Below are 227,309 nucleotides of genomic sequence, written 5' to 3'. Positions count from 1 at the left end.
AGGTGGTCGTCGACGAACGGGCCCTTCTTCAAGCTGCGAGGCATCTTTTAACTCCCGTTACCCGCGCTTGCGGGTGGCGTAGCGGCGGCGAACGATCATGCGGTCGCTCTCCTGGCCCTTGCGGCGGGTACGGCCCTCCGGCTTTCCGGCGGGGTTGACCGGGTGGCGACCACCTGAGGTCTTACCCTCACCACCACCGTGCGGGTGGTCGACCGGGTTCATGGCGACACCACGGACGGTCGGGCGCTTGCCCTTCCACCTCATGCGGCCGGCCTTGCCCCAGTTGATGTTCGACTGCTCGGCGTTGCCGATCTCGCCGACCGTCGCGCGGCAGCGGATGTCGACACGGCGAATTTCACCGGAGGGCATACGCAGCGTGGCGTAGACACCCTCACGGCCGAGCAGCTGGATGCCGACGCCGGCCGAACGGGCCAGCTTGGCGCCACCGCCGGGACGAAGCTCCACACCGTGGACCGTCGTACCGACCGGGATGTTGCGCAGGGGCAGGTTGTTGCCCGGCTTGATGTCCGCGCCCACGCCGGACTCGACGCGGTCGCCCTGCTTGAGGTCCTTCGGCGCGAGGATGTAGCGCTTCTCGCCGTCGGCGTAGTGCAGCAGTGCGATGCGGGACGTGCGGTTCGGGTCGTACTCGATGTGAGCGACCTTGGCCGGCACGCCGTCCTTGTCGTTGCGCCGGAAGTCGATCAGCCGGTACTGCCGCTTGTGGCCGCCGCCCTGGTGCCGCGTGGTGATGCGGCCGTGGACGTTGCGACCACCCTTCTTGGGCAGCGGGGCCAGCAGAGACTTCTCCGGCGTCGACCGGGTGATCTCGGCGAAGTCGGCGACGCTGGAGCCACGACGGCCCGGCGTGGTCGGCTTGTACTTACGGATAGCCATGATTTACAACCCCTTAGCTGACCGGGCCGCCGAAGGCCTCGATGCGGTCACCGTCAGCCAGCTTCACCAGGGCACGCTTGGTCGCCTTACGCTGACCGAAGCCCGTCTTGGTGCGCTTGCGCTTGCCCTGACGGTTGATGGTGTTCACCGTCAGCACGCGAACATCGAAGATCTGCTGAATCGCGATCTTGATCTCGGTCTTGTTGGCGTCCGGGTGGACCAGGAACGTGTACCAGTTCTGGTCGAGAACGCTGTAGCTCTTCTCGGAGACCACGGGCGCGACGATGATGTCGCGCGGGTCGGCGATCGTGCTCACTTGTCCCCCTCCTCGGCGGCTTCGGCCGGAACGCCCAGGAACTCGTCCAGGGCTTCCTTGGTGAAGACGACCTCGTCGGCGACCAGGACGTCGTACGTGTTGAGCTGGCCGGCCTCGATGAGGTGGACGGTCGGCTCGTTCCGCAGCGAGATCCAGTTCAGCTCGTCGTAGCTGCTCAGGACGACCAGGACCTTCACGGACTCGGTCGCCTTGCGCAGCGTGGCGATCGCGGCCTTCGTCGACGGCTTCTCGCCGGAGACGAACGCCTCGACCACGTGCACCCGGCCGTCACGGGCCCGGTCGGAGAGGGCGCCACGCAGAGCGGCGGCCTTCATCTTCTTCGGGGTCCGCTGGCTGTAGTCACGCGGCACGGGACCGTGCACGACGCCACCGCCGGTGAACTGAGGAGCGCGGATCGAGCCCTGACGGGCGCGACCGGTGCCCTTCTGCTTGTAGGGCTTCTTGCCGCCACCGGCGACCTCGCCCCGCGTCTTGGTCTTGGCCGTGCCCTGACGGGCAGCGGCGAGCTGGGCCACGACGACCTGGTGCATCAGCGGAATGTTCGCCTGCACGTCGAAGATGTCGTCGGGCAGCTCGACCGAGCCGGCCTTCGTGCCCTCGGCGTTGATCACGTCAACCGAGCTCACTTGGCACCACCCTTCTTCTTCGCCGCCGTACGCACGAGGATGAGCGCGCCCTTGGGGCCGGGAACGGCACCCTTGACGAGCAGCAGGTTGTTCTCGACGTCGACTGCCTGGATCGTCAGGTTCTGCACGGTGAAGCGTTTGCCGCCCATGCGACCGGCCATCCGGGTGCCACGGAAAACGCGACCGGGGGTCGCGCAGGCGCCGATGGAACCGGGGTGGCGGTGCTTGCGCTCGACACCGTGGCTCGACTTGAGGCCGTGGAAGCCGTGCCGCTTCATGACGCCGGCGTAGCCCTTGCCCTTGGTCTTACCGGTGACGTCGATCGGCGTACCGACCGCGAACGCCTCGACGGTGACCTCCTGGCCGAGCTCGTACTCGGTGGCGTCACTGGTGCGCAGCTCGACGATGTGGCGCCGCGGCGACACACCTGCCTTTGCGTAGTGGCCGCCCTCAGGCTTGTTGACCTTGCGCGGGTCGATGGCGCCGTACGCCAGCTGAACCGCGACATAGCCGTCAGTCTCGGAGGTGCGGACCTGGGTCACGACGCACGGGCCGGCCTGCACCACGGTTACCGGGACGACCTTGTTGTTGTCCCAGACCTGGGTCATGCCGAGCTTGGCGCCCAGGATGCCCTTCACTTGCCTGTCCATTGTCCGGATCCCTACAGCTTGATCTCGATGTCGACGCCAGCCGGGAGGTCGAGGCGCATAAGCGAGTCGACCGTCTTCGGTGTCGGGTCGATGATGTCGATCAGACGCTTGTGCGTGCGCATCTCGAAGTGCTCGCGCGAGTCCTTGTACTTGTGCGGCGAACGGATCACGCAGAAACGGTTGATCTCCGTGGGCAGCGGCACCGGGCCAGCAACCTGCGCACCGGTACGCGTAACCGTCTCGACGATCTTGCGCGCCGAGGAGTCGACGACCTCGTGGTCATAGGCCTTGAGCCGGATGCGGATCTTCTGTCCCGCCATGGTGGCTTCTGTTTCCTTCTCTCGATGCCGCTACGTGCGAAAGCTGTGGCCCTCGCATGCCCGCAGGACCGTTGGTCCTGCGATGTCCGACCCCCGCGGTCGGGCGTGTCGCGCTGGTGAACCAGGCTCCGCCCCAGGTATCTGGAGCGATCATGCCCGCAAGGAATTCTCCGAAGAGTTTTCCTTGATCCGTCGGGATCGGGGATGCCGGCGGCTCGTGGAACCACGCCGGACACCCGGCGAGGGTGGTTGACTGCCCAATCTCGAAAGCCGAAGCCCTTGAGAACCAGGCAATCAACCACCCTGCGCGGACGCAACCTGACTAGTATGCCGCATCGACTGCGGCAACGCTAATCGGGGTTACCAAACCAACTCAGACGTTGATCTTCGTGACCGTTCCGGCGCCGACGGTGCGGCCACCCTCACGGATCGCGAACTTGAGGCCCTGCTCCATGGCGATGGGCTGGATCAGCTTCACCGACATGCTGGTGGAGTCGCCCGGCATGACCATCTCGGTGCCCTCGGGCAGCGTGACGACGCCGGTGACGTCCGTGGTGCGGAAGTAGAACTGCGGGCGGTAGTTCTGGAAGAACGGCGTGTGCCGGCCGCCCTCTTCCTTCGAGAGGATGTAGACCTGGCCCTCGAACTCCGTGTGCGGGGTGCTCGAGCCGGGCTTGACGACGACCATGCCGCGCTCGACGTCCTCGCGCTTGATACCACGCAGCAGGAGGCCGACGTTCTCACCCGCGCGGGCCTCGTCGAGCAGCTTGCGGAACATCTCGATGCCGGTGCAAACGGTCTTGGTCGACTTCTCGCGGATACCCACGATCTCGACCTCCTCGTTCGGCTTGAGGATGCCGCGCTCGGCCCGGCCGGTGACGACCGTGCCACGACCGGTGATCGTGAAGACGTCCTCGATGGGCATGAGGAACGGCTTCTCGACGTCACGCTCGGGCTGCGGGATCGCGGTGTCGACCGCGTTCATCAGCTCCATGAGCTTGCCGCTCCACTCGGCGTCGCCCTCGAGCGCCTTCAGCGCCGAGACGCGCACGACCGGAAGGTCGTCGCCGGGGAACTCGTACGTGCTGAGCAGCTCGCGAACCTCGAGCTCGACGAGCTCCAGGAGCTCCTCGTCGTCGACCATGTCGCTCTTGTTCAGCGCCACGACGATGTACGGAACGCCGACCTGGCGGGCCAGGAGCACGTGCTCCTTGGTCTGCGGCATCGGGCCGTCGGTCGCGGCAACCACCAGGATCGCGCCGTCCATCTGCGCGGCACCGGTGATCATGTTCTTGATGTAGTCGGCGTGGCCGGGGCAGTCCACGTGCGCGTAGTGACGCGCAGCGGTCTGGTACTCGACGTGCGCGATCGAGATCGTGATGCCGCGGGCCTTCTCCTCCGGCGCCTTGTCGATCTCGTCGAACGGCGTGTAGGGGTTCAGGTCCGGGTACTGGTCGTGCAGGACCTTCGTGATGGCCGCAGTCAGCGTCGTCTTACCGTGGTCGATGTGACCAATGGTGCCGATGTTGACGTGCGGCTTAGTCCGCTCGAACTTCGCCTTCGCCACTGGTGTCCTCCTGTGGACTGTGTCTTTTCTAATCGCCCGGCACGCCGGTGAAGGCGCTCAGGGACTCTGTCGACTGCTCGTGCACGTGCGGTCCTCGACGGACCGCACGTGCCTCAACGCATCAGGCGCCGGTGGCCTTAGCGATGATCTCCTTCGCCACGCTCTGAGGAACCTCGGCGTAGGAGTCGAACTGCATGCTGTAGCTCGCCCGGCCCTGAGTCTTCGACCGCAGGTCGCCGACGTAGCCGAACATCTCCGAGAGCGGCACCAGCGACTTGATGACCCGAGCGCCGGAGCGCTCCTCCATCGACTGGATGATGCCGCGGCGGGAGTTGAGGTCACCGATGACGTCACCCATGTTGTCCTCAGGGGTGGTGACCTCAACGGACATCATCGGCTCGAGGAGAGCGGGGTCGGCCTTGCGGGCCGCCTCCTTCATCACGATCGAGCCGGCGATCTTGAACGCCATTTCCGACGAGTCGACCTCGTGGTACTGACCGTCCACCAGGGTCAGCTTGACGCCGACCAGCGGGTAGCCGGCGAGGACGCCGTACTGCAGGGAGTCCTGCGCGCCCGCGTCCACCGAAGGGATGTACTCCTTGGGGATGCGACCACCGGACACCGCGTTGACGAACTCGTAGGTCGGGCCGTCCGCGGCGAGCTCGAGCGGCTCGACGGTGACGACGACCTTCGCGTACTGGCCGGAGCCACCGGTCTGCTTCTTGTGCACGTACGTGAGCTTCTCCACCTTGCCGCGGATCGTCTCACGGTACGCCACCTGCGGCTTACCGATGTTGGCCTCGACGTTGAACTCGCGGCGCATGCGGTCCACCAGGATGTCCAGGTGGAGCTCGCCCATGCCGGCGATGACCGTCTGACCGGTCTCCTCGTCGTTGAAGACGCGGAACGTCGGGTCCTCTTCGGCCAGGCGCTGGATCGCGACGCCCAGCTTCTCCTGGTCCGACTTGGTCTTCGGCTCGATGGCGACCTGGATGACCGGCTCCGGGAACGTCATCGACTCGAGGATGACCGGGTGTGCCGGGTCGCTGAGCGTGTCACCGGTGGTGGTCTGCTTGAGACCCTGCACGGCGATGATGTCGCCGGCCCACGCCGTTGGACGCTCTTCACGCTTGTTGGCGTGCATCTGGTAGATCTTGCCGATCCGCTCCTTGCGGTCCTTGGTGGAGTTGACCACCTGGGAACCGGACTCGAGCGTGCCGGAGTAGACCCGGACGTACGTCAGCTTGCCGAGGTGCTTGTCCGTCTGGATCTTGAAGGCCAGACCGGAGAAGGGCTCGTCGTTCGACGGCTTGCGGATGATCGGCGTCTCGCCGTCGGTCGCGGTGCCGTCGATGGCCGGAACGTCCAGGGGCGACGGCAGGTAGTCGACCACGGCGTCGAGCATGGGCTGAACGCCCTTGTTCTTGAACGCCGAACCGCACAGCACCGGGTTCGCCTTGCTGGCGATCGTGGCGCGCCGGATGGCGGCCTTGATCTCCGGCTGCGAGACCTCTTCGCCCTCGAGGTACTTCTCCATGACGAAGTCGTCCACGTCGGCGAGCGTCTCGATGAGCTTCTCGCGCCACTCGGTCGCGGAGTCCAGCAGATCTGCCGGGATCTCCTCGATCGCGTAGTCCTCACCCTTCTGGGTCTCCCCGCGCCAGGTGAGCGCCTTCATGGTGATCAGGTCGACGACACCGATGTGGTCGCCCTCGAGCCCGATCGGGATCTGGAGGACCAGCGGGGTGGCGTTGAGCCGGTCGATCATCATCTGAACGCAGCGGAAGAAGTCCGCGCCGGTCCGGTCGAGCTTGTTGACGAAGCACATCCGGGGGACGTGGTACTTGTCCGCCTGCCGCCAGACGTTCTCCGTCTGGGGCTCCACGCCGGCGACGCCGTCGTAGACCGCGACGGCACCGTCGAGCACACGCAGCGACCGCTCGACCTCGACCGTGAAGTCGACGTGGCCGGGCGTGTCGATGATCTGAATCGTGTAGCCCTTCCACTCGCACTTCGTGGCGGCGGAGGTGATGGTGATACCGCGTTCCTGTTCCTGCTCCATCCAGTCCATGACGGCCGCGCCCTCGTGGACTTCACCGATCTTGTACGTGATACCGGTGTAGAACAGGATCCGCTCGGTCGTCGTGGTCTTACCAGCGTCGATGTGCGCCATGATGCCGATGTTGCGTACCTTGGCGAGCGCGTCTGCGGCGGCCACTTCAATCCCTACTTTTCTTCGTCGTTCGTCTCTACAGGACCGGTACGACTGACTGCGGTGGCCCGGCGGGAACCGGGCCGGCAGCGAGATCTACCAGCGGTAGTGCGCGAAGGCCTTGTTGGACTCCGCCATCTTGTGGGTGTCCTCGCGCCGCTTGACAGCAGCACCGAGGCCGTTGCTGGCGTCGAGCAGCTCGTTCTGCAGGCGCTCGATCATGGTCTTCTCGCGGCGGGCCTTGGAGTACTGGACCAGCCAGCGCAGACCGAGGGTGGTCTGGCGCGGAGTGCGGACCTCGACCGGCACCTGGTAGGTCGCGCCACCGACACGGCGGCTGCGGACCTCGAGGGTCGGCTTGACGTTGTCCATGGCGCGCTTGAGCGTCACCACGGGGTCGGTGCCGCTCTTCTCACGGGCGCCCTCGAGCGCTCCGTAGACGATGCGCTCGGCGAGCTGACGCTTGCCGCCGACCAGGATCTTGTTCACCAGCTGGGTGACCAGCGGTGAGTTGTACACGGGGTCCGGAACCACCGGGTGGCGCGGAGCGGGGCCTTTACGCGGCATATCAGCTCTTCTCCTTCTTCGCGCCGTAACGGCTGCGGGCCTGCTTGCGGTTACGGACACCCTGGGTGTCCAGCGAACCGCGGACGATCTTGTAACGGACGCCGGGGAGGTCCTTCACTCGGCCGCCACGCACGAGCACGATCGAGTGCTCCTGCAGGTTGTGACCGACACCCGGGATGTACGCCGTCACCTCGATCTGGCTGCTGAGCTTCACACGAGCGACCTTGCGCAGCGCAGAGTTCGGCTTCTTGGGGGTAGTGGTGTACACGCGCGTGCACACGCCGCGCCGCTGGGGGCTTCCCTTCAGCGCCGGCGTCTTGGTCTTGCTCGTCTTAGCCTGTCGGCCCTTGCGGACCAGCTGCTGGATCGTGGGCACCGGGTTTCTCCGCTCCCTTCGGCCGCCCTTTTAGCGGCCGCAACGTCTTCGTTTGCCTGGCGTGCCGTGAGACCCCGGTTTGGGTCCCCCGACACCCGCGGTCGGGCGTGTCGCCCGGCTCACGGTCCCGCCGCGCGCTTGCACACGCAGCGAGTTGTTCTGTCTTTGTCAGAGCCTCAGCTCCGTCGTGCCACTGCCCCGTCGGTTACCACAGACTCGGGCGCACGCACGAGTTGCCCAGGCCGGCCTGGGCACGAGGGGAAAGAGTACCCACCTCGGGGACACAGGTCAAAACGAGCCCGTTACCCCTGATGGACATCTCCAGCTAACAAGTGTACCGGGTGCCTCGGCGCGACAGAGCCGCGGTATCGGATCCGGCACCACAAGGCCTCACGAAGACTGCAACACCACTACCAACAGCAGCGTCAGCACGGCAATTCCCAACCCTGCTCCCCCGCACCAGATTCCCGCCACCGCCACGTTCTTGCCGGTGAAGCGGACCTTCCCGGTACGCCCGGAGCGCTGGATCTGCCGTCGAGCCGCCAGGCCCACACCCACGGCTCCTCCGCCCACCAGCACCGCCAGCAGGGCGAACGCGCCGCCCACCCAGCCGCCCCAGCCCTCCGACGAGCCGGCCACGCCGAAGCAGAGCACCAGCGTGGAGACCAGGATCGAGGCGATGCCGGCGATCATCGAGCCCACGGCCGGCCCGGACGTGATCGGCGTGACCTTGAGCTGGACCAGACCGAACTCCGTGCCCGGGACCGCGTCCACCCGCTCGGGGGTCCACATCTCCGTCGGCTTCGGCAACATCACCGCGGGCTGCTGCCCCGGCTGTGGTGCCGGCGCCGACGATGCCGGCCACGAACCTGGCTGCTGCGTCACGGACTGTCCCTCTCGCCACGTACCCCTGAATATCGAGCATGTCACCCGTACGTGGCCGGGCGCAGCCCCAGGGGCACCTGCGCCCGCTGACAGGCCTCTAGTCGGTGCCGGGGTCGAAGTCCTGGCCGCCCGGGGTGCCCGCGAGGTGCAGCAGGCCGGCGATGGTCGCCACCACGAGGGCGGTGAGCGCCAGCACGATGCCCGCCCAGGCCAGGCGCTGCCCGCGGCGCACCCAGGCGGAGCCGGTGAGGTAGCCGCCCGCTGACCAGGCCTGGCGGCGCACCTGACGCGCCAGCAGCAGCGCGATCGTGGCGGGAATCACCCCGCCGACCAGCGCCCCGGTCAGCAGTGCCACCAGTCCGAGGGCAAAAACCGCTCGCGCCTTGGTCGACGCGGCGGGATCCGGATCCATCGGGTGGCGGGTGGGCACGGTGGTAGCGGGGAGCGTCACCCATCCATCTTAGGAACACCGCAGGGCGGCCGCGCAGCTTGCGCGACCGCCCTGTGAGTGCTTGGAACAGAAACCCTTAGCGGTACGACCCGAAGTCGAAGTCGTCCAGCGGCACAGCCTGCCCGCTGGCCGGCCCGAAGCCGTAGTCGGTCTCGGGGTACCCGGTCATCGAGTACACCTTGGCCTTGGCCTCCTCGGTCGGCTCGACCCGGATGTTGCGGTACTTGCTGATGCCCGTACCGGCCGGGATGAGCTTGCCGATGATGACGTTCTCCTTGAGGCCCACCAGCGAGTCGCTGCGCGAGTTGATCGCAGCGTCGGTGAGCACCCGGGTGGTCTCCTGGAAGGAGGCCGCCGAGAGCCAGGAGTCGGTCGCCAGCGAGGCCTTGGTGATACCCATCAGCACCGGACGACCGGCGGCGGGCTCGCCACCCTCGCCGACGATCCGGCGGTTCTCCGACTCGAAGAGCGCCCGGTCGACCAGGATGCCCGGCAGGAACTCCGCGGCACCCGAGTCGATGACCGTCACGCGCTTGAGCATCTGGCGAATGATGATCTCGATGTGCTTGTCGTGGATGAGCACACCCTGCGAGCGGTAGACCTCCTGGACCTCACTGGTCAGGTGGACCTGGACCGCACGCGGACCCATGATGCGCAGCAGCTCGTGCGGATCGATGGTGCCCTCGGTGAGCTTCTCGCCGACCGCGACGTGGTCGCCGTCGTGGGCCCGCAGCTTGACGCGCTTGGAGATCTTGTCGTACACGATCTCCTCGCTGCCGTCGTCCGGGATCACGATGATCTTCCGCGAACGCTCGCCGTCCTCGATGCGGACGCGTCCCGGGGTGTCGGCGATGGGCGCCTTACCCTTCGGCACGCGGGCCTCGAAGATCTCCTGCACACGCGGCAGACCCTGGGTGATGTCCTCACCCGCGACACCACCGGTGTGGAAGGTACGCATCGTCAGCTGCGTACCGGGCTCACCGATGGACTGGGCCGCGATGATGCCGACGGCCTCGCCGATGTCGACCGCCTTGCCGGTCGGCAGCGAACGGCCGTAGCAGGCCGCGCACACGCCGAGCTTCGACTCGCAGGTCAGGACGCTGCGCACCCGGACCGTCTCCACCCCGGCGGCGACAAGCTTGTCGACCAGGATCGAGTTGAGGTCCTCACCACGCGTCACGACGATGTTGCCGTCGGGGCCCGTGATGTCGTCCGCGATCGTGCGGGCGTGGACGCCGGTCTCGGCGTGCGTGTGCACGACGAGGCTGCCGTCGGGCTCGCGGTCGCTGACCGTCATCGGGATCGCGCGGTCGGTGCCGCAATCCTCCTCGCGGATGATGACGTCCTGCGACACGTCCACCAGACGCCGGGTCAGGTAACCCGAGTCGGCGGTACGCAGCGCGGTGTCGGCCAGACCCTTACGGGCACCGTGCGTGGAGATGAAGTACTCCAGCACGGTCAGACCCTCGCGGTACGACGAGGTGATCGGGCGCGGGATGATCTCGCCCTTGGGGTTGGCCACCAGACCACGGATCGCGGCGATCTGACGGAGCTGGAGGAGGTTACCGCGGGCGCCGGAGTTGATCATGACCCAGAGCGGGTTCTCCTGCGGCAGCGCCGTCTCCATCTCCTTCGAGATGTCCTTGGTCGCGTTGGTCCAGATGTCGATGAGCTCGCCGCGACGTTCCTCGGCGGTCATCAGACCACGCTGGTACTGCTTGTCGATGCGGTCGGCCTCGCCCTGGTAGCGGGCGATGATCTCCGGCTTGCGCGGAGGGCCGATGACGTCGCCCATACCGATCGTCACACCGGACCATGTGGCCCAGTGGAAGCCGGCCTCCTTGAGCGCGTCCAGGGTCGCCGCCAGAGCGACCTTGGGGAAGCGCTCGGCGAGGTCGTTGACGATCGCGGAGAGCTGACCCTTGCGGATCTCGTAGTTGACGTAGCGGTAGCCCGGCGGCAGCGTCTCGTTGAAGAGCACCCGTCCCAGGGTGGTCTCGACGAGCAGCTTGTCGCCCGACTCCCAGCCCTCGGGCCGCGCCCAGGTGGGAGAACCCGCGCCGTTGTCGACCTCGAGCACCTCGGGGAGGCGGATCTTCACGAGCGCCTGCAGGTGCAGCTCGCCGTTGTCGAACGCCATCCGTGCCTCGGCGTCCGAGCTGAAGACCCGGCCCTCACCCTTCGCACCCTTGGTCAGGTGCGTCAGGTAGTAGAGGCCGATGACCATGTCCTGGGTGGGCATGGTGACGGGCTTGCCGTCGGCCGGCTTGAGGATGTTGTTCGACGAGAGCATCAGGATCCGGGCCTCGGCCTGAGCCTCGGCCGACAGCGGCACGTGGACCGCCATCTGGTCACCGTCGAAGTCGGCGTTGAACGCCGTGCAGACGAGCGGGTGGATCTGGATCGCCTTGCCCTCGACCAGCTGCGGCTCGAAGGCCTGGATGCCCAGGCGGTGCAGGGTCGGCGCGCGGTTCAGCAGCACCGGGTGCTCGCTGATGACCTCTTCGAGGACATCCCACACGACGGCGCGCTGACGCTCGACCATCCGCTTGGCCGACTTGATGTTCTGCGCGTGGTTCAGGTCCACCAGGCGCTTCATCACGAACGGCTTGAACAGCTCCAGCGCCATCTGCTTCGGCAGGCCGCACTGGTGCAGCTTGAGCCGGGGGCCGACGACGATGACGGAACGGCCGGAGTAGTCGACACGCTTGCCGAGCAGGTTCTGCCGGAAGCGGCCCTGCTTGCCCTTGAGCATGTCGGACAGCGACTTGAGCGGGCGGTTACCCGGACCGGTGACCGGCCGGCCACGACGGCCGTTGTCGAACAGTGCGTCGACGGCCTCCTGCAGCATCCGCTTCTCGTTGTTGACGATGATCTCGGGAGCACCGAGGTCGATCAGTCGCTTGAGGCGGTTGTTGCGGTTGATGACGCGGCGGTACAGGTCGTTCAGGTCGCTGGTCGCGAAGCGGCCACCGTCGAGCTGCACCATCGGGCGCAGGTCCGGCGGGATGACCGGGACGCAGTCGAGCACCATGCCGAGCGGCGAGTTCCGGGTGTTCAGGAACGCGGCGACGACCTTGAGCCGCTTGAGGGCACGGATCTTGCGCTGGCCCTTGCCGCTGCGAATGGTCTCGCGCAGCGACTCGGCCTCGGCGTCGAGGTCCATGTTCTCCAGCAGGGCCTTGATCGCCTCGGCGCCCATGCCACCGGTGAAGTACTCGCCGAACCGGTCACGCAGCTCGCGGTAGAGCAACTCGTCGGTGACGAGCTGCTTGCTGTCGAGCTTGCGGAAGGTGTCGAGCACCTCGTCGAGCCGGTCGATCTCGCGCTGCGCCTTGTCACGGATCTGGCGCATCTCGCGTTCGCCGGCCTCCTTGACCTTGCGGCGCACGTCCGCCTTGGCACCCTCGGCCTCGAGCTCGGCCAGGTCCTGCTCCAGCTTGGCGGCACGCTTCTCGATCTCGGAGTCGCGGCTGTTCTCGGACTGCCGCTTCTCGGCGAAGATCTCGTTCTCGATCGTGGACATGTCGCGGTGACGCGCCTCGGCGTCAACGCTCGTGATCACGTACGAGGCGAAGTAGATGATCTTCTCGAGATCCTTGGGCGCCAGGTCGAGCAGGTAACCGAGCCGGCTGGGCACACCCTTGAAGTACCAGATGTGCGTGACCGACGCGGCGAGCTCGATGTGGCCCATGCGCTCACGGCGGACCTTGGACCGGGTCACCTCGACGCCGCAGCGCTCACAGATGATGCCCTTGAACCGGACCCGCTTGTACTTGCCGCAGTAGCACTCCCAGTCCCGCTGAGGACCGAAGATCTTCTCGCAGAAGAGTCCGTCCTTCTCGGGCTTGAGCGTGCGGTAGTTGATCGTCTCGGGCTTCTTGACCTCACCGTGCGACCACTGGCGGATGTCGTCAGCGGTAGCAAGGCCGATGCGCAACTCGTCGAAGAAGTTGACGTCGAGCACTTGGACTATCCCTCGTGTTTCGTTGCTCGGATAAATTCCAGGCCGGCGGGGGCGTCCCCGGCGGCTTCACACCGCCGGGGACGCTCTCCGTCAGATCTCTTCGACGCTGCTGACGCCCTCGTTCGGGCGACGGGACAGGTCGATGCCGAGTTCTTCCGCGGCCCGGAAGACCTCGTCGTCCGTCTCGCGCATCTCCAGGGCAACACCGTCGCTGGAGAGCACCTCGACGTTCAGGCACAGCGACTGGAGTTCCTTGAGAAGCACCTTGAAGGACTCGGGGATTCCCGGCTCCGGGATGTTCTCGCCCTTGACGATCGCCTCGTAGACCTTCACGCGGCCGAGGACGTCATCGGACTTGATGGTGAGCAGCTCCTGCAGTGCGTAAGCCGCACCGTAGGCCTGCATCGCCCAGCACTCCATCTCACCGAAGCGCTGACCACCGAACTGCGCCTTACCACCCAGCGGCTGCTGCGTGATCATCGAGTACGGCCCGGTGGAACGAGCGTGGATCTTGTCGTCGACCAGGTGGTTCAGCTTCAGGATGTAGACGTAGCCGACCGAGATCGGGTCCGGCAGCGGCTCTCCCGAGCGGCCGTCGAACAGCTGCGCCTTACCGTCGGCGTTGACCAGCCGCTTACCGTCACGGTTGAGCAGCGTCGAGTTGAGGAGACCCTTGATCTCCTCTTCCTGAGCACCGTCGAAGACCGGCGTCGCGACGTTGCTGTCCTTGGGCGACTCGTGGGCCTCGATGGCCCGCAGCTGCCGCTTCCAGTCAGCGTCGTCGCCCTCGACCTCCCAGCCCGTCTTGGCGATCCACCCGAGGTGGGTCTCCAGGACCTGGCCGATGTTCATACGCGAGGGCACACCGAGCGGGTTGAGCACGATGTCGACGGGGGTGCCGTCCTCGAGGAACGGCATGTCCTCGATGGGCAGGATCTTCGAGATGACGCCCTTGTTGCCGTGACGGCCGGCGAGCTTGTCACCGTCCTGGATCTTGCGCTTCTGGGCCACGTAGACCCGGACCAGCTCGTTCACGCCGGGGGGCAGCTCGTCGCCGTCCTCCCGCGAGAACGTGCGGACGCCGATGACCGTGCCGGTCTCGCCGTGCGGAACCTTCAGCGAGGTGTCCCGGACTTCCCGGGCCTTCTCACCGAAGATGGCGCGCAGCAGCCGCTCCTCCGGGGTCAGCTCGGTCTCGCCCTTGGGCGTGACCTTGCCGACCAGGATGTCACCGGGCACGACCTCGGCACCGATCCGGATGATGCCGCGCTCGTCCAGGTCAGCGAGCATTTCCTCGCTGACGTTGGGGATGTCGCGGGTGATCTCTTCCGGGCCGAGCTTGGTGTCGCGGGCGTCGACCTCGTGCTCCTCGATGTGAATCGAGGTGAGGACGTCCTGCTGCACGAGGCGCTGCGACAGGATGATCGCGTCCTCGTAGTTGTGGCCTTCCCAGCACATGAACGCGACGAGCAGGTTACGGCCGAGGGCCATCTCCCCTTCGTCGGTGCACGGTCCGTCGGCGATGACCTGGCCGGCCTCGACCCGGTCGCCTTCGAAGACGACGGGCTTCTGGTTGACGCAGGAGCCGGCGTTGCTGCGACGGAACTTGTGCAGCAGGTAGGTCCGGCGGTGGCCGTCGTCCTGGTGCACCGTGACGTAGTCGGCGCACAGGTCCTCGACCAGACCGCCGACCTCGGCCACGACCACGTCACCGGCGTCGACCGCGGCACGGTATTCCATGCCGGTGCCGACCAGCGGCGCCTCCGCCTTGACCAGCGGAACAGCCTGACGCTGCATGTTCGCACCCATGAGGGCGCGGTTGGCGTCGTCGTGCTCGAGGAACGGGATCATCGCCGTCGCGACCGAGGTCATCTGCCGCGGCGAGACGTCCATGTAGTCGACCTGCTCGCCGGGGACGTAGTCGATCTCGCCGCCCTTACGGCGGACGAGAACGCGGTCCTCGGCGTAGGTGCCGTCGCTCTTGAGCGGAGCGTTGGCCTGCGCCTTGACGTACCGGTCCTCTTCGTCGGCCGTCAGGTAATCGACGTTGTCGGTGACGGTGCCGTCGATGACCTTGCGGTACGGCGTCTCGATGAAGCCGAACGGGTTGACCCGCGCGAACGTCGAGAGGGCGCCGATCAGGCCGATGTTCGGGCCTTCCGGCGTCTCGATCGGGCACATCCGGCCATAGTGGGACGTGTGCACGTCACGGACCTCGAAGCCCGCCCGCTCACGGGACAGACCACCGGGGCCGAGCGCGCTCAGCCGGCGCCGGTGGGTCAAGCCCGCCAGCGGGTTGGTCTGGTCCATGAACTGCGACAGCTGCGACGTACCGAAGAACTCCTTGATCGCAGCCACCACAGGGCGGATGTTGATCAGGGTCTGCGGCGTGATCGCCTCGACGTCCTGGGTCGTCATGCGCTCACGGACGACGCGCTCCATCCGGCTCAGGCCCACTCGGACCTGGTTCTGGATGAGCTCGCCGACAGTGCGCAGGCGACGGTTGCCGAAGTGGTCGATGTCGTCGGCCTCGTAGCCCTCCTCGCCGGCGTGCAGCCGGGCGAGGTAGTCCACGGTCTTGACGATGTCTTCCTCGGTCAGCGTGCCCCGGACGATCGGGACGTCGATGTCGAGCTTCTTGTTGAACTTGTATCGGCCGACCTTGGCGACGTCGTACCTCTTCGGGTTGAAGAAGAGGTTGTCGAGCAGGGTCTGGGCGTTCTCCCGTGTCGGCGGCTCGCCAGGGCGGAGCTTGCGGTAGATGTCGAGCAGGGCCTCGTCCTGCCCGGCGATGTGGTCCTTCTCCAGCGTCGTCATGATGAGCTCGGACCAGCCGAACCGCTCACGAATCTGCTCCGCGGACCAGCCGATCGCCTTCAGCAGGACGGTGACTGCCTGCCGGCGCTTACGGTCGATCCGGACACCGACGGTGTCGCGCTTGTCGATGTCGAACTCCAGCCAGGCACCCCGGCTGGGGATGACCTTGACGCTGGACAGGTCACGGTCGGAGGTCTTGTCCGGCTCCTTGGTGAAGTACACACCCGGCGAGCGGACGAGCTGACTCACCACGACGCGCTCGGTGCCGTTGATGACGAACGTCCCCTTGGGGGTCATCATCGGGAAGTCACCCATGAACACCGTCTGGCTCTTGATCTCGCCAGTCGTGTTGTTGGTGAACTCCGCGGTCACGAACAGCGGTGCGCAATAGGTCAGGTCCTTCTCCTTGCACTCTTCGATAGAGGCCTTGACCTCGTCGAAGCGCGGCGCTGAGAAGGACAGCGACATGGTGCCGGAGAAGTCCTCAATGGGACTGATCTCCTCGAGGATCTCTGCGAGGCCCGAATGGGCGTGCGGATCGTCCGTCGTGCGAGCTTGCCAAGCCTCATTCCCGACCAACCAGTCGAAGGAATCCGTCTGGAGGGCGAGGAGGTTAGGAACCTCAAGTTGCTCGGTGATCCTGCCGAACGAGATACGGCGGGGAGCGTAAGCGCTCGACGTACGACTGGTCTTCGCAGGGCGGGAAGCTGCCAAGATGCGTCCTTCCGAGGACCGGTGCTGCTGATGCGGCTGAGCTGCTGATGCAACTGTCTGCGTCACTTGTCTGCGTGCACTCCAATGAACCCCCAGGAAATCATCCAAGTGGATGTTCCTGCAGGGCTCAAGACAGAAGGCAGCGCAAACTAGCAGTGTAGCCGCTCGGCTAACCGCTGTCCAGCCCACACCAGAGGGGGCCTGCGGAACGCATCCCCGCGGCCTCTGACCTGCGCATCCAGGGTCAGTGCCTCGTGCGGGGCCGCTCGGAACGCGGCGTCTCTCCCTCGGGTGCCGGTCTGTGAGGACCCGGTAAAACCGGCTTACCCACAGGTCGGCTGTCGCAAGCGCGGAAACTTGCTGATGTCAGCGTGCCTGCCACAGGACACACAGTCAAGGCCTGCACTGCGGGTCGGTCTTGCGCCGCCTCCCACCGGACGCGGCATAGCGACTTTAGCGTACGAAAAGAGCGGGCTGGCGGTATTTGTCCGTCAGCCATCCGACGGCTGGCAAAAGCGCCTCTGACCTGCGGTTTCATGTCCCGGAAACAGTGCCGGCGAGGACCCTTTCGGGTCCTCGCCGGCACAGAGGAAAAGCGGTGGAGCTCAGATCACTTGAGGGTGACCTTGGCGCCTTCGCCCTCGAGCTTGGCCTTGGCGGCCTCGGCCTTCTCCTTGTTGACACCCTCGAGGATCGCCTTGGGGGCGGCCTCGACGGCGTCCTTGGCCTCCTTGAGGCCCAGGCCGGTCAGCTCACGCACGACCTTGATGACCTGGATCTTCTTGCCACCGTCGCCCTCGAGGACAACGTCGAACGAGTCCTTCTCGGCCTCGGCCTCGGCCGGGGCAGCGCCGCCGCCCGCAGCGGCCACGGCGACCGGCGCGGCCGCGGTGACCTCGAAGACCTCTTCGAACTGCTTCACGAACTCGGAGAGCTCGATGAGGGTCATTTCCTTGAACGCGCCGAGCAGCTCGTCGGTGCTGAGCTTCGCCATGTCTGGCAACCTTTCGTTGTTTCTGTGGATTGAAAGTCAAACTCCGCGCAAGGCCTGATCAGGCCTCGGCGGAACCGTCCTGTGCGCGCTTGTCCTGCAGAGCCGCAGCCAGGCGAGCGACCTGAGCGAGCGGGGCCTGGAACGTGGCCGCCGCCTTGGTCAGGTTGCCCTTCATGGCGCCGGCGAGCTTCGCCAGCAGCACCTCGCGGGACTCGAGGTCGGCGATCTTGCTGACCTCTTCGGCCGAGATGGCCTTGCCCTCGAAGACGCCGCCCTTGATGACCAGGACGGGGTGAGCCTTGGCGAAGGCACGAAGGCCCTTGGCCGCCTCGACCGGGTCCCCGCCCACGAAGGCGAGCGCGGTAGGACCGGTGAACAGCGCGTCGAGACCCTCGATGCCCGCGTCGGTCGCAGCCCGCTTCGCGAGCGTGTTCTTCGACACGGAGTACTTGGTCTCGTTGCCGAGCGAGCGCCGCAGCTCGGTGATCTCCGAGACCGTGAGGCCGCGATACTCGGTCAACAGGGTGGCCGCGGAGTTACGGAAGCTGTCCGTGAGCTCAGCAACGGCAGTGGCCTTGTCGGCCCGGACCGGCTTGTCCGCCATGTCCCTCCTCTCTCAGTGCTGGGCCGCCGGTCTGGTGGCAGCCGCGCACATGAGAAACGCCCCGGCGCAGGGCGCACGGGGCGGGACACGGACACCCAGAGGCATCAACGTGATCACGAACCGTTCTCCCCTGCGCGGGCCGCCCGCATATGGCGAGGCCTTCGTCCGCGACCCGTGAGGGTGCGGCGACCAGCGGTCTATGGGTGGAACTTCAAGGAGGAAGACTACGCGGGCAAACCCCCGAATCCAAATCAGGATCAGGAGCGGCTGCGCCGCAGCCGGGCGTACCCGGTGAGCACCGCGGCGCACCAGGCCAGTGCCCAGCCGGTGAGCAGCCACAACGTGCCGCCGGAGGGCAACGTGTCACCGGCCAGCGCGCGGGCGGTGGCCATCACCGGCGGGACCAGCCACGGCGCGATCGAGCCGCTGAGCCCGAGCACGATCGCCAGCACCGCACCGGAGACCAGCACGGTGATGCCGTTGCGGACCGTCCGTGTCACCGCGCGGCTCGCGAGCGCTCCGAGGGCCACGGCAGCAGGAATCGTCAGCAGATGCGCGAACGCCCCCACCGCGATGCCGGCGAACAGCGACGTCGTGCCCGGCTCCGGCGTGCTGATCGCGTGGAACGGCCACCACGGGATCAGCATGGCCACGGCACAGCAGGCGAGCCCGAGCACGGCGGCGGCCAGCAGACCGGCGGCAGCCTCCCTGCGGGCACCGACCGCCAGCCGGGCCAGCCGGCGCTGGACGTCGGGCTCGGCGTCGAGCACCAGCTTCGTCTGCCAGGCGAGGATCGGGAAGAGCATCACGGCCGAGTAGCCGTACGCCGGGGCGGCCGGTGAGCGGCCGCCGCCGTGGATGATCCCGAGGACGACCAGGGCGGTGATGATCGGGGCCAGGGCCCGGCCACTGCGCAGGAATCCCGCGAGGCGCATGCGGACCAGGGCGGTCATCGGGGGCGCTCCGTGCGTACGCCGAGGACACGGTGACCGTCGGCACGCAGCCGGGCCATCGTGGTGTCGGCGTCCGTCCGGCGGACGGCGATCTCGACCACCACCTCGCCGGGATCACCCGGCTCCGCCCGCTCGGTCTTGACCGTGCCGTCGGTCACCGTCCAGCGGATCGCGTCCGGGAGGCCGGCGATCTCCCCGCGGTGATCGCTGACCAGGACCGCTCCCCCGGCCGCGGTGACCTCACCGACGATCTGCGGGATCAGCGTGCGGGCGTGGGAGTCGAGACCCTCCCAGGGCTCGTCCAGCACGAGCAGACCCGGGCTGACGAGTAGCGCCTGGGCCAGACCGACCTTTTGCGCGGTGCCCTTGGAGAGGGCCGCCAGGCGGGTGTGACGGTGGTCGTCGAGACCCAGACGGGTGATCCAGTGGTCGACCTCGCGGCCGCCGCGGAGACCACGCACGGCGGCGGTCCGGGTCAGATATTGCTCGGTCGTGAAGGGCTGGTCGGCGGGGAAACGCTCGGGCACCCAGCCGACCACACCGGGACGCTGCCGGACGGCGCCACGGACGGGGCGCAGGACACCGGCGGCCAGCTGCAGCAGCGTGGACTTGCCGGCGCCGTTACGGCCGAGCACGACCACGGTGGCACCGGGCTCGACGGTGAGATCCACCATCCGCAAGGTCCAGTCCTCGCGGCGTGCGTACCGGAACCAGACCTGGTCGAATCGCACGCCGGACAGCCTTGCACAAAGAAGGCCCCCGGGGTGTCCCCCGAGGGCCTTCCGTGCGGTCGTGCTGAAGATCAGCTGTCGGCGTTGTCGCCGCGCAGGTTCTTCACGACGTTCGGGTCGATCTGAACGCCGGGGCCCATCGTGGTGCTGACGGTGACCTTCTTCAGGTACTTGCCCTTGGCGGCCGACGGCTTGGCCCGGAGGACCTCGTCGAGGACGGCGCCGTAGTTCTCCACCAGCTGGTCCTCGGAGAACGAGGCCTTGCCGATGATCATGTGCAGGTTGGAGTGCTTGTCCACCCGGAAGGTGATCTTGCCGCCCTTGATGTCGTTGACCGCCTTGGTCACGTCCATCGTGACCGTGCCGGTCTTCGGGTTGGGCATGAGGCCACGGGGGCCGAGGATCCGGGCGATCCGGCCGATCTTGGCCATCTGGTCCGGCGTCGCGATGGCGGCGTCGAAGTCGAGCCAGCCACCCTGGATGCGGGCGACGAGCTCGTCGGTGCCGACCTCGTCGGCGCCGGCCGCGACAGCCTCTTCGGCCTTGGCGCCCTGGGCGAAGACGATCACCCGGGAGACCTTGCCGGTGCCGTGCGGCAGGTTGACGACGCCGCGGACCATCTGGTCGGCCTTACGCGGGTCCACACCGAGGCGCATCGCGACCTCGACGGTGGCGTCGAACTTGGTGGGGCTGGTGTCCTTGGCGAGCTTCACGGCGGCGGAGGGCTCGTAGAGCTTCGCTTCGTCGATCTGCTCGGCGGCCTTGCGGTAGGCCTTGCTGCGCTGTGCCATTTCTCTGTTGCTCCTGTGGTAGATGGCGGGACGCGCTGTTCGCGCCCCTCCCACGACTGCTGTCGTTGTCAGATCTTGGCGACCTGGTTGAAGTTCAGCTCCACCGGCGTCTCACGACCGAAGATGGAGACCAGAACCTTCAGCTTCTGCTGGTCGGCGTTGATCTCACTGATCGACGCCGGCAGCGACGCGAACGCACCGTCGGTGACGGTGACGGAGTCGCCGACCTCGAAGTCCAGCACGCGGATCTCGGGCTTCGCCTTCTTCTCCTCGGCCTCGACGGCCGGGGCCAGCCACTTCAGCACCTCGTCGAGCGACAGCGGCGCCGGGCGGTCCACCCGGTCCGTGGCACCGACGAAGCCCGTCACACCCGGTGTGTTGCGCACACACGAGTAGGACTCGGGGCTGAGGTCCATCCGGACCAGGATGTAGCCGGGGAAGACCTTGTTCTGCACCTGGAGGCGCTTGCCGTTCTTGACCTCGACCTCTTCGCGGGTCGGCACCTCAACCTGGAAGATGAAGTCCTCCATGTCGAGGCTCGTGATCCGGGTCTCGAGGTTGGTCTTGACCTTGTTCTCGTAACCGGCGTACGAGTGCACGACGTACCAGTCGCCCGGCGCGTAGCGCAGCTTCTGCCGCAGCTCGGCGACGGGGTCGTAGTTCTCGTCGGCCTCGGGGGCCTCCGCGGCTTGGGCCTCGGCGGCTTCCGCCTCGGCGACGGGCTCTGCGCTGGCGGCCTCGACCGACTCGTCGTCGTCCACCGTCGCCACCGCGGACTGCTCCTCGGCGGCGGGGGCGGTCTCGTCGTCGTACTCAGGCACGCTTGCTCACTTCCGTAACTATCAGCTTCAGTTGCCGAACGTGGCCAGGATGGCCTTGCCGAACCCGAAGTCGAGCAGCGCCACGATCGTCGTCATCACGGTGACGAACACGATCACGACCGCTGTGTAGGTCAGCAGCTCCTTGCGGGTCGGCCAGATGACCTTACGCAGCTCGCTGACGACCTCGCGGAAGAAACCACCGATGCGGTTGCCACCGCGGCGGGGCTCCTTCGTCGTCTTCGTGCTGCCGGAGTCGGCCTCGCGGTCGGCCTTGTCGCCGCCGCGGCTCACCGGCTCGTCGCCTACCTCGACGACGTCGTCCTGGACGTCGCCGTCGGCGTAAGCCTCGTCCTCGGGGCGGTCGCCTGCAGCGTCGTCGTCACCGGGTCGCTTCCTCTCGGCCACTTCGCCCTCTTCCGTCGTCGATGGTGATGTCGCATCGGCGCCGTACGCGGCGGTCGGTCAAGCCGGCCGCCCGCCGCCGGGCGGACCGGCCGTCTGGCCGGTCCGGTTACTGGGCCGATCGGTGCGCAGGGGTGACAGGACTTGAACCTGCAGCCTGCGGTTTTGGAGACCGCTGCTCTGCCAATTGAGCTACACCCCTGTGAGGGTTCTCCCGGCCATCGCAGCGCGACAGACAGGGTTCACTACCCCACGGCGGACCAGTGTACGGGTAGGTCCGCCGGTTTCCCAACCCGGGCCTACCTCTTGCGGATGGTGGCCCTCGCCAGCGACAACACCTTCTCGCCGTTGCAGGTCGCGGTCAGTTCGAGCTTGGTGAGGCCGTCGTCGGTGACCTCCTTGACCACACCGGAGATCACCACCTGGGTGCCCTCGTCGGTGTCGGGCACCGGCACCGGACGGGTGAACCGCACGCCGAACTCGACCACCGCGTCGGGCGCACCGGCCCACACGGCGACCGCGCGACCCGCGAGGGCCATCGTGTACATCCCGTGGGCGATCACGCCGGGCAGGCCGACGTCGCGGGCGATCCGCTCGCTCCAGTGGATCGTGTTGAAGTCGCCGGAGGCACCGCAGTAGCGGATCAGGTCGGCCCGGGTGACGGTGAACGTCTGGGTCGGCAGCGTGTCAGTCATGATCATTCCTCCCCGCGCTGGACGAGCTTGGACCAGACCGTGACGACGGGCTCGCCGGCCTCGGTGGTGACCTCGGTGCGCGTGGTCAGGAAGTCGTGCCCGCCCCGCGAGGTGATCTCGTCCACGTAGTTCACACAGACCAGCGAGTCACCGGCGACCACCGGGCGCTTGTAGGCGAACTTCTGGTCGCCGTGCACCACCCGGCTGTAGTCCATGCCGAGCTCGGGGTCCGTGATGATCTGACGGTTGGCCGCCATGGTGACCACGACCGGGAACGTCGGCGGCGCGACCACGTCGGTGTAACCGGCGGCACGGGCCGCTTCCGGGTCGTGATATTCGGCGTCGGTGGCGCCGATCGCGGTGGCGAACTCGCGGATCTTCTCGCGGCCCACGGCGTAGGGCTCGGTGGGGGGCCAGCTACGGCCGGCGAAGGACGGGTCCAGAGGCATGAGCCGAAACTACCTGTCCGGAACCCGGCCGGGAAAGCAGAAGTGGCGGCGACCGGATCGGTCACCGCCACATCTTGAAGCTGGAAATCAGCGAGTCTCGCGGTGCAGGGTGTGCCGGCCGTCCCGGGGGCAGAACTTCTTCAGCTCGATGCGGTCCGGGTCGTTACGGCGGTTCTTGCGGGTGATGTAGTTCCGCTCCTTGCACTCCGTACACGCCAAGGTGATCTTGGGACGGACGTCGGTCGCCTTGGCCACGGCGGGGTGCCTTCCTGCTAACGGGATTCACATACGGCATCCCAGCGTAGACACAATCCACGCTGACATGCAAAAACCCTGGACAGATGCCTGGGTCGTACGGCATCCGGGACGGGTCCCGGATGAGTAGCGGTGGCCGGACTTGAACCGGCGACACAGCGATTATGAGCCGCTTGCTCTGCCATCTGAGCTACACCGCCGCGCCAGGCTCACACGGTCACGAACCCGGTTGGAGCCCCCTTACGGAATCGAACCGTAGACCTTCTCCTTACCATGGAGACGCTCTGCCGACTGAGCTAAGGGGGCGCGCGCGATCTCTCGCTTGTGCGCAGACAAGAGCTTACACGGCCTCGCAGCCGAGGTGAAATCGACTCCCCGGTAGGGGAAACCCGCAGGTCAGAGGGGGCTCAGCCGACCGCACGCAGCCGGCGGACCTCTCCGGTCGGTGTCTCCTCGGGCTCCGTCTGGGCGCTGAGCCAGGTGTTCAGGCGCTCCACCGGCAGCGGCCGGCTGAAGAAGTAGCCCTGGCCGATCTCGCAGCCGAGCTCGTCCAGCAGGTCGAAGGTGAGCTCACTCTCGACCCCCTCGGCCACCACGGTGAGGCCGAACTCACGCGACAGGCCGATCACCGCGCGCACGATGGCGAGATCACCCGAGTCGGTCGCCATCCCCTGCACGAAGCTGTCGTCGATCTTCACCTCGTGCACCGGCAGCTGACGCAGGTAGGACAAAGAGGAGGCGCCGGTGCCGAAGTCGTCGACCGACAGCCGGACGCCGAGGTCGCGCAGCCGGTAGAGGGTCGGCAGGGCCCGCTCGATCTCGCCGAGCATGCTCGGCTCCGAGATCTCGAAGGTCACCTGACCGGCCGGCACTCTGTATTGCTTGAGGAGCTCGTGCACCTGGTCGGGGAAGCGCGGGTCCAGCAGCGTCCGCGCGGACAGGTTCACGGCGATGGAGAGCGGCCGTCCGGCGTCCGCCCACTCCCGGCAGTGCCGCAGGCCCGCGGTCAGCACGACCTCGGTGAGACGGTGCAGCTGTCCGGTGTGCTCGGCGACCGCGATGAAGTCCTCCGGCGAGACCTCACCGTGCGCCGGGTGCTGCCAGCGGGCGAGACACTCGACGCCGATCAGGTGCCGGTCCTGGATCGTCACCTTCGGCTGGAAGTGCACCTCCAGCTCACCGGAGTCCAGAGCACGGCGCAGATCAGCGGCCAGGCCGAGACGCCGGACGGCACGGGACTCCAGGGCGGGGTGGAAGAGCTGCACGCCGTACGGGAGGGCCTTGGCGGCGTTGGCAGCCAGCTCGGCGCGGCGCAGCAGGGCGTCCGGGTCGTCGCCGTGGTCGGGCTGAACGGCCACACCGGCGGCGGTGTCCACGTCGAGGGTCAGCGTGCCGACCGCCATCGGGCCGCGCAGCTGCTCGCGCATCTCGGTGGCCAGCCGGACGGTCTCCTCGGTGCTCTCGGCCCGCAGCGTCACGACGAACTCGTCACCGCCGATCCGGCCCACGAGCGCACCCGGGCCGGCGATCTTGAGAAGCCGGCCGGCGACCTCGGCGAGCAGCTTGTCACCCGCGTCGTGGCCCATGGACTCGTTGACGTCGCGCAACCCGTCGACGTCGAAGAGGATCACCGCGACGACCTCACCGGGCGTACGGATCTTCACGGACGCGGTCAGCGCATCCGTGATGCGGCGCCGGTTGGGCAGCGAGGTGAGCCGGTCGTGGTACGCGTCGTACCGCAGACGCTCGACCAGCCGCGAATTTTCGACGGCAGCGGCGGCGTGCGCGGCGATCGTCTCCACGACCTGCACGTCACCCGCCGTGAAGTGCTTGAGGTCACCCAGCCGGTTGACCATCTCCAAGGTGCCGATGACCGCCTGCCCGGAGCGCAGCGGCACGACGATGCAGTCCTTGACCTTGGCCTCCCGCAACGACGGCATCAGGTCCTTGTCGGTGCTGATCTGGGACCCGACGGACACGCTGCGGCGTTCGGCGGTTGCTCGTTCGGTGACCGCCGCGGGCGTGCGGCTGAAGTCGAGCAGGCCCTGAGCCTCGATCTTGGACGTCAGCAGCACCTCGGGATAACGGCCGGAGGCCGGGAGGCGCACTGTCGCGTACTCGGCCTGCATCAGTGCCCGGGCACGGACCAGGACCGAGTCGATCAGGGTGACGTCCTGTCCGGACTCGACCACGGCGTTGGCCAGCTCGTAGAGCTCGGCCAGCGTGTGGTGCTGGCGCAGGAAGTCCGAGTAGGACCGGTAGGCCAGGGTGAGCACACTGGCCAGCACCAGGAGCAGGAAGGCCGACCACCAGGTGGTGTCCAGGGCGATGGTGAAGACCAGCCCGATGACGATGCAGACCTGCGCCGCGAGCAGACCGGGCCAGGTGACCCGGATCATCTCGAGACCGGCGTGCAGACCCTGGACCGTCATGATCACCGAGGCCACCGCGAGCAGTGTCACCACGGTGTTGACGGTGACCGCGACGCCGAGGATGCCCCAGGTGACCGGTCCGGTGCCGTCGATCGGCGGGAACAGCTCGAGCACGATCCCGCCGGTGGCCGTGGCGGCCGCCGCACGGGTCACGTTGAAGGCGAGCTTGTCCGGCGCGGCTTTCCGGCGTAATTCCTTGATAAGCATCGCGACGGTGCTGACGAACACGACCAGCACGGCCGGTGCGAAGTAGAAGCCGAGCACAAGCGCGATCTCGATGACACTCAGCGAGATGTTGTGCCGGCCGATCAGGATGTGGCGCGAGCTCATTCCGAGCAGCACGAAGAAAGGCAGTGCAAGAAGGGCGGCGGGCCAGCGATCGGTCCAGCCGTCGTGCCTGAGCGCGAGGACCACACTGAACACGACGGCCACGACCGTCAGCGTCCCGGTGATCAGCCAGACGTACTCAGGAGATCGTCGCGGTGGGGACTGACGCCCTGCCATCCAACGCCCCTACCGTTCGAGGTGCTCCATACCGGGTGCCGAGCGGACCGCGCCCGGCCCTGGTGTGGTGCTCAGCCCCACTCGTAGTCGATCTGCGTCGCTGCGGCACTGACGGTCACCACTTTGGCGGCGGCCGGAGCCGCGCCATTTCCACCGGCACCGACGGCGAGAGAACCGCCGAAGGCCAGTCCGAGGGCCACGAACAAGCCGGCAGTAAAGCGGCCGAGCTTCTTTGCGGACATCTATGGCTCCTGTACTGGGGGTGTCTGTCGGGTGGGGTTCCATGATGGTGCCACACGCTGAGTACGTCAGACAGCGGCGAATGGCCGGTGGAGCCCGCACATCCCTAAATCTTGACTGAACGGTTGAGGTGTTCATGCAATTGCGACCCGCAATATTGAGGCCTTTGGGCCCGATTTAGCGGGAGAAGTGAGGCTATCTCGCATGCCTCTGTCAGGACGACTTGACGTCAAGACAGCTTGACGGAACACTGCGGGACATGACTACTCCCGACGAACTGGAGCAACAGCACACGCTCTCTACCGCCACAACGCGTTACGACGATCTGAGGATGCGGGATGCCCTCGCCGCGATGACCCAGGACGAGGGCAACACACCCCTCACCCGCGAGGAATCACTGGAACTGCTCGCCCTCAGCGAGGTCGTCATCCGCAAGGCCGGCTACGGCCGGCAGGCGATGGTCCGCTCGGCCCGCGGAGCCGGAGCGTCGTGGAACCAGATCGGGGCCGCACTCGGCACCAGTAAGCAAGCCGCCTGGGAAGCCCACAACCGCTGGATCGAGGACCAGGCGCGGCAGCACGAACTCACCGGGTACGAAGGGTTCGACCCCGACCAGGCGTCCGAAGCCCGCGGACTGGCCGGAAGCCCGGACTAGTCGCCGGTTGCCGCGGGACGGTCCGTCGAGCTGTACTGCGACCACGAACCGGGATAGAGACGGCCCGCACCGAGACCCGCATGCTCGAGCGCGAGCAGGTTGTGGCAGGCCGTGACACCCGAACCGCAGTAAGAGATGACATCCGCGCCGTCGGTCACGCCGACGGACACAAAACGCTCCCGCAGCTCGGCCACCGGCAGAAACGTCCCGTCAGCAGCCAGATTGTCGCGGCAGGGCAAGCTCCGCGCCCCCGGAATGTGCCCCGGCCGCGGATCGATCGGCTCCGTGTCACCCCGGAACCGCGCACGGTCGCGCGCGTCGAGCACCACCGACCCACCACCGGCAGCGTCATCGATCCCCGCCAGCCGATCAGCCGGCCAGGGCCGTGCGGTGAAGACCTGAGCGGGCCGGTCCGGCACCTCACAGACCAGTTCCCCCTCGTACGCGGTGAGCCCACCGTCGAGAAGTGCCGCCTCGTGGCCCGTCGCGCGGAGCATCCAGACGAGACGGGCGGCCATGACACCGCCGGCGTCGTCGTACCCGATCACGGTCGTGGTGTCACCGATGCCCGCCGCGGCCATGCCCTGCGCAAAAACCCCGGGATCCGGCAGCGGATGCCGGCCGTCGACCGGCGAGCCGTGCCGCGCCAGCCAACGGTCCAGATCGACGAAGACGGCACCCGGGAGATGCCCCTCCTCGTACGCGGCACGCCCCGACCGCCCGTCGAGATACCAGCGGACGTCGGCGAGGACGACCCGGTCGCTGTGCTCGCGTACCCAGGACAGGTCGACGACGGGCTGGATCACGGGCCGCTCCTTGTTACTCGTCCACCGGTTTCCTGACCCTCGGCCTGTACTTCACAAGGGCCACGCCGACCAGCACGATGGCCACCCCACTCACGACCACCCTCGCCGGCCCGCCGAGCAAAGTCTGGCCCAGCACCATCAGGAGCAGGGCCAGACCAAAAAGCAGGTGATAGAACGCGGCAGCGCGCACCCCGGGGAAATTTCGCAGGGTGCTGGCCGGTCCACGACCCGTGACCAGCATCTTCACCCCGAAAACGGCGAGGAGAAGCCCGATCACACCGCCGACCAGCAGCGTGGAGGTGCCAAGGTTCATGGCCCTCAGTCTGCGCCGCCGGCAGACGCCTTACCGGTAATTCGTGAACTGCAGCGCGACACCGAAGTCCTCGGCCTTGAGCAGAGCCTGAACGGCCTGCAGGTCGTCACGCTTCTTCCCCGTGACCCGCAGCTGGTCCCCCTGGATCTGCGCCTGCACACCCTTGGGGCCGTCGTCCCGGATCTTCTTGCTGATCGCCTTGGCCTTGTCGGTGTCGATCCCCTCGAGCACCTTGCAGTCGATCTTGTAGGTCTTCCCCGACTGCCGCGGCTCGCCCGCCTCGAGCGACTTCAACGAGATGTTCCGCTTGACCAGCTTCTCCTTGTAGACGTCGAGCGCGGCGACGACCCGCTCCTCGGTCTCCGAGGTGATGGTGACGCCGTTCTCCCCCGACTTGGCGATGATCGTCCCGGTCCCCCGGAAGTCGAACCGCGTCCCGAGCTCCTTCTCCGCCTGGTGAAACGCGTTGTCCACCTCCTGGCCGTCGACCTTGCTGACGATGTCGAACGACGGGCTGGCTGCCATGATCAGACTCCTGCTGGTGGGCCACGTATCGATGTCCACGGAAGGCCCCGAAAGCCCCCCGACATGCCGACCGTACCCGGTTGTGAATCCGCCCGGCGGTATGGCTATCCTGTTGTTCGCTGCTGCGGGCGACCGCAGCGGCATGCCCAGGCGGGTTGCCCGAGCGGCCAATGGGAGCGGACTGTAAATCCGTCGCGAAAGCTACAGAGGTTCGAATCCTCTACCCGCCACAGGCACACAGAACGGCCCCGGAAGCTGCGGAAACGCGCTCCGGGGCCGTTCTCGTAGAGTCCAGAATCCGGCTCGTCACGACCGGCGAGTTGTAGGAATCGGCTGGTGCGAAGGAAACAGAGGGCGCTAGCGTCCGCGCGTGAACCTTGAACCGGGGAAGAGCGTGCCCGTTCCGCTCGATGCGGAACTTCAGGTCGGGTATGACGCCTTCCTGGTCGAGGAGCCGGAGCTGGCGCAGATGAGCCTCGAGATGCTGGCCGGGATCCGCGCCCAGGTCGACGCAGAGGTGGCGGCGCTCGGGGACCTCAGCCGTGGCGGGCGTTTCACCGTCTCTCAGCCTTCGGCGCCCGGCCTGGCCGGCGCCCCTGAGGTCCCGCTGCTGGTCTGTACCCCGGCCGGCGCGCCCGCATCGCGGGCGGTGCTCTACTTCATGCACGGTGGTGGTTTCTTCTGCAACGATCATCGCATCGGGCTCGGCCAGCAGCTCGAGACGGCCGAGCGGTTCGGGGCCACGCTGATCTCGGTCGGTTACCGGCTTGCGCCCGAGCATCCTTACCCCGCCCAGATCGACGACGCCTACGCCGGTCTGCTGTGGGTCGCCGACCACGGGGACGAGCTGGGCATCGACCCGGAGCGCATCGTTGTCACGGGTTACAGCGCCGGCGGCGGGCTGGGCGCCGCGCTTGCCCTGACCGTGCGCGACAAGGGCGGTCCCCGCCTCCTCGGGCAGCTGCTGATGGCTCCCATGCTCGACGACCGCAACGACAGCGCCTCCGCCTTGCAGATGGATGGAATCGAGTTCTGGAATCGCAGTTACAGCGGGTTCGGCTGGAGCTCGCTGCTCCGCGAAGTCCGAGGCACGGCGGACGTGCCGCAGTACGCGGCGCCCGCCCGAGCAACCGACCTGACCGGCCTGCCGCCCGCGTTCCTCGACGTCGGTTCCGCCGAGTGCCTGCGCGACGAGATCGTCGACTACGCCAGCCGGATCTGGCAGGCCGGTGGTAAGGCCGAGCTGCACGTGTGGCCCGGCGGATTCCACGCCTTCGACCGAGAAGTTCCCGAGGCTCGGATCAGCAACGCCGCCGTCGCGGCGCGCCGCAACTGGTTGGAGCGTCTCCTCACCACCGCCCACTGACAAAGTCGACGGGTCAGGAGATCCACCACCAGCCGCCGCCGACTTCTCGTTGCGGGTGTCCGCTGTCACCGTCGGCCGTGTTGACGATCGTCCGGTCGGTGGGTGGGTCCGCGAAGTACGCCAGGCCGGTCCCTGACTCGTGGCGCCAGTTCTGCCACATCTGCACGAAGACCGCCGTGTCGCCGGCGTACGCGTACCCGGATGGGGACAGGGTGTGCAGTGAGGGTGGGAGGGTCAGTGGGCCCTTGGGCAGGCGGCCGGTCCGGTAGTCCTCGGCCAGGGCGGCCAGCGCCGTCCGGTGTTCGCGGTACTGGTAGTCGACGATGTCGACCTTGGAGTTGAACCGGGTGGTGGCGAAGACGCCGGTGGCAGCCAGGAGCAGGCCGGCCAGAGCGACTCCCCAGGATCGTCGAATCGCGGCGATCAGGATCGCCGTGATTGATATTGCTGCGGCGAAGAGGAAACCCGCCACCCAGATCGGCAGGGCGAAGGACGACCCGAGGAGCGGAGGCTCCTGGGTCAGCCTCAGGAGCGGGATCACCAGCAGCCAGCCGGCACAGCCGAGGGCTGTCTGAAGGAGACCGCGCCGGCTCCGCAGCGCTGTGCGAGGCGTGGTCGGCGGTTCGAGCGCCCTCAAAGAAAGATCACCGTGATTGACATCTCGCTGCAATCTAGGTGCCGCGTGCCAGGGGCAGTATTCTGCGGCCGTGGGACTGCGGTTCGAGACGCGTGGGTCCGACTCGGTGTGGGTCGACACTGTGTGGACGTGTGCCAGTGAGCGGGTCACGGCGATGACGTCCGTTGCGGGCGTGCGGTGGGGGCTCGTGTTCTGGGAGCAGGGCGGCCGGCAGTACGCAGGCGTCACCGGTCCCGAGACGCGGACCGCCACGGCGCCGGTGCCCGAGGGTGCGACCTTCATGGGCATCGACTTCGCCCTCGGCACCTCGTTGCGGGCCGTGCCCACGCCGGCGCTGGTCGATGGTGGGATCGGGCTTCCCGACACCACGCGTCGGACCTTTCGGCTGGACGGCGGGCGGTGGGAGACGCCCGGACCTGATGATGCCGAGGCCCTGGTCGAAGCGCTCGTCCGGGCCGGGATCGTGGTTCGTGATCCGCTCGTCGCCGACGTGTTGCGGGGGCACTGCCCGGACCTGTCGGCGCGTACGGTCGAGCGGCGGTTTCGGGCTGCGACCGGGTTGACGCGGGGTGCGGTCCGGCAGATCGAGCGGGCGCGTACGGCCGCCGAGTTGCTGGCCGCCCGGCACCCGGCCGCAGACGTTGTCAGCAAGCTGGACTACTTCGACGAGCCGCACCTCGCACGGGCACTTCGCGCCTATGTCGGGCGTACAGCGGGGCAGTTGCGGGAAGGTGCGGGCGGAGTGATCGCGCTCAGTGTTTGACGTCGTAGATGAGTTTGAGGATGCCGTTCTTGTAGGTCTCGGACTCGCGCAGGGTGAGCATGTGCTTGTCGCGGTCGGCGCGGTCGAACAGGCTCTTGCCGGCGCCGAGCAGGACCGGGAAGACGAGCAGGTTGTACTGGTCGATCAGGCCCGCGTCCGCCAGCCGCCGGGTCAGCTCCGCGCTCCCGTGGATGAAGATGCCGCCGCCTTCACTTTTCTTGAGCGCGGCGACGTCCTCGGTCGAGCGCAGGATCGTCGTCGGGCCCCAGCCGTCGACCAGGGCTTCTTCGGGCAGGGTGCTCGACACGACGTACTTGGGGAGGTCCTTGTAGTCGGCGTGGTCCTCCGAGCCGGGCCAGGTCGAGGAGAAGGCCTGGTAGCTCTGGCGGCCGAACATCAGGGCGGTGGTGTCGGCGAGTTCGTCGCCCTTGAGGGTCCAGGCTTCCGGGACGAATTCGAGGTCCTTGAACACCCAGCCGGCGCTGCGGTGCTCCTCGCCCGGGCCGCCGCCGGGCGAGTCCACGATGCCGTCCAGCGACATGAAACCGGTGTAGACCAGGTTACGCATTTTGTCTCCTCGGTAGGCGCTGTGCCCACGCTAGATGTCGATCTCGGCGGCCGTCTTGGACAGAAACGACAGCGGTGATGGAGGCTACTTATCGCATTGCCGAGCAGACCAGTCACGCCGCGCACTGGGCGAGGGTCACGACTTGGGTAGAAGTCGCGGCGGCGGACAGTGTCAGTGTCGGTGATCAGGCGTTTGCTTGGCGCGAGTTTCCGCCGGGTCCTGAGGAAGAGGGCATGAACGCCGCGGCGATCGACGGGGTTCGCCGCGCACTCGGTGAGCTGCCGGCCGGCCGTCCCGCGTACCGGGTGATCGTGACCAAGATCGAGGATGCGCCGGCCGACACCTGCCTGGACGACATCATGCGGGCTGCGATGCACGCCACCTGGGCCGCTCTGGCCCAGGCTTGAGCTGCCCCCACGGCGACGCCGGGTTTCGGCAGAATGACCTCCGCCAATGTCGGTCGAGCAAGTCAGGCGGAAGATGCGAACAGTTGGACGAGTGCTTCACGGCACCGCGGCGGCGATCCTCACCGCGGTGCTGGCGGTAACCCTTGCCCCGCAGCCGGCCCAGGCGGCGATCGCCGTCATCGGGACCGTCTACAAGGAACCGCAGCCGTACGAGGCGCGGTTCCCGGACATCATCAAGCTCGACGACGGCAACCTGATGGCGGTCTGGCACCGCGCCGAGCTCCATGTCGGGACCGTCGAGAAGCCGGCGAACGGCACGATCCAGCTGTCGATCTGGAACGGCACCGTGTGGTCGGCGCCCGTTCTCGCCCTGGCCCATCCGAGGTTCCTGGGTGACGTCGACATGCGGGACCCGAAGCTGGCCAAGATGAACGACGGTCAGGTGATCATGACCTACTTCGTCGGGGCCAAGCTGTACTACTCGTACTGGCGTGAGGGCTGGACGCGGTTCACCGACCCCCTGCAGCTGACGATGCCCGGCGCTCCGGCGTCGATGGCCAGCCACGGCAGTGTGCTTCCGCTGCAGCAGGGCGGTAACCCGACCGACCAGGTCCTGGTCCCGTTCTACTCCTCGGGCACCGAGGGCGGCGCGTTCTACCTGCGCGCCACCTATCACCCCAACCAGACCGAACGCCTGGAGCCGACGTTCGTCAAGCGGATCATCAAGAACGACAACCCGGTCGGCCGCCGGTACACCGAGCCCAGCTTCGTGCAGATCGGCGAGAAGATCGTGGCCGGGATCCGTTCGGAGAACAAGGTGGACGGCAACGACGAGCTGCAGGCCCGGCCGCTGGCCATCGGCCGGTGGGACGCGCACGACGACACCACCAATCCCACGTTCGAGCTGTTTCAGCTGGGCGCCGGGAACCCGGTGCTGGCCAGCTCTCACCACCTGCTGAAGACCGTGAAGAACGGCCAGGAAAAGATCTTCTTCACGTACGGGAACCGCTTCACACCCACCCGGCGGCCCACCTACGGCATTATGATCGACAATCCGCTGGCCACCTGGACCGGCACGTCGCGGCTGCTCTACGACTCGGGTGCCTACGACCAGGCCAATCCGAGCTCGGTCGAGGCGGCTGAAGGCTGGTACTGGACGCTGGCCTTCAACGCGAACCCGGGCTCGACCGACAACGGGCGGCTCCTGATGGTCCGGAGTCTGCACACCGACTACTGAACAATGACGGAGCCCGTGCCCTCCGACAGGAACGAGGCGAGGCGCTGCCCCTCCTCGGTGACGGCGGTGCGATCGGCCCGGGACAGGCTTCCCAGTGGCGCGACCTGGACGGTGTCGGCTTCGACAGTCCAGGTCGCGGCCACGCGGCCGTCGACCAGAACCAGCCGGTGGCCCTGCACCGACAGGCCGCGGTGGCCTTCGTCGATGATCCGGTTGCGGTCGTGATAGCCGAGGACGGCGTTGTCGAAGGCCGGCAGGAACCGCACCGGGGCCGGGATGTCAGCGTCCGGGCGCGGTGCGTCGGGCAGGTCCAGCAACTCGCGGCCGCGTTCGTCGCGAAAGGTGATCAGTTCCTTGCGGACGGCCGAAACAGCGGCGGGCAGCCCCGCGAGACCGGACCAGGCGCGGACGTCGGCCGTGGCCGCGGGACCGAAGGCGGCCAGGTAGCGCTTCACCAGCGCCTGACCCACCGGGTCGGTGCTGTCCGGGTCCGGCGGGTCGATCTCCCGGCCCAGCCAGGCCTCGAGCGGGACGTTGCGCACTCCCCCTTTGGTACGCCACAAGCCCCGCGGCGGCATCTGCACCATCGGGATGAGCCCGGCGATCAACATCTCTCCGAGGGCTCGCGGCCCCGGCTCAGGCCAGCGCTCGGCCATCGCGCGGGCGAGCTCGGACATCGTGCGCGGTTCACCGTCGGCCAGCAGCGCGCGGCCCGCCGCCTCGAGCTCGGCGAGGTCCACGCCGGCGAGTTCCTGGCGGTAGACCCCGAGCACCCGCTGGCGCAGCATCGGGTCGTGGCGCGCCCGCCAGGCCAGCACGTCGTCGGCGGTGAGCAGGTGGACCGTACGCCGCATGAGGTGGGTGCGGACCACACGCCGGCCGGTCAGCAGCTCGGACAGTGAAGCCGGGTCGAACGCGCGCAGGCGGGACCATAGCCCGGTGAACGGTTCCTGAGGCTCCTGCGCCTGCAGGCCGCCGAGGTGCGCGACCGCATCGAGGACGGGCAGGTCGCTGCGGTCGAGGAGCAGCTGCCGGGCCAGTGTCGCGCGGTTGAGCGCTCGGGTGGTCAGGACGTTCACCGGACCACCATCGCAGGAGCAGCGGTCAGAAAATGTCCTCTTCTTCGGAGCAAATTTGTGTCGATCCCGGGACCGCGCCGTTCGTCAGTCCCTCGGAAGCACCGATCAAGAGGAGGATCAGCCCATGCGGTACGTCATGATTCTGACCGGGGACGAGTCGAACTGGTTCGACCCCGAGCAGGCCGAGAGCCTGATGGACGAGGTCGGCACCTGGTGGGAGAAGTGGCACCAGGAGGGCAAGATCGTCAAGGGTGGCGCCGAGCTGCAGCCGTCGAGCACCGCCAAGACCGTCGGCCCGGGCGCGGACGGCAAGCCCACCGTCACCGACGGGCCGTACCTGGAGATCAAGGAAGTTGTCGGCGGTTTCATCCACGTCGTCGCCGACAACATCGACGAGGCGGTGGCTGTGGCCTCGGGCTGGCCGGGCATCCGCCTCGGTGACCGGGTCGAGGTCCGACCGATCATGGAGCGTTAGGCGCCGAGGTTGTCGAGGCGGCGGGCGAGCAGGTCACGCTCGGCCGGATTGGTGGCCAGGGCCAGCGCCCGCCGCGTCGCCTCGACGGCTTCCTCCTTGCGTCCGAGGCGGAGCAACAGGTCGGCACGGGTCGCGTGCCACAGCCGGTAGCCCTCGAGCCGCTCGGCCAGCGCGTCCACCTCCGCCAGCGCGACCGCCGGGCCGTCCACAAAACCCAGCGCCACGGCCCGGCTGAGCAGTACCACCGGCGACGGGCGCAGCATCCGCAGACTGTCGTAGAGCGTCCGGAGCACACCCCAGTTCGTCTTCTCGTACGACGGCGCGAGCGCGTGCTGGGCTGCGATCGCCGCCTCCAGCTGGTACGGGCCCGGCCGGTCGTACGCGGCAGCACGCGCGAGCCGCCGCACCGCCGCGTGGATCAGGCTGTGGTCCCAGGCGGAACGGTCCTGGTCCTCGAGCAGCACCAGGCGCTCCTCGGCGTCAAAACGGGTGGCCGCCCGCGCCTCGTGCAGTTCCAGGAGCGCGGCGAGCCCCGCCACCTCGGGTTCGGCGGGCATCAGACCGGTGAGCTGCCGGGCCAGGTCGAGCGCCTCGCGGGCCAGGTCACGGCGCTGGGGCGCGTCACGGGACGTGGCCAGGTACCCCTCGTTGTAGATCAGGTAAAGGACGGTGAGCACCGCCGGCAGCCGGGCGGCGTACTCCTCCGGCTGTGGCACCTCGACGCGGACTCCCCGGTCGCGGAGCAGCCGTTTGGCCCGGACGAGCCGCTGCGCCATCGTCGCCTGCGGCAGCAGGAAGGCGGCGGCGACGGTCTCCGCGGGCAGCCCGGCGACGGCGTTCAGGGTGAGGGCCATCTGCGCCGGCTCGGCCAGCGCCGGATGACAGCACGCGAAGATCAGCGCCAGCCGGTCGTCGCCGGACGGCTCCGGCGGCGGCGTCCGCGCCAGCACCGCCAGTTTCTCCCGGCCGTTGGCCTCACGACGCAGCCGGTCGACGGCCTTGCGCCAGGCGGTCGTCACCAGCCACCCGGACGGATTTTCCGGTACGCCCTCAGCATCCCACCGCAGCAACGCCTCCGCGACGGCGTCCTGCAGCGCCTCCTCGGCCCGGTCCAGATCCCCGAGGCGGCGCGCGAGCACACCGAGCATCCCGGCGGCGTCGGAGCGCCAGACCTGATCGAGTACGTCACTCACGGGCCCAGTCTCCCCCTGAAGCGGCGGTGCGGCCCGTGGCTACCCTGTGCGGCATGGGGGTTCCAAGCGCTCACGGAGATGGCACGCCGACCGAGCCCAGGCCCAACTTCATTGAAGTCGGGCCTTCGCGACGCCGTCTTGCTGTCCTGATCGTCGCGGGGGTCCTGGCGCTCGCCGGTTGCGGCAGCGGCGGTCCAGCGGAGCCGGCGGGTGCCCCAGCGGTCCGCACCCAGGCTCAGGCCCGCGCCGACGTCGCCCGTTACGCCGGTCAGACCGCCGGCATCATCCGCACGATGACCACCAACCCGGTCGTGACCGTGGCGGCCTGCGCCGGCGGGCTCTACAGCGTGCAGGCGGTCTACCGGCTGCCGCTCTACGTCACCCGGCACGCCAAGGCCCGGGCCACCCTCCGCGCCGCCTGGCTCGCCAACAAGCTGCCCATCACCCTCGACATCACGGTCGACGGATACCGCGGCGCCATCTCTACGATCACGCCGGACGGATACACGATCGACGTCGTGACCATCACTCCCCGCCCGCGGGCCCTCTCCCTGCAGGTGCGGTCGCCCTGCCTCAAGAAGCCCTAGGGGGTGTCTGGTGGATCACGGCGAGTCTGCGGCGAGGTCCAGGTTTCGCGTCGCAAGTGGGCCGGAAGGTCGCATACCGGTGTTGTATGTGGCCTTTCGGACCGCGCAGCGAGGCGGAAGCTGGGCCCGGCGCAGGCCGTCGTGATCCACCAGACACCCCCTAGTAGTGCTTTGTCATGGTCCTCTTCCCGCGCGGGTTTTTCGTTGCGGAAAGCGGGTTTGGCAGGTCGGGCAGGTGCCGATGAGGCGGGCCAGCAGGTGTTGCAGGCGTCGGAGTACGGCGTAGAGAGTCATTCCGGCGCACGGGTTTTTGGGTCCAGGCGTTGCAGGGTGAGAAACGCGTGAGCGGCGGAGACCAGGGTGGTGTGGTGGTGCCAGCCTTGCCAGGTGCGGCCTTCGTAGTGGTCCAGGCCGAGCCCGGTTTTGACCTCGCGGTAGTCGTGTTCGATGCGCCAGCGCAGCTTGGCCTGCCTGACGAGGTGCCGATATGGGGTCGTGGCGGGCAGGTTCGACAGCCAGTAGCGGGTCGGTTCCGGCTCGCCGGGTGGCCATTCGGCGATCAGCCACCGCACGGGCAGGTCTTCGTCGAAGCCGACGGCCCGGCGATGCACCAGGCTGGCGGGACGCAGCCGCAGGAACACGAAACTGCCGCCCATCTTCCGGGCTTTGCCGGCCCGGCGGCGTGAACCCTCGCGCCAGGTGACCCTGCGAGTCGCGTCGCGGCCGGCGGCCAAGACGTGGGTTTTGAGGCCGGGTGCGGCTTGCCGGTAGATCAGCGGCGGCCGCCGGCCAGCACCCTTATACGGGGGTGAGGTGCGCTGGGCGTCGATGGTGAAAGCGGTATGCGCGCAGTTCACGCCGACGACGTAGCTCAGGTTCCGGTCCTCGAGACCTTGGCGGAACTCAGCGGCGTCGCCGTAACCGGCATCAGCGACGATCAACGGCGGCGTCAGCCCCCACCCGCGGGCTTCATCGATCATGTCCATGCCCAGACGCCACTTCTCGCGATGCACGACGTCGTCCGGCATTCCGGTTTTGCGGCGGCGCTCGGGGGTCTCGGAGGTGGCCTTGTCGCTGGCCGGGTCCCAGGACTCGGGAACGAACAGCCGCCAGTCGACCGGGCACGACGCGGTGTCGGTGACCAGGTTCAGGCTGACTCCGATCTGGCAGTTGGTCACTTTCCCGGCCGTGCCGGTGTATTGCCGGGTCACACCCACCGACGCGGTACCGTATTTGAGCCAGCCGGTGTCGTCCAACGCCCACGCAGCCGGGACGATCGCCTCGTCCATCCGCACCGCCAGCCGTCGGCGCACCAACGCGGCATCCCACGGACTGTTGGTGACGAAATGGTTCAACGCCTGTTCGTGCGGCCCGGCAAGCCGGGCCGCCATCGGCTGGATCGACTTGCGACGACCGTCCAACATCAGACCGCGCAGGTAATGCTCGGCGCGCTCCTGCCACCGCGACCTGGTCAATGAAGCGAACACATCCGCCACGAACGCGTCCAGATCATCGGCCAGTTGCTGAACCTCAGCAGTGTCCATCCCTCCAGGACACCAAGATCAGCATTGATATGTCACCGTCACCCACCCAAAAGATGACAAAGCACTACTAGATCCGCAGGCGGCTGCGGAAGTCGTTCTTCAGGGTGTCGGGAAGGTCCAGGTCGAGGTAGGCACGCAGCTCCTCCGGCTCGTGGAGCCAGGAGTGGTAGCTCTCCGCGATCGTCACGCCGTGGGACGGGCGGTCGAGGATCTCGACACGATCGCCGGCCTGGACAAAACCGGGCTGGACCACCCGCAGGTACGCGCCCGGTTTGCGTTCCGCGCCGAAGCGTTTCACCCAGCGGGGCTCGCCCATCTTCCACTGGAACGTCGCGCACGGGATGCGGCCGAACGTGGTGGCCAGGATCAGCTCGTCGCCGATCTTCCAGGTCTCGCCGAGGAACGCGCCGTTGACGTCGAGGCCTTCGGTGGTGAGGTTCTCGCCGAACAGGCCGTTGGTGAGCTTGCGGTCGAGCTCACCTTCCCACCAGTCGTAGTCCTCCCGGGCGTACACGTAAACGGCCTGGTCGTTGCCGCCGTGGTTGTCGATGTCGAAGATCTGGTCGCCGACAAGACCACTGTGGAGGCCGGTGGTTTTCGGGCCCGGGGCGCGGACCTCGACCGGGTGGTCGACCGGCTGCTTGTTGATGCCGGTGGTGCCGACACGCTTGGCGTCAGTTTTCTCCGGCACGGCGAGGTTGACCTGCAGGACGGTGGCGGCAGTCATCGGACGAACTCCACGAGGGTGCGGTCTTCGATCGGCGTGAAGCCGATTCGCTGGTAGAGGGCGTTGCTCGTCGGATTGGCCAGGTCGGTGAAGAGAACCACGTCCGTCGCCCCCGCGTCCAGGGCGGCCCGGCTGACCGCGGTGGTGATCGCGCCGGCGTAGCCGTGGGTGCGGTGCTCGCGCGGCGTGTAGACGGCCTGCACGCGGACCATGCCGGCCTTGTTGCGGGTCAGCCCGGCCATCGAGACCGGCTCACCGTTCACTTCCCAGAGCGACAGGCCACCGTACGAGAGCTTGTCGTCGACGAAGTCCCCGGTGTGCTGCGGCAGCTCGCCGATCTCCCGCTGGAAGGTTGTCATCCAGGCGACGAGCAGGTCGCGGTCCTCGGCTCCGGCGACACGCGCCGCACCCGGTGCCGCCGGCGTCGGCGGCACCAGCGTGCCGAGGCGGAAGAGCCGCTGGCGTCCCTTCTCGGCCGCCGTCGTGCCGGTGCGGCGCTGCCACTCGGCGGCGAAGGCCTCGACGGTCGCGTCCGGGCCGATGACGCTGGGCAGCTGCGTGTCCGCGAGAAGGGCGGCCAGGTCGGTGGCGTCGGCCGGGGACATCACGCTGAGCAGCGCGCTGTGTGGCGGCGTACGCAAAAAAGCGCCGTCGTCGCACCAGCCGAACATCGGAGGCTCGTCGCCGTAGGCGGCGGATCCGCGCTGCCGCACGTTGTCGGTCACCGTCAGGAGCACGGTGTTCTCGACGGGCCGCGAGCGCAGGAACTCGCCGGCCCCGGCCAGGAAATCGTCGACGTTGTCCGTGATGTGCCAAGCCATGCCCTCATCCTGGGCCGGATGCAGGCGCGGCGCACTCTAATTCGGCAGGCCCCAGGCCTTCGCGATGCGGGCGAGCGAGTCCTGCCGGCTGGCCGGGTCGTACGTCGTGCCGGCCAGGATCAGCTCGCTGGCTCCGGTGCGCTCGACCAGCGCGTCGAGGTCGGCGACCACCTCGTCGGCGGTCCCCGCGTACTGGGTGCCGGGAAGTTGATCGAGAACGCTCCGGTCGAGGTCGGAGAGCTCGTAGTTCGCCGCCGTCTCCGGGGAGACGATCGGGCCGAGGCGGCCGGTCCGCAGGCTGAGCGCCATGATCCGGCTCGGGCCGGCGAGGAACTGCGCCTCCTCGTGGGTGTCGGCGGCGATCACGGACGCGCTGACCATGAGGTGCGGCTCGGGGAACCGCGGCGACGGCTTGAATCCGGACCGGTACAGCTGCGCCGCCGTGTCCACATCGGAGCTCATCGCGAAGTGGTACGCGTAACAGAACGGCAGCCCCAGCGCGGCCGCCACCTGGGCGCCGTACGTGGAGGAGCCGAGCATCCAGACCTCGGGGAACGTCTCGGGGACCGGGGTCGCCTGCAGCCGGCTGATGCGTTCGGGGGCGACCCGGTCGTCACCGAGCAGCGCCAGCACCATGCCGAGGTGGTCGGGGAACTGCTCGACGGTCAGGTGCGGCGAGACACCGCGCAGCGCCGCGGCGGTGGCCTGGTCGGTGCCGGGGGCCCGGCCGATGCCCAGGTCGATGCGGCCCGGGTGCAGCGCCTCGAGCAGCGCGAACTGCTCGGCGACGACAAACGGCATGTGGTTGGGCAGCATGACCCCGCCGGAGCCGAGCTTGATCCGGTCGGTCTTCGCGGCCAGGTGCGCGATCAGCACCGGCGGCGACGTCGACGCGACGGCGGGCATGTTGTGGTGCTCGGCGACCCAGAAGCGCGAGTAACCGAGGTCGTCCGCGGTCCGCGCGATCTCGGTCGTGCCGCGCAGGGCGTCGGCGCTGTCGTGGCCCTCGCGGACGGTGGCGAGGTCGAGCACGGACAGGGGTACGCGACTCATGAGCTGATCCGTTCTGCAGGGTGGACGAAGTCGAAGCCGGCGGCGAGGTGCGCGTGCAGTCCGGTGATGCCGGAGGTGGCGTCCCAGTGCGGGCAGGCCGTGTTCAGCACGGTGCGGGCGGCGTTGACGGTGAGGTCGAGGCGGAGTGCATCGAGGCCGGCGCGGGTGGCGGCCCATTCGCGGACCACGTCCCAGAAGCGGTCGGCCACCTCGCGGGAGCAGCCCGACAGCTCGGGCGACGCCAGCCGGACGCGGCGCTGCAACAGCATCCGCTCGGCGGCGGCGGTGGTGTAGCCGATCAGCAGCTCGCGCAGGGAGTCCCAGAGCGGCTCGTCCGGCGGGCGTTCGTCCAGCAGCGCGGCCCAGAGCGCGGCGTCGTCGGGATCGGGGTCGAAGACCACCGACTCCTTGTCCGCGAAGTAGTTGAAGAACGTCCGCCGCGAGATGCCGGCGGCGGCCACGATGTCGTCGATCGAGACGGCGTCGAAACCGCGCTCGGTCATCAGCCGCAGCGCGGTGGAGTGCACAAGACGCCAGGTCTCGCGCTTCTTGCGCTCACGGACGGGACTGGGGGCGATCACACGTCCGACCGTACGCCGGTTGCACTCGGTGCAACTTGCACTCAGTGCATGAACTGCGCCACACCTCTTTCGGGGTACGCCCTCCGCGGGGCCACGCCTGCTGATCGGGTCGAGGGGCGGGAGCCCTTGGATCAAGACGACGGTCGAACGTCCGATTAGTCGGTTGAAGTCTTGAATAGCCGTTTGTGATGGGTTTTTCTGGGTCGGCACCAAGTCCTCCGAGCCTAGGAAAATCCCATGTCATCACCACGTCGTCTGTTGCAGACGATCTCCGTTGCGGTTGCCGCGGTTGTTGTGTCCACCGTGGTCGGTGTCGCCCAGCCGGCCTCGGCGGATGTCTCGTCAGCGGCCGCCCCGGTCACGCTGGCGTCCACCCCGAGCGGGAACGGCTACTGGATCGCCGCCCGGGACGGCGGGGTGTTCGCCTTCGGCGACGCGCCGTTCCACGGGTCGATGGGCGGGAAGCCGCTGAACGCCCCGGTGACCGCCATGGCCGTCACCAAGACCGGCCGCGGGTACTGGCTGGTGGCGACCGACGGCGGGATCTTCTCCTTCGGGGACGCGCAGTTCTACGGCAGCATGGGCGGGAAGCCGCTGAACAAGCCGATCGTCGGCATGGCGGCCACACCGAGCGGCGCCGGCTACTGGCTCGTCGCCTCCGACGGCGGCATCTTCGCCTTCGGCGACGCGCAGTTCTACGGCAGCATGGGCGGAAAGCCGCTCAACAAGCCGATCGTCGGCATGACCGCAACACCCAACGGCGCCGGCTACTGGCTCGTCGCCTCCGACGGCGGCATCTTCGCCTTCGGCAACGCGCAGTTCTACGGCAGCATGGGCGGAAAGGCGCTCAACGCCCCGGTGGTGGGCCTTTCCCGCAGCACGGCCGGTTACCGGATGGTCGCGTCCGACGGCGGGGTGTTCTCCTTCGGCGATGCACCGTTCCACGGGTCGATGGGCGGGCAGTCACTGGCCGCACCGATGGTCGGCATCGCCTCGCACCCGGGCGGCGGTTACTGGATGCTCGGGCTGGACGGCGGCGTGTTCTCGTTCGGCACCGCGCGGTACTTCGGACGGGTCGTCTACAAGACGTCCACGTCGACCGGTGGCTCGGTGCCGCCGTCCCGGGCGTACGCCCTGCTGCTGCCCCGCAACACCGTCACCGCGGCCAAGCTCACCGCCAAGCACCACGACTACCCGGCGGTCGACATCACCGAGCCGGTCGGCACGCCGTTCTACGCCGTCATCTCCGGTTCGGTGACCAACTTCAACGACGCCAAGTGCGGGTACGGGGTCCAGCTCGTCGGCGATGACGGCGGCGTGTACGTGTACTGCCACGCGTCGCAGCGTTCGGCCGCGAACGGGGCGCGAGTGGCCGCCGGCACGCAGCTGGGCCAGAGCGGCGGCGCGAGGGGCGCTGCCGGCGCGGGCAGTTCGACCGGACCGCACCTGCACCTCCAGCTGAAGTACCCGGCCGGTCAGCTGCGCTGCCCCCAGCAGCTGCTGCTGGCGACGTTCAACAACACCACTCCGCCGGCGCTCACCGCCCTGCCCACCTCGGGCTGCACCGCCTGACGGACACAGAGATGGCCCGCGTCGCAGCGACGCGGGCCATTTCCGTGGAGCTAGACCTTGCCCCAGATCTGGTTGGACGTGGCGGCACAGTCCCAGAGCTGCAGCCCGGCGCCGTTGCTGCCGTTCCAGTCCTTGATGTCCACGCACCGGCCCGAGGAGACGTTCTTCAGGGTCCGCTCGGCGGTCAGGGTGAACCGCTGCACCGGGTTGGTGTTGCAGTCGGTCAGCTGGATGCGGGTGCCGTTGGCGAGTGCGCCCCCGGCCGGGTCCATGCACTTGCCCATCGCCCGCAGCGTGCCGTCGCCCTCGAACTTCCAGGTCTGCGCGGCGCTGGTGTTGCAGTCGTACATCTGCAGGAGCGACCCGGAGTTGGGCACGCCGCCCGGGATGTCGATGCAGCGGCCGCTGAAGTTGGACTGCAGCCGCGTCCCGCCGGTGGCCGGCGGTGTTGTCGTCGGCGGTGTTGTCGCCGGGGGCGGGGTCGTGCCGCCGCCGTCACAGTCGTTCGTCGACACGACGTTGTCGGTGTGGGTCGTCCCCGCCGACCGGTACGCCGCGATCGTCGCACTCGCCTGCGCAGGCGTCAGCACCTGCTTCTTCGCGTGGTAGAGGTAGTCGACCGACTGCTGGTAGACCGACGTGCCGCTGCTGTGCCCGGCGAGGTCGATGAACCACTGGTTGAAGTCGATCGACATGTTCTGCCGCGGGTAGACCTTGCCGGAGTGGTCACCGACCTGCACACCGTCGATGAAGTACTTCACGTGACCGGCGGACACGGTGGCCATCACGTCGTGCCAGCCGTTGATGCTGCGGGCCTGCTGGCTGTGCTGGTTGTCCGCGTACCAGGGATCGGCGACGTAGGTGTACCAGGTGGTCTGGTAGTTGATCGGGCCCGCCTCGCCCCAGCCGCCGTTGGGCAGGTACTCCGAGAAGTCCATCTCCGAGTACGTCGGGTCCATCGGGGCCGCCAGCGGCGAGATCGTGTAGAAGGTCTGGTTGACGTGGTCGCCGTCGGGGCCGCTCACCGGCGCGTCCGCGAACTTGATGCGCGCCAGGTAGGTGCCCTCGAAGAAGCGGCGGTTGCTCTGCGAGAACTCCGCGTGCGAGGTGCCGGCCGCGGTGCCGTTGGTACGGGCGGTCAGCTGGGCGACCTTCTGACCGTCCACAGTGGGGAACGCCACGTTGTCGGCCAGCCACGACGCGCCGGGCACGCCGGGTCCGCCCGCGTTGCCGCGGATGCTCCAGCCCCGCTGGCTCAGTGCTGCGTCCGTACGCGATGAGTAGTTGAAGTCGTCGAACAGCACGCCGCAGGCGGCGGCCGCACTGCTGCTGGGCGCGGCGGCGATGCCGACGGCGGCGAGAGCCGCGGCGGTGGCGGCGACGGTGGCGCTCACGGCGATTCTGCGTTTTGTGCCCATGGGGGGAGGGCTCCTCGAACTCGGGGGGAAGGACTTACCAGTGGTAAACCGATAACACTCCTTCCAATTGCCCTCGTCAATAGGTTGAGCCTGAGGTGCTGCTTAAATCAGGGTGTGGCAAAACGAAGGCCTTGCCGGGAAGCTGACCACTGGACAACATGGACGTCGTGGTGATGCGGCGGGCCGAGGTCCGGGAGAAGCTGCGCGAGCTGATCGACTCGTGCGAACCGGGTGACGCGCTGCCGTCGGAGCGTGACCTCAGCGACGACTTCGGCGCGTCACGGCCGACGATCCGCGCGGCGATCGAGGAGTTGGCCCAGGAGGGCCTCCTCGTGCGGCGGCACGGTCGCGGCACCTTCACCAACCACCGCAAGATCTCCCAGGAGGTCCCCGCGGCGGCCGCCCTGCCACCGGCCGAGGGCGAGTGGGACAGCGAGGTGCTGGAGTTCGGGGTCGTGTCGGCCGGCGCCCGGCTCAGCATGCGGTTGCAGGTCTCCCCCGGCGACGACGTGATCCGGGCGCTGCGGCGGCGGGTCGTCGACGCCGCCCCGATCGCCCTGGAGGAGATCCGGCTGCCGCTCAGCATCGCCCCCGGACTGACCGCGGACGACTTCGCCGCCGGATCCCTCTACCGCCACCTGCGCGAACGCCACGGCATCACCCCGGCGACGGCGGTGCAGACAACCGAGCCGACCGTCACCGACGCGATCGAGTCACGGCTGCTGGGGGTGCCGCGCTACTCCCCCGCCCTGCTCTTCGAACGCACGACGAGCGACACCCACGGTCGGGTCATCGAGTTCGCCCGATCCGTCTACCGCGGCGACCGGTACCGCATCACGAACCACCTGACGTTCGGGCCGGAGTCCGGCTGACCTCGCGGACTGCGGCCGGAGCGACGGCAACATCCGGGCCACGTCCGCGGCACTGCGCTGCCGGGCGGTCAGCAGCCGGTCGGCGCGCGCCAGAGCGCCGGCCGGCCGGGCCCCGACCAGCGCCGCCGCCATCGCGAGCCCACCGGCCAGGGCGAACGCCCAGCGCACCCCGCCCGGCCGGTCCACGATCACCCCGGCCAGCGCACTGCCGGCCGCACTGCTGACGATCGCCGTGGCCAGGACCCGGGTGTACGCCTCGTTCAGCGCGGCGCCCGGGGCGATCCGGCCGACCAGGTTGTTCTCCACGGTCAGCGCGGGTGCCATGGTGACGCCGCCGAGGACCAGGACGAGGCTCAGCGACCACGGACCGGACGCCCCGATCAGCAGGAGAAAACCGAACCCGACTGCCGCCAGCAGTACGGCGTACTGGCCGCACGGGTCCCGCCGCGGCCGGCGCGTGCCGAACCAGAGGCCGCCGATCGTGCTGCCCACACCCCAGACCCCGAGCAGCAGCCCGCCCAGCCCCGCACCACCACCGTGGCCGGCCGCGAAGGCGGGCACGCCCACGGTGACCGCCCCGAACGCACCACCGAGCAGCGCCACGCAGACCAGCAGCGTGCCGAAGCCGGGGACACGCCGCATCGAGTGGCGGCCGGGCGGGTGGCGTTCCTGCATCGCGGGCACGCGGGAAACCAGCAGACCGCCGGCGAAGGTGACCGCGGCGGCGACAAAGAGCACCGGCCCGTACCCGTCGGTGAACGTCGCCAGCGCGGCGACCAGCAGCGGGCCGATCACGTAAACGAGCTCGAACAACGAGGTCTCCGCAGCCAGCGCCGCCTGCCGGCGGGCGTGCGGTTCGCGGCCGGTCAGCCCGGTCCACACCCGGCGGATCGCACCGGTCAACGGCGGATAGGTGGCCCCCGCCAGCGCCGAGACGACCAGCACGAGCGGCAGGCCGGCCGTGGCGACCAGGGCCAGCAGCATCAGGATGGCGGCGTGGGCCGCAGCGGTGGCGCGCAGCACCTGGGCAGCACCGACACGGTCGGCCACCCGCGCCGCGACCGGGTTGGCGATCGCACCCGCGACGGCGTAACAGCCGACGGCGAGACCACCGGCGGCGTACCGGCCGGTGGCCTCCTCGACGAGCAACAACAGGGCGAGCGGCGTCATCCCGATGCCCAGCCGGGCGACCACCCCGGCGAGGAGCAACGTCGGGGCGTACGGGATTCGCCAGACCGTCAGGTACCGCACTGCTGCCAACACGACAGGAACGTAACGGACCTAAGCGGTCAGCAACGCATTCATCAGGCTAAAGAGGGACGTCAGGCGGCGGCCATCGCGGCACGCAGCCGCTCGGCCGCCCGCTCGTCGGCCCGGGCCATCGGACCCGTCGGCACCGCCGCGACCAGCGACGCCACCATCAGCACCACGGCCGCGAAGACAAACGCCCACGGCAACCCACCGGGCTGGTCGACGATCGCACCGGCCACCGCACCACCGGCCGCGCTGCCGGCAACCGACACGGTCACCACCCACGTGTACGCCTCGTTCAGCATCCCCGCGGGTGCGATCCGGCCTACCAGGTTGTTCTCGATCGTCAGCGCCGGAGCGATCGCGGCGCCCCCGACGGCCAGGGCAACCCCCAGCGCCAGCGGACCCGGCATGAACGCGAGCACCAGGAAACTGGCCGACACCGCGCCGAGCCCCCACGCGAACTGCCGGGGCAGCGCCATCGCAGGCCGCCTCGTGCCGAACCAGATGCCGCCGATCGCACTACCGACACCCCAGACCCCGAGCAGGACGCCACCGAGTCCGTCACCGCCGCCGTGCTGACCCGCGTACGCAGGGACGATCACCCCGGCCGCGCCGAACGCGATACCGAGAGCGGCGACACAGACGAGCAGAGCGGGGAACCCGCCGACCTTGAGCGGACCGAGCCCACGGGTGGCGTCGGCGTCCTCGTGCCGCACCCAGTTCCGCATGATCGGCAGCCGCGCGATCCACAGCGTCCCGGCAAAGGTCGCCACCGCCGCAAAGCCCAGCGCGGACGCCGGGTCACGGGTGATCACGATCAGCGCCGCGACCAGCATCGGGCCGAGCACAAAAACCAGCTCGAAGAGCGACGTCTCTGCGGCCATCGCCGCCTGCCGCAGCCCGTGCCGCCCGGACCCGACCGCGGTCGCATCGGTCCAGGCCCGCCGGATCGCGGCGGTCAGCGGCGGATAGGTGGCGCCGGCCAGCGCCGACACGATGAAGATGCCGGTCAGGGCCGCCTCACCACCCCGGCTGACCAGAAGCAGCCCGCCCAGGGCCAGCGGATGCAGGATCGAGGTCGCCAGCAGCACCGGCGACGGCCCGATCCGGTCAGCGACCCGACCTGCCACGGGACTGATCGCGGCACCGGCCAGGGCGTACATGCCGCCGGCCAGACCCGCGGCGGCGTAACTGCCGGTGGCCCGCTGCACGAGCAGCAACAAGGCGAGCGGGGTCATGCCGATGCCGAGGCGGGCCAGAATGCCGACTATCAGGAGGACCCGACCACCCGGCATCTGCCACACGCCAAGGTACTGACGCAACGCGGTCATCAGGCCCTACCTCCTAGCTGTATGAGACGAGCTCGTCTGCTGTAACGAGCGAAGCGCCCACCGAACCTAACGTCCGGTGGGCGCGTAACACATCCGAAATATGGGCTCTGTCGTCGACATCACCCCTGGCTCAGCGCTGGAACTGCACCGGCCCGTTGCCCGTGATCGCCGCCAGCTGCTGCAGCCGCTTGATCCGCTCCTCCATCGGCGGGTGCGTCGAGAAGAGCGACGCGATGCCCCCACCCCGCAACGGATTGGCGATCATCAGGTGCGCGGAGGTCGCCAGCTGACCATCGGCCGGCAAAGGCAACCGCTGCGCGCCGTACTGAATCTTCTGCAACGCACTGGCCAGCGCCAACGGATCCCGGGTCAGCGTCGCCCCGGACGCATCGGCCTGGTACTCACGGTTCCGGCTGATCGCCAGCTGAATCACCGACGCGGCCAGCGGACCGAGAATCAGCATGAGCAGCAGCGAAGCCGGGTTCGGCCCGTCGTCGTCATCCGAACCACCGAGCGGCAGGAAAATCGCCAGCTGCGCGAACATCGTGATGATCCCCGCCAGCGCGGCGGCAACACTGGAAATCAGAATATCGCGGTTGTAGACGTGCGAAAGCTCGTGACCGATGACACCCCTCAGCTCGCGGCGATCCAGCAACTGCGTGATCCCCACGGTGACCGCAACAGCGGCATTCTTCGGGTTACGCCCGGTCGCGAACGCATTCGGCTGCATGGCCGGACTGATATACAGACGAGGCATCGGCTGCCCCGCGTCCGTCGCCAACTCCCGCACAATCTGATAGAGCGCCGGGAACTCGGCCTCACTGACCGGCCGCGCCCGCATCGACCGCAGAGCAAGCTTGTCGGAGAAGAAATAACTGCCGGCATTGAGCGCCAGCGAGAGAACGACGGCAAACACCAGGCCGCCGCTTCCACCGATCCAGTACCCGACGGCAAGAATCATGGCGGTGAGCAAACCCAGCAGAGCGGCCGTCTTCAGACCGTTGTGATGGCTGTGCACGATGAACTCCCTCTCGAAGCGGACCGACAGGCCCACGTCTGATGGAACATCGCGACGGTAGGAATTCATCCATCGGTAGCTGTGACTTCGCTGTATGTGATCAAGGGCTGGACGTCCGGAAGCACGAACCCCCGCACGGTGGCTACGGAAACGGACCACAACGAGCGCCCCACAGTGCCAGCCCTTGACCTGACCCCAGCCAATCCGAAAGCCAGCAAGGGACACCAACCGCAGCCATGCACCAACACCACCCCACCGCCGGTGCCCGCAGTAAACGTCGACCACCTACAACCGCCAGCGGCGAAACCCCCTGGCCCACCGACTCGGCCAGCCGCCAAGGCCACCACCCCTGACCCCAGCCAAGATCACGCACCAGGGGGTGCGGTCACGCCGGCGGCAGCCGCCATCAGGGTGAGGGCGCAGGGGCAGCCAATCCCCAACCCGATCAAGATCACGCACCAAGGGGCAGGCGGCGGTGACGCCGGGTCGGACGTCAGGGGTGAGGGCAAGCGCGCGAGTGCAGGCTCGGGGTGACTGTTTCCCGGGAGGGTCAGGTCAGGGCAGGAGGCTGTCGAAGACCCACTGCGGAGCAAATCCAACAACAACAGCAACCGTCGCCGTCCCCGCAATGGCCGCCGCGACCGCCCGCGGAACCGCCACCCGAGGATGTGTAGCCGCCTGCAGAAGATTCGGGTCGGCAACGGACGTGATCAGTGGAATACCCACCGGCTGGATCGGGGCGTAAAGGCTCGCAGTCACCCGGATGTAATAGGCGAGAGCGATAACGGCGTTCAGAGCCACAACCCCGGCCAGCCACCCCCACCCAGAGTTGATCAGGGAGGCGATGACCGTCACCTTGGCGAAGAGGCCGGCCAGACCCGGGGGCAGACCAGCCAGCCCAGCGAACGACAGCACCAGCGCAGCGCCCAGCCAAGGATTTCGTCGCGCAGCACCCCGATAATCCGCCAGCTCACCGCCGTCGCCGTCCGGGCCGCGCAGAGCGACCACCACCCCGAAGGCGACGAACTCCAGCAGGACGAAGAAGACCGCGTAGGCGACAGCCGCCTGAACCCCGGCCCGGCCCACGGCGAGCGGCGCGAGGATGTAGCCGGCCTGAGCAACGGAAGACCAGGCCAGCAGCCGAACCATCCGGGTCTGCCGAAGCGCCACCAGGTTGCCGACCGTCATCGTCAGCACAGCCAGAACGGCCACCAGCGGACCAGTGTCGAGCCGCTGCACCACCGCGGCCAGCGCGATCACACCGCCGAGCTTCGAGGCCGTGGACAGGTAGGCAGCGACCGGTACGGGAGCGCCGTCGTAAGTCGCCGGTGCCCAAGCGTGGAGCGGCACGGCAGCGACCTTGAAGGCGAAGCCGATCACCAGCAGCGTCGCCCCGACCGAGCCGAGAGCTTCGACCGGACCACTGCCGCCGGTCAGCACAGCCAGGTGCAGCGCCCCCGTGGACGCGTAGAGAAGAGCAGCCCCGAGCAGCGCGAGGGCGGTCGAGACGACACTGACCAGGAAGAACGTGACCGCGGCGGAAGCCCCGGTGGTGGTCACACGCTCGCCCGGCGCGAAGCGGCGCAAGCCGACCAGCACGTACAGCGGGAGCGTCAGTGTCTCCAGCCCGACGATCAGCGTGATCAGGTCACCGGAGTAGGCGACGACCACACCTCCGGCCATCGAGCACACCAGCAGGAAGCAGAACTCTCCCGGCGGCGCGATCCCCTTCCGCAGGGCAGGTGCCGAGAGCGCCAGCACCCCGATGGTGAGCGCCGCGAACAGGACCGCTGCGACAGCGGCCTGGGGCGTGGCGATCCAGGAGCATTGCGGGCCGCTGCAGAACGTCGGCGCCGGGTCCAGGGCCAGGGCGACCGCCGCCGCGATCGTGGCGAAGCCGCCGGACACTGCCGTCGGGAGCACCCATTTACCGAAGGCGAGCTCCATCACCAGGACGAGCAGCGCCGTACCGCCGGCCGCGTAGAGCGGCAGCAGGGCGAAGTGGTTCACGGCCTGGGTCATGGGAGGGCTCCGGTCAGGGCGGCCACCGGGTCGGACGTGGCCGCGAGGACCAGGGCCGGTACCAGGCCGACCGCGAGGGCCAGCAGGATCAGCGGGGACCAGGCCAGCCATTCGGGGCGGGAGATCGGTGCGAAGCCGGCAACCGCGGGGGTCGCCGGTCCGTGGGTGACGCGGCGCAGCAGGCGGAGGAAGTAGGCGGCCGTCAGCGCGCCGCCGATCGCCGCCAGCGCCGCCAGGGTGATCCACAGGGGGCCCCCGCGTTCGGTGGCCGCGACCACCGCGAAGGCCTCACCCCAGAAGCCGGCCAGGCCGGGGAGGCCGAGGGAGGCGATCGCCGCGAAGCCGAGCAGGCCCGCCAGGCGCGGTGCGGTCTCGCGGAGGCCGCCGAGGTCGGCCAGCGAGCCGGTGTGGCCGCGGTCCTTGATCGCGCCGGCCAGGAAGAACAGCAGGCCGGTGATGATGCCGTGGGCGACGTTGCCGATCAGCGCGGCCTGGAGGCCGGTCACCGTCAGCGTGGCGATGCCGAGCAGGACAAAGCCCATGTGACCGACACTCGAGTACGCGATCAGACGCTTCAAGTCGGTCTGACGGAGGCACACCAGCGAGCCGATGATGATCGCTGCGGCGGCGAGGATGCCGAGGACGGGTGCGGCCCAGGCCGCGCCGAGCGGGGCCACGCCGACGCCGACGCGGATCAGGCCGTACGTGCCCATCTTGAGCAGGACGCCGGCGAGGATCACGCTGCCGACCGTGGGCGCCTCGGTGTGGGCGGCCGGGAGCCATGTGTGCAGCGGCCAGAGCGGCGCCTTCACCGCGAACGCGACTGCGAACAGTGCGAACGCGGTGTACTGCACGGTGCGGGAGAGGCCGGCGCCGCCGGTCAGCGTCATCAGGTCGCCGGTGCCGGCCGCGACGACCACGGTGAAGACGCCCAGCAGGAGCAGCACCGAGCCGAACAGCGTGTAGAGGACAAACTTGCGGGCCGCCCGGCGCCGGTCGGGGCCGCCCCAGCCCACGATGACCGCGTACATCGGGAGGAGGACAACCTCGAAGAAGACGAAGAACAGGACCAGGTCCAGGGCGAGGAACGTACCGAGGATGCCGACCTCGAGCACGAGCAGCAGCGCCGCGAGCGTCCGGCCGCGGCCGCCCTCCGGCACCTTCCACACCGTGTACGCACAGCACAGCGCCGTCAGCAGCCCGGTCAGCACCACCAGCGGGTACGAGATCGCGTCGACACCGAGGTGGAAGTCGACGCCGAGGGCGGGCACCCACGACACGTTGACGTCGGTCCACGGGAGCAGCCGAGGCTGTTCGACACCGAAGGCGGCCCAGCCGGAGCCCCGGACGGACGGCAGGGCCAGCAGCGCGGTCAGCACGAAGGTGACCGCCGCGAAGACGGTCGCGAGGATCCGGGCGCCGCGGTCGATGCGGGCCGGGAGCAGGGCGACGGCCACCGCACCGAGCGCCGGCACCGCGAGCACCGCGATGAGCAGCACCTGCGCGAACGTGCCGCCCGTGGTCACGTAGTCCCGGTAGATCATGAGCCGGCTCCGTAGATCGCCGCGACCACGCCCAGCACGAGAGCACCGGCGAGGACCGCGACGGCGGCCCGGGGCAGCGCCGCGCGGTGGGCGGTGGACAGGACCGTGCCGAAGCGGGTCGCCGAGGTGCCGGTGCCTTCGACGGCGGCGTCCACGACACGTTCGTCGACGATGCGCAGGGCGGTGGCGAACGCGCGTACCGGGCGTACCAGGAAGCGGTCCTGGAGGTCGTCGATCCGGAAGCCGGCGGCGAAGAACGGCCGCAACCGGCCCAGGGCCAGCGCCGGGTCGGCGCCCGGAGCGGTGTGCCACAGCCACCACGAGCTGCCCGCGCCCAGGGCGAGCAGCAGCATCGGGAGCACGACGCTCACCGAGAGATGCGGCGCTTCGAGCTCGAGCGCCGAGCGGAACGCGGGCACGAAGGCGATCAGGCCGAGCAGCGCGGCCGGCACCGTGAGCAGCAGGACCGGCCAGCGGATCAGGGCCGGTGGGTCGTGCGGGGCGCCGTCGCCGCGCTCGTACCGGGCGTCGTCGAAGCCGACGTGCCACTGCTCGGTGCGGGAGCGGGGGTGGCCGAAGAAGGTGCGCAGCAGCAGGCGGGTCGCGTACCAGGCGGTGATCGCGACGCCGAGCAGACCGGCGAGCCAGACCACCCAGCCGACCCAGGCCGGCGCCGGGCCGTGGCCCTCGGTGGCGTGGGCGGCGGCGACCAGGACGTTCTCCTTGGACCAGAAACCCGCGAGCGGGGGCAGCCCGGCGAGGGCGCCGAGTCCGATGACGAACGACCAGAACGTCACCGGCATGTGGGTGCGCAGGCCGCCCATCCGCGACATCAGGTTGGTGCCGACCGCGTGGATGACACCGCCGGCCGCGAGGAAGAGCAGCGCCTTGAAGGCCGCGTGGGTGAGCAGGTGGAACAGCGCCGCGGCGGGGGCACCGACCGCGAGCGCGCCGGTCATGTAGCCGATCTGCGACACCGTCGACCAGGCCAGGACCCGCTTGAGGTCGTCCTGGGCGGTGGCCGAGAAGGCCCCCAGCAGCAGGGTGATCGCCGCCATGACACCGAGGACCGCGAGCGCGCCGGGTGAGCGGGCGAAGAGCGGGAAGAGCCGGAAGACGACGTACACACCGGCGGCGACCATGGTCGCGGCGTGGATCAGCGCGGAGATCGGCGTCGGGCCGGCCATGGCGTCGGGCAGCCACGTGTGCAGCGGGAACTGCGCGCTCTTCCCGGCGACCCCGGCCAAAATCAGCAGCAGCGCGATCGTCAGGTGCTCGGGCGGGGCCGCCAGCACGTCGGCGATCCGGAAGCTGCCGGCCGAGACGCCGAGCAGCGCGATGCCGAGCAGAAAACCGACGTCGCCGACCCGTGTGACCAGGAACGCCTTCACGGCCGCGCGGGGCGCCTCGGGCAGCCGCCGGTCGTGCCCGATGAGCAGGTAGGAGCAGGCGCCCATGATCTCCCAGCCGACCAGCAGCAGGATCAGGTCGTTCGCGGCCACCACCATGAGCATCGCGCCGGTGAAGATGCTGATCTGCGCGGCGTAGGGGGCGTACCGGGGGTCGTCGTGCAGGTATCCGACCGAGTAGATCTGGACGAGCAGCGCGACGACGGTGACGGCCAGCGCGACATAGAGCGCGGCGGGGCCTAGCGAGACGCCGAAGGTGACCGGCAGGTCCCCGAACCGCACCACCTCGGCGCCGAACTCCACCGGGTCCGAGCCCGCCACCAGCAGAAACACCACTTCGGCGAGGGCGATGGCGGCGCCCGCGATGCCCAGGCCGGCGGCCAGGCGCCGTCGTGGCCGGCCGCCGTCGCCGGCCGGCAGCAGCAGACCGGCCAGACCGAGCAGCACCGGTACGCCGAACAGCGCCGTCCCGAAGACCTCAGCGATCACCGGGTGACCTGCCCGTCGGACTCGTGGTGGAGCTCGACCTCGTCGAGGTGCACCGCCTGACGCATCCGGTAGTACTGCAGCACGATCGCAAGACCGACACCCACCTCGGCGGCGGCCAGCACGATGATGAACAGGGCGAACACGCCGCCGGAGTACCCCGGGGGTTCGCCGTTCGGGTAGGCCCAGGCCTCGATCTGGACGCCGACGAGCGCGGCGCGGACCGAGGCGTCGGCCGTGATGAAGATCAGGTTGATGGCGTTCAGCATCAGCTCGACCGCCATCAGCACCAGGATCGCGTTGCGCCGGCGCAGGACGCCGTAGACGCCGAGCCCGAAGAGCAGGGCAGCCGTCACGTAGGGGATGACCGCGTGCATCAGGCGTTGTCCCCCTCGCGGAGATCCTGGCGCGCGCCGAGGTCGGGCCTAGACAGGACGATCGCGCCGACCAGAGCGGACAGCAGCAGGATCGAGAGCACCTCGAACGGCAGCACCCACTGCCCGAAGATCTCGGTGCCCATCCGCTCGGCGGTGCCCGGCGGGGGCAGGTCGTAGAGCGTCCAGCGGAACGCGTCGGCCAGCAGCGCCGCCAGGCCGAGGCCGACACCGCCGCCGACGATCAGCGCGGGCCAGGCCGGCCGGTCGAGATCCTTGGACGCGCCGATCGGGGCGCGGGTCAGCATGACGGCGAAGAGCAGCAGGACGACGACCGCTCCGACGTACACGAGGATCTGCACCCAGGCGACCAGCTCCGCGCCGAGGACGAGGTAGAGGCCGGCCGTCGCGCCCAGGCTGATCACCAGGTAGAGGCCGGCGCGGACCAGGTGGCTGGTGGTGACGACGGCAGCACCCGAACCGACCGCGACAGCTCCGAGCGCCAGCAACAACACGTCGGCGACGGTCACGGTGCCTGCTCCCGGCGTACGGGCGGGCGGGCGGTCTGCGCCGGGGTGGCCGTGCCCGGGCCGGCGGCCTTGCGGGCGGCGGTGGACTCCTCCTTCGAGGGCTCACCGAGCACGTCGTGGGCGGGCGGCGGCGGCACGGTCTGCATCCAGTCGCCGAGGCGGTTCTTGTCGTGGAGCAGGTCGAGGACGTCGGTCTCGGCGTACTCGAACTCGGGGGTCCAGTGCAGCGCGTCGAACGGGCAGACCTCGATGCAGATGCCGCAGTACATGCACAGGGAGAAGTCGATGTCGAACTTGTCGAGCACGTTGCGCTGCCGGGCGCGGGCCGCGCCGGGGACGACGACCTCTTCCTTGTGCGAGTCGATGTAGATGCACCAGTCCGGGCACTCGCGGGCGCACAGCATGCAGACCGTGCAGTTCTCCTCGAGCAGGGCGATGACGCCCCGGGAGCGCGGCGGCAGATCGGGCTCGACGTCGGGGTACTGCTGCGTGATCGTGGGCTTGACCAGCGTCTTGAGCGTGACGGCGAGGCCGTTGATCAGGCCCTTACCCGGCGTCGGCCGCTCTCCGTGGTCGCTCATGAACGCATATCCTGCCCGGTCCCGCGGACGGAGGCGAGCACACCCCCGTTCTTGTCCCGCATCGTGTCCGGGTCGAGGGGTCCTGACCTGGTAGTTCCCGTCTGCACCAATGATCATTGTTCAGGGCTATAACATTTAAAGTCCTTTATATTGACGAACAGCGGTTTGATGCCGTCGTGTCCGGTTACCAGTGCGGTCGACAGTTCCTCACCCACCACATTGGAGGACACCCGATGACCCGCATCGCACCCCGCGCGGCCACGACCGCCGCGCTCGCCACCGCCGGCCTCGCCGGACTGCTCGGCGCGGCCGCGCAGCCCGCGGCCGCCGCCCCCAGCGCGCTGGCGACCCCGTGCGTGCAGAAGATCGCCGTCGTCAACAACGGCGGTTTTGTGATGAACTTCCAGGTCACGACCCGTGACGGGCAGCTCTCGGCCCCGACCGACGACTACCCGGTCAACCAGTGGCGCCTCGTCGACCTGACCTCCACACCGCTCGCCGAGGGTGTCGACGTGCGCCCGCTCGTGCACGCCACCGCCGGTGACGACGTGCTCGGTAACAACTTCGTGTCGTACTGCACCAACGGGCAGACGGCCACGTACACGGCCAGCGGCACCACGCTGAACTACACGGTCACCCTGCTGACCTGATCGGATGCTGCCGGGCGCCCCGTACGGGCGCCCGGCGGCCCCGGCTGTCAGTGCGAGCAGAGCGCCGTGTCGACGGTCTTCAGGACCGCGTTGTGCGCGACCTCCTCGGACGGCATCGCGGTCACCGCCACCGACACACCCCGGCCGTCCTCGGTGACACCACCCCGCGTTTCGTACCCGGGGATGTCACCGCCATGACCCCAGGCGACGCCGCCGCAGCTCAGCGGGAAGCTCATGATCCCCAGGCCGTACCGGGCTCCGGGCCACATCTCCGGGGCCTCCACCGTGGTACGCATCTCCTTCAGCTGCGCGGGCGGGAGCAACCGGCCTCCGACCAGGGCGCGGAAGAAGCTGTTCAGGTCCTCCGGCGTACCGATCATCTGACCGGCCGCCCAGCCCCAGGACGGGTCGAGGACCGTCACGTCGACCAGCTCGCCGGACTCGTCCGGGTGGTACCCGTGCGGGTGCCGCTCCCGGATGGACTGGTCGCCGACGCCGGGGAAGTACGTGTGCCGCAGACCGGCCTTGCGGATCACCCGATCGGTGATCTGCTCGGCGATCGGCCGACCGGTCACCTTCTGGACGAGCAGCCCCGCCACCACGTAGTTCGTGTTGCTGTACTCCCACTTCGCGCCGGGCGCGAACACCGCCGGGTGGGCGAGCGCCAGGTCCAGCAGGTCCCGCGGCTCCCAGTACGTGTGCTGCAGCGCGAACGACCCGTCGGTGTCGAGGTACTCGGTGTAGTTCGGCAGCCCGCTGGTGTGCTGCAGCAGCTGCCGGACGGTGATCTTCCGGCCGTCGATCCCCTCACCGCGGACCAGCCCCGGCAGGTACTTCTCGACGGGCGCGTCCAGCTCGACCTTCTTCTCGGCCACGAGCTGCAGAACCACGACCGACACGAACGTCTTCGTGTTGCTGCCGATGCGTACCTGACCGTTGACCGGCACGTTCGGACCGGCGGTCAGATCGCGGGTGTCGCCGTCACGCTCCCGGACAGCGGCCAGTGCACCGGGGAAGCCATGCTCGCTGACCAGAGCCCGCAGCTCCTGCCGGACCGGATCCCGCGGCGCCGCGCTGACGGGCTGGGCGGTGCCGATGACGCACGCGGTGACGACGGCCGCCGCCACCAGGTGTCGCAGAGACATGAAAGAACTCCTCGGGGTCTTGTTGTCGGGACCCTTCGAGCCTTCCGGTGCGCGGCCTTCGATTCGATCCGGCCAGTGGGCGTATCGAGGTAGGGCTGGCCCCCCTCTTACATCGCCACCTTGACCGCCGCGGTCAGCACCAGCTGGGCCAGCGCGACCGGCACCAGGACCAGCCAGCAGAGCCGCTGCAACTGATCCTCGCGCAGCCGCGGATAGGTGACCCGCAGCCAGATGACCACGAACGACACGGCGAAGATCTTCACCAGCGTCCAGAGCCAGCCGAGGTGCTCGGCTGCCGGCCCGTGCCAGCCACCGAGGAACAGCACGGTGGTCAGCGCGGCGATCACCACGATCCCGACGTACTCCGCGAGCAGGAAGAACGCGAACCGCAGGCCCGTGTACTCGGTCAGGTATCCGAAGACGAGCTCCGAGTCGGCGATCGGCATGTCGAACGGGGGACGCCGGATCTCCGCCAGGCCGGACACGAAGAAGACCAGCGCGGCGGGCGCCTGCCAGAGCAGCCACCACGGCGTCCACGCCTCGACGATGCCGGACAGGCTCAGCGTGCCCGCGGCCATGGCGACACTCGCCGCCGAGAGGACCAGCGGCAACTCGTAACCGAGCAGCTGCGCGGCGCCCCGCAGCCCGCCGAGCAGGCTGTACTTGTTGGCCGACGCCCACGCGGACATCAGCACGGCGACCACACCCACACCGAGCACGGCCAGGACGAAGAACAACCCGATGTCCAGACGCTGAGCGACCAGGCCGCCGGGTCCCAGCGGGATCGCCAGGAGCACGATCAGGTACGGGAACAGCGCGACGATCGGGGCCAGCTGGAACACCCGCCGGTCGGCGTCCCGCGGGGTGATGTCCTCCTTCTGCACGAACTTCACGCCGTCGGCGACGAGCTGGGCCCAGCCGTGGAAGCCACCCGCGTACATCGGACCGAGGCGGCCCTGCATGTGCGCCATGACCTTGTGCTCGGCCTGACCGACGACCAGCGGCAGCACCAGGAAGGCCGCGACAACGGCGACCACGCGGACGAGAAGGTCGAGCCAGAGCGGCATCAGGCGTCCTCTCCGCCGGTCTTCGGCGGCGTTCCGGTCTCCGGCGGTGTGCCGGAGGCCTCGGGTGCCGGGGTCTCGTCCGCGGCGGCCTTTTCGGCGGCTGCTTGTGTCGCGGCGGCCTCGGAGGCGGCGCTCTCGGCGGCGGCGGCCTGCACGGGCGGCGCCTTCGCGGCCGCGGCTTCGTCGGCTCTGACCTGCGCGGCAGCGGCCGCCGCGGTCTCAGCGGCCGGAGTCTCGGCCGGCGTTTGCGACGCGGCCGGCGTTTGCGACGCGGCGGGGGCGTCCGGCGCGGCCGGGGTTTCCGGGGGCGTCAGCGCTGCCGCGGGCGTTTCTGCGTCTTCGCGGGGTGGCCGGGCCGGGCGGTCACCGGAAGCTGGGCGCGCCGGACGGTCGCCTGGCGCACGCACCGGGCGGTCGCCGGCCGCAGGACGGGCCGGGCGGTCGCCGGGGACGCGGCGGGCCCGGGTCTCGGGTGGCGGGACCTTGCCCTTCATCGGGCCCCACTCGTTCGGATCGGGCACACCCGGCGGGCGCATCGGGGCGCGCTTGGCCGTGCCGGCCTCGGACTCCCCCGGCTCCTTGGCACCGGGCCAGGCCTTCGCGACCCGGGAGGCCAGCACGAACTCCTTGCGCAGCGGATTGCCCTCGAAGCCCGGCGGCAGCAGCAGCGGCCGCAGGTCGGGGTGCCGGGAGAAGCTGATGCCGAACATCTCGTGCGTCTCCCGCTCGTGCCAGGCGGCACCCGGGAAGAGGTCGATCACCGACTCGACGACGGGGTTCTCCCGGCTCAGGCGGGCGCGCAGCAGCAGGCCGTGCTTGCGGCGGCTGGACCACAGGTGGGCGACGACCGTGAAGCCCTCGTCCAGCTCGTCGACGGCCGAGAGCCAGTCGAAGAAGTCGCAGCCCAGCGCGCCCGGGTCGCGGGCGGCGTCGAGCGCGGCCCACCAGCGGGCGGCCGGAACGTCCACGACGGCCCGCTCGTGGCCCGGACCACCACCGGAGACACCGGCGGTGATCTCGCCCTCGGCGGGGGCGTCGGTTTCGGCGGCCGTCAGCAGCGCGACCATCCGCTCGCCGACCTCTTCGGGCGTCATGCCGCACATCCTATGATCCGGCGAAGATCTGCCCCGGCCGACTGCAACCCTTCGATGGATCGGGGCGTGTTGTCGCCGTGACATCGGAGGCAACAGCCATCAGACCGGAGACGCACGCAGCCGTGCCGGACAGCCCAGTGTCGTTCGACGAGCTGTACGCCGCGCACTACGGCGACCTGACCGTGCAGCTGTACGCGTACTTCGGGGACCGGCAGGAAGCCCAGGACGTGGTCCAGGAGGCGTTCTGCCGTGCCCTCGCCCGCTGGCGCACCGTCTCCCGCTACGACGATCCGGTCGCCTGGATCCGCCGGGTCGCCTGGAACCTGGCCGTCAGCAAGTGGCGCCGCACCCGTACGGCGCTGGGCTTCCTGCGCAGGCAGCGGGTGACCGAGGCGCAGGTGGCCGGGCCGAGCCCCGAGCGGGTGGCCCTCGTCGCCGCGCTCGGCACGTTGCCGCCGGCTCAGCGCCGCGCGATGGTGCTGCGCTACCTCGCCGATCTGACGGTTGCCGAGATCGCCGAGCGTGAGGGTGTCGCCGAGGGCACCGTGAAGTCCTGGCTGCACCGGGCCCGCGCCTCCCTGGCCGCCCAGCTTGCTCCCACCGAGACGACCCACCAGGAGGTGCGCCGTGCCTGATCAGCTCGAGAAGCTCTTCACCGACCTGCGCGCCGGGGTCCTGCCCGAGGTCCGCCCGCCCGGCACCGCGGCCGCCCGCCACACCGTGCGCCGCCGCCGGACCACCCGGACCGTTGTTGCCGCCGCTACTGCCGCGCTGGCCGTCACCGGCGGTGTGGTCGCGATCAATCTGCCCCGCACCCCGGAACGGCAGGAGTCGCCGGCCGACCTGACCGGGTCCGCGAGGCTGGCCCTCGACAGTCAGCTGCCGAAACTGACGGGCCGCCTGCGGACCGGCGCGGTCGAGGCCGAGGGAAGGCTGACGTTCCCGGATCTCGCGGCGGGCGGCTACACCCTGGCGGTGACCTGCGCCGGGGCCGGATCGGTCCGCGTCGACGCCGAGCTGGTCCGCAGCGCCGAGGAGACGGCCGTGCTGGGTGGCCAGATCGTTTCCTGCGCCCACGACGCGCTCGTCTCCGTCATGACGTTCCGGCTGCCGGACCGAGGCCCTGTGGTGATCACCGCCGAGGGCGACGGGTCCGCGGCGGGCCACTCCGCGTACGCCCTGGAGCTCGGCGACGGCGACGGCAGCGGCGACTACCGGCCGGAGGGTGCCCTCTACGACCCCGATGCTGTGCCGTCGGACGAGTCGAGCTGGAACGCCGGGCGCGCCGCGGCGGTGTTCCCTCAGGGCGGTGCGGGTGTGCCGGTGCAGGTGACGACCGAGCAGCTGCGGGGTGAGGAGGCCACCGGTTACAGCCGGACCGGCGACTTCGAGCTGCAGGTCGTCTGCTCCGGACCCGGCAACCTGACCATGACCGTGGGGGCGGTGCCACCGGGCGGCGACCTGACGGCTGACAGCCAGGCCCTCGTCACGGCCGAGGTTCCCTGCAACGTCGATCCCGCAACCAGCCTGAACGACATCCTGTCGCTGCCGAAGGGAACAACGCTGCTGATCGTCACGGTGCCCGATCAGGCCGCGTGGAACCGCGCCGGGTGGGCGTACCGGGTGACCCCGGTCTGAGGTTTTATTGCAGGCCCGGGAGGCGGCCGTTGCGGAACAGGTCGACGAAGTCCTGGTGGTCCTCGCGGGCCTGGTCACCGTACTTGTGGGCGAAGTCGACCAGGACCGCGACAAAACCGGCCTCGTCCTTGTCGACCTCGGCCACGATGGCCTCCTCGGTGGAGAAGTCGACGAGGTCGTGGCTGGACTCGTCGTCGGCGACCGAGTGCATGCGGGCGACCGCACGACCCAGGTCGGCGATGACTCCGGTGAGCTCCTCGGGCTCGTTGACGTCGGCCCAGTCGAGGTCGGCGGCGTAGGGCGAGACCTCGGCGACGAGCTGGCCGACACCGTTGAGCTCGGTGTACCCCAGCCAGGGGTCGGCGTGCGCCTGCAGGGCCCGCTGCGACTCGGCGGTGCGGTGACCCTGGTGCTTGAAGTAGCCGCGGACCCGTTCGTCGTCGACCCAGCGGGCGACGGCCGGGACCTGCGCCTGCTTCATGTAGATGATCACGTCGTTCTCGAGCGCCTGGGTGTGCCCCTCGAGCAGCATGTTGTACGACGGGAGCCCGGCCGAGCCGATGCCGACACCCTTGCGCAGCTTGATGTCCTTGATGGTCGTCGACACCGAGGCGCCGTGCGACGGGATCGTCTCGAGATAGTCCTTGAAGGCCGCCGTGACCGTGGCCGCGGTCTCCTCGTCGACGTCGTAGACACCGTCGCCGAGCGAAAAGCGGCGCTCGTAGTCGTCGATGACGGTCTGGCCGGCGAGCAGGTCGACGCGGGTGTTGAGCCGCGCCTCCTGCAGCACCCGGCGCAGGACCCCGTCGGCGTTCTCCAGGGTGATGGACCCGATCGCGTCGTCACCGCCGGCCGCGATCGCACGCAACTCGGTCAGGTACGCCTGAGCGAACGTCGTCACCAGCTGGGAGATCACGTCGTCGGAGAGCGCCTTGCTGTAACCGATGAGGGCGACGCTGGCACTGAACCGCTTGAGGTCCCAGATGAACGGCCCGACGTACGCCTCGTCGAAGTCGTTGACGTTGAAGACCAGCTGGCCGGACGAGTTCATGTAGGTGCCGAAGTTCTCGGCGTGGAGGTCGCCGTGGATCCACACCCGGCTGGTGTGCTCGTCGAGGAAGCGGTCGTCGCGGTAGGCGCCGGTCTGGTCGGCGTAGAAGAGCGAGGCGCTGCCCCGGTAGAACGCGAACGGCGAGGCCGCCATCTTGCGGAACTTGCGCCGGAAGGCCGCGGGATCCAGGGCCATCAATGCGCCGAATTCCCTGGTCAGCACGTCGATGATGAAGTCCGCGCGGCTCTGCTCGCTCATGATTCGCACACTAGCCCTCGGAGTCGATAGCTGTATGCCACAGACACGACTCAGATCGGGCGTTTGACCGCCGGAGCTGTCAGCGAAGCGGCGTCACGCGGCTGCGCGGGCGGCCCGGGGATCAGCGGGTCGGGGCGCGGCACGCCACCCAGCCCGGACTGCTCGGCGGCGATCTTCTCCTGCAGGCGCAGGATGCCGTGCAGCAGCGCCTCGGGCCGCGGCGGGCAGCCGGGCACGTAGACGTCGACCGGGATCAGCTGGTCGACACCCTTGGTCACCGAGTACGAGTCCCAGTACGGCCCGCCGCAGTTGGAGCAGGAACCGAACGAGATCACGTACTTGGGCTCGGGCATCTGGTCGTACAGCCGCTTGATCGCCGGGGCCATCTTGTCGGTGACCGTGCCGGAGACGACCATCAGGTCGGCCTGGCGCGGACCGTGCGCAAACGGGATCACGCCCATCCGCATGAAGTCGTGCCGGCTCATGCTGGTCGCGATGAACTCGATGGCGCAGCAGGCCAGACCGAAGTTGAAGACCCACAGCGAGTAGCGGCGACCCCAGTTCAGCACGAACTTGATGGGATCCCCGAGCACTCCTGGCAGACCGGACACGTGGCCAACCTACCCCCTACCAGGTGGGCCGCTGGAGCAGGCTCAGGAAGCCGGCGAGCAACGCCTCCCGCAGCGGCGCCGGCGCGATGTTCAGCAGGGAGTTCACCGAGGCCATGCTGCCCGCGATGTTGTCGCCCAGCCCCAGGCCGGCGGCCAGCCCTTCGATCAGCTCGGGCGTGACCATCGCCGGGGTCAGCGCCCCGGCGGCTTCGAGCAGCGCGGGCGGGAGGTCGATCGGGCCGCGGTCGCGCGTCGCGCTCACCGCTGCGGCCAGATCCTTCGCGAACTCCGCGGCGGTCGCTCCCACCGCGGCGGTCACGGTCAGGTGGATGGTCGCGGGCAGCTCCGCGTACGCGAGCTGAGGCTGCGTGTGCCACCCCCGCGCCGCCAGCTCGTCGGCCAGGACGAACAGGTCGACGCCGTCGGTCGTGGTCAGGCACACGACGGTGGTCTCCGGGGGCGCGAAGAGGCGTACGCCGTCGGTGGCCTCGACCGCGTCCGCCAGCACACCGACAGCGTCACGGGTCTTCCCGGCCAGCCGCAGGTAGCCGTCGTCACCGAGGTGCCGCAGGGTGGCTACGGCCGCCGCGATCGGGCCGCCGGAGCGCGTCGACGAGATGACCGGGTTCACCATCGTGTATCCGGGCCAGTCCGCGTAGGCGAAGAACTGCGGCATCCGCAGCCCCGCGTCCCGGTGCAGCAGAACCGAGACACCCTTGGGCGCGTACGCGTACTTGTGCAGGTCGACCGAGATGCTGGTGACACCCGGGACGCCGAAGTCGAACTCGGGCAACTCGGCGCCGAGCCGCCTCAGGTACGGCAGGACCCAGCCCCCGAAGCAGGCGTCGACGTGGAAGCGGACACCCCGCTCGGCGGCCGCGGCGGCGATCGCCGTGATCGGATCGACCACACCGTGGGCGTACGAGGGTGCCGACGCCGCGACCAGCACGGTCTCGGGCCGGATCGCCGCCGCCATCGCGACGGAGTCGGCCCGCAGGTCGGGTCCGACGGGCACGACGTCGAGCGCGACCCGCAGGTAGTGCGCGGCCTTGGCGAACGCCGCGTGGGCGGTCGACGGGACCACGAGCCGCGGCTCGGTGATCTCCGGGTGGGCGTCGCGGGCCGCCTTCACCGCCAGGATCAGCGACTCGGTGCCCCCGCTGGTGACACTGCCGACCACGTCCGGCGCGGTGGTGCCCGGCCCGGCACCGAGCAGCCGTGCGGCCGAGGTGACCAGGGCGTTCTCCATCGCCAGCAGCGACGGGAAGGCGGTCGGGTCCAGACCGTTGACGTGCGCCGAGATCGCGTACGCGGCCCGCGCGAGCTCGTCCAGCCCATCGACGTCCGGGTCGTAGACGTACGCGAAGAGCCGCCCGCCGTGCGTGGGCAGGTCGGCCGTCCGCAACTCCTGCAGCTCGGCCAGCACCTGCCCGGCCGGAACACCCGTCGACGGCAACGCTTCGATCATGCTTCGAACCTAGACCTTCAGCAGCCTGACGTGGCCGTCACGAATCTCACCGACCATCGCGAAGTCCGACCGGTCGACCTCGCGACAGAACGGCAGGTCCCGGGACAGGTCGACACGATCGGCGGCGGGCTTCCGGGCGTACGCCGCGGCGTGCTGGGCCGCGCCCTCCTCGATCCCGGCGACCAGGTCCTCCCGCCTCGGCTCGAGCCCGTCGATCAGAGCGCTCAGGTGGCGCGCACAGGCCCGGTCCTCGGCCGTCGAGCCGGTGCAGACAATCGCGTACGGGACGGCGGGGTGATGCTGTCTGATCCACCGCGCGGTGGCACCGACGTTCACCGCCGCGACCGCGAGCAACGCGGCCGGATCCGGGTACTGAGCGAGCCCCCGCGTGCCGTTCGAGGTCGCCTGGATCAGCCCGCGACCGTCGAGCTCGGCGGCGGCCAGGTCGGCCGGTGAGTTGCCGAAGTCGTAGTCCGCCGGCCGCAGCCCATGGCTCTCACCGACCAGCAGCCGGTCCGGATGCTGCGCCCGCAAACCCCGCCCCGCCTGCACCGACGGCACGCAGACGATGTCCGTCACGCCCCGCTCGAAAGCAACCGCCGCGGTCGTGAAGGCGCGGATCACATCAACGACAACCACAACGGCACCGCTCGGAACCTCGTCACCCAGACCCACGATCGTCACGCCGCCGATCGTCCCTGCGAATCGTGCGGCCCGGCAATCCGATTACGACAGGTCGGCGATCAGCCGGGACACCAGGGGACGCAACGCGGCTGTCCTCGCGCGGCGCCAGGCAGCGATGCCCGGCATGACCGAACTCGTGACCGTCGCGGCGCGGATGCTCCACATCCCGGCCAGCGCCACGACAAACCGCGAGGCCTCGGGCGGGAGTGTCCCCAGCAGTCCGTAGGCCCGATCCGTGGCCACGCGCTCGCCGGAAGCGTGTCCGGTGGCGACCACGTCCGCCGCCAGCTGGGCGAGATCGATCCACGGGGCGCCGGCCGAGGCGTACGCCCAGTCGAGCAGCACCGCCGAGCCTGCCTCCGCGTCGACTGCCGTGTTGTCGAGGCGGAGGTCCCGGTGGACCAGCGCGTCGCCGGCCGTCCACCGTTCCCAACCCGCCACCACCTCGGCCGCCGGGCCCGCGTGGGACGCCTCCCAGTCGTCGGCCGTGCCCAGCTCGCGGACGCGCAGCCAGCCGTCGAAGTCGAAGATGCGCTGCACGACCGGCGGCAGTGTGCGCGGCGCCTCGTGACCGTTCGCGGTCCGGCAGGCCCGCGCAACAGCCTCGATCGACACGTCGGTCCACAGCTCCGGGGTTGTGCCGGTGGCCCAGGTCGTGGCGAGGGCGATCCAGGGGCCGCGTTCGACGGTCGCGAGGCGCCGGGGCGCGGAGACCGAGGGCGGCAGGATGTCCAGGATCGCCGACTCCTGAGCGATCATCCGGTGGTTGTGGGCTCGGACCTCGGCGGAGACGGCCTTGACGAAGGACTGGCGTCCGTCGGCCAGGCGCAGTCTCACGGCCGGGCCGGGCGACATGCCGCCGTGCAGGTCGGTGTGGTCGACCACCGCGGACCCGAGGGCCTCGGCAACCGCCGTCCGGATCGAGTCCGGCGCGTCGGCCCACCGGGTTCGAGGGGTGAAGGTCACGCCGCGTCCGGCGGTGAGAACCGGCGGAGCAGGGTGACCGCAGCGCCCACGAGGAGGGCGGGGACGAGCGTGAAGCCGAGCAGGACACCGAGGCGGGCCGTCGAGTCCTGGGCTGCGGCCTCGCCCGTCGACGACGAGACATAACCGAAGAGCTGGAGGATCAGGGCGTAGATGCCCGGGCCCAGGGCCAGGCCGAGCGTCTCGCCGGCGGTCCAGAGGCCGGTGAAGACGCCGGCCTGGCGGCGGCCCGTGCGGACGGTGTCCTGCTCGATCAGGTCGGGCAGCATCGCCAGCGAGAACACCTGCTGGCCGGCGTAGCCGCAGCCGACCAGGGCGACGATCAGGTAGATCGGCACGGCGGGCAGTGCCGGTGACAGCAGCAGGGCCAGCGCGCCGGCGGCGAACAGCAGTGAAGCGGCGATCAGGCCGCGCAGCTTGCCGTGGCGAGCGCCGACCCGGCTCCACACCGGCATCACCAGCAGGGCCGGGCCGACGAAGGCCGCGAAGAGGAACGTCGCACCGGCGTCCTGGTCGATGATGTGGTCGGCGAAGTACTGGACACCGGCGAGCATCGTGCCGATGCCGGCGGCCTGGACGATGTAGCAGAGCAGCAGGACCCGGAACGACCTGTTCGCCGCGGCGATCCTCAGCTGGGCGCGGAGGCTCGGCTCCTGCTCGGCCGGGGAACGGGACGGGGCTGTACGCGTACCGGCGAAGACGCCCAGGGTGCCCACGACGATGAGGGCGCCGACAAACGCGCCGGACCACCGGTGGCCGGTCAGGCCGCCGCCGCCGAGGTCGACGACCAGCGGGGCCAGCGCGCCGGAGGCCAGGATGGCCAGGGCCAGGACGGCGACACGCCAGGTCATCAGGCGGGTGCGCTCGGCGTAGCCGGAGGTGATCTCGGCGGGCATCGCCACGAACGGGACCTGGAAGAACGCGAACGCCGTGGCCGCGGCGAGGAACGCGACGGCGACGTAGGCGCCGGCCGCGGCCCCGGTGGCGAACGGCCCGGCGAAGATCGCCGCGAAGAGGACACCGAGGGCGAGGCCCGCGCCGAGCAGGAAGGCCCGCCGATCACCGCTGCGGTCGGAGATCCGGCCGGCGATCGGATTGACGAGCACGTCCCAGGCCTTGGGCAGCAGCACGAGCAGACCGGCCACACCGGCGGTCACACCGAGCGTGTCGGTCAGATAGGGCAGAAGGAGCAGACCAGGCACTGTCCCGAAAGGTCCGGTCACCAGCGAGCCCAGCGAATATCCGGCGACAACACGCCGCGGGAGGCGTACGTCCTGCGAGGGACCAGCGACCGTCATGGACGCGGATGGTAACCATCCGCGGGCCGTGGGGCCTACGCTTCGCCGAATGGAGATTTCCCCACGAGCGTCTGGGGTCGCCGCCGGCGTCGCCGCGAGCCATCCGGCGACGGCCGAAGCCGGGATGCAGATCCTCCGGGCCGGAGGCTCGGCGGCCGACGCCGCCGTGGCCGCCGTGCTCGCCACCTGCGTCACCGAGACCATCTACACCGGGCTGGGCGGCGGCGGGTTCGCCACCTACTTCGACGCCGCGACCGGCTCGGTGACGTGCCTCGACTTCTTCGTCTCGGTGCCCGGCACCGACGGCGACCGGCAGGCCGGTCCGATGATCGCGATCGACGTCTTCTTCGGCGGGATGCCGCAGGTCTACTCGATCGGCGGCGCCAGCGTGGCCGTGCCCGGCGTCCCGGCCGGCTGCGGTGAGGTGCACCGGCGCTGGGGGCGGCTCCCCTGGGCGGACCTGGTCGCGCCGGCGATCGGCCTGGCCAGGACGGGTGCGATCCTCCCGGCCGCGCACGCCCGGACCCTGGAGGCGTGCGCACCGGCTCTCGCGTACGGCGAGGGTGCCGCGATCTACGCACCGAACGGCAAGCTGCTCCAGGGCGGCGACCTGCTCTTCCACCCGGGACTGGCGGCGGCGCTGGAAGGCCTCGCCTCCGAAGGGCCCGGACTCTTCTACACGGGTGCGTACGCGTCGCTGCTGGTCGACACCGTGCGGGCCGGTGGTGGGGCGCTCGGGCCGCTGGATCTGGCCGCGTACCGGGTGCTGGAGACGCCGGTGGACCACGCGACGCTGGGGGCGTACAGGGTGCGGGCCCGGCACGATCTCAACCGTACGGTCGACACGATCGCCGCCCTGCCCGGCAACCTGACGGACCTGAAGCGTCCGGCCCGGGCCGTGGCGGTCGCGGCCGCCCTGCGCGACCGGGGCCGGCAGAAGATCGGCGACACGACCAACGTCTCCGTCGTCGACGCCGACGGCAACGCCTGCGTGATCACCACGACGATGGGCCTGGGCGCCGCGGTCTGGCTGCCCGGTCTCGGCGTCAACCTCAACTCCATGCTCGGCGAGGGTGAGCTGATCACCGACGATCTGGCGCCCGGCGTCCGGATGTCGTCGAACATGTGCCCGCTGGTGGTCATCGACGCGGCCGGGGACCTGGCCGTCGCCGCCGGGTCCGCGGGTGCTTCGAGGATCCGGACCGCGCTGGTCGACACCCTGCTGGGTGTACTGGTCGACGGGCTGGACATGCCGGCGGCGACCTCCCGTCCGCGCTTCCACGTCGTCGACGACACGGTCCACGCCGAGCCGGGCCTTCCCCGCGACGAGCTGGACGCGCTGGCCGACGCCGGTTGGACGATCAACGAGTGGCCGGAGATCAACCACTACTTCGGTGGTGTCACGGCGGTGGGGGTCGGCGGTGCCGCCGGTGACCCCCGCCGCGACGGTGTCGGTCTGCTGCTGGCTACATAGTCCGGCTGGCCGTGGCCTCGGCATCGGCGGCGACCTCCCGCAGGGCCGTGTCCAGGTCGGTCGGGGTCAGGCCGAAGGTCTGCTCGGTCTCGGTGCTGTCCATGATGAACGGCGCGTAGAACTGGTAGTCCATCTCGGCCATCTCGCGGGCCATCGGGATCGCCAGACCGGCCGTCCGCATCACGAAGCGCGGCAGCGGGCGCAGAGGCACGGGCTTGGCGCCACTGACGGCGTAGTAGCGCTGCGCCAGCTCGCGGATGCTGATCGGGGCCGGCGACGGGACGTGCCAGGCGCGGCCGTGGGCCCGCTCGTCGGCGGCCAGCTGCACCAGAGCGCGGGCCATGTCGCCGGTGTAGGTGAACGTGTGCGGTGCGTCGATGTCGGCCGGCGCCCACGCTGTGCGGCCCTTGGCGATCGCCGGGAGCAGCACGGCGGAGAAGATCGAGGCCGCACCCGCACCGACGTAGTCCGCACCGCGGACCTCGACCGTACGGACGCCACTCGCCAGCGCCTCCTGCCACATCTTGATGCGGACGCGGCCCTTGCGGCCGGTGGCGGCGAGCGGGCTGCGCTCGGTCATGCGGCCGCCGGGGACCGGACCGTAGACGTACAGGTTGCCGGTGGTGGCCAGGACCGCGCCGGTCTCGCGGGCGGCGGTGAGCATCGCGCCGGAGAGCGGCGGCCAGAGCGCCTCCCACTGCGTGTACTTCGGGTTGGCGCAGTTGTAGATCGCCTCTGCGCCGCGGGTCAGCTCGGTGAGCTTCGCCGCGTCGGTGGCGTCGGCGGCCACCCGCTCGATCAGCGGGTGCTCGGGGCCGCTGCCGCTGCGGGTCACCATCCGGACTGATTTTCCCTGGTCAACGAGTTGGTGGGCCACGGCCGAGCCGATCGGTCCGGCGCCGACGATCACGTGATGCGACATGACGTTCTCCTTTGTGAGCACTGCTCTCTGTTGAGAACAACGATGCCACTCTCTCGGCTCGACCGCAAGAGCAGTGCTCTCTTTTGTGGCACACTTGGCGACATGACCGCTGCTTCGATCCGGGCCCGGGTGCGTGCCGAGATGACCGACGAGATCAAAGCCGTGGCCCGGCGCCACCTCGCCACCGACGGGGCCAACCTGTCGCTGCGCGCGGTCGCCCGTGACCTCGGCATGGCCTCGTCAGCGGTCTACCGCTACTTCGCCAGCCGGGACGAGCTGCTCACGGCGCTGATCATCGACGCGTACGACGCGGTGGGCGCGGCCGCCGAGCAGGCGGTCGACCCCTCCGCGGGCTTCCTCGACCGGTTCCTCGCGGTCTGTCACGCGGTGCGCGACTGGGCTCTGGCCAACCCGCACGAGTGGGCGCTGATCTACGGCAGTCCGGTCCCCGGGTATCAGGCGCCGACCGACACCGTAGGGCCGGCCATCCGGGTGATCCTGCTGATCGGCGCGATCGTGCGTGACGCCGTCCTGGCCGGCGGCGTCGACATCGGGGAGCCGATCGCCGGCAAGCTCGGCGACGAGCTCCGGGTGGTCGCCGAGCAGGCCGCTCAGGGCGCGCCACCGCAGGCCGTCGCCCGCAGCCTCGCCGCATGGATCCACATGTGCGGCGCGATCAATGCTGAGCTGTTCGGCCAGCTCAACAATACGATCGATCAGCGCCGGGAGTTCTTCGACTTCCAGATGCGCGGTGCGGCGACGCTGATCGGCTTCCGTCAGGTCTGACGGGCGTGCACGACGTGGCCGCCCGGGGTGTCCTTCGGGACGTCGGGGCGGCCGAACCAGCGCGCCGCGAGCTCGGACGGCCCGAGGTCCTCGAGCTGGTCGAAACCGAGTTTGCGCAGCTCGGCGGCGAGGTCGTCCGGCAGGAAGTACGTCTGCCAGGGCTCACCGAGACGCGCCACGCGGGCCGCCCGGACCTCCAGCGCGGCCTGCTTCTCCGGCGTGGCCATCGACGACGGCGGCATGGCGTAGTCGAAGACGACCTCGGACCGCGGTGTCGCCGCGATCAGGCCCAGCGTCTCGTCGAAGCCGGTGCGCGTCAGGTACGGAACAACTCCGAGCCAGAGGAAAAACGCCTGCGGGCCGACCGGCAGGGTCAGCTTCTCCCGCTCGAAATCCACCGGCACGTAGGTCACGCCCTCCGGCACCGCGATGCCGGCCTCGGCCAGCCGCTGACGCTTGAAGGCCTGCGTGTCCGGGTGGTCGACCTCGAAGACGTGCAGCTCGGGCCACGGATTGCGGTAGGCGAACGTGTCCAGCCCGGCCCCCAGGACCACCAGCTGCCGGGTGCCGTTCCGCACCGCCTCGGCCAGCGCGTCCTCGGCAAAACGGGTGCGGGCGGCGATGAACAACCGCATCGCCCGGCGGCCCGGTGCCTCCTCGGCATCCGGTGGCACCCCGAGGATGCGGACGGCCAGCGGATCGGAGAAGATCTCGCCGCCCTCGATGAGCTGATGGGCCGCCCGGTAACGGGCCGCGCTGAACGCCGTCCGGCTCGGCTGTCCCGTCTCCATCAGGGCAGCCAGCTCGCGCGGGTCATGTCCACGTGCTCCCCCTTCACCGGCACACCCTCGCTGAGCAGCCGCTGCCGTGCCTCCTGCTCGTGACCCGGCGGCATCCGCCCGGCGCTGGTCACGACCCGGTGCCACGGGACACCCCCGCCGTTGCGGGCCATGATCGTGCCGACCTGCCGCGCCGAGTTACGCCCCGACCGGTCGGCCAGCACGTCGGCGATCGCCCCGTAGGACATGACTCTGCCCTCGGGGATGCTCTCCACGAGCCGGAGAACCTCTTCCACGTACTCCTGCGGTGTCACCGACGCCACGATATGGGATCGCATCCCGGCTGCGCAGCGCCCGGCGAGCAGAATGGGCCAGGTGCGTGAACAGGTGACCGGCGCGCGCCGGATCGTGGTCAAGGTGGGGTCGTCCTCGCTGACCACCGCATCCGGCGGAATCGACGAACAGCGCGTCGACGCCCTCGTGGACGTCCTCGGCGGTCTGGCCGCGCAGGGCCGCGAGGTGGTGCTCGTCTCCAGCGGCGCGATCGCCGCCGGGCTCTCCCCGCTCAAACTGCGCCGGCGTCCGCGCGACCTGGCCACCCAGCAGGCCGCGGCCTCCGTGGGCCAGGGCCTTCTGATCGGCCGGTACGCCCAGGGCTTCGCGAAACACGGGCTCACCGTCGGGCAGGTGCTGCTGACCGTGGACGACGTGACGCGGCGGGCGCACTACCGGAACGCGTACAGGACGTTGCGCAAGCTGCTCGACCTGGGCGCGCTGCCGATCGTCAACGAGAACGACACCGTCGCCACCGAGGAGATCCGGTTCGGTGACAACGACCGGCTGGCCGCCCTGGTGGCGGTGCTGGTGCAAGCCGATCTGCTGGTCCTGCTCTCCGACGTGGACGCGCTCTACACCGGAAGCCCGTCGGCGCCCGGCTCCCGCCGCATCCCGGTTGTCCTCTCCGACGCCGATCTCGCCGACGTCTCCATCGGCACGGCCGGCAAGTCCGGTGTCGGCACCGGCGGCATGGTCACCAAGGTCGAGGCGGCCCGGATCGCCACCGGTTTCGGCATCCCCGTTGTGCTCACCGCGGCACCGCTGGCCGCCGCCGCCCTCGACGGCGACGAGGTGGGCACGCTCTTCCACGCGGTCGAGCACCGGCCGGCGGCCCGGCTCTTCTGGCTGGCCCACGCCACCACGCCGCGCGGGCGCCTGCACCTGGACCCCGGCGCTGTCGCCGCCGTTGTCGCCCGGCGCAAGTCGCTGCTGCCGGCCGGGATCACCGCGGTCGACGGCTCCTTCGCGGCCGGTGACCCGGTCGACCTGATCGACGCCGACTCCGGCGCGCCGGTCGCGCGCGGGCTGGTCAACTACGACGCTGTGGAGATCCCGGCGTTGCTGGGCCGCTCGACACCCGAGTTGGCGGCGGCTCTCGGCCCCGGGTACGAACGAGAGGTCGTCCACCGCGACGACCTCGTGCTGCTGTAGTTCCGACCGCGCGGTGGTGCAGTCTCCGCCGCGGCACAACGATCAGGGAGTCGTCATGACTGTGCTTGAGCAGGCCGCCGAGGCCCGGGTGGCCGCGATCGACCTGGCCACCGCGACCCGCGCCGACAAGGACGCCGCGTTGCTGCTGATGGCGGACCGGCTCGTCGAGCGGGCCGGCGACATCGTCACCGCCAACGCCGTGGACGTGGAGAACGCCCGTGCCGGGGGGTTGTCCGAGGCCATGATCGACAGGCTGACGCTGACCACCGAGCGGGTTGCCGCGATGGCCGAAGGTCTGCGGCAGCTGGCCGCGCTGCCCGACCCGGTCGGAGACGTGGTGCGCGGGTCCACCCTGGCCAACGGTCTGGAGCTGCGGCAGGTCCGCGTGCCGTTCGGCGTGGTCGGCATCATCTACGAGGGCCGGCCCAACGTGACCGCCGACGCCGCCGGCATCTGCCTGAAGTCCGGCAACGCCGTGCTGCTGCGGGGTTCCGGCTCGGCGTTCAGCTCGAACGCCGCGATCGTGTCGGTGCTGCGCAAGGCCGTCGCCGACTCGAACCTGCCGGCGAACGCGATCCAGCTGCTGGACGCCACGACCCGCGACTCGGTCAAGGAGCTGATGCGGGCCCGCGGCCTGGTCGACGTCCTGATCCCCCGCGGCGGCGCGTCGCTGATCAAGGCGGTCGTGGAGGAGTCGACGGTCCCGGTGATCGAAACCGGCGTCGGCAACTGCCATGTGTACGTGGACGAGGGCGCCGACCTCGAAAAAGCCCTCGGGGTGGTGCTGAACTCGAAGACGCAGCGCCTGTCGACGTGCAACACCGCGGAGTCGCTGCTGGTGCACGCGACGCTGGCCTCGTCCTTCCTGCCGCTGGTCGTCGAGGAGCTGATCGCCGCCGGTGTGACCGTGCACGGTGATCCCCGGGTCGCCGGCCTCGACGGTGTGGTCCCGGCGACGGATGAGGACTGGGGCACGGAATACCTGTCCGCGGACATCTCGGTCGCCGTGGTCGACTCGCTGGACGACGCCCTCGACCACATCCGGCGCTACGGCACCGGGCACACCGAGGCGATCGTGACCGAGAACCTCGCGGCGGCCCGCCGCTTCTCGGCCCGGGTCGACGCCGCCGCCGTGATGATCAACGCCTCGACGCGGTTCACCGACGGCGGCGAGTTCGGCTTCGGCGCGGAGATCGGCATCAGCACCCAGAAGCTCCACGCCCGCGGGCCGATGGGCCTCCCGGAGCTGACCTCCACGAAGTACATCGTCACCGGCAACGGTCACACACGCTGATTTTGGTCTTGCCGAGCACGGACCTGGCAGGGTGCGGGCGGCCGTTCACGAGCCCCTGGGCGAGTGGCCGCCCGCGCCCGGTCCCCGCGGGAGCGGCGGTCCGGGCCATGCACGGACCGTGGCAAACAAGCTCTTGACCTCAGGTTTTGCAGGCTCGAATGGCGATCAGGGTCGTGTTCACGTCGAAGAGCGGGCCCTCGTCGCTGTCCCAGCCGCCGTCCTTACGCTGAGTCTCCCCGAGGCGTTTGCGGGCGCTCTGCAACAGCCAGTCATCACCGAGGTTGACCCTGCGCAGTGCCGCGGCCATGTTCGCGACCTCGGCCGGTGACATGTCCTCCATACGATCACCCAGGACGAGCTGCACCCGCGCCGACTCGTAGAAGTGCTGCTGCTCGTGGAGCAGCCCCGCCGCGTGCCAGCCGGCGGCCAGGAAGGACGGCCAGCTGCCGTCCGGGCGCAGCTGTGCGGCCACAAAACGGGTCGCGGCCGCCAGCGTGCGCTCGTAGGTCGGCGGCACCTCGTGATGCGGGTGCGCCTCGACCTCGGCAACGGTGATCCAGAAGCCCGCGACCGCGGTCAGGTAGAGCGTCGCCTCCGGGTCACCGGGCATGGCCCAGGCCGGGGCCTCGGCCGCCAGGGACTGGTCCTCCTGCCAGGAGCCGTCGTTGTGCTGCACCGCCGCCAGCCAGGCCAGAGCGCGGTCGACCTGCGCGCCGTGGAGACCGCCGAGATCATCCAGCTCGGCGAGGCGGAAACAGGTCGCATCGATCGACGGCACGGTGCTGTCACCGCCCGCCGGCCAGCCACCCGCCGCCGTCTGGTCCGCCTCGAGGCGTACGAGGGCGGGCGGCGGGGGCGGTGTGCCGGCCCGCAGGTAGGCAAGTCTCGCCCGCTCCACAGGATCGCCGTTTGTCACGACGTACCTGATGGCGGCGTCGATATCGACCACGACCGTGACGCTACAGCTCAGCTGACGGTTCCGCTGCGCTGTCGAGTCAACTGTCTTTTAGGTCGTATCCGTCCTTTGCGGTCGCTCCGAGTAACCAGAACGGCCGTCACCCCTGTACGGATGACGGCCGTTCCGGCGTTCGCTGGCTCAGTAGGACGGGAGTGACGGGTCCACGGTGTTGACCCAGGAGACCACGCCACCCTGGACGTGCACGGCGTCCTTGAAGCCGGCCGCCTTGAGCGCCGCGAGGGCCTCGGCCGACCGCACACCCGACTTGCAGTGCAGCACGATCTGCCGGTCCTGCGGGAAGCGCGAGAGCGCCTCGCCGGACAGGATCTCGCCCTTGGGGATCAGGGTCGCACCCGGGATGCTGACGATCTCGAACTCGGCGGGCTCGCGGACGTCGACCAGGAACAGGTCCTTGCCGGAGTCCTGCCAGTCCTTGAGCTCACGCGCCGTGATCGTGGCGTTGAGCGTCGCCTCCTGAGCCTCCTCGGAGACCGCGCCGCAGAAGTCGTCGTAGTCCTCGAGCAGGTCGGTGACCGTCGGGTTCTCGCCGCAGAGCGCGCAGTTCGGGTCCTTGCGAACCTTGATCTTGCGGTATTCCATCTCCAGCGCGTCGTAGACCATCAGCTTGCCGACCAGCGGCTCACCGATGCCCGTGATCAGCTTGATGGCCTCGTTGACCTGGATCGAGCCGATCGACGCGCAGAGCACACCGAGGACGCCACCCTCGGCGCAGGACGGAACCATGCCGGGCGGCGGCGGCTCCGGGTAGAGGCAGCGGTAGCAGGGACCGTGCTCCTCCCAGAAGACGGACGCCTGGCCGTCGAAGCGGTAGATCGAACCCCACACGTACGGCTTGCCGAGCAGCACCGCAGCGTCGTTGACCATGTAGCGGGTCGCGAAGTTGTCGGTGCCGTCGACGATCAGGTCGTACTGGCTGAAGATGTCCTTGACGTTGTCACGGTCCAGCGCGGTGTTGTGGATGACCACGTTCACCAGCGGGTTGATCTCCCGGATGCTGTCGGCGGCGGACTCGGCCTTGGGCCGGCCCACGTCGGACATGCCGTGGATGATCTGCCGCTGAAGGTTGGACTCGTCGACGGTGTCGAAGTCGATGATGCCGAGCGTGCCGACACCGGCCGCGGCCAGGTAGAGCAGCGCGGGAGAGCCGAGACCACCCGCGCCGACGGCCAGGACCTTGGCGTTCTTCAGCCGCTTCTGCCCGTCCATCCCGACGTCGGGGATGATCAGGTGACGCGAATAGCGGCGGATCTCGTCGACGCTCAGCTCTGGGGCCGGCTCGACGAGCGGGGGCAGTGACACGGTGAACTCCCCGGGATCGGCGGTAAGGTGCGCCACCCATTGTTGCTCGTTCCCCGCCGGAATGGACATGACGTGGAACACCGGCCCGACATGCGGGACGAGGGAATTAGCCGTCAGTCGATGGGGTTGCCCGCGTAGCGCTTCCCGTCCAGGTACGGCCAGGAGTTCGCCACACACCCCTTGAGGCCGTAAGTCTGCTGCATCATGACCGGCGCGGGCTCACCCTTACCGGCACAAGCCTCGTGACCGTGGCCGAGCTGGTGCCCCACCTCATGGTTGATCGCGTATGCCCGGTAGACCTCGAGCGGCGCGTCGTAGTCCGGCACGGCGTCCTGCCACCGGTCCTGATTGATGACCACCTGCCCCGGCAGCCGGCACGAGGTGAACCCCTTGGTCTTCAACCCGCCGTCGGAGCACATCCGCTCGGACGTCTTCGCCGACGCCAGGTAGATCGTGAACTCGGAGGCAGCCGACTGCGGCACCCGCTGCAACCGGAACTGCCGCCCGGCGATCCAGCTCCGCGGATCCCCCAGCACCCGGTCGACCTCGTCGGCGAACTTCCCACCGTTCCCCTGACCCAGCGTCTTCTCCACAGCAACCTTGAAACGCCGCAACGTACCCGTCGACCCGAGCACCGGCCCGTACCCACCGGCAAACACGAACCCACCACTCGACGCGGCCAGGGTGGACCTGGTCGGCGCCTTGTCAGCCGCGTCCGGCGGCACCGCGGGAGCCGTACGCCGGGCCGGCGCGGTGCTCGCGGCGGACGTCGGCTCCAGGTTTCCCCCGGTCGCCGGTCCCACCAGCGGCGGCAGCACGGAGGCCGCCGGCACGACCCGGGACGACTGGTCACTGCCTTCGTTACGCATGATCTGGCCTACCACGAGGACGGCGGTCGCAAGAATCAGGAAAACCAGGACGGCCGCACGACGCCGCTTCTGGTACATCCGCGTAGCGGGCGGCGCCAGCACAACGGTGTCGGAAGCCTCCCCCTCGATGACAGCATCCGCATCCGGCGGCATCACCAGCGGCGGCGGAATGATCATCGGCGGCCCGGCGGCGGGCGGCGGCTCCGCGGACGGAATCCGCGGAACGACCGGCAGTTGCAGGGTGGCGCTGTCGCTGTCCGCGGGCCGGTTTCCTGCTGTGGCCACCCCGCCTGACCTGCTGCCGGGGTGGTTCGCTGCCTCGACGATCTCGGCCAGTTCGGCGGTTTCGGCTGCTGCGGGTCGTCCGAAGGCGGCCTGGGTGTCGGCGCTACCAGCCGCTGCGGCGATGGCCGAGTCGACATTCACCGGTTCCGCTTTTGCTTTGCCGGCGCGCTTAGTCGTCGTTCCGCTACCCGCTTCGCCGGCTGCGGTGAACGTTGTCGGTTTCGGGTCCTTGGGCGGGGTTCGGCGGGGTCGCTTCGGCGGGGTTTCCGGCTTGACCGTTGCCTGCCCGCCGCCGGGAGCTGTTCCGTCGGGGTCCCGGAGCTCGGGGTTGGGTGTGTTCAACGCGGGGTCGAGCTTTGCCGCCGGCTCCTGCGTGGCGGCTCCGACGCTCTGTTCCCCGCCGGAAGCAGCCTGACTTGCCGTGCTGTCGTGCGCAGCGGTCCCGGTCGGGGCAGCAGCGGCTTTCGGGGAAGTGGCTTTTGCGAACGTCGGCGCAGCAGGCTTTGCGGGAGTTGCTGCCTTTGCAGGATCGTCCGATGTTGTTGGTGTCGCGTCAGTGGAGGTGTTTGTCGCCGTCGCGGGACCCTGCGCCGTCGTCGCCTTGGCCTGTGCGGATGTCGCCGTGGTCCGCGCGGCCTTCGGGGCGGGCGGCTGATCGGGCTTGGCGACTGCCGACCTGCTGGGTGCAGCCTTGGCCGGCGCCTTCGCCGGAGCAACCTTCGAGCCCGCGCCCTCGGCGGACACGGCCGTGGCCGGCGCAACCGCGTCGGGCGCACCCTTGGCCGGGCCGGCCTTGGTCGGGGCAGTCCTGGCCGGCGCAGGATTCGTCGCCGCAGCCTTGGCGGGTCCAGTATTCGTCGCCGCGGGCTTGGCAGACCCAACGTTCGTCCCCGCCGCGTTGGTGGGAGCGGCATTCGTCGCGGTGCCCTTGGCAGAACCAACGTTTGTCTCCGCCGCGTTGGCAGACGCGGCGTTAGTCACGGTCGCCTTGCCCAGACCAGCGTTTGTCGTCGCAGCGTCGGAAGGCGCGGCGTTCGCCGGGGCGGCCTTGGCAGAACCGACGTTCGTCGTTGCCGCGTTGGCAGGAGCGGCATTTGTAGCCGCGGCCCTGGCAGAACCACCGTTCGTCGCCGCAGCTTTGGCAGGACCAGCGTTTGTCGCCGCAGCTTTGGCGGGAGCAGCGTTTGTCGCCGCAGCTTTGGCGGGAGCAGAGTGCGCCGCCGCGGCTTTGGAAGGCGCAGCGTTGGATGGTGAAGCGCTGGTTGCCTTGGCCGCTGTGGTCTTTGCGGGCGCTGCCTTCGCGGGTGCTGCCTTCGTCGCAGTGGTCTTTGCGGATGCTGCCTTTGCCGCCGCAGCCTTCGTCGGTGCCGCCTTGGTGACGGCGGTTTTGGTCCCGGCGGTTTTGGTCCCGGCGGTTCCGGTCGTGGCGGTTCCGGTCGTGGCGGTTCCGGTCGTGGCGGTTCCGGTCGTGGCGGTTCCGGTCGTGGCGGTTCCGGTCGTGGCGGTTTTCGTCGCGGCCGTCTTCGCAGGCGCGGCCTTTGCCGTCGCGGCCCTTACCGTCGTGCCCTTTGCCGTCGCAGTCTTTGTGGTCGCGGTCCTGGCCGTCGCGGTCTTGGCAGGTGTGGCCTTGGTGGCCGGGGTCTTGGCCGATACAGCCTTCGCTGCGGCAGCTTTGCCGGGAGCGGCCGTTGTCCCTGCCACCTTCGTGGTCGCGGCTTTCGCCGCCGTCGGCTTCGCACCGGTAGCCGAGGCAGCAGCCGACTTTGCAGGCGCCCGCGTTCCGGCAGCGGTCTTCACGGGGGCAGCCTTCGCCGCCGCCGACGATGCCGCCGAGCCAGCCGTCGTCCTGCCGGCGGTAGCTCCCGCAGTCGCCGACCTGCTCGACCCCGTGCTCTTGGTCGCAGCAGCTTTGGTGGCTGCCCGCCCAGCCGAGGCGGCTGACTTGGCAGGCCCTGCACCGGCCCGGGCCGACTTCGCCGGTGGCGTCGTTCGCTCAGTCACGGCGGACTTGTTCGGCGTAGACCTGGCCGCAACCGCCCGTGCGGGGGTCCCCGCGCCGGTCCCGGTTGATTCGGCGGGCAGACTCGACCGGGTCACACGAGCAGCCCTCACCGAGCCGATCGACGTCATCCCCGAAGCTGCAGCCGACTTCGCAACGTCAGACACCGCGGCCGAGCCCGTCGGACCAGCCGACTTCGTCGCCGCAGACCTGGCCGAACCAGCCGACTTCGCGGTCGCAGACCTGGCCGGGCCAGCGGACTTCGCGACCGCAGACCTCGCTGGGTCGGATGACTTCGCGGTCGCGAGCACGACCGGATCGGCAGATTTCGCGGCCGCAGGCCTGGCCTGGCGTGCTGGCTTCGCGGCGGGCAGGGCTGGTCCCGAAACCTCGGCCACGCCGGACGTTTCGGGGTTGGACGCCAGGCCGGCCGACTTCGCGCCCGGCCGGGCCGCGCTGATCGGCTTCGGCGATTCCGGTTCCTTCGGCGAGCGGGGCCGGCCTGCGACCTTTGTCGCTGCCTTGGCGGCCTCGGTAACCAGAGCGTCAGGACTCGGAGCTTCGGCAGCGGGCGCTGCGGCGGCCTTGACGGCGGCCGGCTTCCGGCGCCGGATGGGCGTCGGCTCGGCACCTGCCGCGGCGGCGGTCCGGCGCGTGCGGGCAGCAGGACTCGCCTCGGCAGCACCTGACGCAAGCAAGGCGGTGGACGCGGGCGAGGCAGCAGACGTGGGTGCGGCGGTGTCAGGTGATTCGGGCATGGCGGGTGTCCCCGTGGGGTTGAGTGGGGATGCATTCTGGGCACGGCCGGCTGCGGTGGCACTCGGCCGACGGGCGTTGCGCCCCGCAGCTACCGCCTTGCGCGCGGAGCCCGCCGGGCCGAGCGCAGAGGCCGCCGGATCAAGGACGGACGCCGCCGGGCCCAGCACGGGGGCCGCCGGATCAAGGACGGACGCCGCCTGGCCGAAAGCAGAGGCCGCCGGGTTGAGCGCGGTAACCGCCGGGTCAGGCGCGGAGGCCGACTTACGGCGTGCGGAGACTGGCGGTTTGCCCGCGGAGGGTGGCGGGTTGCGCCGGACGGTCGCCGTCGTCTGGTCCCGGGTGGGCAGGTCCTCAGCGGCGGCCCGAGGAGCTGCGGAACCTTTTGTCGCTTTTGCCATAACATACGCCAGAGTGCCAGAGGCGGGCGGGCGTCACAGGCGTTTCGCGAGACCTCCTCAGAACCACGGTGGAGGCCGACCGAACGGTTGAGGTGCCAGGTCAGAGGCTTGGGCCCACAAAACGGTGGTTTCCCCGACGGGGCCACGCATAGGGGACGCAACCGCGCAGGGTCAGGGTCTGCTGGACCATCACCGGGGCCGGGCCGCCGCGTTTGGGGCAGCCTTCGTGGTGGCGGCCGAGTTCGTGGCCGACTTCGTGGTTCAGGACGTACTGGCGGTAGACCGCGAGGGGGATCTTCGCCGTGAGGTACGGCCGGGACGACAGCCGCCACCGGTCGAGGTTGATGATCGCCTGGCCGGTGGCGCGGCACGACGTGTACGGGCGGCCGGCGACCGTGATGTTGACTCCGCCGCGGCGGCACATTTTGCCGGCGGTTTCGCGGGTCGCCAGGTACACGGTGAAGGTCGCGGACTCGTTGCCGGGCACACGCTGCAGCCGGAGTTGCCCGTCGCCGATCCAGCTGCGTTTGTCGCCGAGTGTCGCCTCGACCTGCGCGGCGAAGGCGGCCACGTCCTCGTTGCTGCCCTGTTCGACCGCGACGCGGAAGCGTTTGAGCTGCCCTTTGGAGCCGAGCACCTTGCCGCGGCCCGGCGCGTACGCGAACTTGCCCGAACCGCGCGTGGGCACCCGGCCGGGGAGGAGCAGGAGATCCTGCGGCGCGGAGACGGAGGTGGCGGAAACCGAAGGTGACGGCGACGGCGACAAAGAGGGCGACGGCGAGACAGAGGGCAAGGCTGAGGGCGGTGCAGCGACGGGCGCCGCTGCGGGCCGCAGGAAGGACGGGAGGAGCGCCGCGCCCGCGATCGCCAGGACGGCGATGACCAGGGCCGCGATCCACCACCGGCGCAGCCGCTCGCGTCCGTTGTCGGGCGCGGCGGCAGGCCTCAGCGGGATGCGGGTCTGGATCATCAGGCGTCAGAGTGCCACAGCGCACAGGGGTGCGGGTGCCGCAGGAATGTTCTGGGCGACGTGCGTCACGCCGGGCTTCAGCCGATCGGCGAGTTGACGTCCTCGAGCATGCCGACGACCCCGCGCGCGACCAGGCGGGGGACTTCCATCTGGGCGACGTGGCCGACGCCGGGGAGGATCAGCAGGCGGCTGTCCGGGATGACCTTGGCGACCTGGGCGGGCACGCGCGGGTCGACCAGCTCGTCCTTCAGACCGCCGATGACCAGGGTGGGCGCGGTGATCCGGGCGGCCAGACGCCACTGCGAGTTAACCCCCGGCAGGTACGCCCGGAGGAAGCTGGACACGAGCCCGCGCAGCGTACCGAGGTAGGCCTTGGGGTAGTGGGCGACGGTGTGCCGGAGCTTGATCTCCTCGATGGCCTCGACGCGGCGCTGCGGGCTGACCTTGGTGGTGTCGCCGAAGCAGGCCAGCAGCACCTGCTCGGCCATCTGCTCGGGGGTGAGGCGGGCGAGGCCCCACGCGAAGAGGCGTTCGGCGCGGGGCAGAGCGAGCAGGGGCAGCATCGGGCCCTGGGCCGTCCGCCGGGGGTCGAGGAAGGGCATGGCCGGCGAGATCAGCGTGAGCGTCTTGATCAGGTCGGGGCGCAGCGCTGCCACGCGTACCGAGATCGAACCGCCGAGGGAGTTGCCGACGAGATGGACCGGGCCGCGGTCGGCGTATTCGAGGTAGCCGATGAGTTTGTCGGCGAACGACGGGATGGAGTAGCGCCGGGTGGGGTCGCTGTAGCCGAATCCGGGCAGGTCGACGGCCTGGGCGTCGAAGCGGTCGGACAACAGCGAGGCGAAGTCCGTCCAGTTCTGCGAGGAGCCGCCGAGGCCGTGCACGAAGACCGCCGGCTCGGCGCCCGGGGCTGTCGCCGGGGTGTCACGGATGTGGAGCATCTCGCCGTCGATCGTGACGCGACGCGCGGGCCACGGCGGCGGGCCGTCGCCTTCGGGCGGCAGGACGTCGTCCGCCGCGAGGATTGCACCCTTCATCAGGACAACAGTGCCTCAAGACGGCGGTTTATCGCGGCGAGTGTGGCGCGGACCATGGCCTGGCGGTCGTCCCCGGTGATCACCGCGGAGCCGGAGAGCTGCTCGACCCAGCCACCGACCGACAGCAGCAAAACAACCACAGCAACCTGCATGGATCCGAACGGTACGGAACCCGCGTGCTCGACGAAGCACTTGGCGGGCCCGTCGGCGTGGTCGGAGTGGGTGAGCAGCTCGTCGACCGCACTGGCGGTGGCCATCGCGCAGAGCCGCAGCAGGTAGCCGTCGACGGCGGGACCGGTCGCCTCCCCCGAGGTGATCAGGCCGTTGACGGTGAGCCGGACCTCGACGGTCGCCTCGGTGCCGAACGTGTTGACCTGCACGCTCTCGATCATCACGCGCGGGCCGGGGCGCTCACCCGGGTCGAGCGGGCGCGGCGGCGCGGGCTCGACGTTGCTCGGGACCGACTCGGTGAACCCGGACGTGGCGCCGGTGGCATAACCCGGTGCCGCGCGGCCGGCCGGGTTGGGCTGGCTCGGCACGAACGGCGCCGCCGGGGCGGGCGGCGCGGGCGGCGCGGAGGCCTGAGCAGCGGGTGGCCCGGACGCCTGCGCGGCCGGCGGAGCCTGCTGGGGCCGCGGAACGTACGACGGAGGGGCCGACCGGGGTGCCGGAGCCGGCGGTGACATCGGTGTCGGCGCGGGCGGGGCGGACCGTGGTGCGGCGACCGGCGTCTGCGAGCCGGGCAGCGGGGTCGCGCCCTGCATCGCGGCGTCCAGACCCATCCTGTCCTGCAGCAGCCGCGCGACCTGGCGGCTCACCTCGGCGGGGTCGGCGCCCTCGGAGAGGTCCAGCCGCAGGCTGTGCGCCCCGGCCGGGGTCGACCGCAGCGACGCGTCGCGGACCCCCTCGACCTCACGCACGGCCTCCAGGATGGCGTTCACATCGAACCCTTCCTGCCGCTCCTGCGACGACAGCACGTCATCGCGGCGCAGGTGCGTCGCGATGCGGGCCAGCGCGGGGGTCTCGGCGGGTGGCTCCACGGACGGCGGCTCCGGGACGGTGGGCACGTCCGGCTGGGCCGGTACGCGCTGCGGCAACGCGGGGAACGACTGCTCCCCCGCGCCCGCGGCACCGGGGTCTCCGGCCGGGCGGGCGTAACCGGCAGGGGTGTCAGCGCTCTCGTACGGCAGCCGGCGGGGGAAGCTGGAGGGATCGTACGACGGCCGGCTCACGCCTTGATCGCCGGAACGTGACTGGTCGGTAGCCACGGGCTTGGACACCCTGGGCAGGCCTTCCATGGGTGTCGGCGGGTCGAGGGCGTGCCGTGCGGACTCCGAGGTCGCCCAGTCGGCGCGGCGTCCGCCGGGCGTCGCGGGACGCACCGCCGGGAACGGCCGCTCGGCGGGCACAGCCGCACGCTGCTGGCCGGCGGACGGGCGTGGTGGCTCCCGCCGGACATCGTCGAGATCACCCTCGTACGGGTACGGCGGGGCGCTGGCGGGCAGGTTGCCGTTGACGGCGCGCAGCTCGCTGGTGTCCTGCGCGTCCGGCCGCAGCAACTCCGGCGAGAGCGGATCGGGGCGTACGGGCTGCGGAGGCTCCGCGGCGCGGGGCGGCTCGTTCTGCCGGGGCTCGCTGCCGTTGGGTGACAGGTGGGACAGCAGGTCCTGATAGCGGGACCGGCTGTCGGACCAGCGGGGTGCCGCGGCGTTCTCCGTCCGCGGCGGGCCGGACGGCGCCGGCGGTGTGGAGGCCGGGCTGGCCGGGGAGAAGGACGGCGGTGGCGGTGGAGTGGCGAAGGGCCGGATCTCCCCCGAAGGAGTGTCCGTCGGAAGGGGCCTCTCCTGGGTGAACGGCCGGACCTCGGTGCCGGGCCGGCGCCAGGCCGGGACCTCGGTCTCCGGGTCCAGGGCGGAGCCCGCGTTGGACCACGGGCTCTCACGCGAGGCCCATCCGTTCAGCAGGGTGCGGTCACGCGACTCAGCACCAGTGCCGCCCTCGGCCGCACCGGTGTCCCCGGAATGCCCTGTTTCGTCCACCGCGCGCTCCTCGCTTGCCCCCCGCTGAGGCTACCGTGTGGTTGCAGTGGCGATAAGTTGCAGCGTCGCGACAATTGCCCGCCCGGAATGCGACAGACGGCGAACCGGGCAATCTGCGCCCAAGGCGCGGGGGAACAAGTCTCGGAGGTTGACATGACCGCTGCGTCAGGCGGAGCACAGACGGCGGGGCGCCCTACGCGTCTGCCGCGCTCCGCGCGCCGTAAGCAACTGCTTGCCGCCGCGCAGCAGATCTTCGTGGCACAGGGCTACCACGCCGCCGCCATGGACGAGATCGCCGAACGGGCCGGCGTCTCCAAACCCGTGCTCTACCAGCACTTCCCCGGCAAGCTGGAGCTCTACCTGGCCCTGCTGGACACCCACTGCGACGCGATAATCGCCAAGGTGCGTGGTGCGATGCTGGCGACTCCGGACAACAAGGAACGCGTCAAGGGGGCCGTCCAGGCCTACTTCGACTTCGTCGACCACGAGAGCGAGGCGTTCCGGCTGGTCTTCGAGTCCGACCTGCGCAACGACCCGCAGGTCCGCGAACGTGTCGAGCGGGTCGAGCAGGGCTGCATCGCCGCGGTCACCGACACGGTCGTCTCGGACACCGGTCAGAACACCGCCAACGCCGAGTTGCTGGCATCGGGGCTCGTCGGCGCGGCCGGCCAGGCGGCGCAGTACTGGCTCGCCACCGGACGGCAGACGCCCAAGGCCGAGGCGGAAGCCCTGGTCGCCGCCCTGATCTGGCGGGGTATCGCCAGCTTCCCGCTGCAGGGTGAGTCAACGCCCGGTACGTCCGGGGAAATCGGCTAGCCTTCATATCGGTAGCCATCTGAAAGGGAGGACCCCCGTGGAGGTCAAGATCGGCGTGCAGTACGCCCAGCGCGAGCTGGTGCTGGAGAGCGCGCAGACTCAGGCCGAGGTCGAGCAGGCCGTGACCGAGGCAATGGCCAAGGACGGCGTTCTCACCCTGACCGACGAGAAGGGCCGCAAGGTGATCGTTCCGATCGCCAAGGTGGCCTACGTGGAGATCGCCGAGAAGTCCGAGCGGCCGTTCGGCTTCACCACTCGATAGTCACGACGCGCGACAGAACGGCAGGGTGCCCGCTCCAGGGTGTCCTGCCGTTTCTATACAGCACCGTCACCTTCGCCCTGAGGTGCGGAATCTCTCTGTCGGGTAGACTTCTCCTGTCGCCGTCGACGTCGGCTCGTCAATTCGAGTCGCCGCGGCGACGCGCGTGCGGCCCGCGAGCATCTCGCGTGTGGCCCGCGCCCTATCCAGACCGCGCCCCAGGAATTCGACGGGCGCACCACGAGAGGCACCCGTAGAACTTCATGACCGACATCGAGAACATCGAATCTGAACCTGCCCTGGTCCCCGTCCTGACCCGCGCGCCCGTACGCGCGGACAGCCCCACGTTCGCCGAGCTGGGCGTCCGGGCGGAGACCGTCGAGGCGCTGGCCTCGGCCGGCATCACCCGGGCGTTCGCGATCCAGGAGTACGCCCTTCCCATCGCCCTGCGCGGCACCGACCTGATCGGTCAGGCCCCCACCGGCACCGGCAAGACCCTCGGCTTCGGCCTGCCCCTGCTCGAGCGGGTGCTCGCCCCCAGCGAGGGTGCCGACGGCCAGCCGCAGGCGCTCATCGTCGTCCCGACCCGCGAGCTGGGTCTGCAGGTCGCCCGTGACATCGCCGCCGCGGGCAGCACCCGCGGTGTGCGCGTGCTGCCGATCTACGGCGGTGTCGCCTACGAGACGCAGGTCGAGACGCTGAAGAAGGGCGTCGAGATCCTGGTCGGCACCCCCGGCCGCCTGCTCGACCTGGCCAAGCAAAAGCAGCTGAAGCTCGGCTCGATCAAGGCACTCGTGCTCGACGAGGCCGACCGCATGCTCGACCTCGGTTTCCTCGAGGACGTCGAGAAGATCCTGGCCATGCTCCCCTCCGAGCGCCAGACGATGCTCTTCTCGGCGACCATGCCGGACCCGATCGTCGCGCTGAGCCGCCGCTTCCTGAACCACCCGGTGACCATCCACGCGGGCCACACCTCGGACAGCGGCCCGTCACCGCTGACCAAGCAGGTCGTCTACCGCACCCACCCGCTGAACAAGCTGGAGATGGTCGCCCGCATCCTGCAGGCCCGCGAGCGCGGCCTGACGATGATCTTCACCCGCACCAAGCGGGCCGCCGACCGCGTCGCCGAGGACCTCGACTTCCGCGGTTTTGCGGTGGCCGCCGTCCACGGCGACCTGGGCCAGGGCGCCCGCGAGCGGGCCCTGCGCGCGTTCCGCTCCGGCAAGATCGACGTGCTGGTGGCGACCGACGTGGCTGCCCGTGGCCTCGACGTCTCGGGTGTCACCCACGTGATCAACTACGACTGTCCCGAGGACCCCGACACCTACACGCACCGCATCGGCCGGACCGGCCGCGCGGGCGCCACCGGTGTTGCGGTGACCTTCGTGGACTGGGAGGACATGCCGCGCTGGGTGCTCATCGACAAGTCGATGGGTCTCAACATGCCGCAGCCGCCCGAGACCTACCACACGTCCACGGCGCTCTACTCCGACCTGGACATCCCCTCCGACGTGTCGGGCACGCTGCCGACCGCGGTCCGGACCCGGGTCGGCCTGTCCGCCGAGATCGAGGAAGACCTGGGTGGCACCCGCCGCCGCGGCAGCCGCGACGGCGGTCGTGACGGCAGCCGCGACTCGGCCCGCGGACGGGGTCGCACCGACCGGTCCCGCGGCCCGCGCCGTGACGACGCCCCCGCCTCCCCCGCCGCCGAGGTCGCCGCACCGCCGGCCGACGACGAGGCGGGTGACCGTCCCCGTCGGCAGCGTCGCCGCCGCCGCGCAGGCGACCCCCTGACAACAACCGACGAGGGTACGGGCACAGCAGTCGCTCCGCTCTTCGCGGACGGCACCGAGGCCGTGACGTCGACCGACAGCGGTCCCGACGAGGGCGACAGCGAAGGCGGCTCCGACGACACCGACGCCTCGGGTCGCCCGCGGCGTCGTCGCCGGCGTGGTGGCCGCGGCAACCGTGGTGCCGGTGGCGGCACCGAGGGCACCGACGGCGCCGAGGGCTCCGACGCTCCGGGCGAGATGTCCGGCGGCTCCGAGGCCGGCGTAGGCACCGGCTCCGACGACTGACCCTGACCAGCAACAACGGGTGCCCCGCCGACAGGCGAGGCACCCGTTCTGCTTTCCAGGGCCTATCCTGCCGATCCGGCCCGCGCAGCGAGGCGGAAGCTGGGCCCGGCGCGGGCCGTCAAGATCGGCAGGACAGGCCTTAGTGCGTGGGTTCGACGCCCAAAGCGGCGCAGGCCTGCTGATACATCCGGACCGCTTCCGTACGTACCTGGCGGCGTTCGGTCAGGTGTTCGCTGAACGGGATCCGCACCGGGACGGCGATGCCGTTGACGGTCGCCTCGAAGTCCATGCCGTCCGCGTCCAGGCCGGACATGCGGGCCGCGCTCGCGGTGTCGATGCCACCGAGACCGCGGACGATCAGCACGTTATCGTCGGCGTGGTCGTCGTTCATGTGGCGGGCGATCTGCGCCACCACGTCCGGGGTGAAAGTCATGCCCAGCGCTCCTTGAGCTCTCGCAGCACCGCGATGTTGAGCCGGTAGGCCTCGGTCACCTCGGCGAGGAATTTCTGTTCATCGTCCGGGGCAAATGCTGCCTGGTCGAGCAATTCGCGGTAACGGGTGCGGAACGCGGGCGGCGAGACACCCTCGAAGACGAAGAACCGGTGGCCGGCGCCGTTCAGGGCGTACGCCTTGGCGATGGCCGGGCCGAGGTACTGACCGCCGGACAGGTCGCCGAGATACCGCGTGTAGTGATGCGCGACAAAACCCCACGGGTGGTCGAACGCGACCGCACGCAGCCGGGCGCAGTATTCCGTGGTGGCGGGCAGCGGCGTGAGCTGCGGCCCCGGACCGAGCAGTGTCTCGAGGTCGTCGGTCAGCGCCGGCAACCGGGTCAGCTCCGGGAAGACAAAACTGCCGGCCACGGAGTCGGTGGCCATCACCGCGGCCGCCTGCTCCAGCGTCTCGTAGATGAACCAGTGCTGCGTGGCCAGATCGGCGTAGGCCTGCCGCGGCAACTCACCCGCGGCGAGCCGGTCGAGGAAGCCGCTGCCCTGGGCCGCGTCATGATCCATCCGCGTGCCGGTGCGCAGCCGGACGGAGAGCTTTTCCATCGGATCAGCCAGCGTCATCTCGGCACCTCCAGGCCTTGAGTTAGGTGAGCCTAACAAAGCGGGACGGCTTTGTAGATCATCAATTCTGGCGAGGCAGAATGGAAGGATGCCCCAACCACTGGACGCCGTCCTCGCCGAAGTGCGTGACCTGCTGCTCGACCCCGCTCTCACGCGGGCGGTCGCCGCGGGTAAGCGTCGCGGTTTCACTCCTTCGGTCACCCGCGCGGAGTTGCGGCCGGTCGCCCTCAAAGGCGGACCGCGGTTGCAGATCGTGACCGATGACGGCTCCCGGCCGTACACCCGGAACGTCGCGCCCGGTGCCGAGGCGGCCGAGGCCGTGGATGCCCTGCTGGCGGAACCGTTCGGGAACTGGCACGTGGAGACGGCGGCTGAGACCGTACAGGTGCGGGTGACCAAGAAGGGTGACGCGCAGATCCACCGGGCGGCGACCGCCGGGCCAACGGTGACACAAAGTCACGATCGGGCCAAGCAGTGGCTGCTGGACCCGGGCGACCCGCTGTTCACGGTGGTCGGTGGCACGGCAGCCAAGCGGCGGCAGGTCGACGCCTTCCTGCGCGCGCTGGCCGCAACACTGCCCGACGAACTGCCGCAGACCCTGCGCGTCGTCGACCTGGGCTGCGGAAACGCGTATCTGACCTTCGCGGCCTACCGCTACCTAGCCGACCGCGGCGTGACGGTCCGGGTCGTGGGAGTCGACGTCCGCGAGGACCAGCGCGTCCGCAATTCCGCCGTCGCCGAGCAATTGGGCTGCGCCGAGGCGGTGACGTTTGTCGCGGGCACGATCGAGGACGCCGTCGTCGACGAAGCGCCCGACCTGGTGCTGGCCCTGCACGCCTGCGACACGGCAACCGACCAGGCACTCGCCCGGGCCGTCAACTGGAACGCAAAGTGGGTGCTGGCAGCCCCGTGCTGCCACCACGACATCGCCGCGCAGCTCAAGGGCAACACCGCCCCTTCCCCGTACGCGGAGATCACCCGGAATGCGATCCTGCGGGAGCGCTTCGCGGACGTCCTCACCGACTCGCTGCGATCGGCGCTCCTGCGTCTGCGGGGTTACAAGGTCGAGGTGGTGGAGTTCGTGGACTCCGCGCACACGCCGCGCAACCTGCTGCTGCGCGCACGGCTGACCGGTGCGGCGCCGGACGAGGGTCAGCGCGCCGAATACGACGCGCTGACCGCTCAGTGGGGTGTCACCCCGGCGTTGGAGAAGTTGCTCAGCTGACCTTATTTGACGACTGTGGTGAAGGCGGCCGTGTGGACCTGGCCCGCGACCTGGAAATCGAAGAACATCCGGTAGCGGCCCGGTCCCGGCGCGGCCAGCCAGAACTTGACGGCACCGTCGACGAGCTGCGGCTCCGGGTGCACGTGGACGTAACCGACGTCACCCTCGCGGAGCACCACCAGGTGCCCGAACGCTGCCAAGTACGGCTCCAGCGTGGCCGGTTTGCCGTCCGGCCCCTGCACTGACATCAGCAGCGGCTGGGTTGCGCCTGTCTTGGGCGTACCGGCGTACGAAATCTTGAAGCCGTCGGCGGTCGCCTCGGTGACAGGAGCGGGGAGCGCGACCGGGACGTAGTTGCCGGTGACGGTGAGGTCGACACCGAGCGTGACCGGCGTCTGCTGGCCGCCGACCACCGCGGTGAAGTCGGTGATCGCGCGGTAGCTGCCGGGCGCCGCCAGCGCCAGGTCGATGCTCCAGGTGCCGTCGGGCGCCATCGTCGGATGCAGGTGCTGGAAGCCGGTGAGATCGCGGCGCACCACCACGAAGTGCAACGGCTTGTCGTGCACCACGGCGTACGTGGTGATCGGCGCACCACCGGGACCGGCGATCTTGAACTTGAACGCCTGCCGCTCCCCGGCCTTGAACGTGGTCGCCTCGGGCGTGAGCGTCAGACCGGCCGCGGTGACCGCCAGCCCGCCGACACTGTCCGCATTCAGAGCGCCTTGGGAAACCGTGCCGTCGGCGTTGTGCTGGTGCGGCGCCGTCCCGGTGTCGTCGTGCGGCGCGGCACTGACCGCACTGTGGGCGCCGTGCCCGTCGGCGGCCGGCACCGGCACCGGCGCGGCCTGCGCCTGCTCGACGGAATTGTTGAGACGACCGATGCCGTAGCCCGCGAAGAGGACCAGCACGACCACCGCACCGAACGCCGCGAGCCGGAAACTCGCCCGATCCGACTTCGGCTCGGCCGGCGCCTGCTCGAGCGTGTCAGGCATCGGCGAGCTCGTAGCCGGCCTCGTCGACCGCGGCGCGCACGGCATCCTCGGCGAGGAGAGCCTCACTGGTCACGGTGACGGCACCGGTGGCGAGGTCAACCTGAACGGCGTCGACGCCGGGCAGCCCGGAGATCTCGCTGGTGACGGCCTGAACGCAGTGGCTGCAGGTCATGCCGCTGACGGTGTAGGTGGAGGTGACTGGCATTACTGTCCCTTTGGTTAGGAGCGGACGAGGCGGGCGATCGCGTCTGAAGCTTCTTTGACCTTGGCGGTCGGGTCACCGGCGCGGGCGGCGTCGACAACGCAGTGGGCCAGATGGTCCTCGAGCAGGCCCACGGCCACAGCCTGCAACGCACTCTTCGCGGCGGAGATCTGCGTGAGAACATCGATGCAGTACGTGTCCTCGTCGACCATCCGCTGCAGGCCGCGGATCTGGCCCTCGATGCGGCGCAGGCGCCCGAGCAGAGCGGCCTTGTCCCCCGAATAGCCGTGCGGCCCGGAGTGTTCGTGGTCGGTGGTCATGCCAGACAGCATACCCCCCACCCGTATGCCGTCGCTTTTACACCATTTGTCTCGTTAGAGGCGATGTGCCGCTCACCCCCCGAAAGATCATTGTCGCCCTGGTGCCGGTACTGCTGCTCCTGGGCCTCTCCCCTGCACCCGCTGCCGGCGCCGACCGCCCCACCGCCGCCGAACTCGACAAACGCATCACGGCAGCGTCGCGGCAGCTGGAGGTCCTGGTCGAGCAGTACAACAACTCCCGCGAAGACCTGAACGCGACCCGAATGCAGACGAAGCATCTCGGTGGCCGGCTCGGCCCGATGACCCGCGAACTGAACCAGCAGCAGGAAGTCATGGCCGACCTCGCGTCCCGCACGTACCAGCGCACCCGCAACGGCCCGACTGTTGCGCTCTTCGCGGCCGACCAGCCGCAGCTGTTCGTCGACAAGTTGCTGGTGCTGCACCAGCTCGCCACCTCCGAACAACGCGCGGTCGCCGAACTCCGGGCGGCCCGCTCGAAGGTCGTCCAAACCCGCAAAATGCTGAACGCGTTGGCCGCCCAGCAGCGCCGCCAGCAGTTCCAGCTCCGCGCCCGCAAGGCGACGGTCGAGGGCGAGATCGGCGCGCTCAAGCAGATGCGCGCGATCGCCTACGGCGGCGGCTCCCGATACGGGGTCAGCTCGGACGTCCCCATGCCCGACTTCATCCCCGGCCGCGCCGGACGAGTGGTGGCGTTCGCGTTCGCCCAGCTGGGCAAGCCTTACCGCTGGGGTGCGGCCGGCCCGAACTCCTACGACTGCTCGGGCTTGACCCTCGCCGCCTGGAACACCGCCGGCGTCGGCTTACCGCACAACGCTGCACGCCAGTACGGCTCGATGGCCCACATCAGCCGATCCGACCTTCGCCCTGGTGACCTGGTGTTCTTCTACGGCCCTATCAGCCACGTCGGCGTCTACATCGGAGGCGGCAACATGATCCACGCGCCGGAGTACGGCGAAAACGTGCGCGTCTCCAGTATCGACACGCAACCCATCCACGGCTTCGGCCGCCCCGGCTAACCCATGCCCTGCCGGCCAACTGGCCGCCAGGTAACGCGGCGCTGCCAGCTCGGGTCGCCTGCCAGCCCGGGTCGCCTGCCAGCTCGCGTCGCCTGCCAGCCCGGGTCGCCTGCCAACCCGGGTCGCCTGCCAGCTCGCGTCGCCTGCCAACCCGGGTCGCCCGCCAGCTCGCGTCGCCTGCCAACCCGGGTCGCCTGCCAACCCGGGTCGCCCGCCAGCTCGCGTCGCCTGCCAACCCGGGTCGCCTGCCAACCCGGGTCGCCTGCCAGCTCGCGTCGCCTGCCAACCCGGGTCGCCCGCCAACTCGCGTCGCCCCACCAGGTTGCGTCACGCTGCCACGTTGCGTCGCGCCGCCAGCCTGCGGCGCGCCGCCAGCTCGCGTCGCCCCACCGGATTGCGTCGCGCTATCAGCCTGCGCCGGTGTTTTGTTTCCGTCGAAGGGATCAGCCTGCGACGGCCAGGGCGAACGGTAGGACGGCCGGGGCGCCGGCTTTGCGGAGGGCTCGGCCGGCCAGGACCATCGTCCAGCCGGAGTCGGCGAGGTCGTCGACGAGCAGGACCGGGCCTGTCAGGTCCTTGAGGGACTCGGCGACCTCCGGGGGCACCGAGAAGGCGTCGTGCAGTGCCAAGACCCGCTGGGCGCTGTTGCCGCGCGGCCCATCGTCGCCCTGGTGGGTGGAGGTGAGGGTGCCCAGCATGGGGAGGCGGCCGACCTTGGCGATGCGGTCGGCGATGCTGGCCACCAGGCGCGGGTGGCGATTTGAGGCGACCGAGACCACTGCGGCGGGGCGTTGGTCCCAGCTGTTGTCACCGTGGGACCAGGCCTTGAGAACTTCGACGACTGCGGCGGCCAGGTCGTCCGGGAGTTCGGCGTCGGGGGCGTCAGGCGCAACCAGTGCGCGGAGGCGACCGCCCCAGCCGAGGTCGGACAGGCGGCCTACAGCGCGACCGGGGAGGATCTGCTCTGACGGGCCGATCTTGCCTTTGACGGAGACGCCGGCTGCGGCAAGGCCGGTGGGCCAGAGCTTTTTCGGGGAGATGTCCACGCCGGCGTGACCCAGGAACGCCTGAGCTGCCGTCAGTGCCTCCGGTGAGACCTCTGCGTCGAAGAGAGGATCGGCACAGTTGTCGCAGCGGCCGCAGGCTTTGGCCTCCGGGTCGTCGAGGCAGCGGCGGAGGAACTCCATGCGGCAACTGGTCGTTCTCGCGTACTCGATCATGGTTTGCTGCTCGGTCGTGCGGGCCTCGGCGACGCGGCGGAGCCTGGCGGTGTCGTAGGTCCAGGGCTCGCCGGTGACCGTCCAGCCGCCGCGGGTGCGGCGGACGGCGCCGTCCACGTCGAGGACTTTCAGCATCAGCTCGAGGCGGGCGCGGCGCAGGTCCACGATGGGCTCGAGCGCCTGGGTGGACAGCGGTCGGTCGGGTGACAGGGCGGCCAGAACCGAGCGCACCTGCTCCTCCGGTGGGAACGCCAGCGATGCGAAGTAGCGCCAGATCGCGACGTCCTCGGCGCCGGGCAGCAGCACCACCTCGGCGTGCTCGACGGCCCGGCCTGCCCGGCCGACCTGCTGGTAGTAGGCGATCGGTGACGGCGGCGCACCGAGGTGCACCACAAAGCCGAGGTCGGGTTTGTCGAAGCCCATGCCCAGCGCCGACGTGGCGACCAGCGCCTTGATCTTGTTGTCCAGGAGGTCCTGCTCGGCAGCTCGGCGGTCGGAGTCCTCGACCTGGCCGGTGTAAGACGCGACCGGGAAGCCCCGTGACCGCAGGAACTCCGCGGTCTCGGTCGCCGCGGCAACGGTCAGTGTGTAGATGATGCCGGAGCCCGTCAGCCGGTCGAGGTGATCGGCGAGCCAGCCCAGCCGGTGTGCGGGATTCGGAAGGTCAAGAACCGCAAGACGCAGCGAATCGCGCTCGAGCGTGCCCCGCAGGACAAGTGCGTCACCCAGCTGCTCGGCGACGTCGGCGGTGACGCGAGAGTTGGCCGTGGCGGTGGTCGCCAGCACCGGCGTGAGGCCGGGCAGCCCGGCCAGGAACGTGCGCAGCCGCCGATAGTCCGGCCGGAAGTCGTGACCCCAGTCGGAGACGCAGTGCGCCTCGTCGACCACCAACAGGCCGGTGCTCGCGGCGAGACCGGGCAGCACGTTGTCGCGGAAGTCCGGGTTGTTGAGCCGCTCGGGGCTGATCAGCAGAACGTCGACCTCACCGTTACGGATCTCGGCGGTGATCTCGCCCCACTCGTCGAGGTTCGCCGAGTTGATCGTGCGGGCCCGGATGCCGGCGCGGGCGGCGGCCTCCACCTGGTTACGCATGAGGGCCAGCAGCGGCGACACGATGACGGTCGGCCCGGCCGGCGGGTCGCCTGGCTCGGCGGTGATGCCGTCCCGCAGCAGTGCCGTGGCGACGAAGTAGACCGCCGACTTGCCCCAGCCGGTGCGCTGCACGCAGAGCACCCGCCGCCGATCGACCACGAGCGCCTCGATCGCCCGCCACTGGTCCTCCCGCAGCACCGCATGCTCACCGGCGAGCCGGCGCAGCACTTCCTCGGCGCACTCGCGCACCGCCAGCCGCTCGGCTTCGCTCACCTTGTCCCGCGTCATTTCCACCACGCAGCATGTCTACCAGCCGGGACCGACAAGACCGGAGTTATCCACAGGCTCGGGTTATCCACAGGCGGAGGAAGAATCCTTGACAACTTTTCTTGTCGGTGGCAGCGTTGGGGGCATGTCAAAGACGATCGCCGAGAAGCTCCAGATCAAGCCGAACACCACGGTCTGGTTGTCACACCCGGAGCACTTGCCGCTGCTCACGCCCATGCCTGAGGGAGTGCGCGAGAGCGAAGGCCTCGCTACGGCAAGCACGGCGATCCTCTTCGCTGACGACGCGGCGAGCGCGCGCAAACTGCTCGAGCAGCACACCGAAGACCTCGCCAAACCGGCCGTGCTCTGGGTCGCCTACCCCAAGGGCAACAAGGCGGACATCAACCGCGACACCCTCTGGCCCATCGTCGCCGACTTCAACATGCGCCCGAACGGCCAGGTCGCCATCGACGACCACTGGTCAGCCCTCCGCTTCCGCGCCAACCGCCCCGACGAAGCCCGCTTCACCGGCGGCGCAAAGTAGCCAAGCCGAACAGCACCAGATCCCAGGCCGGGCCTGGCGGTGGGGGCGGGAGTGGGGCGCCACGGGTTGGAAATGGGGTCGCTTGGGAGGGGACTGGGTCGTTAGGGTCTCAGCCATGTCGGACACTGCTGCACTTCTTGACCGTTTCCTCACCGCTTGGAACGGCCAGGATCTGGCGGGTGTGACCGACTGCCTCGCCGAGGATGTCGTGCTCTGTGGCTCCGACGGCTCGACCGTACGGGGGCGGGTCGCCGTGGCCGCAGTGTTCGCCGATCAGCTCGGGGGTGACCCTGACCTGGTGATCGAACCGATCGCTGTGCGGGGCGAGCGGGGCTTCGGCTACTTCTCGTATCCCGTGGCCGAGGACGGCAGCACGTTGCGGGGTGTCGACGTCTACACCGTGCGCGACGGGCTGATCGTCGCCAAGGACGTGATCAGCAAGATTGCCTGACGGCCTGGTCAGCGGCCCAGGACGGAGCCGCCGTTCACGTTGATGATCTGGCCGGTGACGAAGCTGCCGCCGGGACCGACCAGCCAGCGCACCGCCTCGGCGATGTCGCTGGGGATGCCGGCTCGCTTCACCAGGGTGGCTGCCACGCGGGTGGCGTGGCCTTCCTCGGTCATGCGGCCGTCGAAGAACTCGCTGTCGGTCACGTAGCCCGGCGCGATCACGTTGGTGGTGATGCCTTCGGAGCTCAGCTGCGTGGCCAGGTCCAGGCCGTAGCCGTGCAGGGCGGCCTTCGCCGCCGAGTACGGACCGCCACCTCCTCGCTGCGCCGCGATCGAGCTGGTCAGGATGATCCGGCCGCCCGGGCGGCGCAGCAACGGCAGCAGGGCGTTGGTGAGCAGCACGGCCGTGATGACGTTCGAGTCGAAGGTGGCACGCCAGCGGGCCGCCAGGCCGTCCGGCGTGGAGTCGTCGCCGCTCACGAAGGCACCCGCGTTGTTGACCAGGACATCGACGGGACGGCCGGCTACGGCCTCGACCACCGCGGCGGTCTGCGACGGGTCCGCCAGGTCCGCCTGCACGGCCGACGCCTGCGGGCCGATCCACTTCACCGCGTCGGCCAGCACCTCAGCGCGGCGGCCGACGATGATGACGTCGTAACCCTCCCCCGCCAGCATCCCGGCCGTCGCCCGCCCGATCCCCGTCCCGCCACCACTGACCACCGCAAGCCTCATGGTCCAACTCTAAGCGAGGAGGGAGACGGCTCACTTCCTGCGGATCAAGATCCAGGGCCTGTCGTGCCTGGTTGCAGGGCGCTGACCGTCGCTCCCGCCGAGGTCGGATCGCTGCGCTCCCTGCCGTCTGCGTGAGTGGTCGCCCTCGAACCAGACAAACCCACGCTGCGCTGAGACCCGAGGGAGGCCCAGCCAGTCAGCCCAGGTCGCGAACTCGCGGAACCCGTCGCGAGCCGTGCCGCCGACGCCGACGCCGACGGTGAAGGAGAACGGCGTTGATCATCGGAGCTGGGCCGCGAGCGCTGCGTGGGGGCGGTGGGTGCCGTCGGTGGGACGGCGGCGGCGTTCGACCTCGGTGAAGCCGGCCTGCGCCAGTCGTTCGGCGAAGCCGTCGACCGACCAGCGATAGGCCGTGATGACCTTGTGGTCGAAAGCCGAAAAGGCGTCGCCGTCGAAGAAGCCGACCACCAGCTTGCCGTCCGGGATCAGAACCCGGCGAAACTCGGCGAGGACGCTGTCGAGGTCCGGCGGTGTCAGGTGGATCAGCGAGTACCAGGCCAGGATGCCGGCGATGGACGAGTCTGCCGCGTCCAGGTTGCTCATCGAACCGAGCTGGAAATCACCTGCCGGGTGGGCGGCCCGGGCGTGGGCGATGAACTCCGGGACCATGTCGATCCCCCGGGCGTCGACCCCGAGGGACCGGAGGTGTCCGGTGATCTGGCCGGGTCCGCAGCCCAGGTCGAGCACGGTCCCGGACGGCACGGACAGGTGCCCGCCGATGAACTCGAGGTCCTCGGCGTGCACCTGCCCGCTGGTGCCGAACAGTTCGATGTAGAGGCCCGCTACGGAGGAGTAGGCGTCGCGCACCTCGTCGAATTTCACCGCGTGACTATATGACCGCCCGGAACGCCGGCGCCGAGGGAGCGCCAGGCCAGCAGCAGGACGACTGCCATCGCCGCGGAGGCTGTTCCGAAGGTCGCCACGATCCCGTACGCCTGGGCCACCGCGCCGCCCAGCAGCGAGCCGAGTGCCGCGCCGCCCAGGTCGAGCAACGAATACACGCTGGTGACGCGGCCGTAGAGAGCCGCCGGGACCGCCCGCTGGCGCAGGGTGATGACGATGTTTCCCCAGATCATCGTGTGGACGCCAAAAACGACGATCATCGCGGCGGCCACGAACGGGTTCCGGGTCAGCGCCAGCGTGCCGTGCAGTGCGACCTCGACGAACAGCCCGGCTCGCAGGAGCAGGGTCGTGTCGACCGTGGTCAGGAGGCGGGGTGCCACGACCGTTCCGGCCAGGCCACCGACGGCGAAGGCCGTGAGCAGCACCCCGTAACCGACCTGGCCGAGGCCGAGGCGTTCGAACGCGTACAGGACAAAGATCGCGAAGGCCGCGCAGTAGATCACGTTGCTGAAGGCCATCGTCACGGCCAGGGTGCGCAACAGACGATGCCGCCACAGCCAGCGGACACCTTCCGCGATGTCCGCACGCAGGCTGGTCCGCGTACGCGCGGGTGGCGCCGGCAGGGACCGGATGCTCGCGATGAGTGCCGCCGAGGCCGCGAACGTCAGGGCGTTCACCCCGAACGGCACGGCCGCCGCGATGACAAACAGCCATGCCCCCAGGGGTTTTGCCGCGAACTGGTTGATGACGGTGAAGGTGGCACCCAGCCAGGCGTTGGCGGTCGGGAGGCGATCGCTCGGGACGAGGGCCGGGACGAACGCCGACGACGCCGTGTCGGACAGGGTCTCACCGGTGCCGAGCAGGAAGAACACAGCGTAGATGACCGGGACCGTCACCTGGTCGGTTGCTGTGGCGGCGACCAGCCCGGCCAGCGCCGCCGCGCGGACCAGGTTGACCGTCACCACCAGGCGACGGCGGTCCAGACGATCGGCCCAGGCCCCGCTGAGCAGGGCGAACAGCAGCCAGGGAAGCTGCTGGGCAAACACCGCCCCGGCCACTGCCGCGGGGTCGGTGGTGATCGAGGCGACCAGCAGCGGGCCTGCCGCCATGGTGATGCCGTCGCCGAGATTGGAGACCGCGGACGCGGTCCAGAGTTTGCTGAAGTCCGCGCCGAGGCGCGGGAAAAGGGCACGCAAAACTGCTCCTCGAGCCAGAGGGAAACGGTCGATGACCGCCCCGAGCGAGGAGCGACGGGCCCAGGCAAACTAAGCGGCGCGTCCTCGCGTGGGGGCGAAGACCGTGGCCATGTCGAGTTGCATCACGCACCCTTTCTGCCGGCGGATGATGCAGTCTAGATCGAAACGAGGAGGGGGTACGGGGTGCGGAGCCGTTCACCGTGGCGTTATCCGGCCCGGATCGTTCCCGTTGCTTTCCTCGGTGCCATCCTGATCGGCACGCTGCTGATGATGTTGCCGGCGGCACGGGCGGAGCCGGGGAACGCCCCGTTTGTCACCGCGCTCTTCACGGCGACCAGCGCGGTCTGTGTCACCGGGCTCGCGGTCGTGGACACACCGACGTACTGGTCCGGTTTCGGGCAGGTGCTGCTCACCGTGCTGTCGCAGATCGGCGGCTTCGGGATCATGACGCTGGCGACGCTGCTGAGCCTGCTCGTGTCGCGGCAGCTGGGCCTGCGCAGCCGGTTGATGGCGCAGGCCGAGAGCTCGGGGCTGCTGGGCGGCAACGTCGGCGGTGTGCTCATCCGTGTGGCGATCGTGATGTTCGCGTCGGAGACCGCCATCAGCATCGTGCTGACGTTGCGGTTCTGGCTGCACTACGACTACCCGTTCGGGCGGGCGGTCTGGGAGGCCGTCTTCCACGCGGTGCAGGCCTTCAACAACGCCGGTTTTGCGCTCTACCCCGACAGCCTGGTCCGGTTCGTCGGCGACTGGTGGATCTGCGTGCCGCTGTCGCTGGGTGTGCTGGCGGGCTCGATCGGCTTCCCGGTGCTGTTCGAGCTGGCCCGCGAGTGGCGGAAGCCCGGGTACTGGTCGACCCACACGCGGCTGACCGTGTGGGGCACGCTGCTGCTCAGCCTCACCGGCTTTCTGGTGTTCCTCACGTTCGAGTGGACCAACCCCAACACGCTCGGGCCGCTCGGCACCCCGGCGAAGGTGCTGGCCGCGTTCACGCAGGACGTCATGACGCGGTCCGGGGGTTTCAACAGCATCAATCTCGGCGGGATGAACACCGAGACGATCGCCGTCACGAACGGCATGATGTTCATCGGCGGCGGCAGCGCCAGTACGGCCGGTGGCATCAAGGTCACCACGTTCCTGCTGCTGGCGTTCGTGATCTGGGCGGAGCTGCGAGGTGAACCCGACGTGGTGATCCGTAAGCGTCGCATCGCCGAGGAGACTCAGCGGCAGGCGATGACCGTCGCGCTGCTCGGGGTGGCCCTGGTCGCCTCGGGCACACTGGCCCTGATCGGGCTGACCGACCACGTGCCGTTCGACCGGGCGCTCTTCGAGGTGACCTCGGCGTTCGCCACCGTCGGGCTGAGCACCGGCATCACCCCCACCCTGCCGCAATCGGCTCAGGTGGTGCTCGTCATCCTGATGTATGTCGGCCGCGTCGGCACGATCGCCGTGGGTACGGCGATCGCGCTGAACACCCGCCGCCGGCTCTACCGATACCCGGAGGAGCGACCCCTCGTTGGCTGACAAGAACGCTGACAAGAACGCGGACAGGAACGCGGCGAAGAACGCGGAGAAGAAGCCGGGCACCGGCCCCGACAACGTCGTGGTGATCGGCCTGGGCCGCTTCGGCGGCGCCGTGGCCGACTCGCTGGTGAACCTCGGCCACGAGGTGCTGGGCATCGACAGCAACGCGCACATCGTGCAGGACTGGTCCGACCGGCTGACCCATGTTGTCGAGGCGGACGCGACCGACACCGAGGCGATGCGCCAGCTCGGTGTGCAGGACTTCTCGCGGGCCGTGGTCGGCATCGGCACGCACCTCGAGGCCAGTGTGCTGACGGTGCTGACGCTCGCCGAGATCGGCGTACCGGAGATCTGGGCCAAGGCGATCAGCGTCAAGCACGGCAAGATCCTGTCCTCGGTCGGCGCCCGCCACGTCATCTTCCCGGAGTCGGAGATGGGTGAGCGGGTCGCGCACCTGATCACGGGCCGGATGCTCGACTACATCGAGTTCGACGACGGTTTTGCGATCGCGAAGGTCCGCTCCCCCCAGGAGGCGATCGGCCGCACGCTCGCGGACACCTCCCTGCGGACCAAGTGGGGTGTCACGGTGGTCGGCATCAAACTGCCGGGCGAGGACTTCACGTACGCACGACCCGAGACGGTCGTGCCGCCGGGCTGCATCCTGATCGTGGCCGGCGACACCTCCAAGGTGGAGCGGTTCGCCGCCGAGACCTAGATCGCGACCGAGAAGCCCGACTTGGGCGGGTCCTTCTTCGGGGCCGGCGACGGCTTCCGGGTCCGCTTCGAGGAAGGCGAGGACGAGGACGGCGACGGTGCCGGTGAGGCCGCGGGCTTCTTGAGAACCGGCGCGGACGAGGTGGGCGGCGTGATCACCGCGCCCATGACCTCGGCCTTGCACTGGTTGCCGTTGAGCGTGAACGCCAGCGGCAGCGGGTTGCTGACCCGGTAGCTGCCGCTGAGCGTGACCGTCGCCGACCGGCCGGGCCGCAGCTCGGTGCCGTTCTTGGCCCGCAGGACCAGCTTGCGACCCCGCTGGCTGAGACGTTTCGGTGAGTCGGTGAGCCGCTGGCCACCCACGAAGGCGAACTCGAGCCGCCACGCCGACAGCACGTGTTCCCCGGTGTTGATGACTGTCACCTGCGCGCCGAAGTCCGTACCGGAATCGCGCTGGACCCGGTAGCGGACCTTGCAGCCGGTGCTGTGCAGGGCGATCTGGCCGGCGCCGGCCGCTGCGGCCTGCGCCGGGCCGACGTCGACGGGTTCGCGGGTCGACGACCAGACCAGTCCGAGCGCCGCGATCAGGATGACCGTGGCCACGCCGGCCTGGAGGCGGTGACGGCCGGCGAGCACGGCGTCGCGCAGTCTGCCGCCGGTGAACAGGTCGGGGACGAGCACGCCGCCGCGGAAGAGGCCGCCGCCGAGTGGTTGCGGTCCGCCCACTCGCAGGGCCCGGGCGACCCGCAGGCCTGTGCGTACCCGGAAGCCCGGAGCCCGGATGGCCCGCGCGCCCGGACGCGGAACGGGGTGGGGTGAGGGGCGGAAGCCCGGGGTGGCGTCGCGGGCCACGACCGGCGGGATGATCGGCTGGAGACCGACCAGCGCCGCCAGCGCCCCGGCCAGCTCCGCCGCGGACGGCCGGCGTTCCGGGTCCTTGGCCAGGCAGCCCAGGCACAGGTCGGCCACCTCGGCGGGCATGCCGGGCAGCGACGGTACGGGCTCAGGATCCGCGAACAGGTGCGCCCGCAACGCCTCGGCGGTGTTCCCCGCGGGCCACGGGAAGCGCCCGGTGAGGATGCGGTAGAGCAGCAGGCCGAGCGCGTACACGTCGGTGGCGGGTGAGACCTGGCCACCGCTGAGCCGTTCGGGCGCCAGGTAGGCCGGGGTGCCGAGCAGGCTGCCGTCCGGTGCGGAGTCGCGCTGGCCGACGAGGGCGGAGATGCCGAAGTCGACAACCTTGGCTCCGGCGCCGGTGAGCATGACGTTGGCCGGTGTCACGTCGCGGTGCACGACACCGCGGGCGTGGGCGGTGGCGAGCGCGGAGGCGACCTCGGCGGCGATGACCACGGCGTCGCGCCACGGGAACGGGCCCTGCCGGCGCAGCCGCGCGGAGGCCGACTCGCCGTCGTTGAGTTCCATCACCACGTACGGGACGGTCAGGTGCTCGTCGAGCGGCGACTCACCGAAGTCGAAGATGCCGGTGATGTGCGGGTGGCAGAGCCGCGCGGCGGCGAGCGCCTCCTGCCGCAGCCGGTCGCGGAACCGCGAGTCCGTGGCGAGCTGCGGGGAGAGCACCTTGACGGCGACGGCCCGGCCCAGAACCTCGTCGTGGGCCCGCCACACCACGGACATGCCGCCCGTGCCGAGCCGTTCGATCAGCCGGTACCGGTCGCCGACCCGGCCGCCTCGTCTGCCGGTCGCCAGCCATCCCATGAGCCGATTGTTGCCCGCGGGACGGCCTGTTCATGGGGGGTCCCGGAAATCACTTCACGCCTTTCACGTGCTCTGACCACCACAACGCGGTTTGTCCGAAATCAGCCGGCCAGCAACTGATCCACCGGGGCGTAGTCGTCGGTCAGCACCCGCGCGTCACTGATGAACTCCTCGAGCCGCGGGCCGTCGAGCAGCACCACCGGCTCGTCGACCAGGTCCAGGTGGGTGCGGATCTCGTCGGCCGGGATCGGCGACCGCGAGGCCACGATCACGAAGTTCGACCCGGCCCCACCGTCGAGGGCCTCCTGCGGCGCGATCAGCGCGACGTGCGGGAAGACCGAGGCGACCGTGGCCAGCTCGGCGCGGATGAAACGGTTCGGCGGGTAGTCGATGACGTTCTGGGCGTAGAAGCCGTCGTCGCGCAGCACCCGCGAGATGTCGGCGGCCATCTCCTTGGTCGCCAGGTGCCACGGGACGACCAGGTGACCGAACGCGTCGCCGACCACCACGTCGTACGCGCCGGTGGCCTGCTCGGCAAGCCCGACGCGGGCGTCTCCGACGCGGACCCGCAGCTGCGGGCCGGTCCGCAGGCCGAGCTCCTGCTTGTCGAGGTCGACCAGACCGCCGTCGAGCTCGAGGACCAGCTGATCGCTGCCCGGACGGGTCTTCGCGACGTACTCGGGGACGGTGAACCCGCCCCCGCCCAGGTGCAGGGCGTCGATCGGGGCGCCACCGGCCTTCGACACGTCGACCAGCGCACCGAGCCACTGCACGTACGCGAACTCCAGATGTGTCGGATCGTTCAGGTCGACGTAGGAGTGCCGCGCCGAGTTCAGGACGAGCGTCCGCCCACCGGCCCTGCTCGGATCGGTGTCGACCCGCGCGCAGTGGTACGCCGTCTCGATGTCGCACGGTGTCGGCGCCGACGCCCCCAGCCCGGCCCCGAACAGCCCGATGGTGACCACGACGGCCCGGGTCCGCGGTTTGCCCGGCTGCGGCAGGTCGGGGTTGGTGCGGCGCAGCCACCAGCCGAGGCCGAAACCGGCGACGGCCAGCACACCGGCCAGCGTCAGCACGATCCAGCTGCTCGGCATCGCCGCGACGAAGATGAAGCCGGTGCCGAGGGTGGCGGTGATCGCGCCGAGCGTACCGAAGCTGGAGAGCCGGCCGACCACCTCGCCGGTGCGGCGCAGATCGCCGAGCTGCAGTTTGACGGTCAGCGGGGTGATGCCGGCCAGGAGAAAGGCCGGGAGGAAAACGGCGAGCGCGGCGAGCATCAGAACCGCCGGCGCCGCACCGCCGCGCAGGATCTCGCCGCCCCAGCGGACCAGCGGCAGAGTGATCGCCGTGGTGATCGCGGCGAGCAGCAGGGCCGGGGCGAGCAGCACCCGCGGGTCGTACTTGTCGGCGAGCCGGCCGCCGAGCCAGGTCCCGTAGGCGATCGCGGCGAGCGAGATGCCGATGACCGAGCTGCTCACCTGCAGGGTCACGCCGACGTACGGGCCGACCAGCCGCAGCGCGACGATCTCCAGGACCAGGACGGCGCCGCTGGCGAAGAACACCAGCCCGGTGGCAAGACCGGACGGCAGGGCACGCGGCGGGGAGGTCTCCATCGCGCGGATGCTACCGGCGGGTCCCTGTCAGATCACTGATAGGTGCACGTGGTTGGTGTGCGTGGCGGCGGGCCCACCCGAACCGCTGTACGCCCGCCAGCCGGTGCCCGGATGCCAGATCTGCCTGTACCAGATCACGTAGAGCACGCCGAGCCGCGAGGCGTTCTTCACGAGGTACGCCGCGAGGTTGTTGCCGTAGGTGCGGTCGCCGCCGCTGGCGTTCACGTTCTCGAAGCCGCCCTTGGCCGCGGAGAAGTCGCAGGCCCGGCCCTTGGGGTGCTCACCGGAGGCGCGCTCGCTGAAGCACGATGTGTACCGCTTGAAGCCCGCGTTAGTGGACTGCTGATAGGAGTTCAGCAGCCGCGGCGTGATGCACCCGGACGTGGTCGGGTCGTTGACCGTGCACGACTCCTTCGGCCAGGAGCCGTCGGAGTTGCGCGGCGCCGCCTTGGCCAGCGGGGAGTTCGCGTTGATGAAGCCGCCGGCCACGGCACCGCCGCCGACACTGGCCAGCGCCTGCTCGGCCTGCTGCTTCTTCTTGGCCATCACCGTGACCTGCTTCTTCTGCTCCTTGACCTCGAGATCAATGGCAGTTTTGGCCTGCTGGGCGGTGACGACGGCGTCCTGATAACCGGTCAGCGCCTTGCCGTCGACCTGCGCCATCTGGTCGAGGCGCAGCGCGCGTTCCATGAACGTGTCCGGCGAGGTGCTGTTGAGCAGCAGCGTCATGGTGTTGAAGCGGCCCTGCCGGTAGGACCGGTTGGCGATCTCGCCGACCCGGGCCTCCAGCGTGGTTGCCTTCAGCTTGGACTGCTTCAGCGTCTCGTTCAGCTTGACCTGGCGCTTCTTCGAGGACTCGAGCTTGGCCTTGGCCTCGATGTGACCCTTCGCCGCCGACTCGAGGGCCGACCGCAGCGTTTTGGTCCCGCCCTCTTCGTCGGGGTCCGCGTGCGCGGCGGGTGCGGCCACGACCAGGACGGCGATGGCAGCGAACAGTGCCAGGACAGGCTGGAGCCGGCGCAGGAGAGTCGCCGCCACGGTCTACCTCCCAAGTCGTGAGCGCGGTGACTTTACCCCGCCGCACGAGAGAAAGGCACCTCGATCAAGTCGCCGAATATCCACCGTCGACGAAGAGTGTCTGGCCCGTCACCGCAGCGCTAGCAGCACTCGCCAGATAAACGGCACAACCGGCAAAATCCTCGGGTACGCCGTTACGCCCGATCATGGTGCGCCGAGCGTGCGCGGCCACCTTCTCGGGGTCGGAGAACACCGGCTCGGTCAGCGGAGTGTGGACCACTCCCGGGGCGACGGCGTTGCAGCAGACACCGCGGCTCGACCACGCCTCCGCCTGCGACCGGGTCAGCGCCACCAGCCCCGCTTTCGCCACCCCGTAGGCGCCGCTGTTCCCGTACGCGCGGAACGCCTGCTGGGAGACGACGTTGATGATGCGACCCCAGCCGCGGTCGGCCATCGCCGGGGCAAAACGCTGCCCCAGCAGGAACGGCGCGGTCAGGTTGGCGGCGAGGGTGACGTCCCAGTCGTCGTCGGTCAGCTCGTCCATCGGCGGTCGCCGGTTGACCGCGGCCGCGTTCACGAGCACGTCCGGGTGCCCGTACCGGGAGATGATCGTGTCGACGGCGACCGTGAGCGCCGCACGGTCGGCGAGGTCCGCGCTGACCGCGTCGGCCTGCACGCCGTCGGCCGACAGCTCCTTGACGGTCTCCTCCAGCGGATCGGGACGCCGGGCGACCAGCACGATCCGGGCGCCGGCCCGGCCTAGAGCACCGGCCATCGCCCGCCCGATCCCGGAACTCCCACCCGTCACGACGGCGGTCCGCCCGGCCAGGCCGAAGAGCTTCTCCAAGTACGCAGACATGCGCCAAACCCTAATATCGGAGGGATGGCGTTCACCGAGGCGTTTCCCATCATCACGGTCGCCGACCTGCCCGCTGCTCTCGCGTTCTACCGGGATGCGATGGGGTTCCAGCAGGTCTACCGGTTCCCGCCGGAGGGTGAGCCGGTCTTCGTGACGCTCAAGCTCGGGACGAGTGAGCTGGGCATCGGCGCCGAGGCCACCGCCGGCTTCGAGCTGTGCGTTTATGCCGACGACTGCGACGAAGCCGCGGCGACCCTGCGCGAGGCGGGTGCCGAGCTCGTCGAGGAGCCCACCGACCAGCCGTGGGGTGAGCGCAGCGCGCGGCTGGTGGACCCGGCGGGCCACAAGATCCTGCTGCTGTCCCGCCTCTAGGCGAAGAGCGTGGTGTGCACCGTCCGCCAGATGTCCTCGTTGGCGGCGACCAGCAGACCCCGGCCGGAGTCCGCCGGCCGGTACGCCGAGCCGTCCAGATGCAGGACCGTGCCGCCGGCCTCGGTGACGATCAGCGAGCCCGGGATGTGGTCCCACGGCAGGATTCGCCAGAACGTCGCGAACTGCTGCTCGTCGCTGACGACCGCCGGATATTCGTAACCGGCGCAGTGATGCCCGCCGGTGACGGTGCCTAGCCCGCTCGCGGCCGCTTCGACACGGTCGCGCAGGTCGTCCGGGAAGTAGTTGCGGGAGACCGTGCCGCTCAGGGCGGCCGCGCCGGGGTTGTCGGTCCGGGCCTTGACCCGCAGACCGTCCACGAACGCGCCGCTGCCGGCCTCGGCGACGGTCATCCGGTCGTCGACCACGTCGAGGATCCAGGACGCGGCCGGCTCACCGTCACGCAGCAACGCGACCATCACCGCGAACGGTGTCTTGCCCGCGGCGAAGTTGTTGGTGCCGTCGACCGGGTCGACAACCCAGATCGCGCCGCCGTCACCGACGTGGCTGAGCACTGACGGGTCCGCGGCCACAGCTTCCTCGCCGACAACCTGCGAGCCGGGCAGCAGCGCGGTCAGGCCGGCGGTCAGCGCGACCTCGGACTCCTGGTCGGCGATGGTCACCAGGTCGCCGGGCGACTTCTGGTGGATCTCGGCGTCGCTGAGGTGCCGCCACCGGGGCAGCACGATGGTCTGCGCCACCTCGCGGACGAGCGTGGTCACCTGGTCGATCAGGTCGTCACGCACGCGGCGGCAACTTCACGACGCTGACGAAGAACTCGTCGATCTGCCGGATGACCGAGATGAAACGGTCGAAGTCCACCGGCTTGGTGACGTAGGCGTTCGCGTGCAGCTGGTAGCTGCGCAGGATGTCCTCGTCGGCCGCGGAGGTGGTCAGCACGACCACCGGGATGCGGCACAGCTGGTCGTCCTTCTTGACCTCCTCGAGCACCTCGCGGCCGTCACGGCGCGGGAGGTTCAGGTCGAGCAGGATCAGGTCGGGGCGGACCGCTTTTTCGTACGGTGGCTCGCGGCGCAGGTAGGACAGGGCCTCGGCGCCGTCGGAGACCACGGTGAGGCGGTTGCGGACCTTGTGCTCCTCGAACGCCTCCTGGGTCATCAGCACGTCGCCGGGGTCGTCCTCGACGAGCAGCACCTCGATCGGCGTCCCGTCCTGCCGCGTCGGACCCGTCATGCCGTGACCTCTTTCAATGGTTCCTGTACAGGCACCCCGGCCAGCAGCGGCAAGGTGAAGTAGATCGAGGTGCCCTCGGCGACCTCAAGATCGAGCCAGATCCGTCCGCCATGGTATTCGACGATCTTCTTGACGATGGCCAGGCCGATGCCCGTGCCCTCGTAGGCGTCGCGGGCGTGGAGACGCTGGAAGATGACAAAGACCTTGTCGGCGAACTCCGCCTCGATGCCGATGCCGTTGTCGCGGACGTTGATCCGCCACTCCTTCTCCTCACGCTCCGCCGTCACGTGGATCTTCGGCGGCACGTCGGGGCGGCGGAACTTCAGCGAGTTGCCGACCAGGTTGACCAGGAGTGTGGTGAGCAGCGGCTCCTCGCCCTCGACGGTCGGCAGGTCGGCCCAGGTGATCTCGCCGTCGTCACCGGCGCGGACCTCGAGCTGCGACTTGACCTCGGTCATCACATGGTCGAGGTCGACGTCGGTGAAGCCCGCGGTCAGCCGGCCGATCCGGGAGAACGCCAGCAGGTCGTTGATCAGGCGCTGCATCCGCTGGGCGCCGTCGACGGCAAAGGCGATGTACTGGTCGGCGCGCTCGTCCATCTGGCCCGCGTACCGGCGCTGGAGCAGCTGGCAGAAGCTGGCCACCTTGCGCAGCGGCTCCTGCAGGTCGTGCGAGGCGACGTAGGCGAACTGCTCCAGGTCACGGTTGGACCGGGTGAGCTCCTCGGCCTGCAGCTTGAGCTGATCGTTGACCCATTCGATCTGCTGTCGTGCCTCACGCACCTCGGTGAGCTCGGCCGCGATCTGCTGGCGCATCCCGTCGACGTCGTTCGCCAGCAGACGCAGCTCGGGTGAGCCCTCACTGGTGATGTGCTTGTCGTAGTTGCCCCGGGCGACGTCACGGACCTGCTCGGCCAGCTCGGTGACCGGCCGGGTGATCAGCCGGTCGAGCAGCAGCAGGAGCGCGGCACCGGCCAGGATGACCACCACCGCGGCGAAGATCTCCACCGAGACCAGGACCGTGCCGGTGCGTTTGGCGGCGTCGGCGGCCTTGTTGCGCACGATCCAGATCTCGTCCTGCAGATCGGTGATCGACGTCCGCAGCGCGTCGAACTCGCGCGTGCTGGCCGCCTCGACCAGTTCCTGACCGGCGTCGGGGCCCTGGGTGCGGACGGCGTTGATCACCGGGTCGGCGACCACGGCCCGCCAGGCATCCGCCCGCTGCTGGACCACCAGCAGCGCCGCACGGACCTTGGGGTCGCCGTTGCCACTCTGCTCGTTGAGCGAGCCGATCTGCCGCAGGAGCTGGTCCTGCGCCGCCAGCCCGTCGGTGTACGGCCTCAGGTTGTTCTCGTTGCCACTGATCGCAAAACCACGGATGCCGGTCTCCTGGTTGACGACCGCGGTGTTGAGGCTCTCGCCCGCCGCCCGCATCGGGCCGGTCTTGTTCAGGATGACGTCGATGTGGTCGTTGCTGTCCGCCGCGGTGATCGCCGCGAAGACGCCGAGGACCGTCAGCACCAGGCCGACGGCGAGACACAACGCGACGACGCGCCGGCGCAGCGTCCAGCTGCGCACACTGAGCAGGCTCATCGGCCACCCCCGCGGGAGATCAGGAGCATGGCGACGTCGTCGGCGAGCGGGCCACCGTTGCCCTGCTCGGCCCGGCCGACCAGCCACGCCGGCAGTGCCGGGAGCGGCACCTCCTTGGCGGCCGGCTCACCGAGCACCCCGCACAGGCCGTCGACATCGAGGCGTTCGTTGCCCACGCCGGTGCGGCCCTCGATCAGTCCGTCGGTGTACATCAGCAGGGACCAGTCATCGCCGGGGAACTCCACGTCGGTTGCGGGGGTGGGGGTGGGCTTGACGCCCAGGACGATGCCCGTACGCGCGGCCACGGGCTCGGCCCGGTCGCCGGAGAGCAGCACCGGCGGCGGATGCCCGGCCAGGCGTACGGTCGCGCGGTTGTTCGTGAGGTCGATAACGACTGAGGCGACCGTGGCGAAAACTTCACGGGCGCGGCGCTCGCTCATCAGCACCTGCTCGAGCGCGCCGAGGATCTTGTCCTCCGCGACGCCGCCGAGCACCAGCGCCCGCCAGGCGACCCGGAGCTCGACACCCAGGGCGGCCTCGTCGACGCTGTGCCCGCAGACGTCGCCGACGATCACGTGGAGGCGGTCGGGGCCGACCTGCACCACGTCGAAGAAGTCACCGCCTAGCAGGCCCATCGCGCGCCCGGACCGGTAGAACGTGTGGACCGCGACCTCGGTGGTCTGCATCAGTGGCTGCGGCAGCAGGCCGCGTTCGAGACGGGCCGACTCGGCCTGGCGCAGCTCGACCTCGCGCAGCCGCTGGGTGTTCTCGTCGGAGCGTTTGCGCTCGACGGCGTAACGCAGCGCCCGGACCAGCAGCACCCCGTCGACCTGGCCCTTGACCAGGTAGTCCTGGGCACCCTCGGCGACGGCTGCGACACCCAGGTGCTCGTCGGAGCGGCCGGTCAGCACGCACACCGCGGCACTGCCCGCCACCGCGAGCAGCTTGCGCAGCCCGTCGATGCCCTCGGCGTCCGGCAGTCCCAGGTCGAGCAGGACGCACTGAACGCCCTGCATCATCGGCCGCGCCTCGCGCAGACTGGTCGCCACCTGCAGGTCGAAGGAGGCGCCGGCCTCGGCGAGCAGCTCCCGGACCAGAAAGGCGTCACCCTCGTCGTCCTCGACGAGCAGGATGCGCAGCCGCTCGGGAATCTTCAGCGCAGTAGCGGCATGGGAACGCTCAGTCACCGCGTCTCCCCGCACGACGGGGTGCGCGAGACAGGTGCACCGGCGCTGTGGGGACGCTTGATGGCTCGACTCCTTCGGGCGTGACCCGCTGATAGTCCACCACGGGCTGCGGGTGCACAACTCTGACCACCCGTGCCGGAGGCGCGCCTCACGCCGGCGGGTCGTAGGAGGGATCGGCGGCGACTCGGCGGGCGTGCTCGGCGATCACCTCACCGAGGATGCCGTGCAGGCGCCCGCAGTCGCGGCAGTGCAGATTTTCGTCCAGCCGGCGGCCCCGGCAGGAGATGCAGACACCCCGGTCCTCCGGATCCCGGTACGCCTCCAGGGCCCGGCACATCGCCCGCACGACATGATCGCTGACCTGGAACGTCGCCTCCCCCAGGGCCGTACGCAGGCCGAGCACCGCAACGGGACCGCTCTCGGGCGTGGGGTCGTAACAGGCGACCCGTTCGATGAACTCGGCGAAGACGGCTGGGGGGTCGAGCGGGACGGTCACCGGACAAAGTTATGCCACCGGCCGCGAAGATCACCGGGGTACCCGCCACGGGTCGCAGACGCTTAGATGGCAGTCGACACACCATGATCGGGAGGTTGTTCCGGATGGATACGGCGTCGCGGGCCCTGACACGTCCTGCCCGGCGGGCCTGGGCTGCCCTGGCCGCGGTGCTGCTGCTCGTGGTGGTCGCGGTGGCCGCCCTGCAGTCGGTGCGCCCGCCCGCGGCCCGATCGGCGGGCGTACCGGCCTCGGACTTCAGCGCCGGTCGCGCGTTCGAGCAGGTCCGCGCGATCGCCACCGAGCCGCACGTGGCCGGGAGCGCGGCCAACTCGGCGGTCCGCGACCACGTGCTCGCGACGCTGCGGGCCGCCGGTCTCGACCCGGAGGTCCAGGACACCGTCTCGGTGCAGGGCGGGCAGCTGTCGTCCAGCGCGGGCGGCACCGGCCTGGCGCAGGTCCGCAACGTGGTGGCCCTGCTGCCGGGTACGGCGTCGACGGGCCGGATCTTCCTGGTGGCGCACTACGACTCGGCGCAGACCGGGCCGGGCGGCAACGACGACGCCGCCGGCACCGCGACGGTACTGGAGACGGCCCGTGCGCTGGCCCAGGGCCCACGCCTGAAGAACGACGTCGTCTTTGTGCTGACCGACGCCGAGGAGGCCTGCCTGTGCGGGGCGAAGGCCTTCGTCGACCAGCACCCGCTGGCCCGCGACGGTGGTGTGGCGCTCAACCTGGAGGCCCGCGGCAGCACCGGCCCGGCGATCATGTTCGAGACCGCGGCGGACAACGCGGGCCTGATCGGGGCGTACGCGACGGCGCCGAAGCCGGTGGGCACCTCGTTCGCGGTGGAGATCTACCGCCTGCTGCCGAACGACACGGACTTCACGGCGTTCCGGGAGAAGGGTTTCACCGGGCTGAACACCGCCTACATCGACGGTGCCGCGGTCTATCACGCGCCGACGGACACCCCGGCGACGATGAACCGGGACAGCCTGCAGCACCACGGCGACAACGCGCTGGCCCTGGCCCGTGAGCTGGGCAATCGCGACTTGCCGACACTGAAGTCCGGCGGCGACGCGACGTACTTCCCGATCCCCGGCGGGCTGGCCGTCTATCCGGGCTCGCTGACCTGGCCGCTCGCCGCCGTCGCGCTGCTCGCCGTGCTGGCGCTCGGCTGGCTGGCCCGGCGCCGCGGTCTCGCCACGAGCGGGCGCCTGGCCGGCGGCTTCGGGCTGGCCCTCGTGCCGATCATCGTGGTCCCGGTGCTGGCCCAGCTTTTCTGGGCACTGCTCAAAATCATCCGCCCCGGGTACGCCGAACAGCTCATCGACCCGTACCGCCCTCTCTGGTACCGCCTGGCGATCCTCGCGCTGACCACCACGGTCGTCTTCGCCTGGTACGCGCTCCTGCGCCGCCGCCTGGGCCCGGCGGCGCTGGCGATCGGCGGCCTGGGCTGGCTGGCGGTGCTGGGCCTGACGCTGGCCGCTCTGGCACCGGGCGGGTCCTACCTCGGGTCGTTGCCGGCGCTGGCCGGTGCACTCACGGGCATCGCCGCCGTCCTGCTCCGCGGCTGGTGGCCGGTGCTGCTCGTGACGGCCGGCGCGGCGATCGCGGTGGTGGTGCTGCTCCCAACGGTGATCATGTTCTTCCCGGCGCTGGGCCTGAACCTGGCAGGCTCGGGGGCGTTCATCGCCACACTGCTGGCCCTGGCGCTGCTGCCGGTGGTCGACCTGCTGCACCCGGAGGCGGGCGGTCAACGCGGACTCGTCGCCCTGCGTGCCCGCCGGCTCGGTGCGCTGCCGACCTTCGCCGCGGCGACGGCCGTGGTGGTCTTCACGGTGGTCGGCCTGGTCGTGGACCGTTTCGACGCGGCCCACCCGGCGCCGACGCAGCTCATGTACGCCCTGGACACCGACACCGGTCAGGCCCGCTGGCTGAGCGCCGAGTCCTCACCCCGCGAGTGGACCGCCCAGTACGTCTCCGGCGCACCCACCACCGTGACCGACACCCTGCCCGCGTTCGGCGACGAGAAGCTGCTCACCGGCCCCGCCACCGCAGCCACCCTCCCGGCCCCACAGCTGACCAAGGAAAGCGACACCACCGCGGGCGCCGTGCGTACAGTGCGCCTGCGCCTGACACCGCAACGCCCGGTCCGCCTGGCCACTCTGCACGTAGGCGCCGACACGAAGGTCACCGCGGCAACAGTCGAAGGTCAGCCGGTCCCCACGGACAAAACCGCGGGCGGCCCCTGGGGGTTCGGCTTCATCTTCCACGCCCCACCCACCACCGGCGTGGAAATCACGCTCACCTTGACCGGCACAACCCCACTCAAGCTCCGAGCCATGGACGCCAGCGACGGCCTCACAGCCCTCCCGGGCTTCAAGCCACGCCCGTCCGACGTCGGCGTAACGGGCTCGCACAGCTCAGAAATGCTGGCCGTAGCCCACACCTACACGTTCTGACCAGGGTTTTACCAAGCACGCAGCCGGCAATCGGCGGGAGCGACGGTCAGAACCATGCAACCAGGCACGACATGATCCAGACCTTGACCTTGATCTTGGGTAGCGAGACCTAACGCCCGCGTCTGCCCTTGCCTTGCGACGACTCGAACTTGAAGTGGATGAACAGCCTCCCCCAGTTGTCGCCGTCTTTTTCGACGCGGTGGTAGAGCTGTTTGATCTCCCTCTGGTCCAGGAAGCGGAGCACCTTCTTTTTCAGGGCGCCCGACCCCTTCCCCGGGATGATCTCGACCAGGGTCGCCTTCTTCTGGATCGCCTCGTCGATGATCCCGCGGAGCGCCTTGTCGATCTCGGTGCCCTTGTTGAAGATGTCGTGCAGATCCAGCTTGAGCTTCACCTTCGTGATCCTAAACGGCCTCGTTCTTGCCCAGCCACGTCTCGGCGCGGCGGACCGCGTCGAGGTAGTCGTCCTGTTTTTTCATCGCCGCCGCCAGGCGCAGGTGCGGCAGCGCCTCGCGGAAGCGACCGGCGCGTTCCAGCGTGCGGCCCAGCACGTGGTGGGCGTAGTGGTCCGACGGGTCGTGCTCGACCAGCAGGCGCAGCTGCGCCTCGGCCCGCTTGAGCTGCGCGGAGTTGAAGTAGGCACGGGCCAGCAGCTGCCGCACGGCGGCGTTGTGCGGCTCGGCCTCGACTATGGGCTCGAGGAGGCGGGCGGCACCGAGCGGGTCGCCGGACTCGAAGATGAAGGTGGCCCTGCGGTACTCCTCGAGAAGATCCACGAACCCGCTCCCCACGCTCGCGCCGCCGTCTTGAACCAACGCTGGCACAACATCGGTCGTACGGCGAGTGTTCCGCTGCCCCCAGCTTCCCGACAAAACGCCGTAATCCGCAACCCTCGCGGCACAGAATGCCGGGGTGGGCGACTTCCCGCTTCATCTGGTCCAGGCTCCGCCGCGTCCCCGTTTCGGGCGTGGCAAGGCGCTGCTGATCGGTGTCGTGACACTCGCCATGTGCCTCTTCCTTGCTGGTGCCGTGCCGCGGCCGGCGCTGCGGTCCCCTGCCTTTGCCATCGCGGGGATGACGGGAATCGGTTCACCGCCGGCCGGGCGGTCCTGGGCGCCGAGCCCGGCATCGACGGCCGGGCTGAGCAGTGTCGCCACGGCGGCCGGGCAGGAGTTCGCCCTGCACACGGCCGGTGGGGACGTGACGTTCCTGCCGGGTGTCAACCTCGGCAGCACCACCCCGGGATATCAGCCGGGTGAGTTGTCGATCAGCGCCGCGCAGTACCGGACCTGGTTCGCGGCGATGAGCTGGCTGGGGATCCGTGTCGTGCGGATCTACACCATCCATCCGCCCGCCTTCTACACCGAGCTCGCCGCCCACAACCGCGCGAACCCCGACCGGCCGCTCTATCTGATGCAGGGCGTCTATCCGCCCGACGAGTCCAAGCGGAACCTCTTCGACCGGGCCGTCACCGAGGCGTTCCGAACCGAGCTGCTGGACGCGGCCGAGGCCGTGCGGGGCCGTCTCAGCCGGGAGCCGCAGCGCGGACGGGCGAGCGGCACCTGGCGCACGGACGTCACATCGTGGCTGGCCGGCTGGATCATCGGCGCCGAGCTCGACCCGTCCGCGGCCACCGCCTCCGACCAGCGCAACGCCTCGGCGCCCGCCGTGCGCGGGAAGTTCTTCCGCAGCACCCCGCAGGCGTCGCCGACCGAACGCTGGCTGGCCGCCCGCATGGACGAGCTCGCCACCGCCGAGGCCGCCGACGGGCTCAGCCAGCCGATCGCCTTTGTCAACTGGCCGACCACCGACCCGCTGCGTCACCCCGAGGAGCCGCTCGAGCAGGAGGATCTGTACCAGCTCGACGCCAACCACGTGCAGCCGACAGCGGCGTGGCCGGCGGGAACGTTCGCCAGCTACCACGCCTACCCCTACTACCCGGACTTCCAGCGGCACGAGCCCGCCCTCCAGACCTTCCGGTACGCAGGACGCCCCGACCCGTACGCGGGTTACGTCACCGCCCTGAAGCGGCACCACCGGACCATGCCCACGATGATCACCGAGTTCGGCGTGCCGTCGTCCCTCGGTTCGGCGCACAACAGCCCGCTGGGGCGTACGCAGGGTGACCACAGCGAGCAGGAGGCCATGCGGATCGACGCCGAGCTGCTGCGGCTGATCAAGGAGCAGGGTCTCGCGGGCGCTTTTCTCTTCGGCTGGGTCGACGAGTGGTTCAAGTTCACCTGGAACACCATCGAGCACCAGGATCCCGAGCGCCGCCAGCTCTGGCACGACCCGCTCACCAACGAGCAGCACTTCGGCCTGATCGCCATGGACGCGGCCGGTTCGCCGGACGCTGCGACGCAATATCTGCTGGACGACGAGGACGGCTGGCCTGTCCGGCGCATCACCTCGCGCGTCGACGAGGCGTTCGTGCGTCTGCGGATCGCCCTCGGCACGCCGGCGCCGGGCACGCTCACGCTCGGTTTTGACGTCTTGCCCGGGCTGACCGGGCCGCCCGCACCGGGTTCCGCCAACCGGGCCGCCGACGCCGCCTTCTTCCTCGATCTCACCGCCCGCACCGGGCAGGCCTACCTGCGCAAACAGCTCGACCCGCTGCCGCTGGACGTCACCGTGCCGGTCGCCGCCCGCGGGCCCGCACCGATCGGCTGGCAGCGTTTCGAACTGATCGTGGACCGCGACCTGACGGTCCCGACGACCGGCGAAAAACTCCCGGCCGAGCTGCAGAACGCCGGCTTTCTCCGGTACGGCAGCAGCACCGTGGACAGCCGTGCCCTGTGGGAGCGCGACGGCGACAGTCTGATGGTCCGGGTGCCGTGGGCGATGCTCGGTTTTGCCGACCCGTCGAAGCACATGGTCGGTCTGCCCGTGGACCGCAAGCTGACGATGCAGGCCAGCCCGGGCATCGGGGTGACCGCGTCGGCCACCGGCACGGACCAGACCACCGGGCACGTGACCTGGACGAACTGGAACCGCCCGTACTACACCGAGCGGCTCAAGCAGGGCGCCGACGTGTTCCGCGACGCCGCGCTGGAGACGGCTACCGCTTCCTGACCAGCAGCGCGGCGAGTCCACCACCGAGCAACAGCGTGCCGATGGCGGTCAGCGCGATCGGGCTCAGCCCCGTGACCGGCAGGCCACCACCGGCGCCGGGCAGCACCGACACGGCCATCCGGCGCGGCTCCGGAGTGTCCGAGGGCAGCGGCGCAACAGCGGCCGGTGCGGCCGTGACCAGATCGCTCACCGTGATCCCGTCGCGGGTCCGGACCACCACCGCGACGTCGTACTGCCGCCCGTTCTCCAGATCCACCAGCTCACAGCCGTCCGCGGTGGCGACAGCCAGCGTGCAGGTCGAGCCGTAGTCGGCGGTCGTCGCCCAGAAATACAGGAACTCCCCCGAGCCCATGTCCGCCGGCGGCCGCCAGAAGACCCGCAGGCCACCGTCGAGCGCCCGCACCTGCACACCCTCCGGCGCGGCGGGTGGCCGCGGCAGACCCTTCACTTCCACCGGTACGGCGGCAGCAGACGTACTACCCGTCCCGAGCTGACCGTCAGCGCCCGCACCCCAGCAGACCACAACACCCCGGGTGTCGAACGCACAACTGTGCTCGTCACCGGCGTCGAGGTCGCGCAGGGCCGAGGCGGTCCGGACGCCGACCGGCACCGCCCGCCGTGACGCTCCCCCGGCGCCTTCGCCCCAGCAGAACGCCTGGCCGCGACCGTCGAGACCGCAGGTGTGCTCGCCGCCGGCCGTGATGGTGCTCAGCGTTCCGGTGACGCCGACGGCGACCGGCTCGACCTTGGGCTTCACCGTTCCGGAGCCGAGCGCGTGGGTTCCCCAGCAGAAGGCCAGGCCGTCGGCGTCGATCGCGCACGCCTGCATGCCACCGACGCCGACCTCGCGGATCTTGCCGCGCATCGGCCCGTCCGCGGCGACGGCCATCGGCTCGTCGCGGTCACCGTGCCCGGCGGTGCCCAGTTGCTCGTACGCGTCGGAGCCCCAGCAGAAGGCCGTCCCGCCCGCAGTTGTCGCGCACGTCGCGTCCCGCCCGGCGGAGATGTCCACGACGGGGTCGCTCATCCCGCTGCCGGTGCTGACGCGGACCGGGGTCTTCGAGCCGCGGACGCCCGGCGCCCCGAGCTGTCCCCGCGAGCCGTCACCCCAGCACCAGGCCGCGCCCTCGTCGTCGATGGCGCAGGAGTGCCGGGCGCCCGTGGTGATCTCGACCAGGGTCCGGCCGCTCAGGCCCGTGACCTTGACCGGGGAGTCCTGGTCCGTCTCCGCGCCGTCGCCGAGCTGACCCGCGGAATCGTCGCCCCAGCAGGACGCCGCGCCGCGCAGGTCGATCGCGCAGGTGTGCGCCTTGCCCGCGTCGACCTGGACCGCTCCGCGCAGGGCGCGTACCGGTGTACCGAAGCCGTGCGGCTCACGTCCGTCGCCCAGCTGGCCGGAGGAGTCGTCACCCCAGCAGTAGAGATCACCGAGGCTGGTGACCGCGCAGCTGTGGGCACCTCCGGCCGCGACCGTGGCGGCGCCCAGGGTCGCGGTGCGGATCGTCGCGGCGCTGATGCCGGGCGGGTACGGTGCTTCCGCGGCCGCCGGCATCGACAACAGGACCAGGAAGAGCGCCGCGACGACACCTCCGAGACGGCACAATCGCACCCGGTTCCTCCGCTCACCCACGCCAGCACAATGCGGGCCATTATGCGGAGTTTCGAGGTATTAGTCCGATTCCGACACGCTGCGGCCGCGACCGGCGGCCGGGACCTCGGCCAGCACGTCGCTGCTCGTGATCGTGTCCGCGGCACTGACCGTGGAGAAGCCGACCAGCTCACCGGCGCCCAGGCGGGTCGCGAGCACGTGACCGGGCCCGAAGGCCGCCGCCACCGCCAGCGTCGCAGCCAGCACCACACCGGTGGTCCGCCGGCGCCAGGCCGGGCCGCGGAAGGAGACGTTGCTGCGGGAGATCGTCATGTCCGTCATGGCGATCACGATGGTTGCCGAGCGTGTCGGCACGCTGTGCGAAAACCGTGCCGTTCCTGTGGGGCACAACGCACAGGTGCTACACAGGAAGCGGAAAGCCGGCGCAAAGCGTGACCCACGACAGTAGGGGCATGACGATGGCGAACGCAGACACCAGCACGGAGCTCCGGCGGCCCGACGGCGGCCCGGTCCGGGTCCTCGTGGTCGACGACGAGCCCACCCTCGCCGAGCTCCTCTCGATGGCTCTGCGTTACGAAGGCTGGGACGTCCGCAGCGCCGGTGACGGGCTGACCGCCGTCCGGACCGCCCGCGACTTCCGGCCCGACGCCGTGGTGCTCGACATGATGCTGCCCGACATCGACGGCCTCGAGGTCCTGCGCCGGCTGCGGGGCGAGTCCCCCGAGGTGCCCGTGCTGTTCCTGACGGCCAAGGACTCCGTCGAGGACCGCATCACCGGCCTGACCGCGGGTGGCGACGACTACGTCACCAAGCCGTTCAGCCTGGAGGAGGTCGTGGCCCGGCTGCGCGGCCTGATGCGCCGGATGGGCCACTCCCCGATGCGGACGGAGTCGCAGCTCATCGTCGGTGACCTGAGCCTGGACGAGGACAGCCACGAGGTCCGCCGCTCCGGCGACCTGGTCACGCTGACCGCGACGGAGTTCGAGCTGCTGCGCTATCTGATGCGCAACCCGCGCCGGGTGCTGAGCAAGAGCCAGATCCTCGACCGCGTGTGGAACTACGACTTCGGCGGCCAGGCGAACGTGGTGGAGCTCTACATCTCCTACCTGCGCAAGAAGATCGACGCCGGCCGCAACCCCATGATCCACACGATGCGCGGAGCCGGTTATGTCCTCAAGCCCGCCGACTGACCTTGCCGCCAGCCGCCCGGCCCGCTGGAACCCGGCGGGCTGGCCGCTGCGCACCCGCCTGGTCGCGATCATGGTCGGCCTGCTGGTACTGCTCGGCCTGGTCGTCGGGGCGGCCGCCGAGATCTATCTGCACCGGACGCTCTACCAGCAGGTCGACGCGAAGCTGATCGAGACCAACGGCCGCAACCGTCCACCACCGCTCAACGGCGGTGGTGGCTACTACCGCGGCGACCGTCCCCCGCCCGGATCCGAGACGGGCTGGATCGTGCTGCGCCTCGACACCGCCGGTCAGGTGCTCGGCGACGGCGGCATCGTCCGCCTGTCCCAGAGCTCCGAGGGATACACCGATCTGGGCTTCAGCGATCTGCCCGGCTCGACCGTGGCCCAGCTGGCGGCGGAGGTCCCCGACAATCGGCCGCGCGACCTCGACCTCGGTGGCGACCTCGGCGACTACCGCATCGTCTCGTCGATCAACGCGACCGGCGGAGTCAGCGTCACCGCGATCCCACTGGCCTCCACCCAGGCCACGCTGCTGCAGGTCGCGCTGGTCACCGGCGGCGCCGTGCTGGCGGCCCTCCTCATCGCCGGGTGGGCGGGCGCCGTGATCATCCGCCGTACCCTGCAGCCGCTGTCCCGGGTCGCGGCCACCGCGACCAAGGTCTCCGAGCTGGAGCTGGACCGCGGCAAGGTCGACCTCGCCCAGCGGGTCCCGGCGGCGGACACCGACCCGCGTACGGAGGTCGGCGCGGTCGGGGCGGCGCTCAACCGCATGCTCGACCACGTCGGCAACGCCCTGGAGGCCCGTCACGCCAGCGAGACCCAGGTACGCCAATTCGTCGCCGACGCCAGCCACGAGTTGCGCACACCACTGGCGGCGATCCGGGGGTACGCGGAGCTGAGCCGGCGCAGTCGTCAGCCCGTACCGGAGGAGATCGGCCATGTTCTGCGGCGGGTCGAATCGGAAGCGACACGGATGACCGCGCTGGTCGAGGATCTGTTGCTGCTGGCCCGGCTGGATGCCGGGCGGCCGCTGGCCCACGACCCGGTGGACCTGACCATGCTGGTCGTGGACGCGGTCAGTGACGCCCACGCGGCCGGGCCGCGGCACGACTGGCAGCTCGACCTGCCGGAAGAGCCGGTGACCATCACCGGCGACGGGCAGCGGCTGCACCAGGTGCTGGCCAACCTGCTGGCCAACGCGCGGACGCACACGCCGGAGGGCACCACCGTCACGGTCGGGGTCGGCCAGGACGGCAATACCGCGCTGCTGAGCGTGACGGACGAGGGCCCGGGCATCCCGGAGGAGTTGCAGCCGCACATCTTCGAGCGGTTCGCGCGCGGTGACAGTTCACGCTCGCGGGCGGCCGGCAGCACCGGACTGGGCCTGTCGATCGTGCACGCGGTCGTGACCGCGCACGGCGGGACGGTGTCGATGCACAGTGCGCCGGGCCGTACGGAGTTCATCGTCCGGCTGCCGATGACGGCCTCGGTGGCGAAGCAGCCCGAGTTCGTGACGCGGTAGTCAGCGGCCACCCAGGCGCAGGCCGTCCATCAGCACGTCCCGGAGATCGTTCAGCAGGGCGCCGGCCGCCTCGCCGTCCGTGACGTGCAGCTCGAGCGGCACGGACGCGCTGTCCCGGCCGACGATCACGTCCAGGGCGCTCAGCGCGCGGCCGGCCAGCTCACTCGTCACGTTCGGGCAGGCCGCGGCGAGCAGACGGTCGTCCACCCAGGGCAGACCGGCGGCGCCCGGCAGGCCGGCAGCTATGGCCGCGATCGCAGTCAGCGCCTGCGTCGGCGGAATCTCACCCAGCAGGACGGCCGGTGTCTCCCAGACGCGGAACACGACCGTCGCCACGGCCTGCCGTCGCTGGGCCGGGGACAGCCCGGCCAGGCCCTCCAGGAGGTACGGCGCGCTCGCGTTGTTCATGCGTTCAATGGCAGCACAGCAAGTTGCACGTGCCCATACCCCGGCTGACGGACACCCGGTCGTCGAGATGGGCTAAGCTCACCGCGTGTCCTTCTGGTATCAGTGGTTTACGAGGCCGGCGCCTGCCGGTGCCTCGGCCATGATCCCATGACCTGAGACACCCCCGTAGGGCCGGCCGAGGCAGCGACAATCGTCGCTGCCTTTTCGTTTGCAAAAAACAGCCGGCTCAACTGCCCGGGGCCGCCGGCCCCCGGGCACCGGCGGAGGAGAAGACAGCCGTGACCATCCCCGAGGTGCAGCGGGTCAGCGACCAGCGCATCGAATCCGTCGTGCCGCTGATGAGCCCCGCGCTGCTCCATCACGAGCTGCCGCTGACCCACGAGTTGTCCGCGACCGTGCTGGACAGCCGCCGGCAGGTCGAAGCCGTGCTCGACGGCCGAGATCCCCGACTGCTCGTGGTGGTCGGCCCGTGCTCGGTGCACGACCCCGTCGCCGCCACCGAGTACGCCGACCGGCTCAAGGTCGAGGCCGCCCGGCTCTCCGACGACCTGCTGATCGTCATGCGGGTCTACTTCGAGAAGCCGCGGTCCACGGTCGGCTGGAAGGGCCTGATCAACGACCCCGGGCTGGACGGCACCGGTGACGTCGGCAAGGGCCTGCGGGTCGCGCGGGCGCTGCTGCTCGAGGTGCTCGGCCGCGGGCTGCCGGTCGGCGTGGAGTTCCTCGACCCGATCACCCCGCAGTACATCGCCGACACCGTGGCCTGGGGTGCGATCGGCGCACGGACGGTCGAGTCGCAGGTGCACCGGCAGCTCGCGTCGGGCCTGTCGATGCCGATCGGCATGAAGAACCGCCCCGACGGCAGCATCGCCACCGCCATCGACGCGATCAACGCCGCGGCGGCGCAGCACGTCTTCCCCGGCATCGACGTCTCCGGCACCCCGGCGATCATGCACACCACCGGAAACCCCGACTGCCACCTGGTGCTGCGCGGCGGCAAGGGCCCGAACTACAGCGCCGCCGACGTCAACGCCGCACTCGCGCTGCTCAAGGGGGCCGGGCTGCCCGAGCGGGTCGTCGTGGACTGCTCCCACGGCAACAGCAACAAGGACCACCTGCGCCAGCCGATCGTCGCCGACGACGTCGCGGGTCAGCTCGAGGCCGGCCAGCAGGGCATCAAGGGCGTGATGCTGGAGAGCTTCCTGATCCCCGGACGCCAAGACCTCGGTGGCGAGCTCGCGTACGGCCAGAGCGTCACCGACGCGTGCATGGGCTGGGAGCCGACCGTGGGTGTGCTCGACCGGCTCGCCATCGCCTCGGCGAAGCGCCGCACCGCCTGATCGGTAGTCACAGGGGGCGCACAGGAAGGGCATAAGGGTCCGACAGGCAGGCGGAAGACAGTGACGGTGTCAGTGCTTCCGCCTGCTTTAAGGACCCTCGATGACCTCGACGTTGCCCGTACCGCCGATGGTGTCGCCGGCCGAGCCGCCACCCGCAGCCCGTCCCCGGTCCCGCCGGTCCGCGTTCCTGCGCGGCCGTGAGGACGATGCCCCCTGGGTACGCCCGTCGCTGCTCGCGCTGCTGATCCTCACCGGCGTCCTCTACCTCTGGGGTCTCGGCGCGTCCGGCTGGGGTAACGCGTTCTACTCGGCGGCGGTGCAGGCCGGCTCCGAGAGCTGGAAGGCCTTCTTCTTCGGCTCGTCGGACGCCGCCAACTCGATCACCGTCGACAAGACACCGGGCTCGCTGTGGGTCATGGCGCTCTCGGCCCGCATCTTCGGCGTCAACGCGTGGAGCATCCTCGTCCCGCAGGCCCTGATGGGTGTGGCGACGGCCGGACTGCTCTTCACCACGGTCCGCCGCTGGTACGGCCCGGCCGCCGGCCTGATCGCGGGCGCCGTCTCGGCCCTGACCCCGGTCGCGGTGCTGATGTTCCGCTTCAACAACCCGGACGCGCTGCTGGTGCTGCTGATGGTCGCCGGCGCGTACGCGACCGTGCGGGCCATCGAGAACGGCTCGACCAAGTGGCTGGTCCTGGCCGGTGTGTTTGTCGGCTTCGGCTTCCTGACCAAGATGCTGCAGGCGCTGCTGGTCGTCCCGGCGTACGCGCTGGCGTACCTCTTCGCCGGCCCGCCGAAGCTCGGCAAGCGCATCGCGCAACTGCTGCTCTCCGGGCTGGCGGTGGTCGTCTCGGCCGGGTGGTACATCACGATCGTCGAGCTGGTGCCGGCGTCGATGCGCCCGTACATCGGCGGGTCGCAGAACAACAGCCTGCTCGAGCTGACCCTCGGCTACAACGGTCTGGGCCGGCTCAGCGGCAACGAGACCGGCAGTGTCGGCGGGGGCGGTGGCGGCGGCTGGGGTGAGACCGGTCTGCTGCGGATGTTCGACAGTTCGCAGGGCGGTCAGGTGTCCTGGCTGCTGCCCGCGGCGCTGATCGTGCTGGTGGGCGGGCTGGTCCTGACCTTCCGGGCCGCGCGCACCGACCGGCTGCGCGCGGGGCTGATCCTCTGGGGCACCTGGCTGATCGGTACGGCGCTGGTGTTCAGCCTCATGCAGGGCATCTTCCACGCGTACTACACCGTGGCGCTGGCCCCGGCGATCGGCGCGGTGGTCGGCATGGGCGCGACGCTGCTGTGGCGTCACCGGCGCAACGTCTTCGCGGCGGCAACGCTGGCGACGGCGGTCGCGGTGAGCGCTTGGTGGTCGTTCCACCTCCTGGGTCTCAGCCCCGACTTCCTGCCCTGGCTGCGCTGGGTCGTACTGGCCGGCGGCATCTTGGCCGCGCTCGGGATGGTGGCCGCACTGCAACTGCCGGCGCGGATCGCGCTGGCCACCGCCGGGCTGGCGCTGGTGGCGGTGCTGGCCGGGCCAGCCGCCTACGCGGTGCAGACGGCATCCGAGCCGCACACCGGATCCATCCCCACGGCCGGACCTGAGGTCCAGGGCGGCGGCGGCTTCGGCGGACGCGGCGGCCCCGGCGGCGGTGGCGGCGGTCGCGGCCAGCGCGGCGGCTTCCCCGGCGGCGGTTTCCCAGGCGGCGCTTTCCCCGGCGGCGGTTTCCCGGGCGGCACCCAGGGCGGCACCCCGCCGGGCGGAACCACCGGAACGGCCCCGGGCGGCACAGCGCAAGGCGGCGGGATGCGTGGCGGCGGTGGCATGGGCGGCCTGCTCAACGCCGCGACCGTCAGCGACGAGATGAAGTCCGTGCTGGACAAGAACGCCGACCAGTACACCTGGGTGGCCGCGGCCGTCGGTTCGCAGAGCGCCTCGGGATACCAGCTCGCCACCGGTGACCCGGTCATGGCGATCGGCGGCTTCAACGGCAGCGACCCCTCACCCACCCTCGCGCAATTCCAGCAGTACGTCGCCGACGGAGAGATCCACTACTTCATCGGCAGCGGCGGCGGTTTCGGCGGCGGCCGGGGTGGCACCGGCTCGAGCGGCAGCAACTACAGCTCGCAGATCTCCGAGTGGGTCACCGCGAACTTCACCGCGCAGACCGTGGACGGTGTGACGCTCTACGACCTGACCGCCACGCAGTGATCCACCCGCTCGACCAGTCGCAGGCGGTCCCCGCATCAGGGGGCCGCCTGCGCGGCGCGCCACTACAGAACCGAACTCATAGGTCGCCCACAGCTTCGCCATATTCCGGGCAAAGCCACGAAGCCGACCGTGGTGCCATGAGCCTTTCGACGCTGCCTTCGCACACTTCCGAGCAGGTACGGGTCCTCGCTCCGGTGCTCGACGTGGTCGTACCGGTCCACAACGAGGAGATCGACCTCGAACCATGTGTGCGCCGGCTGCACGACCACCTGCGGGCCGAGTTCCCGTACCGGTTCCGGATCACCATCGCGGACAACGCCAGCACCGACTCCACGCCGGACGTGGCCGCGCGGCTCGCCGAGGTGCTGCCGGACGTGACGTCGGTGCGGCTGCCGGAGAAGGGTCGCGGGCGGGCGCTCAAGCACGTGTGGACACACTCGGATGCTGCTGTCCTCGCGTACATGGATGTGGATCTTTCGACGGACCTCGGCGCGCTGCTGCCGCTCGTGGCGCCGCTGATCTCGGGCCACTCGGATCTGGCGATCGGCTCCCGGCTGGCCCGCGGCTCGCGGGTCGTGCGCGGCGTCAAGCGGGAGGTCATCTCCCGCACCTACAACCTGATCCTGCGTGGGACACTCTCGGCGCGCTTCTCCGACGCCCAGTGCGGCTTCAAGGCGATCCGGGCGGAGGTGGCCGAGCGGCTGCTGCCGCTGGTCGAGGACACCGGCTGGTTCTTCGACACGGAGATGCTGGTGCTGGCCGAGCGGGCCGGGCTGCGCATCCACGAGGTGCCGGTCGACTGGGTCGACGACCCCGACAGCCGCGTCGACATCGTGGCGACCGCGTTGGCCGACCTGCGCGGCATCGCCCGCCTCACCCGGGCGCTGGGCAGCGGTCGGCTGCCCGTGGCCGCGCTGCGTGAGCAGCTCGGCCGCAACCCGCTGCCCGTGGCGGGCGTTCCAGCCGGTCTGACCGGTCAGCTGCTGCGCTTCGCGGCGGTCGGTGTGGCGAGCACGCTGGCTTACCTGCTCCTCTATGCCCTGCTGCGCACCGGCGCCGGCCCGCAGGCGGCCAACCTCGTCGCCCTGCTCGTCACCGCCGTCGCGAACACCGCGGCCAACCGAAGGCTCACTTTCCGGGTACGCGGAAACGGCGGCGCGTGGCGTCATCAGGCCCAGGGGCTGGTCGTCTTTGCCATCGGACTGGGGCTGACCAGCGGCTCACTGGCCCTGCTGCACCTGGCGAGCACCCCACCGACCATCGTGGAGCTGGCGGTCCTGGTCCTCGCCAACCTGGTCGCCACCGGCGTCCGTTTCCTGCTCATGCGCAGCTGGGTCTTCCGCACCACCACGCGCACGAAACAGGCATGAACACCATCCGCTGAAGAGTATGAATTTGGTGACGCGCGGGTAACAATGGCATCGACCGGAACGATGCATCGAGTTCCGGTCGATGTGCCTTTCTGTCCGGGCCCGCCGGAGGTGGCGACATGCTCAGCAAGGAAGACAACCGCAGACTGGCGCAGCTGGAACGTCAGCTCCGCCGCGAGGACCCGGACTTCTGTGCACGGATGCGCGGCGATCTGCCCACCCGCCGCCGCGTGCCGATCTCACTCGTACTGGCCGGCTGTGTCGTCTGGGCAGCCGCCCTGACCCTGGCCCTCCTCGGCTGGTGGGGCGCCGCCGCGATAGCGGGCGTCTGGGGCACGGTCATCGTGGCCGCGCTCGCCTACCGCTGCCGTCCAGGCCGGCCTTCACCCGGACCAGGGCTGCTACCCCCACCCTGGTGACTCAGGAAGCCAGCAACGGAAGCAGGACCTCGTCGATCACTCCGGCCACCTCGTCGTCAGCGAGGGAGTCGGATCGCCACGCCTCCACCAGTAACAGCCGGGGCCCGATCGAGGCCATCCGCTCGGTGACCCGGGCCGGATCGGCCTCACCCCGCGCCGCCGCCTCACCCAGCACCGCGAGCAGCACCTCCTGAGCCGGCCGGATCACCGAACTCCACACCTGCTCGAACAGCTCCGGATGCTGCCCCCGGTAGGCCACCAGCGACCGCAGCGCCTGCCCGCGCGGCTCGGCCAGCTCCCGCACGAACTGCGACAACAGCGCGAGGAGATCAGCGCGCAGTGACCCCGTACCGGGTGGGGCCAAGGGTTGCCCGAAGCCGGTAGCGGGATCGGTCAGCGCGGCCATCACCAGCTGGTCCGGGCTGGACCACCGCCGGTAGAGGGCCGCCTTGCCGGTGCCCGCCGCGGTCGCGACCTTGTCGAACGACAACTGCGCAAACCCGGACCGGGCCAGCTCCCCCAGCGTGGCGAGATAGATCGCCTCGGTCAGCGCGGCCCCTCGACGACGGTTCATGGGTTCATCATGGCTGCTACGGTGTTAGGGAACAGATCTGTTCACTAACTCAGCCGGGGAGCCCCGATGGATCGCCTCACCAACGTCACCGTGGTCGATCCACGGGACGGCACGACCACCGCCCACCAGGACATCCACTTCGCCGACGGCCGCATCACCAAGATCGGCACAACGGCCGGCCCCCACCCGGACGCCATCGACGGCCAGGATCGTTTTGTCGTGCCCGGCTTCGTCGACATGCACGCCCACCCGCTCAACCTCGCCGACCCGGCACCCGAGCTGGGCCTGATGCTCGCCTTCGGCATCACCGGCTTCCGCCAGATGAGCGGCACCCCCGACCTGCTCCGCCACCGCCCCGACACCACCGACCGGACACCGGCCCTGCTGGCCACCCCCGGCCCGGTCCTCACACCCATCAACGCGGGCAAACCGGCGACGGCGGTGGCCGAGGTGCAACGCCAGGCCCGAGCCGGCGCGGACTTCATCAAGGCCGCCCTGATCACACCCGACGTCTACTACGCCGTCCAGGCCGAAGCCGACCGCCTGGGCATCCCGGTCGTCGGCCACCTCCCGGCCGGCATCGACGTCCGGGCGGCCTCCCGCGCAGGCTTCCGCTCGATCGAACACGTCGGCCCCCAACTGGGCGTCCTCGCCGGCTGCTCCTGCCACGAGGACCACCTGCGCGCGGCAAGCTCAGGCAACCCGATCCCGGCCCCACCCTTCAAAATTCCCTTCGCCGACCGCATCGCCGGCAAACTCCTCCAGCGCATCGTGATCAACCCGTCCCAGCTCACGACCCCCGCCACCCTCGCCGCCGTCCGCGAAACAATCGACACCTTCGACGAGGACAAAGCCCGCACCCTGGCCCGCCAGTTCGCCGACAACGACACCTGGAACTGCCCCACCCTGATCCGCATCAAGGCCCAGCAACTCTGCGACAACCCCACATTCGCCGCCGACCCGAACCTGCGCTACGCCACCACCAAGGAACGCAAGGCCTGGACCCGAGCCGCCGAGTCCTTCCACCAAAAGTTCACCGAAGCCCAGCGCGCCACCTTCACCGAACAATTCGACCTGCAAAAACGAATGGTGAAGATCCTCGCCGAAGAAGGCGCACCCCTGCTCGCCGGCACAGACGCGGTCGGCGCAGCCTGGGTAATCGCCGGCGCCTCCCTCCACGACGAATTCGACCTACTGGCCGAATCCGGCCTGACCCCACTCCGCATCCTTCAAACCGCCACCACCGACCCGGCCCGCTTCCTCAACCGCGAAAAGACCGCCGGAACCGTCTCCGCCGGCAAAGAAGCCAACCTCGTCCTCCTGGACGCCGACCCCACCACCAAAGCAGCAAACCTCCACACAATCAGCGCCGTAATCCGCGCCGGCACCCACCACAACAAAGAAGCCCTACAGTCCCTAAAAGCCCAAGCCACCAACCGCTGACCCCACCACCCAACCCCGGCTGATTTGTGGCGGCTTGATTGAGCCCCACCGCGCTTGGAGCGGGGAGTATCGACTCTCCGTAGCAGGAAGCCGTCGGAGGTCCCGGTCGCGTGTGGAGCGTCCGAGGCGATTCGCCGCGACTACCGGCGGGGCGTGGCCTGCCGGAGCGGTACGGGGCGCACCGCCGGGTGGTGCGGCAGGCAGTCGATTCGGCGGACCCGCCACGCCTCCCGGGCTGGGACCTCGTGCGTTGTCCGGTGTCATCTGCGCACGCTGATACCGTGCGCGGCCGGAGATCGAATCACCCTTCGGTGGCGATGGGGGAAGATTGCGGTGCTCGAAGGCGGCAACACTTCAGGGCCAGGCGAAAGCACAGACGGCTGGCTTGTCGACACCCGGACGTCATACGACACCGTCGCCGGCAGTTACGCCGACTTCGTCCGCGATGCGCTGGCCAGGGAGCCATATCTGCGTGCTGCGCTCGCGCTGTTCGCAGACCTGGTCCACGCCGCCGGCGGCGGGCCGGTGGCCGATCTCGGCTGCGGCCCCGGACATGTCACCGCCCATCTCCACAACCTCGGTGTCGAGGCCTTCGGCGTAGACCTGTCGCCCACGATGGTCGACATCGCCCGCCAGGATCACCCCGGCTTACGGTTCGAGGTGGGCTCGATGACGGATCTCCACCTTGCCGACGGATCGGTCGCTGCTCTGCTCGCTTTCTGGTCGCTGATCCACATCCCGGACGACGCAATCCCCACAGCCCTGAATCATTTCCGGCGCGTGCTGCGACCTGGCGGACCAGTGTTGATCGGCTTCCACGTCGGCAACGAGTCCCGGCTGAAGACCGAGGGCTACGGCGGCCATCCGATGAAGGTCTACGTCCATCGCCGTCAGCCCGAGCAAATGTCCGCCTGGCTCCGCAACGCCGGTTTCACGCTCAACGCACAAATGGTCCTCGATCCAGACGGAAGCTCTCCAGGAGCAATCCTCATCGCACACCTGACACCCAGCAACTGATCCGAGGCTCCACTGGAAGCCCGCCACCCGGACCCAGCCCACCAGCGACGACGCAACCGACAGGCGTCCTCACAGCCGCAGTTCGCCGACTCCCACACGACTGGCACGCGCTGCAAAGGGTCTGGCGATCCGCTGAGCTGACCGACGCTGAAGCTCACCCCAAACCGTCCGACGCGGAGTGCCGAGAGCCGGCACAACCAGAACCGCAACCGGCGAGGTACGCCGCCTGACCCACCACCCACACCCAGGCCTGCCCGCCAAAATCCCCCACCAGGACCACAACAAAGGCCAAACCAAACCGCAGGGGACCGCGAAGCAGAACCGCGAATCCAGCTGCGAGTAACCATCCGCCACCAAAACCGACGGCCATGCAAGGTTGGGGGCCGGGGGTGACCAAGAACGGCATAAAACGCCCCACAGCCGTCTTGGTCACCCCCGGCCCCCAACCGTCCACCGCAACCGCCCAAGCCAACACCGACCACCGGGGCACAGGGTTGTGGGGCGGTCGGGTGGGGGGCGGTGGTGCGGTCGGGTGTGGGGCGTTGGTGCGGTCGGGTACGGGGCGGTGGTCCGGGAGCTGTGGTCCGGGAGCTGTGGTCCGGGAGGCGGTGGCCCGGGAGCTGTGGTCCGGAGGCTGTGGTCCGGAGGCTGTGGTCCGGGAGGCGGCTGTCCGGGAGGCGGTGATCCGGGAGCTGTGGCCCGGGAGCTGTGGTCCGGGAGCTGTGGTCCGGAGGCTGTGGTCCGGGAGGCGGCTGTCCGGGAGGCGGTGATCCGGGAGGCGGTGGCCCGGGAGCTGTGGTCCGGGAGCTGTGGTCCGGGAGCTGTGGTCCGGAGGCTGTGGTCCGGAGGCTGTGGTCCGGGAGGCGGCTGTCCGGGAGGCGGTGATCCGGGAGGCGGTGGCCCGGAGGCGGTGGCCCGGAGGCCGTGGCCCGGAGGCCGTGGCCCGGAGGCGGTGGCCCGGAGGCGGTGGTGCGGGAGCGCATGACGCGGGAATGCGCGCGCCCCACCGTCTAGGCGAAAGTCACGGTGGCGTCGGGGACCCCACGAGCGCGAGCAACCGCAGCCGCCTCGGCCTCGACGGACTTGCGCGCCTTGGCGGTCAACGACCCAAACGGCGTAACAGTCAGATCGACCCGCTTCTTGCCGGCAATCTTGGCCCGCCAAACACCAGCAATCTCACCGTCGAGCAGCACCACACCCGGATTACCCAGCAGCTTCCAGATTTCTTTCTGCTGCCCCCTGTCCGGCACCAGCAGATCCCGATCGCGGGCCTGCAGCAGAGCATCCATCGCCGGCAGCAGCCGAACCCCGACCGCAGGTGAAGCCGAAGCCAGCGAAGCAACCGCCGACTCGGGCAGCCAGCTCCTACGACCGTCGATCTTGACCTCCGCCAGCCCCGAAGGCCAGACCTTCTTGATCTCAGCCGCGGAACTGCCGAAGTATTTGGCCACCTCGACCGGGGTAGCCGGCCCCAGCATCCGCAGATAAGTCGTGATGAGCGCGTCGATCCCGGAGTTGTGCCCAGGCATCGGCGGGGCGTTCTTGATCGGCCCGAGCGTCGCGTCCTTGCCCCGCGATTCAACTTCGACACCGCCCGCCAGACCTGAGTGCTGCCAGACGTTTCCGGCGATGTGGCGGGCCTCGCAGGATTTGCAGTCGTACGTCAGCTCGCGCGGCACCAGGGCACTGACCTTTGTGCTCGCCTCGCCCCGCGGCATCGACGTCGTGACGACTTCGCGGAACGCCGCAGCGGTGGCTTCGAAGGCTTTGATGCCGAGCTTCATACCTTCGCGGATCTGGTTGCTGGTGATGCGCGCGGTCGCATCGGCGTCGCTGAACGGCCACAGCTGCTGCACCAGCGTCTTGAGGTCACGACGGCGATGCAAATGCGGCGCACCGCGGGCAGCCCAGACCATCAGGAGCCGGTCGTCGCTGAGGTCAGCGTCGGTGCGGGCGGCCAACGCCACCTGCACCGATCCCGGCGTGTATTCCTGCACGCCCAGGTCGAGGACATCCAGGTCGCCCGGCCGGCTCTTACCGCGCGCGGCCAGCCCGAGGGCGGCGACGCGATAGGCCATGACCTGCTTGCGGTCCACGTCCATGGGAACCACCTTTCACCCGCGTCGACCGTACCGCCGAGCTGCGACATTTCTCAGCCGCTCGAGCCGCGTTCCCCCGCCGGCGGACACGAGTTCCCAGGTGTCGAGGCTGCTGGAGCCGTACGGGCCTTCTTGCAGGATGGGTGGCTCGCCGGTCAGCTGGTAGCCGCAGCGGCGTGCCACGGCACAACTTGCCACGTTGGCCGGGTCGATGCGCAACAGGAGGCGGCTGAGGCCGAGTGTGCTGCGGGCGTACCCGGAAAGTAGTGAGAGTGAGGTCGACGCGAAGCCGCGGCGGCGGTAGGAGGCGCCGACGAGGTAGCCGAGTTCGGCTTCGCGGAGGCCGGCGTCGACGCCGAAGAGGAGGACTTCGCCGACCGGTTTGTCGCCGAAGGCCGTGATGGCGAGCTGGATGCGCTGGCCGTTGGCGCGGCTCTGGCGTGCGCGTTTCAGGTAGGCGACGCCGGCTTCGGGGTCGAACGGTGACGGCATCGGTGTCCAGCGGGCGATGTCGGGTTCGTCGAGCAGGTGCACCAGTTCTTCGAGGTCCTCGTCCCGCCACTCGCGCAGCTGGATGCCGTCACCGGTCAGTGCGATCGGGTAGGGCAGGCGGCCGGAGGTCGTCATGGGCCGATCCTGCCCGTAAGCACCCGGTTCCTGCCAGTAGGGGAGCCTTAAGAAAGCAGTGAGCCGGACCTCAGCCGCGGATCACCATCGGTGCTGTATCCAGCAAAGCCCAGTCGTGGCTTATGTCAGCGGCCGCATGCAGCAACAACGGCAGGTATTCGCCTGTCAGTTTATCGACAGTCGTCTCCGCCGCGTGGACGGTGACGTTGAGCGCGGCGACCACTTTGCCGTCGCCGTTGCGGACGCCGGCGGCGATGGAGCGGATGCCGAGGGCGAGGTCCTGGTCGGCCAGGGCCCAGCCTTTGGCGCGGACCTCGCGCAAGGACTTGTCGAGGGCGACCCGGTCGGGTTGCCAGCGGGCGTTGATGCCGGAGCGGCCCGGCTCCGCGAGGACCTTCTCCAGCTCGGCGGAGTCGAGGGCGGCGAGCAACACCTTGCCCATCGAGGTCGCGGCCGCGGGAAAGCGCGTGCCGATCGAGACTGCCAGGGTCACGATCTTCGGTACGGCCACACGCGCCACATACACGATGTCGGAGCCGTCGAGCTGGGCCATCGACGTGGATTCGCCGGTGAGCGCGACGAGGCGTTCCATGTGGGGCCGGGCGACGTCCCACATGTCGAGGGAGTTCACGTAGGCCATGCCGAGTTCGAGGACCCGTGGGGTGAGGGTGTAGCCGCGTTCGACGGCCCGCACGTAGCCGAGCTCGGTGAGTGTGAGCAGGATGCGGCGGACCGTGGGCCGGGCGAGCCCGGTGTCGGCGGCGATCTCGCTCAGGGTCGACACCCGGCGGCCCGGCCGGAAGCTGCGGACGACGTCCAGACCGCGGGCGAGGGCCTCGATGAAGTCCGGTCCGGTTTCCCGTGCCATCGAGCCCCCTCCCCTGGTCGTCAAGCGGTCGTTCGAGCTGCTAATGCTTCCATTGCGCCGAGCCGGCGTCCCACTCGGTGTAGGTGTACGGGTTGTCGCCCACCTTGGTTTCCGGTACGTCCGGGTTCATGCCCCGGGTCCAGGCTTCTTCGCCCATCTCGCCGCGCAGGTGGTCGATGGTGCGGCCGACCTCCGCGCGGGCGGCGGCGAGGTCCACGCCGACCAGCTTGTGGTCGCGTTTCACGATTTTGCCGTTGACCAGCACGGTGTCGACGTCGCCGCGCTGGGCCTGGAACGCCACGTGGCCGTACGGGTTGAGGATCGGGAACATCACCGGGGAGTCGTCGTTCTTGAGCAGCACCACGTCGGCCTTCTTGCCGGCTTCGAGGCTGCCGACCACGGAGTCCATGCCCAGCGCCTTGCTGCCGCCGCGGGTCGCCCAGTCGACGACCTGTTCGGCCCGCAGGTGCAGGTGGGTGACAGTTTCGGCGCGGCTGTGCGCTTCCATGTGCTCGCGGGAGCGGTCGGCGCCGAGTGTCGTGCGCATCGCGGAGAACAGGTCACCGCTCCACCAGACGCTGGTGTCCATCGACAGCGAGACGGGGATGCCGTGGTCGCGGAGCGTCCAGGTGGGCGGGTACCCCTGACCGGCGCTCTGCTCGCTCTCGGTGGAGACGGAGACCGACCCGCCGGTGGCGGCGATGCGGTGGTACGAGTCGTGGTTGAGCGTGGCCGAGTGCACGTACACGGTCTGCGGGGTCATGAAGCCGTTCTCGTGCATGAGCCGGATGCCGTCGTCGTTGGTCGCACCCCAGACACCGGCGTGGGTCGTGACCGGTACGCCCAGCTCGCGCGCCACCTCGAACGCCGCCTTCTCGGGGAACGCGGGGTCGCCGGTGACGTCGAACGCCATCTGGAAGCCGAGCATGTCGTTGCCGGGGGTGATGCGCCGGCTCACGAAGTCGCGGAACTCGGGGCTGGCCGACCATTCCCACGGCCCCTGCTGGATGTTGCCGTACGCGAGCACGAACCGCCCCGGCACCGCCTGCAACGCGTCGACGGCAGCGTCGGCGTGATCCACGGTCTGCAGGCCGTGTGACCAGTCGACCGTGGTGGTGACACCGGCGTCGATGGCCTCGATCGCGGCGAGCAGGTTGCCGGCGTGGATGTCCTCGGGGCGGAAGAGCTTGCCGGACTCGAGGTAGTACCAGACGAAGTACTGGGTCAGGGTCCAGTCGGCGCCGTACCCGCGCATCGCGGTCTGCCACATGTGCCGGTGGGTGTCGATCATGCCGGGCATCAGGATGCCGCCGGACGCGTCGATCACCGTGGCGCCCTCGGGGGCGGTCAGTCCGACGCCGATCTCGGCGATGCGTTCGCCGATCACCAGCACGTCCGCGTTCGGCAGGACGGTGTGCCGGTCGTCCATCGTCAGCACCGTTCCGTTGCGGAACAGAACACTGTCGCTCATTTCTGCCAACTCCCTCACGATGGAGCGGACAGTCGTCCGCCTAGCGGTCACTACCTCGCCGCCAGTGTGTTTCGGCTCACCAGCAGTGTCAAGCAAATGTTTCGGCCAGGTGACAGTTGACAGCTCCAAGTCCCGAGTCAAGACTGGCAAAAGCGCGGACGTCTGTCCGCCAGGCGGTCATCAGCACGGAAGGCGGCACATGGGACCACTCAGCGGACTGCTCGTAGCGGACTTCTCGCGCATCCTCGCGGGGCCGTACGCGACGATGCTGCTCGCCGATCTCGGCGCCCAGGTGATCAAGGTCGAGGGCCCGGCCGGCGACGACACCCGCACCTGGATGCCTCCGGTGCGCGACGGCGTCTCGACGTACTACCTCGGCATCAACCGCAACAAGCGGTCGATCGCGCTGGACCTGAAGAAGCCCGAGGACCTGGACGTCGCGCAACGGCTCGCCGGCCGCGCCGACGTGATGATCGAGAACTTCCGGCCGGGCGGGCTCAAGCGTTTCGGTCTTGACTACGACACGGTCGCCGCCGCCAACGAGAAGATCGTCTACGCGTCGATCAGCGGCTTCGGCACGGGTGCCGGTGCGGGTTATCCCGGCTACGACCTGATGGTCCAGGCCATCTCCGGCCTGATGAGCCTGACGGGAGATCCGGACGGGTCGCCGTACCGTGCGGGCATCTCGGTCTTCGACGTGATGGCCGGACTGCACGCGAACATCGGCATCCTGGCCGCGCTGCACCACCGCGACGCCACGGGCAGCGGGCAGCACATCGAGGTCAACCTGCTCTCGTCGGCGCTGTCCGGGCTGGTCAACCACTCCAGCGGTTATGTCGCCGGTGGCACGGTGCCGTTCCGGATGGGCAACGCGCACCCGAGCCTGTTCCCCTACGAGCCGCTGCCGACCTCGGACGGCGAGCTGATCGTCATCGCCGGCAACGACGGGCAGTTCCGCAAGCTCTGCCAGGTGCTCGACCTGCCGGATCTGCCCGACGACCCGCGCTTCGGCCGCAACCAGGACCGCACGGCCAACCGCGAGGCGCTGCGCCCGATCCTGGTCGAGCGGCTGAGCAAGCGCACCAAGGACGAGTGGTTCCGCGTCCTGCTCGCCGCCGGTGTGCCCTGCGCGCCGATCAACACCATCGACGGCGGGGTCGCCCTCGCCGAGGAGCTCGGCCTGGACCCGGTGGTCGAGGTCGGCGGTGTCCCCTCGGTCCGCAACCCCATCACCTTCTCCGGTACGCCGGCAGCCTACGAGTTGCCGCCGCCCGGACTCGACGAACACGGTGAGGAGATCCGCGCGTGGCTGACGAAGGACTGAGGTTCCCGACCGCGATCGGTACGTCGGACGAGCACCAGATCCGCCTGCTGGGCCAGGATCTCGCCGCCGATCTGATGGGCAAGGTCGGCTTCGGTGAGCTGGCGTACTGGCTGGTCGCCGGGCGCCGCCCCACCCCGGGTGAGGTCCGCGTCTTCGAGACCGTGCTGGTGGCGCTGGCCGATCACGGCTTCACGCCGACGGCGATCGCGGCCCGGCTGACCTACCTGAGCGCACCGGAGTCGCTGCAGGGCGCGCTGGCCGCCGGCCTGCTCGGCGGTGGCTCACGCTTTCTCGGCGTGACCGAGGACTGTGGACGGTTCCTGGCCGAGGTTCTCAAGAACGGCGTGCCGACGGACGACGCCGGTTTCGACGCCCTCGCGCTGGAAGCGGTGACCAAGGCCCGCGCCGAGAAGAAGTTCGTGCCGGGGCTCGGGCATCCCGTGCACAAGCAGCAGGATCCCCGGACGCCGGTGCTCATCCGCATCGCCGACGAGGAGGGCCTGCGCGGCCCGCACCTGCGCCTCTTCGAGGCCATCGGCCGCGTCCACCCGCAGGTCCTCAACCGCACGCTGCCGCTGAACGGCGCCGGTGTCTGCGGTGCCGCCCTGGCCGATCTGGGCCTGCCCGTTGATCTGCTGCGCGGATTTGCGCTGCTCGCCCGGGCCGCCGGCCTTCTCGGGCACCTCGCCGAGGAGCGGCGCAACCCGATCGGCATGGACGTCTACCTGACCGTCGACCGTAACGCCGTCTACGAGAACTAGGAGCCGCTATGGCCACCGTCGTCGCGGTGATCGCCTCCACGCACCATCCCTTCTACTACCGGGCCAGCACCGCGACCGGCGAGGACCGTCCCCCGTTCGCCGACGAGTGGGTCCGCAAGATCACCGCCTTCCGCGAGACGCTGACCGCGGCCCGCCCGGACGTGCTGGTGATGGTCGGCTCCGACCACTTCCACCAGCTGTGGCTGGACAACATGCCGCAGTTCCTCGTCGGCAAGGCGCCGTTCTACGACGCCAACTGGTACAACGAGGAGCGCGAGTTCGGTCTGCCGAAGATGCTGCTCAAGGGCAACGAGGACCTGTCCGCGCACATCCTGCGGGCCGGTCTCGACGAAGGTTTCGACCTGGCGTTCAGCAACGAGCTGCGCATCGACCACAGCATCACCTGCCCGATCATCACGCTGCGGCCCGAGGCGGACCTGCCGATCGTGCCGATCTACACCAACATCTTCGCGCCGCCGCTGCCGCAGCCGAAGCGCTTCGTCCAGCTCGGACAGACGATCCGGCAGGTCATCGAGTCGTGGCCGAGCCACCTGCGGGTGGCGGTCATCGGCACCGGGCACCTGTCGCTCGAGCTCGGCGGGCCACGGCAGTTCGGCCCGCACGGGCCGGACCCGGAGTTCGACCAGAAGGCCGTCGAGTGGATCGCCACCGGTGACCTCGAGCGCTGCCTGCACGAGGTGACGCTGGACAGCCTGCACTCCCCCGGCAACGCCACCCACGGCTTCATGGACTTCATGCTGATGATGGGTGTCGCCGGCGCCGGGCGTAAGGCCGACTACGTGGACAGCCTCGACCTGTTCCACACCATGGAGGCCTACTTCACCTGGTACCCGAACGGGGTGGACGCGTGAGCAAATACCTGATCGACAAGTTCCTCTACATGATCGACCGCGATCCGGAGCTGGTCGAGCGCTACCGCGAGGACCCGCGTGGCACGGTCACCTGGTGGGAGGCCGAGCGCGCCAACACCGTGCTCAACTGTCACGGCGGTGAGGCCAGCACGTGGCAGCGGTTCACCGACGAGGAACGCGAAGCCCTCGCGGCGCACGACCACGTGGCGCTCTTCTCGCTGGGCGCACACCCGTTCCTCACGCTGACGCTGTTCATCGCGATGTTCGAGCGCGACCACGGCCCGCTCGAATATCAGAAGGCCTTCGGCGCGCGCCTCGCGCACTTCTCGATGCCCTACCCGGACATCGCCACCTGATGCGGGCCGCGCTGCTGCACGCCTGCGGCGCTCCGCCGGCCCTCGGTGACCGCGCGGCGCCCGTGCCGGGAGACGACGAGATTCTGGTACGCGTCACCGCCGCGTCCATCACCCCGCTGGATCTGCTCTGCGCGTCCGGCACGTCGTACTTCGGCGAACCCGACACCCCGTACGTCCCGGGTGTGCAGGGTGTCGGCGTCCGCGAGGACGGCACCGCGGTGTGGTTCCCGACCAGTGCGGGCATGCGGCCGGGCGACGGCAGTCTGGCGGAGTTCGCGGCGGTGCGCGCCGCCGACACCGTCGAGCTGCCCGAGGGCGCCGATCACCGGCTGGTGGCGGCGCTCGGGCTCTCCGCGGTGGCCGCGCACCTGGCGCTGACCTGGCGCGGCGAGCTCCAACCGGGCGAGCAGGTGCTCGTGCTCGGCGCCGGCGGCGTGGTCGGGCAGGCGGCCGTGCAGCTCGCCCTGCTCGCGGGTGCCCGGAGGGTCGTGGCGGTCGCGCGTTCCGAACGGGCACAACAGCGCGCGGCTCGGGCGGGCGCTGCTGTGGTCGTACCTCTGGAGGAAGGTGCGGAGATCGCGCACCTGGCGGCCAGGATGCGAGCGGCAGCCGACGGGCCGGTCGATCTTGTTCTTGATCCGCTTTTCGGGGTGCCGGCGGCGGCCGCGTTGCGGGCGCTGCGTCCCGGTGGCCGGCTGGTCAATCTCGGCAGCGCGGCGGGCGAGATTGCGCCGCTGGACTCGGCGACGCTGCGCAGCGGTTCACTGCGGATCCTCGGGTACACCAACAACGAGCTGACCCCGCAGCTCCGCGCCGACACACTCACCCTGATCGCCTCGCATGCGGCAGCCGGCCGGCTCACGGTCGACTTCGAGACGGTACGCCTGCACGACATCACCACCGCCTGGCACCGCACCGACTGCCGCATCGTGGTGGTCCCGTGAGGATTGCCGCGGAAACCGTCAGCTGACGGGCTGCTCGGGGTCGGACTCGTTCGGGCGGTGGTCGGCCGTCTCCTGGCGGATCCGGTCGATGCGGTCGACGCCCCGCTGGACGGCAGCCCGGGAACGCTGCAAGAAGTCGTTGCTGCGGTCGGTCTTGGCCGAGGTCCGCTCGATGGCGTCGCGGAACCGGTCGATGGGGTCCACACTGCGGTCGCCCTGGTGGAGTGCTTCCTCGTCGAGGAGCCGCTCGCGCTCGGTGGCCTGCACCTCGCGCGCGTCGGCGTCGATCTCGCGCTGGTCGGCGTCACGTTCCCGCCGGTCGGCATGCCTGTCGCGCTCGTCCGCAGCGCGTTCACGAGCATCCAGGCGACGCTCACGCTCGTCCAACTCGGCCGCCCTCCTCCGATGCTCCGGCGTTTGCGAACTACCCACAATTCGCAGCGTACAAGCGCGAGCTTCAGGCCGGGAGAATCACCTCACACCAGACCACCTTTCCCGGGGCTTGCGGCTCCCAGCCCCAGCCGGACGCGAGCCGGCCGATGAGCAGCAGCCCTCGGCCGCCGGTGGCCAGGGCACCCGGCGAGACGATCTCCGGTGGCAGCGGGCTCGCGTCGGTGACCTCGATCCGGACCCGGCGGCCGTCGAGGCTCACCTGCAGGTGACCGGGCGGTGGGGCGTGGTTGACGGCGTTCGCCACGAGTTCGCTGGTGATGAGCACCGCGACCTCGACGATCGACTCGTCCACCTGCCACCCTCGCAGCTGGGCCGCGACAAAACGGCGCCCGATGCCGCACGCGGTGCCGGCGGACGGCAGGTCGCCGAGCACGGCGTTCCGGCTGCCGTCGGGCAGCTCAGGTGCTGAGGAAGAGTGTGACAACAGACGCCCCGCTGACTCGTCAGCCGACGGTGAGCGTCGCGCCCATCGGACGGCGCCGGGAGCCGGCGCCGCACCGTGACAGTGTGCCACCGCACAGCCGCGTCGTCAGTAGTGCACCGAGCGTGCACTTCCGCCGACGTCGAACTCGTCGAGCAGCTGGGTGATCTCCAGAACGCGCCTGACCTGGGCAGGCAGCTCGCGCAGCACCAGCAGGCCGTGCCGGGCGGCGAGGCGGTCGCGGATGCCGAGCAGGCAGGTGATGCCCGCGGCGCCGAGGAAATCGAGACGATGCAGGTCCAGGACCAGCACCGTGGGGGTGTCTCCGAGCAGGCCGGCGATGAGCCGGTCAAGATCGGGAGCGGTGGCCATGTCGAGGTCACCGGTCAACTGGATCACCGTGCCGCAGACCGCCACTTCCAGGCGTGTCGTCCCCGTCGCACCGGCAAACTCCAACCGCGCGACGGTCATGACCGGACCTCCCCCTGCTCAGGCTCGACGGTCTGCTTCCCGCCGCGGCGGCTCGGGCTTGACGGCGAACGGGTCACGCAGGCGTGTCATCGCCTCGGCGCTGCTGTCGGCAGTCTCCGCCTCCGGCTCCGGCACGACCGCGTCGGCCGGCGCGAGGAACAGGGAGGGGTCGTGCTCGTCGGTAGATTTCATTCACCGGTCCGATGATCTGTGAGTCGGGTCAGTTACGAGGACGGAGCCTGGAGTTCTTTCAGATCGAGGTTCAGCGTCGACAGCAGGCCACCGAAACGCAAGGTGTCGACCTCGTCGGGCAACTCGCGGTCGACGAAGTCGGCGCGGACGTCCAGGCCACGCTCGCGGAGCTTGGCGATGATGACGCTCTTCTGAATGATCATGTCTGGGCCCGTCGAGAGATGTGGCTTGACGCCGGTAAAAACAAAAAGCGCCGGACGGGAACGATTACCCATCAGGCGCAGAAACGTCAACGGATTCAGAACTGGAGCAAGGCCCACGGTAGCACGAAATTGTTTCCGCTCCGGAAGCACCGGGGCGGGGCCGACATCCCCCGTTTGAATGTCGGCTCCGCCCTGCGGGCCAGGGTGCGAAACCAGGGGCGCGCCGGTCAACGGCACGGGACGACCGGCGACCCAAGTTGCGGGATACCGCAGCGCCCGGATGCGCTTTTGCGCAACTTCACCCCGGCGGAACCGGCAGACCTCGACCGGTAAGGGGCACTGTGATTGCCTACCGGCGTCGATACACCGGTTGCGCACCAGATGGAGCACGGGCTTGCCGAAGATCACGCTGACCGACCGCGAGCGCGAGCTGGTGGCGCTGCTGGCGCAGGGTCACACCGACGTGAGCGCGGCGGAGCAGCTCGGCATCAGCGCGCGGTCGGTGACCTACGTCCTGCGCAGTCTGATGGACCGCCTCGGCGTGGAGAACCGCTTCCAGCTCGGCCTCGCCCTCGGATTTCTCCGCAAGGCCCACGTCCCACCGGTCGAGGACAGGGGTGACAATCGATGACGGTCGACGTCGTGGCGGCGGAGGGAGTACCGGTGGTGACCAGTTCCGTTCCGATCGGCGCTGCCCTGCCCTCACTCGTGCGCTGGGGACTGTCCAGCGATGCGGACCTCGTCTTCCGCACCCTCGCCACGTTCGGTCCGCGTCCTCGGCGGGTGCTGTCGAGCGAGCTCGGGCTTCCGGTCCGGCGTACCGATCAGGCCCTGGCCGAGCTGCACGAGTGCGACGCGGTCGTGTCCACCGACGACAGTCGTGCCGCGGCGCGGATCTGGACCGCCCGCCGCCCGGCCGAGGTGGTCACCGCGCTGCGGACCCGCCGGCTCCAGATCGTGAACGCAGAAGCTCGCGAGCGGTCGCACCACGCCGTGCTGCGGGCCCTGCGGGCAACACCGGTCGGCCGGGACCTGCCCCTGGTCACGGCGCCGGGCACGCCGGGCACCTGCGCGGACGGCGTTCGCTATCTGTCCAGCCGCGACCGGGCCCGGACGCGTCTGGCCGAGGTGCTGGGCTCGGACATCCGCGACTTCCTGACGATGAGCAACGACCAGGCGATCGACGCGGAGTCCGCACGGGCCGCCGCCCCGCTCGACCTGGCCCTGCTCGCCCGTGGTGTCCGCGTGCGCGTGCTGGCCCTGCCACCGGCCGACGGCGACCCGCTCGACGTCAGCGGACACCTGGTCAACGGCACCTCCTTCCAGCGGCGCGAGTCACCCGGCGTGCCGCTGAAGCTGGTCATCGTCGACCATCGGATCTCGCTCTTCCCGGCCGACCCCGCCAACCTCGAACGTGGATATCTCGAGGTCAGCCGGCCTTCAGTCGTGCAGGCGCTGATCAGGCTCTTCGAACGGCAGTGGGACGGCGCCGCCGCACACCTCGCACTCCCGGCCATCCGGCTCTCGGAGCGCGAACAGAAGCTGATCACCCTGCTGGCGGCCGGGCACACCGACCAGAGCGCCGCCCAGCACCTGCGGATCAGCGCCCGATCGGTCACCGGCATCCTGCGGGCGCTGATGGACCGCCTCGGCGTGGAGAACCGCTTCCAGCTCGGCCTCGCCCTCGGCGCCCTCCGGGTCGCCGCCCCTCCCTCACTCGCCCTGCCCGACCAGGAGTCCTGATGCTCGTACGCCTCTTCGCGGTCCTGCTGGCCGCGGTCGCCGGGCTGCCCGCACCCGCGGCCGCAGCCCCGCCGTCCTCGCCCACTTCAGCCTCGGCGTGGCCGTACCCGAAGGCTTGTCTGGAAACCGGGGTCACGCGCCTGATGGCCTGGCGCAACGCCGAGCCGAACACGATCGACGTCGTCAACCTCGTCGGCTTCTCGCGCCCGTGTGCGGACAATCCCGCGCCGGTCAAGGGCGTACGCCTCGCGCTCACGCAATACAACGTCACCGACGGAGTGGTACACGGGTGGATGGGCTCACCGTGGCAGACCAACTCGATCGGGGACATGACGTGGCGGCGTACCGGGACGATCTCGGGTGATCTTGCTGCGATGTGCCTGAGCACCGGGCTGACCGGTGACGTCGCCGAGAACGCGTACTGCTTCCGGCCGGTCTGGACCGAGGACCAGTCGGAGTGGGACGTCGAGACCGTGCCGCTCGACGACCCGATCGTCACCTCGCCGCTCGAACGCATCCCGGCACCCGGCGACAGCGCCCCGGCGGGCTGCGGCAACTGCCTGATCACCGACCCGGTCGCGACGCTGCCCGAGCCGGAGACGTTGCCGGCGCCCGGCACGGTCGTCCCGGGCTGCACCCGGCTCCGCCTCGACTCCGCCGGCCTGACCAGCACCGGCACCGTCCGCCTGACCGGATCGGTACGCGCCTGCGCGCCCGACACCCTCGAGACCCTCAGCGTCGGCACGGTCTTCTACGGCGTGCACGGCGGACGGCTCGGCAACACGTGGAGCCTGGACGAGGGCGGCAGTGTTGTCCGCTTCGACCGCGCGGGCCCCTTGCGTACGGGTGAGGAGGCGGTCTGTGTCACCTCGGGCCGGCAGCAGACGGACGACGGCAGCTACGCCCACCACCTGGCGTGTGTGGCGGTCGAGACGAACTCCCGGGGTGTCACGCGAGTCGTGCGGATTCCGAACAACGATCCCCGGGTCCTCAAGCCCGTCGACGTCGTCTGGAACGGCGACCCGCCCGGCACCTGCATCACCTGCCTGTGAACTCAGGCTGATCAAGAACCCGCAACCAGGTGCCGTCGCTCTGCCGCCGGACCACCTGGGCACGGGCGCCGGAGCCGCCCTTGGGCGGTGTGGAGGTGAGCGCGAGGTCGCCGCTGATCAGGGTCGGCAGCGGCTCCTCGGGCTCGAACGCCGGCAGGTGCGGCAGAGCCTCTTCCCACAGCTTGCGGATGGCGTCCCGGCCGACGGTCCGGCTCCCGGGCGGGTACGCCATCACCGCGTCCTCCTCGTAGAGCAGCGCAAGACCCTCGGCGTCCTTGGCGTTGGCGCGCTCGACGAACAGGCGGGTGAGGTCTTCGGGCCTGGTGGCCTTCTCGCGATCGGTCATCATGCCAGCTTTTCCCCGAACGGATGACAAGTCCAACAGATAGTTCTTGTCATAGCTAGAATCTGCGCTCATGGATCTGCGGCAGCTCGAATACTTCGTGGCCGTGGCCGAGGAGGCCAACTTCACCAGAGCCGCGGACCGCGTGCACATCACCCAATCGGGTGTCAGCGCCCAGATCAGGCAGTTCGAACGCGAGCTCGGCGCCGACCTGTTCGACCGATCCGCCCGCCTGGTCCGCCTGACCCCGGCCGGCGCCGCCGCCCTCCCCCACGCCCGCAGCGCCCTGGCCGCAGCCCAAGCGATCCGCCACGCCTGCGACGAGGTGAACGGCCTGGTCCGCGGACGCCTCCGCCTCGGCATGATCACCGGCTGCACGGTGACACCCCTGTTCGACGCGCTCGCCTCGTTCCACGAACGGCACCCCCGCATCGAGATCGCCCTCGACGAGGCCAACTCCGACGTGCTCATCGACAGCGTGCGCGCCGGCTCCCTCGACATCGCCCTGGTCGGATCCGCAGGCGAGCCCCCCGACGGCCTCGAGTCGATGACCATCGTCAGCGAGGGCCTGATCGCGGCGGTGCCGGCCGACCACCCGCTGGCCGAGCGCGAGAGTGTGCCACTTCGGCGGCTCACCGCGTACCCGTTGATCTGCCTGCCCGTGGGCACCGGGATCCGCGGGGTCCTCGATCAAGCTTGCGCCGCCGCGGGTTTGCGACCGACGGTCGCGCTGCAGGCGACAGCGCCGGGAGCGGTCGCCGACCTGGCCGCACGCGGCCTCGGCGTGGCGGTCCTGAGCGCCTCGATGGCCACCGACCACGAGGAGCTCCGGGCGATCCCGATCGAGAAGGTCGAGCTCCCGGCACTACTGGCTTTGGTCTGGCGCAAAGGCGACAGCACGGTGGTGCGCGCGCTGCTCCCCCACTGCCATCAGGCGTTCGGCATCACCGCATCGCCTTCAACGCCTTCAACGCCGGAGAGATGGCGCGAAGACGTCGCGGCGGTTGCACGATCGGCCCGGGCACGGGCGACATCGGATGGCTGTCATCCCGCTTGGCATTACGCAGAGTCAGCTCTCCCCACGGCAGGCGATCTCGGCCTGCTCACTCCAAGCACTCCCGTCGAAAACATCCCGCGGTGCTGCCTCTTGAGTCTGCGCGTCTTCCGTCTCCACGGACAACGTCACGGGAAACCGCCCGAGCGGCAGCCCCCGAAAGCAGTCGATCTCCACATCAGCGTCGGCCTGCACGGTGTCCCCGGGAGCAACCCACCGCTGCTTCTCAACACCCCGTACCCGCAGCCCGGGCTGATCAGCCCGCAGGTTCCGAACATTGACCGGAACCGGCCCAGCATTGACCAACGTGACCCGCCTGGTGACCGTCACGCTGGCGACCCGGCCGTGCAGAACAACGCTGCCACCATCGACGTACTGGCTGGAGTCCGCGAAGACAAAGACCGCAACCTCCCGCTCCTTGGCGGCGGTTTCGTGTTGCACGTACCAGCCATAGGTGGCGGTGCCGCCGAGCAGAACACCAACGACCAGCGCGACGAGGGCAAAGGGGTGCTTCTTCTGCGGCTTCTCCACAACAGGCCGGTCCAGATCGATCACATGCATACGGTGCCCTCGCCCTGACTCGGAACGGGAACGGACGGTTCAGAGAACGTACGTCACCCACCCCGAGATGCGGTCACCGCGCCGTCAGTTCCTCGAGGGCGGTGGTCCAGGCTGCTCGGTAGAGGTCGCTTGTCACCTTGAACCAGGTGGTGAAGGTGTCTGCATCTCGCTCGTAGTCCCACTCGCCTTCGCCTTGCGCGACGAAGACGTGGCCGTTCTGCTCCCAGACGAGGATGTTCCAGCCCTGGTCGGAGACACGGTAGGGCTTTGCGTTGGTGCCGCAGGGGACGTCGCCGATGGTCCAAGCCCAGATCTCATGATCCCGCTCGGTGATCCAAGCCCACTCGACGACGTGGTCGGGCTGGGTGGTGGTGAAGGTCAGCTCAAAGCCGTGCGCTCCGGGCTCGAGCCGCACCTCAAAGCCTTGGACCTGGGGAAACTCATCCGGGTCGTAGCCGGCCAGACCGGTCATGAGGTAGTCGATGATCATCGCTCTAGGTGCCCCCGGCAGGAATCGAACCTGCGACAAACGATATAGGAATTGTCGATCAAGGGCTGATAGCGACTCGCCTACCTGGTATTACCGCAGGTCACACCCATCCCCCATTGACCGTCGCTGACCGTCAGATCGGCCGGTTCGCCGTCGTAACGGGCACGCAACGGGCACTCGACCGATGGATCATGTCCACTTCCAGTGGCTGCGCTCGCCAGGCCGCGCCTGTGTTAAGAAGGGTTGTGGCAGGACGAGCGAAACAACCTGAGGCCGTCGACCTACTTGTCATCGCACTCTCGCGCCTACGGCCAGCCCCTGAGCGAACATCATGGGACTATGGCTGGTGTGTCGAAGACTACCGCCGCTCTGACCGGGCGGCTTTAGCCAGTCCTAGCGGACCGGTAATGCTTCAACCCGAGGGTGTCGACCTATTCGAGCAGGCCGTCTTAGCGCTATTGAGCCGCAATGGGGTTCGAGACCGCTGGGACTCGGAGGAAATCTGGGGCTTGGTGGCTTCGCTACTCGTCCACGCCAGCAGTTCCAATGACGGCAGAAATGTCATAGCAAAGGGCCTCGACACCATCGAAAAAGCTCCGCCCGCGCTGGTATGTTTCCCTGTTTCCAATCTGGCATGGGAGGGCGAGCCCAGCGTCATTAAAGACTCCGTGATCGGCGAGCTTGGTCCAAAATACCTAGACTCAGTCGGCCAAGCGGCAGCCGGTCGCCACGACCTGTCCGACGTGGCGGCAGGTCGCTGGATCGAAGAGCAAATTTCAAGCCTCGCCGCCTCAGGCGACGAAAGGGGAGGTGTGATTGCTTTTACATCCTGGACGAGAAAGCAAGGCCAGGGTGCTTTCTCACAAGCAGAGGAGTCCTTCGACACGTTAATTGGGCTCGCGCTCCTCCTAGAGGATGATGTGGAAGCGCTTGGCTTGTACAGCGGTAGGGGCAACAGTCATAGGCCCGGCATTCGAGGTTTGACGCTTCATCGACCGGCGTTAGAGCGTGCCAAGGAGTCAGTCGGTGCCGAGCTGTATTGCCGTCCGCTTGTTGTTTCGGACCTCGGACACCACGCCTCAGCGCACTGGTATGGCGAGAAACCATTTCCGCTCCAGGCCCTGGTTCACGAACCCGAGCGAGTTGACGAAATATCGGCGTGCATGAGCGGAAGCGACGCTGTTTCTCGGCGCATGAGGGTTGCCGCGCGGTGGTACGCCGAGGCTCACTGGTCTTTCACTTCCGACGACGCTGTTCTTGCTGTGGGCATTGCCCTTGATGCGTTACTAGGGTCCCGTGCGGGTCTCCCTGGGCGCGCTATGTCGGAGCGCTTTGCTCTCCTGGAGCCCGATCCCGCTGCTCGCCATGATCGAGCTCGCGTCTTCGGTGATCTTTATCAGGCACGTAGCGCTACAGCCCACGGCGGCAAGAGCAGGCTGCTGATGCAACCTGGATTCACCCGAGATATGGAGCGGAGTGCCAGGTGGGCGGCACGCCGGCTACTCAGCCTTTCGAACCGGTTCACGCCCATTGGAGATGACCAACTTGACAAGGTGTTCGACGATCTGCGATGGGGAACCGTTGCATGGTGACTCGATCGGTCAGTGGAAAATAGGTTCGCGTACGAGGATTCTCCCACCCCATCCCGTCGGCCTTCGTCCACACGCGGTGGTTCACCTCGGCCAGCCGTGCGTGGAAACCCAAGACCCGCAACACCTACCGGTCGGTGCTGGACCGGCTCGTGCTGGCCCATCTCGGCGCGGTCCCGCTGGCGAAACTCAAGCCGATCGTAGTCGCGAACTGGGTCGGCGCCCTCACCGATCAAGTGAGCGCGTCTCAGGTCCGTCAGGCGTACCGGCTGCTGTCGCAGATCATGACCTCGGCGGTGGACAACGACATGATCCCAGTCAGCCCGTGCCGACGCATTCGGCTACCTCGGCTGCCGGAGTCGCATCCCGAGATCCTGACCGTCGCCCAGGTCAACCAGCTCGCCGCCCGCTGTGAGCTCGGCGACCATGTCCTCATCCTGCTGCTGGCCTACGGCGGGCTGCGGATCGGGGAGGCGCTACCGCTGCGCCGACGCCACCTCGACGTGGACGGCGGCACCGTGCTCATCGCGGAGGCGGTCACGGAACTTCCCGGCGGCCCGGTGATCGACACCCCGAAGGATCACCATCGGCGGGAGCTGCCCGTGCCGGCCTTCGTGGTGAGCCTGGTCAGCCGCCTGCTGGCCACCTTGCCCGACGACCCGGAGGCGTTCCTGTTCCCCGGCCGCCAGGCACACACCACTCACCGGCAGCAGAGCTACCACGGCTTCCGCCGACGCTTCACCGCCGCCGCCGCTGCGGCGGACGGGCTCAGTGACGTGACCCCGCATGACCTGCGGGCCACCCATGCGACCTGGGTCGCGGACTCCCACGGGGTCATGGTGGCCGCTCACCGGCTCGGTCACGCGAACGCGAGTGTGACCACCCGGCACTACGCCCGTGCGGTGGACGGCCGAGACGCCGAAGTGGCGAAACACCTGGACAAGCTGGGTACGGAACCAGCGCCACGATCGGGCACGCAACGGGCACGGAGGCCCCGGAAGGGGTCCCCATGATTGGTAATCAAGGGTCTGACCTGGTGCCCCCGGCAGGAATCGAACCTGCGACACACGGTTTAGGAAACCGATGCTCTATCCCCTGAGCTACGAGGGCCTACAGCCACACATGTTACCTACCAGCGCCACCGTAAAAGTCTTCGGGCGGGCTGGGTGGTGGCGGTGCAGGGATTCGAGCGCTCGGCTGGACGGACGGAGGCGGCAGCACCGGGGTGCTGCCGCCTTCTAGTCGCGTGGGCTCAGCGGTTGTGGCGTGCTGCGGCCAGCGTGTTGCGCAGGGCGTAGTACGCGGGCTTGCGTTCGAAGTTGTTGCCCATCACCGTTGCGGCTCCCTCGGAGGGGAAGAACACCGGGACCCAGCTGTACTTGTCGGTGAAGCCCCAGATGGTGAAGGAGTTGCAGTCGGCGACGGCCAGGCACGCGTCCAGCACCGTCTTGTAATAGGTGGCCTGCGTCTGCAGCTGCTCGGCGGTCGGCACGCCACCCTCGGGCAGGTCCATGCGCACGTCGAGCTCGGTGATTGCCGTGTACAAGCCGAGGTCGTCGAAGCGCTGGAGCACAGCCTGCAGCTGGTCAGGTGCGCCGTAGCGCATGCTCAAGTGGGCCTGAGACGCGAAGCCGTGCAGTGGCACACGGTCCGCCAGCAGCTGCTTGGCCAGCGCTTCGTACGCGTCGACCTTTACACCAGGCCAATCCACGCCGTAGTCGTTCAGGAATAGTTGGGCTTTGGGGTCGGCGCGGTGGGCCCAGCGGAAGGCGTCTTCGACGATGCTCGGGCCGAGTTCGCGGATGAAGATGTTTTCCTGGCGGTACTCGCCGTTCTCGTTGAAGATTTCGTTGGCGACGTCCCACTGCTGGATTTTGCCGCGGTAACGGCCGACAACCGTGGTGATGTGGTCCTTCAGGATTGCGCGGAGTTGCGCCTTGGTGAAGGTGCCCTCTTCGAGCCATGCCGGGTTCTGGCTGTGCCAGAGCAGCGTGTGGCCGCGGACGACCTGGCCGTGCTGGCGGGCGAACTTGACGATGGCGTCGGCCGGGCCGAAGTTGTACTGGCCGCGTTCGGGGTGGATGAACTCCCACTTCATCTGGTTTTCCGGGGAGACCGAATTGAATTCCCGGGCCAGGACTTTCCGGTACGGCTTGTCGTACGTGAACGGGTCCGGGTAGTCCTGTTCGAGGTGATGACCACCGCCGGCGACCGCGGTGCCGATGCGCAGGTCATGTGGCGCCGCCCAGCGCAGTGGCACATTGGACAGGTGGCTGCCGGCCGGCGTTGCCGCCTGCGCAGGCTGGAGGCCGGGGCCGAGCAGAGTCGAGGTGGCGAGGACGGCCACGGCGACCCGATATGCCTTTCTCAAGATCACTCCTCCGGGAACGTCGGACGCGCCGCCGATCTCGAAAGTTTCGGTTTGGGCGCGCCGGAATTCCTTCGTACGCTAGGCGGGCGTAACAGGCTTCGTCAATGTTTCGGAAACGTGAACTCTTCTCCATGACCGCGTCAAGCAGGCTATCTCCGCGCGGAAGCGACGAGTCAGACAGACCAGACGGCAACCGGTCGAGCGCCGGAAGTTTCGGTAACGCCCTGCGGACATGCTGAATGAAGGCGGCGCTTGGCTTGAGGGGTCAGTACTCGTTCTTGATGACGAAGTACGAGCCGCGGATCGTGCCGGCCAGCTTCGACTTCTGGCGGGCGAACTTGAACGACCCGAGCTCCTCAGGGACGTCCATCCCGTCGGACAGCTTGAAGCCGACCGCCCGTTTCCCGCCGTCGTCGACGGTGTACATGACGTTGATCGACAGGCCGTTCTCGTAGAAGACGTAAGCCATGCGGATGTTCTCGACCTGGAACGCCGTCGCCTCCAGCGGTCGCGACGAGATCACGATGCCGCGCTCCTGCTCAAGGATGCGGCTCACCCAGGCGATGGCCTCTGCGGCGTCGCTCGCGGGCTCGACGGTGAAGACGTGGTCGTACTTGTTCTTGAAATACCGGGCCTCGTTCGCCCGCAGGCCGGCCAGCGCATCCGCGACCGGCGACGATTCCAGGCCGACGGTCGAAACAGTGGCGAAGTCCACGACGTAAGGCATGGCTGTTCCTCTGCAGGTCAGGACGGTCCCAGCAAAGTCAGCCTAGCGTTCGCGGCGATCGATGAGTGTCGGCTTGCCGGGAATGGGTACGCAAGTCTGAATGCGGAGCGGAACAGCGCGAGGAGACGGCGGTGCGCCCGGGATGACCCGGCGCATCGTTCGCCTGTTTGTGCTGCTCGGCGTGGCTGTGGCGGCCTATCTGATGCTGAGCCTTTTTGATCACGAGGCGCGGGCCGACGGTGTTTCCGTTGATCAGATCGCCGCGGTGAAATCCGGCACCGAAAAGACCGTCTCGAAGGCAAAGAGCCAGCGCCCCGCGATCAAAAAATCCAAGGCGACAAAGCAGACCCACACCCCCAAGACCCGGGTACGCACAAAGGTCCACACTCCTGAGGTCAAGGCGATCCGGCACACTGCCCGAGCAGTGGTGAAGCCGGTACGGAAGGCGGACGTCCGGCAGAAACTGGCGAAGACTGCGACCGACGTTCTTGACTCCGAGGTACGGCTGCCAAAACTGCCCAAGGCCGAGCTCCCCACAGTGCCGCAGCTGCCGTCAAAACTGCAGTTGCCGCCGAAAGCCCAAGTGCCGTCGAAAGTCCAGCTGCCGTCGAAAGTGCAGCTGCCGTCGAAAGTGCAGCTGCCGTCGAAAATGCAGCTGCCGCCGGAAGCTCAGCTGCCCGATCTGTCGCAAGCCCGAACTCCGGCACTGACCCCGACCGCAGCTCTCAACGTTCCTGCGCTGCTCAGGTCGGACGACGCCATCCAGGTGCATGAGCCCGAACAGCCGGCAGCACCCGCCCAACCGCCGACCGATCACTCCACCCCCACCGACCAAGCGCGCAGCTCCGGTGGTGGGAATGCACCCGCGATGAGCACAGTCGTGTCTTCGTGGCGGCCCGAAATGGCGGCTTCCGGCCGTCGTATGGCCACCACTCTCCTCGCCGGCGGACGCAGCATCCGCTACGCGGGGCCTCCCAGCTGAACAACCTCCCGCAGGGATCCGGAAACCGGCCGGCACCACTCCGGCCGTACCCCAAGCTTTGATCCTGGCTGGGAGGCCACCATGATCCGCATTCTCTTGATCGAACCCATGAATCTGCTCCGCGGCGCCCTGGCGGCGACGTTGTCCCTCGAGGAAGACCTCGATGTGGTCGCCGAGCTGGACACCCTCGACCAGGCGCCGGCCATGGCCCGCGCGGTGCCGCCGGACGTGGCCGTGGTCAACGTTGCGCTGCTCGCCGGCGACGGCCTGGACACGATCGCGCGGCTCACCGCCGAGCAGCCCGGGTGCGCCACTTTGCTGCTCGCCGGCCCGGACGATTCGGGTTTGCTGAATCGGGCGCTCACCCTGCGTACCGATGGGGTTGTCGGCACTCAGGCCGCGCCGTGCGAGCTGGTCCGGGGAATCCGGCGGCTGGTTCGCGGGGAGCGCGTCATCGACGCGAGCCTGGCCGTTGCGATGGTGGCGGCGCCGCGGAGTCCACTGTCGCCGCGCGAACTCAACGTGCTCAGCGTGGCCGCTTCCGGCGTGCCGTCGACGGAGGTTGCCGCCGAGCTGCACCTGAGCACCGGCACAGTGCGTAACTACATTTCGGCAATCCTGCGTAAGACCGGAGCCCGCAACCGCTTGGAGGCTGTTCGCCTCGCCGAGGGTGCGGGCTGGTTTCAGTGACGGCGGCGCAGCCGCACCTGGCGGGGTGCGGCTGCGCCGGAGATACGGCCAGGTCAGAGCCGGCCGAGCACTGCCAGAATCGCGTTGAGGAGCGCGGCCAGCCCACCCGCGGTGGGGGTGCCGTCGAGCAGGTGCGTGATCGCGCACAGCAGGTTGCCGAGCAGGTTGCCGGGCGCCTGCACCGCGGTGATCACGAGGTTCACCCTGTTCAGGTCGATGACCAGGCCGAGCAGGTCCAGGTGCAGCGGCCCAAGAACAAGATTCAAAACCTCACACGTCACCGCGGCGATCGTCACGGGCATGCTCACGGTACGGGTGACAGTCCCGACAGTGGCGCCCGACGAATCACTGACAGTGCCCGTGAGCAAGCCGGTGGCCACCAGGTCCTTGCCCTGCGTCCCGAACTTCGTCGGCGTGAACGTACCGGCGAACGACCCGTTGTCGCCCGTACCGGTAACGGGTGTGGCAAGGGCGGTCACGGGCGGCGCGGCCACCGGTGCACTCGGCGCGGCGCTGGCCACACCCGCCCCTGCAAAGCTGAGCCCCAACGCCGCGAGCACTGTTACGACGATCATCGAGAGCCGTTGCCGATGTGTCATCGTTCCTCCTGCTGATAAAAGTCCGCGTTTGGCTTCCCTTTCACCAACAACCCTCGTCGCTGCGAAGGCCCCAACCCAGTGAGCGCTGTCATCGACTGACGGTGAGCAGAGTCAGGCCGATCGATGACAATCGTCATGTTTCGCCGGACGGCTCAGGCGAGGGATTCGTAGGAGCCTGTTTCGTAGAAGATGCGGGTCAGGCGGAGGACCTCGTCCAGGTCTGTGAGGACGTTGCGGCGTTTGCAGAAGTAGCCCTGGTCGCTCTGCCAGAGGCGGACCTCTTCGTCGGAGCCGTTCGGGTCCGTGTACTCCCATTCGCCCATTTGGTGGAACAGGGCGTAGGAGCCGTCCCCGCCGATCACGTTGAAGATGGTTTCGTCTTCTTCGTCGGCGGTGCAATTCAGTTGGACGATGGGGTAGCAGAAGTCGTCCATGCGTTCGATCGCCGTGACCACGTCCGGCCAGGACGGCGACAGGATGTCCGTGGATTCCCAGTGGCGGCCGTCGCGGAAGTAGCGGATGACGGTCAGGTGGTGGATGGGCGAACTCACCGCACGCACGGTAGCAACGGCGGGCATGAGAGAGTTCGGGCCATGGGAAATCACGGCGACCTCGATGCGCGGGTCTCCGCCGCGCAAAACCGCAAGACGCCTCCGGCGGTGCTTCACGAGTTGGCGTCGGACTCGTCGGCGCAGGTCAGGGCGGCTGTGGCCGGTAATCCGAAGGCGCCGGCCGAGGCTTTGCGGCCGTTGACGCGGGACCGTGATCGTAAGGTGCGCGGGGCTGTTGCCAAGAACCCCGCGGCTTCCCAGGGGAATTTGCTGCGGCTGCTCGATGACACCGATCGGTGGATTCGCTGGGCGGTGGCGACAAACCCGTCCTGCGATGCGCGCATCCGGCACAAGATGGCGACCGCGAAGGACAAGGAGCTGCGGGGGCTCGCCGCGGAGATGAAGGACCTCGAGCCCGACCTTGCGGCGCTGCTCCTCGAGGACGTGTCCCCCGAGGTCCGGGAGCGGCTCGCCGGCCACACCCAGGACCCCGAGGTGATCACCGCACTGCTCAAGGACCGGACCGTTCGTGTACGCAAGGGTGTTGCCGTCAACAAGCACACCACCCCTGAGCAGCGGAGCATTCTGGCGCAGGACTACGCGCCCGAGGTGCGTGCTGCGCTCGTACGGGCGGTGGAGCTGGAGGAATCTGATCTTCAGGCTCTGGTGAAGGACCGGTCGGTGGAGGTGCGCCGCTCACTGGCGACCTCTGATGTCACGCCGCCGCACATCCGGGAGGCGTTGAAGAACGACCCCGACGAGGCGGTCGCGTCGGACGCCCGCCGCTACTAGCTCACCCGACGGCGGTTCCTTCGAGCTCGACCATCAGCTCGGGGATCGCCAGCCGTGTCACACCGAGCATGGTGGTGGCGGGTGCGATCCCGGCGGCGGCCAGTCGTGACGCCAGGACGCCGTAGTGCTCGAGGAGGCGATCGACGTCGGTCGTGCAGACGGTGAGCCGGACGAGGTTGGCCAGGGACATGCCGGCCTCACCGAGTACGGCCTCGAGGTTGTCGAGGCTGAGCGCCACCTGAGCAGCCATGTCGCCGGGGTGCTGAGGCTTGCCGTCGCTGCTCATCGCGGTCTGGCCGGCACAGTAGAGGGTGCGGGTGTGCCCGGAGACGATCTCACCCTGGTTGTATCCCAGCGCCGCCGACCAGGTCCACGGGTTCACTGCTGATCGATTCATGGCGTGAGCTTCGCACCGCAATGACGACATCTTCTGTCGTGTATTGCTGGCATCATTCCGGGCATGCGGGCCGACCGGTTGGTGTCGTTGGTGCTGCTGCTGCGCCGGCGTGGCCGGCTGTCCGCGACCACGCTGGCGCGCGAGCTGGAGGTGTCCACGCGCACCGTGCTGCGTGACATCGAGGCGCTGTCCGCGGCCGGCGTACCGGTGTATGCCGAACGTGGCCGGCACGGGGGTTTTGAGCTGTTGCCCGGTTTCCGGACCGAGCTCACCGGCCTGAACCACGACGAGGCGCTCGCCCTGCTGGTTGCCGGGTCGCGGCGTGGTGCGCAGGTGTTCGGGCTCGGCTCAGCCCTCGCTTCGGCCATGCTCAAGGTGGTCGACGCGCTGCCCGAGAGCTACCGCGACACTGCGGCCGGCGCGGTCGAGCGCCTGCTCATCGACCCGGAGACCGACCTGTTGTCGCGGCGGCTGGACGCCGAGGACCTTCCCGACACGATCGTCGGAGAGGTGCGACGCGCCGTGTTTGCCGGGCACAAGCTGCGCATCCATTACGAGGCGGTGGGCCAGGCCCCGAAGTGGCGCACGGTGGATCCGATCGGGCTGGTCACCGTCCGCGAGCAGGGCTATCTACTCGCCGCGAGATCCGGCGCGGACCGTACCTACCGGCTGTCACGCATTCTGGCGGCCGAGGAGCTCGCCGAACCCGCTCAGCGCCCGGACCGGGTTGATCTGGGCCGAGCCTGGCAGGAACGCAGCGTGCAGTTCCGGACCGGCGGTGACCCGGTCACCGTGGTGGTCCGGGTGAACCCGAACCGTCGGGAGGAGCTGGTCGGCACCGCCGTAGCTCTACTGGCCGAAGAGGCCGACGCCGACGGCTGGCTGCGGCTGACGGTGACTTTTCAGGACTCACGGCATGCCGAGTGGGCGTTGTGGCAGCTCTCCACCAACGCGGAAGCCCTGTCCCCGCAAGGGTTGCGTGCCGGCCTGCGGGACCGCGCCACGGCAATCGCCAGCCGGTACGCAACGCCTTAAGCACCGTGCCACGATCGCCACAGTGCGGCGTAGGGGCCGTCGGCGCGGATCAACGCGTCGTGGCTGCCGAGCTCGATGATCCGGCCGCCGTCCATCACCGCGACGCGGTCGGCGTCGTGCGAGGTTTGCAGGCGGTGAGCGATGGCGATCACCGTGCGGTCGTGCAGGACCGCGGCCAGCGCACGCTCCGCACTCCGCGCGGCCGTCGGGTCCAGCAACGCCGTCGCCTCGTCCAGGATCACGGTGTGCGGGTCGGCCAGGACCACCCGTGCCAGTGCCAGTTGCTGAGCCTGTCCGCCGTCCGGCGGATTTTCGCCCAGGTCGGCGTCGAGGTCGTCGGCCCAGTCGGCGCCGACGGTTTTCAGGGCCCGCTTGAGGACGTCGTCCGGCGCCACGACCATGAGGTTCTCCCGCAGCGACTCGCGGAAGACGTGGTGTTCCTGCGTCACCAGCACCACCTGGCGGCGCAGCTCGTCCGGCGGCAGGTCGGCGATCGGCACGCCGCCGACCGTCACCGAGCCGTGGTCGGGACGGTCGACACCCGCGATCAGGCGGGCCAGCGTCGACTTGCCGGCCCCGGACAGACCGACGATCGCGAGGCGCTCCCCCGGTCGTATCGTGAGATCCACGTCATGGAGAACGTCCTGGCCGGAGTCGTAGGCGTAGCGGACACCGCGCACTTCGATCTTGTCGCCGTCCGGCCTGGCCGAGGACGTGGTCTGGTCGGTGGGGACCGCGGCCAGGCCTTCGATGCGCGCGAACGACGCGCCGCTGCTCTGCAGCTGCTCGATCCACAGCATGATGTTGTCGACCGGCCCGACCAGCTGCCGCAGATAGAGCACCGCCGCCGCGACCGTGCCGAGCGTCACCGATCCGCGGAAGTAGAGCCAGCCGCCGGCCAGCAGCACCAGCACGATCGGCACCACATAGGACAACTCGACCAGCGGGAAGAACACCGACCTCAGGCTCAGCGTGGCCAGCCGGGTGCGCCGGGTCTCGGCGATCGCCTCCCGGCCCCGGCCCAGACGACGTTCCCGCAGGTCAAAGGCTTCGATGGTACGGGCACCCGTGGTCGTAGCCGCCAGTTCGTCCGCCATCACGGAGTTGGCCGCGCCTTCGAGCAGGTACGCGTCGCGGGCCCGGCTCAGGTACCAGCGGGTGACGAACCAGATGCCGGTGAAGCCGAGTACACCCACCGCGCCGAGTGCGGGGTCCAGCACGACGACCGCCGTCACGATCAGCACCAGCTGCACGGCTGAGATGAACAGGCCTGGCACCACGTCACGCAACGTCGTGGCGACCGCATCCACGTCCGTAGTGCCGCGGGCGGTCAGGTCGCCGGCCGGTACGCGTTCGACGACCGCCGCGGGCAGTTCGAGTGATCGGCGCAGGAAGTCGTCGCGGATGCGGGCGGCGGTGCGTTCGCCGAAGCGGTAGCCGACGCTCAGCGCGTACCGGGAAAGGAGGGCCTGGGCGACCGCGCAGCCGAGGACGGCGATGGCCAGGCGATCGACCTGGCCGGCGCCCTGTCCGCCGCCTTGTCCGCCGGTGACCGTGTCGATGATCCGGCCGAGCAACCACGGTCCGCCGAGGCCGGCAATCGCCGCCAGGACGTTGAGGATCATCATCACCACGACGGTGCGACGGTCGGCGGCGATCAGGCGCAGGGCGGCACGGGAGACCAGCCGTTGATCGGCGATCGGCAGGGCGGCGCTCACGCCTCGTCCTCCCCGAAGACGCGGGCTACCAGGCGTTCGTAGCCGGGAACAGCGGACAGTAACTCCCGGTGTGTTCCGCTGGCCGCCACCCGCCCGTCGACCAGGTAGTGCACAACGTCCGCACGGTCGAGCAGCGCGGGCGAGGTGGTCGCGACAACCGTGCCGGAGCCGGCGCGCGCGGTTTTGAGACGTGCGGCGATCGCGGCCTCGGTGTGCGCGTCGACGGCCGAGGTCGGTTCGGCGGCGAGCAGCATCTCCGGCTGCTGGTAGAGCGCCCGGGCGAGCCGCACACGCTGCCGCTGACCACCCGAAAGATTGCGGCCGGCCCACTCGACCGGGTGATCGGGCGCGCCGACGTCGTGCGCGACAGCAGCCTCGACCGCCGCGTGCACACGCTCGTCCTGCGGCGCGCCACGCCCGGCGACCACGTCACGCAGCGGGTCGGCGAACAGGTCGGCCTCGTGCTCGGCGACCAGGATCCGCGCCCGCACCTCGTCGCGGGCGATGCTGTCGAGCCGCACACCACCCCAGGTCGCCTCGGTCGGACCGTACCGGCCGAGGCGCTCGAGCACGGCCGCGGCATCGGCGGGCCGGGCACCGGCGAGCGCGGTCAGCCGGCCCGGTTCGGCCGACACCCCGGACACCGGATCGTGCAGCGTCGCGGGTCCGACCGGCGCGGCCTCACCTGCGGTTTCCTCCGGCGGAAGGCTCAGGAAGGCGACCACGTGCCGCGCGGCGACCAGCCCGCGGGTCACGTCGAAACCACAGAAGATCATGACGCTGACCGGGATGACGAGCATCGCCGTGTAGCCGTAGACCGCGATCAACTCACCGGCCGTGAGCTCACCCGCAGCGGCCTGCCGCGCCGCCAGCCAGACCACCACGGCCAGGAAAACCCCAGGCAGTCCTTCACCGAGCGCACCGACCCAGCTGCTCGCCCGGCCGACCCGATAACCGAGGTCACGCAGCCCGGCGGAGTTCTGCTGGTACCGCTGCAGATGCCCCTCCTTGCCGCCGAGACCGTTGAGAATCCGCAGACCCGACAGCACGTCGACCAGCTGCGCGGCGAGGGCGCCCTGCCGCTTGCGGTACCGCTGCCCGGCCGCCTGCACCCGCGTCAGCAGCGGACCCACCGACAGCGCCAGCACCGGCACCCCGGCCAGCACCACCACCGCCAGCAAGGGCGAGGTCCGGAACAACAGAACAGCAACCACCGCGTACGCGAGCAGACTCGCCACCCCGACCCCGCCCACATTCATCGCGCGCCCGATGGTCCACACATCAGCAATACCGATGGTGACAACCTCACCGGAGGTCACCCGCCGGGGCAGCGCCGCCCCGAGCCGAGTCGCGTGTGCCATCACCGCGTCGGCCGTCTCCAGGGCCGCAGCCAGCCGCAACTTGGTCATCGACCGGTGCCGCATGATCCCCAGCCCGGCACTCAAAGCCCCGACCACCAGGACCACCGCGGTCCAGGCGATCAGGGTCGCGGGTTGCTTGGGGGTGAGGCCGCGGTCGATGGCCTGCGAGATCAGGAACGGCGTGAAGGCCAGGCTCGCAAACCACAACGAGCCGAACATCGCACCGAGCAGAACCCGCCCCTTCAGCTCCCAGGCCAACGACAACAAAAAACGCGCGGGTCCCCGTATATCCACACACACCATGCTGCCCGCTCCCCCGGGGCAGCCCGCAAAGCATTATTCGGCGAGACGCTCGCTTATGGGGTTGAGCTCCGCAACTATGGCCCGTCTCACGAGGGCTGGCTGTACTTGAGGCATGACAACAACGTTGGTTATCGGTGGTACCGGGAAGACCGGGCGGCGGGTCGTGGAGCGACTGACAGACCAGGGCCGGCCCGTACGTGTCGGGTCCCGCAGCGGAAAGCCGCCCTTCGACTGGAACGACGAGTCCACCTGGGCGCCGGCCCTGGAAGGTGTGACGGCCGCCTACATCACCTACTACCCCGACCTCGCCCTTCCCGGAGCCGTCGCGGCCGTTGATGGCTTTGCCCGGCTCGCGGCACACAGTGGTGTCGAGCAGCTGGTGCTGTTGTCCGGGCGTGGGGAGCCCGAGGCCGAGGCCGCCGAGCGGGCCGTCCAGGGTGCCGGCACCGGGTGGACTGTCGTGCGGAGCAGCTGGTTCAGTCAGAACTTCAGTGAGAGTTTTCTGCTCGATCCGGTGCAGCTCGGTGACATCGCGCTGCCTGCCGGTGATGCGCGGGAGCCGTTCACCGATGCCGACGACATCGCCGATGTGGTCACTGCCGCGCTGGTCGATTCGCGGCATCGGGGGAAGGTCTACGAGGTCACCGGGCCGCGGCTGCTGAGTTTTGCCGAGGTGGCTGCCGAGTTGTCCGCGGCGACCGGGCGGACGATCACCTACACGCCGGTGAGCAGGGACGAGTACAGCAAGGTGCTCGAGGAGAACGGGTTGCCGCTGGAGTTTGCCGATCTGTTCGCGGGCATTCTGGACGGGCGCAACGCTCATCTCACCGACGGCGTGCAGCAGGCGCTCGGGCGGGCGCCGAAGGACTTTGCCGACTATGCGCGGGAGTCGGCTGCGGCGGGTGCGTGGGAGCGCTGATCGGTACGTTGGGGTGATGGACACGCTGACCGGGCTGCTGGACGGGCCGCGGGCGCGGGGTGCGTTCCTGCTGCGGTCGATCCTGAACCCGCCGTGGTGCCTGCGGATCCAGGACGAGGCGCCACTCTCGCTGGTCACCCTCGTGCGGGGCAGTGCGTGGATCATCCCGGACGACGACGAGCCCACCCTGCTGCATCCCGGCGATGTTGCGATCCTCCGAGGCCCTGATGCGTACGCGTTGAGCGACGCACCGGCCACACCCGTACAGGTGGTGATCCATCCGGGGCAGCGCTGCACGACGGTGGAGGGTGAGGAGCAGCGGGACCTTGTTGATCTGGGTGTGCGGACGTGGGGTGGCAGTCTCGACGGTGAGACCGTCATGCTCAGCGGCACCTATCAGCTGCACAGTGAGGTCAGCCGGCGGCTGCTGGACGCCCTGCCGGCACTGCTGATCAGGCCGGCCGGGACGGGCGACCGCACGCTGGTCGATCTGCTCGAGAAGGAGATGACCGGTACGAGTACGGCGCAGGAGCTGGTCCTCGACCGGATCCTCGACCTGCTGCTGGTGTCGGTGCTGCGCGCGTGGCTCGATTCGACCGATCCGGGTGTGCCGGGATGGCATCAGGCGCAGAGCGACCCGGTTGTCGGGCCGGCGCTGCGGATGCTGCACGACGACCCGGCGCGCGCCTGGACGGTCGCCGACCTTGCTGTCGAGGCCGGCGTGTCCCGGGCGTCGCTGGCGCGGCGGTTCACCGAGCTGGTCGGCGAGCCGCCGATGGCTTACCTGACCCGGTGGCGGCTGACGCTGGCCGCCGACCTGCTGCGTACCGCCGACGCCACGATCGGCGGGGTGGCGCGGCGGGTCGGGTACGGCAGCTCTTTTGCCTTGAGCACTGCGTTCAAGAGGGAACGTGGGGTGAGCCCGCAGGAGTATCGCCGCCGCTCAGGGGCCTCGCCTCAGGATGTGCGGCACCGGCCTGGCGTGGTGCGGCTCGGCTGACGTCCTGGATCTCGTCGGCGAGCCCGACCGGCTCGTCCAGCGGGATGAACGTGCGGGCCGTGGGGATCTCGACGAAGGTGGCGTCGGCGAACGCGGCGCTGAGGCGGCGGCCCAGGCTGACCGGGAAAAAACGGTCGGCGTCACCCCACACCACCCGCACCGGCTTGGCGAAGCGGTGCAGGCGGGTCGAGACGTCGAGCAGGGCCTGCGGGTCGATGAGGCGCATGAAGTCGGCGGCGTTCCGGCGCACGTTCGCGTCGGAGAGCAGCGGGGTGATCCAGCGGCGGGTCAGTTCCGGGTCGAGCGGGTCACGGGCCAGGCCGCCGAACGCCAGGACCGAGTGCCGCATGAACCGCAGCTTGGCCGAGGTCATCAGTGCGCGCAGGCGGCCCGGGTCACGGCCGATCTTGACGAGCATGCCCAGCGGCGCCGGCGGGAACTGGTCGAACGCGTCGCAGTTGGTCAGGACCAGGCGCCCGATGCGGCTGTGGTCGGCGTCGGCGATGAACTGGGTCAGTGCGCCGCCGGTGTCGTTGGCGACCAGGGTGACGTCCGTGAGTCCGAGGGCGGTGATGAAGTTGATGATCAGTTGGGCGATGCCCTGCGGGCTGAGGTCGATGCTCTCGGGCAGCGCGATGCGATGCCCGCCGAGCGGCAGATCGGGCGCGTAGCTGCGGATGCCCCGGTCTGCGAGCGTGTCGGCCACCCGGGTCCACAGCTCGGCGTTGACCAGCAGGCCGTGCACGAACACCACCGGCGGCGCCGTGCTGTTGTCCGGGCCGGCGGCGCGATATTCGACGCGGCCTTCCGGGATGTCGATGGTCGCCATGCTGACTCCCCCACGTTACGGTCGGTACGTGACACCACAAACATACGGACTGCTTGTATGAAAAGCGAGAGACGGACGCAGGATCAGCGTTCGGCGACAACGCGGGCTGCTCTGATCAGCGCCGCCCGCCCACTGTTCGCCGCCTCGGGCTTCGCCGCGGTCAGCACCGAGGCGATCGTGCGCGCGGCCGGCGTGACCCGCGGCGCGATGTACCACCAGTTCGCGGACAAGACCGAACTGTTCGCCGCCGTCTTCGAGGCGGTCGAGGCGGAACTGACCCAGCGCATCGACGCCGCGGTCGGCAGCAGCGGCGAAAGCGACCCGATCACCCTGATGAAACTCGGCGCGGCAACCTGGCTCGACGCCGGCGCCGAACCCGAGATCCAGCGCATCGTCCTGGTCGAAGCACCCGCGGTGCTCGGCTGGGAACGCTGGCGGGAGATCAGCATGCGGTACGGCATGGGCCTGGTGAAGAGCCTCCTCGAGTACGCGATCACGGCCGGCCGGGTACCTGCGCAGCCGGTCGAACCGCTCGCGCATGTCCTGATCGGAGCCCTGGACGAGGCGTCGATGTACGTAGCCCGGGCCACCGACCCCGCTCAGGCCCGCCGCGAGGTCGGCGCCGTCATCGACCAACTCGTCCAGTCACTCGCGGCGTAGCCGGCGGGCGTGGTCGATGCCGTAGCCGATGGTGCTGGGGTAGTCCTCCGCGCGGAGGTCGTCGCCGAGGCACGCCACGAGGGACTGGCCGATCTCGACGCCCATGATGACGGCCAGTTCCTCGTCGTGGGCGGCGAATTGCACGGCGTCCAGGGCGCGGGCGTCCCGCCAGTTCGGCAGGTCCACCACCGCTGCGCAGCGAAATCCCAGGTCAGCCTCCGGGTCCAGCAGGACCTTACGGAGCCGCTCGGCTCGGTCGTCCCACTCCAGCTCACCGGTCTCGCGGAGGCCCTGGAGGAAAACGTCGGGCGGCCGGTACCCGTGATCGCCCAGGTAGTGCAGAACCATCTCGGGCGCGCAGTAGACGTCGCCGTTCAGCAGGTAGTAGCGGTATTCGCCGTTGCCGGTGACCGCCGCGTCCTCGGGGCAGAACTCGCACCGATGCGTACCGAGGGTCACGCTGCCGAGAAGCCGGGAGGCAGACCTGAGGAGCTGGAGATCGGCCGCGGCGAGCGGCGGCAGATCAACACCTTGCACGCCCCACTCGGTACCCAGCCAGCCGACGTTGCGCAGCGGGAGCGGAAAGCTTCTGTACTCGTACGGGGAGAGGTCTAGGTATTCCATGGCGGGGAGAACTCGATCGGTTCGTCATGGTCGATCCAGAGGAAGAAGCCCACGTCGAACCGGACGGCTCCCGTGGGGCGGTTGATCCGGCCGATGTCGCGGGGCTCGTCGAAGGTCAGGACCTCCTGGACGACCACCTCCGTCGGGGGGATCGACAGCTGGACCCGGTCGCCGGCGGAGAGTCCGGTACGGGGTTCGAGGCGCCAGGGCGTCTGGGACCAATCGGGGTGGGCGGTGTCGATCGGCACCGACACGTCGCCGTCCCAGCGGTAGCGAGAAGTCGGGTCGGGGGTTCCCCACGGCCATGCGACAAACACTTCCCGGCGCATCACACGAACAACCCGCACGTCCCGGGGCGCGCAGCTGATGACAAAGCGGTCGCCCACTGCGGCCTTCATCGCGGAAGCAGGAGGGGGTCGCCGACGAGGGCGAGGGTGCCTTCGCGGCTGGCCCGGATCGCGTCGTGGCCGACGTGGAAGGTCTTCACCAGGGTGTCTTCCTTGCCCTGCCACACCATCTCGTTCGACGTTTCCTGGCCGGCGATCTTCCAGAGCTTGTTCACGAAGCTGCGCATGGCGGGCGGTGTCGTGTCGGAGAAGGAGGCCGCCCACCGGCCGGGCGACAGCACGCCGGGTGTCCGTTCCAGACTGCGCAGCCATTGGACGACCGGGCCGATCGTCGGGCCGTCGATGCTTCCGTTCGGGTAGCGGACGCCGGACAGCGCCGGGAAGATCGAGCGGTCCCAGATCGCGGCCGTCGAGCTGCACTCCAGGATCGAGTCGCGGACCGGCGGCACGTCCGGGTCGACCCATCCGCGCTGGTCCAGGAAAACGGCATCCGGGAAGTCGGCGCGGATGCGGTCGGCGATGCGCTGTTCGTCGACGGGAGTGAGCAGGAGCTGTACCTGCTTGGTACGCGATGCCGCCACCTGCTCACTCCCTTCGTCGCCGTGAGGGCCTCAGCCCTTCTTCGGCACCGTGATCACGAGTCCGAGCTTACTGAGGTCATGAGCGGCCTCGAACTCTTCCATGATCATGGCACCGTTCTTGTAGGTCGTCACCGTCTGCACGAACACCGGTGAACCGTCCTCCATCTCGAACTTCAGGTCGGCTCGACGCCCGTTGGCCTGGGACTCCGCCACTTCCGGGAGGATGTCGCCGGTGTTGCGGTCACGACCGCCGGCCACGTGCTTCCAGCCCGGGTTGGCGTCCATGAGCTCGTCACGGAGTTCGTCGTGCTGTGCCTGGGTGGCCGGCTTGCCGCGACCGCCGTACGGGTTGTTCGGAATCCGCGGGTCGGCGCCGCTCGCGCATTCGCACTTCGAGGAGTGCGGACGGCCGTTGGTGTTTCCGCTGCCACCACAGTTGTGGACGAGCAGTGACTGGTTGTCGGCGATCACGTAGTACGTGTGAACGTTGCCGATCGTCAGGTTGTGCACCGTTGCCCGCGGAGCCGTCCAGCGCTTGATCGCGGTGACCTGAACGGTGGTGCCGGCGCCGGTCCGCAACAGTTCGCCCGGCAACAGGTCGGCGGCGTCCACCCACCGGCTCAGCTCGGGAACCCAGAAGGGGTGGCCCTCGGTCGCAGTGACCTCGGCAACCTTCTTGCCGCGCTTGCCGTCGGTGTCGACGACGATCTTCACCAGGTGCTTGACGCCGTTGCCCTTGATGGCCGCGGTGACGGTCTCGATCCGGGTCTCGCCCGTCTTCGGGTCGGTCGTCTTGACCTTGTCACCCGGCTTGACGTCCTCGATCCGCTTCTTCGACCCGTCGGCCATCAGAACCTTGGTGCCGGGGGTGAAGCTGTTGTTGATCGGGCAGGAGTCGCCGGCCTTGCCGGCACCACCGCCACCGCTCGCTCCACCGTTGCTGCGCGCGGAACCACCCGAGGTGCCGCCCGGCTTCGACTGTCCCTTGTTGCCACCACCGGCTGCGGAGGCACCCTTCGGGTTGGCCTTGGCCTGCGCCTGTTTCTGAACGGGGTTACCGGTCTTCTTCGCGGCGTTGACCGCGTTGTTGCTCGTTGTGTTGATCTTGTCGGCAGCTTTTTTCTTCGCTGCCTGTGCGGCCTTCTTGGCTCGCTCGATCGCCATCTTCTTGGCGTTGAGCGCCGCCCGCTCCGCGGCTCGTGCGGCTGCCAGCACCGCCTCGGCCGCACGTTTGGCCGTCTTCCAGGCCTGGATCGCAGCGATGGTGCGGTCGATCGCTCGAAGCACCGCAGGAATCTTGCCCAGCTTGGCCCATGGGATGGCCCCGATGATCAGGCTGCCGCAGGCCCACATGTCGCCGCCGAAGCAGTTCATCGCATCGGTGATGCCGATGAAGTCCTTCAACATCGACCAGGCCGCCGACAGGATCACCGAGGTCAGCGACCGGCTCGAGTTCGCCTGAGCATCGGCGACCTGCGCCGCGGACAGTCCGGCACCGGCCAGGGCCGACGCCATCTCCGACGGGGTCAGCGAGATCGACAGACCCGACGGGTCCGACATCGTGGCCGGGTTGTTGTGCGCGTAGGCGTACCCGTTGGACTGCATGGGATCGGCCAGGTCGAGGATCGGGTCGGCGGACAGGAACCGTCCGACAACCGGGTCGTACAGCCGGGCACCCAAAGGCGTGTAACCGGAAGCGTCGTCGCGGGTCGCGCCGAGGAAGCCGTCGTTGCTGGCGATGTGCATGCCCAGCGGGACGGTACCCCGCTGGTTGCCGAACGCGTCCTGCTTACGGATCCGCACCTGCATCGTGCTGTTGAGAGCAATTTCCGCGTACGGGCTGCCCTGATGGTCAGCAGCGAGGGCGACCAGTCCGGAAGCTCCGGCGCCGTAGGCGTTGCGCACGACACTGCCGCCCGGGGCTGCGTACGAGCGCTGGGTGTTGACCAGCACTCCGCCCTGCTGGACCGTGACCTGCGCCTCGCCGAGCATCAGGGTGGCCTGCTTGCCCTGCAGCGTCAGCAGGCGCGTGCCGTCGGGACCGTAGATGTGGCGGGTCTCGTTCTGCGCTTGCCAATGCTGTGCGGTGGACGTCGCGGCGCAGGCGACCAGCACGATCGGGGTTGCGTCGGTGGTGACCGCGTCCTTGACCGCCGCACACAGCCCGGACCCGACGTGGGTGAGCTGGTTCGTAGCCAGGTTCCGCTTGATCTGCTGCGCGGCCGAGCCGTCACACTTCTGCAGGCCGAACGCCGATCCGGCCGTGTTGGCCGCCGGCTGCAGGCACCAGCCGTCGTGGATCGACAGCGTGCCCAGATTGGCGTCGGTCTGGTTCGGCGTGGCCGAGAAGCGCCACTTCTGCGCCAGACCGCCGTTGCAGGTGTAGAGCTGGATCGGTTGCCCAGCCGTGGGCATGCTCGACTTCAGGTCGAGGCACTTGTTCGCCAGCCCGACGTAGGCCGTCTTGCCGTTGCTGCCCTGACCGGTGATCCGCTCGACCTTGCCGTCGTACGTCCAAGTCAGGTCCTGCTTGTCACCGGTCTCGACGGACGTGACCGACTTCGTCTCGCCCGTGAGCTCGTACAGGCGGTTCGCCTCGGCGGTGACCGCCGCGCCGGCCGGGGTGACGTACTTCTTGGTCACCTTGGTCAGCGTCCGGGGCTGACTGCCGTCGGTCTTGCCGTAGGTGTAGGCGGTGGTGGCGTCCTTGGCCGCGTTGCCGGTCAGGTCCTTCTCGACCAGCTTCTTGCGGTTGCCCAGCAGGTCGTACTCGTACTCCTGCCAGTAGCCCGAGTTGTCCGGGCCCGCCGCGACGTTGGCGCTGCCGTCGGTGTTCACCGGTCCGGCGGCGCAGGTCTCCTGGTCCTTGGAGGTCCACGCCTTGGTCATCTGGCCGACCTTGTCGTGCCAGAAGCACTGGCGCTCCTGGATGCCCGTCGAGCGCTCGCGGATCGAGGTGACGTTGCCGGCCTCGTCGTACCCGTAGGAGCGGTTCGAGACGAGGTTGCCGCCGACGACGGTCTTGTCGGTGGTGCCCTCGCGGAAGACCTGCTGCTGGGTCAGCGCGCCACTGGCATCGTCGTAGGACGACATCGCCCACACCCGGTACGGCTGAGCACCCAGCGTCGAACGGAGCACCTGCCCGTGCGGCGAGTACACGGTCTCGGAGCCGTACCAGTCCTTGCCCGACACCGAGAGCGGCAGCCCGTCCTTGGTGTACCGGACGAGAAGCTTCTCGTCGGTGAAGTTACCGATGGCCGGAACCGTGGCCGACTCCGGCAGACCGGTGTCGGTGTACGAGTAGCCGTACGTGTAGGAGCTGCGCAGCCCCCACGTGTCCGCGATCGACTGCGGCAGCGACAGCGTGGTCGAGGTCGGCTGGTAGTCGCGGGTGTAACCGCCGACCGACTGCGTGTACGGCAGACCGTCGGTGTAGCGGGTGGCGGTGGCCGGCAGGCCCTTGCCGCCCGCAGCGGTGTCGTAGGTGTACTCGGAGAGCAGGGCACCCGTGCTGTTGCCCAGGCGCTGCTGCTTCGGACGTGACAGCTCGTCGTACGCGTTCCAGATCGTCACGCCGCGGTCGTTGGCGACAGTCACCGGCCGGTCGCGGTTGTCGTACGTGGTGCGGGTCGTACCGGCGTCCGGATCGGTCGCCGTCTCCATGCGGCCACGCTGGTCGTAGGTCCAGGACCACGGCCGTGCGGTGTCCGCGGAGTGGGTCGCCTTGGCCAGCAGGCCCCGTGCGTCGTACTGGTAGCGCATCGACGTGAAGGCCGCGCGGTTCGCGTCACTGAAGGTGTCGACCCGCGTGGTGCGTCCCAGGGCGTCGGTGAAAAGGCGGTACGAGGCCGCGCCCGCCGGGTTGATCACCGTGGAGTTGTCGGTGCCGTACTCGTAGTTCGTCGCCCGCGCCGGGTACTCCTCGCCGCGCAGGATCGGGAGTTCCCTCATGACCCGGCCGAGGCCGTCGTAGGTGTACCGCGTGGCGTTCGGCACCGCGGTGTCGGCCAGCGGGGTGAACATCGCTCCGCTGGGTGTGCCGGCGGTGTAGTAGGCGTTGTTGGTCTGCCAGACCTCACCCGAGCTGTTGAACAGCGTGTCGGTGATCAGGCGGCCACCACCGGTGGCCTGCTCCTGCGTCTGCCGTTCGCGGCCGAGGCCGTCGTAGAGCGTGACGGAGGTTTCGACGCGGTTCTCGTGTCCCCGTGTCTGGGTGGTGACGAACGGCGGCTTGCCGACCGGCGTGTTGTAGATGGCCTTGAAGTCCGGCACCGCCGACCCGGAGGGAACGCGTCCCGGGGCCCAAGCCTCGACGAGGCGGCCCATCGCGTCGTACTTCGCCTCGCTGACGTGGCCGTTCGGGTCGGTGACCTTGAGGCCGACCGCGCGTCCCGGGTCCAGCACCTGCGTCTGGTCGTGGCCGAGCGAGTTCTTCTCGGTGACCTTGTACGCCTGACCGGTCGCCGGCTCGTACGTGATCGTGGACACCTTGGCATCGGCGTCGGTACGCCGGACGACGCGCCCGATGCTGTCGAAGCCCGTGGTGCCGTCGCTCTGGAAGCCGGTGGCGTCGCCGTTCAGCGTCCAGGTCTCGGTGGCGAGACCTCGCGTCTGGTCGGTCAGCGCAGCACCGTAGGCACCGCCGTCGTAGCTGGAACGGCTGGCCGAGGTGAGCGACTTCAAGGTGTCGAAGGTCGCCGCGGCACATGTCGTCGGGCTGGTACGGACCTGCTTGGTCAGGCCGATGACGTTCTTGCCGGTGTGGTGGACGTACTCGAGGCTGGTGCACGACTCGTCGCCGGTCCTGCCGGTGTCACCCAGCGACTCGATCCGCGTCGGCAGACCGTAGGTCGCCTCGTAGGTCGTCTTGGTCTCGATCGACCGCTGTGTGCGGTTGTCGTCGCCCGTACCGGAGGATTTGGTGTAGGTGAGCTGCCGCGGCTCGGTGATCCGCCAGGCTCGCAACGGGCTGATGCCGTCGCGGTCGCGCTGTCCCAGCTCGGTTGCCGCCGGGAAGGTCACGTTGCGCGTGAGCCAGTCCGTGTCGGCGTCACCGGCGCTGCTGTAGGTCAGCTCCTCGGCGATGCGGCCCGCGAACGGGTCCTCGTCCTTGGCGATCTCGTTGCCGGCGATGTCCTTGACCGCGACGGTGTCACCCAGACCGCGGAAGTACCGGGCGACGGCCTTCGTCTTCTTGCTGCCGATCGCCGCGTCCTCCGCGCCGGTCAGGGTCGTGACCTGCTCGAAACCGCCGAACTCGGAGTACGTCCGGGTGGCCTTCTTGGTGAACTCCTGCTCGGCGAGCTTCCACGCCGCGCCCTTGTAGGCGTAGTTGGTGACGGTGCTGAACGCGCCGTCGACGTTCGGGAGCTCCTCGACGTTCTCCACCACGTACTTCTGGAACCAGTCGATGTCCTCGGCCGCCGGGTCCGGGTGCCAGAAGGCGGGGAAGCACAGGCGGGTGTTCGACTTCAGCTCGGCGGTGTCACCCTTGCCGGGCAGGCCGGTGCCGGTCTTGCAGTCACCTTCAGGTGCCTTGTAGCTGACGACAGTCTCGCCGCCGTATTCGTTGATGACGCGAGCGATGCGCAGGCGGGAGAAGCCGGGGCGGTTGTCGCGCTTGACGCGGTTGGGCATGTCCTCGGCGTTGGACTCGAAGCTCACCGGGTTGAGGGCGATCTTGTCGCCGCCCACGCCGAAGCCGGTCCGGGTGATCTTCTCGAGCCACAGCGCGGTGTTCGGGCCGGTCTTGAGCACCGGGAAGGACTGCTTGAGCTGGTACTCGTCGACCGTCTGACGGGCCGTCGAGCCCTGGACCCGCTGTGTCGACGTGGTGATCTTGTCGAGGCGCTTGCGGGTGAAGAAGGAGGGTGCGGCGTTCCAGCACATCTTCTTCGACTCGCAGCGGAGGTCGGCCGGGGTGTCGTACCAGACGCGGTACTTGCCCGGGTCCTTGCTGGCGAAGTTGGCGTCGGTGCAGGTGACCGAGCCCTCGGTGTAGCAGCGCTCGTCGACGGCGAAGGAGACCTGACCCTGCGGGGCGGCTGAGAAGACCGAGTCCTTGCGCTGCCCGTAGTCGATCCGGGTCAGGTAGCCACCACGGTCGTACTTGACCGGCGACTTGAAGTTGAAGTTCTTCGCGTAGTAGTTCTGCTCCTTGGCCCACCAGAGACTCATGGCGTTGCCGTTAATGTCTTCCACGTAGTCGAGCGACCAGCGCCAGCCTTCCGTACAGGCGGACTTCTTGAAGTCGTCGATCGTCGAGCCCTGGTAGCACGGCTCGCCGGCGTGGTTGCCGTAGACGGGAACGGTGAGCACGGAGTTGGTGACGGCGGCGTCGGCCGACCAGCCCGGGAGCTTGTTCAGGCCGAAGTTGTACTTCGTGCCGTCGCGGGTCGTGACGACCCAGTACTCGCCGTCCTTGTCACCGTTGCTCTTGCTGGTGTCGAACTTCTGCTCGATCACGGAGCCGTCGCCGTTGGCGGTGAACCACTTGTCCTTGCTCTCGTCCCACACCAGCTCAGTGGTGGAGCCGCCCAGCGACAGGGTGGCGTTCTTGGAGCCCCAGCACATGTCACCCGTACGGTGTTTGGCGTTGCTCGATCCGGCTTTTTTGCTGTCCTGCGTGCAGTTGGCGTAGGTGCGGGTGATCGAGCCGGCGCTGTAGTCCCAGCCGTCACCGATCCACGAGGCCTGGTTGTTGCTGGCCGACGTTCGGCCGTCAACCGACTGCGAAGAGTAGGAGAGCCCGATCTGCGGCGTCAGGCCACCGGCGGTCTCGGGCACCTGGACCTGGTACGAGTAGGTGAACGCACCCGACGACGAGCCGGACGCCCAGGAGCCGGAGGACAGCAGCGGCGTCGCGGTGAAGTCGCCCGACGACGAAGCACCGGTGTCGAGGGCGCCGACAACACCCGAACCGGACTCGGCCGCGGCGCGGGCCATGCCACCGACACCGCCAGTGCCGGTGGAGTCGTCGAGGAGCTTGCCGACAGGCACGCTACCGGTGACGATGCGGCGGGTGGACGCGTTCGAGGTCGCCAGGGTCCGCATCACGGACGACTTGGCCGGCACCAGCTCGACCTCGCTCGACAGCCGCTGCGCGGTGGGTGCGGCGGCGGGGTCCTCTTCCTCACCTTCGACCGGCGCACAGTCGCCGGTGCCCGGAGCGTCGTAGACGCAGTCCGGAAGCAGCATGAGGCCGAAGCGGTCGGCGGCCTGCGGGCCGTACAGGTCGGCGAAGGCGGTGTAGTCGACGCTCAGCGCGACCGCGGCCTCCGGCGCAGCGGCCGCCGGCGGCGTGAGCTTGAGGATCAGGCCCGGCACGCCGGCGTCCTGCGAGGTTTCGGGCGCCGCGAGCCCGACGGTCCAGGCACCGGCGAGGTCGGCCGGGTCGGTTCCCTCGGGTACGCCCAGAGCGATCGGCAGGTCGTCGACCGGCTTGCTCTCACCGGGCGCGATGCCCGTGAGGTCGACAACGCCGCTGTCCTGCTGCCACGGCGTGACAGCGGTCGGGGCGTACGGGTCGACCGGCACCTCGTCGGCCGTGGTCAGGTTCGCCTCGGCGTCCTCGTCCTGGCCGACCTCGGTGCTCTTGGGCACGTCCGGCAGCTCGACGACCGCGTCACCGCGGTCCATACCGGGGCCTGGCACGGCGAACGCCGATGCGGGCACGTTCAACCCCACCAGCGTCGCCGTCAGCATGAGGATGACGGCCGTGCGTCCTCTTCGGAACAGCGGACCTGGACCACGCATAAGTGTCGACTCCCACTGGGCGCGAGGAACACACGCCAGGCGAGGCGCATGCGGGGGCACTGTCCCGTCAGCGCTGTGCGTGTTTCAAGATTGCGGAAAGTGATGGATGTGAATCAGATCACGCCAGGATCTTGGTTAAAACCTGACAGGACGAAGGATTCGGATATATCGATCAACGCTGAGGAAAGCCTGGCAATTGGCCGTCCTCAGCGGGGCAAATCCGGATAGGACGGTCGTAACTCCTTTAGGAAACCTTTGGTTGGTAACAAATTGGCATCCCCGCGAGCCCTCCCGTCGCCGTGCGATCGTGTCCGCGCTCTGCCTCTCTTTCCATCCGGACCCCACGGGAGTCGAACGCTGTGACCGTGCCTCGCCTGCTCAGTCCTCTCGTGCGCACCCGTGCCCGGTTGGCCTGCACCCTCGTCGCTGTCCCCGCGGTGCTCGTCGCCGCCTCGGTGCCGTTGTGGCTTCCGGGAGACGATGAATCACCTGCGCAGCGGGACCAGGGGGTCGATGTCGTTCCGGTTGCTCTCGGCCCTAAGGACGAGAGCACGGCGATGGCCGAGGCTCGCAGCACCGGCAAGGACGTGCTGGTCGACAAGGCCACCAGCGGCACGTCGCTGACCTGGGCACGGCCCGACGGTCAGATGCGTACGCAGGTGACCGCGGTGCCGCAACGGGCGAAGAACTCCGCCGGGCAGTGGGCGCCGATCGACCTGAAGCTGACGCGGACCGGCAACACCGTGCAGCCCGGGAACAGCCCGGTCCCCGTGCGTTTCTCCGCCGGCAGCAAGACGCCCGGTGACACCACTCTCGCCGAGATGGACCTCGACGGCCGCACGATCACCTACACCTGGCCGGGCGCGCTGCCGGAGCCGGTGCTCGACGGCTCGCGGGCTCTCTACCCCGAGGTGCTGTCCGGTGTGGACCTGCTGCTGGTCGCCCGCGAGGAAGGCGGCTTCGCCAACCTGCTGATCGTGAAGAACCGCGAGGCCGCCGCGAACAAGGAGCTCGGCTCGCTGGCCTACGGCCTCAGCTCGGCGCAGGCGGTCTTCCGCCATGACAGCACCACCGGTGGTGTCCGCATCTTCGACGCCAAGACCAAGGCCGAGATCGGCTCCGTCCCGACCCCCTTCGCCTGGGACTCCTCCGGCCGCGACCCCGAATCCCCCACGGCCCCGCGCCTGTCGGTGGCCACCCCCGCCGACGTGCTCGAGCTCTCCGGTCTGCAGGGCCTGGAGCCGGGGGTACGCCAGGCGCCGATGCCGACGCGACTCGACGGCGACGGCACCGGTAAGGCTGTCCTGCACCTCGACGCCGCCGGCACCGGGTTGCTGACCGACAAGAACGTCCGCTTCCCGGTCTTCCTCGACCCGCCGATCAACAGCGGTGAGCAGGCCTGGACGCTGGTGCACAAGCCGAACCCGAACAGCAACTTCCTCAACGGCACCGGCTTCAACGGCGGCACCTCGGAGGCGCGTGTCGGCTACGAGACCGAGACCAACGGCCTGGCCCGCTCGTTCTGGCGGATGGCCTTCAAGAACATCAAGGGCGCGACGGTCAGCTCGGCTAGCTTCAAGGTGCTGAACACCCACTCGTGGTCCTGCACCAAACGTGAGTTCCAGCTCTGGCACACCGGCGCCATCTCCTCGGGTACCACCTGGAACAAACAGCCGAGCTGGATCACCCTGCAGCAGAAGGTCTCCTTCGCGTACGGCTACGCCAGCTCCTGCTCCGACGACTACGCGGCCTTCAACATCAAGAACGCGGCGCAGGCGGCGGCCGACAGCGGCAGCACCAACCTGACGCTGGGGATGCGCGCCACCAGCGAGGGCGACACCGAGACCTGGCGCAAGTTCAAGGCCAACTCCGCGACGCTCGAGGCGACCTACAACACGCCCCCCAAGGAGCCGACCGGCGGCACGACCAACCCCGGCGGCGCCTGCACTCCAGGCCCGGGCAACGGTGTGACGATCGCCAAGACCAACATCGTGCTCTCGGCGACCGCCACGGACCCCGACGGCAACCTCGAGAAGCTCCGCTTCCGTTACTGGAAGACCGGCGGCACCGTGCCGTCCGGCGTGTTGGTGACCCCGAACAGCTCCGGCAAGGCGTCGACGACGATCGCCTCCACCACGCTGGTCGACAAGGCGACGTACTCGTGGGACGTCCGCTCGGAGGACTCGTCGGACGCCGTGTCGTCGTTCTTCCCCGGCAACACCACCGAGCCCTGCCGCTTCACGGTCGATGCTTCCGCGCCGGCGGCACCCGAGGTCACCAGCGACGACTACCCCGAGGCCACGTCGGACGGCGCGACCTGGGCGACGAAGAAGTTCGGTGAGACCGGCTCGGTCACGTTCACCGCCGAGGGCGCCGCCCGCTTCGAGTACTCGTTCGAATACATCTCGCCCCTGTCCGTGACCGCCAACGCCAGCGGCACCGCCACCGTCACCGGCCTCAAGCCCCGGCACGCCGGACCGACGTCGCTGATCGTGTACGCGTACGACAAGGCGGGCAACCGCAGTGTGTTGACCAGCTACACGACGTACGTGCCGCCGCGCGACGACGCCGACGGCCCGGGTGACACCGGTGGTGACGGCATCAACGACCTGCTGGTCGTCGACGGCAACGGCCACCTGCGGACGCTGCCCGGCGACCTCGCCGGTGAGCTCTACACCTCGCTCGCCTCGTCGTACACGACCGGCAACAAGCTCAACCCGGCCGGCCACTGGTTCGACTCCGCCACCGGCAAGTCCGCGCTGATCGCCCACTACGACGACGCGTACCCGGGTGACGGCATCACCGACCTGTTCGCCCGCACCCCCGACGGCGGCTTCTACCTGTACCCGGGTGACGGCTACGGCAGCTTCAACGTCGACCAGCGCCTGCGGGTCCTGCTCCCGTCCAACACGCCGGCCCCGTCCACCTGGACGGAGCTCCTGGCGGTCGGCGACATCACCGGCGACAAGCGACCGGACCTGGCCCTGCGCGCAGGCACCGCCTTCTGGGTGCTCAGCGGATATTCCGGAGCCAGCTTCCAGGAGGCCGTCCTGATGGAGGGCACCGCCTGGGCCCGCCGCGACCTCATCGCCATCCGCGACATCGACGTGGACGGCACACCGGACCTCCTCTGGCGCAACCTCGACGCCGGCGGCATGTACGTCCGCCACGGCAAGCCGGGCACGATCGCGGGCAGCGTGTCCCTCGACTCGATCAAGATCGCCGGCAACTCCCGCGCGGGTGACGTCTCCTACGGCACGAACTGGCAGGAGACAGCCATCAAGGAAGTCATCAGCTTCCCCGACTCCAACGCCGACGGGGTGGCCGACCTGTGGGCCATCTCGGCGACGGACGGCAACACGCGCCTCTACAACCCGTCCAAGACCAACACCGGAGCCTCGATCAAGACCGTCCTGTCGAACGACTGGCGCTCGATCAAGGCCTTCGGCTGACGCAGTAGACCCCAAACAGGCCCGGGCGATCGCCCGGGCCTGTTCTGTGTCCGGCTCGGCGCCTTCACTGCGCCGGACACCTGATGGCACTCGATCAGGGCCGACAACACAGCAGCGACCCGCTGGACGCCACAACGGGCCACTCCTGGGTGTCATTCGCCTGACGCTGGTGGAGCGGCAGCAGGCATCTGACCCCGACCATCCGGCATGGCCCTGGCGGTTCGTAGATCCGGAGACGATTGCCCTGGGCGCGTCCAGGCGCTGCCAAGTCACGTCCGCACGGCGTCACTGTCGATCTCACCGGCGAGGGACGTGGCGACAGAATGAAGCATGGCCGGCTGACCGACCACCTGCGGCGCCCGAGAGGCATCCGTCAGGGCCTCCGTACGGGGCGGCCACTTGTGCACAACGCTCGGTCGCCCTGGCGGAGTCACAAGGCGACCGGGCGGTGCTGTCGAGGAGGTTGTCAGACCGACCGCTCGGAGATCTTCACCGCACGGAGAGAACGAGTAGTGGCCGGACCCATGGTTCGGATCCGGCCACTACTCGTTCAGCTCAGCTCACAGCCAGTAGATGTCCCCCACGGCCACATCGGTCAGCCGTGCGGTGTCCTCGGCCAGCAGGGGGCTCGGCTCGTGGCCCTGGATGTCCAGGGTCGCCCAGTCCACCCGCTCCGCCACGACGAAGCCGTAGCGAGGACCGGGGTTGACCGCGTAGACCTTGTCGTCGGTGAACGTCCTGCCGATCTCGGCCTGCGGGATCGCGTCGGACTCCTCGGCCACCCGGACCATCAGGCCCGGGTAGCCGGCATCGAGCCGCATGCGGGTCACGTTGCTGAAGACGACATCGACGATGGTCTGCCCGTCCTCGGACTCGGGGTCCGAGAACCCGCGCAGGAGCAGCTTCGAGTGGCCTGGTTCGAACGCCCACAGGCGGACGCCGAACGTCAGCTCGAGAGGCCCGGGGGCGGCCAGGTACCGGAAGGTCACAGCTTCCCCCAGTCACTCGTTTTTCTGTTCCAGCGGTAGAAGTCGACGCTGTCGAGCAACCCGGCATCCGCAACCTGCAGCAACTCCCACTGCGTGTGCATGATGCCTGCCCGGCCACTCTTCTCGAATGTCTTCTGCGCCGACTTCACTGCCGAGGCGACACCGCCGCCGGCTCCCGGAAGACCGTCGAGCATGAAGGATATCTTCACCCGCCCGGTCGACACGCCGGCCACGGCGTCCGTGACCTGCTGGTCCCACGGGCTGTCCGGGGTGCCGCTGATGCGCCGGGCGCCGACCTTGTCGGCGAAGGCCCCGAGGCCACCGTTGTCCATGCCACTGTTCTTGTCGTAACGGCCGAGCGCGATGTGGTCGACATCGCCGCCACCGTCCGCGCCCGTGGACTTGTTGCCGTCGCCGCCACAGTTGTGGACGAGGACAGGTGCGTCGCCGGCGACGACGTAGTAGGTGTGGACCTCGCCGACTGTGAGGTTGTGGACGGTCGCCTGCGGCGTGTCCCAGCGGTCGATCGCCGAGATCTGGACGTAGGTTCCGGCGCTCGTCCGCAGCCACTGATCGGTCTGCAGGTCGGTGGCGTCGACCCAGTCACCGATCTCCGCCACCCAGAACGGGTGACCGTCGGTGGCCGTGACCTGAGCCGATTCCGAGCCGCGAGCACCGTCGGTGTCGATCGTGACCTTGACAAGGTGCTTGACGCCCTCGCCCTGGATGGCGGCGGTGACTTTCTCCACCCGGGTCTCACCGGTTTTTGGATCGGTGGCCTTGACCTCGTCGCCGGGCTTCACGTCCTCGATCGGCTTCTGCGAGCCGTCGCCCATCAGCACCTTGGTGCCCGGAGTGAAGCTGTTGGTCAGGCAGGAGTCCCCGTCGCCGGCCTTCTTGGCACCGCCACCGCCGTTGGAGCCGCCACTTCCGCGTGACGTCCCGCCGGAGGACCCACCCGACTTGCCCTTGCCGCCGCCGCCCTTTCCGGAGCTGGTGCCGGAAGCCGACGCGCCCCTCGGGTTGGCCTTGGCCTGTGCCTGTTTCTGGACCGGGTTACCGGTTTTTTTCGTGGCGTTGACCGCACGGTTGCTGGTCGTGTTGACCTTTTCCGCAGCCTTCTTCTTGGCAGCTTGCGCGGCCTTCTTGGCTCGCTCGATCGCCGCCTTCTTGGCGTTGAGCGCAGCCTTCTCCGCCGCTCGAGCGGCAGCCAGGACAGCCTCTGCCGCCTTCTTCGCCGTCTTCCAGGCCTGGATGGCGGCAATGGTGCGGTCGATGGCTCTGAGCACCGCAGGGATCTTGCCCAGCTTGGCCCACGGGATCGCACCGATGATCAAGCTGCCGCAGGCCCACATGTCACCGCCGAAGCAGTTCATCGCATCGGTGATGCCGATGAAGTCCTTCAGCATCGACCAGGCCGCCGACAGGATCACCGAGGTGAGCGACCGGGTGGAGTTGGCCTGGGCGTCAGCGACCTGCGCTGCCGACAGGCCGGCACCGGTGAGCGCTGCGGCCATCTCGGACGGCGTCAGCGATACCGACAGACCCGACGGGTCGGACAGTGTGGCCGGGTTGTTGTGCGCGTAGGCGTACCCGTTGGACTGGATCGGGTCGGCCAGGTCCAGCACCGGGTCGGCCGACATGAACCGTCCGACGACCGGGTCGTAGAGACGCGCGCCGAGCGGGGCGTAACCCGAGGCGTCGTCGCGGCTTGCGCCGAGGAACCCGTCGTTGTTCGCGATGTGCATGCCCAGCGGGACCGTCGCCCGCTGGTTGCCGAACGCGTCCTGCTTCCGGATCCGCACCTGCATCGTGCTGTTCAGAGCAACCTCGGCGTACGGCGTGCCTTGGTGATCGGCGGCGACGGCGATCAACCCCGAGGTGCCCGCACCGTAGGCGTTGCGGATCACGGCACCGCCGGGTACCGCGTACGAGCGCTGCGTGTTGACCAGGATGCCGCCCTGCTGGACGGTGAGCTCGGCTTCGCCCAGGTGCAGCGTGGCCTGCTTGCCCTGCACTGTCAGCAGGCGCGACCCGTCGGGGCCGTAGATGTGACGCGTCTCGTTCTGCGCCTGCCACTGCTGGGCAGTCGACGTCACGGCGCAGGCGACCAGCACGACCGGGGTCGCGTCGGTCGTAGCTGCGTCCTTGACCGCCACGCACAGCCCGGACCCGACGTGGGTGAGCTGGTTGGTGGCCAGGTTCCGCTTGATCTGCTGCGCCGCCGAGCCGTCACACTTCTGTAGCCCGAACGCCGAACCGGCCGTGTTGGCCGCCGGCTGCAGACACCAGCCGTCGTGGATCGACAGCGTGCCGAGGTTCGCGTCGGTCTGGTTCGGCGCCGGCGTAAAGCGCCACTTCTGCGCCAATCCACCGTTGCAGGTGTAGAGCTGGATCGGCTGGCCGGCCGTCGGCATGCTCGACTTCAGGTCGAGGCACTTGCCCGCCAGACCGATGTACGAGGTCTTGCCGTTGGCGCCCTGACCGGCGATGCGTTCGACCTTGCCGTCGAACGTCCAGGCCAGGTCCTGCTTGTCGCCGTTCTGCAGCGAGGTGACCGACTTGGTGTCACCGGTCAGCTCGTAGAGCCGCTCAGCCTCGGCGGTGACCGCCGCACCCGCCGGGGTGACGTACTTCTTGGTCACCTTGGTCAGGGTGCGCGGCTGGCTGCCATCGGCCTTGCCGTACTTGTAGTCGGTGGTCGCGTCCTTCGCGGCGTTACCCGTGAGGTCCTTCTCGACCAGCTTCTTGCGGTTGCCGAGCAGGTCGTACTCGTACTCCTGCCAATAACCCGCGTTGTCCGGGCCCGCCGCGACGTTCGGCGTTCCGTCGGCGTTGACCGGACCGGCAGCACAGGTCTCCTGGTCCTTGGAGGTCCACGCCTTGGTCATCTGGCCGACCTTGTCGTGCCAGAAACACTGCCGCTCCTGGATACCTGTCGCCCGTTCCCGGATCGACGTGACGTTGCCCGCCTCGTCGTACGCGTAGGAGCGGTGCGACACCAGGTTGCCGCCGACGACTGTCTTGTCCGTCGTGCCCTCGCGGTAGACCTGCTGATCGGTGAGCGCGCCCGAGGCCTCGAAGTACGAGGACTGGACCCAGACCCGGTACGGCTGGGCACCGAGCGTCGAACGCATGACCTGCCCGTACGGCGAGTACACCGTCTCGGCGCCGTACCACTCCTTGCCCGACACCGAGAGCGGCAGGCCGTCCGCGGTGTAGCGCACGAGCAGCTTCTCGTCGGTGAAATTGCCGATTGCGGGCACGGTCGTCGACTCCGGCAGGCCGGTGTCGGTGTACGTGAAGTTGTAGCTGTAGGAGCTCCGCAGTCCCCACGTGTCGGCGATCGACTGCGGGAGGGTCAGCGTCGAGGACGTCGGCTGGTAATCCCGGCTGTAGCCGCCGATCGTCTGCTTGTACGGCAGACCGTCGGTGTACCGGGTGGCCGTGGCCGGCATGCCCTTGCCGGCGGGTGCGGTGTCGTAGGTGAACTCACCCACCAGCTCACCGGTGCTGCCGCCCAGCCGCTGCTGGGTCGGGCGGGACAGCTCGTCGTAGCCGTTCCACAGCGTGATGTTGCGGGCATTGGTGACCGTCTGAGCCCGATCCCGGTTGTCGTACGTGGTGCGGGTGACTCCGGTGTCCGGGTCGGTGGCGGTCTCCATCCGGCCACGCTGGTCATAGGTCCAGGACCATGGCCGCGTGCTGTCGGCGGAGTGGGTGGCCTTGGACAGCTGGCCACGCGCATCGAACTGGTACCGCATCGAAGTGAACGCGGTGCGGTCGGCGTCGGTGAACGTGTCGACGCGGGATGTGCGGCCCTGTGCGTCCGTGAAGATGCGGTACGAAGCCGCACCCACCGGGTTGATCACCGTGGAGTGGTCAGCGCCGTAGCTGTAGCGGGTCGCCCGGGTGGGGTTCTCCGCTCCCTGCAGGATCGGCAGTTCCTGAGTCACCCGGCCGAGGCCGTCGTAGGTGTACCGCGTGGCGTTCGGCACCGCGGTCTCTGCCAGCGGAGTGAACATCGCTCCGCTGGGTGCGCCCACGGAGAAGTAGGCATTGTTGGTCTGCCAGACCTCACCGGAGCTGTTGTAGAGCGTGTCGGTGATCAGGCGGCCGCCGCCGGTTGCCTGCTCCTGCGTCTGCCGCTCGCGGCCGAGGCCGTCGTACAGGGTGACAGAGGTTTCGATGCGGTTCTCGTGCCCGCGGGACTTCGAGGTCACGAACGGCGGCTTACCGACAGGCGTGCTGTAGACCGCTTCGAAGTCCGGCACTCCCGTGCTCGCACGGCCCGCTCCCCAGGCCTTGACGAGGCGGCCGAGTGGGTCGTACTGAGCCTCGCTGGTGTTGCCGTTGGCGTCGGTCGTCCTGATGCCGTTGGCGCGGCCGGGCTCGATCTCCTGAACCTGGCTGTGCCCCAGTGAGTTCTTCTCGGTGACCTTGAACGCCTGACCCGACGCCGGCTCGAAGGTGATCGTCGCGGTCTTGCCGTCGGGGTCGGTGCGGCTGACCACACGACCGGTGGTGTCGAAGCCGGTGGTGCCGTCACTCTGGAAACCGGAGCCGTCCGCTTTCAGCGACCAGGTCTGCGAGGCGAGACCACGCGTCGTGTCGGCGAGTGCGGCCCCGTACGTCCCGCCGTCGTAGGCCATCCGGTTGGCGGAGGTCAGCGACGTCAGCGTGTCGAAAGTCGCCGCGGCGCAGGTCGTCGGGCTGGTGCGAACCTGCTTGGTCAGGCCGATGATGTTCTTGCCGGTGTGGTGAACGTACTCGAGGTTGGTGCAGGACTCGTCGCCTGTCTTGCCGGTGTCACCGTAGGACTCGACGCGGGTCGGCAGGCCGTACGTTGCCTCGTAGGTGGTCCGGGTGTCGAGCATCCGCTGGGTGCGGGTGTCGTCGCCCGTACCGGAGGATTTGGTGTAGGTGACCTGGCGGGGTTCGGTGACACGCCAGGCTTGCAGGGGGCTGATTCCGTCGCGGTCGCGCTTGCCCAGCTCGGTTGCGGCCGGGTAGGTGATGCTGCGGGTCAGCCAGTCGGTGTCGTCGTCGCCGGCGTTGGAGTAGGTGAGTTCCTCGGCGATGCGGCCGGCGAACGGGTCCTCGTCCTTGGCGATCTCGGCGCCGGTGATGTCCTTGACCGAGACCGTGTCGCCCATGCCGCGGAAGAAGCGGGCGACGGACTTGGTCTTCTTGCTGCCGATCGCCGCGTCGTCAGCGCCGGTGAGGGTGGTGACCTGGGCGAAGCCGCCGAACTCGGAGTACGTCCGGGTGGCCTTCTTGGTGAACTCCTGCTCGGCGAGCTTCCACGCGGCGTCTTTGTAGCTGTAGTTCGTCACCGTGCTGAACGCACCGTCGACGTTGGGCAGCTCCTCGATGCCGGCGACCACGTACTTGTGGAACCAGTCGATCTGCTCGGCCGCCGGGTCCGGGTGCCAGAAGGCGGGGAAGCAGAGGCGGTTGTTGGACTTCAGTTCGGCGGTGTCGCCCTTGCCGGGCAGGCCGGTGCCGGTCTTGCAGTCACCCTCGGGCGCCTTGTACGAGACGACGGTTTCGCCGCCGTATTCGTTGATGACGCGGGAGATGCGCAGGCGGGAGAAGCCGGGGCGGTTGTCGCGCTTGACGCGGTTGGGCATGTCCTCGGCGTTGGACTCGAAACGCACCGGGTTGAGCTCGGCCTTGTCGCCGTTCACACCGAAGCCGGTGCGCTTGATCGACTCGAGCCACAGCGCGGTGTTCGGGCCGGTGCGCAGGACCGGGAACTTCTGCTTGAGCTGGTATTCGTCGACGGTCTGACGGGCGGTGGAGCCCGCCTTGCGCTGCGCCGACGTCGTGATCTTGTCCAGGCGCTTGCGGGTGAAGAAGGAGGGTGCGGCGTTCCAGCACATCTTCTTCGACTCGCAGCGCAGGTCGGCCGGGGTGTCGTACCAGACGCGGTACTTGCCCGGGTCCTTGCTGGCGAAGTTCTCGTCGGTGCAGGTGACGGAACCCTCGGTGTAGCAGCGCTCGTCGACGGTGAAGCCGACGCGGCCCAGCGGCTCGGCCGAGTACATCGTGTTGGCGCGCTGGCCGTAGTCGATGCGGGTCAGGTAACCGCCGCGGTCGTACTTGACGGGGGCCTTGAAGTTGAAGTTCTTGGCGTAGTAGTTCTGCTCCTTGGCCCACCACAGGCTCATGGCGTTGCCGTGCACGTCCTCGACATAGTCGAGCGACCAGCGCCAGCCCTCCGTGCACGAGGACTTCTTGAAGTCGTCGATCGTCGAGCCCTGATAGCACGGCTCGCCGGTGTGGTTGCTGTAGACCGGGACGGTCAGGACCGAGTTGGTGACCGGGTCGTTGGTCGACCAGCCCGGGAGCTTGTTCAGGCCGAAGTGGTACTTGGTGCCGTCGCGGGTGGTGACGACCCAGTACTCGCCGTCCTTGTCACCGTTGCCCTTGTTGGTGTCGAACTTCTGGTCGATGACCGAGCCGTCGCCGTTGGCGGTGAACCACTTGTTCTTGCTGTCGTCCCAGACCAACTCGGTCGTGGAACCGCCGAGCGACAGGGTGGCGTTCTTGGAGCCCCAGCACATGTCGCCGGTCTTGTGCTTGGCGTTGCTCGAGCCCGCCTTCTTGCTGTCCTGCGTGCAGTTGGCGTAGGTCCGCGTGATCGAGCCGGCGCTGTAGTCCCAGCCGTCACCGATCCAGGACGCCTGGTTGTTCGTCGATGAGGTGCGGCCGTCGACCGACTGCGAGGAGTAGGAGAGACCGATCTGCGGCGTCAGGCCACCGGCCGTTTCCGGCACCTGCACCTGGTACGAGTAGGTGAAGGCACCCGACGACGAGCCGGACGCCCAGGAGCCCGAGGAGAGCAGCGGCGTCGCGGTGAAGTCACCGGACGGCGAGGCGCCGGTGTCGAGGGCGCCGACCACGCCGGAGCCGGAAGCAGCGGCGGCCGCGCGTGCCATCCCGCCGGTGCCGCCGTTGGCGGAGTCGCTGAGCAGCTTGTTGATCGGCACGCTGCCGCTGACGATGCGGCGGGTGGGTGCGTCGTCCGCGGCAGCCAGCGTGCGCATGACCGAGGACTTGGCGGGGACCAGCGTGACCTCGCTCGGCACCAGCTGGACGGCGGCCGTGGGCTCGGTCTCCTCCTCGGTGGGGTCCGGGGCGCAGTCGCCGGTTCCGGGGGCGTCGTAGACACAGTCCGGCAGCACCATCAGACCGAAGCGGTCGGCGGCCTGCGGGCCGTACAGGTCGGCGAAGGCGGTGTAGTCGACGCTCAGCGCGACCTCGGCGGCCGGGTCGGCGGCGACCGGCGGCGTCACCTTCATGATCAGGCCGGAGACACCCGCCGTCTGCGACGCCTCGGGGGCCGCGAGACCGATGGTCCAGTCACCCGCGAGCGCTGCCGGGTCACCACCCTCGGGTACGCCCAGAGCGATCGGCAGGTCGTCGACCGGCTTGCTCTCACCGGGCTGCACACCGGTCAGGTCGACGACGCCACTGTCCTGCTGCCACGGTGTGACGGCGGTCGGGGCGTACGGGTCGACGGGCACCTCGTCGGCCGTGGTCAGGTTGGCCTCGGCGTCCTCGTCCTGGCCGACCTCGGTGCTCTTGGGCACGTCCGGCAGCTCGACGACGGCGTCACCGCGGTCCATGCCGGGACCCGGGACGGCCCACGCCGCGGCCGGCATGTTCGTCGCCACCAGGGTCGCGGCCAGCACCGCGATCACGGCTGTGCGCACGCGGCGCCGCCGTTGTATGCGGCGGCCTGATTCCGTCAGGAACGGACCTGTACCACGCATGCGCGTCGACCCCCATGAAGGCGCGAAAGACAAAAAGACACACGCCGAGCGAGGCGCGTGCGGGGGCACTCTCTCTTCAGGAGCGTGGTGCACTCAAGATTGCACAAAGTGATGGATGTGAATCAGCTCACGGCATGATCACTCTTATATCGCCGCGCAAAGAAGTATTTAGATCTATCACGCTCCTGGGGTTAAAACCGGGCAATCGTTACGGCAAGAGGCTTGGAAGCTGTGCAAATCGGACGTCACTCATTTAATCCAAACTTCAGATGTAACGAATTGATAACCCCCCGCGGGGCCTGTCCGCTGTGCGATCGTGTCCGCGCTCTCTGCCCCGCGGCTCGCCGTCGAGGGCTGTTCGTGCTGCCTCCATTTCCACCTGGTCCCCACGGGAGTAGATCGCCGTGACCGTGCCTCGTCTGCTCAGTCCCCTTGTGCGCACCCGTGTCCGGCTGGCCTGCACGCTGGTCGCCGTACCGGCCGTGCTCGTCGCCGCCTCGGTGCCGTTCTGGCCCCACGGCGGCGCGGAACCCCGAACGCAGCGCGACAGCGCCGTCGACGTCACGCCGGTGGCTCTCGGCCCCAAGGACGAGACCGCCGCCATGACCGAGGCGGCGACCAGCGGCAAGGACGTGCTGGTCGACAAGGCCACCAGCGCCACGTCGCAGACCTGGGCACTGCCCGACGGCAAGCTGCGCACCACGATCAGCGCCGGGCCGCAGCGGGCGAAGAACTCCCAGGGGCAGTGGGCGCCCATCGACACCAAGCTGACGCTGACCGGAAAGACGGTGCAGCCCGGCAACACCCCGGCCCCGGTGCGCTTCTCCGCCGGCGAGACCGCCGGTGAGACAGCCGGTGGCACCGCCGCCGAGACCGTGCTGGCCGAGATGGACCTCGGCGGGCGCACGATCACCTACACCTGGCCGGGACCGCTGCCGAAGCCCGTCCTCGAGGGCAACCGCGCGCTCTACCCCGAGGTGCTGTCCGGTGTGGACCTGCTGCTCGTGGCCCGGGCCGAGGGCGGCTTCGGACAGTTGCTGATCGTCAAGACTGCCGCGGCCACCCCTGCCGTGCGCGCGCTGCGCTACGGCCTGCGGTCGGACGGCGTGGTGTTCCGCCACGACAAGACCACCGGCGGCGTGCGACTCCTCGACGCGAAGACCAAGGCCGAGGTCAGCTCCATCCCCACCCCGCTCGCGTGGGACTCCTCCGGGCGTGACCCCGAGTCCCCCGAGACCCCGCGGCTGTCGGTGGCCACCTCCGCCGACGTCCTCAAGCTCTCCGGGCTCAGCGGCATGGAGCCCGGCGTACGCCAGGCGCCGATGCCCACCCGGCTCGAGGGCGACGGCACCGGTCGGGCCGTGCTGCACCTCGACGCCGCCGCATCAGGGCTGCTGACCGACAAGAAGGCGCGCTTCCCGCTGTTCCTGGACCCGACCATGAACGGCGGCGACCAGGCCTGGGCGCTGGTCCACAAGCCGAACCCGAACAGCAACTTCCTCAACGGCACCGGCTTCAACGGCGGCACCTCCGACGCCCGTGTCGGGTACGAGACGGACAGCAACGGTCTGGCCCGGTCTTTCTGGCGGATGGCCTTCGACAGCAAGATCAAGGGTGCGGAGATCGACTCCGCCAGCTTCAAGGTGCTGAACAACCACTCGTGGTCGTGCACCAACCGCGAGTTCCAGCTCTGGCACACCGGGCCCATCTCCTCGGGCACCACCTGGAACAAACAGCCGAGCTGGATCACCCTGCAGCAGAAGCTGTCGTTCGCCCACGGTTACAACAGCTCCTGCTCCGACGACTACGTCGCCTTCAACGTCCGGGGCGCCGCCCAGGTGGCCGCCGACGCCGGCGCCTCCAACCTCACCCTCGGCATGCGCGCCTCCAGCGAGGGCGACACCCTGACCTGGCGCAAGTTCCAGGCCAGCACCGCGGAGCTCACGGCCGTCTACAACCGCACGCCCGCGGAGCCGACCGGCGGCACGACGTCGCCCGGTGGCGCCTGCACGCCCGGCCCGGGCAACGGCGTCACGATCGCCAAGACCAACATCGTGCTCTCGGCGACCGCCACGGACCCCGACGGCAACCTGTCCAAGCTGCGTTTCCGCTGGTGGAAGACCGGCGCCACGGTTCCCGACGGCACCCTGGTCACCCCGACCAGCGCCGGCAAGGCCACGGTGACGATCCCGACGGCGAGCCTGACCGACAAGGCCACCTACTCGTGGGACGTGCGCTCCGAGGACCAGGGCGGCCTGGTGTCCTCGTTCTTCCCCGGTGGCACCACCGAGCCGTGCCGCTTCACCGTCGACGCGTCCGCGCCGCCCGCCCCGGACATCGACAGCCCCGTGTTCCTCGAGGCCACCTCGGACGGCACGACCTGGTCGACGGTGAAGTTCGGCGGGACCGGCCCGATCACCTTCACCGCGGCCGGTGCGAGCAAGTTCACCTACTCGTTCGAATACATCGACGTCAAGACGGTGACCGCCAGCAGCGGCAAGGCCACCGTGCCCGACCTCAAGCCGCGGCACTCCGGACCCACGACCGTGATCGCGTACGCGTACGACGCCGCCGGCAACGTCAGCGCCGGGACGACGTACTCGTTCTACGTACCGCCGCGTGATGCGGCCGACGGCCCGGGTGACACCGGTGGTGACGGGCGCCCCGACCTGCTGGTCATCGACGGTGCCGGAAACCTGCGGACACTGCCCGGTGACACCGACGGCGAGTTGTTCGGCTCGCTCGCCTCGGCGTACTCCACCGGCGGCAAGCTCAACCCGACCGGCCACTGGTACGACCCGGCGACCGGCAAGGCGGCACTGATCGCCAAGCACTCGGACGCGTACCCGGGTGACGGGGTGACCGACCTGTTCGCGCGTACCCCGGACGGCGGTTTCTGGCTCTATCCCGGTGACGGTTACGGCAGCTTCAACGTCGACCAGCGCCTGAAGGTCCTGCTGCCCTCGAACACGCCGGCACCGTCGACGTGGACGCAGCTCAAGGCGGTCGGCGACATCAACGGTGACAAGCTGCCCGACCTCGCCCTGCGCTCCGGCTCCGCGTTCTGGATCCTGTCCGGGTACACCGGCGGCAGTTTCCAGACGGCGACCCTGATGGAGGGCACCACCTGGGCCACCAGCGAGATCGTCAACATCGCCGACGTCGACCTGGACACCACCCCGGACCTGGTGTGGCGCAACGTGTCGACCGGCGTCATGTACCTGCGCCACGGCAAGCCGGGCACCGTCGCCGGCAGCGTCACCCTCGACTCGCTGAAGACGGCGGCGGCTTCCCGCCAGGGTGACGTCTCCTACGGCACCAACTGGACCGGAACAGCCATCACCGCGGTGATCGGCGTCCCGGACACCAACGGCGACAGCATCCCGGACATGTGGGCCCGCTTCGGCGCGGACGGGCAGACCCGCGTCTACCACCCGACCAAGACCAACACCGGTGCTCCGGTGAAGGTGATCCTCACGAGCGACTGGACCTCGATCAAGGGCTTCGCCTGATGCCGCCCGCAAGCTGGCCGCTCAGGGTGGGCCTGACCCTGCTCACCACGATCGCCCTCGGCGGGCTGGCAGTCACGCCCGCCGAGGCCGCCGGGAGCGGCACGGCGTCCGTGTCGGGGTCCACCGTCGTGCAGTACAAGGCGGCCGGCGGTAAGCAGAACAAGGTTGTCGTCACGCGCTCCGGGCGTACCGTCACGATCGACGACCGGGTCGCCGTCAAGGCCGGCAAGGGCTGCAAGAAGGTCAAGGGCGACAAGACCAGGGTCAAGTGCACGACCAAGAAGACACCCACCCGGGTACGCGTCTACACGTACGACCGCAACGACAGCATCGTCAACAACACCGACGTGCGGATGACCGCCGACGGGGGCACCGCCGCGGACCGGATCACCGGTGGCTCCCGCGGTGACCGGCTCTATGGCGGCAACGGCAACGACACGGTCTGGGGCCGCGGTGGCAACGACACCATCGACGGCCAGACGGGCAACGACGTCGTCCACGCCGGCGACGGTGACGACACCGTCGAGGACGCCGCCGGCAAGTCCTCGGGCAACGACAAGCTCTACGGCGACAACGGCTCCGACCGGCTCGTGGCCCTGGTCGGCAACGACAAGCTCTACGGCGGCGCGGGCAGCGACCTGCTCTGGGGCGGCCCGGGCCGCGACCGCCTCGAGGGCGGCTCCGGCGACGACGTCCTGCAGGGCGACGAGTGCTCCCAGGGCAGCAGCGTCGCCAAGTGTGTGTCCGCCGACGTCCTGCTCGGCGGCCCGGGGACCGACCTGGCCGACTACAGCGAGAGCGTCAAGGCGATCACCGTCGACCTGGACGGCGCGAGCGGCGACGACGGCCAGCCGGGCGAGCACGACACGGTCGGCTCCGACGTCGAGAACCTGACCGGTGGCCTGGGCAACGACCACCTGACCGGCAACAAGGCCGCCAACCAGATCACCGGCCTGACCGGCACCGACACCATCCGCGGCGGCGCCGGCAACGACTCCCTCTACGGCATGGACCTCTGGGACGTCTCCCTCGGCGCGGCCAAGGACGGCCACGACACCCTCTACGGCGAAGCCGGCGACGACCAGCTCTACGGCCTCGACGACGAACGCAACATCTCCGACCGCCTCGACGGCGGCCCGAACGGCCCGGCCGGCGATCAGTGCCAGGCCCGCAAGTACGACACCAGAGTCAACTGCGAACACTGAGTCGTGGGGCCGGGCTGATGCCCGGCCCCACGATTTCTCAGCGCTGGGCGGCGGCCTGGTCGCGGGCGACCCGGACCAGTTCCATCAGGCCGCTCGCGTATTCCTGGGACTCCGCGTGGGCCTCCTCGTACGGTGGCTGGAAGCCCATTCCTTCCCATTGCTGGGTGGACTCGTTCCAGCGGTCGTTGCCCACCTCGAAGTTCCAGGCCACGATGCCCAGGTCGTAATAGAGGTGGTCGGCCGAGTTGCCCGCGGCCGAGTACAGGACGTCGGCGACCGGTCCGGTGTACGCGGGCCAGGTCACCGTTTCGCGTTCGGTGGCGATGGCGCCGACGATGCGGCGGGCGCTGTCCTGGAAGTACTTCGACTCGTCGATGGAGGGGCGGGGCAGGGTGACGCGGCCCGCCGCCTTGTACGCGCCCGGTGACCACATGAAGTAGCCGCCGTAGCTGTGGACGTTCATCGAGAACTTGATGTTCGGGTGGGCTTCGGCCAGCGCCACGACGTTGCGGCTTTCGGGCTCCGACAGTTCGGCCGTGCCGGAGTAGGTGCCGGAGAGGCAGTTGGCGCTGCCGCCCACGTAACCGTCGAAGAACGAGCCGACCGCGTAGTTGCGGTTGACGTCGACACCCCACGAGTCGCGGCGGGCCGGGTCGCGGGCTGCGCCCGTACAGTGGTTGGTCAGGTTTTTGCGCTGGAAGTTGAAGTCGTTGAACGAGTAGTTGGCGCCGTCGGGGTTGACCGTCGGGATGACGAACACCTCGACGTCGTTGAGCAGCGTGCGGGTCTGCGGGTCGGTGGCGTAATTCGCGAGCAGGCGTTCGGCGAATTCCATGGTGACCAGCGGGGTGGCCCATTCGCGGGCGTGTTCCTGCGAATAGGTCAGGACGCCGATCTTGGAGTCGTCGCGGACCGCGCCGATGCGCAGCGCCTGGACGGTCCACGGTTTGCGCGGCACTTCGGTGCCTTTGAGGCCGTCGTCGAGACGGGCCGGGCCGGCCACCGGCATCGGGGCGCCCGCCGAGCCGTCCTCGACGAACGCACGGAACTGCTGCGGGTAACGCGCGGTGATGAAGGCCGCCACGTCGTCGGTCGTGCTGATCGCCTTGCCGCCCGCGTCCGTCGCCAGGGACACGGTCAGCACCCGGTCCCGGTACGTCGCGCCGAGCGGACGGTTCGGCTTCTGCGGATCGACGGTGCGCACCTGTACGCCGTTGAGCCCCTGGTCGCCGTACTTGACGGACTCGACGACCACGGCCACCGCGGCCGGATCACCGAGGTAGGCCACCGCCGTACGCCGGTAGCCCTGGGTGCGGTTCGGCAGGTTGAGCACGTCGACCAGCGCCGGGTACTGCCGGGCGAGCCGCTTGATGCGGGCGCTGATGTCGGTCGGCGTCATGTACGCGTCGATGAAGTCCTTCTGGTAACCCGCCGGCTGTGGCGGCGGCGTCGCGCCGGGCCAGACGGCCGGCGTGATCACCCGTGAGGTGCCGCCGAGGCTGGAGGTTGCGCTCACCCGGGTCGGCTTCCCGGGCACCGGCTGCGGCAGCGCCACGTGGTACTGGTATTCGCCCGAGTCGACAAACCGTGACAGCGGGTAGCTGCCCGTGGTGCCGTCGGCGGCCGTCCACGTCACGGTGATCTCGACGTCGGGGTCGTCCGACGCCGACGTGGCGACCTGGGTCTGCAGGAAGGTCTTGCCGTTGCTGGTCCACCAGTAGGCCTGGAGGAACTGCAGCGTGTCCTCCGCCGCCGCCGCGATCCGGCGCGAGCTCGGCGTCACGGTCGGGATCATCTGTACGGCCACAGCCCGGCGCGCGGTCAGCGCATCGAGCTCCGTGCCGGTGACCACGAGGTCGGCCATGACCTTGCCGGGTGTGGTGCGCGGGCGCGCGGCGATGTCCGCTCCGGACGCGACAAGGTCCTGGAACATCGCCTCGCTGGGCAGCTCGAAGCGGACCAGGGCGGACGAGCCGGCAGCCAGATCGGCCTCCGGCGGGGCCGCGGCACTGGCTCCCGGATGGGTCAGCAGCCCGGCCGTGAGAACGGCTGTGGCGGCGGTGGCCGCCCAGCGTCGTCGGTGAAGCATCGAACCTCCTGCGACATCGAAGGATGTTGTTGCCTCACACCAGTCCATCCATCGACCCGTGTCAACCCGCCCTGGCTCGGGGACGCACAACAAGGAGCCGCCCCGGGACGTGTGCTGTCCCGGGGCGGCTCGACGTGCTGGGTTCAGGCGACAAAACGCGTCCGGCGACGGCGGGCCACCACGTAACCGGCACCACCGGCCAGCAGGAGTGCAACACCGGCGCCGGCCACGGTCGCAGCCTTGGCTCCCGTGACGGGAAGGCCGCCACCGTCGCCACCACCCGCGGCCGCACCCTCGGTGGAGGTCGGCGTCGCGGTCGGCGAGCCGGTGGGCGTGGCGGTCGGGGTGGCAGTCGGCGTGGCGGTCGGGGTGGCGGTAGGCGTCGTGGTCGGCGTCGGCGGCAGCTTCACGTACGCGAAGCCGAGCGGGGTGAGCGTGCCGGGCAGCGGGAGCTCCCGCTCCTCGAGCGCAACCGGACCCTGGGTGCCCGGGGCCGACTCGTCCGTACGGCTGTCCCGCTTGGCCAGCGCCTCGATGCCGCCCTGCTCCTTGGCCGCATCGGCCGTGATCCAGTGGTGGATGATGGCGCTGATGTTCTCCTGGACCGCGTCAGGCGCAACCTTCACGAGCGAGTCCGCGATCGCGTAGGTCTTACCGGCGGCGAGCTCGGTGTCGAACTCGCACCAGGCGCCCTCGAGGTTACTGTCGTCGTAGTACGCACAGTTACTGAATGTGCGCGGAAGGTCCAGGTCGTTGAGCACCCGGATGTTCACCACCACACCGTCGATCGCTGCCTCGGAGTTGTTGGCCACGCCGATGACGGCCGGCGACAGGTCACCCTGCTCCACCGGGTAGACCTTGTTCTTGCCGGTCGCGGCGTCCTTCTCGGTGAGGGCGACCAGAGCGGGGCCCTCCGCCCGCGCCGCGACAGCAGCGGCCGGGAAGGACATCGCGCCCACAGCAAGAGCGGCGGCACCAAGTCCGAGCAGTTTCTTCACGTGTTACTCCCCGTCGATGGATGACCGGGCCACGATACAGAGAGACGGCAAACTCGGGGTGCCCGTCGGATCAACTCCAGCCGGCGTCCCGGCACGCCTTGGTGAAGGCGTCGGCGTCGGCCCGCCACACCTTCGTGCTGTCGTTCGCGCTGCGGCCCATCGCCGCGCCCCTCTCCGCGATCGTCTTGTTGTCGCTCTCGGCCGAGGATTTGTTGACCCGGTCGGCCAGCGCCAGCCGCTGCGTCTTCGAACGGGCGTCGTCCTCACCGGCGGCGAAGTCGTTGCAGGCCTGGACCGCGGCGTCGTCGAGCGTGCCCGGACCCTCGTCCTGCGAGGCCCGGCCGACCGCCAGTCCACCCAGGACCAGGACGACCACACCGGCCCCGAGCAGGAGCTGGCGCTTGTTGAGCTTTACCTTCACGGCTCTCCACTCTGACGATCGGGCGGCAGCCCATATGCAGGGTATCGGCTTGCACGACCCCCTACGATGCGGTGGTGGCAGCGTGTCCCGAGCTGACCCTCACGGGTCTCTCCGGGGTAACCCCGGGGCGAACAGGTGACTACCGCAGCGCATCGCCGGCGCCTCGCCGCGCTTCGCGCGAGAACGCGCAGGCACGACCGGGTTTCGTCGGGGCACGCTGCTGCCGCCGCACCACGGGTCGCGACGGCGCTCGCGGACGCGTTCCTCAGCACGCGGTGGCGGCGCAAGGCGATGGTCAAGGCCGGGGCAGCCGTGCTCGGGCGGGAGCGGCGCTGGGTCGACCGGGCCGTGGTGAAGGTGCTCCGGGCGTACAGGATCGCTCCGGCCGACCGGCCGCGGGAGCTGGCCGGCTTCCTCGAGGGGATCACCCGGCCGGCGGTCATCCGGCGCCGGCGGGTGACGCCGGTCCAGGTCGTGCGCATGCGCTGGCACGCGCCGCCCATCAACGATCTCGGCGAGCTGGCGGCGTTCCTCGACGTCGACGGTGACCTGCTGGACTGGTTCGCCGACCGCCGGGAGATCAACCGCCACGCGCGTGACGAACGGCTGCGGCACTACCGGTACAGGTGGCTGCCGCACCGGTTGATCGAAGCCCCGAAACCGCACCTGCTGGCCCTGCAGCGGCGACTGCTCGACGAGGTGCTGGCCCGGGTGCCCGTGCACGAGCGCGCCCACGGTTTTGTGCCCGGCCGCGGAGTGCACACGTTCGCCGCCTCGCACGCCGGTCAGGCGGTCGTCGTCCGGCTCGACCTGCGGGCGTTCTTCTCGACCGTCACCGCCGCCCGGATCTACGGCATCTTCCGCAGCGCCGGATATCCCGAGCCGGTCGCCCATGCGCTGACCGCCCTGACCACAACCCGGACGCCCGCGCGTGTGCTGCGCGACGCCCCCGATCCGAGGCTGGCCGCGCTGCTGCGCCGCCCGCACCTGCCGCAGGGCGCGCCGACCTCACCCGCGCTGGCCAACCTCTGCGCCTTCCGCCTCGACCGGCGGCTCACCGGCCTCGCCGGCCGCTTCGGCCTGCACTACTCCCGATACGCCGACGACCTGGCCTTCTCCGGCCCCGATCACCCCCACAACCTCATCCCGTACGTCCACAGCATCGCCGTCGACGAGGGCTTCGAGATCAACCCCGCCAAGACCCGGGTACGCGGACAGGCGGACCGTCAACTGCTCGCCGGACTCGTGGTCAACAGCAGCCCGGCCGTACCCCGCGAGGATTACGACCGGTTGCGCGCCACCCTGCACAACGCCGCGACCCACGGCCTGGCCGAGGCGAACCGTGACGGCCACGCCGACTTCGCCGCGCAGCTCGCCGGCCGGGTCGCCTGGGTCTCGCACCGGCACCCGGCCCGCGCCCGCAAACTGCAGGAGCTGCTGTCGGCCGCCCTCGCTAAGCCCTAGCCTGCCGCGCCTGCTCGAACGGCAGACGGTCGAAGAGGAACCGGCTGTAGGTGATCAGCCCGTCCCGCACGGTCAGGCACTCGGCCCCGGGACCGCTCGCCACCAGCGGGGTTGTCGTGTCGTACATGATCAGCGCCTGCTCCTGGTCGCCGAAGCCCGCGATCAGGGTCGAGCTGATCAGCATCCGGGAGAACGGCGTCAGGAACTCCCGGTACGCGTCCCTGCTCCCAAGGCGCCCGGCCGGGGCATCGCAGACAAAGGCGTCGGCGAGGTAGCTCATGGCCAGGTCGAGATCCTTGGCCGTCCAGGCCCGATGGTGGGCCAGCGCAACTTTCAGGGCCGGACTCGTTTCGTCGATCATGGGGCGCCCTTCCGTAGTGATCCGTCCCCCGTTGAGACACCAGCGCACCGGCGAACGGAACGGTCCTACGATGCAGAACGTGACCGATTCCCTGCTCAGCCGTGCCCGTACCGGAGATGAGCAGGCGTTCGGCGAGCTGGTCGGACCGCACCGGCGGGAGCTGCACCTGCACTGCTACCGGATGCTGGGCTCGTTCACGGACGCCGAGGACGCCCTGCAGGAGACGCTGCTCGCGGCGTGGCGGTCGCTGGGCGGCTTCGAGGGCCGGGCGTCGCTGCGGGCCTGGCTCTACCGGATCGCCACCAACCGGTGCCTCAACGTGCGCCGCGACGCCGGGCGGCGGCTGCCACCGGCACCCACCCCGCCGTTCGATCCGCCCGAGCCGACACGGTGGGGTGAGATCACCTGGCTGCAGCCGTACCCGGATGCCCTCCTCGACCCGGAGACGCGCTACGAGGCGAAAGAGTCGGTGGGGCTGGCGTTCATCACCGGCTTGCAGCGACTCCCGCCCCGGCAGACGGCCGTGCTGATCCTGCGTGACGTTCTCGGCTTCGACACCGCCGAGGTGGCGCGGATGCTCGACACGACGGGCACCGCGGTCAAGGGCGCGCTGCAACGGGCCCGTGCGAGCTTGGATTCGCGCCCGGAGCCCGCGGCGCTGTCAGCCGACGAGGAAGAGCTTGCGCGGCGCTTCGCGGAAGCCTTCACCGCGCGGGACGTCGACACGGTGATTGCGCTGCTCACCGATGACGCGTGGCTGGCCATGCCGCCCGCGCCGCACGAATATCAGGGCGCCGACGCCATCGCCGCGTTCTTGAAGATCAGCGGTGAGGCGCAGGGCTCGCGCCGATTGCTGCTGACGCCCGTCGGCGCCAACGCTCAACCGGCCTTCGCCTGCCGGCTCGCCGAGCCCGGCGATCCGGTCGGCAGCCCCGCCGGGCTGATGGTGCTGACCCTGCGAGCCGGCCAGATCGCCGGCCTGACGCGTTTCCACGACAACGCCGCACTGACCCGCGCCGGGCTCATGTAACTCGACGCGGCCGAACCCGGTCCGGAGCGGCAAGCCCTGCTCGGCGCGGCCGGACCCGGTCCCGGGCGGCAAGCCCGGCTCGGCACGGCCGGACCTGGTCCTGAGCGGCGCGATCCGGCCGCTTCCGTCGAGGCCCGGCCGGGCCTCATGGGTGGTTCAGGCCGCGCGGCGGGGAAGCTTCCAGCCCGGGCGGGGGAAGTGGCAGGTGTAGCCGTCCGGGATGCGCTCCAGGTAGTCCTGGTGCTCCGGCTCGGCCTCCCAGAACGGTCCGGCGGCGGTCACCTCGGTGACCACCTTGCCCGGCCACAGCCCCGACGCGTCGACGTCGGCGATGGTGTCCAGGGCGACACGCTTCTGCTCGTCGTCGGTGTAGAAGATCGCCGAGCGGTAGCTCACGCCCAGGTCGTTGCCCTGCCGGTTGAGCGTCGACGGGTCGTGGATCTGGAAGAAGAACTCGAGCAGGTCACGGTACGACGTGACGGCCGGGTCGAAGACGATCTCGATCGCCTCGGCGTGCGTGCCGTGGTTGCGGTACGTGGCGTTCGGGACCTCGCCACCCGTGTAGCCGACCCGGGTCGAGACGACCCCGGGGCGCTTGCGGATCAGGTCCTGCATGCCCCAGAAACAGCCTCCGGCCAGTACGGCCTTCTCAGTGCTCATCGTGTTGCACCTCTTCCTCAGCGACCTGCCCCGGAAACCGTAGCGCGTTGCGGGGGCCAGGCAGCCGGGATGCGTTCCAGGACACCTCCGGCGAAGACGTCGCGCAGTCCGAGCGGTTTGAGGTGCACGTAGCCGATGTGGCAGTCGCACACCGCGTTGGTGCAGCCCCGGGGGCGCAGGGCCGGCCGCCACGAGCCGTCGTAGAGGTTGCCGATGGGCTCGGCGATGAAGTGACAGCGCCGGACGCTGCCGTCACCCTGCACCGAGATCGCGGTCTCCCCCGCGTGGCAGGGCCGGTCGAGGGAGAGGTGCGGGCGCACGCTGTGACCGAAGAGCGGGTCGAGCGCTGTCCAGTGCGCCTCCTGCTCGGCGTCGTAGCGGTGGCCCTCGGCGGCGTTCACCCACAGGTAGACCTCGTCGGGCAGGTCGGCGCGCAACGCCCGTGCTTCCGCGAGATGCTCGGGGAGCCCCACCACGCCGACCGAGAACCGCACCCCGAGCCGGCGCAGGCCGGTGCAGCGTTCGAGGAACCGCTCGCGGGTGATCTGTCCCGGGTGGTAAGTCGTCCACAGTGCGGCGGTGTTGCGATCGGCCTCGGCGAGCCAGTCGACACGTGCCGCGAGGTTGGTCTGGATCGCCACTCTCTCCACGTGCGGCAGGTGCGACAGGCGGACGATCGTGTCGCGGTACCAGCTGCGGGTCAGGCCCTCGCCCCACGGTGTGAACAGCACCGAGAGCTGCACGTCCGTGGTCGCCTCGACCCAGGCGGCGAAGCGTTCCAGGGCGGCCCGGTCGGCGCGCAGCAGCTCCGGCGGGTCGACGCGCTTGGCGAAAGGGCAGTACGGGCAGTCGTAGTTGCAGCTGGCGAGCGGGCCCCGGTAGAGGATCGACAGGTTCACTGCAGCACGTACCCGTCCATCGCCCGGCGGACCGCACCGGAGACCAGCCACGGGCCGATGGCGTCGGAGCGGGCCAGACCGGCCGCGGTCAGCCGCAACCCGCCGTCGGTCGCCAGCCCGCGATCGGTCAGCTCGGCCAGCTGCGGGAAGTCCTGCGCCGGCAGCGAGCCGAACCGCGCCAGGTAGGCCGCCTCGTCGACGCCCACCGCGCGCAGCAACGACTTGAGCAGCCAGCGGCGCCGCTGCTCGGCGTCGTCGAGGGCAAAACCGAACTCCGCCCACGCGAAGTCGCCGGCCGGGCGGCTCAGGTAGTCGTCGAGCACCGCCCGCACCTGCGGCACGCTCACCGCGTAGTCGAAGGAGTAGTGCAGCTGCGTCGTGTAGGACCGGGCGCCGCAGCCCAGCCCGACCATGCCGTCGTCCTGGCAGCAGTAGTCCGGGCCGTCCGGGTCGGCCACATCGGCCCGGCGGAACTGTCGCATCGACTCCTGCCGGTATCCGGCCGCGGTCAGCGTCTCCACCGCCTGCTGGTAGAGGCTCTGCCGCTGGACGTCCCAGTCGTCGCGGGTGTGCGCCCGCCGGCCCAGCCCGGTCAGCGGGCGGACGTACAGCGGGTAGAGGTACAGCTCCTCGGGTGACCACTCCAGCGCGGCCGTGAGGCTCTGCGCCCAGGTCGCGGCGGTCTGGCCGTCGATGCCGTAGATCAGGTCGACGTTGAGGATCGGCACGGCGGCGTCGCGGATCGCGCCCAGCGCCTGCTCCACCTCGGTGCGGCGCTGCGGGCGTCCCGCGGCTCGGGCCTCCGCGTCCAGGAAGCTCTGCACGCCCATGCTCACCCGGGTCGTCCCGTACGCGGCCAGCACCGCGAGCCGGTCCGGCGTGGCGGTGGCCGGTGACGTCTCGACCGACAGCGGAACGCCCGGCAGCGAGACGCCCATCGTGCCCGTGGCGATCTCGAACAACTCGGTCAGCTCGTCGGCGGACAGGTAGGTCGGCGTGCCGCCCCCGAAAGCCGCTCGCGCGAAGCCGGCCCGCTCGCCCAGCGCGTCGGCGACCTGGACGGCCTGCCGGCGCAGCTGGGCGAGGTACGCCGTGACCTGCTCGGCGGGTGCGTTCGAGCGGGTGAAGAGGTTGCAGAAGCCGCAGCGCATCTCGCAGAACGGCAGGTGCACGTAGAGGAACAGCGCCTCGGTCTGCTCGCGGCTCCACACGTCGGCCAGCGCCGGGCGCGGATCCAGCTGCCGGTACGCCGTCTTGTGCGGGTACGCGTACAGGTAGCCCTGGTACGGGGAACCGTCGGTCACCATTCCTCCGGGTGCAGCTCGAAGTGTGCGTAGGGCACCGTCCAGACGACCTCGTGGCCGATGCGGTGCCCGGTGTGGCCGTCCTCGCCGTACGCCGTGCCGTGGTCCGAGCACATGATCACAAAGACGGGCCGGCCCCGCCCGGTGAGCTGGGCGAAGAGCCGTGGCAGCCGGCCGTCCACATATTCGAGGGCGGCGGCGTGGCTGGCGACGCTGTCGTCGTCGGCGCCGGGCAGGTAGTGCTTGTTGGGCTGGTGCAGCGACGACACGTTGAGGAACGTGAAGAGCGGGCGCTCGCCGGGAACTCGCTCGATGACCTCGCCCAGCCGGTCGAGCTGGGCATCGAGGCCGGCGGGCGCGGTCACACCGAACTCCGGCTCCCAGTGAGCCTCGGTGAAGAGGCCGGGCAGGACGGCGCCGAGCGGGCTGCGCCGGTTGAAAAAGCCGACACCGCCCAGACAGACCGTGTGATATCCGGCCGCGGCGAGCGCGGTGGGCAGGTCCGGTGCGTCGAAGACCCAGGTGGTGTCGCCGGCCGTCTCGGAGCCGGGGAAGGCGGCGGCGAAGAGCCGGTCGTGGCGTCCGGGCTCCTGCGGCGTGGGCAGGAAGCCGGCAAAAAAGGCGTGGTGTGCCGCGTAGGTGAAGCTGGCCGGCGAGTGCCGGCGTTCCCACCGGCCACCGGGCAGCACCTTGGCCAGCTCGGGGGTCCGTCCCGCGGCTGCCAGCTCGGCCGCCACGTCGTAGCGCAGGGTGTCGAGCGTGATCATGAGGAAGTCGTGGCTGCCGATCAGCTGACGCATGCGCCCGCCCGTGGCGTCGTCCAGCGGCCCGAGGTCAGGGCGTCGATCTGCTCGGCGTAGGTGTCGCGGCCGTCGGCGAGGACACCGGGGAGCAGGTCACCGAAGGCGTTGACCTCGGCGACCGCGTGGCGGCGCCAGCCGGTCAGGAACATCAGGTCGACGCCCACCTGGAGACTGCGCGGGAAACAGGCAGCGACCCGCTCACAGGTCTCCATCGCCGCCGACCAGCTCTGCGGCCCGGCCGCGGCGCGGAGCTCGGCGAGGTCACCGCGTGCGTTACCCAGGTGCAGATTGGTCATCGGCCCGCGCCCGGCCCGGACCACCGCGTGTGTCGGGCGCCCGGCGATCACGACGACCCGCAGATCGACCACCCGGTCGGCAAGACCGGCCTTGGGCACCCACCGCTCCACGTGCAACGGGCCGGTCCGCGCCAGCCGGTCGACGATCGTCACGACGTCGGCCTCGCGGTCGTAGGTCCGCACCCGCAGCGAGTTGTACAGCGTCTCACCGGTCAGCTCGACCGAGGTGGTGGCGCGCAGCCGGGAACCGTTGACCGCCAGCGCGATCACCCCGGACGCCGAGGACCCGTGGGCGGGTTTCACGAACACCCGCGACCAGCCCGCCGCCGCCATCTCCGCCCGCAACTCCGCGTAGGACGTCACCGCCGGTAGAGCGCCCGGCACCGGCACCTCCGCCGCGGAGAGCACCGCGTGGCAGCGGCGTTTGTCGCACAGGACCGCGATGTCGTCCGGGTCGATGAGCAGGCTTGCACCGCCTGCGGCCACCCGGGACACACCCCGCAGCAGGCCCGAATACCAGTCGGCCAGGCCGACCAGCTCGCCGTGCCCGGCAGCGACGCCGGCACCGCGCAGCAGCGTGTCCACTTCGGTGTCCTCGCCCGGGGACTCGATGCGGACCACGGATCCGGCCGGTGGTGGCGCGGCGCCCAGCAAGACGTCACGCCAGGCCAGGACCTCGGGTGACGGCAGACCGGCGGCCCGGGCCGCCTCGGCGAAGAGGCCTACGCGGCGGTTGCCGGGGTTGCCGACAACCGTCAGCCGCACGTCACTCCCCCACCGCGGTGTAGCGGTAGACCTCGTCGTCGTCCTCGTCGGCCTCCTGAACGTCCGAGACGTCGACCAGCACACCAGGGAGCGCCGCGACGACCCGCGCCGACATCTCGGGCGACAGGTAATGGTGATGCAGGTCGAGGCGCCGCAGGTGGCTCAGCGACTGACCGGCGAGCAGCGCACCCGCTCCGGCGTCGGTCATCGTGCCCAGGGAAAGGTCCAGCACCTCCAGGCGCGGCACGATCGGTGCGGCGGCCAGCGCCACCGCGATGTCGTCGACGATCTCGGAATTTCGCAGGCCGAGGTGCCGCAGCGCCGGGAACAGCTCGCCGGCGAGCAGCGGCGCCAGCAGCTCCACGTGGGTGTCACCGCCGTACTCGTCGACGCCCAGCCACAGCTCCAGCGACGTCAGCGCGGGGAACTCGCTCGCGAGCACCTCACGAACCACACCGCTGGGCAGGCCACCGCTCTCGAAAACCAGCTCCCGCAGCGACTCGTGGCGGACCTGGTCAAAAGTGAGCAGCTCGCTGCCGCCCCGCACCTTCAGGATCTCCAGCTCGGGGTACGCGGCCAGCAGCGGCGTGACGTCGCCGACCCGCATCCACGAGACCTCACACTCCTCGCTGGTCTGGTCGCCGAGGAACAACGCACGCAGCCGCGGCAGCCGGGACGCGGCCTCGCAGAGCTGGGCGATCGGGGCCTCGTCGAAGGCGGCGTAACCCCAGGCGCCGATGACCAGCGCCTCGATCTCACCACCGGAACGCTCGACGAACGCCTCGAACGCCTCCCGGAACTTCTCGTTGAGTCCCCGGGTGGTCGTCTCGTCGAACTCCCAGAACGAGAAGCGCCAGGCAACCGGCCCGTCGACCGGCGGCAACGGGCCGTCGAGCGGGACGTCGACGACGCGGCGGCCGGCGAACTCGGTCGCGTGCTCGTAGAAGCTCATCGGTCACTCCCCCACCGAGACGTAGCGGAAGACCCGGCCGTCGCTCTCGTCGCTCTCGCGGGGCTCGGACAGGTCGATCTCCACACCGGGCAGGGCGGCGGTGAGGCGTTCCTGCCCCTCGGCGGAGAGGTAGTGGTGGTGGAGGTCGAGTCGGCTCAGGTGGGTCAGCGGCTGACCGGCCAGCAGGGCGTCCAGGCCCTCGTCGGTGAGTTCACCCTTCGACAGGTCGAGGACGTCGAGGCGGGCGATCACGGGTGCGGTGGCCACGGCAGCGGCGACCGCGTCGGCGATCTCCGCGTTGCAGAGGGCCAGGCTGCGCAGGGAGGGCAAGCGTTCGCCGCTCAGGATCGGGGCGAGGTCGTCGACAGTGCTGTCCGCCCCGTAGTTCGAGGTGCCGAGCCACAGGTCCAGCGACTGCAGAGCGGGCAGGTCGCTGGCACCGACCGCGCGCACCACCTGCGCCGGCAGGCCGCCGGACTCGAAGCCCAGCTCGCGCAGGGAAGCGTGCTGCGCCGCCTCGAAGACCAGACCCTCGGCACCGCGGATCCGCAGCACCTCCAGCTCCGGGTACGCGGTCAGCAGCGGGGTGATCTCCCCTTGGTGGATCCAGGAGATCTCGCACTGCTCGTAGGTCAGATCGCCGACGAAGATCGCGCGCAGCCCGGACAGCCGGGGCGCCAGCGAGATCAGCAGCTCGATCGGCGGTCCCACCTCGTAGGTGCTGCCCCACTCGCCCAGCACCAGGGCACGGATCTGCCCCTCGGGCACTCGCGTGATGAGGGCTTCGATCAGGCCGGCGAACTCCTCCGGCGGGGCCTCGAAGTCCTCCGTCTCCACCCGCCAGGCCACGGCGGCGGGATCGTCCGGCAGCTCGCCCTCCGGATCGAAGGCCACCACCGGGAGCCCGGCAAATGTGGTCACGTGCGAGTTGATGGTCACGCTTTACCTCCGGTCCGGTTCGGTCGGCGGCACGCTAACAGAGCCGACCGACAAAACTGGCCCATTGCCGGATCACCGCTGGTCACGCCGCTGAGCGCGGACACTGCGGACGGGACCACCCGCAGGAGTGGCATCGGGGCGCAGCCGCATAGGAACGCCCCCGGTGGGTAGGTCAGTGGTCAGGCGCGCCGGCCGGAACGGGTCAGCGCGCGTGTGCAGGACGGAGATGATGATGACCGATACACAGCCTCGGACTGTGTGGCCGGCGGAGGCGTCGACCGGACAGCTCGTGACACAGATGACCGAGCAGGTCTCCACCCTCGTGCGTGACGAGCTGGCTCTCGCGCGTACAGAAATGGTGGAGAAGGGCAAGCGCGCCGGGAAGGGCGCGGGTCTCCTGGGCGGAGCCGGCGTGCTGGCGATGTACGGCGTCGGCGCTCTCCTGGTGACCGTGGGCGCGCTGCTGGCGCTGGTCTGGCCGGTCTGGCTGGCCGCCCTGGTGGTCACCGTCGTGGTGTTCGCCGTGGCGGGTGTGGCCGCCCTGATCGGCAAGAAGCAGGTGCAGCAGGCGGTGCCGCCGGCGCCGACCGCCGCCGTGGACAGCAGCAAGCGCGACGTGGACGCGGTCAAGACCGCGGTCCGGGACGGAAGGCACGCATGAGCAGCGACGTCACGGTTCGTCTGAACGGGTCCACGCCGGGCGATCCGGCGCGGTTGAAGGCCGAGATCGAGCAGACCCGGCAGGAGCTGGGTGAGACCGCTGCCGCGCTGGCCGCCAAGACCGATGTGAAGACCCGCGCTGCCGCCCTGGCGGGACGCGTGCGGGAACGTGTCGTCGTCACGGCGGACGAGATCAAGCAGGACCCGGCCCAGGCTGTCCGCCGCCCGGTGCCCGTGGCGCTGCTGGCCACGGTGGCCGCTGCCGTCGCAGTGGTGCTGGTCCGGCGCAGCCGCAGCTGACCGTCCCACGGCCCACTACCGCATCCGGTGGTGGGCCGCTGGCATATGAGACATTTTCTTGTTTTGCCGACGTTGATGGCCGTTTCATAGCGTAATAGGGCGTGTGAAAACGCTGCCGAAGCTCCTCAGCGCCCTGATCCTGGCCACCGCACCCGTCGTTGCCGCCCCGTCACCGGCCGCGGCCGTCACTCCCGCCGCCGCGGCGCCGCCCTACCACGTGGTACGTCCCGGCGAGACGATCAAGAGCATCGCGGCCGCGTACGGGATCCGTCGTGCCGATCTGCGCGCCTGGAACGGCCTGATCAAGCCCAACCAGCCCAGCCCGGACGGTGTTCTGCACCTGGCCGAACCGGCCGGGGGCCGGCTCACCGGCTGGCGGTCGTGGATCGAGAAGGTCACACCCGGCACGGTCAACTGGAACGCCAAGGACAAATGTCCGGTCCTTCCGGCCGACCTGCGCAAGGTCTGGGTCACCTACATCGACTTCTACGGCGTCTCCCACCAGGGCAGCATCGTCGTGCACCGGACCATCGCGACCCGGACCCAGCGAGCGTTCCAGTCGCTGTACAGGATGCGCTTCCGGATTCAGGGCATGAGCCCGATGACACTCAACGCGCCCTACATCGACGACATGGGCACGGTCACCGCCGGTTACAGCTGCCGCGTGGTCAACGGCAGCAAGACCTGGTCACAGCACGCGTACGGGAAGGCCATCGACGTCAACCCGGTGCAGAACCCGATGGTCCGCGGCCGGTACATCGACCCGGCCGGCGGCACCGACTTCCTGCGGCGCGGCCTCTACCGGCGCGGCATGATGCACGCCTCCGGTGCGGTCCGCGCCTTCACCGACCAGGGCTTCTACTGGGGCGGCCGCTGGAACAGCCTCAAGGACGACATGCACTTCAGCATGAACAACCGCTGACCGTGAGCCTGCTCAGACGGGCCTGAGCAGCGCGACCAGGAAGTCCGAGCCGGCACCGAACGGTCGCAGGTCCCAGGTCGACAGCAGCACGTCCGGCGCGAGGCCGGCCGCCGCGACGTCGACGAAGAAGTCGTCGAACGCGTAACCCCGGTCGGCGCCGAAGCCGATCACCACGCGGGCACCCTCGGCCAGGTGGAGGCGCAGCCGTCGGAGGATCTCGACCCGGGTGCCCGGCGCGACGAAGGTCATCACGTTGCCGGCGCAGACGATCACGTCGAAGCGTTCCGGCAGCTCCAGCTCGGCCAGGTCGCCGGTCAGCCAGCGCGGCCCCGGATAGTCCTCCTCGGCCGCCGCGATCAGCTCCGGGTCCAGGTCGACGCCGGTGACGTCGTGACCGGCCGCGGCCAGAAATCCGCCCACACGGCCGGCGCCGCAACCGGCGTCGAGGACCCTCGACCCGCGCGGCACCATCGTGTCGATCAGGCGCGCCTCACCGGCCAGGTCGGCGCCGTCCTTCGCGAGCTTGCGGAACCGGTCGATGTACCAGCGCGAGTGGCCGGGGTTCTCAGCGATCTTCTGCAGCCAGAGGTTCTCCACGTCCGACCACACTGCCAGACGCGGAGGGCCCGGTCTCGGGAAGAGACCGGGCCCACACTCACACGATCGTCACCAGTTGCTGTAGTTGTCCTGCGTCTGCGCGTTGAACAGCTCCGTCGACGCACCCGTCGCCGGGTTGGTCCGCCGGTCCTTCAGCTCCAGCACGTCAACGCCCTTGGCGATGTCGTTGGAGTAGATGAAGCCGTTGTACCAGTACGCCGACCACGAGCCGCCCAGCACGAACTGGGTGTCCGAGATGGGTCCCCGCTCCCAGTACGCGATCTCCTTGGGGTTCCGCGAGTTGGTGAAGTCCCAGACCGAGATGCCGCCCTGGTACCACGCCTGCACCATGATGTCCTTGCCCGGAACCGGGATCAGCGAGCCGTTGTGGGCCACGCAGTTCTCGGTGTCGGTGTTGGTGCGCGGGATCTTGAAGTAGCTGCGGAACTCGAGCTTGCGGTTGTTGCCCTTGCCGACGATGTCGTAGATCGCGTCGGCACCCCGCTCCGGACCGATCTCCGGGTTGCAGGTGGCCGCGCCGCCGCCGCCGAGCTCGTCGGTGAAGACGACCTTGGTGGCCTTGTTGTTGAACGTCGCCGAGTGCCAGAACGCGAAGTTCTCGGTGTCGCGCACCGTGGTGATGACCTTCGGCTGGCTGCGCACGGAGATGTCGAAGAGCACACCGTCACCCATGCAGGCACCGGCGGCGATGTCCTTCTCCGGGTACGCCGTGATGTCGTGGCAGCCCGTCGTCGGGGACTGGCCCTCGGTGCCACCGGGGTAGCCACCGTCCGGGAACAGCACCGGCGTCGACACGACCCGCGCGGCCGTCGGCTCCGCGAGCGGCACCCGGACGATCGAGATCTTGTCGTGCGGCAGAGCACAGTTCGGCTGGTCCGCCGCCGCCAGGTTGTACGAGGAGACGTACAGGTAGACGGAGTTGTCACCCGCCTTGCCCGGAATCATCGTCTGGGTGTGCGAACCACAGTCGGTCTTCACCGACTTGAGGTAGGCCGGTGTGGTCGGGTCGCTGATGTCGAAGATCTTCACGCCCTCCCAGCGGTCGCCGGGTGCGGCGGTCGTGGAAGCGGCGTTGTTGCAGGAGTCGTTCGTCCGCTGCGAGTCGGTGCCCAGGAACAGCAGGTTGCCCTTGATCGAGATGTCGTTCTGCGATCCGGGGCAGAGCACCTGCGCCGCGACGGTCGGCGCCTTGGGGTTGCTGATGTCGTAGACCGCGAAGCCGTTGTAGTTACCGCCGTATGCGTACTCGCCCTTGAAGGCCCAGTCCGAGTTGGTGGAGTTGGCGAACGGGCCCGTCTTCGGCAGATGGGCGACCTGGTTGAGGTTCTTCGTGCTCGCGACCTCGTCGACCCCGGGCGGTGTGCCCGGGTCGGCCGGCGCCTGCGCGACACCGCTGGAGGGCGCCGCCAACAGTCCGACCACGACCGTTGCCGCGCTGAGACACGCCAGGCGCTTGAGCTGCCGCCCTCGTGGGGCAGAGTGCTTCATGAAGCTCCTTCCGGCTGCTGGCGCACCGAGGGGCAGGGTGGTGTCACGGTCGGTGCGCATTCACCATCGTCGTTACAGTAATAGCCGGAGACGGAACGCGGGGGACATTGTTACCGGCACGAAAGGATCCGATGAGTCGGCAGAGGACATTCACGCTGGTCGCAGCGGCGGCCGTGGTGCTGGCAGCCGGCGGAACGGCCGTGGCGGCCCGTGCGGGCGACGACCGTTCGGCGGCGGCACCGCAGGCGAGCGCCAGCCCGGCGCCTCCGGCCCGGGTGGTCCTGCCGGGCCGGCCGGGTGAGTCGGCCCGGGTCACCGACTCCGATCAGGTACGCGCACCCGACGGCTCGACGTTCAACTCGATCGACGTCACGTTCGTGCAGATGATGATCGCCCACCACCAGCAGGCGATCGAGATGTCCGCGCTGGCACCGCAGCGCGCCGGCGACGCCGGGCTGCGCGCCCTGGCCGCACGCATCGGCGCTGCTCAGGCCCCGGAGATCACCTGGCTGAAGCGCTGGCTGACCGACCGCAAGCTGCCCGAGACCGACCCGGCGCATAACCACAGCACGATGCCCGGCATGCAGACGCCGGCCGATCTGGCCGCGCTGACCGCCGCGAAGGGCACGGACTTCGACACGAAGTTCATCGCGATGATGACCGCCCACCACAAGGGCGCGATCCAGATGGCCGGCGACGTCCTCGGCGGCGGCACCGACCAGGTCCTCTACGAGATGGCGAACGAGATGGCCGTCGAGCAGGGCAGCGAGATCCGCCGGATGGAGCAGCTCTAGCGACCTGTGTCACCTATGGAGGTGAGGGGATGCGGCGGCGCCCGGCGGACCGATAGGTTGTCTACCGTGGATGTCAGGGCAGCTCTTCGCCGTACGCGGCTGCCGTTCGTCGCATCCCTGTTCCTGGCCGCGCTGCTCGGCCTGCCGGGCACACCCGCACCGGCCATCGATCCACTTCCGGTTCCCGTCGTGGCGGCGGTCGCTGCTGCGCCGGCTTCGGCCACCTCGGTCGCGTCGCCGGTCGAGGCTCCTGTTGCCGAGCCCGTTGCCCCGTCCGTCGCGGCTGTTCCCGCCGTCGTCGATCCGGGTGTCCAGACCCTCGCCGACCAGGTCGGCACCGCGGCATCCGGGCCGCGCGCACCACCCTTCTCCGCCTGACCTGCCTCGCCCGGCACAGCCGGCGGCGGGTCGATTCGTGACGCCCCACATCGATTAGTGGCACGACCCGGTGGATAAGGAAAGAATCATGGACTTCGCTGTTGCACTCCTCGTCGGACAGGGTGGCCGGGCGGCCGCCGCCATCTGGGCGACCCTGATCCTGCTGGCCCTGCTCGCACTGGCCGGTCTCGCCCTGCCCCGTGGTGTCTTCCGCCCGCGGCAGATCTCCGCCTGGTTGGCCGACTCCGCCGCGCAGAAGCGTGCCGAGCTGGAGCGCAGGAGCACCGAGGCCGAGGAGCTGATCCGCTACGCCGACGAGATCGCCGTGGCGGCCCGGGGCGCGGCGCACACCGCCGAGCGCCGGCGCGAGGAGTGCCAGGAGGCGCAGGTCCGCACGCAGGAGGCGTGGCAGGCCTACCAGGCTGCGGACGCCGCCCTGACCCGCGCCCGCCGCGCCGCCGCCTACGCGACGCCGATGACCGACGACGAGCACGCCGACCGGGCGCAGGCGCTGCGGCGTTCCGCGCAGAGCGCGTACCGGCGGGGCGACCTGTCCGACACGCAGCTGCTGGACGCGCTGACCCACCGCAACGGCTGGGACCCCACGCTGCACCCCGTCGAGCAGGAGCTGATCCTGGCCCGGGCGGCCGTGACGCACCGGTTCGCGGCGTACCAGGAATGCCTGACCGCCGAGGACGCCGCCTGGCAGGCCGCCGACATCGCCACCGCGTCGGTCCGCAGCCTGCGGCTGGAGGTCATCGCGGCCGAGGCCCAGGCCGAGTCGGCCCGTGCCACACTCCCGCAGCAGACCACCCCGGCCCGCTCCAGCCGCCGCATCGCCGCCACCGCCTGACGCGGACGCGTGGCCTCAGGCCACGCCGCCGTTGACGAATATGGTCTGGCCGTTGATCCAGCGGGCCGGGCCGGCCAGGGACGACACGACCTCGGCGATGTCCTCCGGGCGGCCCAGCCGCTCCATCGGGTTCATCTTGGCCATGCGGTCGATGGTCTCCTGGTCCTTGCCGTCCAGGAAGAGCGACGTCGCGGTCGGGCCGGGCGCCACCGCGTTGACGGTGATGTCGCGGCCGCGGAGTTCCTTGGCCAGGATCGGGCTGAGGGCCTCGACCGCGGCCTTGGTGGCGGCATATCCGGAGTATGTCGGCAGGTTGAGCCGGGTCACCGAGGTCGAGAAGTTGATGATCGCGCCACCGGAGCGGACCCGGCGGGCGGCCTCGCGGCCGATCACGAAGGTGCCGCGCAGGTTGGTGCGGAACATCCGGTCGAGGTCGTCGAGGCCTGCATCGGCCAGGGGGCTGAGGACCATGATCCCGGCGGCGTTCACCACGACGTCCACGCCGCCGAAGCGCTGCTCGGCGAGGTCGAAGAGCGACCGGACGGCGGTCTCGTCCGCCACGTCGGCCTGAACGGCGACGGCGTTTCCGCCGGCTGCTTCCACGGCCTCGACGGTGGCCTTGGCCTCGACGTCGTTGCCGGCGTAGGCGATGACAACAGCCTGACCGTCGGCAGCGAGGCGCTCGGACACGGCCCGGCCGATGCCGCGGGAACCGCCGGTGACGATCGCAACGCGGCGCTGGGTGTCGGTCATGGTGACTCCTTCGATAGGCGCTAACACCTCGACGTTAGCATCGCTACCACCATATCGCTAACGTCCAAGTGTTATCGTCGTTACCGTGGAAACCAGGAACACCCGTGACCGCATCCTCGAGGCAGCAGCAGCCCTGCTCGCCGAGGGCGGACGCGAGGCCGTGTCGACCCGGGCGGTCAGTACGGCCGCCGGCGTGCAGGCGCCGACCATCTACCGCATCTTCGGTGACAAGCAGGGCCTGCTGGACGCGGTCGCGAGCCACGGATTTGCCGCCTACCTGGAGGACAAGGCCGGGCTTCCCCACAGCGAGGACCCCGTCGAGGACCTGCGCCGCGGCTGGGACCTGCACGTCGGTTTCGGCGTGGAGAACCCCGCGTACTACGCGCTGATCTACGGCGAACCCCGTCCCGGCGTGGCCTCACCGGCAGCCCGCCAGGCCGCCGAGATCCTGGCCGCCCAGGTACGCCGCATCGCCGAGGCGGGCCGCCTGCGTGTCACCGAGGAACGTGCCGCCCACCTGATCCACTCCGCGGGCGCCGGCATGACCTTCGAACTCATCGGCCTCACCCCGGAGCAACGCGACCCGGCCCTCTCGACCCTGGCCCGCGAGTCGATCATCGCGGCCGTGACCACCGACCCACCGACCCATCCCGACAGCGTCACCGGCTCGGCGATCACCCTGCGCGCCGCCCTCGACCAGCTCGATGCGCTTTCCCCGGCAGAGCGGGTGCTGCTCGACGAATGGCTCGGACGCATCGCGTCCTAGGTGAGCGACACCCAGGCGCCGCTCTCGACCGACCGTGACATCGCGTCCAGTGCCACCGCGCTGTGCACGGCATCGTCGAGGGTGGCGCCGTACGGCTTTGTCTCGATGATCGAGCGCAGGAAGCGGTACGCCTCGATCACCTTGAGGTCGTCGTAGCCCATGGCGATGCCGGAGCCCGGCTGGAACGCTGCGTAGTCGCCGGCCGCCGGTCCGACGTGGACGGTGCGCCTCGGCTGGTCCTGGTAGTCGTCGCCCACACTGACGGCCAGCTCGCCCATCCGGCGGAAGTCCCAGGAGACGGCTCCGCGGGTGCCGTGAATCTCGAAGCCGTAGTTGTTCTGGTCCCCCACCGCGACGCGGCTGGCCTCGAGCACCACGCGGGCGCCGGACGCCAGCCGCAGCTGGCTGGAGACGTAGTCCTCGTTCTCGACCGGGCCGAGTTCACCACCGGCAGCGCGGGTGTGCCCGGCGGTGGCACCGCTGGGCCGCGAGCGCTGCGGTACGAAGGTCGCCGTGTCCGCGACCAGGGACAAGATGTCGCCGAGCAGGTGACGGACCAGGTCGATGCCGTGGGCGGCCAGGTCGCCGAGGACGCCGCTGCCGCCGCGGGCCCGTTCGAAGCGCCAGGTCAGTGCGCCTTCCGGGTGCGCCGCGTAATCACTGAAGAGGCGGAACCGCGCGTGGGTGACCGTTCCGAGCTCACCGGCGGTGATCAGCTCACGGGCGGCCTCCACCGCCGGGGCGTTGCGGTAGTTGAAGCCGACCGCACCCTGCACACCGGCCTCGCGGGCGGCGGCGGCGACAGCACGCGCGTCGTCGGCGTCGAGGCCGACCGGCTTCTCAATCCAGATGTGTTTGCCGGCGCGGGCCAGGGCCACGCCGAGCTCGCGGTGCAGGAAGTTCGGCGCGGCGATGCTCACCGCCCGGATCCGCGGGTCGGCGGCGAGGTCACGCCAGTCGAGGGTCGCGGTGGTGAAGCCGTACTGGTCGGCGGCCTCGGCGGCACGGCCCGGCACCTCGTCGGCCACGGCGACCAGCTCGGGGCGTACGCCCAGCTGCGGGTAGTGGTGCAGAACCCGGAGGTAGGACTGGGTGTGCACCCGCCCCATCCAGCCGAACCCGGCGACGGCCACTCCGAACGTCTCTCGACTCATCCGGCCAGTCTGCCCCGTGCGCTGCGGCCGTAGAACCGATAGCATGGCCAGACCGGTTGCAGAGTGCAATCAGATAGGAGTCCTCTCATGGCTGACACCGCACGGCAGACCGCAGGCGGCAAGGTGCTCTGGCACTTCACGATGTCCCTCGACGGATTCGTGGCCGGACCGAACCATGAGATGGACTGGATGACCGGCTTCTCCTCGCGTCCCGGCCTGATCGAGGAGTACGTCGAGACCACCGGTGCCGTTCTCGGTGGCCGCACCGGCTGGGACAACACCGTCGACGACGTCCGCCCCTACGGCGGCGCCTGGGAGGGTCCGCTCTTCATCCTCACCCACCACCCTGAGGACGCGAAGCCCGCCGACGGCGTCACCTTCCTCAGCGTTGATCCGGCCGAAGCGGTGCGGATCGGGCTGGACGCCGCCGGCGGCAAGAACCTCGAGGTGTTCTCCCCGACCATCGGCGCGCAGCTCCTCGAGCTGGGCCTGATCGACGAGATCGACCTGCACATCGCACCGGTCCTGCTCGGCGAGGGCATCCGCCTCTACGACAACCCCGGCGGCAAGGCGATCCGTCTGCACCGCGCCGACGTCGAGGACCCCACCCTCGCCCTCAACGTGCGATACCTACCCGTCCGCTGAGTCGCCCGGCGCGACCGGTCAGGCCGGCGCCGGCGCCAGGGTCGTCCCCCTGTCGAGGGCCCGCACGGCGACGATGATGATCGGCGCGAGGGTGAGGTGGCACAGTGACAGTGCCACCTTGCTCGCCGTGTCGAAGTCGGCGGGCAGGGTCATCACAAAGATCGTCGCGATCGCCAGCACCGGGCCGACGATCAAGGCGGCCCAGGTCACCCAGCCGAAACGGGGTGCCAGCAGGGCCACCGCGAGCAGACCCAGCAGCATCGGCACGGCGCTGAAACCGGCCACGGTGATGGCAAAGACCTCCGCCGGCCGGCCGGCCGCGGTGAACTCGAACGTTCCGCCCACGGCCCGGCCGATCGTGTAGATCACCTGGTTGACCAGCATCGCCGTGAGCACGGCGAGCACGATGATCCGCAGGCGCCTAGACATCGGCCGACGCCTTGCCCCGGGTCACGTACGCCTCGAGGCGGTCGAAGGCACCCACCCAGACCTCGCCGACGAAGAAGTCGCGCACCTCCGGCACCGGGAAGCCGCTCTGGGCGACGGTCATCAGTGTGCCGCCGTCCTTCTCCTCGAAGGTGACCTCGATGCGGGTGGTCATGGACATGCCGTCCGGGCTCGACCCGGTGGATTCGGTGACCAGCCGGTGCGGCCGGTCGATCTCGAGGAACGTCTGGGTCTCGCGGAACAGCGTGTCGGGGCCGGGGCCCCAGACCGCGGTCTGCTGACCACCGACCCGCAGGTCGACCTCGATCTCGACGATGCCGGGCTGTTCGTCGAGGATGCTGAACCAGATCTTCTGCTTCTCCGCGTCCGTGTACGCGTCGAAGACCTCCTCCGGTGTTGCCGGCAACTGGCGCGTCATGCGCATGTCGATGGTCACGTGTCCTGCCCTTCCGGGTCGCGCGGGCTGCGCGCAAGTGTGAAGTAGGCGTCCAAGCCGTCGAGTTTGCGGGCCCAGAGCCGCTGGTAGAAGGCGATCCAAGCCATGGCCTCGTCCAGTGGTTGTTCGGCCAGCCGGCACTGACGGGACCGGCCGACCTTCTCGGTGACGACGAGGCCGGCGTCCTCGAGGACCTGGATGTGTTTTTTCATGCCGGTCAGGCTCATCCCGGTGGGCTCGGCGAGCACGCCGACGCTGGCGGGGCCTTCGCCGAGGCGGACCAGGATCGCCCGCCGGGTCGGATCCGCCAGCGAGGCGAAGACCCGGTCGAGCACCTCTTGCTGAACCATGTGGTTCACCATAGAACACTGAACCGTCAGGTTCAATGAGCGATCTGATCCAGCTGAAGACGGCCGGGCTGCACCACGTCGGCGTACACACCGAAGCAGGCGCCACGGCCGAAGTCCGCCACCGGCCTGCGGTAATGCCGCGCCAACGTGCTGAGCAGGGCACGATCCGCCGGGATCCCGGCCTGCCCCAGCCCGGGAATGACACACCGTGGAGTGGGCATGACGATCCGGAGAACGACGTCGCCCAGACGCAGCTCGTCGCCGGGCGCGGGGTCGTCCGGCGCCTCGAGGATCAGGTTGGCGCGGAACCGGGCGTCGGCGACCGCGGTGCCGCCGAGGCGCTCACCCAGCCGCGCGAGGGCACCCGTGGTGAGCAGGTGGATCGCGCCGAAGTCCGTGAAGCGACCGACGCGGGCGATGCCGCCGACGTCCGAGACGCTCTCGTCGCCCGCACGCAGATCCGGGGTCCACTCGGGAATCATGCCGTCGACGTCGGAGGCCACCCGGTGCAGCTGGGCGCCGGCGTGCGCTTCCTGGGTCAGCCGGACCGGCCGGCCGACCAGCTCCGACAGCGCCGCGTCCGCCTCGGCGCTGCCCGCCCGGTGGGCCCGGCCCGCGATTCGCAAGGTCAGCTCCGAGCCGTGCAGCTCGGTGGCCACCTCGAGCAGGTTGCCCCAGCGACGTGGGTGTTTGGCGCTGCCGATCGTGCCGTCCGAAACGTCGACGCAGGCCCAGGTCCGGTCACCGAGCAGACCCGTCGGCTCGACGTCGGCCGCGTCCAGGTGCTCACCCAGAGCGCTCTTGAGGGGATAGCGCCGGAGCGCAACGAGCTTCATGCCGACCATGCTGCCGCACGGAGAAGGGGCGGGCGGCCCCCATGACCACCCGCCCCTTCGAGTCCGGCACCTACCAGGTGGTGGGGGCCGGGGGTGCCACGACCGGCGGGCGGTCGTCACAGGTGATGGTGTTCGGCAGCTCCCAGGCCGCGAGCCACGGGCCGGTCGTGCCGCCACCGTCGTTGCCACCCAGGTCCGTGAGGCTGAACTCCGAGCCGGTCGGCTTGAAGCCGAACGAGCCGCAGTTGTTCACGCCGACCGCACCCACGTTGCGGGCGTCGACGTTGGAGAAGGAGGCCGAGCCGGCGACACGGGCCGAGACGACCGAGGTGCCCGTACCGTCGATCCGGAGGTCCTTGAACTTGACGCCCTCGATCGAGTAGAGGTCCTTCACACCCCAGTCGCTGACCAGCATGATCGCGTTGTAGGTGCTGTCCAGGTAGTGGTCACCGGTCACCTGGATGTCCGCGTCGATGGTCTTGTCGAGCGCGTAGAACCAGATGGCGCCGAGGCCGATGTTCCAGTTGAGTTCGAGCGTGCCGGCGCGTACCACGGTGTTGTTCTTGATGGTCAGGGCGCCGGCGAACGGCTCGGCGCCGAAGCGGGAGCCGGCGTGGATGCCGCTGCCCTCCCGGATCGGGTCCGCGACCAGGTTGTTCGACACGGTGTTGTCGGTGCCGCCGTAGATCGCGATGCCGTTGGCCAGCGTCGGCGTCTGCACGGTGTTGTGGTCGAAGGTGTTGCCCGTGTTCGTGATCTTCTCCGCCCACATCGCCAGGCCGTCGTCGCCGGTGTTGCGGATGAAGTTGTTGCGCACCACGGAGTTCGTGACGCCGGTGTGGAAGTTCAGGGCGTCCGCGATCTGGTCGACGATCGTGTTGTTCGTGATCTTCAGGTTGGTCATCGGCCCGTCGAACCACATGCCGACCTTGGTGTGCCGGAGGTAGAGCCCGTCGATGGTGGAGTCGCTGAGCGCGCCGCCGATGCCGTTGACCTGGTCGGTGTCGATGCGCTCGCGCACGTCACCCTGGATGGTGAAGCCCTTGAGGTGCACGTTGCGGCTGCCGCCGTCGGCGGCGTCCTTGCCGTAGAAGCCGACACCGGTGTGGACCGAGCCGTCCGGCGCCGGCTCACTCAGGGCGACTTCCTTACCCTTGATGATCGTGTACCAGCTGCCGGCGCCCTCGATCGTCACGTTGTCGACGATGATGTGGCGGTTGACCTGGTAGGTGCCCGGCGGCACGTAGACCTTGAGCTTGGCCTTCTTCGCGAACGCGATCGCCTTGTCGAACGCGGCGGCCGAGTCCCGCTTACCGGTGGGGTCGGCGCCGAAGAGCAGAACGTTCGACGCGACCAGGTTGACGTGCGGCAGACCGACCAGCTGCGAGTCGAGCAGGTCGATGACGGTCCACGCGGCGCCGGACGAGGCGGTCAGGCGGATCCTGTCCCCCGCGCGATAGGTCTTGCCCAGCAACAGCCGCTGCTCGTCGTAGAAGTGCATCGGCCGGAACGGCTTGCTGATCTCCGGCGTCGGCGTGGTCGCGGCCGGTACGCAAGCACACTCCGCGATCCACCAGTCCGGGTGCAGCAGCCCCGCGGTCGGGTCGTTGCTGAACGGGTACTGGTTGTAGAGGTACGCGTACTCCGAGGTCAGCGTCATCTTTTTGGTGTGCTTGCCGTTGACCGCGACGTCGAGGGGCGCCGTGATCCCGCCGCCGGTGGGGGCGTCGGGGATGCTGTAGCGCACGTTGACGGCGTTGGCCGCCTTCGGCAGCGTGAACTCGACGTACTGACCCGGGGTCAGCTTGACCGCGGTGCGCCCGGACGCCTCGGCGGCGAGCGAGTAGGCCGCGCGGTCCGGGCCGATGACGGCGCCGTTGTGCTTCGTGTTCTCCGCCTCCTGCTCGGCAAAGTCCACAGTGGCGCCGCGACCGGCGACGAGGGCGGGGTCGAGGCCGGCACGGGTCACGACAGGGGCCTGCGGGGCGGCGCTCGCGGGGACACCCGCGCCGACCGCCAGACCCAGCCCGACAACGGAGGCGGTAGCCAGGGCCGGCCACCTCGCGGAAATGGTCATCGAGGAGCTCTTTTCTACTGGGAGCACGCTCACAGCGGGACGACGCCGTGGGAGTGAGGTGACCTTAGGTCGCCTGTGACGAACTCCACAAGAGCCTGTCGACTATTTTCGCGTTCCTGTCTTCTTCTTTCAGGGCAGGTCAGACGACCACCACAAACTTGCCGACAGCGACGCCCGCTTCCATGTCGGCGTGCGCCTGGACGATCTGGTCGAAGCGGTAGGTGCGGTCGAGCGGGACGATCGCCTCACCCGCGGCGACGGCATCGAGGAAGTCCTGCAGCACGGCCGGCGGCAGGTCGTCGGCATCGCCGCCGTAGCCGGTCAGGCGCACCCCGCGCGGGATGTAGCCGATGGGGTAGAAGTCGGGCACGGTCCACACGTTGGACAGCATCCCCGCCATGCAGACGACACCCAGCTTGCGAGTGGCCCGCAGGGTGTCCGGCAGCGTCGGCGTGCCGACCAGCTCCAAGGCGTTGTCGACACCTTCGGGCAGGATCGCGCGGACCTGGGCGGCCACGTCGCCGTCGTCGATCAGCACGTGGTCGACGCCGATCGCCCGGAGCGCGTCCGACTTGGCCGGGCTGCGGGTGGTGGAGAGCACGGTCAGCCCGCGACGCTTCGCCAGGATCGCGATCGCCATGCCCACCGACGAGGTGCCGCCCCGCACCAGCAGGGACTGTCCCGGCTGCGCGTCCAGCCCTTCGGTGAGCGCACCGTACGCGGTCTGCAGCATCTCGGGCACCGCACCCAGCGTGGCCCAGTCGAGCTCACTGCGAAAGGCGATGACCTGTCGCGCGGGCACGCAGGTGTACTGCGCGTAGCCGCCGTCGAAGGTCCGGCCCATGCCGCCCATCATCGCGAAGACCTTCTGTCCCACCGCGAACTCGCCGCCGGGCGCCGCGGCCACGACGCCGGTCGCCTCGATGCCGGGCACACGCGGGAACGTCACGCCGTCGCCGAGGCCGAGACGGGTGTGCAGCTCCGAGCGATTGAGCCCGAACGCCTTCACCTCGATCAGCACCTGACCCGCCTGCGGCACGGGAACGGGCAGTTTGCGGTACTGCAGCGCCTCGGGCGGACCGGGTGCGTCCAGCACGATCGCTTCCATAGAACTAGCTTCCATGGAATCAATGTAGCTCAGCCCAGGCGGTCCCGGCGCCGGGCGAGTTCCGTGCGATTGCGCACATCCAGCTTGCGGAAGATGTTGCCGAGGTGGAACTCGACGGTCTTCACCGAGACGAACAGCCGCTCGGCCGCCTCCTTGTTGCTCAGCCCGTCGGCCACGGCCACCGCGACACGCACCTCGGCACCGGTCAGCGGCCACGGGTCCTTCGGCGGACTCCCGGTCACGGCACGCAGATCGGCGGCGGCCAGCGCGAGCATGCCCGCGGCGCCGATCGTCGCGTAGCCCGAGCAGGCCGCCTCCAGCAGCCGGACCGCGGGCGCGCGCCGCCCGGCCCGGCCGTGTGCCACGCCCAGCAGCCAGCACATCCGCGCCCGCGGCAGCCGCTCGTCGGGCCGGACCAGATCCTTCAGGGCGCCCTCGAAGGCCGCGATCAAGCCCGCGTCGTCCGGTGCGGAGATCCAGTCACGCCAGGCGGCCATGGCCGGTCCGCCGGGCAGACCGACAGGAGCTTCCGGTACGCCGTCCAGCAGCGCCGCCGCGGTCCCGGACTCGCCGCGCAGGGCGTGATGGGTGGCGAGTTCCCAGCGATATTCGAAGAGCAGCCCCGAGTCGACACCCTGCTCGGCGCCGACCATGAGCTCGAGCAGTCCGACCCACGCCTCGGTGTCACCCAGAGCAAACTGCAGCGCCGCGGACCCCTCGATGATGTGCCCGGCCACCCACGCCGATCCCGTACGCCCGGCCAGCTCCCGCGCCTCGGCCAGGTGCGCGGCGGACGCGGCCAGGTCACCGCGCAGCGCCTCGCACTTGATCAGCCACGAGGTCACCTCGGCCTGGATCTCCAGCCGTCCCGCCCGCGCGGCAAGATCACGGGCCTCCAGCATCTCGGCCTGTCCGCGGACCAGGTTGCCGGCCCAGGCGTCGCCGAGCCCGATCATCGCCACCAGCCGCGCACGCCGCCCCGGATCAAGGTCGAGACGGTCGACGTGGGCGGCAAAACGGGCGCGGGTCTCGTGCGGTCGGATCAACGTCAGTGTGGCCAGCAGGGCGCACTCGAGAAACAGCGGATCACCGGCCAGCCCGTGCTCGTCGAAGAGCACCAGCGCGGTCTCCAGCCGGGCGAACGAGGCGGGGTCCCGGGCCCGGGCGCCGACCACCCCGGCCAGCACGTGGAAGAGGAAATCCGTCTCCGGAGCGGGCGCTGACCAGCGCATCAGTTCCATGTCCTGCACCAGCGGGCGCAGCTCCGCAGCCGTCGCCGTCCGCGACAGGAGCAGGAACGCCTCGAAGAGCACGCGGGGGTCGGCGGTGGTGCGAGACAGAGCCACGAGCCGCTCAGCCTCAAGATCGTTGGACACGGGTCGAGCGTAGGAACTAGGGATTCCCCTGGTGTATCCGCCGACCGGTGCCGCCCACACTCCGTACGTCTCGAAGGCTGGGGGGCCGGTACAACCATGACTGTCGACAAAGCACGGAAACTGCCGTTTGCGGTGGCCGGACTGAGCACTCTGATCGGGCGGGTGCTCACCATCGCCGAATGGGCCGAGGCGGCGAAGATCCCGCAGCGCGGTGGCGGGGTGATGACGGGTGAGCTGGTCGAGCGCATCCTCGGCATCTCGGGCAAGAGCTGGGACCCGTGGACGTTCGCCGACCTGGGCCGGATCGCCGCGGTCGCCCGTGAGGCGCTGCTGTCGGCGGACCTCGAACCCCGCGACATCGACGCGCTGATCGTGGTGACCTGCTCGCCGTACGAGGTGATGCTCGACCAGGACGCGTTCCGTCTGGCCCGCGAGATCGAGTTGGCGGACTCGGTTGTACCGGTGCAGATCGGCGCGGGGTGCGCCGGGCTGGCGCGCGCTGCGGCCCTGGCCGGGCAGCTGGCCGCGGAGAACGTCCTGGTCGTCACCTACAACGCGCCGAGCCGCGTGACCGGCGACCTCAACGGCGGCGTCAACCAGCTCTACCTGGAGAACGACCGCCACCCCCTCGGGCGCAGCCTGTGGGCGTCGGCGGGCATCTTCTCCGACGGCGCCGCCGCGCTGGTGCTCAGCCGGCAGAGCAACGGTCCGGGCCTGGTGCTCTACTCCCGCGACTCGCTGGCCTTCGGGGACGAGCCGGGTTTCACCGATCCGCTGATCCATCACTTCGGCGGCGGCGCCCGGCACCCGATGGGTACGCCCGACGCGCAGGAACTCGCCTGTTACGGCATGAACGGTCCGATGGTGAAGCGGTACTACACCCAGGGCATGATGCTGAACCACGCCGCGCTCGAGGCGGCGCTGCCGAACTATGTGGACCGTGTCCGGCGCATCTACACGCACCAGGCGAGTCCGGCGCTGGTGTCGGCGTTCGCCCGGCTGGCCGGCCTGCCCGAGGACAAGGCGCCGACCAACGCCCGTCGTTTCGGCAACCTGGTCAGCGCCAGCACCGCCAAGATGCTCCACGACGACCTGTACGCCGGTGAGGTCACCAACGACGACCTCATCTGTGTCTCCGTGGTCGGCTCGGGTCCGGAGCGGGGCGCTTACGTCCTCCCGCTCCGGATCGCCAAGATCGTCGAGCCGGGCACCGCACCAGCCTGATCCGGGGGGCGGTTCAGGGCCGGTTCTCCCCCGAGGCCGGCCCTGATCCCCGTTCCGCGGCGACGAGTTCGCGGGTCGCGGGCGCCACCTCGGCGGCGAAGCGCTCGATCGTCGCCGGGTCGTCGGTGGCGAGGATGAAGGTGCTGACGCCGTACTCCAGGGTCAGCCCGGCCAGGTCCTCGGCCCACTGCTCGGCCGGGCCGTTCAGGAACGACTGACCGGTCGGCGCGAACTGACCGGCGATGTTGAGCAGCCGGCGGACCGCCTTCGGGTCACGGTCGACGGCCGCCGCGCCCTCGTCGATGTGCTGGTTCAGGGCTTCCAGGTCGGCCGGGCCGTTCGGCAGGTACCCCAGCGACGGCAGCGCACCGTCGGCCAGACGCCCCACCAGCCGCAGCATCCGCGGCTTGTACGCCCCGACCCAGATCTTGATGTCGTGCGCCGGCGCAGGTCCCCGCTTGGCCCCGTTGACCTGGTAATACTCGCCCTTGAAGCGGACCGGGCCGGGCTGGTCCGCGGCCCAGATCGCGCGGATCACCTCCAGTCCCTCCTCCAGCGCGGCGACCGACTCACCCGCGGTCAGGCGGCGGGAGCCCATCGCCTCGATCGCGTCCCAGAAGCCACCGGCGCCGATGCCCAGCTCGATGCGGCCACCGCTGAGCAGGTCCAGGCTCGCCGCGGCCCGGGCCAGCACGGCCGGCGGTCGCAGCGGCAGGTTGAGCACGTTGCCGCTGAGGTGGATCCGCGACGTCCGGGCCGCCGCGTACGACAGCAGCGTCCACGTGTCGTGGAAGCGCGGCAGATAGGGATGGTCCTGGAACGTGGCCAGGTCGAGCCCCGCGCGCTCCGACACGACGGCGAGCTCCGCCGCCTGGTGCACGGGCTGCGCCGTGGGCGTGATGAACGTGCCGAACAGCAGGTCGTGCCCGTAGTCGGTCATCGGGTCCCCACTTCGATGTTGAAGTTGTCGCGGAACAGGTTCTGCGGGTCGTACCGGTGCTTGAGCTCACGCAGTCGTTCGAGAGTGCGTGGCGGGAACGCGTCAGCCACGCGTTCGGGCCGCAGGTCGGTCTCGAAGCTGAGGTAGAGCCCGTCGAAGTGTGCGGCGAGCGCGTCCCAGAGCGGGTCCACCCGGCGCCGGCTCGACCCCATCACGACGATCGAGAAGTTCGCCGAGCGGTGGGCGTAGGCGGTGGCGTCCTCGGGGACGTCGGCGACCGCACCGCCGACCGCGCGGATCTGGAACCAGTGGATCGCCCCGCTGGCGATCAGCTCGGCCGCCGCGGCGGCGAACTCCGGCGTGAGGTGCTCGATCAGCCCGGACCGGGCGACCGGCTCACCCTGGCCCTGGTGGTAACCCTCGGCGACATTGGCCATGACCCCGGCGTACGGGGTGAGTACGACGTTCTGCTGGTACAGCGGTCCCACACTCGCGACGGGTGTCAGCTGGTCGATGATCGTCTGCGGGTCGCTGCTGTCCACCATGGCCATGATCTGCGCATATCCGGGCTGACCGGGGCGCGGACGGCCCATGATCAGATTTGCGGTCAGGTCGCGCGGCGCGGCCTCGACCGCCGCACCCCAGCGCACCAGCAGGTCGGCCGGGTCGTCGGCGCCGACGACAAACTGACCCCAGCCGACATCACCGACCTCGTCCACCTCGAAGTCGAAGGAGGTGACCACGCCGAAGTTGGCACCGGCACCCCGGACGGCCCAGAACAGGTCCGGGTTCTCCTCCTCGGAGGCGCGCACCACCGAACCGTCCGCGAGCACCACCTCCACCGCGCGCAGGTGGTCGATGGTCAGACCGTGCTTGCGAGCCAGCCAGCCGACCCCGGCCGCGGTGGCCAGCCCACCGACCCCCACACCGCCGTAGTCGCCCGAGCTCAGGGCCCAGCCGTACGGGAGCAGCGCGTCGGCCACGTCGGTCCAGCGGGCACCGGCGCCGACGCGGATCAGTCGCCGTTCGGTGTCGAGGACCTCGATGGTGTTCAGGGCGGCCAAGCTGAGCACCAGGCCGCCGTCGTTGGTGGACCGGCCGCTGATGCCGTGACCGCCGCTGCGCACCGCAAACGGGACGCCGGGGTGCTCCCGTACGAAGGCCAGCGCGTCGACCACCTCGGCGGTGCTGCTCGCACGCAGGACCAGGCCGGGTGCGCCGCCGCGCATGTACGTCGAGCGGACCCGCGCGTAGTCGAGGTCACCGGGCTCGACCGCCGCCTCGGCCAGGCTCGCGGGCACGGTGTCGTAGCTGATGCCGGTGCGGCGCTTTGCGCGTACGGCTGTGGTCCGGAAAACGGCCGTGGGCGCCTCGGGCAGCTCACGGGCGACGGCCTCGCGCAGCGCGGGGGCGATCTCCGCGGCAAAACGCTCCAGCGTTGCGGCGTCGTCGGTCATGACGATGAACGTTCCGACCCCGTCCTCGAGGACCAGCGGCAGCAGTTCGTCGACCGTGCGGTCGGGCGTGATGTTGACCAGGCGGCGGATCTCGGCGGGTTCACGACCGGCGGCCAGCGCGGCCTCGTCGATGATCTTGTTGGCGGCGGCGAACTCCCCCGGCTTGAAGGCGCTCAGCGTCGGCAGCCACCCGTCGGCCTTGCGCCCGGTCAGCCGCAACATCCGCGGCTTGTAGCCACCGAGCCAGAGCGGGATGCGGTGCGCGGGAAGCGGGCCGCGCTGCGCCGCCGGGATCCGGTAGTGCTCGCCGAGGTGACGCAACGGCCCGGGCTCGCCGGCGTCGAGCACTCCGCGGACGACGTCGATCGCCTCCTCGAGGGCCTCGACGGCCTGCCCGGGGCTGAGCTTGCGACCACCCATGGCCTCGATCGCGTCCCAGAAGGCCCCGGCGCCCAGCGCGAGGTCGAGCCGGCCGCCGGAGAGCAGGTCGAGACTGGCGGCCGAGCGGGCGAGCACGGCCGGGTCCCGCAACGGGACGTTCAGCACGTTCGCGGCCAGGTGGATGCGCTCGGTCCGGCCCGCGACCCAGCTCAGCAGCGTCCAGGTGTCCAGGAAGCGCGGCTGGTAGGGGTGGTCCTGAAAGGTGACCAGGTCGTAGCCGAAGGCCTCGGCCCGCTGGGCCAGGGCGACCGGCTCTCCCGGCGCGGTGCTGCCCGGAGTGATGAACACACCGAACTTCAGCGGGTGTCCGTAGTTCATCGCGCTCTCCCTGATCGAACCGGTTGATACATCAACCGTTGATACATCAACCGGCGGCCTACCTGCAAATGGAAGTACCATTCCCGGCGTGAGTGCGACCGCCGACGTCTCCGCCGCCTGGCAGGCGTATCAGCGCATGCGCCTGCAGCTCAACGGGCGGATCAGCCGTGAGCTGTTCCGCTCGACGGGCCTGTCCGAGGCCGACTTCGACATTCTCTTCTTCCTGGAGGGGTCCCCGGACGGCAGTGTGCGCTCGATCGCCCTGCGCTGCGGACTCGAATGGGAGAAGTCGCGTCTGTCACACCAGCTGCGCCGGATGGAGGGCCGTGGCCTGATCACCAAGGGCGCCGACGCGTCGGTCCAGCTGACGGACAAGGGCCGCGAGCAGATCGCTGCTGCACAGGCCTGCCACAGCGCCGCGGTCAGCCGCTACTTCGGAGACGTGCTGACCGACGAGCAGCTCACGGCACTCACCGCCATCTCCGACCAGGTCGTGTCGCGGCTCACGCAGGATCGGCACCACTCACCGCACTAGAGTCGTGATCATGCCGAACCTTCAGGTCATCGTCGCCAGCACCCGCCCCGGACGGGTCGGCCTGCCGGTCGCCACCTGGGCCGCCGCGGCGGCCGTCGAGCACGGGGTGTTCGACGTCGAGCTGATCGACCTGGCCGACTACGCGCTGCCGCTGATGGACGAGCCCAACCACCCGCGCCTCCGGCAGTACACGCACGAGCACACCCTGCGCTGGAGCGAGACGGTCGACCGCGCGGACGCGTTCGTGATCGTCCACCCGGAGTACAACTACAGCTTCAACGCGGCCATCAAGAACGCCATCGACTACCTCCACCAGGAGTGGGCCGACAAGCCGGTCGGCTTTGTCAGCTACGGCGGCGTCTCCGGCGGGCTGCGCGCGACCCAGGCTCTCAAGCAGGTCGTGACCACACTCAAAATGGTCCCGATCGTCGAGGCCGTGCCGATCCCGCTGGTCGGCCGCTACCTCAACGACGACGGCGAATTCGTCCCCAGTGAGCAGATCGCGGCCGCCGCCGCACCGATGTTCACCGAGCTCGCCCGCCTCCACGGCGCCCTCGCCCCGCTGCGCGCGAGGGTCTAACCGGCCAGGATCCAGCGTCCGCGGCCCAGGCGTTTGGCCTCGTACATCGCCGCGTCCGCCGAGCGCAGCAGCCCTTCGGCGGCCGGCTCGGTGCGCGCGGCGATGCCGATGCTCCCGCCCACGACGAGATGATGACCCTCGAACGCCACCGGCCGGGCCACGTCGCTGATGATCCGCTCGGCCAGGGTCACCGCTTCCTCCGCGGAGACCCCCGGGCAGAGCAGCACAAACTCGTCGCCGCCGAGCCGGGCGACCAGGTCACCCTCACGGACGGCCACGGTCAACCGCTCGGAGACGGTACGCAGCACGACGTCGCCGGCCTCGTGACCGTACTGGTCGTTGATCTCCTTGAAGCCGTCCAGATCCAGGTAGAGAACCGCCACCGGGGCATCGGGCGCGGGAACGGTCCGCGCCAGCCGGTCACCGAGCACCGACCTGTTCGCCAGCCCGGTCAGCGGGTCGCGGTCCGCCTGGTGGGCGAGCTGTTCCTGGGTGCGGGCCTGCTCCCGCACCACCAGCACGAACCGCACGACCACCAGCAGCGCGCAGACCACCGAGGCGAGCAGCCCGACCAGGTCCGGGCGGATGAAAACGTTGAGCACGGGCGGGGTCAGCAGCGCCACCGCGAGGAAGAACACCCGGGCCGGGTGCAGCGTCCGGCTCGCCCGCCCCGGACTGACCAGCTCGGCCCGCGCCGGATGCAGCCCGGCCGCGGTGATCAACGCGTTGCCGATGAGCATCGCCGCGTTGAGCCGGCCGTAGATGTCCTCGCTGACCAGGTACGGCAGGGCGGTCCAGCCGACGTCCATGAGCAGGTACCAGACCACACCGGCCAGCAACAGCCGCGTCGGGGCCGTACGGGCGCCGGGTGACAACGCGATCAGCAGGACCGCGGTGAGCAGCACCACGTCGCCGATCGGGTAGAGCAGCGGGACCGCGGCCTCGGCGAAGGTGGCGCCGTCGGTGAGCGGCTTCATGACGAAGGGCCAGCTGACCGCCGCCGCGGCCACGGTCAGGGTGAGCGCGTCGACCACCGAGCTGCGCAACCGCCCGGGGGCCCGGCGCCGGGCCATCAACGCCAGCGCTGTCGCCAGCAGTGGATAGGGCCCGAGCCAGAACACGTCGGCCGGTCCGACGGCCGAGGTCTCCCCGAGCAGGTGCAGCTCGAGCAGCTCGTAGGCGTCACCGGTGAACCACAGGGTCTGACACGCGGCGACCAGCAGCCAGATCCGGCGGTCGCGTCCCTCGTGCCGGCGGAAGGCCGACCACCAGGCCACCGCGCACAACAGCACGTACGCGGTGACGTGCACGATCTCGCCGGCGAGCCGGAAGTAGACAGCAACCTCCACGGCGGCGACCACGAAGGTCACCACCAGGAAGATCCACACGCCGGCCCGGCTCACGTTGTCCCTGATCGGTCACGACCGGGGACAACGTGAGCAGTTGTGGCGTACCGGCTGTTACGGCTGGCTGCGCGGGCTGTCCGGAGCCAGGGTGTCGATGAACTCGTGCGGGTCGTGCACCTCACCGCTGCGACGGGCGGCGTCGGCCTCGGCCGCCATCGCCTTGGCCGGACCGGCCGCGTCGACACCGGCCCGCTTCGCGGCGGCGACCACCTGGTTGTACGCACCCTCGGCGAACGCGTACGCGGCCCGGTAGTCGTGCCGGGCGAAGGCCGTGGTGGCCAGGCCCAGCAGGACGTCGGCGGCACGCAGCTGACCGCGTACCTTCGACTCCTTGCCCGAGCCGAGGACATCAGCGGCCAGGCGGTTCGCGGCCTCGTTGTACGCCGAGGTCAGGAACCGGTCGCTGTTGTCCCGGTCGAACTGGCTGAAGTCCCAGTTCACGTCGATGTAGCTCATCATCGAGTTGCTCTCGTCGCCGGCGTTGGCGAAGAGGAACTCACCCCCGGGCTCGTAGTCCACGCCCGTCTCGCTGTCGTAGCCGTCGTGCGGGTGGCTCATGCCCAGGTGGTGGCCGACCTCGTGGATCTGCGTGGTGCTCAGGCCGTACCCGGACTGGACAACCTCGGGCGAGATGAAGCAGAAGACACCGGTCTGGGTGCCGTCGACGTAGTTGTCGTCGGCGAAGCCCAGCGCGGGCACCCCGACCCCGGCACCGACGGCGTAGTTGAACACCGGCAGCTCGTAGTCGACCCGGCCGTCGTCGTCCTTGGTGCGGTCGAGGTTCGCCCAGTTGTAGAGGTAGAGGTTGGCGAACGCCGGGTAGCCGGAGTCCGGGTAGCAGCTCGTGTCGCTGAGCACGCCGAGGTAACACTCCTGCGCCTTGGCGTCGTACGGGAGGTCCTGGTTGTCGAAGTCGAGGCGGTTGCGCCAGCGCAGCTCGGACAGCTCGTCGACGACCAGCTTCGGCTTGATGTACTGCTGTGACGCGTCGACCCCGGGCCAGCCCTCGTACGTGTTGCTGTCGATGTTGATCGACTTCGGGGGTTCGGCGGTGGGCAGCTCGGCCGGGTAGAGCGGCGACGAGGTGAAGAGCAGGTTGATCGCGACGTAGCGCGTGATCAGCCCGAGGTCACCGGCCAGCGCGCTCGGCGCACGGAAGCCACCGGCCGTGTATTCCCAGGTCGGCGGCATGCGGTAATCGACCACACCGTCACCGTCGAGGTCCGGGTTGTCGACGTCGTAGTTGGTCGTCCACGACTCGGGGCCGGCCGACAGATCGTGGAACCAGACCCGCCGTGTGCTGCCGAGACCGGTCTCCTCGTCGTCGGCGGTCGTGCCGCCCCAAGCGATGATCTTGCGGCTGTCGCGTTCCTTGCCGAAGTCGTACCCGGTGTCGGGGTCGGCCTCACCGGTCTTGGTGTAGACGTGGAACTTGAAGTCGGAGCGGCCGTACCAGTTGATGAAGAAGATCGTGTTGCGCCGGGTGTCGACCCCGGCGGGCGGGTTGAACGCCAGCCACTTCTCGACACTGGGCGCGTCGATCGTGTTGTTGGACGTGATGTCCTTGACGTTCTTCTCCTGGTCGTTGTACGCCGTCTGGTACTGCGTCAACGGTGCCGGCTTGGCCAGCTTGCCCAACTGCTTGAAGAACCTGTCCTCGTAGGACCGCGTGCCGTAACTGACCT

Annotated in this window: 210 protein-coding genes, 5 tRNA genes and 2 pseudogenes (2 of these 217 only partly in view); 72 read left to right on the top strand and 145 right to left on the bottom strand. The window is 69.5% G+C overall.

What is annotated here, in order from left to right; translation table 11 throughout:
* From rpsS to AFR_RS46655, 29 genes are all read right to left on the bottom strand, one after another.
* Positions 1-44 carry the 5' end (the start) of a 30S ribosomal protein S19 gene (gene rpsS / locus AFR_RS04580; RefSeq protein WP_014440726.1) on the bottom strand. Its footprint begins 238 nt before the window's first position, so only the first 44 of its 282 coding nucleotides appear in the window; it begins with the start codon at positions 42-44; its stop codon lies off the left edge, out of view.
* 13 nt (positions 45-57) lie between these two features.
* Positions 58-897, bottom strand: a complete 840-nt coding sequence (gene rplB / locus AFR_RS04575) for a 50S ribosomal protein L2 (protein ID WP_023358174.1) — start codon at positions 895-897, stop codon at positions 58-60.
* Between the two features lie 13 nt (positions 898-910).
* The gene (gene rplW / locus AFR_RS04570) at positions 911-1,213 is read right to left on the bottom strand and encodes a 50S ribosomal protein L23 (protein WP_023358172.1); all 303 of its coding nucleotides are present in this window, start codon (positions 1,211-1,213) and stop codon (positions 911-913) included.
* The gene (gene rplD, locus AFR_RS04565; protein ID WP_023358170.1) at positions 1,210-1,860 is read right to left on the bottom strand and encodes a 50S ribosomal protein L4; all 651 of its coding nucleotides are present in this window, start codon (positions 1,858-1,860) and stop codon (positions 1,210-1,212) included. The genes rplW and rplD overlap by 4 nt, the downstream gene beginning before the upstream one ends.
* Positions 1,857-2,510 carry a 50S ribosomal protein L3 gene (rplC, locus tag AFR_RS04560; protein ID WP_041840602.1) on the bottom strand — a complete coding sequence of 218 codons (654 nt, stop codon included), beginning with the start codon at positions 2,508-2,510 and terminating at the stop codon, positions 1,857-1,859. The genes rplD and rplC overlap by 4 nt, the downstream gene beginning before the upstream one ends.
* 11 nt (positions 2,511-2,521) lie before the next feature.
* The gene (gene rpsJ / locus AFR_RS04555) at positions 2,522-2,830 is read right to left on the bottom strand and encodes a 30S ribosomal protein S10 (RefSeq protein ID WP_007073037.1); all 309 of its coding nucleotides are present in this window, start codon (positions 2,828-2,830) and stop codon (positions 2,522-2,524) included.
* A 373-nt stretch (positions 2,831-3,203) separates the two neighbouring features.
* On the bottom strand, positions 3,204-4,397 hold the full coding sequence (tuf, locus tag AFR_RS04550; RefSeq protein WP_023358166.1) for an elongation factor Tu: 1,194 nt from the start codon (positions 4,395-4,397) through the stop codon (positions 3,204-3,206).
* Positions 4,398-4,518: 121 nt separating this feature from the next.
* Positions 4,519-6,615 (bottom strand): elongation factor G, encoded by a 2,097-nt coding sequence (gene fusA / locus AFR_RS04545; protein ID WP_023358164.1) that lies wholly within the window; start codon positions 6,613-6,615, stop codon positions 4,519-4,521.
* A 90-nt stretch (positions 6,616-6,705) separates the two neighbouring features.
* Complete coding sequence (rpsG, locus tag AFR_RS04540) at positions 6,706-7,176, bottom strand: 30S ribosomal protein S7 (protein WP_023358162.1); 471 nt, start codon at positions 7,174-7,176, stop codon at positions 6,706-6,708.
* 1 nt (position 7,177) lies between these two features.
* Positions 7,178-7,552, bottom strand: a complete 375-nt coding sequence (rpsL, locus tag AFR_RS04535) for a 30S ribosomal protein S12 (RefSeq protein ID WP_014440718.1) — start codon at positions 7,550-7,552, stop codon at positions 7,178-7,180.
* 390 nt (positions 7,553-7,942) lie between these two features.
* Positions 7,943-8,326: a hypothetical protein gene (locus AFR_RS04530; RefSeq protein ID WP_063749578.1), complete on the bottom strand. Its 384-nt coding sequence runs from the start codon at positions 8,324-8,326 to the stop codon at positions 7,943-7,945.
* 208 nt (positions 8,327-8,534) lie between these two features.
* The gene (locus AFR_RS04525) at positions 8,535-8,849 is read right to left on the bottom strand and encodes a calcium homeostasis modulator protein (RefSeq protein WP_052359324.1); all 315 of its coding nucleotides are present in this window, start codon (positions 8,847-8,849) and stop codon (positions 8,535-8,537) included.
* A 115-nt stretch (positions 8,850-8,964) separates the two neighbouring features.
* Entirely contained in the window at positions 8,965-12,855 is a 3,891-nt protein-coding gene (locus AFR_RS04520; protein WP_023358156.1) for a DNA-directed RNA polymerase subunit beta', read from the bottom strand.
* Between the two features lie 90 nt (positions 12,856-12,945).
* A complete protein-coding gene (gene rpoB, locus AFR_RS04515) occupies positions 12,946-16,386 on the bottom strand; it encodes a DNA-directed RNA polymerase subunit beta (protein ID WP_023358154.1) in 3,441 nt (1,146 codons plus the stop codon).
* Between the two features lie 610 nt (positions 16,387-16,996).
* Positions 16,997-17,380: a 50S ribosomal protein L7/L12 gene (gene rplL, locus AFR_RS04510; protein ID WP_023358152.1), complete on the bottom strand. Its 384-nt coding sequence runs from the start codon at positions 17,378-17,380 to the stop codon at positions 16,997-16,999.
* A 58-nt stretch (positions 17,381-17,438) separates the two neighbouring features.
* On the bottom strand, positions 17,439-17,984 hold the full coding sequence (rplJ, locus tag AFR_RS04505) for a 50S ribosomal protein L10 (RefSeq protein WP_023358148.1): 546 nt from the start codon (positions 17,982-17,984) through the stop codon (positions 17,439-17,441).
* Positions 17,985-18,241: 257 nt separating this feature from the next.
* Complete coding sequence (locus AFR_RS47055) at positions 18,242-18,937, bottom strand: hypothetical protein (RefSeq protein ID WP_023358146.1); 696 nt, start codon at positions 18,935-18,937, stop codon at positions 18,242-18,244.
* Entirely contained in the window at positions 18,934-19,668 is a 735-nt protein-coding gene (locus tag AFR_RS04495; protein WP_023358144.1) for an ATP-binding cassette domain-containing protein, read from the bottom strand. Before AFR_RS04495 ends, AFR_RS47055 begins: the two co-directional genes overlap by 4 nt.
* A 71-nt stretch (positions 19,669-19,739) precedes the next feature.
* Positions 19,740-20,459 carry a 50S ribosomal protein L1 gene (rplA, locus tag AFR_RS04490; RefSeq protein WP_023358142.1) on the bottom strand — a complete coding sequence of 240 codons (720 nt, stop codon included), beginning with the start codon at positions 20,457-20,459 and terminating at the stop codon, positions 19,740-19,742.
* 68 nt (positions 20,460-20,527) lie between these two features.
* Entirely contained in the window at positions 20,528-21,280 is a 753-nt protein-coding gene (nusG, locus tag AFR_RS04485; RefSeq protein WP_023358140.1) for a transcription termination/antitermination protein NusG, read from the bottom strand.
* Between the two features lie 27 nt (positions 21,281-21,307).
* Entirely contained in the window at positions 21,308-21,685 is a 378-nt protein-coding gene (gene secE, locus AFR_RS04480; RefSeq protein ID WP_023358138.1) for a preprotein translocase subunit SecE, read from the bottom strand.
* A 126-nt stretch (positions 21,686-21,811) separates the two neighbouring features.
* Positions 21,812-21,884: transfer RNA gene (locus AFR_RS04475), tRNA-Trp, on the bottom strand.
* 97 nt (positions 21,885-21,981) lie between these two features.
* Entirely contained in the window at positions 21,982-22,377 is a 396-nt protein-coding gene (locus tag AFR_RS04470) for a MaoC/PaaZ C-terminal domain-containing protein (protein ID WP_023358136.1), read from the bottom strand.
* 2 nt (positions 22,378-22,379) lie between these two features.
* The gene (locus tag AFR_RS04465) at positions 22,380-22,826 is read right to left on the bottom strand and encodes a MaoC family dehydratase N-terminal domain-containing protein (RefSeq protein ID WP_023358134.1); all 447 of its coding nucleotides are present in this window, start codon (positions 22,824-22,826) and stop codon (positions 22,380-22,382) included.
* Between the two features lie 87 nt (positions 22,827-22,913).
* On the bottom strand, positions 22,914-23,081 hold the full coding sequence (gene rpmG / locus AFR_RS04460) for a 50S ribosomal protein L33 (protein ID WP_015618978.1): 168 nt from the start codon (positions 23,079-23,081) through the stop codon (positions 22,914-22,916).
* Positions 23,082-23,208: 127 nt separating this feature from the next.
* Positions 23,209-23,281, bottom strand: a tRNA-Met gene (locus AFR_RS04455).
* Between the two features lie 30 nt (positions 23,282-23,311).
* Positions 23,312-23,387 (bottom strand) — tRNA-Thr (locus AFR_RS04450).
* A gap of 101 nt (positions 23,388-23,488) precedes the next feature.
* A complete protein-coding gene (locus tag AFR_RS04445) occupies positions 23,489-26,017 on the bottom strand; it encodes a putative bifunctional diguanylate cyclase/phosphodiesterase (RefSeq protein WP_041840600.1) in 2,529 nt (842 codons plus the stop codon).
* A 71-nt stretch (positions 26,018-26,088) separates the two neighbouring features.
* Positions 26,089-26,259, bottom strand: coding sequence for a hypothetical protein (locus AFR_RS46655; protein ID WP_158510510.1), 171 nt, complete (start codon positions 26,257-26,259; stop codon positions 26,089-26,091).
* A gap of 257 nt (positions 26,260-26,516) precedes the next feature.
* On the opposite strand from AFR_RS46655, the gene AFR_RS04440 reads away from it, so the two are divergent.
* Positions 26,517-26,912 carry a hypothetical protein gene (locus AFR_RS04440; protein WP_041840599.1) on the top strand — a complete coding sequence of 132 codons (396 nt, stop codon included), beginning with the start codon at positions 26,517-26,519 and terminating at the stop codon, positions 26,910-26,912.
* On the opposite strand, the gene AFR_RS04435 is transcribed toward AFR_RS04440, so the two are convergent.
* Genes AFR_RS04435 through AFR_RS04425 form a run of 3 tightly spaced genes read right to left on the bottom strand, consistent with a single transcriptional unit; the run spans position 26,909 to position 28,556 of the window.
* Positions 26,909-27,718: a sulfurtransferase gene (locus tag AFR_RS04435; RefSeq protein ID WP_023358128.1), complete on the bottom strand. Its 810-nt coding sequence runs from the start codon at positions 27,716-27,718 to the stop codon at positions 26,909-26,911. The two genes, AFR_RS04440 and AFR_RS04435, sit on opposite strands and share 4 nt — an antisense overlap.
* Positions 27,719-27,731: 13 nt before the next feature.
* Positions 27,732-28,031 (bottom strand): hypothetical protein, encoded by a 300-nt coding sequence (locus tag AFR_RS04430; protein ID WP_023358126.1) that lies wholly within the window; start codon positions 28,029-28,031, stop codon positions 27,732-27,734.
* A gap of 30 nt (positions 28,032-28,061) precedes the next feature.
* A complete protein-coding gene (locus AFR_RS04425) occupies positions 28,062-28,556 on the bottom strand; it encodes a YajQ family cyclic di-GMP-binding protein (protein WP_023358124.1) in 495 nt (164 codons plus the stop codon).
* A 149-nt stretch (positions 28,557-28,705) separates the two neighbouring features.
* Between AFR_RS04425 and AFR_RS04420 the strand changes: the two genes are divergently transcribed.
* A tRNA-Tyr gene (locus AFR_RS04420) sits at positions 28,706-28,786 on the top strand.
* Positions 28,787-28,926: 140 nt separating this feature from the next.
* Positions 28,927-29,922, top strand: a complete 996-nt coding sequence (locus AFR_RS04415) for an alpha/beta hydrolase (RefSeq protein WP_052359323.1) — start codon at positions 28,927-28,929, stop codon at positions 29,920-29,922.
* A gap of 13 nt (positions 29,923-29,935) precedes the next feature.
* Here AFR_RS04415 and AFR_RS04410 read toward each other — a convergent pair whose 3' ends face one another.
* Entirely contained in the window at positions 29,936-30,463 is a 528-nt protein-coding gene (locus tag AFR_RS04410; protein WP_148307871.1) for a hypothetical protein, read from the bottom strand.
* Between the two features lie 166 nt (positions 30,464-30,629).
* Here AFR_RS04410 and AFR_RS04405 point away from each other — a divergent pair, with 166 nt between their 5' ends.
* On the top strand, positions 30,630-31,322 hold the full coding sequence (locus AFR_RS04405) for a helix-turn-helix domain-containing protein (RefSeq protein WP_023358118.1): 693 nt from the start codon (positions 30,630-30,632) through the stop codon (positions 31,320-31,322).
* Here the strand turns inward: AFR_RS04405 and AFR_RS04400 are convergent.
* Positions 31,312-31,890 (bottom strand): dihydrofolate reductase family protein, encoded by a 579-nt coding sequence (locus AFR_RS04400; RefSeq protein WP_023358116.1) that lies wholly within the window; start codon positions 31,888-31,890, stop codon positions 31,312-31,314. The genes AFR_RS04405 and AFR_RS04400 overlap by 11 nt on opposite strands.
* A 233-nt stretch (positions 31,891-32,123) precedes the next feature.
* Here AFR_RS04400 and AFR_RS46650 point away from each other — a divergent pair, with 233 nt between their 5' ends.
* Together AFR_RS46650 and AFR_RS04395 are read left to right on the top strand one after the other, a co-directional pair.
* Positions 32,124-32,297 carry a hypothetical protein gene (locus AFR_RS46650; protein WP_158510509.1) on the top strand — a complete coding sequence of 58 codons (174 nt, stop codon included), beginning with the start codon at positions 32,124-32,126 and terminating at the stop codon, positions 32,295-32,297.
* Between the two features lie 91 nt (positions 32,298-32,388).
* Positions 32,389-33,534, top strand: coding sequence for a hypothetical protein (locus AFR_RS04395; protein WP_023358114.1), 1,146 nt, complete (start codon positions 32,389-32,391; stop codon positions 33,532-33,534).
* On the opposite strand, the gene AFR_RS04390 is transcribed toward AFR_RS04395, so the two are convergent.
* Entirely contained in the window at positions 33,528-34,613 is a 1,086-nt protein-coding gene (locus AFR_RS04390) for a winged helix DNA-binding domain-containing protein (RefSeq protein ID WP_023358112.1), read from the bottom strand. The genes AFR_RS04395 and AFR_RS04390 overlap by 7 nt on opposite strands.
* A gap of 124 nt (positions 34,614-34,737) precedes the next feature.
* On the opposite strand from AFR_RS04390, the gene AFR_RS04385 reads away from it, so the two are divergent.
* A complete protein-coding gene (locus tag AFR_RS04385; RefSeq protein ID WP_023358110.1) occupies positions 34,738-35,088 on the top strand; it encodes a YciI family protein in 351 nt (116 codons plus the stop codon).
* Here AFR_RS04385 and AFR_RS04380 read toward each other — a convergent pair.
* The gene (locus AFR_RS04380; RefSeq protein WP_023358108.1) at positions 35,085-36,281 is read right to left on the bottom strand and encodes an RNA polymerase sigma factor; all 1,197 of its coding nucleotides are present in this window, start codon (positions 36,279-36,281) and stop codon (positions 35,085-35,087) included. The genes AFR_RS04385 and AFR_RS04380 overlap by 4 nt on opposite strands.
* Positions 36,282-36,334: 53 nt before the next feature.
* On the opposite strand from AFR_RS04380, the gene AFR_RS04375 reads away from it, so the two are divergent.
* Positions 36,335-36,868 carry a hypothetical protein gene (locus AFR_RS04375; RefSeq protein ID WP_041840598.1) on the top strand — a complete coding sequence of 178 codons (534 nt, stop codon included), beginning with the start codon at positions 36,335-36,337 and terminating at the stop codon, positions 36,866-36,868.
* 290 nt (positions 36,869-37,158) lie between these two features.
* Here the strand turns inward: AFR_RS04375 and AFR_RS04370 are convergent, their stop codons facing one another.
* The 5 genes from AFR_RS04370 to AFR_RS04350 all read right to left on the bottom strand — a co-directional run bounded on the left by AFR_RS04370 (position 37,159) and on the right by AFR_RS04350 (position 41,594).
* Entirely contained in the window at positions 37,159-38,412 is a 1,254-nt protein-coding gene (locus tag AFR_RS04370; protein WP_023358104.1) for an IS701 family transposase, read from the bottom strand.
* A gap of 67 nt (positions 38,413-38,479) precedes the next feature.
* A complete protein-coding gene (locus AFR_RS04365; RefSeq protein ID WP_023358102.1) occupies positions 38,480-39,139 on the bottom strand; it encodes an MOSC domain-containing protein in 660 nt (219 codons plus the stop codon).
* Entirely contained in the window at positions 39,136-39,960 is an 825-nt protein-coding gene (locus AFR_RS04360) for a GNAT family N-acetyltransferase (RefSeq protein WP_023358101.1), read from the bottom strand. Before AFR_RS04360 ends, AFR_RS04365 begins: the two co-directional genes overlap by 4 nt.
* 36 nt (positions 39,961-39,996) lie before the next feature.
* Positions 39,997-41,013, bottom strand: a complete 1,017-nt coding sequence (locus AFR_RS04355) for an LLM class flavin-dependent oxidoreductase (protein ID WP_041840597.1) — start codon at positions 41,011-41,013, stop codon at positions 39,997-39,999.
* Positions 41,010-41,594, bottom strand: coding sequence for a TetR family transcriptional regulator (locus AFR_RS04350; RefSeq protein ID WP_052359322.1), 585 nt, complete (start codon positions 41,592-41,594; stop codon positions 41,010-41,012). Before AFR_RS04350 ends, AFR_RS04355 begins: the two co-directional genes overlap by 4 nt.
* 237 nt (positions 41,595-41,831) lie before the next feature.
* Between AFR_RS04350 and AFR_RS43355 the strand changes: the two genes are divergently transcribed.
* Positions 41,832-43,166: a M23 family metallopeptidase gene (locus AFR_RS43355; RefSeq protein ID WP_084297905.1), complete on the top strand. Its 1,335-nt coding sequence runs from the start codon at positions 41,832-41,834 to the stop codon at positions 43,164-43,166.
* 50 nt (positions 43,167-43,216) lie between these two features.
* Here the strand turns inward: AFR_RS43355 and AFR_RS04340 are convergent, their stop codons facing one another.
* The gene (locus AFR_RS04340; protein WP_158510508.1) at positions 43,217-44,560 is read right to left on the bottom strand and encodes a ricin-type beta-trefoil lectin domain protein; all 1,344 of its coding nucleotides are present in this window, start codon (positions 44,558-44,560) and stop codon (positions 43,217-43,219) included.
* Positions 44,561-44,742: 182 nt separating this feature from the next.
* Between AFR_RS04340 and AFR_RS44795 the strand changes: the two genes are divergently transcribed.
* Positions 44,743-45,456, top strand: coding sequence for a GntR family transcriptional regulator (locus AFR_RS44795; protein ID WP_202963973.1), 714 nt, complete (start codon positions 44,743-44,745; stop codon positions 45,454-45,456).
* Positions 45,457-45,897: 441 nt separating this feature from the next.
* On the opposite strand, the pseudogene AFR_RS48770 reads toward AFR_RS44795, so the two are convergent.
* The 9 genes and pseudogenes from AFR_RS48770 to AFR_RS04290 all read right to left on the bottom strand — a co-directional run.
* A pseudogene (locus AFR_RS48770) lies at positions 45,898-46,626 on the bottom strand (MFS transporter); the annotation flags it as partial.
* 152 nt (positions 46,627-46,778) lie between these two features.
* Positions 46,779-48,041 (bottom strand): MFS transporter, encoded by a 1,263-nt coding sequence (locus AFR_RS04325; RefSeq protein ID WP_023358091.1) that lies wholly within the window; start codon positions 48,039-48,041, stop codon positions 46,779-46,781.
* A gap of 130 nt (positions 48,042-48,171) precedes the next feature.
* The gene (locus AFR_RS04320; protein ID WP_052359644.1) at positions 48,172-49,002 is read right to left on the bottom strand and encodes a M48 family metalloprotease; all 831 of its coding nucleotides are present in this window, start codon (positions 49,000-49,002) and stop codon (positions 48,172-48,174) included.
* 612 nt (positions 49,003-49,614) lie between these two features.
* The gene (locus AFR_RS04315; protein WP_023358089.1) at positions 49,615-51,081 is read right to left on the bottom strand and encodes an NADH-quinone oxidoreductase subunit N; all 1,467 of its coding nucleotides are present in this window, start codon (positions 51,079-51,081) and stop codon (positions 49,615-49,617) included.
* Positions 51,078-52,625: a complex I subunit 4 family protein gene (locus AFR_RS04310; RefSeq protein WP_023358088.1), complete on the bottom strand. Its 1,548-nt coding sequence runs from the start codon at positions 52,623-52,625 to the stop codon at positions 51,078-51,080. Before AFR_RS04310 ends, AFR_RS04315 begins: the two co-directional genes overlap by 4 nt.
* Positions 52,622-54,523 carry an NADH-quinone oxidoreductase subunit 5 family protein gene (locus tag AFR_RS04305; protein WP_023358087.1) on the bottom strand — a complete coding sequence of 634 codons (1,902 nt, stop codon included), beginning with the start codon at positions 54,521-54,523 and terminating at the stop codon, positions 52,622-52,624. Before AFR_RS04305 ends, AFR_RS04310 begins: the two co-directional genes overlap by 4 nt.
* Entirely contained in the window at positions 54,520-54,897 is a 378-nt protein-coding gene (nuoK, locus tag AFR_RS04300) for an NADH-quinone oxidoreductase subunit NuoK (protein ID WP_023358086.1), read from the bottom strand. Before nuoK ends, AFR_RS04305 begins: the two co-directional genes overlap by 4 nt.
* Complete coding sequence (locus AFR_RS04295; protein ID WP_023358085.1) at positions 54,897-55,424, bottom strand: NADH-quinone oxidoreductase subunit J family protein; 528 nt, start codon at positions 55,422-55,424, stop codon at positions 54,897-54,899. Before AFR_RS04295 ends, nuoK begins: the two co-directional genes overlap by 1 nt.
* Complete coding sequence (locus AFR_RS04290) at positions 55,421-56,005, bottom strand: NuoI/complex I 23 kDa subunit family protein (protein WP_023358084.1); 585 nt, start codon at positions 56,003-56,005, stop codon at positions 55,421-55,423. Before AFR_RS04290 ends, AFR_RS04295 begins: the two co-directional genes overlap by 4 nt.
* 233 nt (positions 56,006-56,238) lie before the next feature.
* Here AFR_RS04290 and AFR_RS04285 point away from each other — a divergent pair, with 233 nt between their 5' ends.
* Complete coding sequence (locus tag AFR_RS04285; protein WP_023358083.1) at positions 56,239-56,655, top strand: hypothetical protein; 417 nt, start codon at positions 56,239-56,241, stop codon at positions 56,653-56,655.
* 47 nt (positions 56,656-56,702) lie between these two features.
* Here AFR_RS04285 and AFR_RS04280 read toward each other — a convergent pair whose 3' ends face one another.
* The 3 genes from AFR_RS04280 to AFR_RS48765 form a co-directional block, all read right to left on the bottom strand.
* Positions 56,703-57,800, bottom strand: a complete 1,098-nt coding sequence (locus tag AFR_RS04280) for a serine hydrolase domain-containing protein (protein WP_023358082.1) — start codon at positions 57,798-57,800, stop codon at positions 56,703-56,705.
* Positions 57,801-57,907: 107 nt separating this feature from the next.
* The gene (locus tag AFR_RS04275; RefSeq protein WP_023358081.1) at positions 57,908-58,867 is read right to left on the bottom strand and encodes a complex I subunit 1/NuoH family protein; all 960 of its coding nucleotides are present in this window, start codon (positions 58,865-58,867) and stop codon (positions 57,908-57,910) included.
* Positions 58,867-59,961 carry an NADH-quinone oxidoreductase subunit C gene (locus tag AFR_RS48765; protein ID WP_023358080.1) on the bottom strand — a complete coding sequence of 365 codons (1,095 nt, stop codon included), beginning with the start codon at positions 59,959-59,961 and terminating at the stop codon, positions 58,867-58,869. Before AFR_RS48765 ends, AFR_RS04275 begins: the two co-directional genes overlap by 1 nt.
* Before the next feature lie 122 nt (positions 59,962-60,083).
* Between AFR_RS48765 and AFR_RS04265 the strand changes: the two genes are divergently transcribed.
* Together AFR_RS04265 and AFR_RS04260 are read left to right on the top strand one after the other, a co-directional pair.
* Positions 60,084-60,596 carry an RNA polymerase sigma factor gene (locus tag AFR_RS04265; protein ID WP_052359320.1) on the top strand — a complete coding sequence of 171 codons (513 nt, stop codon included), beginning with the start codon at positions 60,084-60,086 and terminating at the stop codon, positions 60,594-60,596.
* The gene (locus AFR_RS04260) at positions 60,589-61,599 is read left to right on the top strand and encodes a hypothetical protein (protein WP_023358078.1); all 1,011 of its coding nucleotides are present in this window, start codon (positions 60,589-60,591) and stop codon (positions 61,597-61,599) included. The genes AFR_RS04265 and AFR_RS04260 overlap by 8 nt, the downstream gene beginning before the upstream one ends.
* A 4-nt stretch (positions 61,600-61,603) precedes the next feature.
* Here AFR_RS04260 and AFR_RS04255 read toward each other — a convergent pair whose 3' ends face one another.
* Genes AFR_RS04255 through AFR_RS04230 form a run of 6 tightly spaced genes read right to left on the bottom strand, consistent with a single transcriptional unit; the run spans position 61,604 to position 67,953 of the window.
* A complete protein-coding gene (locus tag AFR_RS04255; RefSeq protein WP_023358077.1) occupies positions 61,604-62,908 on the bottom strand; it encodes a DUF2252 domain-containing protein in 1,305 nt (434 codons plus the stop codon).
* A 50-nt stretch (positions 62,909-62,958) separates the two neighbouring features.
* Positions 62,959-63,519 (bottom strand): NADH-quinone oxidoreductase subunit B, encoded by a 561-nt coding sequence (locus AFR_RS04250; RefSeq protein ID WP_023358076.1) that lies wholly within the window; start codon positions 63,517-63,519, stop codon positions 62,959-62,961.
* Positions 63,520-63,535: 16 nt separating this feature from the next.
* The gene (locus AFR_RS04245) at positions 63,536-64,987 is read right to left on the bottom strand and encodes a pyridoxal phosphate-dependent decarboxylase family protein (protein WP_023358075.1); all 1,452 of its coding nucleotides are present in this window, start codon (positions 64,985-64,987) and stop codon (positions 63,536-63,538) included.
* Positions 64,988-64,996: 9 nt separating this feature from the next.
* Entirely contained in the window at positions 64,997-65,671 is a 675-nt protein-coding gene (locus tag AFR_RS04240; protein WP_023358074.1) for a 2-phosphosulfolactate phosphatase, read from the bottom strand.
* 42 nt (positions 65,672-65,713) lie between these two features.
* Positions 65,714-66,637, bottom strand: coding sequence for a phosphotransferase (locus AFR_RS04235; RefSeq protein WP_023358073.1), 924 nt, complete (start codon positions 66,635-66,637; stop codon positions 65,714-65,716).
* A complete protein-coding gene (locus AFR_RS04230; RefSeq protein WP_023358072.1) occupies positions 66,634-67,953 on the bottom strand; it encodes an MFS transporter in 1,320 nt (439 codons plus the stop codon). The genes AFR_RS04235 and AFR_RS04230 overlap by 4 nt, the downstream gene beginning before the upstream one ends.
* Positions 67,954-68,002: 49 nt before the next feature.
* Here AFR_RS04230 and AFR_RS04225 point away from each other — a divergent pair, with 49 nt between their 5' ends.
* On the top strand, positions 68,003-69,427 hold the full coding sequence (locus tag AFR_RS04225; RefSeq protein ID WP_041840595.1) for a gamma-glutamyltransferase: 1,425 nt from the start codon (positions 68,003-68,005) through the stop codon (positions 69,425-69,427).
* On the opposite strand, the gene AFR_RS04220 is transcribed toward AFR_RS04225, so the two are convergent.
* Positions 69,420-70,349 (bottom strand): NAD-dependent epimerase/dehydratase family protein, encoded by a 930-nt coding sequence (locus AFR_RS04220; protein ID WP_023358070.1) that lies wholly within the window; start codon positions 70,347-70,349, stop codon positions 69,420-69,422. The two genes, AFR_RS04225 and AFR_RS04220, sit on opposite strands and share 8 nt — an antisense overlap.
* Positions 70,350-70,451: 102 nt before the next feature.
* On the opposite strand from AFR_RS04220, the gene AFR_RS04215 reads away from it, so the two are divergent.
* A complete protein-coding gene (locus AFR_RS04215) occupies positions 70,452-71,135 on the top strand; it encodes a TetR/AcrR family transcriptional regulator (protein ID WP_023358069.1) in 684 nt (227 codons plus the stop codon).
* Here AFR_RS04215 and AFR_RS04210 read toward each other — a convergent pair.
* Both AFR_RS04210 and AFR_RS04205 read right to left on the bottom strand, forming a co-directional pair.
* Positions 71,126-71,926, bottom strand: coding sequence for a class I SAM-dependent methyltransferase (locus AFR_RS04210; protein ID WP_023358068.1), 801 nt, complete (start codon positions 71,924-71,926; stop codon positions 71,126-71,128). The genes AFR_RS04215 and AFR_RS04210 overlap by 10 nt on opposite strands.
* Positions 71,926-72,228: an MGMT family protein gene (locus tag AFR_RS04205; RefSeq protein WP_041841778.1), complete on the bottom strand. Its 303-nt coding sequence runs from the start codon at positions 72,226-72,228 to the stop codon at positions 71,926-71,928. The genes AFR_RS04210 and AFR_RS04205 overlap by 1 nt, the downstream gene beginning before the upstream one ends.
* A gap of 61 nt (positions 72,229-72,289) precedes the next feature.
* Between AFR_RS04205 and proB the strand changes: the two genes are divergently transcribed.
* The gene (gene proB / locus AFR_RS04200) at positions 72,290-73,402 is read left to right on the top strand and encodes a glutamate 5-kinase (protein WP_193786353.1); all 1,113 of its coding nucleotides are present in this window, start codon (positions 72,290-72,292) and stop codon (positions 73,400-73,402) included.
* 55 nt (positions 73,403-73,457) lie between these two features.
* On the top strand, positions 73,458-74,696 hold the full coding sequence (locus AFR_RS04195) for a glutamate-5-semialdehyde dehydrogenase (RefSeq protein ID WP_023358065.1): 1,239 nt from the start codon (positions 73,458-73,460) through the stop codon (positions 74,694-74,696).
* Positions 74,697-74,835: 139 nt separating this feature from the next.
* On the opposite strand, the gene AFR_RS04190 is transcribed toward AFR_RS04195, so the two are convergent.
* The 3 genes from AFR_RS04190 to AFR_RS04180 all read right to left on the bottom strand — a co-directional run bounded on the left by AFR_RS04190 (position 74,836) and on the right by AFR_RS04180 (position 78,269).
* Positions 74,836-75,645, bottom strand: a complete 810-nt coding sequence (locus AFR_RS04190) for a prenyltransferase/squalene oxidase repeat-containing protein (RefSeq protein WP_023358064.1) — start codon at positions 75,643-75,645, stop codon at positions 74,836-74,838.
* A 147-nt stretch (positions 75,646-75,792) separates the two neighbouring features.
* Entirely contained in the window at positions 75,793-76,974 is a 1,182-nt protein-coding gene (gene moeZ / locus AFR_RS04185) for an adenylyltransferase/sulfurtransferase MoeZ (RefSeq protein ID WP_023358063.1), read from the bottom strand.
* A gap of 113 nt (positions 76,975-77,087) precedes the next feature.
* Entirely contained in the window at positions 77,088-78,269 is a 1,182-nt protein-coding gene (locus AFR_RS04180) for a DUF3152 domain-containing protein (protein WP_023358062.1), read from the bottom strand.
* A gap of 1,102 nt (positions 78,270-79,371) precedes the next feature.
* On the opposite strand from AFR_RS04180, the gene AFR_RS46645 reads away from it, so the two are divergent.
* Entirely contained in the window at positions 79,372-81,375 is a 2,004-nt protein-coding gene (locus AFR_RS46645) for a hypothetical protein (protein WP_158510507.1), read from the top strand.
* 9 nt (positions 81,376-81,384) lie between these two features.
* Here AFR_RS46645 and AFR_RS04170 read toward each other — a convergent pair whose 3' ends face one another.
* From AFR_RS04170 to AFR_RS04160, 3 genes are all read right to left on the bottom strand, one after another.
* A complete protein-coding gene (locus AFR_RS04170; protein WP_023358060.1) occupies positions 81,385-82,254 on the bottom strand; it encodes a DUF3152 domain-containing protein in 870 nt (289 codons plus the stop codon).
* A 77-nt stretch (positions 82,255-82,331) separates the two neighbouring features.
* The gene (locus AFR_RS04165; protein WP_023358059.1) at positions 82,332-83,291 is read right to left on the bottom strand and encodes an alpha/beta fold hydrolase; all 960 of its coding nucleotides are present in this window, start codon (positions 83,289-83,291) and stop codon (positions 82,332-82,334) included.
* Positions 83,291-85,330: a hypothetical protein gene (locus AFR_RS04160; protein ID WP_023358058.1), complete on the bottom strand. Its 2,040-nt coding sequence runs from the start codon at positions 85,328-85,330 to the stop codon at positions 83,291-83,293. Before AFR_RS04160 ends, AFR_RS04165 begins: the two co-directional genes overlap by 1 nt.
* A gap of 153 nt (positions 85,331-85,483) precedes the next feature.
* On the opposite strand from AFR_RS04160, the gene AFR_RS04155 reads away from it, so the two are divergent.
* The 3 genes from AFR_RS04155 to AFR_RS04145 all read left to right on the top strand — a co-directional run bounded on the left by AFR_RS04155 (position 85,484) and on the right by AFR_RS04145 (position 88,483).
* The gene (locus AFR_RS04155; RefSeq protein WP_041840594.1) at positions 85,484-86,146 is read left to right on the top strand and encodes a TetR/AcrR family transcriptional regulator; all 663 of its coding nucleotides are present in this window, start codon (positions 85,484-85,486) and stop codon (positions 86,144-86,146) included.
* Positions 86,147-86,183: 37 nt separating this feature from the next.
* Positions 86,184-86,408 (top strand): DUF3107 domain-containing protein, encoded by a 225-nt coding sequence (locus AFR_RS04150; protein ID WP_023358056.1) that lies wholly within the window; start codon positions 86,184-86,186, stop codon positions 86,406-86,408.
* Between the two features lie 260 nt (positions 86,409-86,668).
* The gene (locus AFR_RS04145; RefSeq protein ID WP_023358055.1) at positions 86,669-88,483 is read left to right on the top strand and encodes a DEAD/DEAH box helicase; all 1,815 of its coding nucleotides are present in this window, start codon (positions 86,669-86,671) and stop codon (positions 88,481-88,483) included.
* A gap of 139 nt (positions 88,484-88,622) precedes the next feature.
* On the opposite strand, the gene AFR_RS04140 is transcribed toward AFR_RS04145, so the two are convergent.
* Positions 88,623-88,916 (bottom strand): DUF2470 domain-containing protein, encoded by a 294-nt coding sequence (locus AFR_RS04140; RefSeq protein ID WP_023358054.1) that lies wholly within the window; start codon positions 88,914-88,916, stop codon positions 88,623-88,625.
* Positions 88,913-89,554: a biliverdin-producing heme oxygenase gene (locus tag AFR_RS04135; RefSeq protein ID WP_023358053.1), complete on the bottom strand. Its 642-nt coding sequence runs from the start codon at positions 89,552-89,554 to the stop codon at positions 88,913-88,915. The genes AFR_RS04140 and AFR_RS04135 overlap by 4 nt, the downstream gene beginning before the upstream one ends.
* Before the next feature lie 88 nt (positions 89,555-89,642).
* Here AFR_RS04135 and AFR_RS04130 point away from each other — a divergent pair, with 88 nt between their 5' ends.
* Positions 89,643-90,779 carry a class I SAM-dependent methyltransferase gene (locus AFR_RS04130; RefSeq protein ID WP_023358052.1) on the top strand — a complete coding sequence of 379 codons (1,137 nt, stop codon included), beginning with the start codon at positions 89,643-89,645 and terminating at the stop codon, positions 90,777-90,779.
* A 2-nt stretch (positions 90,780-90,781) separates the two neighbouring features.
* On the opposite strand, the gene AFR_RS04125 is transcribed toward AFR_RS04130, so the two are convergent.
* Genes AFR_RS04125 through AFR_RS04115 form a run of 3 tightly spaced genes read right to left on the bottom strand, consistent with a single transcriptional unit; the run spans position 90,782 to position 92,293 of the window.
* On the bottom strand, positions 90,782-91,771 hold the full coding sequence (locus AFR_RS04125; protein ID WP_023358051.1) for a DUF8832 domain-containing protein: 990 nt from the start codon (positions 91,769-91,771) through the stop codon (positions 90,782-90,784).
* Positions 91,764-91,976: a heavy-metal-associated domain-containing protein gene (locus AFR_RS04120; RefSeq protein ID WP_023358050.1), complete on the bottom strand. Its 213-nt coding sequence runs from the start codon at positions 91,974-91,976 to the stop codon at positions 91,764-91,766. The genes AFR_RS04125 and AFR_RS04120 overlap by 8 nt, the downstream gene beginning before the upstream one ends.
* Positions 91,977-91,990: 14 nt before the next feature.
* Positions 91,991-92,293: a metal-sensitive transcriptional regulator gene (locus AFR_RS04115; RefSeq protein ID WP_023358049.1), complete on the bottom strand. Its 303-nt coding sequence runs from the start codon at positions 92,291-92,293 to the stop codon at positions 91,991-91,993.
* Positions 92,294-92,394: 101 nt separating this feature from the next.
* Between AFR_RS04115 and AFR_RS04110 the strand changes: the two genes are divergently transcribed.
* The gene (locus AFR_RS04110) at positions 92,395-93,330 is read left to right on the top strand and encodes a C40 family peptidase (protein WP_148307868.1); all 936 of its coding nucleotides are present in this window, start codon (positions 92,395-92,397) and stop codon (positions 93,328-93,330) included.
* A 443-nt stretch (positions 93,331-93,773) separates the two neighbouring features.
* Here AFR_RS04110 and AFR_RS04105 read toward each other — a convergent pair whose 3' ends face one another.
* Positions 93,774-95,930, bottom strand: coding sequence for a RecQ family ATP-dependent DNA helicase (locus AFR_RS04105; protein ID WP_023358047.1), 2,157 nt, complete (start codon positions 95,928-95,930; stop codon positions 93,774-93,776).
* A gap of 124 nt (positions 95,931-96,054) precedes the next feature.
* Between AFR_RS04105 and AFR_RS04100 the strand changes: the two genes are divergently transcribed.
* Entirely contained in the window at positions 96,055-96,453 is a 399-nt protein-coding gene (locus AFR_RS04100; protein WP_023358046.1) for a hypothetical protein, read from the top strand.
* Between the two features lie 115 nt (positions 96,454-96,568).
* Positions 96,569-96,904 carry a nuclear transport factor 2 family protein gene (locus AFR_RS04095; protein WP_041840592.1) on the top strand — a complete coding sequence of 112 codons (336 nt, stop codon included), beginning with the start codon at positions 96,569-96,571 and terminating at the stop codon, positions 96,902-96,904.
* An 8-nt stretch (positions 96,905-96,912) separates the two neighbouring features.
* Here AFR_RS04095 and AFR_RS04090 read toward each other — a convergent pair whose 3' ends face one another.
* The 3 genes from AFR_RS04090 to AFR_RS45830 form a co-directional block, all read right to left on the bottom strand.
* Positions 96,913-97,635: an SDR family NAD(P)-dependent oxidoreductase gene (locus tag AFR_RS04090; protein ID WP_041840591.1), complete on the bottom strand. Its 723-nt coding sequence runs from the start codon at positions 97,633-97,635 to the stop codon at positions 96,913-96,915.
* Positions 97,636-97,914: 279 nt separating this feature from the next.
* A complete protein-coding gene (locus tag AFR_RS45835; protein ID WP_023358043.1) occupies positions 97,915-98,517 on the bottom strand; it encodes a class I SAM-dependent methyltransferase in 603 nt (200 codons plus the stop codon).
* Positions 98,514-99,734 carry an MFS transporter gene (locus tag AFR_RS45830; protein ID WP_023358042.1) on the bottom strand — a complete coding sequence of 407 codons (1,221 nt, stop codon included), beginning with the start codon at positions 99,732-99,734 and terminating at the stop codon, positions 98,514-98,516. The genes AFR_RS45835 and AFR_RS45830 overlap by 4 nt, the downstream gene beginning before the upstream one ends.
* 267 nt (positions 99,735-100,001) lie before the next feature.
* Between AFR_RS45830 and AFR_RS04075 the strand changes: the two genes are divergently transcribed.
* Complete coding sequence (locus tag AFR_RS04075) at positions 100,002-101,258, top strand: TrkH family potassium uptake protein (RefSeq protein WP_238547328.1); 1,257 nt, start codon at positions 100,002-100,004, stop codon at positions 101,256-101,258.
* An 85-nt stretch (positions 101,259-101,343) separates the two neighbouring features.
* Complete coding sequence (locus AFR_RS04070; RefSeq protein WP_202964018.1) at positions 101,344-101,973, top strand: potassium channel family protein; 630 nt, start codon at positions 101,344-101,346, stop codon at positions 101,971-101,973.
* Here AFR_RS04070 and AFR_RS04065 read toward each other — a convergent pair.
* From AFR_RS04065 to AFR_RS04050, 4 genes are all read right to left on the bottom strand, one after another.
* Entirely contained in the window at positions 101,970-103,688 is a 1,719-nt protein-coding gene (locus AFR_RS04065) for a serine/threonine-protein kinase (RefSeq protein ID WP_023358039.1), read from the bottom strand. The two genes, AFR_RS04070 and AFR_RS04065, sit on opposite strands and share 4 nt — an antisense overlap.
* Positions 103,689-103,789: 101 nt before the next feature.
* Positions 103,790-105,301: a fused MFS/spermidine synthase gene (locus AFR_RS04060; RefSeq protein WP_023358038.1), complete on the bottom strand. Its 1,512-nt coding sequence runs from the start codon at positions 105,299-105,301 to the stop codon at positions 103,790-103,792.
* 27 nt (positions 105,302-105,328) lie between these two features.
* The gene (locus AFR_RS04055; protein ID WP_023358037.1) at positions 105,329-106,339 is read right to left on the bottom strand and encodes a coiled-coil domain-containing protein; all 1,011 of its coding nucleotides are present in this window, start codon (positions 106,337-106,339) and stop codon (positions 105,329-105,331) included.
* A 64-nt stretch (positions 106,340-106,403) separates the two neighbouring features.
* Entirely contained in the window at positions 106,404-107,177 is a 774-nt protein-coding gene (locus tag AFR_RS04050) for an SDR family NAD(P)-dependent oxidoreductase (protein ID WP_023358036.1), read from the bottom strand.
* Between the two features lie 24 nt (positions 107,178-107,201).
* Between AFR_RS04050 and AFR_RS04045 the strand changes: the two genes are divergently transcribed.
* Positions 107,202-107,549, top strand: a complete 348-nt coding sequence (locus AFR_RS04045) for a VOC family protein (RefSeq protein WP_023358035.1) — start codon at positions 107,202-107,204, stop codon at positions 107,547-107,549.
* Here the strand turns inward: AFR_RS04045 and AFR_RS04040 are convergent.
* The 5 genes from AFR_RS04040 to AFR_RS04020 form a co-directional block, all read right to left on the bottom strand.
* On the bottom strand, positions 107,546-108,352 hold the full coding sequence (locus AFR_RS04040; protein WP_023358034.1) for an inositol monophosphatase family protein: 807 nt from the start codon (positions 108,350-108,352) through the stop codon (positions 107,546-107,548). The two genes, AFR_RS04045 and AFR_RS04040, sit on opposite strands and share 4 nt — an antisense overlap.
* Complete coding sequence (locus AFR_RS04035) at positions 108,345-108,800, bottom strand: response regulator (RefSeq protein WP_023358033.1); 456 nt, start codon at positions 108,798-108,800, stop codon at positions 108,345-108,347. Before AFR_RS04035 ends, AFR_RS04040 begins: the two co-directional genes overlap by 8 nt.
* On the bottom strand, positions 108,797-110,392 hold the full coding sequence (locus AFR_RS04030) for a sensor histidine kinase (RefSeq protein WP_023358032.1): 1,596 nt from the start codon (positions 110,390-110,392) through the stop codon (positions 108,797-108,799). Before AFR_RS04030 ends, AFR_RS04035 begins: the two co-directional genes overlap by 4 nt.
* Positions 110,389-111,579: a PP2C family protein-serine/threonine phosphatase gene (locus AFR_RS04025; protein ID WP_023358031.1), complete on the bottom strand. Its 1,191-nt coding sequence runs from the start codon at positions 111,577-111,579 to the stop codon at positions 110,389-110,391. The genes AFR_RS04030 and AFR_RS04025 overlap by 4 nt, the downstream gene beginning before the upstream one ends.
* A 148-nt stretch (positions 111,580-111,727) precedes the next feature.
* Positions 111,728-112,075, bottom strand: coding sequence for a hypothetical protein (locus AFR_RS04020; RefSeq protein ID WP_023358030.1), 348 nt, complete (start codon positions 112,073-112,075; stop codon positions 111,728-111,730).
* Positions 112,076-112,179: 104 nt separating this feature from the next.
* Between AFR_RS04020 and AFR_RS04015 the strand changes: the two genes are divergently transcribed.
* Entirely contained in the window at positions 112,180-114,537 is a 2,358-nt protein-coding gene (locus AFR_RS04015; protein ID WP_023358029.1) for a M28 family peptidase, read from the top strand.
* Positions 114,538-114,646: 109 nt separating this feature from the next.
* Here AFR_RS04015 and AFR_RS04010 read toward each other — a convergent pair whose 3' ends face one another.
* Entirely contained in the window at positions 114,647-114,931 is a 285-nt protein-coding gene (locus tag AFR_RS04010; protein ID WP_023358028.1) for a Smr/MutS family protein, read from the bottom strand.
* Between the two features lie 10 nt (positions 114,932-114,941).
* Positions 114,942-115,313 (bottom strand): tetratricopeptide repeat protein, encoded by a 372-nt coding sequence (locus AFR_RS04005; RefSeq protein WP_023358027.1) that lies wholly within the window; start codon positions 115,311-115,313, stop codon positions 114,942-114,944.
* Positions 115,314-115,449: 136 nt separating this feature from the next.
* Here AFR_RS04005 and AFR_RS04000 point away from each other — a divergent pair, with 136 nt between their 5' ends.
* Positions 115,450-117,609, top strand: a complete 2,160-nt coding sequence (locus AFR_RS04000; protein WP_023358026.1) for a hypothetical protein — start codon at positions 115,450-115,452, stop codon at positions 117,607-117,609.
* On the opposite strand, the gene AFR_RS03995 is transcribed toward AFR_RS04000, so the two are convergent.
* A complete protein-coding gene (locus AFR_RS03995; protein ID WP_148307867.1) occupies positions 117,596-119,239 on the bottom strand; it encodes a hypothetical protein in 1,644 nt (547 codons plus the stop codon). The genes AFR_RS04000 and AFR_RS03995 overlap by 14 nt on opposite strands.
* A 39-nt stretch (positions 119,240-119,278) precedes the next feature.
* The gene (locus AFR_RS03990) at positions 119,279-119,539 is read right to left on the bottom strand and encodes a hypothetical protein (protein WP_148307866.1); all 261 of its coding nucleotides are present in this window, start codon (positions 119,537-119,539) and stop codon (positions 119,279-119,281) included.
* Positions 119,540-119,670: 131 nt separating this feature from the next.
* Here AFR_RS03990 and AFR_RS03985 point away from each other — a divergent pair, with 131 nt between their 5' ends.
* A complete protein-coding gene (locus AFR_RS03985) occupies positions 119,671-120,408 on the top strand; it encodes a response regulator transcription factor (RefSeq protein ID WP_041840589.1) in 738 nt (245 codons plus the stop codon).
* Entirely contained in the window at positions 120,386-121,930 is a 1,545-nt protein-coding gene (locus AFR_RS03980; RefSeq protein WP_023358022.1) for a sensor histidine kinase, read from the top strand. The genes AFR_RS03985 and AFR_RS03980 overlap by 23 nt, the downstream gene beginning before the upstream one ends.
* Here the strand turns inward: AFR_RS03980 and AFR_RS03975 are convergent, their stop codons facing one another.
* On the bottom strand, positions 121,931-122,338 hold the full coding sequence (locus AFR_RS03975; protein ID WP_023358021.1) for a hypothetical protein: 408 nt from the start codon (positions 122,336-122,338) through the stop codon (positions 121,931-121,933).
* A 338-nt stretch (positions 122,339-122,676) separates the two neighbouring features.
* Between AFR_RS03975 and AFR_RS03970 the strand changes: the two genes are divergently transcribed.
* The 4 genes from AFR_RS03970 to AFR_RS03955 all read left to right on the top strand — a co-directional run bounded on the left by AFR_RS03970 (position 122,677) and on the right by AFR_RS03955 (position 127,673).
* Positions 122,677-123,678 carry a 3-deoxy-7-phosphoheptulonate synthase gene (locus tag AFR_RS03970; RefSeq protein WP_238547327.1) on the top strand — a complete coding sequence of 334 codons (1,002 nt, stop codon included), beginning with the start codon at positions 122,677-122,679 and terminating at the stop codon, positions 123,676-123,678.
* A gap of 100 nt (positions 123,679-123,778) precedes the next feature.
* Positions 123,779-125,884 carry an ArnT family glycosyltransferase gene (locus tag AFR_RS03965; RefSeq protein ID WP_023358019.1) on the top strand — a complete coding sequence of 702 codons (2,106 nt, stop codon included), beginning with the start codon at positions 123,779-123,781 and terminating at the stop codon, positions 125,882-125,884.
* A 137-nt stretch (positions 125,885-126,021) separates the two neighbouring features.
* On the top strand, positions 126,022-127,254 hold the full coding sequence (locus AFR_RS03960) for a bifunctional glycosyltransferase family 2/GtrA family protein (protein ID WP_023358018.1): 1,233 nt from the start codon (positions 126,022-126,024) through the stop codon (positions 127,252-127,254).
* 119 nt (positions 127,255-127,373) lie between these two features.
* Positions 127,374-127,673, top strand: coding sequence for a DUF3040 domain-containing protein (locus AFR_RS03955; RefSeq protein ID WP_023358017.1), 300 nt, complete (start codon positions 127,374-127,376; stop codon positions 127,671-127,673).
* A gap of 1 nt (position 127,674) precedes the next feature.
* On the opposite strand, the gene AFR_RS03950 is transcribed toward AFR_RS03955, so the two are convergent.
* Positions 127,675-128,247 carry a TetR-like C-terminal domain-containing protein gene (locus AFR_RS03950; protein WP_023358016.1) on the bottom strand — a complete coding sequence of 191 codons (573 nt, stop codon included), beginning with the start codon at positions 128,245-128,247 and terminating at the stop codon, positions 127,675-127,677.
* A 66-nt stretch (positions 128,248-128,313) separates the two neighbouring features.
* On the opposite strand from AFR_RS03950, the gene AFR_RS03945 reads away from it, so the two are divergent.
* Positions 128,314-129,690 carry an amidohydrolase family protein gene (locus tag AFR_RS03945; RefSeq protein ID WP_023358015.1) on the top strand — a complete coding sequence of 459 codons (1,377 nt, stop codon included), beginning with the start codon at positions 128,314-128,316 and terminating at the stop codon, positions 129,688-129,690.
* 333 nt (positions 129,691-130,023) lie between these two features.
* Complete coding sequence (locus AFR_RS03940) at positions 130,024-130,707, top strand: class I SAM-dependent methyltransferase (RefSeq protein ID WP_023358014.1); 684 nt, start codon at positions 130,024-130,026, stop codon at positions 130,705-130,707.
* 1,010 nt (positions 130,708-131,717) lie between these two features.
* Here the strand turns inward: AFR_RS03940 and AFR_RS03935 are convergent.
* The 4 genes from AFR_RS03935 to AFR_RS03920 form a co-directional block, all read right to left on the bottom strand.
* Positions 131,718-132,809 carry a DNA glycosylase AlkZ-like family protein gene (locus tag AFR_RS03935; protein WP_023358013.1) on the bottom strand — a complete coding sequence of 364 codons (1,092 nt, stop codon included), beginning with the start codon at positions 132,807-132,809 and terminating at the stop codon, positions 131,718-131,720.
* Positions 132,810-132,821: 12 nt separating this feature from the next.
* Positions 132,822-133,433, bottom strand: a complete 612-nt coding sequence (locus AFR_RS03930; protein ID WP_023358012.1) for a GNAT family N-acetyltransferase — start codon at positions 133,431-133,433, stop codon at positions 132,822-132,824.
* A 70-nt stretch (positions 133,434-133,503) separates the two neighbouring features.
* Entirely contained in the window at positions 133,504-134,301 is a 798-nt protein-coding gene (locus tag AFR_RS03925; protein ID WP_023358011.1) for an IclR family transcriptional regulator domain-containing protein, read from the bottom strand.
* Positions 134,302-134,341: 40 nt separating this feature from the next.
* Positions 134,342-135,772 carry an amidohydrolase family protein gene (locus AFR_RS03920; RefSeq protein WP_023358010.1) on the bottom strand — a complete coding sequence of 477 codons (1,431 nt, stop codon included), beginning with the start codon at positions 135,770-135,772 and terminating at the stop codon, positions 134,342-134,344.
* A 199-nt stretch (positions 135,773-135,971) separates the two neighbouring features.
* Between AFR_RS03920 and AFR_RS03915 the strand changes: the two genes are divergently transcribed.
* Genes AFR_RS03915 through AFR_RS03895 form a run of 5 tightly spaced genes read left to right on the top strand, consistent with a single transcriptional unit; the run spans position 135,972 to position 140,029 of the window.
* The gene (locus tag AFR_RS03915) at positions 135,972-137,096 is read left to right on the top strand and encodes a CaiB/BaiF CoA transferase family protein (RefSeq protein WP_023358009.1); all 1,125 of its coding nucleotides are present in this window, start codon (positions 135,972-135,974) and stop codon (positions 137,094-137,096) included.
* Complete coding sequence (locus AFR_RS03910) at positions 137,078-137,857, top strand: citryl-CoA lyase (protein WP_023358008.1); 780 nt, start codon at positions 137,078-137,080, stop codon at positions 137,855-137,857. Before AFR_RS03915 ends, AFR_RS03910 begins: the two co-directional genes overlap by 19 nt.
* Before the next feature lie 8 nt (positions 137,858-137,865).
* Entirely contained in the window at positions 137,866-138,729 is an 864-nt protein-coding gene (locus AFR_RS03905; RefSeq protein ID WP_023358007.1) for a DODA-type extradiol aromatic ring-opening family dioxygenase, read from the top strand.
* On the top strand, positions 138,726-139,085 hold the full coding sequence (locus tag AFR_RS03900) for a hypothetical protein (protein WP_023358006.1): 360 nt from the start codon (positions 138,726-138,728) through the stop codon (positions 139,083-139,085). Before AFR_RS03905 ends, AFR_RS03900 begins: the two co-directional genes overlap by 4 nt.
* A complete protein-coding gene (locus AFR_RS03895) occupies positions 139,085-140,029 on the top strand; it encodes a quinone oxidoreductase family protein (RefSeq protein WP_023358005.1) in 945 nt (314 codons plus the stop codon). The genes AFR_RS03900 and AFR_RS03895 overlap by 1 nt, the downstream gene beginning before the upstream one ends.
* An 18-nt stretch (positions 140,030-140,047) precedes the next feature.
* On the opposite strand, the gene AFR_RS03890 is transcribed toward AFR_RS03895, so the two are convergent.
* The 5 genes from AFR_RS03890 to AFR_RS45825 all read right to left on the bottom strand — a co-directional run bounded on the left by AFR_RS03890 (position 140,048) and on the right by AFR_RS45825 (position 142,177).
* The gene (locus AFR_RS03890) at positions 140,048-140,416 is read right to left on the bottom strand and encodes a hypothetical protein (RefSeq protein ID WP_023358004.1); all 369 of its coding nucleotides are present in this window, start codon (positions 140,414-140,416) and stop codon (positions 140,048-140,050) included.
* A 70-nt stretch (positions 140,417-140,486) separates the two neighbouring features.
* Positions 140,487-140,906 carry an ATP-binding protein gene (locus AFR_RS03885; RefSeq protein WP_158510506.1) on the bottom strand — a complete coding sequence of 140 codons (420 nt, stop codon included), beginning with the start codon at positions 140,904-140,906 and terminating at the stop codon, positions 140,487-140,489.
* 105 nt (positions 140,907-141,011) lie between these two features.
* Positions 141,012-141,374 (bottom strand): STAS domain-containing protein, encoded by a 363-nt coding sequence (locus tag AFR_RS03880; protein ID WP_023358002.1) that lies wholly within the window; start codon positions 141,372-141,374, stop codon positions 141,012-141,014.
* Positions 141,375-141,392: 18 nt separating this feature from the next.
* Entirely contained in the window at positions 141,393-141,566 is a 174-nt protein-coding gene (locus AFR_RS46640) for a hypothetical protein (RefSeq protein WP_158510505.1), read from the bottom strand.
* Between the two features lie 32 nt (positions 141,567-141,598).
* Positions 141,599-142,177, bottom strand: coding sequence for a hypothetical protein (locus AFR_RS45825; RefSeq protein ID WP_148307865.1), 579 nt, complete (start codon positions 142,175-142,177; stop codon positions 141,599-141,601).
* On the opposite strand from AFR_RS45825, the gene AFR_RS03875 reads away from it, so the two are divergent.
* The 3 genes from AFR_RS03875 to AFR_RS03865 are packed head-to-tail and all read left to right on the top strand — an operon-like array spanning position 142,164 to position 144,564.
* Positions 142,164-142,400 carry a helix-turn-helix domain-containing protein gene (locus AFR_RS03875; RefSeq protein ID WP_023358000.1) on the top strand — a complete coding sequence of 79 codons (237 nt, stop codon included), beginning with the start codon at positions 142,164-142,166 and terminating at the stop codon, positions 142,398-142,400. The genes AFR_RS45825 and AFR_RS03875 overlap by 14 nt on opposite strands.
* Positions 142,397-143,512, top strand: coding sequence for a helix-turn-helix transcriptional regulator (locus tag AFR_RS43345; RefSeq protein WP_023357999.1), 1,116 nt, complete (start codon positions 142,397-142,399; stop codon positions 143,510-143,512). The genes AFR_RS03875 and AFR_RS43345 overlap by 4 nt, the downstream gene beginning before the upstream one ends.
* On the top strand, positions 143,512-144,564 hold the full coding sequence (locus AFR_RS03865; protein WP_023357998.1) for a hypothetical protein: 1,053 nt from the start codon (positions 143,512-143,514) through the stop codon (positions 144,562-144,564). The genes AFR_RS43345 and AFR_RS03865 overlap by 1 nt, the downstream gene beginning before the upstream one ends.
* Here the strand turns inward: AFR_RS03865 and AFR_RS03860 are convergent.
* Positions 144,551-144,910 (bottom strand): YybH family protein, encoded by a 360-nt coding sequence (locus AFR_RS03860; protein WP_023357997.1) that lies wholly within the window; start codon positions 144,908-144,910, stop codon positions 144,551-144,553. The genes AFR_RS03865 and AFR_RS03860 overlap by 14 nt on opposite strands.
* 70 nt (positions 144,911-144,980) lie before the next feature.
* Between AFR_RS03860 and AFR_RS48760 the strand changes: the two are divergent.
* Positions 144,981-145,865 (top strand): annotated as a pseudogene (locus AFR_RS48760) (LysR family transcriptional regulator); the annotation flags it as partial.
* 730 nt (positions 145,866-146,595) lie between these two features.
* Here the strand turns inward: AFR_RS48760 and AFR_RS03850 are convergent.
* Complete coding sequence (locus AFR_RS03850; protein ID WP_023357995.1) at positions 146,596-147,012, bottom strand: hypothetical protein; 417 nt, start codon at positions 147,010-147,012, stop codon at positions 146,596-146,598.
* A gap of 407 nt (positions 147,013-147,419) precedes the next feature.
* Between AFR_RS03850 and AFR_RS45820 the strand changes: the two genes are divergently transcribed.
* Together AFR_RS45820 and AFR_RS03845 are read left to right on the top strand one after the other, a co-directional pair.
* Positions 147,420-148,604 (top strand): hypothetical protein, encoded by a 1,185-nt coding sequence (locus AFR_RS45820; RefSeq protein WP_148307864.1) that lies wholly within the window; start codon positions 147,420-147,422, stop codon positions 148,602-148,604.
* Positions 148,605-148,654: 50 nt separating this feature from the next.
* Positions 148,655-149,614, top strand: a complete 960-nt coding sequence (locus AFR_RS03845; protein WP_438829934.1) for a tyrosine-type recombinase/integrase — start codon at positions 148,655-148,657, stop codon at positions 149,612-149,614.
* 21 nt (positions 149,615-149,635) lie between these two features.
* Here the strand turns inward: AFR_RS03845 and AFR_RS03840 are convergent.
* The 3 genes from AFR_RS03840 to AFR_RS03830 all read right to left on the bottom strand — a co-directional run bounded on the left by AFR_RS03840 (position 149,636) and on the right by AFR_RS03830 (position 151,699).
* Positions 149,636-149,711 (bottom strand) — tRNA-Arg (locus AFR_RS03840).
* A gap of 142 nt (positions 149,712-149,853) precedes the next feature.
* Positions 149,854-150,978: an endo-1,4-beta-xylanase gene (locus AFR_RS03835; RefSeq protein ID WP_052359319.1), complete on the bottom strand. Its 1,125-nt coding sequence runs from the start codon at positions 150,976-150,978 to the stop codon at positions 149,854-149,856.
* Between the two features lie 259 nt (positions 150,979-151,237).
* Complete coding sequence (locus AFR_RS03830; RefSeq protein WP_023357992.1) at positions 151,238-151,699, bottom strand: DUF8821 family protein; 462 nt, start codon at positions 151,697-151,699, stop codon at positions 151,238-151,240.
* A 142-nt stretch (positions 151,700-151,841) separates the two neighbouring features.
* On the opposite strand from AFR_RS03830, the gene AFR_RS03825 reads away from it, so the two are divergent.
* Both AFR_RS03825 and AFR_RS03820 read left to right on the top strand, forming a co-directional pair.
* Positions 151,842-152,681: a hypothetical protein gene (locus tag AFR_RS03825; protein WP_023357991.1), complete on the top strand. Its 840-nt coding sequence runs from the start codon at positions 151,842-151,844 to the stop codon at positions 152,679-152,681.
* Between the two features lie 81 nt (positions 152,682-152,762).
* The gene (locus tag AFR_RS03820; RefSeq protein WP_023357990.1) at positions 152,763-153,371 is read left to right on the top strand and encodes a response regulator transcription factor; all 609 of its coding nucleotides are present in this window, start codon (positions 152,763-152,765) and stop codon (positions 153,369-153,371) included.
* Between the two features lie 53 nt (positions 153,372-153,424).
* Here the strand turns inward: AFR_RS03820 and AFR_RS03815 are convergent, their stop codons facing one another.
* On the bottom strand, positions 153,425-153,970 hold the full coding sequence (locus AFR_RS03815) for a hypothetical protein (protein WP_041840588.1): 546 nt from the start codon (positions 153,968-153,970) through the stop codon (positions 153,425-153,427).
* A gap of 152 nt (positions 153,971-154,122) precedes the next feature.
* Positions 154,123-154,521: a hypothetical protein gene (locus tag AFR_RS03810; protein WP_041840587.1), complete on the bottom strand. Its 399-nt coding sequence runs from the start codon at positions 154,519-154,521 to the stop codon at positions 154,123-154,125.
* A 42-nt stretch (positions 154,522-154,563) separates the two neighbouring features.
* Between AFR_RS03810 and AFR_RS45815 the strand changes: the two genes are divergently transcribed.
* Positions 154,564-155,313 (top strand): hypothetical protein, encoded by a 750-nt coding sequence (locus tag AFR_RS45815; RefSeq protein WP_148307863.1) that lies wholly within the window; start codon positions 154,564-154,566, stop codon positions 155,311-155,313.
* 1 nt (position 155,314) lies between these two features.
* Here AFR_RS45815 and AFR_RS03800 read toward each other — a convergent pair whose 3' ends face one another.
* Complete coding sequence (locus AFR_RS03800; RefSeq protein ID WP_023357986.1) at positions 155,315-155,710, bottom strand: RidA family protein; 396 nt, start codon at positions 155,708-155,710, stop codon at positions 155,315-155,317.
* A gap of 63 nt (positions 155,711-155,773) precedes the next feature.
* Here AFR_RS03800 and AFR_RS03795 point away from each other — a divergent pair, with 63 nt between their 5' ends.
* The gene (locus AFR_RS03795) at positions 155,774-156,745 is read left to right on the top strand and encodes a helix-turn-helix transcriptional regulator (RefSeq protein ID WP_023357985.1); all 972 of its coding nucleotides are present in this window, start codon (positions 155,774-155,776) and stop codon (positions 156,743-156,745) included.
* Here the strand turns inward: AFR_RS03795 and AFR_RS03790 are convergent.
* A complete protein-coding gene (locus AFR_RS03790) occupies positions 156,742-158,463 on the bottom strand; it encodes an ABC transporter ATP-binding protein (RefSeq protein ID WP_023357984.1) in 1,722 nt (573 codons plus the stop codon). The genes AFR_RS03795 and AFR_RS03790 overlap by 4 nt on opposite strands.
* Complete coding sequence (locus tag AFR_RS03785) at positions 158,460-160,043, bottom strand: ABC transporter transmembrane domain-containing protein (protein ID WP_084298330.1); 1,584 nt, start codon at positions 160,041-160,043, stop codon at positions 158,460-158,462. Before AFR_RS03785 ends, AFR_RS03790 begins: the two co-directional genes overlap by 4 nt.
* A gap of 196 nt (positions 160,044-160,239) precedes the next feature.
* Here AFR_RS03785 and AFR_RS03780 point away from each other — a divergent pair, with 196 nt between their 5' ends.
* Together AFR_RS03780 and AFR_RS44770 are read left to right on the top strand one after the other, a co-directional pair.
* Positions 160,240-161,046, top strand: a complete 807-nt coding sequence (locus AFR_RS03780) for a Rossmann-fold NAD(P)-binding domain-containing protein (RefSeq protein WP_041840584.1) — start codon at positions 160,240-160,242, stop codon at positions 161,044-161,046.
* A gap of 16 nt (positions 161,047-161,062) precedes the next feature.
* Positions 161,063-162,046 (top strand): AraC family transcriptional regulator, encoded by a 984-nt coding sequence (locus tag AFR_RS44770; RefSeq protein WP_084297899.1) that lies wholly within the window; start codon positions 161,063-161,065, stop codon positions 162,044-162,046.
* Here the strand turns inward: AFR_RS44770 and AFR_RS03775 are convergent.
* Complete coding sequence (locus AFR_RS03775) at positions 161,946-162,875, bottom strand: alpha/beta fold hydrolase (protein WP_023357980.1); 930 nt, start codon at positions 162,873-162,875, stop codon at positions 161,946-161,948. The genes AFR_RS44770 and AFR_RS03775 overlap by 101 nt on opposite strands.
* Before the next feature lie 57 nt (positions 162,876-162,932).
* Between AFR_RS03775 and AFR_RS03770 the strand changes: the two genes are divergently transcribed.
* A complete protein-coding gene (locus AFR_RS03770; RefSeq protein ID WP_023357979.1) occupies positions 162,933-163,535 on the top strand; it encodes a TetR/AcrR family transcriptional regulator in 603 nt (200 codons plus the stop codon).
* On the opposite strand, the gene AFR_RS43340 is transcribed toward AFR_RS03770, so the two are convergent.
* Genes AFR_RS43340 through AFR_RS03750 form a run of 4 tightly spaced genes read right to left on the bottom strand, consistent with a single transcriptional unit; the run spans position 163,521 to position 172,842 of the window.
* Entirely contained in the window at positions 163,521-164,159 is a 639-nt protein-coding gene (locus tag AFR_RS43340; RefSeq protein WP_023357978.1) for a DUF7919 family protein, read from the bottom strand. The genes AFR_RS03770 and AFR_RS43340 overlap by 15 nt on opposite strands.
* Positions 164,147-164,557: a hypothetical protein gene (locus AFR_RS45810; RefSeq protein ID WP_148307862.1), complete on the bottom strand. Its 411-nt coding sequence runs from the start codon at positions 164,555-164,557 to the stop codon at positions 164,147-164,149. Before AFR_RS45810 ends, AFR_RS43340 begins: the two co-directional genes overlap by 13 nt.
* A complete protein-coding gene (locus AFR_RS03755; protein WP_023357976.1) occupies positions 164,554-165,087 on the bottom strand; it encodes a DUF8467 domain-containing protein in 534 nt (177 codons plus the stop codon). Before AFR_RS03755 ends, AFR_RS45810 begins: the two co-directional genes overlap by 4 nt.
* A gap of 30 nt (positions 165,088-165,117) precedes the next feature.
* On the bottom strand, positions 165,118-172,842 hold the full coding sequence (locus AFR_RS03750; protein ID WP_084297898.1) for a ricin-type beta-trefoil lectin domain protein: 7,725 nt from the start codon (positions 172,840-172,842) through the stop codon (positions 165,118-165,120).
* Positions 172,843-173,201: 359 nt separating this feature from the next.
* Here AFR_RS03750 and AFR_RS03745 point away from each other — a divergent pair, with 359 nt between their 5' ends.
* Positions 173,202-176,294, top strand: coding sequence for a DNRLRE domain-containing protein (locus AFR_RS03745; protein ID WP_041840582.1), 3,093 nt, complete (start codon positions 173,202-173,204; stop codon positions 176,292-176,294).
* A gap of 560 nt (positions 176,295-176,854) precedes the next feature.
* Here the strand turns inward: AFR_RS03745 and AFR_RS03740 are convergent.
* Complete coding sequence (locus AFR_RS03740; protein ID WP_023357973.1) at positions 176,855-177,283, bottom strand: hypothetical protein; 429 nt, start codon at positions 177,281-177,283, stop codon at positions 176,855-176,857.
* Positions 177,280-185,064: a ricin-type beta-trefoil lectin domain protein gene (locus tag AFR_RS03735; protein ID WP_084297897.1), complete on the bottom strand. Its 7,785-nt coding sequence runs from the start codon at positions 185,062-185,064 to the stop codon at positions 177,280-177,282. Before AFR_RS03735 ends, AFR_RS03740 begins: the two co-directional genes overlap by 4 nt.
* A gap of 404 nt (positions 185,065-185,468) precedes the next feature.
* Here AFR_RS03735 and AFR_RS03730 point away from each other — a divergent pair, with 404 nt between their 5' ends.
* Complete coding sequence (locus AFR_RS03730) at positions 185,469-188,576, top strand: DNRLRE domain-containing protein (RefSeq protein WP_041840581.1); 3,108 nt, start codon at positions 185,469-185,471, stop codon at positions 188,574-188,576.
* Complete coding sequence (locus AFR_RS43335) at positions 188,576-189,781, top strand: calcium-binding protein (RefSeq protein WP_084297896.1); 1,206 nt, start codon at positions 188,576-188,578, stop codon at positions 189,779-189,781. The genes AFR_RS03730 and AFR_RS43335 overlap by 1 nt, the downstream gene beginning before the upstream one ends.
* A 37-nt stretch (positions 189,782-189,818) precedes the next feature.
* Here the strand turns inward: AFR_RS43335 and AFR_RS03720 are convergent, their stop codons facing one another.
* The 3 genes from AFR_RS03720 to AFR_RS03710 all read right to left on the bottom strand — a co-directional run bounded on the left by AFR_RS03720 (position 189,819) and on the right by AFR_RS03710 (position 193,289).
* Positions 189,819-191,870, bottom strand: a complete 2,052-nt coding sequence (locus AFR_RS03720) for a M14 family zinc carboxypeptidase (protein WP_023357969.1) — start codon at positions 191,868-191,870, stop codon at positions 189,819-189,821.
* Positions 191,871-192,013: 143 nt separating this feature from the next.
* Positions 192,014-192,868, bottom strand: a complete 855-nt coding sequence (locus tag AFR_RS47610; RefSeq protein WP_023357968.1) for an LPXTG cell wall anchor domain-containing protein — start codon at positions 192,866-192,868, stop codon at positions 192,014-192,016.
* A 70-nt stretch (positions 192,869-192,938) separates the two neighbouring features.
* Positions 192,939-193,289 carry a hypothetical protein gene (locus AFR_RS03710; RefSeq protein ID WP_023357967.1) on the bottom strand — a complete coding sequence of 117 codons (351 nt, stop codon included), beginning with the start codon at positions 193,287-193,289 and terminating at the stop codon, positions 192,939-192,941.
* Between the two features lie 135 nt (positions 193,290-193,424).
* Here AFR_RS03710 and AFR_RS03705 point away from each other — a divergent pair, with 135 nt between their 5' ends.
* Positions 193,425-194,753 (top strand): reverse transcriptase family protein, encoded by a 1,329-nt coding sequence (locus AFR_RS03705; RefSeq protein WP_202963972.1) that lies wholly within the window; start codon positions 193,425-193,427, stop codon positions 194,751-194,753.
* On the opposite strand, the gene AFR_RS03700 is transcribed toward AFR_RS03705, so the two are convergent.
* The gene (locus AFR_RS03700) at positions 194,743-195,114 is read right to left on the bottom strand and encodes a nuclear transport factor 2 family protein (protein WP_023357965.1); all 372 of its coding nucleotides are present in this window, start codon (positions 195,112-195,114) and stop codon (positions 194,743-194,745) included. The genes AFR_RS03705 and AFR_RS03700 overlap by 11 nt on opposite strands.
* Before the next feature lie 79 nt (positions 195,115-195,193).
* On the opposite strand from AFR_RS03700, the gene AFR_RS03695 reads away from it, so the two are divergent.
* Positions 195,194-196,144 (top strand): RNA polymerase subunit sigma-70, encoded by a 951-nt coding sequence (locus AFR_RS03695; protein WP_202963971.1) that lies wholly within the window; start codon positions 195,194-195,196, stop codon positions 196,142-196,144.
* Between the two features lie 156 nt (positions 196,145-196,300).
* On the opposite strand, the gene msrA is transcribed toward AFR_RS03695, so the two are convergent.
* Genes msrA through AFR_RS03660 form a run of 7 tightly spaced genes read right to left on the bottom strand, consistent with a single transcriptional unit; the run spans position 196,301 to position 202,762 of the window.
* Positions 196,301-196,804, bottom strand: a complete 504-nt coding sequence (msrA, locus tag AFR_RS03690; protein WP_023357963.1) for a peptide-methionine (S)-S-oxide reductase MsrA — start codon at positions 196,802-196,804, stop codon at positions 196,301-196,303.
* Between the two features lie 17 nt (positions 196,805-196,821).
* A complete protein-coding gene (locus AFR_RS03685; RefSeq protein ID WP_023357962.1) occupies positions 196,822-197,703 on the bottom strand; it encodes an STM4011 family radical SAM protein in 882 nt (293 codons plus the stop codon).
* Entirely contained in the window at positions 197,700-199,010 is a 1,311-nt protein-coding gene (locus tag AFR_RS03680) for an STM4012 family radical SAM protein (protein WP_041840580.1), read from the bottom strand. Before AFR_RS03680 ends, AFR_RS03685 begins: the two co-directional genes overlap by 4 nt.
* Positions 199,004-199,807 carry an STM4013/SEN3800 family hydrolase gene (locus AFR_RS03675; protein ID WP_023357960.1) on the bottom strand — a complete coding sequence of 268 codons (804 nt, stop codon included), beginning with the start codon at positions 199,805-199,807 and terminating at the stop codon, positions 199,004-199,006. The genes AFR_RS03680 and AFR_RS03675 overlap by 7 nt, the downstream gene beginning before the upstream one ends.
* Positions 199,795-200,871, bottom strand: coding sequence for an STM4014 family protein (locus AFR_RS03670; RefSeq protein WP_023357959.1), 1,077 nt, complete (start codon positions 200,869-200,871; stop codon positions 199,795-199,797). Before AFR_RS03670 ends, AFR_RS03675 begins: the two co-directional genes overlap by 13 nt.
* 1 nt (position 200,872) lies before the next feature.
* The gene (locus AFR_RS03665; protein ID WP_023357958.1) at positions 200,873-201,823 is read right to left on the bottom strand and encodes an STM4015 family protein; all 951 of its coding nucleotides are present in this window, start codon (positions 201,821-201,823) and stop codon (positions 200,873-200,875) included.
* Positions 201,824-201,826: 3 nt separating this feature from the next.
* A complete protein-coding gene (locus AFR_RS03660) occupies positions 201,827-202,762 on the bottom strand; it encodes an STM4015 family protein (protein WP_023357957.1) in 936 nt (311 codons plus the stop codon).
* A gap of 232 nt (positions 202,763-202,994) precedes the next feature.
* Here AFR_RS03660 and AFR_RS03655 point away from each other — a divergent pair, with 232 nt between their 5' ends.
* From AFR_RS03655 to AFR_RS03645, 3 genes are all read left to right on the top strand, one after another.
* Entirely contained in the window at positions 202,995-203,423 is a 429-nt protein-coding gene (locus tag AFR_RS03655; RefSeq protein ID WP_041841752.1) for a phage holin family protein, read from the top strand.
* Positions 203,420-203,722: a DUF3618 domain-containing protein gene (locus AFR_RS03650; protein WP_023357955.1), complete on the top strand. Its 303-nt coding sequence runs from the start codon at positions 203,420-203,422 to the stop codon at positions 203,720-203,722. The genes AFR_RS03655 and AFR_RS03650 overlap by 4 nt, the downstream gene beginning before the upstream one ends.
* A 103-nt stretch (positions 203,723-203,825) precedes the next feature.
* Positions 203,826-204,644: a M15 family metallopeptidase gene (locus AFR_RS03645; protein WP_023357954.1), complete on the top strand. Its 819-nt coding sequence runs from the start codon at positions 203,826-203,828 to the stop codon at positions 204,642-204,644.
* Positions 204,645-204,656: 12 nt separating this feature from the next.
* On the opposite strand, the gene AFR_RS03640 is transcribed toward AFR_RS03645, so the two are convergent.
* Both AFR_RS03640 and AFR_RS03635 read right to left on the bottom strand, forming a co-directional pair.
* On the bottom strand, positions 204,657-205,241 hold the full coding sequence (locus AFR_RS03640; RefSeq protein WP_023357953.1) for a class I SAM-dependent methyltransferase: 585 nt from the start codon (positions 205,239-205,241) through the stop codon (positions 204,657-204,659).
* Between the two features lie 69 nt (positions 205,242-205,310).
* Positions 205,311-206,750 (bottom strand): LVIVD repeat-containing protein, encoded by a 1,440-nt coding sequence (locus AFR_RS03635; RefSeq protein ID WP_023357952.1) that lies wholly within the window; start codon positions 206,748-206,750, stop codon positions 205,311-205,313.
* A gap of 131 nt (positions 206,751-206,881) precedes the next feature.
* Between AFR_RS03635 and AFR_RS03630 the strand changes: the two genes are divergently transcribed.
* The 3 genes from AFR_RS03630 to AFR_RS03620 all read left to right on the top strand — a co-directional run bounded on the left by AFR_RS03630 (position 206,882) and on the right by AFR_RS03620 (position 208,775).
* A complete protein-coding gene (locus tag AFR_RS03630; RefSeq protein WP_023357950.1) occupies positions 206,882-207,544 on the top strand; it encodes a DUF305 domain-containing protein in 663 nt (220 codons plus the stop codon).
* A gap of 66 nt (positions 207,545-207,610) precedes the next feature.
* A complete protein-coding gene (locus AFR_RS03625; protein ID WP_023357949.1) occupies positions 207,611-207,922 on the top strand; it encodes a hypothetical protein in 312 nt (103 codons plus the stop codon).
* Positions 207,923-208,010: 88 nt separating this feature from the next.
* Complete coding sequence (locus AFR_RS03620; RefSeq protein WP_023357947.1) at positions 208,011-208,775, top strand: hypothetical protein; 765 nt, start codon at positions 208,011-208,013, stop codon at positions 208,773-208,775.
* Between the two features lie 15 nt (positions 208,776-208,790).
* Here AFR_RS03620 and AFR_RS03615 read toward each other — a convergent pair whose 3' ends face one another.
* Entirely contained in the window at positions 208,791-209,528 is a 738-nt protein-coding gene (locus AFR_RS03615) for an SDR family oxidoreductase (RefSeq protein WP_023357946.1), read from the bottom strand.
* A gap of 85 nt (positions 209,529-209,613) precedes the next feature.
* On the opposite strand from AFR_RS03615, the gene AFR_RS03610 reads away from it, so the two are divergent.
* Positions 209,614-210,294: a TetR/AcrR family transcriptional regulator gene (locus AFR_RS03610; RefSeq protein WP_023357945.1), complete on the top strand. Its 681-nt coding sequence runs from the start codon at positions 209,614-209,616 to the stop codon at positions 210,292-210,294.
* Here the strand turns inward: AFR_RS03610 and AFR_RS03605 are convergent.
* On the bottom strand, positions 210,291-211,448 hold the full coding sequence (locus AFR_RS03605; RefSeq protein ID WP_041840579.1) for a Gfo/Idh/MocA family protein: 1,158 nt from the start codon (positions 211,446-211,448) through the stop codon (positions 210,291-210,293). The two genes, AFR_RS03610 and AFR_RS03605, sit on opposite strands and share 4 nt — an antisense overlap.
* An 87-nt stretch (positions 211,449-211,535) precedes the next feature.
* On the opposite strand from AFR_RS03605, the gene AFR_RS03600 reads away from it, so the two are divergent.
* Positions 211,536-212,093, top strand: a complete 558-nt coding sequence (locus AFR_RS03600) for a dihydrofolate reductase family protein (RefSeq protein ID WP_023357943.1) — start codon at positions 211,536-211,538, stop codon at positions 212,091-212,093.
* Between the two features lie 18 nt (positions 212,094-212,111).
* Here AFR_RS03600 and AFR_RS03595 read toward each other — a convergent pair whose 3' ends face one another.
* The 7 genes from AFR_RS03595 to AFR_RS03565 form a co-directional block, all read right to left on the bottom strand.
* Positions 212,112-212,522, bottom strand: coding sequence for a DUF6069 family protein (locus tag AFR_RS03595; RefSeq protein ID WP_041840578.1), 411 nt, complete (start codon positions 212,520-212,522; stop codon positions 212,112-212,114).
* The gene (locus AFR_RS03590) at positions 212,515-212,976 is read right to left on the bottom strand and encodes an SRPBCC family protein (protein ID WP_023357941.1); all 462 of its coding nucleotides are present in this window, start codon (positions 212,974-212,976) and stop codon (positions 212,515-212,517) included. Before AFR_RS03590 ends, AFR_RS03595 begins: the two co-directional genes overlap by 8 nt.
* Positions 212,973-213,326, bottom strand: coding sequence for an ArsR/SmtB family transcription factor (locus AFR_RS03585; protein WP_023357940.1), 354 nt, complete (start codon positions 213,324-213,326; stop codon positions 212,973-212,975). The genes AFR_RS03590 and AFR_RS03585 overlap by 4 nt, the downstream gene beginning before the upstream one ends.
* A gap of 32 nt (positions 213,327-213,358) precedes the next feature.
* Positions 213,359-214,162: an MOSC domain-containing protein gene (locus tag AFR_RS03580; RefSeq protein ID WP_023357939.1), complete on the bottom strand. Its 804-nt coding sequence runs from the start codon at positions 214,160-214,162 to the stop codon at positions 213,359-213,361.
* Between the two features lie 70 nt (positions 214,163-214,232).
* On the bottom strand, positions 214,233-216,239 hold the full coding sequence (locus tag AFR_RS03575) for a glycosyl hydrolase family 28-related protein (protein ID WP_023357938.1): 2,007 nt from the start codon (positions 216,237-216,239) through the stop codon (positions 214,233-214,235).
* Positions 216,240-216,378: 139 nt separating this feature from the next.
* Positions 216,379-217,362: a zinc-binding alcohol dehydrogenase family protein gene (locus AFR_RS03570; RefSeq protein WP_238547232.1), complete on the bottom strand. Its 984-nt coding sequence runs from the start codon at positions 217,360-217,362 to the stop codon at positions 216,379-216,381.
* A gap of 14 nt (positions 217,363-217,376) precedes the next feature.
* Complete coding sequence (locus AFR_RS03565; protein WP_041840577.1) at positions 217,377-218,723, bottom strand: helix-turn-helix transcriptional regulator; 1,347 nt, start codon at positions 218,721-218,723, stop codon at positions 217,377-217,379.
* A gap of 96 nt (positions 218,724-218,819) precedes the next feature.
* On the opposite strand from AFR_RS03565, the gene AFR_RS03560 reads away from it, so the two are divergent.
* Complete coding sequence (locus AFR_RS03560; protein WP_023357935.1) at positions 218,820-219,947, top strand: 3-oxoacyl-[acyl-carrier-protein] synthase III C-terminal domain-containing protein; 1,128 nt, start codon at positions 218,820-218,822, stop codon at positions 219,945-219,947.
* 13 nt (positions 219,948-219,960) lie between these two features.
* Here AFR_RS03560 and AFR_RS03555 read toward each other — a convergent pair whose 3' ends face one another.
* Complete coding sequence (locus AFR_RS03555; protein ID WP_023357934.1) at positions 219,961-220,887, bottom strand: LLM class flavin-dependent oxidoreductase; 927 nt, start codon at positions 220,885-220,887, stop codon at positions 219,961-219,963.
* Entirely contained in the window at positions 220,884-223,103 is a 2,220-nt protein-coding gene (locus tag AFR_RS03550) for an LLM class flavin-dependent oxidoreductase (protein ID WP_023357933.1), read from the bottom strand. Before AFR_RS03550 ends, AFR_RS03555 begins: the two co-directional genes overlap by 4 nt.
* Before the next feature lie 88 nt (positions 223,104-223,191).
* Here AFR_RS03550 and AFR_RS03545 point away from each other — a divergent pair, with 88 nt between their 5' ends.
* On the top strand, positions 223,192-223,638 hold the full coding sequence (locus AFR_RS03545) for a MarR family winged helix-turn-helix transcriptional regulator (protein WP_023357932.1): 447 nt from the start codon (positions 223,192-223,194) through the stop codon (positions 223,636-223,638).
* Between the two features lie 10 nt (positions 223,639-223,648).
* Positions 223,649-224,218 carry an NADPH-dependent FMN reductase gene (locus tag AFR_RS03540; protein ID WP_041841748.1) on the top strand — a complete coding sequence of 190 codons (570 nt, stop codon included), beginning with the start codon at positions 223,649-223,651 and terminating at the stop codon, positions 224,216-224,218.
* Here AFR_RS03540 and AFR_RS03535 read toward each other — a convergent pair.
* Positions 224,215-225,621 carry a GGDEF domain-containing protein gene (locus AFR_RS03535; RefSeq protein ID WP_023357930.1) on the bottom strand — a complete coding sequence of 469 codons (1,407 nt, stop codon included), beginning with the start codon at positions 225,619-225,621 and terminating at the stop codon, positions 224,215-224,217. The two genes, AFR_RS03540 and AFR_RS03535, sit on opposite strands and share 4 nt — an antisense overlap.
* A 57-nt stretch (positions 225,622-225,678) precedes the next feature.
* Positions 225,679-227,309: the 3' portion of a zinc metalloprotease gene (locus AFR_RS03530; RefSeq protein WP_148307860.1), read on the bottom strand. Its footprint extends 292 nt past the window's final position; the window shows 1,631 of its 1,923 coding nt (coding positions 293-1,923); its start codon lies beyond the right edge, outside the window — the gene reads right to left on this strand; it ends in the stop codon at positions 225,679-225,681.

The sequence above is a fragment of the Amorphoplanes friuliensis DSM 7358 genome (assembly GCF_000494755.1).
Classification (GTDB): Bacteria; Actinomycetota; Actinomycetes; order Mycobacteriales; family Micromonosporaceae; genus Actinoplanes; species Actinoplanes friuliensis.
This window is presented reverse-complemented; position numbering and strand designations above follow the sequence as displayed.

Excerpts from the sequence above, each read along its gene's own strand:
- rplB (WP_023358174.1), bottom strand. The coding sequence starts at position 897 with ATGGCTATCCGTAAGTACAAGCCGACCACGCCGGGCCGTCGTGGCTCC.
- rplC (WP_041840602.1), bottom strand. The coding sequence starts at position 2,510 with ATGGACAGGCAAGTGAAGGGCATCCTGGGCGCCAAGCTCGGCATGACC.
- rpsJ (WP_007073037.1), bottom strand. The coding sequence starts at position 2,830 with ATGGCGGGACAGAAGATCCGCATCCGGCTCAAGGCCTATGACCACGAG.
- rpsG (WP_023358162.1), bottom strand. The coding sequence starts at position 7,176 with ATGCCGCGTAAAGGCCCCGCTCCGCGCCACCCGGTGGTTCCGGACCCC.
- AFR_RS04525 (WP_052359324.1), bottom strand. The coding sequence starts at position 8,849 with ATGGATCCGGATCCCGCCGCGTCGACCAAGGCGCGAGCGGTTTTTGCC.
- rplL (WP_023358152.1), bottom strand. The coding sequence starts at position 17,380 with ATGGCGAAGCTCAGCACCGACGAGCTGCTCGGCGCGTTCAAGGAAATG.
- rplJ (WP_023358148.1), bottom strand. The coding sequence starts at position 17,984 with ATGGCGGACAAGCCGGTCCGGGCCGACAAGGCCACTGCCGTTGCTGAG.
- AFR_RS47055 (WP_023358146.1), bottom strand. The coding sequence starts at position 18,937 with ATGACCGCCCTGGTCCGCATGCGCCTCGCGGGATTCCTGCGCAGTGGC.
- rplA (WP_023358142.1), bottom strand. The coding sequence starts at position 20,459 with ATGGCACAGCGCAGCAAGGCCTACCGCAAGGCCGCCGAGCAGATCGAC.
- AFR_RS04470 (WP_023358136.1), bottom strand. The coding sequence starts at position 22,377 with ATGACTGACACGCTGCCGACCCAGACGTTCACCGTCACCCGGGCCGAC.
- AFR_RS04465 (WP_023358134.1), bottom strand. The coding sequence starts at position 22,826 with ATGCCTCTGGACCCGTCCTTCGCCGGCCGTAGCTGGCCCCCCACCGAG.
- AFR_RS04445 (WP_041840600.1), bottom strand. The coding sequence starts at position 26,017 with ATGGCAGGGCGTCAGTCCCCACCGCGACGATCTCCTGAGTACGTCTGG.
- AFR_RS46655 (WP_158510510.1), bottom strand. The coding sequence starts at position 26,259 with ATGTCCGCAAAGAAGCTCGGCCGCTTTACTGCCGGCTTGTTCGTGGCC.
- AFR_RS04440 (WP_041840599.1), top strand. The coding sequence starts at position 26,517 with ATGACTACTCCCGACGAACTGGAGCAACAGCACACGCTCTCTACCGCC.
- AFR_RS04430 (WP_023358126.1), bottom strand. The coding sequence starts at position 28,031 with ATGAACCTTGGCACCTCCACGCTGCTGGTCGGCGGTGTGATCGGGCTT.
- AFR_RS04425 (WP_023358124.1), bottom strand. The coding sequence starts at position 28,556 with ATGGCAGCCAGCCCGTCGTTCGACATCGTCAGCAAGGTCGACGGCCAG.
- AFR_RS04400 (WP_023358116.1), bottom strand. The coding sequence starts at position 31,890 with ATGCGTAACCTGGTCTACACCGGTTTCATGTCGCTGGACGGCATCGTG.
- AFR_RS46650 (WP_158510509.1), top strand. The coding sequence starts at position 32,124 with ATGAACGCCGCGGCGATCGACGGGGTTCGCCGCGCACTCGGTGAGCTG.
- AFR_RS04385 (WP_023358110.1), top strand. The coding sequence starts at position 34,738 with ATGCGGTACGTCATGATTCTGACCGGGGACGAGTCGAACTGGTTCGAC.
- AFR_RS04375 (WP_041840598.1), top strand. The coding sequence starts at position 36,335 with ATGGGGGTTCCAAGCGCTCACGGAGATGGCACGCCGACCGAGCCCAGG.
- AFR_RS04370 (WP_023358104.1), bottom strand. The coding sequence starts at position 38,412 with ATGGACACTGCTGAGGTTCAGCAACTGGCCGATGATCTGGACGCGTTC.
- AFR_RS04365 (WP_023358102.1), bottom strand. The coding sequence starts at position 39,139 with ATGACTGCCGCCACCGTCCTGCAGGTCAACCTCGCCGTGCCGGAGAAA.
- AFR_RS04360 (WP_023358101.1), bottom strand. The coding sequence starts at position 39,960 with ATGGCTTGGCACATCACGGACAACGTCGACGATTTCCTGGCCGGGGCC.
- AFR_RS04355 (WP_041840597.1), bottom strand. The coding sequence starts at position 41,013 with ATGAGTCGCGTACCCCTGTCCGTGCTCGACCTCGCCACCGTCCGCGAG.
- AFR_RS43355 (WP_084297905.1), top strand. The coding sequence starts at position 41,832 with ATGTCATCACCACGTCGTCTGTTGCAGACGATCTCCGTTGCGGTTGCC.
- AFR_RS44795 (WP_202963973.1), top strand. The coding sequence starts at position 44,743 with ATGGACGTCGTGGTGATGCGGCGGGCCGAGGTCCGGGAGAAGCTGCGC.
- AFR_RS04325 (WP_023358091.1), bottom strand. The coding sequence starts at position 48,041 with ATGACCGCGTTGCGTCAGTACCTTGGCGTGTGGCAGATGCCGGGTGGT.
- AFR_RS04320 (WP_052359644.1), bottom strand. The coding sequence starts at position 49,002 with ATGATTCTTGCCGTCGGGTACTGGATCGGTGGAAGCGGCGGCCTGGTG.
- AFR_RS04315 (WP_023358089.1), bottom strand. The coding sequence starts at position 51,081 with ATGACCCAGGCCGTGAACCACTTCGCCCTGCTGCCGCTCTACGCGGCC.
- AFR_RS04310 (WP_023358088.1), bottom strand. The coding sequence starts at position 52,625 with ATGATCTACCGGGACTACGTGACCACGGGCGGCACGTTCGCGCAGGTG.
- nuoK (WP_023358086.1), bottom strand. The coding sequence starts at position 54,897 with ATGCACGCGGTCATCCCCTACGTGACGGCTGCCCTGCTCTTCGGGCTC.
- AFR_RS04290 (WP_023358084.1), bottom strand. The coding sequence starts at position 56,005 with ATGAGCGACCACGGAGAGCGGCCGACGCCGGGTAAGGGCCTGATCAAC.
- AFR_RS04285 (WP_023358083.1), top strand. The coding sequence starts at position 56,239 with ATGACCCGCATCGCACCCCGCGCGGCCACGACCGCCGCGCTCGCCACC.
- AFR_RS04280 (WP_023358082.1), bottom strand. The coding sequence starts at position 57,800 with ATGTCTCTGCGACACCTGGTGGCGGCGGCCGTCGTCACCGCGTGCGTC.
- AFR_RS04275 (WP_023358081.1), bottom strand. The coding sequence starts at position 58,867 with ATGCCGCTCTGGCTCGACCTTCTCGTCCGCGTGGTCGCCGTTGTCGCG.
- AFR_RS48765 (WP_023358080.1), bottom strand. The coding sequence starts at position 59,961 with ATGACGCCCGAAGAGGTCGGCGAGCGGATGGTCGCGCTGCTGACGGCC.
- AFR_RS04255 (WP_023358077.1), bottom strand. The coding sequence starts at position 62,908 with ATGAGCGAGCAGAGCCGCGCGGACTTCATCATCGACGTGCTGACCAGG.
- AFR_RS04245 (WP_023358075.1), bottom strand. The coding sequence starts at position 64,987 with ATGATCGAAGCGTTGCCGTCGACGGGTGTTCCGGCCGGGCAGGTGCTG.
- AFR_RS04230 (WP_023358072.1), bottom strand. The coding sequence starts at position 67,953 with ATGACGGTCGCTGGTCCCTCGCAGGACGTACGCCTCCCGCGGCGTGTT.
- AFR_RS04225 (WP_041840595.1), top strand. The coding sequence starts at position 68,003 with ATGGAGATTTCCCCACGAGCGTCTGGGGTCGCCGCCGGCGTCGCCGCG.
- AFR_RS04220 (WP_023358070.1), bottom strand. The coding sequence starts at position 70,349 with ATGTCGCATCACGTGATCGTCGGCGCCGGACCGATCGGCTCGGCCGTG.
- AFR_RS04215 (WP_023358069.1), top strand. The coding sequence starts at position 70,452 with ATGACCGCTGCTTCGATCCGGGCCCGGGTGCGTGCCGAGATGACCGAC.
- AFR_RS04210 (WP_023358068.1), bottom strand. The coding sequence starts at position 71,926 with ATGGAGACGGGACAGCCGAGCCGGACGGCGTTCAGCGCGGCCCGTTAC.
- AFR_RS04195 (WP_023358065.1), top strand. The coding sequence starts at position 73,458 with ATGACTGTGCTTGAGCAGGCCGCCGAGGCCCGGGTGGCCGCGATCGAC.
- AFR_RS04170 (WP_023358060.1), bottom strand. The coding sequence starts at position 82,254 with ATGATCCAGACCCGCATCCCGCTGAGGCCTGCCGCCGCGCCCGACAAC.
- AFR_RS04165 (WP_023358059.1), bottom strand. The coding sequence starts at position 83,291 with ATGAAGGGTGCAATCCTCGCGGCGGACGACGTCCTGCCGCCCGAAGGC.
- AFR_RS04155 (WP_041840594.1), top strand. The coding sequence starts at position 85,484 with ATGACCGCTGCGTCAGGCGGAGCACAGACGGCGGGGCGCCCTACGCGT.
- AFR_RS04145 (WP_023358055.1), top strand. The coding sequence starts at position 86,669 with ATGACCGACATCGAGAACATCGAATCTGAACCTGCCCTGGTCCCCGTC.
- AFR_RS04140 (WP_023358054.1), bottom strand. The coding sequence starts at position 88,916 with ATGACTTTCACCCCGGACGTGGTGGCGCAGATCGCCCGCCACATGAAC.
- AFR_RS04135 (WP_023358053.1), bottom strand. The coding sequence starts at position 89,554 with ATGACGCTGGCTGATCCGATGGAAAAGCTCTCCGTCCGGCTGCGCACC.
- AFR_RS04130 (WP_023358052.1), top strand. The coding sequence starts at position 89,643 with ATGCCCCAACCACTGGACGCCGTCCTCGCCGAAGTGCGTGACCTGCTG.
- AFR_RS04125 (WP_023358051.1), bottom strand. The coding sequence starts at position 91,771 with ATGCCTGACACGCTCGAGCAGGCGCCGGCCGAGCCGAAGTCGGATCGG.
- AFR_RS04120 (WP_023358050.1), bottom strand. The coding sequence starts at position 91,976 with ATGCCAGTCACCTCCACCTACACCGTCAGCGGCATGACCTGCAGCCAC.
- AFR_RS04115 (WP_023358049.1), bottom strand. The coding sequence starts at position 92,293 with ATGACCACCGACCACGAACACTCCGGGCCGCACGGCTATTCGGGGGAC.
- AFR_RS04105 (WP_023358047.1), bottom strand. The coding sequence starts at position 95,930 with ATGACGCGGGACAAGGTGAGCGAAGCCGAGCGGCTGGCGGTGCGCGAG.
- AFR_RS04100 (WP_023358046.1), top strand. The coding sequence starts at position 96,055 with ATGTCAAAGACGATCGCCGAGAAGCTCCAGATCAAGCCGAACACCACG.
- AFR_RS04095 (WP_041840592.1), top strand. The coding sequence starts at position 96,569 with ATGTCGGACACTGCTGCACTTCTTGACCGTTTCCTCACCGCTTGGAAC.
- AFR_RS04090 (WP_041840591.1), bottom strand. The coding sequence starts at position 97,635 with ATGAGGCTTGCGGTGGTCAGTGGTGGCGGGACGGGGATCGGGCGGGCG.
- AFR_RS04075 (WP_238547328.1), top strand. The coding sequence starts at position 100,002 with ATGATGTTGCCGGCGGCACGGGCGGAGCCGGGGAACGCCCCGTTTGTC.
- AFR_RS04065 (WP_023358039.1), bottom strand. The coding sequence starts at position 103,688 with ATGGGATGGCTGGCGACCGGCAGACGAGGCGGCCGGGTCGGCGACCGG.
- AFR_RS04060 (WP_023358038.1), bottom strand. The coding sequence starts at position 105,301 with ATGGAGACCTCCCCGCCGCGTGCCCTGCCGTCCGGTCTTGCCACCGGG.
- AFR_RS04050 (WP_023358036.1), bottom strand. The coding sequence starts at position 107,177 with ATGTCTGCGTACTTGGAGAAGCTCTTCGGCCTGGCCGGGCGGACCGCC.
- AFR_RS04045 (WP_023358035.1), top strand. The coding sequence starts at position 107,202 with ATGGCGTTCACCGAGGCGTTTCCCATCATCACGGTCGCCGACCTGCCC.
- AFR_RS04035 (WP_023358033.1), bottom strand. The coding sequence starts at position 108,800 with ATGACGGGTCCGACGCGGCAGGACGGGACGCCGATCGAGGTGCTGCTC.
- AFR_RS04030 (WP_023358032.1), bottom strand. The coding sequence starts at position 110,392 with ATGAGCCTGCTCAGTGTGCGCAGCTGGACGCTGCGCCGGCGCGTCGTC.
- AFR_RS04015 (WP_023358029.1), top strand. The coding sequence starts at position 112,180 with ATGGATACGGCGTCGCGGGCCCTGACACGTCCTGCCCGGCGGGCCTGG.
- AFR_RS03990 (WP_148307866.1), bottom strand. The coding sequence starts at position 119,539 with ATGACGGACATGACGATCTCCCGCAGCAACGTCTCCTTCCGCGGCCCG.
- AFR_RS03985 (WP_041840589.1), top strand. The coding sequence starts at position 119,671 with ATGACGATGGCGAACGCAGACACCAGCACGGAGCTCCGGCGGCCCGAC.
- AFR_RS03980 (WP_023358022.1), top strand. The coding sequence starts at position 120,386 with ATGTCCTCAAGCCCGCCGACTGACCTTGCCGCCAGCCGCCCGGCCCGC.
- AFR_RS03975 (WP_023358021.1), bottom strand. The coding sequence starts at position 122,338 with ATGAACAACGCGAGCGCGCCGTACCTCCTGGAGGGCCTGGCCGGGCTG.
- AFR_RS03970 (WP_238547327.1), top strand. The coding sequence starts at position 122,677 with ATGAGCCCCGCGCTGCTCCATCACGAGCTGCCGCTGACCCACGAGTTG.
- AFR_RS03965 (WP_023358019.1), top strand. The coding sequence starts at position 123,779 with ATGACCTCGACGTTGCCCGTACCGCCGATGGTGTCGCCGGCCGAGCCG.
- AFR_RS03960 (WP_023358018.1), top strand. The coding sequence starts at position 126,022 with ATGAGCCTTTCGACGCTGCCTTCGCACACTTCCGAGCAGGTACGGGTC.
- AFR_RS03955 (WP_023358017.1), top strand. The coding sequence starts at position 127,374 with ATGCTCAGCAAGGAAGACAACCGCAGACTGGCGCAGCTGGAACGTCAG.
- AFR_RS03950 (WP_023358016.1), bottom strand. The coding sequence starts at position 128,247 with ATGAACCGTCGTCGAGGGGCCGCGCTGACCGAGGCGATCTATCTCGCC.
- AFR_RS03945 (WP_023358015.1), top strand. The coding sequence starts at position 128,314 with ATGGATCGCCTCACCAACGTCACCGTGGTCGATCCACGGGACGGCACG.
- AFR_RS03935 (WP_023358013.1), bottom strand. The coding sequence starts at position 132,809 with ATGGACGTGGACCGCAAGCAGGTCATGGCCTATCGCGTCGCCGCCCTC.
- AFR_RS03930 (WP_023358012.1), bottom strand. The coding sequence starts at position 133,433 with ATGACGACCTCCGGCCGCCTGCCCTACCCGATCGCACTGACCGGTGAC.
- AFR_RS03925 (WP_023358011.1), bottom strand. The coding sequence starts at position 134,301 with ATGGCACGGGAAACCGGACCGGACTTCATCGAGGCCCTCGCCCGCGGT.
- AFR_RS03920 (WP_023358010.1), bottom strand. The coding sequence starts at position 135,772 with ATGAGCGACAGTGTTCTGTTCCGCAACGGAACGGTGCTGACGATGGAC.
- AFR_RS03915 (WP_023358009.1), top strand. The coding sequence starts at position 135,972 with ATGGGACCACTCAGCGGACTGCTCGTAGCGGACTTCTCGCGCATCCTC.
- AFR_RS03905 (WP_023358007.1), top strand. The coding sequence starts at position 137,866 with ATGGCCACCGTCGTCGCGGTGATCGCCTCCACGCACCATCCCTTCTAC.
- AFR_RS03895 (WP_023358005.1), top strand. The coding sequence starts at position 139,085 with ATGCGGGCCGCGCTGCTGCACGCCTGCGGCGCTCCGCCGGCCCTCGGT.
- AFR_RS03880 (WP_023358002.1), bottom strand. The coding sequence starts at position 141,374 with ATGACCGTCGCGCGGTTGGAGTTTGCCGGTGCGACGGGGACGACACGC.
- AFR_RS46640 (WP_158510505.1), bottom strand. The coding sequence starts at position 141,566 with ATGAAATCTACCGACGAGCACGACCCCTCCCTGTTCCTCGCGCCGGCC.
- AFR_RS43345 (WP_023357999.1), top strand. The coding sequence starts at position 142,397 with ATGACGGTCGACGTCGTGGCGGCGGAGGGAGTACCGGTGGTGACCAGT.
- AFR_RS03865 (WP_023357998.1), top strand. The coding sequence starts at position 143,512 with ATGCTCGTACGCCTCTTCGCGGTCCTGCTGGCCGCGGTCGCCGGGCTG.
- AFR_RS03860 (WP_023357997.1), bottom strand. The coding sequence starts at position 144,910 with ATGACCGATCGCGAGAAGGCCACCAGGCCCGAAGACCTCACCCGCCTG.
- AFR_RS03850 (WP_023357995.1), bottom strand. The coding sequence starts at position 147,012 with ATGATCATCGACTACCTCATGACCGGTCTGGCCGGCTACGACCCGGAT.
- AFR_RS45820 (WP_148307864.1), top strand. The coding sequence starts at position 147,420 with ATGCTTCAACCCGAGGGTGTCGACCTATTCGAGCAGGCCGTCTTAGCG.
- AFR_RS03830 (WP_023357992.1), bottom strand. The coding sequence starts at position 151,699 with ATGCCTTACGTCGTGGACTTCGCCACTGTTTCGACCGTCGGCCTGGAA.
- AFR_RS03825 (WP_023357991.1), top strand. The coding sequence starts at position 151,842 with ATGACCCGGCGCATCGTTCGCCTGTTTGTGCTGCTCGGCGTGGCTGTG.
- AFR_RS03820 (WP_023357990.1), top strand. The coding sequence starts at position 152,763 with ATGATCCGCATTCTCTTGATCGAACCCATGAATCTGCTCCGCGGCGCC.
- AFR_RS03815 (WP_041840588.1), bottom strand. The coding sequence starts at position 153,970 with ATGACACATCGGCAACGGCTCTCGATGATCGTCGTAACAGTGCTCGCG.
- AFR_RS45815 (WP_148307863.1), top strand. The coding sequence starts at position 154,564 with ATGGGAAATCACGGCGACCTCGATGCGCGGGTCTCCGCCGCGCAAAAC.
- AFR_RS03800 (WP_023357986.1), bottom strand. The coding sequence starts at position 155,710 with ATGAATCGATCAGCAGTGAACCCGTGGACCTGGTCGGCGGCGCTGGGA.
- AFR_RS03795 (WP_023357985.1), top strand. The coding sequence starts at position 155,774 with ATGCGGGCCGACCGGTTGGTGTCGTTGGTGCTGCTGCTGCGCCGGCGT.
- AFR_RS03785 (WP_084298330.1), bottom strand. The coding sequence starts at position 160,043 with ATGTTCGGCTCGTTGTGGTTTGCGAGCCTGGCCTTCACGCCGTTCCTG.
- AFR_RS03780 (WP_041840584.1), top strand. The coding sequence starts at position 160,240 with ATGACAACAACGTTGGTTATCGGTGGTACCGGGAAGACCGGGCGGCGG.
- AFR_RS44770 (WP_084297899.1), top strand. The coding sequence starts at position 161,063 with ATGGACACGCTGACCGGGCTGCTGGACGGGCCGCGGGCGCGGGGTGCG.
- AFR_RS03775 (WP_023357980.1), bottom strand. The coding sequence starts at position 162,875 with ATGGCGACCATCGACATCCCGGAAGGCCGCGTCGAATATCGCGCCGCC.
- AFR_RS03770 (WP_023357979.1), top strand. The coding sequence starts at position 162,933 with ATGAAAAGCGAGAGACGGACGCAGGATCAGCGTTCGGCGACAACGCGG.
- AFR_RS43340 (WP_023357978.1), bottom strand. The coding sequence starts at position 164,159 with ATGGAATACCTAGACCTCTCCCCGTACGAGTACAGAAGCTTTCCGCTC.
- AFR_RS45810 (WP_148307862.1), bottom strand. The coding sequence starts at position 164,557 with ATGAAGGCCGCAGTGGGCGACCGCTTTGTCATCAGCTGCGCGCCCCGG.
- AFR_RS03750 (WP_084297898.1), bottom strand. The coding sequence starts at position 172,842 with ATGCGTGGTCCAGGTCCGCTGTTCCGAAGAGGACGCACGGCCGTCATC.
- AFR_RS03735 (WP_084297897.1), bottom strand. The coding sequence starts at position 185,064 with ATGCGTGGTACAGGTCCGTTCCTGACGGAATCAGGCCGCCGCATACAA.
- AFR_RS43335 (WP_084297896.1), top strand. The coding sequence starts at position 188,576 with ATGCCGCCCGCAAGCTGGCCGCTCAGGGTGGGCCTGACCCTGCTCACC.
- AFR_RS03720 (WP_023357969.1), bottom strand. The coding sequence starts at position 191,870 with ATGCTTCACCGACGACGCTGGGCGGCCACCGCCGCCACAGCCGTTCTC.
- AFR_RS03700 (WP_023357965.1), bottom strand. The coding sequence starts at position 195,114 with ATGATCGACGAAACGAGTCCGGCCCTGAAAGTTGCGCTGGCCCACCAT.
- msrA (WP_023357963.1), bottom strand. The coding sequence starts at position 196,804 with ATGAGCACTGAGAAGGCCGTACTGGCCGGAGGCTGTTTCTGGGGCATG.
- AFR_RS03680 (WP_041840580.1), bottom strand. The coding sequence starts at position 199,010 with ATGGTGACCGACGGTTCCCCGTACCAGGGCTACCTGTACGCGTACCCG.
- AFR_RS03675 (WP_023357960.1), bottom strand. The coding sequence starts at position 199,807 with ATGCGTCAGCTGATCGGCAGCCACGACTTCCTCATGATCACGCTCGAC.
- AFR_RS03665 (WP_023357958.1), bottom strand. The coding sequence starts at position 201,823 with ATGAGCTTCTACGAGCACGCGACCGAGTTCGCCGGCCGCCGCGTCGTC.
- AFR_RS03655 (WP_041841752.1), top strand. The coding sequence starts at position 202,995 with ATGACCGATACACAGCCTCGGACTGTGTGGCCGGCGGAGGCGTCGACC.
- AFR_RS03650 (WP_023357955.1), top strand. The coding sequence starts at position 203,420 with ATGAGCAGCGACGTCACGGTTCGTCTGAACGGGTCCACGCCGGGCGAT.
- AFR_RS03635 (WP_023357952.1), bottom strand. The coding sequence starts at position 206,750 with ATGAAGCACTCTGCCCCACGAGGGCGGCAGCTCAAGCGCCTGGCGTGT.
- AFR_RS03630 (WP_023357950.1), top strand. The coding sequence starts at position 206,882 with ATGAGTCGGCAGAGGACATTCACGCTGGTCGCAGCGGCGGCCGTGGTG.
- AFR_RS03620 (WP_023357947.1), top strand. The coding sequence starts at position 208,011 with ATGGACTTCGCTGTTGCACTCCTCGTCGGACAGGGTGGCCGGGCGGCC.
- AFR_RS03615 (WP_023357946.1), bottom strand. The coding sequence starts at position 209,528 with ATGACCGACACCCAGCGCCGCGTTGCGATCGTCACCGGCGGTTCCCGC.
- AFR_RS03605 (WP_041840579.1), bottom strand. The coding sequence starts at position 211,448 with ATGAGTCGAGAGACGTTCGGAGTGGCCGTCGCCGGGTTCGGCTGGATG.
- AFR_RS03600 (WP_023357943.1), top strand. The coding sequence starts at position 211,536 with ATGGCTGACACCGCACGGCAGACCGCAGGCGGCAAGGTGCTCTGGCAC.
- AFR_RS03595 (WP_041840578.1), bottom strand. The coding sequence starts at position 212,522 with ATGTCTAGGCGCCTGCGGATCATCGTGCTCGCCGTGCTCACGGCGATG.
- AFR_RS03585 (WP_023357940.1), bottom strand. The coding sequence starts at position 213,326 with ATGGTTCAGCAAGAGGTGCTCGACCGGGTCTTCGCCTCGCTGGCGGAT.
- AFR_RS03580 (WP_023357939.1), bottom strand. The coding sequence starts at position 214,162 with ATGAAGCTCGTTGCGCTCCGGCGCTATCCCCTCAAGAGCGCTCTGGGT.
- AFR_RS03575 (WP_023357938.1), bottom strand. The coding sequence starts at position 216,239 with ATGACCATTTCCGCGAGGTGGCCGGCCCTGGCTACCGCCTCCGTTGTC.
- AFR_RS03570 (WP_238547232.1), bottom strand. The coding sequence starts at position 217,362 with ATGGAAGCTAGTTCTATGGAAGCGATCGTGCTGGACGCACCCGGTCCG.
- AFR_RS03560 (WP_023357935.1), top strand. The coding sequence starts at position 218,820 with ATGACTGTCGACAAAGCACGGAAACTGCCGTTTGCGGTGGCCGGACTG.
- AFR_RS03555 (WP_023357934.1), bottom strand. The coding sequence starts at position 220,887 with ATGACCGACTACGGGCACGACCTGCTGTTCGGCACGTTCATCACGCCC.
- AFR_RS03550 (WP_023357933.1), bottom strand. The coding sequence starts at position 223,103 with ATGAACTACGGACACCCGCTGAAGTTCGGTGTGTTCATCACTCCGGGC.
- AFR_RS03540 (WP_041841748.1), top strand. The coding sequence starts at position 223,649 with ATGCCGAACCTTCAGGTCATCGTCGCCAGCACCCGCCCCGGACGGGTC.